Raw genomic sequence first — 172,248 nt, forward strand, 5'->3', positions numbered from 1 at the left:
CATAAGAGGCGTCACTCAGGAAGTGATGAAAACGGCTGTTGCACGCGCTCCGAAGCAGGGGCCGAAATCCTGTGGTTTGTCCCTCTGTATTGGCTCGCAGTTAGATAAACGCAGCGCCAATCAGCCTTGGCGCGTTAACTTGAAATGTTCATTTAACAGCGGCTGACATGCAGAACGGGATCGTGATAAGTAGTCTCTTCGGTTCACATCACAGGGATAGTGGCAACGATGAATGTACCAAAAAGCGTCGTGCGGATTGCGAGCGTTATCAGCCTTTGGTTAATGACAGGATGCATGGCAGAGGCCGCCTCTGCGCAGCCGCAGCAAGAGCCGTACGCGCTGATCTATAACGGGCCTGTTTCTGATGGGGATAGCACGAAGGCGATTGCAGATGTGGTCAGGCAGCTGGGCTTGCCGGTCAGGTATCTCTCCAATATCGAGGCGCTGCCTGCAGAGCTCGATAATGCCAGGGTGTTTATCGTTGGCGGCACTGAGGACGATGTTGAGCCGCTCCTCAATGCCTTCACAGCAGAAGCGCGTTCGGCGTTAAAAACCTATTTGCAGAATGGTGGCCGCTACCTCGGGATCTGTGGGGGGGCATTTGTGGCATCCACCGGCTGGCCTGAAGATGAGGGCTTTGTGCCGGCGCTGGGCCTCGTCCCTGCCACATCCGATGATTATGACGGCGACTTTAGCGCCAGGATCTTCCCGATCACCTGGCTTGGTGAAGCGCGCCAGATGTATTACCAGGCCGGCCCGCAATTTACGCCGGTGCCAAGCCCCGAGCAGGTCAAGGTCATCGCCCATTTTCAAAACCATCATATTGCCGCGCTGATCAGCTCATACGGCACAGGCAAGGTGGCCGTTTCCGGGCCACACCCCGAAGCCCCCGAATCGTGGAAAGCGAACGCGGTGGGCGGTGACAAGATGGAGTCGAATATTCATCTGGCTGCAGGACTCGTTAACGAGTTGCTCTCCGAAGAGCCCGTCACCGATTCGAAGTAGGCGCGTCCCTACGCCCCTGGATGTGACCCCATTGCTCGGCCCGGAAGTCAGGCCATCCAATCGGCCGCAATCCATAAAAAAACCACCGGCCTGCAAAAGGTCGGTGGTTTTTTTATCGGTGGTAGATAACGGGTAGCCGATACAAAGGGTTCGCTACCTCAACTTTCGCCCGGGAACGAGCACTACTCTTCCTGCTCCTCCGGTTGTCTCTCCCCACCCCGCAACTGTTGCAGCTCATCGACTCGGGCTTGCCACTTCTCTTGGGCTTTTTTGCGCTCCTGAAGCTGGAACTCTTCGCGCATGGTGTCGATGTTAAGGTCAAGTGTTTCCATCAGAGTGTCTCCTTTGTATGACCGCTTAAAGACTGGCTGACGGCGCATTGGCCAACCTGCTCCCCTATTCAGACACCACTCATCCCCCAAACGCCCAACTAAATAATCGATTGAATATGCAACATTCAATCTAAAAAACTATTCATTCTGCACGGTGACACGCTGTAGCAGCGGCTGCCGCCCCGTTACGCGAAACGCAACGAGGCCCACGTCCCCCGCCAAAAAAGGTGATAAAGGCATACGCAGTAACCCGGTTTGGCGTAGTCCCATGCTGGAGCAGATCTCATCGCCGAACCGGATTATCTGGCACTGCGCCGAAATGGCGTTAAGCAGTGCTACCACCATTTTCAAAGGCAGGCAGCGCAGTTGCCCAACCGGCGAAACCAATAAAAAGACCCCCTATTGCCCAGCGGCAAGAGGGGGTCTTTTGTTTGAGCCGCAGGCTAGCCGGCTATTGCCTCACGCTATCAGGCCAGCGAGACAAAGATCCCGGCCAGGGTGGCGCTCATCAGGTTGGCCAGGGTCGCCGCCAACACCGCCTTGAAGCCCATATTGGCCACATCGTGACGGCGCTCCGGCGCCATGGTGCCGATGGAGCCAAGCTGCACCGCAATGGAGCCCAAGTTGGCAAAACCGCACAGCGCAAAGGTGATGATGATCTGGGTATGGGCACTCAGGTCAGCCTTGATATTGGCAAAATCCAGATAGGCGACGAACTCGTTCATGATCACCTTCTGACCAATCAGGGAGCCTGCCGCCATCATCTCGCTGGCGGGCACGCCAATCAGCCAGGCCACCGGAGCAAACAGATAGCCCAGCAGCAGCTGCAGGGAGAGATCGGCCCAGCCGAACCACTCGCCGACGGTGGTGAGACCGGCGTTGATCATGGTGATGACGCTGACAAAGGCCAGCAGTATGGTGCCGATGGCCACGGCGATCTTCATGCCGCCCATGGCACCGCCTGCCAGCGCGTCGATGGCGTTGCTGTAATCGCTCTTGTCGAGGGTGATCTCGGTCTGATCACTCACCTGCTGCTGCTCCGGCACCAGCAGTTTGGCCATCAGCAGGCCACCCGGCGCCGCCATAAAGGAGGCGGCAATGAGGTATTTCAGATCCACACCCAGACCGGCGTAACCGCCCAGCACCGAGCCCGCCACCGAGGCCATGCCGCAGGTCATCACCGCAAAGAGTTCGGAGCGGGTCATACCGGCGAGGAAGGGACGAATAAGCAGCGGCGACTCCCCTTGCGAGAGGAAGATATTACCGGTGGCCACCAGTGACTCGGCGCGGCTGGTGCCGAGCAGGCGGTGAATGGCGCCGCCCAGCACCCGGATCACCCACTGCATGATGCCGAAGTGGTAGAGCACGGCGATCAGCGCGCTGATAAAAATCACCAGCGGCAGCACCCGCACGGCGAAGATAAAACCATTGCTGGCGAGATCGCCAAACACGAAACGGATGCCGCTGTCGGCAAAGCCGAGCAGGGCGGAGACGCCATTGCTCATGGCACCGAGCATGATTTGTCCGGGGGGGAAATAGAGCACCAGGGCAGCAAAACCGGTTTGCAGGGCGAGCGCACCCAGCACGGTTCGCCAGCGGATGGCTCGGCGGTTTTCACTCGCCAGCCAGGCGATAAACATCAGGGCCAGCATACCGACCAGACTCAATAACAGTGTCATCTTGCACCTATGAAGAGAGGAGTTTCATATGGCAAGTCTGCAGACAGGCGTCGCGGGCGATCCGGCGGGAGAAGTGCCGACCCACGCGACACGCAGACCACAAACCTACAGGTTAGTGGCGGGTCCCATCCTGGGGTCATTCACGTTCCGGGTGACAGCATGTATCGGGTGACGCCAGCGCCGTCGCAGGGGGAGATGCGGCCGGGTGGCAGGTCGGGCGGCGATGGTACAGTGATCATCGTCACAGAAAAAGCGGTAAAACGATTGGCCGGAGTAACTTTTTCAACTTGTTCACACAACGAAACAGGGCCAGCGTGAAGCTGGCCCTGTTTCAATCCGTACTTGAGTACTCAGATGATTACTTGAGGCGCTTGCCGCTCGCATCCACCACCTGCTCGCCATCCTCCTTGGCGAAGGCCCCTTTTTGCTGATCGGGCAATATATCGAGCACCACTTCCGACGGACGGCACAGTTTGGTGCCAAGCGGCGTGACGACGATGGGCCGGTTGATGAGGATGGGGTGAGCCAGCATGGCATCGATCAGTTCATCATCGCTGAAACGATCTTCCGCCAGACCGAGCGCCTCGTAGGGTGGCACGTTCTTGCGCAGCAGATCGCGCACCGGCATGCCCATGGCGGCGATCAGCGCCACCAGCTGGTCACGGGAGGGGGGCGTCTCCAGATAGTGGATGACAGTAGGCTCCACGCCGCTGTTGCGGATCAGCTCCAGGGTGTTGCGGGAGGTACCACATTCCGGGTTGTGATAGATGGTGATTGCACTCATTTGCGTGTCTCTCATTAATCAAGTGAATAGAAAATCGATAGCATCAGTTCGCGGCCAGCTGTTAGCGGCCATCAGTTAACGGCCCAACCCCGCTTCGTACCAGGGTTTGCTGGCGTTAACCACCCGCACCACCAGCAGCATGACAGGCACCTCGATCAGCACCCCGACTACGGTGGCGAGCGCCGCGCCGGAGTGAAAGCCGAACAGGCTGATGGCGGCAGCTACCGCCAGTTCGAAGAAGTTGGAGGCGCCGATCAGGGCGGAAGGACAGGCAACCGAGTGCTTCTCCCCCACCTTGCGGTTGAGCCAGTAGGCGAGCCCTGAGTTGAACAGCACCTGGATCAGGATCGGCACCGCCAACAGGGCGATAACCAGCGGCTGCTCAATGATGGCGTTGCCCTGAAAGGCAAACAGCAGCACCAGAGTGAGCAGCAGAGCCGCCACCGACCAGGGCTGGATGCGGGTCATGACGCCGTCAAAATGGGCCTCTCCCTTGTTCAGCAAAGCCTTGCGCAGCAGCTGGGCGATGATCACCGGGATGACGATATAGAGCACCACAGAAGTGAGCAGGGTATCCCATGGCACAACTATGCTGGAGACCCCGAGCAGCAGCGCCACCAGCGGCGCGAAAGCAAACACCATGATGAGGTCGTTCACCGCCACCTGCGACAGGGTGAAGTAGGGATCGCCGTTGGTGAGACGACTCCAGACAAACACCATGGCGGTGCAGGGGGCCGCAGCCAGCAGGATCAGCCCCGCTACGTAACTGTCGAGTTGATCCGCCGGCAGCCAGTCGGCAAACAGCACGCGGATAAAGAGCCAGCCGAGGAATGCCATGGAGAAGGGCTTGACCAGCCAGTTGATAAAGAGGGTGACCCCAATGCCCTTCATGTGGCCCTTCACCTGATGCAGGGCGCCAAAATCGATCTTGAGCAGCATGGGGATGATCATCACCCAGATCAGCAGCCCCACCGGCAGGTTGACCTTGGCCACCTCCATGGCACCGATCGCCTTGAAGAGATCCGGCAACCCCTGCCCAAGCCCAATCCCCACCAGAATGCAGAGGGCGACCCAGGCGGTCAGATAACGTTCAAAAAAGCCGATGGCAGGCACGGCCTTGGCATCACATGTTGCAGACATCACAGCTCCCGATGCGGCGCAATTCCGCATCTTCTATTGGTTCAAAACACGGGTTTATAACAAGTAACGGCATATTCAAACCGCCCCGGCAGCAGACCGGGACGGCGACTCAATGGTACTGGCAGAGGCGGCGCAGGGCATCGGGCCCCACCGGCTCCTCGGCGAGCAGCGGCACCACGGCGAAGCGGCTGGCATGTTGCTGCTCGACCGCCTCGATATGGGGCAACTGGCGCTCGGCCCGCAGTTGCAGCAGCGGTGAGCTGACCGCAGCTTGCTGCAAGCTGTGGTTGATGAGCCAGCCCCAGGGCTCGATACCGGCCCGGCGCAGATCGGCCTGCAGATTCGCCGCCTCCTGCACTGGCGTCGGCTCGGGCAGCGTCACAATCAGCACCTTGGTCTGTTTGGGGTCCTGCAACTGCATCATGGGGGTGGTGAAGTGCAGCCCCTTGTTTCCCATCTGGCGAGCGATTTCCCTATGGTAGGCGCCGGTGGCGTCAAGCAGCAGCAGGGTGTGGCCGGTGGGGGCGGTGTCCATCACCACGAAGCGCTTGCCCGCCTCGCGAATAATGCGCGAGAAGGCCTGAAACACGGCGATCTCCTCGGTACAGGGGGAGCGCAAGTCCTCCTCCAGCAACGCCCGCCCCTGCTCGTCCAGCGCCGCCCCCTTGGTGGCCAGCACCTGGGCACGGTAACGCTCGGTCTCGGCGTGGGGATCGATGCGGCTCACCTCCAGATGGGGCAAACTCCCTGCCAGCGTCTCGTTCAGGTGCGCGGCGGGATCCGAGGTGGTAAGGTGCACCGGCAAACCGCGGCTCGCCAGCTCCACCGCCACGGCGGCAGCCAGAGTGGTTTTGCCCACCCCGCCCTTGCCCATCAGCATGATGAGGCCGTGACCGTCGGCGGCCAGCTCGTCTACCAGCGAACTCAACTCGGGCTGAGCTGGCAGATGAGCTGACGTTGCCAGTGATACCTGCGCACCAGCATCCTGTGGTTGCAGCAACAGCCGCAAACTGTCGACCCCTACCAGATTGGTGGCCAGCAGCGGGATATGATCCTGCGCCAGCCCCTTTATCCCCTGCGGCATCTGGGCGAGAGCCTGTTGCTCGCGCTGCCAGAGCGCCATTGCCAGCGGATCTCCGCCGATGGCGCCTTCGGGGAAGAGGCCATTGATCACCAGTTGCTGATTCAACAAGCCGATGGCGGCCAGCTCCTCGTGGGTGCGGGCCACTTCCCGCAGAGTGGATTGCTGAGCCCGCGCCACCAGCACCAGACGGGTGCGGGCAGCATCTGCCAGGGCGGCGACCGCCTCTGCATACTGGCTGCGCTGCTTCTCCAGCCCCGCCAGCGGGCCAAGGCAGGAGGCATCCCCCTTGCCCTGCTCAAGGAATTCGCTCCAGGCACCCGGCAGTTGCAGCAGCCGGATGGTGTGGCCGGTTGGGGCCGTATCAAAGACGATGTGGTCATACTCGGCCAGCAGCGTCTGGTCGGTCAGCAGGGCGGTGAATTCGTCAAAGGCGGCAATCTCGGTGGTGCAGGCGCCGGAGAGCTGCTCCTCGATGCTGCGTACCACGCTCTCGGGCAACTTGCCGCGCACCGGCCCGACGATCCGCTCCCGATAGGCTTTGGCCGCCGCGGGGGGATCTATCTCCAGCGCCGACAAACCGGGCACTGTGGCGATATCGGTGACCCGATTGCCGATCTCGGTGGCAAACACCTGCCCCACATTGGAGGCAGGGTCGGTGCTCACCAGCAGCACCCGCTTGCCAATATCACACAGCGCCACCGCACTGGCGCAGGCCAGCGAGGTCTTGCCCACCCCCCCCTTGCCGGTGAAAAAGAGAAACGGCGGTGGATTGGTCAGAAAATGGTACATAGCCTCTCCCGAATGGTGCGTCACGACTCAGCAGCAACCGCTGCCAGAGCAGCAGCCGCCTTTGACGATCCCCTTGATGGCCGCTTGTGGCGCAGGCAGCCCGGCATAACGGGCCAGCTCGCTGCGGCTCGGATAACGACCAGTCAATACCACCTGCCCCCCCACCAGCACCAGTGGCAACCCCTCCTCCCCGGCGTGGGTCAGAAAAGCGCTGACGGCAGGCGTCTCGGCAAACTGCATCGGCTGCTGGGCCAGATTGAAACGCTCGATGGCAACGCCCTGCTCCTTGGCCCAGGCAAGGTCGGCTGCGAAGGTGACCAGTGCCTGATCAACCTCGGTACCGCAGACACCACTGGAGCAGCAGAGGGCGGGATCAAAAATCTGAATGGAGGACATGACATTACTCCTTGTTGCAGCAGGGCTGCGCAGGCAGAACATGGGGGGAGCAGGCTGACTCGGCACGCATCACGCCGCACGCCTCGGGATGACCGGCGCAGCACTCCTCGGTGAGGTAGGCGATTACATCCAGCATCAGGGGAATATTGGCGCGGTAGCGCAGAAAGCGCCCCTCCTGCTCCACCGACAGCAGACCGGTGTTGAGCATCGCCTTGAGGTGAAACGAGAGGGTATTGGGGGCAATATCGAGCTCGCTGGCCAGTTCACCGGCGACCCGCCCCTCCAGCCCGGCCTTCACCAGCAGCCGCCATACATCGAGCCGGATGCCGGATGCCAGCGATTCAAAGACCTTGGTGGCCATCTCTTTGTTCATATTCACTCCCCTTGGTGCGACCTTTCATTTCAACTATACAAGAATTATTGAAATGATCAAGATACGTACCAAAACGAAGATACGAGATTCTGGTATCAAACCGGGCTGACTGGAGAATCGACGAGTGAACAACAATCGCGGATGACCACACAGGGTTCATCGCAGATAAACAAACGCCCTCCAGAGGGAGGGCGTGTATCAGACAGTCAGAGCTGTCGGGGCAATCAGACGAACGCGTGCCTTATTTGGCAGCTGGCACAGCGTTGAAGGTGAGCAGGGCCGCCTTGTTGGCATCGCTCAGAGTCAGCTGGTTGCCGTTGATGGAGTAGGTTGCCACCTTCTCCAGCTTTTGCAGGAACTCGGTCTCTTTGTTCATGGCGTCGCCGATGCACATCATGCGAGTGGAGCCCATGGCGCCCAGCGTCAAGACACCGTCACCCTGCTTGGTGATACCGCCAAAATAGCGGTTGCAGCCGCCCTTGCCCGCCACCTTGCCGTCGACCACTTGCAGGGTGAAGGTATCGCCGGTGGCGCCTTGCAGCTGCCAGCCGGATGCTTGCAGTTGAGCCATGCTGGAACCTGTTGCCATTGCGCAGCCTCCCAGTGCCAGCGCGGCCAGCAGAGTCAGTTTCTTGTTCATGGATTCACCTCTTAATGATTAGAGCCATCAATACGGCAGCCTGTTTATCATGGCTGGCGCCCATGCCAAAGGATTTTATTGTGATCTCCCTTCACTTTACTACCAGCTGGCATGTGCCATGCTTAGGCTCAGTTCCGGACCCAGGGAGGGGAAACGAATGGTCAAATCACTCATCATCACACTGCTTGCAACCTGCGCCAGCTTGGCTGTTCAGGCCGCCGACTGGGCAGTGGTTCAGCCGCAATCCAACCCGTCTCTCTATGTCAAAAGTTACTCGGGTGTGCTGCTCAATGGCCATAGCCATCACAGCGACAGTTTTGATCTCTGGCTGGTCAATAGCGGCTATCAATATCCGGTGGTGGATGATGTGACCCTCTTTATGGAAGCGGGCCCGGCGGTGGCGGATCAGAATCGCACATCCGGTTTCAATATGAGTTCGGGGGTACGCTACCAGCTCTCTCCGGCATTCAATATCGGCAGCCAGATCAAGCATCTCGATCTCAACAAGACCAGCACCCTGCTGGAGCTCAACTCCAGCCTGCTGCTGACCCCCAGACTCTCCCTCACAGCCAACTACGGCGTCAGCGCCATCACTGCCGATCAGGCACTGAGTCTGGGCGTCGGCTTCAACTTCTGATGATCACAACAGCGGCGTGGCACTCACCACCACGCCGTTGCGATCCGCATAGACGTAATCCCCTTCGTGGATGGTCACACCGGCAAAGCTGACCACGGCCCCCAGCTCTCCCAATCCCCGCTTCTCGGTCTTGACCGGACAGGCCGCCAGCGCCTTGACCCCGAGCGCCAATGTCGCCAGGGTGCCCACATCCCGCGCCGCGCCGTGGATCAGGATCCCCTCCCACCCCTGCTCCACCGCCTTGACCGCCAGTTGATCGCCAAGCAGCGCACGGCGCAGCGAGCCGCCGCCGTCGATCACCATCACCTTGCCGTGACCGGGGCGGGTCACCAGATCCCGCACCAGGCTGTTGTCTTCATAACAGGAGAGCGTTACGGCGCGACCATAAAAGAGGGCCTTGCCGCCAAAATCCTGAAACACCGGGTCGGCCACTTGCAGCAAGTCGCCATGTTGATCGCAGAGGTCGGGCAGGAGATCCAGCATGATTTGATTCCTTTCAGATACATGAAGATGTTCATTCTTTCATCAGGCAAGGTTTCTGGCAATCCAGAAGGATTCAATATTGCCCAGACAAACTGCTGATTTATCCGTCAATACTGGCACCAGCCAGAGCTGGCCATCCTCCACCCAGTAGAGAGCATTCTGGCCAAAACGGGCAGCCAGCTGACGGGCTTGTGGCAGAGATAGCGCCACCGCCAGCGATGACTCCTGCCAGCGTTCGTCCGGGTCAGATCCCCAAAATGGCCCCACCACGGGCACCTGCAAATCCACGGTCAGATGGCGCCACATCGCCCGTTCCCGCCGCATATTGCGTCGTTCTGTGACCCACTGGCTGGCCGGATTCCAGGCTGTGATGATGGCAAAGGCAGACCAGTCTGGTGGCTCAAATGGCGCGATAAAGCAGATTTTCTTGTAGTTTTCCCACAAATTCATGTCAATCACATGTTACATTCCATTACATTTTATAGGGGCGAAAACCCGGTTCAGGCCAAGTATGATGCTGCTGTACCAGGGTTTGACCTATATCAAATCAGAGTTAAAAAGTTGCTATCTGACGGCAAAGAGTGTTGTTATGCTCCTGTTAACTGATAAAATGCGGCCACTTTCGTAATGGACGACCTTTCCAGGCTCTGCTCGACCAGACTTGTCGGGAACCTATAAGTGGCACAGGGATACTTGCCGGTACTGATGCCTAATTCGCGATATTCCGACCTGACTCTCATACCCAGGATGACGTAATAAATTTTCAGGATCAGTCAGGAAATCGGTTTGAAACGCCAAAGAGTGTTAAATTTAAGATAATTAACTGATAAGAATCTGGGAATACTCATGCAAACACCACACATTCTGATCGTCGAAGACGAGCTGGTCACACGCAATACCCTGAAAAGCATTTTTGAAGCCGAAGGCTACATCGTGCTCGAAGCCAACAACGGCGACGAGATGCATCAGGCCCTCACTTCCCACACCATCAATCTGGTGATCATGGACATCAACCTGCCGGGCAAGAACGGCCTGCTGCTGGCCCGTGAGCTGCGTGAGAACGACAACATCGCCCTGATGTTCCTGACCGGCCGTGACAACGAAGTGGACAAGATCTTGGGTCTGGAGATCGGCGCCGATGATTACATCACCAAGCCGTTCAACCCGCGCGAACTGACCATCCGTGCCCGCAACCTGCTGAGCCGCACCATGAACGTGGCTGCCGGTGGCGAAGAGAAGAAGCTGGTTGAGCGCTACCTGTTCAACGGCTGGGCGCTGGATATCAACAGCCGCGCACTGGTCAGCCCGACTGGCGACATGTTCAAGCTGCCGCGCTCCGAGTTCCGCGCCATGCTGCACTTCTGCGAAAACCCGGGCCAGATCCAGACCCGTGCCGAGCTGCTGAAGAAGATGACCGGCCGCGAGCTCAAGCCCCACGACCGTACCGTCGATGTGACCATCCGTCGCATTCGCAAGCACTTCGAAAGCGTTAACGATACTCCGGAGATCATCGCCACCATCCACGGCGAAGGCTACCGTTTCTGTGGTGAGCTGGAGCAGGAATAAGCTCCCGCTACGCTGTTGATCTGAAAAGGCGCCTCGGGCGCCTTTTCTGTCTCTGCGATTTGCCTTAAAAGCTGAGAAACGGTGAGCGTGACGTCGAACGGCGCACAAGACAGATGAAAAACAAAAAGCCCACTCGCAGGAGTGGGCTTTTTGTTTTGAAGCTGGAGCGGGCAGCGGGAATCGAACCCGCATCATCAGCTTGGAAGGCTGAGGTAATAGCCATTATACGATGCCCGCTTGGCATCTGAAATTTGGAGCGGGTGATGGGAATCGAACCCACGTATGCAGCTTGGGAAGCTACCGTTCTACCATTGAACTACACCCGCGTCAGGGCTCCTACTATATGCATTTTGCCGCCGAGCGCAATGGCGCCTTTGCCACTTTTTTCAATAAATCAATCTGTTCGGACAAGGATTGAACAGACGGTTGCTTTTTCAATCAAACATTTTCAACACAGATAATTTACAAGGTTGCCAAGGCCAAACGGCAAGGATAGTCTTGCGCCACTCGACGCGAGGATGGTGGTAATGGATAAAAAAACGCAAAAACGTCTCTATGGCTGGTTGCGCAAGCAATCGAGTCACGGTCGCCGCTGGATCACGATATCCATCGCTTTTGGCCTTGGCCAGGGCATTCTGATGGTGGCGCAAGCCTGGCTGCTGGCGACCCTGTTGCACGGCTTTATCATCGAAGGCTCAACGCCTGAGCAATCCATCACACTCTTTATTACCCTGCTGCTGGTGACGCTTGGCAAGGCCGCTCTGGCCTATGGCCGCGAAGTGGCCAGTTTCAAGGCGGGCAGCGCGGTGCGCCAGACCATCCGCCAGCTGGTGCTCACGCGCTTGAGTCGCCTCGGCCCTGCCTATATCCAGCGCCGTCCGGCCGGTAGCTGGGCCAGCCTGTTGCTGGAACAGATTGAAAATATGCAGGATTTCTTCTCCCGCTATCTGCCGCAGATGGCCATCGCCGTCTTTATTCCGGTAGTCATTCTGGTGGCTGTATTCCCGGTCAACTGGGCGGCAGGTCTGATCCTGCTGGGCACAGCCCCCCTCATCCCCATCTTTATGATCCTGGTGGGTGTGGGCGCCGCCGATGCCAACCGCCGCAATTTTCAGGCGCTGGCTCGTCTTTCCGGCCACTTCCTCGATCGGCTGAAGGGGCTACGCACGCTGCAACTCTTTATGCGTACCCAGGCAGAAGGTGACGCCATTCGCGACGCCTCGGAAGATTTTCGCGAGCGCACCATGGAGGTGCTGCGCCTGGCATTTTTGAGCACCGCAGTGCTGGAGTTCTTCGCCGCCATTTCAGTCGCGCTGGTCGCCGTCTACTTCGGCTTCTCTTATATCGACCATCTGAACTTTGGTAGCTATGGGGTAAAGGTCACCCTCTTTACCGGCCTGTTCGTGCTGTTTCTCGCCCCCGAGTTCTACGCCCCGCTGCGGGAACTGGGTGCCCACTACCACGCCAAGGCGCAGGCTATCGGCGCTGCCGAGCAGTTGCTGGAATTCCTAGAAGCCGAGGTGAGCGAGCCGGCCGCAGGCACGGCGCCGTTCCATGCCGACAGCCCGGTCAAGGTAGAAGCAAAAGGACTTGAAGTGCTGAGCGCCGAAGGCAAGGTGCTGGTCGGCCCCATCGACTTCACCTTGGAAGCCGGTTCGCGCACCGCCCTCATCGGCGTCAGCGGCGCAGGCAAGAGCTCGCTGGTCAACGCCCTGCTCGGCTTTGCCCCCTATCGTGGCGAGCTCAAGGTCAACGGGCAGGAGCTTGCCACCCTCGACATGAGCCAGTGGCGCCTGCAACTGGGCTGGCTCTCGCAAAACCCGCAGCTGTTCCACGCCTCCTTGCGCGACAACCTGCTGCTGGCCAAGCCAACGGCCAGCGATGCAGAGCTGGAAGATGCCCTGAAACGAGCACAGGCGTGGGAATTTGCCATGGAGAAGGGGCTCGACTATCCGGTCGGCGATCAGGCGGGCGGCCTCTCGGTCGGTCAGGCCCAGCGCCTCGCACTGGCGCGAACCCTGCTCAAATCAACCCAGCTGATGGTGCTCGACGAACCGACCGCCAGTCTGGATCGCCACTCCGAACGCGCCATCATGACCACCCTCGAGCAAGTGATGGCTGGCCAGACCCTGCTGATGATCACCCACCGCCTCGACCAGCTTACCAAGATGGACAAGATAATGGTGCTGGCCCGCGGCCAGCTGGTGGAGCAAGGCAGCTTCCAGCAACTTAGTTCTGGGCAGGGGCATTTTGCCCGCCTGCTCTCCCAACGTTCCGGAGGTTCTCTCGATGAGTGATCTGTTGCCATTTCTGCGCCTCTATCGCCAACACTGGCTCAGCCTCACCATTGGTTTGCTGCTGGCGCTGGTGACCCTGGCCGCCGGCATGGGACTACTCTCCCTCTCCGGCTGGTTCCTCTCCGCCGCCGCCGTGGCGGGGATGACAGTTGCGACGACCCATGCCTTTAACTACATGACCCCTGCGGGCGGGGTGCGCTTCTTCTCCATCGTCCGTACCGCCGGTCGCTGGGGTGAGCGGGTCGTGAGCCACGACGCCACCTTCAGGGTACTGACCCGACTGCGGGTCTGGTTATGGCAGAAACTCTCGCCGCTCTCCACCGGTACCCTGGCCGGTTTCCGTCAGGCGGATCTGCTCAACCGACTGGTAGCCGACATCGATGCGATGGACCACGTCTATCTGCGGCTGATCACCCCCATAGGCGCGGCCCTGCTCAGCACCGCCGGACTGGTCTTCTTCCTGTCGTTTTTCGACAGCCGTCTCGCCCTCACCCTGGGTGCCATTCTGCTGTTTGGCATGATCGCCCTGCCGCTGGTGTTCTACTTCCTCGGCCGTCGCCCCGGTCAGGCGCTGATTGCCGAAAAATCGACCCTGCGTACCCGGATGGTGGACTATCTGGATGGTCAGGCCGAGCTGCAGATGTTTGCCGCCGCCCCCAAGGCGCTGGTTGAGCTGCAACAAGCCGAACAGGCGCTGCTCGTCGCGCAGGCCCGGATGGCCAAGGTGAGCGGGCTGGCCAACTTCTCGGTACAACTGCTGAGCGGCTGGACCCTGACCCTGATGCTCTGGCTGGCCGGTCATGGAGTGGCGGGCGCTGCGCCCGACCCCATCACCGCACTGATGGTCTTTGCCACCCTGGCAAGCTTCGAGGCACTGATGCCGCTGGCGGGGGCTTTCCAGCACCTCTCCACCAGCCTCACCTCGGCACGCCGCCTGAACGAGATCCTGCAAGAGGCAAAAGCCCCCGTGTGGGGCGGCGAACAGACCCATGCCACCGCTGGCACGCTGCAGATCAATGACCTCTATTTTGGCTACCCGGGCAATCCCCAGCCGGTGCTGCGTGGCTGCACCCTGCAACTGCACGCTGGGGAAAAGCTGGCCCTGCTGGGCCAGACCGGCTGCGGCAAATCGACCCTGATGGGGCTGCTGACCCGTGAGTGGAGCCCGCAGGCTGGCAAGATCCTGCTGGGTGGCAAGCCGCTCACCGACTACAGCGAAGGGGCGCTGCGCGCCTCCATCTCGGTGGTGAGCCAACGGGTACACCTGTTTGCCGATACCCTGCGCGGCAACCTCAAGCTGGCTGCACCGACAGCCACTGACGAGCAGCTGGTCGAGGTACTGACCCGGGTTGGCCTTGCTACCCTGCTGGAAGATGAGGCGGGTCTGGATGCCTGGCTCGGTGACGGCGGCCGCCCCCTCTCCGGTGGTGAGCGTCGTCGTATCGGCATCGCCCGCGCCCTGCTGCACGATGCGCCGCTCTGGCTGCTGGACGAACCGACCGAAGGGCTCGACAGCCAGACCGAGCGGGAGATCATGGATCTGCTGTTCCAGCTCGGGGCAGATCGCACCTTGCTGCTCATCTCCCACCGCCTGCTGGGGATGGAGCAGATGGACCGGATTGCCCTGATGGAAGAGGGGCAGATCCGCCTCTGCGCCCCTCACAACGAGCTGCTGGCGGATGATTACTACCGCAGCCTCTATCAGCGGCTGGCTCCGGTTTGATATCAGGCTGATGGGGGTCACACCCTGACAACCGGGCGCAAAACGGGGCTGGTCGCCGCAGGCGGCTGGCCCCTATAATGTTCCCCTCATTATTCAACAAGATGCCGACATGGAGCGCCTGCGCATTTCTACTGTCCTCATCACCGACACAAGATACGAGACGATGAAACGCCTGATCCTGATGATGCCCCTGATTGCCTCCGGCTGTGCCAACTACGCCTTCAACAGCAATCTGGATAAAGAGAACTTCGACGAATACTTCAAACCCGGTAGCGTGCGCATCTATGAACAGGATGAGCTGGCTGACCTCAACTACCTCTACCTCGGCACCATCGAGGGTGAATCCTGCCAGGCCGATGCCAACCAGCCGGTGCCCAACGCCGGTGAAGCGCGCACCCAGGCCCGTCGCCGCGCGGCAGACATGGGTGGCAACGGCGTCACCATCGACAAATGCGCCGAATTCAGCGACACCCCGGGCTGCCTGAAACAGGTGATCTGCTACGGGCAGGCGCTGAAAGTGGCCGAAGAGAAGTAACCCGCTGTCATGGCCCTCGCTATCGTTCGCCTTGGCAGCCCGCGCCTGCCCGATGAGGGACTGCGGATCGGCACGGTGCGCCGCCCGCCCCGCGGCGTCCCCAAGAGCGAATTTGCCAGCCAGCATTGGTACGATGTCTGGTTCCCCAACCTCGCCCCCAGCAGCGAGACCATGAAGTTGGGGCAGGCAGCCGAGACGCCCGCCCAGTGGACGGCGTTTGGCAAACAGTACAAGGCAGAGATGGCGCAACCTGCCGCCAGACATGATCTGGCGCTGCTGGCCGCCCTCTCCCACACCACCAATCTGTCGGTGGGCTGCTACTGCGAGCAGGAATCCCGCTGCCATCGCGCCATTTTGAAAGAGCTGCTGGTAGCTGCGGGGGCCGCCATTCGCTAACTCGGTGAGCGACAGCAATACGATGGGGAATCGCGTCAGCCTGTACTCGGCAACCATCAGGCATGGATAGACAGAGAGGGCATCCCGCGGGATGCCCTCTCTCGTTGTATTCGCACCTGCCGTACCACGCTCGGCAGTAGCGGCTCGATGCCCCCTCCTAATGCAGACTGGGTTCCAGAAACTGCTGACGCAGCAAGCTCTCCTCGGCCTGAGTCATGGCATTCTCCGCCACCCCGGCGGCAGGCTCGATGGCCAGCCAGTGGGCAATGTCGGCGACGGTCTCCTCCAGCGGCCGGAAGTTCAACCCGTGGACGATGGCCGCCTCGGCGCTTATAGAGCCATAACCGGCAAACTCCGCCTGCGCGCAGGGCAGCAGGGCGGGATAGCTCTGCCAGGGCTCGATACCGGCCGCCATCAGGGTGGACCAGGGCAACCATTCGGGCTGAATGGGTCTGGCTGGCGGCAACCGGGCGCTCAACCGCTCCAGCCAGTCGCAGAGGGTAATGCCGGGTTTGAGCAAGTTGAATGTGCCCCCCAACTGCTGCTCCGCCGCACGCAACACAAACTCGGCGCAGTCGCGCACATCGAGATACTGCAAGCGATCCTCGCCACTGCCCGGCAGCAACCAGGGCCCGCCCTGCAGCACCCGCTTAATCCACCAGGCCATGCGACCGGTGGGATCATGGGGACCGCACAGCACGCCAGGGCGCAGGATGCAGAGCCGCTCGTCCCAGCGGGCACGATACTCCTGCTCGCACAACACCTTGAGCGGGCCATAGTCGCAGGGCATTTCACCTTCGGGGATAGCATGTAGCGGCGCCGACTCATTCATCCCGGGCAATGAGAAATCGCGATAGACGCTGATGGTGGAGATAAAGATCAGCCGTGCGCAGCACCCGAGCAAGGCCGCCGAGAGGCTCGCCGCCTGCTCGGGGCGATAGCAGCAGGTGTCGATGACGAGATCCCACTGCAACCCGGCCCCTTGCAGGGGGCTCAGGTTCTTGTCCCTGTCGCCGGTGAGCTGCACCAGATCGCGCCAGTCCGGATGCTGGTGCAGGCCACGGTTGAACAGGGTCACTTCATGGCCCCAATCCAGTGCCAGCGCGGTGAGGTGGCGCCCCAAAAAGCCGGTGCCACCGATAATCAGCAGTTTCATCCCTCTCCCTCCCCCTTCGGCGCGAGTGCGCATATTTCATCCTGACACGCCAGTTGCCTCCACCCTACGCAACTTGGCGCGCGGGCACAGCCCCCGACTGGCCGGGATGGGACAGGGATCACGGCAGCGCCGCAGAAAAGGGCGTAGTGAGGCCGAACCTGCGTTTTGGGGCTGCCTGTGCTAAATTGCCGGGGTTTTCAGTCAGGATCCACCATGAAGTTCGAAATCGACACCCTCGGGATCATCCGCTCTCCCTACAAGGAGAAGTTCGCCATCCCCCGCCAGCCCGGACTGGTCAAATCGGCCCGCGCCCGCCTCGAGCTGCTTCCCCCTTACGATCAGCCGGATGTGCTGCGCGGCATCGAGCAGTTCTCCCATCTGTGGCTCAGCTTCGTGTTTCACCAGACCATGGCGCAGGGCTGGCACCCGACGGTGCGCCCGCCGCGCCTTGGCGGCAACGAACGGGTCGGCGTCTTTGCCACTCGCTCCACCTTCCGCCCCAATCCGCTAGGGCTCTCGGTGGTCGAGCTGCACGGGGTAGGTCGCGAACGGGGCAAGTTGTGGCTGGAGCTGGGAGCGGTGGATCTGCTCGATGGCACCCCCATCGTCGATATAAAACCCTACATTCCCTATGCCGACAGCCTGCCGGATGCCCGTGGCGGCTTTGCCCCCGATGCGCCCACCCCGCCGCTGGCGGTGAGTTTCAGTGCCGAGGCCGAACAACAGTTGCAACCCTGGCTCAAGGCCCACCCCGAGCTGCGCCAGCTGGTAAGCGAAGTGCTGGCGCAAGATCCGCGCCCCGCCTACAAGAAGGGCAAGCCCGATGAGAAGGAGTACGGTGTGCGGCTGTTTGACTGCAACGTCCGTTTTTGCATCAACGAACCCGCGTGTCTGGTAGTGGCCATCGAGCCCGCCTGAACCTGGGCGGGCCGACATCGCTGATGCTATTTCACGCCTTCTTCACGTCACAAGGGGCTTAATGAGCCTGTAAATTGTGTGGCATTGATCAGACTATCCACCCGGTTGCCAGTGATACCATGCAGACAGCAGAGGGCATCTCCTCTCTGACTGAGGTCAGCCGCAGGCTGCCGGTTGATGGCAAGCATGGCAGCCAGCCTGTTGCCGCCAAAGGATCTGGCCTCGCTCCGACACGTTTGAGTGCGGGGATGCCACACGGATGTGACAGCACTTCGAAGGAACAAACCTATGCTGATGAACAGTGAACAACGTTATGGCACCCTGAATATCGGGCTGCACTGGCTGACCCTGTGGGCCATGATCGCCGTCTACGCCCTGATCGAATTTCGCGATATCTTCCCCAAAGGGGACCCTGGCCGGGATCTGATGAAGGAGTGGCACTTTATGCTGGGGCTGCTTATCTTCGCCCTGGTCTTTGTCAGACTGGCCCTGCGCTGGATGAGCCCGACGCCCCGTATCGTGCCCGAGCTCTCCCCGGTCATGCACAAACTGGCAAAACTGGCCCACCTCGCCCTCTACAGCTTTCTGATACTCACCCCGCTGTTTGGCTGGCTGCTGCTGAGCGCTGCAGGCAAGCCTATCCCCTTCTTCGGGCTCGAGCTGCCAGCCCTGATCTCCCCCAGTCCGGATATCAAGGGGCTGATCAAGGAGGTGCACGAAACCTTGGGCAATATCGGTTACGCCCTGATCGGCCTGCACACAGTGGCCGCCCTCTATCACCACCATATTCTCAAAGACAACACCCTCACCAATATGCTGCCGCCGCGCCGCAGCTAACAAGCAGCAGAACAAAAACAGAAGGGGCGCACATTGCCCCTTCTGTTTTTTGAACGTGACAAGACTGGTGTCTCTGAAGCGACCCACTGCTCACGCCTCTGACAGGTCTCTACAAGCAGAACGCCTTATGATTCAGTCCCGATACAGGAGCTGCACGATAGGATTCGAATTGACTCAAAGCGACATACACTTTCTAATTGACAGTCTGGACCCCTATGACCGTTCACATCATGAAAATTCTGTTGGTCGAAGACGACAAGCTGCTCAATCACCACCTCTCCTCTCTGCTGACCGAAGCAAACAACCAGGTCTACAGTACCGATCAGGCCGGAATTGCGCTGCACTATGCCGCCGACTACCCCATTGATGTGGCGATCATCGATCTCGGTCTGCCCGATATGGATGGTTTGCAGTTGATCCGCCAACTGCGCGAGCGGCAGATCCCCTTCCCCATCATTGTGCTGACCGCCCGTGGCAACTGGCAGGACAAGGTCGAAGGACTGGAGGCTGGAGCTGATGACTATCTGGTTAAACCGTTCCAGAAAGATGAGTTGCTGGCCCGCCTCAATGCCCTGATGCGCCGAAGCGCGGGTTTTATTTCCCCCAAGGTGAAGGCCGGTGATTACGAGCTTGATCTCTCCCGCAAGGAGCTGACTATCGCTGGTGAAGTGGCTGTGCTCACCAGCTTTGAGTACCTCATTCTGGAGTACCTGATGCGCAACGCCCGTCAGGTGGTCTCCAAGCAGCAACTGCTTGACCAGCTATACGGCGATGGAGAAGGGGATCCCAACACCATAGAGGTGATGGTGAGCCGCCTGCGTAAAAAGCTGGATCCGGAAGGGACGATTCAACCCATCTCGACCATCAGGCGTCAAGGTTACATCTTCAACCTCTCCTGTAGCTGATGCAGTTTCATCTGCCACGCCCAGTCAAGATGATCCGCAGCTCCCTGCACATCAAACTGCTGCTCAGCTCGCTGCTGGTGATCGCACTGATCATGGGGTTTGCCGTCTACGCCCTCTACCTCGGCCACATGGAGGAGCAGAGTCAGAAGGCGAGCGCCGGCATGCAGGAGAACCTGGCCAAGCTTTTCTCCTCCACCAAGCCGGTCAACAGCGAAGCCACCGAGATCGGCCGTATCTCCCGCCAGGTCAGTAACAGCAATCTCGATACGCTGATCTGTCGTGCCGATGGCGAGATGATTTGGTCAAGTCTTCATATGCCGGAGGTCATTAGCTCCAAGCAGACCATCTGCAGAGAGTTGATGAAGTATCTGGGCGGGATGGATCTGGACTACTTTTTCAAAAAACACACTATCAAGAACGGCGAAAGCTACTTCGTCTACAGCCTGCGTTTTATCCGCAACCCCGGCAATGGCACCACCGCTTACTACGTGGTGATGATCGACTCGGCCAAACGCTATCACGAAGAGTCCCGCGCCTATCTCTACCAGACGGCCAAACAGGCTCTGCTCGCCTATCTGCTGCTGGCCGGGCTGTTGCTGCTTACCACCTTCTGGAGCCTCAGCTCACTGCGCACCATCGCCCATCAAATCGACGATATCCGGGCAGGCAAGCGGGATGAGATCGCCCATGATTTTGAACGGGAGTTGGCCCCGCTGACCGACTCCATCAACCAATTGCTGGAGAACGAACGCCAGCAGACCCAGCGCTACCAGCATGCCCTTAACGATCTCGCTCATAGCCTGAAAACACGGCTGGCGCTGATCCAGATCACCACCCGTGAAATGCAGCTGGGGCGGGAACTCCACGACAACATCAATGAGCAGATCCTCACCATGGATCAGATGATCCAGTACCAGCTCAGACGAGCAGTTACTGGCCGCCAGCGCCTCGCCAGCAAAGGCACCGAACCAGTTCCGCTGATTGAAAAACTGCTGGCCAGTCTGGCCAAGGTCTATCGCCACAAGAAGCTGCAGACCCACTTCCTGTTCGATGATGATGCCCTCTTCCACGGCGAACAGGGCGACCTGATGGAACTGATGGGCAACCTGCTCGACAATGCCTGCAAGTTTGCCATCAGCGAAGTGAAGGTGACGGTACGCCGCCATCTCGACCGGTTACGCATCGAGGTAGAAGATGATGGCCCGGGCATCGATCCGGCCAAATCGGAGCAGATCTTTCAGCGTGGCGTGCGCGCTGACAGCTCGCCCGGCCAGGGCATCGGTCTGGCGGTGGTGACCGAGATCGTTCACAGCTACGGCGGCCAGATCCGGGTCGATGAATCTCCCCTCGGCGGTGCCCGCTTTACCCTGGATCTTCCCTGACACCGGATAGGCCCGACCACGGCCCCTCTGCCTCCCGCTACATCACCCTAACCGGGGTTAAAAATCCCGCCTGACACCACCCAATTCAGCAATATGCTATCGAGATACTTGAGATGTGATGCATCTCGGTTAAGCTATGGCCGACTCGTTTGTTAACCATTTGATGGATCTTTAATCGCACTATGGAAAACATGTTTGAAAGATTGATGTACGCATCCCGCTGGATCATGGCCCCCATCTATCTTGGGCTCAGCCTCATACTGCTGGCACTGGGAGTGAAATTCTTTCAGGAGATCCTCCATATCCTGCCCAACATACTGGAGATGAAAGAGGTAGATCTGGTGCTGGTCACACTGTCGCTGATCGATATCACCCTGGTAGGGGGACTTATCGTGATGGTGATGTTTTCCGGCTATGAGAACTTCGTCTCGCGTCTCGATGTAGGGGATGAGAACGACAAACTGGTGTGGCTCGGCAAGCTCGATGCCGGCTCCCTGAAAAACAAGGTCGCCGCCTCCATTGTCGCCATCTCCTCCATTCACCTGCTCAAGGTGTTTATGAATGCCGAGAACCTCCCCAATGACAAGATCAAGTGGTACCTGCTGATCCACATCACCTTTGTCCTCTCGGCATTCGCCATGGGCTACCTCGACAAGCTGACCCGCAAATAGAAGTCAGCCTGTAATAGACGCTATGCCCGATAACACGACATGGACCGGGCATAGCGTGCGACCACTCTTCACAGTCGAGGCCACTATGATCCGCCCATTATCAGCCACCGATCTGGATGCGGCCGTCGAGATCTGGTATCAAGCATCGGTACAAGCCCATGACTTTATTCCCGCCGCCTTTTGGCATGAGCAACAGGCAGCGATGCGGGACATCTATCTGCCCGCCGGCAAGAGCTGGGTCTATGAGGAGGAGGGTCAGCTACTGGGCTTTATCTCCTGGTATCAGGGGTCTGTTGCCGCCCTGTTTATCTCCCCGGACCACCAATTACACGGGCTGGGTCGCCAACTGCTCGAACACCTCAAAGCCCAATATGACCGGCTCGAGTTGACGGTCTACGCCGAAAATGAGCAGGCGCGGCGCTTCTATTGCCGCAACGGTTTTAAAGAGGGTGAGCAACAGTTATGCGAGCATAGCGGCCACCCCGAGCTGGTGATGCATTGGCAACGGGGATAAGCAAGTCACCAACATAGATGGCCGCCCGCCTTGGCCGGTATTGTGGTCGCCTTGAATGCCATGGCGGCATTCTCTACAATGACCCACTTTTTATTCATTTCGGGTTATATCGATGAGCGATACCAGCACCAAACCGGCTCTGCCGGATCACCTCTCCTGCAATCCCCGCAGCCCTCACTATGTGGCAGCCTGCTTCGAGCACCCGATCGGTATTCGTCTGAACGGCAAAGAGCGCACCGATGTCGAGGAGTACTGCATCAGTGAAGGCTGGGTGAAGATCCCCTCCCCCAAGGCGCTGGATCGCCGTGGTCAGCCCATTCTGATCAAGCTCAAGGGCACCGTCGAAGCCTATTACAGCTAATCGCAGCCACCCGCTTCGGGCAAAACAGAAGGCCACCCTAGCGGTGGCCTTCTGTTTTTCGGCATTTGTGCTGGGATCTGCGCCCGCATCGTCGCCAGCACCAGACCATATTTCTCGCTGGGCAGCCCTTATACCCCCAGCCGATCGCGCAAGGTATACCAGGCGGCACCCGCGGCGGTGAAGGGAATACGGAACAGCCGACCGCCCGGGAAGGGGTAGTGCGGCAGCTTGGCAAAGGCATCGAAGCGCTCCGCCTGACCACTCAGCACCTCGGAGAGCAGCTTGCCCGCCAGATGGGTGCAGGTGACACCGTGGCCGCTGTAGCCCTGCATGTAGTAGATATTGGGGCCGATGCGACCAAACTGTGGCAACCTCGACAGGGTGAGCAGGAAGTTGCCAGTCCAGGTGTACTCTACCTTGACGTTCGCCAGCTGCGGGAAGGTCTTGAGCATCTTGGGGATGATCAGCCGTTCGATATCTGCCGGGTCCCGTGCGCCATAGACCACACCGCCGCCATAGATCAGCCGGTGATCGGCGCTGGTGCGGTAGTAGTCGAGCAGGTAGTTGCAATCCTCCAGGCAATAGTTCTGCGGCAGCAGCTCGCGGGCCCGCTCCTCCCCCAGCACCTCGGTGGCAATCACCTGAGTTCCGCAGGGCATGCTTTTGCCTGCAAGCTCGGGCACCAGATTGCCGAGGTAGGCGTTACCGGCTACCACTATGTAGCGCGCCTTCACCGCCCCTTTGGCGGTCTTGACCAGAGCAGGCTGGCCCGGGGTGATGCTGGTAACGGCAGACTGCTCGAAGATCTGCCCGCCCTGCATGCGGATGGCTTCAGCCTCACCGAGGGCCAGATTGAGGGGGTGAATATGGCCGCCGCTTTTGTCGAGCAGGGCGCCGACGTAGCGATCGCTCGCCACCACTTCGCGCACACCTCTGGCATCGAGCAGCTCCAGCTTGTCGTTGCCCCACTTCTGCCAGCGCGCCTGCTGCGCCTTGAGCTCGTGGAACTGTTTCTCGGTCTCGGCGGCAAAGACCCCCCCCTCCTGCAGATCGCACTGGATGTTGTAGCGTTTGATCCGCTCGCGGATGATCTGCCCCCCCTCAAACAGCATGGAACCGAGCAGCCTGGCCTGATCCGGCGGGCAGTTCGCTTCTATGGTGTCGATGTCGCGGCTGTAGGAGTTGACTATTTGGCCACCGTTGCGGCCGCTGGCGCCAAAACCGACCCGGGCCGCCTCCAGTACCACCACCTTGTAGCCCTTCTCCACCAGATGCAGGGCACTGGAGAGGCCGGTATACCCCGCCCCGATGACGCAGACATCACACTCCAGCTGCTCGGTCAGTGTCGGGTAGGGAGCGTGTTTATTGGCGCTGGCTGCGTAGTAACTGTTTACATGTTCGGTCATGATCCTGTTTCCTTACCGGTTTGGTTGGCAAACCCTATTCCAAGATTAAAAACTGGCCGGGGTATGGGCACTGACGATACGACAGGTCTCCCCCGACGGATTGCTGAAGCTGTGGGGCTCGCCAGTGTCGATCACATAGCTGTCGCCTGCCTCCAGCTGATAACTCTCTCCTGCCACCGTCAGAGTCACCGAGCCTTCCAGCACTGTGCCCACCTCTTCTCCCTGGTGGGTCACCTGGCCACCGGTGTCGGTGCCGGGGGGATAGGTCTCCAGCATAAAGCCGAGCTGGCGGCGGTTGTTGCCATTGTGCACCAGCTTCATCGATACCCCCTGGCTGCCCAGCTCGATCAGCTGATCAGCCTTGATCACCACCTCCGGCGGGCGACTCAGCTCCTCTTCGGCAAAAAAGCGTGACAGCGGCAAGCCATATACGGTAAGCAGCTTTTGCAGTGAAGCGACCGAGGGGCTCACCTTGTCCTGCTCGATCATGCAGATAGCACCGTGGGTCAGGCCGCTCAGCTCGGCTGCCCGCCGCTGGGAGAGCCCCAGCTGATGGCGCACCGCCGCCAGCCGCTCCCCCATACTTGCCTGCAGTACAGCCCCCTGACCGGAGTGGGCACTGCTGCTATGGGTTGGCGCCCCGTTCATGGCAAGCCTCCGCCATCGATTCCTTTGTCACGTTGGTACATTGGCCACCTCCCTGTTGCCACTGGTTAAAATAGCGGACCAGCCATGGCATCACTGTTTGCTATCTTACACAGCCTGGCGTTCATTATTTTGCACACCACTTACCGTGCGATACCCTGTCCATCTGGTTAAACTGCGCTACACAGCCCAATTTCTAGCATGCGACACACCAGCAATTCAAATATATTTAACACTTGAAAAACATTTGCGCTCAATTTATGGTCTCTCTGTGCTTATTATTTTATACGGCAGCAGTACAGGATGAGCCGCATCATCGCCACCTTGCTGCCAGGTTTCATCATCGAGGCTTGCCATGTCCGCTACCAGTTCCAATCAAAGCTTGATCAAATCCCGTGCCTATATAGATGGCCACTGGTGCGAGGCCGCCAGCGGCCGCACCTTCGAGGTAACCAATCCGGCCAGCGGGGCCGTCATTACCCAGGTGCCCGACATGGATGCCGAGGATACCCGCCGTGCCATCGCAGCCGCCCACGCGGCGCAACCCGCCTGGGCAGCGCTGACCGCCAAGGAGCGCAGCAACAAGCTCTACGCCTGGTTTGCCGCCATCACAGCCCACAGCGACGAGCTGGCCCGCATCATGACCTGCGAGCAGGGCAAGCCGCTGGCGGAAGCAAAGGGCGAGGTGGCCTATGGCGCCAGCTTTATCCAGTGGTTCGCCGAGGAGGGCAAGCGCGCCTATGGCCGCACCATCCCGGGTTTTAGCGGCGATCGCCGGCTGGCCACCATCAAGCAGCCGGTCGGGGTAGTCGCCGCCATCACTCCGTGGAACTTCCCCATTGCCATGATCACCCGCAAGGCGGGCCCTGCGCTGGCAGCGGGTTGCACCATCGTCATCAAACCCGCCGCAGAAACGCCGCTCTGCGCGCTGGCGCTGGCGGTGTTGGCCGAGCAGGCGGGCATCCCCGCCGGTGTCATCAATATCGTCACCAGCCATCAGGCGAGCGCTGTGGGTAACGAGCTGTGCAGCAATCCGGTGGTGCGCAAGCTCTCCTTCACCGGCTCCACCCGCATCGGCAAGCTGCTGATGCGCCAATGCGCCGACACCATGAAAAAGCTGTCGCTGGAGCTGGGTGGCAACGCCCCCTTTATCGTCTTTGACGACGCCGACCTCGATGCCGCCGTGGCCGGGGCACTCGCCTCCAAATACCGCAACGCCGGGCAAACCTGCGTCTGCGCCAACCGCATTCTGGTGCAGGCCAGTGTCTATGACACCTTCGCCGAAAAACTGACTGCCGCCGTTGCCGCCTTCAAAGTGGGAGATGGCATGAGTGAAGGCACCCAGATCGGCCCGCTCATCAACCCGGCTGCAGCCAGCAAGGTGGCCGAGTTGGTGCAGCAATCAGTCGCCGCCGGTGCCGAAGTGCTGCTGGGGGGCGAAGCCCACCCCGCCGGCCCCCTCTTCTACCAACCCACCATTTTGGGCAAGGTGGATAAAACCAACCCCATCCTGCAGGAAGAGATCTTCGGCCCGGTCGCCCCGCTGGTGCGCTTCGAGACGGAAGCCGAAGCCATCGCGTTGGCTAACGATACCCCTTATGGGCTCGCCGCCTACTTCTATGGCCGCGATATCGCCCGTGTCTGGCGCGTCGCCGAGCAACTGGAATACGGCATGGTCGGCATCAACGAGGGGATCATCTCGACCGAATTGGCCCCCTTTGGCGGCATCAAGGAGTCGGGTCTGGGCCGGGAGGGGGCAGCCGAGGGGCTGGAGGAGTATCTGGAGACCAAATATCTCTGCTTTGGCGCCATTCGCTAGGGCAGTAAAACAGAGACGACAGGCCGCCGATCTGGCCCGATGGGCTGTTCGGCGGTAATGGGCGCCAGATCGCCCACCACATTTTCAGGGAATATCCGGGGCTGCGGCCCCTCAGGGAGGAAAGATGAGTCAGTCAGAATCAAACAAGGCGTGGCAAGCACGCCGTGAAGCGGCCGTGGTCAACGGCGTCGGCACCCTGCTGCCGGTCTTTATCGACCGTGCGCAAAATGCCGAGCTGTGGGATGTGGAGGGCAACCGCTACATCGACTTTGCCTCCGGCATCGCCGTGCTCAACACCGGCCACAACCACCCGAAGGTGGTGGCGGCGGTGCGCGAGCAGCTGGAAAAATTCAGCCACACCTGCTTTCAGGTCACCCCTTACCCGGGCTATATCGAGCTTGCCGAAAAGCTCAACGCCCTGGTGCCCGGCCCGACCCCGAAACGCACCCTGTTTCTCTCCACCGGTGCCGAGGCAGTCGAGAACGCCATCAAGATCGCCCGCGCCCATACCGGTCGCAGCGGCACCATCGCTTTCAAGGGGGGCTTTCACGGCCGCACCATGATGGGGATGGCGCTCACCGGCAAGGTGGTCCCCTACAAGACCGGCTTTGGCCCCTTCCCGGGTGAGGTCTACCACATCCCCTTCCCCGCCGACTATCTGGGGGTAAGTGAAGAGGATGCCCTGCACGCCCTCGATCTCTGCTTCAGCGCCGACATCGAACCCTCCCGCGTTGCCGCCATCATCATCGAGCCGGTACAGGGAGAAGGGGGCTTCTATCCTGCCTCCGCGAGCTTTATGCAAAAGCTGCGCAGCATCTGCGATCAGCACGGCATTCTGCTCATCTGTGACGAGATCCAGAGCGGCTTCTGCCGCACCGGCAAGACCTTCGCCACCGAGTATGCCGGCATCGAGCCGGACATCATGACCCTGGCCAAGAGTCTGGCGGGCGGCTTCCCGCTCTCTGCAGTAGTCGGCAAGGCAGAGATCATGAATGCCGCCAAGCCGGGGGGCCTGGGTGGCACCTATGCCGGTTCCCCCATTGCCTGCGCCGCCGCGCTGGCGGTGTTGCAGGTGATCGAAGAGGAGCAGCTCAACCAGAAGGCCCAGGCGCAAGGTGAGCAGATCAAGGCGGGACTGGAACGCATAGCCGAGCGTTTTGACTGCATAGGTCAAATTCGTGGACCCGGAGCCATGGTGGCCATGGAACTGGTGAAACAACGTGATGCCAGCCGGCCCGATCCCGACCTAACCAAACGTCTGGTGACCGAGGCGGGCAAGCGCGGTCTGATCCTGCTCTCATGCGGGGTGCGCGCAAATGTCATCCGTTTTCTCGCCCCCCTGACCGCCCCTGCGGCAGTGATTGACGAAGGGTTGCGACTCCTTGAAAAATCGCTGGAGGCCGTGCTGGACTGACCAGCAGGAAAGCAATCGCTAACCTGTGCAAAAAAATGCAGTTTCGCCCCCCTTTTTTACTTGTCAAGGGGGCCCTGCAAATGCACAATGCGCCGCCACTGCAAGGACCGGTATCACCACATCTCACCGGTCCTTTTTTGTGCAGCGAACAAACCCATAAACGAGGCCGGATAACCCCCGGAAAAGATAGCGAGATTGGCAGCAATCTCCCGACACCACATTCTGTGAGGAACAACATGGGGCATCTCTATGCTTTCCTGCCGGCTCTGACCGGCGCGCGCCACCCCGGCGCCCTTGATTCCCGGGCCTCTCTCCCGGTTTCGTTGATGGAGTGTGCCGCCCTGGCACCGCGTGAGGAACAGGCATGATGAACGCCCAACCGGTTGGTCTGAAAAAGACCCTGAAACTGTGGCAGGTCGTGGTCATGGGTCTTGCCTACCTCACTCCCATGGCGGTATTCGATACCTTCGGCATCGTCACCGAAATTACCGAAGGCCATGTGCCGACCGCCTACCTCTTTGCCCTCATCGGCATGTTGTTCACAGCCCTGAGCTACGGCCATCTGGTACGCAAGTTCCCGTCGGCAGGCTCCGCCTATACCTATGCCCAGAAGGTGTTTCACCCCTATGTCGGCTTTATGGTGGGCTGGACCTCCCTGCTCGACTATATGTTCATGCCGATGATCAACATGCTGCTGGCCAAGATCTATCTGCAGGCTCTCTTCCCCGAGGTGGAGCCCTGGACCTATATCTTCGGACTGGCCGCGGTGATGACCATACTCAACCTGCGCGGCATCAAGCTGGTGGCCAACTTCAACAGCCTGATCGTCATCATGCAGTTCAGTATTATCGCCGTCTTCATCGGCCTGATCGCCTGGGGCGTCCACAACGGTGAAGGGTTGGGGACCGTGGCCAGCAGCCGTCCCTTCTTCTCCGAGCAGATCAACATCTCGCCGTTGTTGATGGGTGCCTCCATCCTCTGTCTGTCGTTCCTCGGCTTTGATGCCATCAGCACCCTGTCGGAAGAGACACCGGACGCGGATCGGGTGATCCCCCGCGCCATCGTGCTGACGGCGCTGATCGGCGGTGTGCTGTTTGTCAGCACGTCCTACTTCCTGCAGCTCTACTTCCCGGACATCTCCCGCTTCAAGCAACCGGATGCAGTCCTGCCGGAGATCGCTCTCTATGTCGGTGGCAAACTGTTCCAGGCGGTGGTACTGGTCTGCACTACGGTGGCGGTGCTGGCCTCGGGACTCGCCTCTCACGCCGGGGTGTCGCGCCTGCTTTATGTAATGGGTCGTGATCGCGCTCTGCCGAGTCGCTTCTTCTCCTATGTGCATCCGAAGTGGCAGACCCCGGCATGCAATGTGCTGCTGGTCGGTCTGCTGGCCCTCTCCGCGGTATCGTTCGATCTCGAGATGGCACTGGCACTGATCAACTTTGGCGCCCTGGTGGCCTTCACCTTCGTCAATCTGGCGGTGATTGCCCACTTCTATGTGAAGCTGGGCCGCAACAAGTGTCTCAAGGATCACCTGATGTACCTGCTGCTGCCGCTCTGTGGCGCCGCCTGCATCGGGGTGTTGTGGCTCAATCTGGAACCCGCCTCCTTCGAGCTGGGGCTGATCTGGGCGGCGCTGGGTGCCATCTACCTGTTCCTGCGCCTCACCGTGTTCCGCATCCCGCTACAACCTGCTGACAAGGTGGAGATCGCCCAGTAATCGCGGCTCAACCATACCGCCATACAAAACAAGGAGCCTGCGGGCTCCTTGTTGTTTTTGCGGCGAGCTGGTTGCCAGAAACGCGGTTTCTGCAGGAAGTGTGACTGATTTCAAATAACTACCCAGCCGGACCGCTCGCCGTGCCATGGCCCGAGCCGCGTCGCCTCCTATCATTAGTCACTAATGTGAATGGATATGCAATCACTCTTTTTCCATTTCACCCCCTCCCATCCCCCGCCAGCCGATAAGATCGCTGGACTCGAGCCCGGGGGAACGCCAGCAAATATGATCAGGATCAATGTTGAGGCGCTATGCACCCTGCAGCCCCGATTTGCCGTTTTTTCATACGCCATGGAAGGGTTCTCTTTCCCCTCGTAAAAGGGGGAGTGGCTTGGGGAGAGCGGCAGGGGGAGAGTGACCACTTACCTGTCTCGCGCGTATGCAAAAAAATGCGTTAATCGGTCCTTTTTTGCTTGTCAAGGGGGCTGACCGAATGCACAATACGCCGCCAATAAAGGACCGATGTTCACTGCGACATCGGTTTTTGTATTTTTGAAGTGCAGTACAAACCCACCACAAGAGGCCGGAACGTTTCCGGAAGTGATATTCGAGATTGCCAAACAATCTCCCGACGTTGAGAGGATAACAATGGGGCGTTTTAATGCTTTCCTGCCGGTACAGCCCGGTATGCGCCTCCCCGGCGCCCTTGATGTACAGGCTTGCGAATCCATCGTATCCCTGCGCTCGTTGCAAGCACGTGCTGCGGCACTGATTGAGGAGAAAGCGTAATGGCATCGCAAAACGCCAAGCTGCTCAAGACCCTTACCCTGACACAAGTGATTGTGATGGGTCTGGCCTATCTGACCCCCATGGCTGTCTTCGACACCTTCGCCATCGTCGGTGACATCACCGATGGCCGGGTCGCCACCGCCTATCTGCTGGCTCTGGGTGGCATCCTGCTCACCGCTTTCAGCTACGGTCATCTGGTACGCAAGTTCCCCTCTGCGGGCTCTGCCTATACCTATGCCCAGAAGGTGTTCAACCCCTACGTCGGTTTCATGGTCGGCTGGTCATCCCTGCTCGACTACATGTTCATGCCGATGATCAACATTCTGCTGGCCAAGATCTACCTGACCGCCATGTTCCCGGGCGTCGAGCCCTGGGTGTTCATCTTCGGTCTGGTGACCGTGATGACCTTCCTGAACCTGCGCGGCATCAATCTGGTCGCCAACTTCAACGGTCTGATCGTGGTGATCCAGCTGGCCATCATCACCCTCTTTATCGGCCTGATGGCATGGGGCATCTACCACGGTGAAGGGGCTGGCACCCTGATGAGCAGCCGTCCGTTCCACTTCGAGTCAGCACAGCTGGTACCGCTCTTTACCGGTGCCACCATCCTCTGCTTCTCGTTCCTGGGCTTTGACGGTCTGAGCTCCCTCTCCGAAGAGACCCCGAACGCTGGCAAGGTGATCCCCAAAGCGATCGTGCTGACTGCCCTTATCGGCGGCATCATCTTCGTGGTGGTCTCCTACTGCCTGCAGCTCTACTTCCCGAGCCTCGCCCGCTTCCAGCATCCGGATGCAGTACTGCCGGAGATCGCCCTCTACGTTGGCGGCACCTTCTTCCAGTCCGTAGTGCTGGTCTGCACCACGGTGGCGGTACTGGCCTCCGGCATGGCGGCTCACGCCGGTGTGTCGCGCATCCTCTACGTGATGGGTCGTGATCGCATGATCCCGGAGCGGGTGTTTGGCTACATCCACCCGAAATACCGTACTCCGGCCATCAACGTGCTGATGGTGGGCGGTCTGGCCCTCTCCGCCGTGTCGTTTGATCTGGATACCGCACTGGCGCTGGTCAACTTTGGCGCACTGGTGGCGTTCAGCTTCGTCAACCTGTCGGTGATCGGTCAGTTCTGGGTACGCGAGAAGCGCAACAAGACCCTCAAGGACCACATCGTCTACCTGTTGATGCCGCTGCTCGGCGCCGCCACCATCGGTGCTCTGTGGATCAACCTGGAGCAGAGCTCGCTGGAGCTGGGCCTGATCTGGGCTGGCCTCGGCGTGACCTATCTGTTCCTGCGTCTGGCGGTGTTCCGCATCCCGTTCCGTCAGTACGAGGAAGCGGCTGACGCCTGATCCTTTGCGGATAACGGATAGACAGAAGGGGAGCCATGGCTCCCCTTCTTGCTGCCGGTCTCTTGCCGGTCACACGGGCTTGGGCCCGCTCGGCTTACTGCTTGTCCAGCACAGCGGTCGCCGCAGCCTTGAGCGGATCGCGAGCGATGGTCTTGGCATCCTGCTCCGCCTTGTGCAGCTGCTGGTTTGCCTTGTGCAGCTGCTGGTTTGCCTTGTCCATCTTCTGCTGCATACCGTTGTCGCTCTCCTTGAGGTCGGCGCGCTTCTCGCCCAGCAGGTCGGTGCGGCCTTTTTGCACCTCGGCTTTCACCTTCTCTTTCTCCTGCTTCACCAGCTTGCTGGTATCACAGTTGCCCTTGACCCCCAGAGTGGCATTCACCGCTTCGTTTTTGAGGGCCTTGTCGAGGTTGCAGTCGGTTTTCAACAGGCTGGCCTGTGCCCCTGACGAGAGCAGCCCCAGCGACAGAGAGAGGATCCATGCACGCATCATCTTGTTTACTCCTGCTTGCCAATAAAGGGGCGCAGTGTAGCGATCACGTCCCGACTGGCAAGGCGGCAGTGCCTTCGCCCCCCTTTTATCACCCCAGAGCCAACCGGCTCGGTCAGCGCCTGTCGCCGCAGTTCGTCGTCATAAAAACATCATCGAAATGTCACGTTGTCATATTTCTGTCATTAACCATTGATTAAATGCGCGGGTCATCAACAACCCAAGACGGAACGACCGTCTCAAGAGGCTTTATGCAACACCATCACTCCTTGTCACAGCCGCCCGCGACCCGCGCCCTGTTCAACTGGATGAGTGTCATCGTACTGGTCTACCTGATCCTGGTTGCCGTGGGCGCCATCTCCCACGGCTTCAAAGATTTCTCCGGCGGCGCCGAGGGCGCAGCCCAGATCTTCGCCTTTGCCAACAACCCCTTTGTCGCCCTGCTGCTGGGTATTCTCGCTACCGCGCTGGTGCAATCCTCCAGCACCGTCACCTCGGTGATCGTCGGTCTGGTGGCTGGCGGCCTGCCCATCAGCATGGCCATCCCCATGGTGATGGGTGCCAACCTCGGCACTACCATCACCAACACCATCGTCTCCATGGGCCATGTGCGGGATCGCGCCGAGTTCCGCCGCGCCTTCGCCGCCGCCACCGTGCACGACTTCTTCAACCTGCTGGCGGTGTTCATCTTCCTGCCACTGGAGCTGATGTTCGGTCTGCTGCAACACAGCGCCGAGTGGCTGGCCAACCTGCTGGTAGGTTCCGCCAACATGTCGATGAAGGGCATGGATTTCATGAAGCCGCTGACCGCACCGGCCCAGCAGCTGATTGACAGCGCCGTTGCCTTCCTGCCGGGCAAGGGTGCCGCCATCGCCACTATCGTCATCGGTATCCTGCTGATCCTCGCCTGCGTCACTTATCTGGGCAAAGTGCTGCAACAGGTACTGGTTGGCCGTGCCAAAGAGGTGCTGCACAAGGCGCTGGGCCGTGGCCCGCTGACCGGCATCACCTCCGGTGCGCTGGTGACCATCATGGTGCAGTCCTCCTCCACCACCACCAGCCTGATGATCCCGCTGGCCGGCGGCGGCGTGTTCAGCACCCGTCAGCTCTACCCCTTCACCCTGGGGGCCAATATCGGCACCACCATCACCGCCCTGCTGGCTGCCACCGCCATCAGCGGAGCCGGTGCCCAGCTGGCCCTGACCATCGCGCTGGTCCACGTGCTGTTCAACCTCTTTGCCGTGGTCATCATCTATGGCATCCCCTTCCTGCGCGACCTGCCGGTGCGCGCCGCCGAGGGGCTGGCCCGGGTAGGCAGCGAGAACAAGCTGCTGGCTCTGGGTTATGTAACGGGTCTCTTCTTCGCCCTGCCCGCCCTGATGATGGTGGCCGCCAAGTAAGCGCAGCTGCCATGAAAAGGGGCGAGTCACCGACTCGCCCCTTTTTGCGTCCAGCTCGCCGGGCTTTGCCTGCCCGCTCACATCCTCCCGCCCTGTGGCTCGCCATCAGGGGCGGTGCGCGATAAGATGGCGTCCTCATTGCACTTTTTACATTTCATGGAACAGGAAAAACCGATGAAATTCATACTGATCGCGCTGCTCATCGCCGGTGTGGCCTACTACTTCTACTCCAGCAGCAACAACAAGAAGCTGGCGGCTGACAACGTGCGGATTGGCGCCGAGTTCCTCGCCAGCAACAAGGAGAAGCCGCTGGTAACCACCACCGCCTCCGGCCTGCAGTACGAAGTGCTGACCCCGGGCACCGGCACCGTTCACCCCACCGCCACCAGCAAGGTGAAGGTGCATTACGAGGGCAAGCTGCTGGACGGCACCGTCTTTGACAGCTCGGTCGCCCGTGGCGAGCCCATCGAGTTTGGCCTCAATCAGGTGATCGCTGGCTGGACCGAAGGGGTACAGCTGATGGTGGAAGGTGAGAAGACCCGTTTCTACATCCCCGCCAACCTCGCCTACGGCGACCGCGCCGCTGGCAAAATCCCGCCGGGATCAGTCCTGATCTTCGACGTGGAGCTGCTGGGTATCCAGTAAGCGCTCCGTCACGCTCCATCAACAACAAGGCCAGCATCATGCTGGCCTTGTTGCTATGGGAACCTCACTCCCCCTTGGCGATCCCTTCCCGGCGCGGATCCGCAGCGCCAAACCAGCCGCCAGCGTTGCGCTCAACCCCCTGCAGGCCGGAGGTCTGCTCGTTCAATACCACCTCGTGTCCCCTCTCCTTCAATCCCTCGACCACCGACATGGGGGTGCGTCCCGCTTCCAGCTCGGTGGGGCCGTTGCGGCTGCCAAAGTTGGGCAGGTTGATGGCCTGTTGCAGGTTCAGGCCCCAATCCTGAGTACCGAGCAGGGTCTTGCCCACATAGTTGATGATGGCGGAGCCCCCCGGCGAGCCCAGCGTCATGGTCAGCTCGCCGCTTGGCTTGTCAAACACCAGCAGCGGTGACATGGAGGAGCGGGGCCGCTTGCCCGGCTCCACCCGGTTTGCCACCGGCAGACCGGCGGCATCCACCGAGGTGAAGGAGAAATCGGTGAGCTGGTTGTTGAGCAGGTAGCCGTTGACCATCTGACGCGATCCGAAACCATCCTCGATGGAGCTGGTCATGGAGATGGCCATCCCCGCCTTGTCGACGATCGAGACATGGCTGGTAGAGGGGAGTTCCGGGGTCGCATCCTTGCCGCGCGCCAGCGCCAGTGGCGGCGTACCGGGCTTGGCAATCCCCATGGAGTGCTGACCGACAAGCTTGCCGCGCTCGGCCAAATAGCCCTTGTCCAGCAACCCCTGCACCGGCACGCTGACAAAATCGCTGTCGGCGACGTACTGGTTGCGATCGGCGAAGGCCAGACGCGCCGCTTCGCTGTAGAGGTGGATAGCCTCGCTGGAGGCAGCCAGTCCCCCCTCCTTCGTGGTGATCGGCTTGAGGGCCGCCATATCACGGCTCTCCAGCATGCCGAAAATCTGGCCGAGCGCCAGAGTGCCGGACGAGGGAGTGGGGAAACCGCAGATCTTGCTCTGGCGATAGTCAAAGCAGAGGCCATCCCGCAGTTTGGCCTGATAGCTGGCCAGATCGGTGGCCGCCAGTACCCCGGGATTGGTGGGATGCTGGCGAACCTTGGCCACCATGGCATCCGCCAGCGGCCCCTGATAGAAGGCATCCACCCCCTCTGTGGCCAGAGTGCGCAACACCCTGGCCAGCGCCGGGTTGGTCAGCCGGGTGCCCGCCGTTTTGGGGTTGCCATCCGTCTGATAGAAATAGGCTCGCGCCTGCGGATCCCGTGCCAGATAGGGATCCTTGGCCAGCAATGTGGCCAGCCGTGGACTTATTACAAATCCTTGTTCTGCCAGCGTGATGGCGGGCTCGAACAGCGCAGCCCAGGGCAACTTGCCATAACGCTGATGGGCCAGTGCCAGAGCGCGCAGGGTGCCGGGAACGCCGACCGAGCGGCCCCCCACCACCCCGTCATAAAACGCCAGCGGCTTGCCATCTTGCATAAACAGCTGGTCGGTGGCAGCAGCCGGCGCCGTCTCGCGGCCATCCACCGCACTCACCTTGCGGCCATCCCACACCAGCAGCAGCGTCCCGCCACCGATCCCGGAAGATTGCGGCTCCACCAGCGTCAGCACCAGCTGCACCGCAATGGCGGCATCGACAGCACTGCCACCGGCCTTGATGATCTGGTAGCCCGCATCCACCGCCAGCGGGTTGGCGGCCGCCACCATGAAGTCATGGCCCTGCCAGCCCTGTTTGTCGGTCCAGCCACTGGCGGCTTCTGGCGCGATCAGGGTCTGGGCTGGCGGGGTGTAGTGAAAGCCGTTGTCACTGGCACAACCGGCCAGCAGGGCAAGGGCGACAGCCAGCCCCAGAGGTTTGCGCAACATGACACTCTCCTTGTCTGTTTTATGACCATGAAGGGGGACTATGTCACGATTGGCGCTGACAGCTCAAGTTATTGAGCAAGATCAATATCTTACTCCTCTATCAATAATGGCTATCCGCAATAGATATAAAAAAACCGCCCGAAGGCGGTTTTTACGATGGGATGGCAGAGGCCAAACAGGCGCAAGTCCGGTTAGATGGACTGCTCTTCGCCACCCAGGGCGGCAAACAGCGCCGGGATAAACTGGGACAGCTCGGCGGTGACCAGCGCGAAGTCTGCATCCAGACGGGCGGCCGGATCTTCGCTGGTGACGTCGTCGTTCTGCTCGCGCAGCTCTTCGCTGAATTTCAGACGCTTGATGGAGAGATCATCCCCCAGCACGAAGCTGACGGCCTCGCCCCAGTTGAGGGCCAGCTTGGTCACCAGCTTGTCGTTGGCCAGGTGGTTCTTGATTTCATCCGTCATCAGATCCTGCTGCTTGCAGCGGATGATGCCGCCGTGCTCCATGGCACTGCGCAGCTCGGCTTCATCTTCCAGCGTGAAGGAGGTAGGCAGGTTGCCCTCGTTCAGCCACTCGGTCATGGTGATCTCGGGCGGGTTCTTGAGAGCCACCGGCACCACCGGCAGGGAGCCGATGGATTTGCGCAGCAGCGCCAGCAGATCGTCTGCCTTCTTGGCAGAACCTGCGTCCACCACCATCAAATTGTCGGCCGGATTGATCCAGGCGAAGGTCTGGCTGGTACGACTGAAGGCACGGGGCAGCAGGGTGTGGAGGATCTCCTCTTTCAACGCTTCCTTCTCTTTCTTCTTGAGGGCGCGACCCTGTTCGAACTCGATCGCTTCTACCTTCTCGGCCAGCATCTCCTTGACCACGGTGCCGGGGAGCATCTTCTCCTCTTTGCGGGCGCAGATGAGGATGTGGCCGGAGGCGGAGTGGGTCAGGGTTGAGCCGAATTTGCCAAGGGGCTTGACCCACCCGAAACGGGAGATGTCCTGACTGCCGCAAGGGGTGAAGGCACAGGCTTCCAGCTGGGTTTCCAGCTGATCCACGGTCAGGTCAAAGGGGCGGGTAAAGCGATAAATCTGCAGGTTTTTAAACCACATGGCGTCCTCGGTCTCTAGATTGTCCGGCGGGCATTGTACTAGAGAGGCGCTTTGTGATCAGCCAATCATTCTCGCTAAATAAAGGGCGATCGACCTCACAGGGTCTCATTTATATCACCTGAACGGCCGTCAAGTTCCCCTAGACTGCGAGTGTACAAGTTGTTACCAAGGATGGATTTATGTTGCGGCCCAGTCGCCCGGAAGATATGGAAGAGATCGTCGAAATCTGGCTGCTGGCCTCCCTGCAGGCCCACGATTTCGTCGATGCCTCCTGCTGGTGGCAGGCACAGGAGGATCTGCGTACCCGCTATCTCGATCGTGCCGCCATCTGGGTGTTCGAGGAGCGCGGCGATCTGCTCGGTTTCATGGCGATGGTGGACAACTATCTCGCCGCCCTCTTTGTGCGTCCCGACCGTCAGGGTCGCGGTGTCGGCCACGCCCTGCTGCAGGAGGCCAAGCGTCAGGGGGCGTCGCTCTACGCCCGGGTCTTCGTCGAGAACGATCAGGCGGTACGTTTCTATCGTCGCCACGGTTTCGTCATCAAGGGTGAAGAGTCCGATCCCCTCACCGGTCACCCCCAGTACAAGATGTGCTGCGAACCCGCATGAACTGATGACAGACCGCTGTTTTACTTGAAAAAAGCACGGGGCATCCTCATCTTGTCTCCATCGGGTGCCCTAGGCACCGTCCCTGCAACCGGGCTGCTTTCCAATGAAAATCCTCCATACCGCCGACTGGCATCTTGGCCATCAACTCCATGGTCATGACCGCCGTTTTGAACACGATGCCTTCCTCGACTGGCTGAGCGACACCCTCAAGGCGTGCGAGATCGACGCCCTGTTGGTGGCGGGCGATCTGTTTGATACCGCAAATCCGCCCGCCAGCGCCTGGCAACAACTCTACCGTTTTCTGGCGCGGCTGCGCGCCGAGATGCCCCACCTCAACATGGTGCTGATCGGCGGCAACCACGACTCTCCCTCCAAGCTGGATGCCCCCCACGAGCTGCTGCGGGCCTTTGATCTGCATCTGGTGGGCAGCATCAGTCGCGACAGTGAGGGCAAGCTCGAGGCCGACCGCCTGCTGGTACCGCTGCAAGACAAGGAGGGCAACATTGCCGCCTGGTGCGCCGCCGTGCCGTTCCTGCGCAGCAGCGATCTGCGGGTGGAGCCGTTGGAAGAAGGGCAGGACCGGCTGATCGAAGGGGTACGCCAAATCTACGCCGAGGTATTGGCCGAAGGGCGCGCCCGCTGCGGGGAGGGTCTGCCGCTCATCGCCATGGGCCATGCCTATCTGGCGGCGGGCCAGCTCTCGGAGCTGTCGGAGCGGCGGGTGCTCGGCGGCAACCAACACGCACTGCCTGCCGAACTCTTTGCCGGTGCCGACTACACGGCGCTCGGTCACCTCCATCTGGCCCAGAGCCCGGCCGAGGGGGTGCACTACAGCGGCTCGCCGCTGCCGCTTTCGCTGGCCGAAGCCAACTACAACCATCAGGTGCTGGAAGTGACCTTTTCAGAGGGGAAACTGGCCGGGCTGGAGCGGATCCCGGTACCCCGCGCGGTGGAGATGATCCGCCTGCCCCAGAGCAGCCTCGACGACGCACTCAAAGCCATCGCATCGCTCGAGCTGCCTGATTGTCCACAAGAAGCACAGCCTTTCCTCGAAGTACGGCTGCTGCTGCCCAAGCCAGAAGCCCGCATCCGCGAGCGTATTCTGGCGGCCATCGCAGACAAGCCGGTGCGTCTGGCCCGCATCAGCACCCAGTATCAGGGCTCGGGCGAAGGGCTGGCCGATGGTCGCGAGCGGCGCAGGCTCGATGAGCTCTCCCCCACCGAGGTGTTTCGCCTCTGCTATCAGCGCCAGTTTGAAGGGGAGCCCGAGGCTGGGCTGGTTGCCTCGTTTGAAGAGATCCTGGAGCAGGTGAAGGAGTCAAACCAATGAAAATCTTGTCTCTGTCTGGTGAGAATCTGGCCAGTCTGACCGGCACCTTCACCATCGACTTTACCAGGGGGGCGCTCGGCGCTGCCGGCCTGTTTGCCATCACCGGCAATACCGGCGCGGGCAAGAGCACATTGCTCGACGCCATTTGTCTGGCCTTATACGCCGAAATGCCGCGCTTTATCGCCAATCGCAAGAACGTGGCCGAAGTGGGCCGCATGGATGACGAGGAGAAACTCAAGGCCAACGATGTGCGCGGCATCCTCAGCCGCGGTCACGCCAGCGGCTTTGCCGAGGTGCAGTTTCGCGGCTGTGATGGCCGCATCTGGCTGGCCCGCTGGGCGGTGCGCCGGGCGCGCAACCGCTCGGAGGGGCGTTTTCAGGCGCAAGAGCGAACCCTGACCGATGTGGAGTCCGGGCAGGTCTTCTCCGGCAGCAAACGGGAGCTGCAGGATCGCATCGACGAGCTGGTGGGTCTCTCCTGGGAGCAGTTCCGCCGCGCGGTGATCCTGCCGCAGGGGGAATTTGCCGCCTTCCTCAAATCGGATGCCAACGAGCGCTCCGCCCTGCTCGAACGGATGACAGGCACCGAGCTCTACTCCGCCATCTCCATCCAGACCTATGAACGGGCGCGGGAAGAGCAGCAGAAGCTGGCCACCATCGCCCAGCGCCTCGGCGACGTGGCGCTGATGGACGAAGCGACCCGCGAGCATTGGGTAAGCCAGCAGGTGAGCCTCTCCACCACCCTCAAGCACGAGCAGCAACAGCAGCAGCTGATGCAGGACTTGCGCGATCTCAATAGCCGCATTGCTGCCCAGTTGCAGGGCTGCGCCGAGGGACAGGCGGCGCTCGATGCCGCCCTGCAGGCCCACGGCGCCGCCGCCCCCGAGCGCGAGGAGTTTGCCCGTGCCGAGCAAGCCCAGGTGGCCCGAGCCGATCACGACGAGCTGGCCCGCCTCACCCTTGAGGTACAGCAGCAGGAGAAGCTGATCGCCGAGCTGGGGCCGGAGCTGGCCAAGCTCGAGGAGCAGACCCAGCAGAGCGCGCTGACCGAGCAGCAGCTGCTGGCGGAGAAGATCGCCGCCGAGCGGGAATGGGGTGCCCTGCAACCCGAACTCAAGCGGGCGCAGGAGCTCGATACCCGCATCCGGGAAAAAGTGCAGCAGTTGCAGAAGATCCAGCAGGAGGGGGCACAGGAGCGAGAAGTGCAGCTCACCCTCGAGCAGGGCTGGCGCGAGCAGAGCAGACAGGTGGAACTGCTCAAGCAGCAGCACCAGCAGTGGGGCCTTTGGCTCGAAGAGCATAAGGAGCTGGCACCGGTTGCCCGCCAGTGGCAGCCCCTGCTCACCGCCATGCAAGATTGGGCCGGGGATGCCGACAAGTTACAACAGCTGCTCACCCTGCGGGATCACAAGCTGCGCGCTCTGCAACAGTTGCAGCGCCAGCTGGAGCAAGGCCAGCAGGAACGCGACTACTGGCAACATGAACAAGCTCGGCTGCAACAGCAACAGAACGAGCTGCAGGAGCTGCAGTGGGAGAGCCGCCTCGCCAAGGCGCAGGAGCAGTGGCAGCAGCAAACCGAACAGCTGGGTCAGCTGCGCCAGTTGCTGGAGCTGGCCGACTATGGCCGCAACCACGGCGAACAGCATGGCCGCTTGCAGCAAGAGATTGCCCAGCTGGAGCAGGCGCTCGGCAAGCTCGCCACCCTCGGCAAAGAGCTGGTGCCAGCCCGCGAGCGGCTCGCCCTGCAGCGGGACGAGGCGCGCCACGCGCTGGAGCAGTCCCGGGCGGTGGCCACGTTCGAGCAGTATCGCCATATCCTGAGCGATGGCACCCCCTGCCCGCTCTGTGGCGCCGAGGAGCACCCCTACAGCCAGAGCCAACCACAAGTGGCGGGGATCCTGGGTCAGCTGGCGGAGCGGGTCAGAAGCCTCGAACTCGAATGGGATCGGCTCAATCATCAATACATCCAGTGCGAGAGCGAGCGTCAGGAGCTGGCCCGCCAGCTGGCGGTGCGCCAGCAACATCTGCCGGAGCTGGAGGCACGCGCCGAGCAGCTGACCCAGCGCTGGCAACAGCTGGGAGGCGATACCCTGCTCGGCCATCCGCTGCCACTGCGCCAGAGCCCCATTGAGTGGAACGAGCTGATGAGCTCCCTGCTTGGCCGTGGCCAGGCGCTGGAGCTGGGGTTGGCCCAGAGCCAGCAGCAGCTGCGTCAGGCCCAGCTTGGTCAACAACAGCTGCAAGGGGTGCATCAGCAACTGAGCCAACTGGCTGCCCAGCACCAGCAGTTTGACCAGCAGTGGCAGGAGGCCGATCGCCAGCGCATCGCACTGGAAGGGGAAGTGAAAGGCATGGGTGAGCAGGAGGCGACCCTGCGCCAGCGCCTCGAACAGGGCGCCCACCGCCTCGATGAACAGATGGGCGGCCAACCCTGGCGCCAGTGGCTCGGCAGCCAGCAGTGGCACGAGTGGCAACGGACCTGCGAAGCCTGGCTGCACGGCCAGAGCGAGTGGGAGCGGCTGGCCAGCGAGATCGCCAGCCTCACCCCTGCCCTGAGCGCGCAGGAGGCGCGCCTGCAGACCCAGCGCGAGCTGCTGCACAAACTCGAGCGGGACTACAAGGAGCATGAGCAGCAGCGGCAGGGGCTGCTCACCAGCCGCGCCGCCTGTCTGAATGGCGAGGAGATCCCGCTGGTCGAGAGCCGCTGGCAACAGCGGCTGCAACAACTCGCCAGCGAACTGGAGCAGATGCAAAGCGGCGCCCGTGCTCTGCGGGAGCGGCAGACCGAGCTCAAGACCCGCCTCACCCATGTGGAGCAGGAAAAGCAGACCAGCAGCCGCCGCAAGCGGGAGGTACTAGGGCGCTGGGCAGCCCACGCCACTACCCTCGGCATCGCCGAGTACGACCTGCGCCGTCTGCTCGCCATCAGCCCCGATGAACTCAAGGCTCGCCGCACTGCCCTGCAAGGGTTGGAAGATGCCCTTGGCGAGGCGCGCACCCGCCTTGCCGAGCGGCAACGGGCGCTGGCACTGGAGGAGAGCAAGCGGGATCGCTATCGCGAGCACCACCCCGAGCTGGCCGCCCTGCCGGATGCAGAGCTGAGCGAGCAGCTGGTGGCGCTCGATGCCCGCTGCCGCGCCCTTGAAGAGCAGCTGTTCGAGTACAAGAGCAAGCTGGCACAGGCCGAAGCCGCCGCCCTCAAGGCGGGTAGCCTGCAACAGGAGCTGGCCGCCCAGCAGGCAGTGGCCGACCACTGGCAGCAGCTGTGCGATCTGATCGGGCAAGCCAACGGCGCCAAGTTCCGCACCTTCGCCCAGAGCCTCACCCTCGAGCGTCTGCTGCTGGAGGCCAACGCCCAGCTCGCCGAACTATCACCGCGCTACAGGCTGGAGCGAGTACCCGGCACCGATCTGGCGCTGCAAGTGGTGGATCTCGACATGGGGGATGAGGTGCGCTCGGTGGACTCCCTCTCCGGTGGCGAGAGTTTTCTGGTGTCGCTGGCGCTGGCGCTGGCCCTCTCCAGCCTCTCGTCACGGCAGACCCAGGTCGAGTCGCTGTTTATCGACGAGGGGTTTGGCACCCTGGATCCGGACAGTCTGGATCTGGCGCTCGCCAGCCTCGACTCCCTGCAGGCCGCCGGTCGCCAGATCGGGGTCATCTCCCACGTTCAGACCCTGGTGGAGCGGATTGGCGTGCAGATCAGGGTCGAAGCCCTCGGCGGCGGCGAGAGCCGGGTAGTGGTTCCCTGAGAGCCTTCGGCTCAATCACCACTACCATCGGTCCACCACGCCGTAAATAACAAGACCCCGCCAATTGGCGGGGTCTTGTTGAGAGGCTATCAGCCGAAGCGGTAGGCGCCCATATAGAGGCTGCCGCCATCCCAGCTCTCGTGCAGCCGGGTGGGCGCCACACCATCGGCCGCCCCCAACGCCACAAAGAGCGGGCGCAGATGATCGTCGTGGGGATGGGACTCCACCGCTCCGGGAGCCTGCTGGCGATAGTCGAGCAACGCCAGACGATCCTCGTCGGCCATCTTCTGCTCCAGCCAGTCGACAAACTGGCTGGCCCACTCCGGCACTGGCGAGCCTTCCGGCGCCAGCGCCCGCAGGTTGTGGGTGATGGCACCGGAGGCGAGGATGCCAATCCCCTGACTGCGCAGTGCCCCCAACACCTCTCCCAACTGCCACAGTTGGGCCGGGGTGAAGCTCGCGGGAATGGAGATCTGCACCAGCGGGATCTCGCTGTTTGGGTCGATCAGGGAGAGCGGCGACCAGACCCCGTGATCCAGCTCGCGTCGCACCGGGGTGGCGGTCAGTCCGGCCAGTGCCAGCTGGTCGCTCACCCCTTGTTGCAGCCACTCGGGGCTGCTGGCAGGCCAGCGCATCCGGTAGAGGGGCTCGGGAAAGCCGTAAAAGTCGTACATCAAGGCCGGTTTGGGCTCGACGTTGATCTGCAGCTCGCGGCTAAACCAGTGGGCGGAGATGACCACCAGCCCCTTGAGCTCACCCAGACGCAGGTTTCGCAGAAAGCGGGTGGCGGGTTGCTCACGCAGCACCAGATCCGGTGCGCCGTGAGAGATAAACCAGACGGGGGCGAGGGACATAAAGCAGACTCCAACAAAGTATCAGGGGCGATACCGGAGGGGATATCGCTGTTGGAATCGATTATCCCCCTGCCATTAAAAGTGAACAATCCAGCAAGATGGATAAGAACTATCAACCAATGGTTGATAATTTCACGCCTTCACGACAGGTAATCGGCAATAGATATCAAGGCTGCGGCGCTTCCGGCTGCAGTCGGGCTGCACGAAGCGCCATCCGGGTCGCTGCACTGTGATCCTGCCACTCTCGCCACGCCAATCCCTCGGCGGCCGCCTCCCCTTTCACCGGATGGGAGAAGATCGCCAGCAGTCGCGCATTATCAGGCCAGTAGCTGGCTGGCAGTGTCTGAACCAGCAGCAGGGCGGCGCCCAGCAAGAGAAAAGCCCATCCGGTTTCATGGCTGTTTTTCATCCCTGCCTCCTTCACCCGTGCGCCAATGAACTAACATTTTTGCGCAAGCCGGTGACAAGACGGTGACAGCGGACGGGTGGTCATTTTACAACATCTGAACCTCAACCCGGCCAAACAACCACAGATGGCAACATTTGTATCCCTTCAGCCCGAACCTGTGGCCGTATGCTCTAAAATGTGACTCACAGGAAAACGTTATCCCTGAAAAGAAAACGTTATCTGGTCAAAACGTTGTTTCTGGATCATAAAAAGATTCCAAAAACTGGTGTATATTGCTCGGCGGAAATTCCTTAACCATGAAGATTGACATGAAAAAGACCAAAATTGTCTGCACCATCGGTCCGAAGACCGAATCCAAAGAAATGCTGGCCAAAATGCTGGACGCCGGCATGAACGTCATGCGCCTGAACTTCTCCCACGGTGACTACGCCGAGCACGGCAGCCGCATCAGCAACCTGCGCGCTGTAATGGCCGAGACCGGCAAGCACGCAGCTATCCTGCTGGACACCAAGGGTCCGGAAATCCGTACCATGAAGCTGGAAGGCGGCAACGACGTCGCGCTGGTCGCGGGCCAGACTTTCACCTTCACCACCGACCAGACTGTGGTTGGCAACAAAGACAAAGTGGCTGTGACCTATGCAGGTTTCGCCAACGATCTGCGCGTCGGCAACCGGATCCTGGTTGATGACGGCCTGATCGGTCTGGACGTTATCGAAATCACCGAGCGCGAAGTTATCTGTAAAGTGCTGAACAACGGTGACCTGGGCGAGAACAAAGGCGTTAACCTGCCGGGCGTCTCCATCAAGCTGCCGGCGCTGGCCGAGAAAGACAAGCGCGACCTGATCTTTGGTTGCGAGCAAGGCGTTGATTTCGTTGCTGCTTCTTTCATCCGTAAGAAAGAAGACGTTCTGGAAATCCGTGAGCACCTGAAAGCCCACGGTGGCGAGAACATCCAGATCATCTCCAAGATCGAAAACCAGGAAGGTCTGGACAACTTCGACGAGATCCTGGCTGTTTCCGACGGCATCATGGTTGCTCGTGGCGACATGGGTGTAGAGATCCCGGTTGAAGAAGTTATCTTCGCCCAGAAGATGATCATCGCCAAGTGCAACAAAGCCCGCAAAGTGGTTATCACTGCCACCCAGATGCTGGACTCCATGATCAAGAACCCGCGTCCGACCCGCGCCGAAGCTGGTGACGTGGCCAACGCCATCCTGGACGGTACCGACGCAGTGATGCTGTCCGGTGAATCCGCCAAGGGTAAGTACCCGCTGGAAGCCGTGACCATCATGGCCACCATCTGCGAGCGTACCGATGCCGTGATGCCGTCCAACCTGTCTGCTGCCAACGACAGCAACAAGCTGCGCATCACCGAAGCCGTATGTAAAGGCGCCGTAGAGACCTCCGAGAAGCTGGACGCCCCGCTGATCGTGGTCGCTACCGAAGGCGGCAAATCTGCCAAGGCCATTCGCAAGTACTTCCCGAAAGCCTGGATCCTGGCGATCACCACCAACAAGAAAACTGCTGCCCAGCTGGTTCTGACCAAGGGTGTGGTTGCTCACGTGGTTGACAGCATCGCCTCTACCGACGATTTCTATCGCATCGGTAAAGAAGCCGCGCTGGAAATCGGCATGGGTCTGAAAGGTGACGTGGTTGTGATGGTCTCCGGTGCTCTGGTACCGAGCGGCACCACCAACACCGCTTCTGTTCACGTTCTTTAATCAGAGCTGAACGAGTTGAAAACGGCGCCTGCGGGCGCCGTTTTTTTTGTCCCTCCCCCCTGCTTACCTGACAAGCCCGGTGTTAGAATCCACGCGAATTTAATCTATGCGGGAAATCTCCCGAATATCGCGTAATAACCCGGAAGTTATATGCCCTCAATACGTTTTAAAAGAGTCTCGGCCACCCTATTGCCGCTGCTCTGTCTCCTCGCCAGCCTCTGCGTGCCGCAAGCCATGGCGCAAGATGTCCCCTCTCGCAACGCAGTTCAGCGAGCGCTGGATGGTCTGGGTAAATCAGAGACCCTGACCGTCAGTCAGCAAGCGGATCAGAAGTTGCTGACCGAAACCCTCGCTCTGCTCGACAGCATCGACAAGGAAGAGGCGAAGGCCAAGACCCAGGCCCAGCGGATCCGCAACCTGCCCACCGAGCTCAGAGAGATCAGTGCCAAGCTCGATGCCCTGACCAAGGGCAAGAGTGCCGAGCAGATCAAGAGCGAATACGCCAGCATGAGTCTGGCAGAGCTCGACAGCCGTCAGCCGGAAGTGCTGGCCAACATGCAGGCGGCCCAGGAGGCCCTCGGCGCCATCGGCAGCCAGCTCACCAGCTTGCAGACCCTGCCGGAGCGGGCCCAGGCCAGCATGAGCCGTGCCTACCAGCGCAGTCAGGAGATCCGTACCCGCCTCAACGCAGGTGAAAGCGTCTCCAGCGCCGAGAAGATGAAGCTCGGTGCCGAACTGGCCCTGCTCGACCTGCAACTGGCCCACCTGCAAAAGGAGCTGGATAACCGTACCAGCATGCAGGATCTGGCGATCAAGCAGCGCGACTACCAGAGTGCCCGTCTCGCCAGCGAAGAGCAGAAACTGCAGCTGTTGCAGGATCAGAGCAGCGCCAAGCGCCTCGGCGACACCGAAAAAACCGCCGAGCAGACCGGTGAACTGGTGGCGACCGAAGACAGCCCGCTGGTGCAAAAAGAGCAGGAGCTCAACCACCAGCTCAGCCAGCAGCTGATCGGTGCCACTACCAGTCTCAACTCGCTGGTACAGAAAAACCTGCAAGCCAAGAGCTGGCTGGAGCGCGGCATCCAGACCGAGCGCAACCTCAATGAACAGGTGCAGATGCTCAAGGGCAATCTGCTGCTGTCACGCATCCTCTATCAGCTCTACCAGCAGTTGGAAGCGGCGCCCACCATCGCCGTCAAAAACCTGGAAGAGCAGATCGCCGATCTGCATCTGGCCCAGTTTGAACTGAGCCAGCAGCGTGACCAGCTGTTCCAGAAGAACCTCTATCTGGACAATCTGATCGCCGGCAGCAAGGATCCGGTCAGCGAGGAGGACAAGGAGAGCCTTGCCAAGCTGCTCGACACCCGCATCAATCTGCTCGATCAGCTCAACCGCCAGCTCGACAGCCAGCTTACCAACGCCATCAGCCTGCAGCTGACCCAGCAGCAGCTGGCGCGGGTCTATGCCTCTATCGAATTTACCCTGCAGCAACACATCTTCTGGGTAAGCAGCAACAAGCCCATCGACAGCAAGTGGTTTATCAGCTGGCCCGCCCAGGCCTACAAACAGGCCTCCGACTGGGTATTGAAACCGGACTGGAAACGCTGGCGCGAAGAGCTCTTGGGGATCTCCCTGCTCGCCTTCCCGCTGCTGCTGATCGGCGGCCTGCTGGTCTGGAAACGTCCGGCGCTGGTTGAGCGCGAGAAGAAGATCACCAAGGACCTTGGCCGTTTCCGTCAGGACAGCCAGTGGCACACCCCGCGCGCCCTGCTCTATACCGTGCTGCAACGCCTGCCGGGCAGCATGTTCATTCTGGCTGGCGGTCTGCTGCTCACCTACTGCGGTCTGCTCAGTCCCAAGCTGATGTTCCAGATCACCCTGAACCTCGCCCTCGGTTATCTGGTGTTCAGCGTCTATCTGGCGGTGATGCGCCCGGGCGGCATCGCCGAAACCCACTTCCGGATCCCGAAAGCGGAGCTGCAGGCCAAGCGCAACAGCATGCGCTACATCTGGTTACCACTGCTGCCGCTCATCATGCTCGCAACCAAGGCGGTGGTTGAACCCTCCACCCTGGGCAACGACGTGATCGGCCAGGCCATGACCCTGACCCTGCTGGGGCTGGCCGCCTATCTGGTGTTCCCCATCTCCCGCGCCCGCATCAAGGGCGAGGCGAGCATGCAGAAGTCGCTGATCGCCATTGCCCTGGCGCTGGCACCGGTGGCGCTGATCGTGCTGGCCGTGCTCGGTTACTACTACACCGCGCTGAAGCTGACCGGTCGCCTGATCGAATCCTTCTACCTCATCATCATCTGGAGCCTGGTCTACCGCACCGCCCTGCGTGGTCTGGAGCTGGCTGCCCGTCGTCTGGCCTACCGCCGTGCGGTGGCCAAGCGTGAGCACAAATCTTCGGAAGATGCGGAAGGTGGCGAGTCCATCGAAGAGCAGCCCATGGATCTGGAGGATGTCAGCCAGCAGTCCCTGCGTCTGACCCGTACCGTGCTGATGCTGATCTTCGGCGTCGCCTTCTACTGGCTCTGGTCCGATCTGGTCGCGGTCTTCTCCTACCTCGACAGCATGGTGCTGTGGCACCGCAGTGAAGGCACCGGCGCCAACGCCGTGCTGTTCCCCATCAGCCTGAGTGACGTGCTGATCGGCTTCCTGCTGCTCGGCGGGGCATGGTCACTGGCGCGCAACCTGCCGGGCTTGCTGGAGGTGCTGGTGCTCTCCAAGCTCAATCTGGCTCAGGGGACCGCCTACGCCATCACCACCATGCTCAACTACGTGCTGATCGGCTTTGGCTCCCTCACCGCTCTCTCCATGATGGGCGTGCAGTGGGACAAGCTGCAGTGGGTAGCGGGTGGTCTGTCAGTCGGTATCGGTTTCGGCATGAAGGAGATCCTCTCCAACTTCGTCTCCGGCATCATCATCCTGTTCGAGCGTCCGGTGCGGATCGGTGACACCGTCACCATCGGCTCCTTCTCCGGTACCGTCTCGCGGATCCGCATTCGCGCCACCACCCTGACCGACTTCGACCGCAAAGAGGTGATCATCCCCAACCAGCAGCTGATGACAGAACGGCTCATCAACTGGTCGCTGAGTGACACCGTCACCCGGGTGATCGTGCGGGTGGGCGTGGCGTACGGCTCGGATCTGGAGCTGACCCGCACCCTGCTCAAACAGGCGGCCGACGAAAACAGCCGCGTGCTGAAAGACCCAGCCCCCATCGTCTACTTCCTCACCTTTGGCGCCAGTACTCTGGATCACGAGCTGCGCTTCTTCGTGAGCGAACTGGGAGACCGCAACCCGGCGGTGGACGAGTTGAACCGCAAGATCGACCAGCTGTTCCGCGAGAACGGCATCGAGATCGCCTTCAACCAGATGGATGTCTACATCAAGAACATGCAGGGCGAAGAGCAGAAGGTGGAGTCCAACTCCGCCGCCCTGCCGCCGCCCGCGGAAGATGGCAAGCAGCCAGCCTGATAGCGAACTGCACAGTTCTGATGACAACAGCCGCTCACCCAGGTGAGCGGCATTTTTATGTTCCCGTTGCCACGACCGTCCACTCAGGCAACCGCCGGAGAGTGATAAATGAGTTTACCCGCTGCGGTCTCTCACCTAATGTAGGCTGACGAACGGGAGAGCAGGGAGCCGCGTTTTCGCCCATGGATGACCAACAACTAGAGCACATTCTGTTTCGCTCCTTTGATGTGATCCCGCTCCCAATCCTGGTGTCCGAGTCGACAGCCAGCCAGGGTCATATGTCACCCGACCGGATCCCCCTGCGTCGCCATCTCTTCCTCAACAGGGCCTTTCGCGAACAGCTGGGCTATGAGCTGCAGGATCTGCCGGACATGGAGAGCTGGTTTCACCTCGCCTATCCCGATGAGAGCTATCGCAACTCGGTAATTCAGGCTTGGCATAACCAGATAGAGCAGAGCCTGCACCATGGACTGGAGGTCGTCGAGATGCCGGCGCTGATCCGATGCAAGAGTGGCCACTCTCGCTGGTTTATCGTCACCGCCCAGCTGGGGGCAGATGCCATCCCGGATAGCCATATCGTCACCTTTCGCGATATCCACGACCTGCAATGCATGGTAGAAGAGGTGAGCCGCCTCTCCTGCACCGATCCGCTCACCGAACTGACCAACCGGCGTGGCGCCCAGCAACAGTTGCAGGCCCTTTGGTTGCAAGGTGAGCCCCTCTCGGTGGTGTTGGGAGATATCGACCATTTCAAACAGGTCAATGACCGCTACGGCCATCCTGCGGGCGATGCCGCGCTCTGCGCCGTCGCCCACGCCATGGCGGGCCAGCTGTTGCCGGGGGAGAGTCTGGCCCGTTGGGGCGGAGAGGAGTTCCTGCTGATCCTGCCTGGTTGCGATATTGAACAGGCGGCACGGCGCGCCGAACAGCTGCGCCAGCATGTCAGTACCACCCGCTTGCCATGGCAGGGGACGCAGCTATCTCTCACCATCAGTCTGGGGTGTGCCAGCATGAAGGGGCAGGAGAGCATCGACTATCTGCTGATGATGGCCGACCGGGCCCTTTATCAGGCAAAGGATCAGGGCCGTAACCGGGTTGTCATCTCGACAGAATAGAGTGGTAATCAGAACGGAAAGCCGACTCGCGGCCATAAAAAAACCGAAGCACAAGGCTTCGGTTTTTTACTGCGCAACTGGCGTGAGCCAGCCGGGCATTACTTCTTGATACGGATAACCGGGGTCTCGCCCACAGTCACGGCACCAGTCATTTTGATCAGCTCTTTGATCTCGTCCATGTTGGAGATGACAACCGGAGTCAGGGTAGACTTGGCTTTCGCTTCCAGAACGGCCAGATCGAACTCGATGATGGTGTCGCCGCGCTTGACCTGTTGACCTTCCTGAGCGATACGCTTGAAGCCTTCGCCTTTCAGTTCAACGGTGTCGATACCGAAGTGAACGAACAGCTCGATACCGGAGTCGGATTCCAGAGAGAACGCGTGGTTGGTCTCGAAAATCTTGCCGATGGTGCCATCGCACGGCGCAACCATCTTGTTGCCAGCCGGCTTGATGGCGATACCGTCACCAACGATCTTCTCGGCGAAGACAACGTCAGGCACATCTTCGATCGGCACGATTTCGCCAGACAGCGGAGCAAAGATTTCGATGCCGCCGGTATCAGCGCTATCGTCGGACACCAGTTTCTTCAGTTTGTCGAACAGACCCATAGTAAAAGCTCCTAAAGATGATTTGTCGCTGTTTGCAGCCGATCTTAGCAGACTGCCTTCTGCTTGATAAAGTTATCTACGCACGCTTCGATTTCAGCAGCGGTGGCAAAGCTCAATGCCTGGTCAGCCATTGCCTTCACATCTTCGAAGCTGGTGTTGCGGATAAGCTTCTTGATACGCGGTACAGAGATGGCGCTCATGGAGAACTCATCCAGACCCATACCCAGCAGCAGCAGGGTGGCGCGCTCGTCACCAGCCAGTTCACCACACATACCGGTCCACTTGCCTTCGGCGTGGGACGCATCGATAACCATCTTGATCAGGGTCAGGACGGAGGGTGACAGCGGGTTGTACATAGCGGAGATCATCTCGTTACCGCGATCGACAGCCAGGGTGTACTGGGTCAGGTCGTTGGTACCGATACTGAAGAAATCCACTTCCTTGGCCAGATGATGAGCCATCACGGCAGCGGCCGGGGTCTCGATCATGATACCCACTTCGATGGATTCATCAAAGGCTTTGCCTTCAGCACGCAGTTCGGCTTTCAGGGTCTCTACGGTCGCTTTCAGGCTACGGAACTCTTCGACAGAGATGATCATCGGGAACATGATGCGCAGTTTGCCGAAGGCAGACGCACGCAGAATGGCCCTCAGCTGAGCGTGCATGATGTCTTCGCGGTCGAAGAAAATACGCACGGCACGCCAGCCCAGGAAGGGGTTCATCTCTTTCGGGAAATTCATGTACGGCAGCTCTTTGTCGCCGCCAATGTCCATGGTACGCACGATGATCGGCTGATCCGGCATCGCTTCGGCCACTTCTTTGTAGGCTTTGAACTGCTCGTCTTCGGTCGGCAGCGCGTCACGGTCCATGAACAGGAACTCGGTACGGTACAGACCCACGCCTTCGGCGCCATTACGGATGGCACCTTCGGTATCCTTGACGGTACCGATGTTGGCGCACACTTCGACCTGGTGACCATCCAGCGTGATGGCAGGCAGATCTTTCAGCTTGGCCAGCTCATCTTTCTCGGCCTGGAACTGAGCCTGGAACTTCTTGGCTTCGTTCAGCTGTTCAGCGGTCGGATTGATGATGATCTGGTTATTGATCGCATCCAGCACCAGCATGTCACCGTTCTTGACGCGCTCGGTGATGTCGTTGGTGCCTACCACGGCCGGCAGCTCCAGGGAGCGGGCCATGATGGAGGTGTGAGAGGTACGGCCACCGATATCGGTGACGAAACCCAGCACATATTTCAGGTTGATCTGAGCGGTTTCAGACGGGGTCAGGTCTTTGGCGACCAGGATCACCTCTTCGTCGATGGTGCTCAGGTTGACAACGGCGATGCCCAGCACGTTCTTCACCAGACGGGTACCGATGTCACGGAAGTCGGTGGCGCGCTCGCGCAGATAGGGGTCATCCAGCTCGGCCATCATCTTGGCGTACTGCTCGATCACCTCATAGATGGCTTTGTCGGCGGATGCCTTGTTCTCTTTGATGAAGGATTTGATATCCCCTTCCAGCTCCTCATCTTCGAGCAACATGATGTGGCCTTCGAAGATGGCCTCTTTTTCCTCACCGAAGGTGCGACCGGCCATCTCTTTGATGGCTTCCAGCTGGGCAGCTGACTTGGTACGAGCTTCGAGGAAACGGTTGATCTCGGCATCAATCTGATCAGCAGAAATTTTGCCCTGATTGATAACGATTTCATCTTCTTTAAGAAGAAGCGCCTTACCGAATGCGATACCGGGGGACGCAAGAATGCCAGATATCATAATCCTTCCTATTAAAACGACTGTGGGGGAGGAATCTAAAGCTGGATTACTCCAGCTCGTCCATCAGGGCAACCAGCTTCTCAACAGCTTGCTGGGCATCCGGGCCGTCAGCCTGGATGGTTACGTTGGTGCCCTTGGTCAGGCCCAGGGTCTGCAGCTTGAACAGGCTCTTGGCGCTGGCGGACTTGCCACCGGAGACCACAGTGATCTCGCTTTGGAATTCTTTGGCTTCTTTCACGAACTGAGCTGCCGGACGGGTGTGCAGGCCGTTTTCAGCAGTAATAACAACAGACTTCTCGTACATGGTTTCACCCCATATTATTGATATTTTTTGGTGGATTGGTCGTTTTTGAAGCAACCTGACCCACCGTGTCAGTATGGATATGTTGTAAAGTAACGAAAGCAGACCCGCAATGGTTTAATCCAGGTCAAGTTTCTGTGCAGTAATCGGCGCGCTGGTTGGCAATTTTCAGTTATTGGGCTACAAGCCGCATCAGGACTGGCCTGAAATTATTTTATAACGAAAAATAACACTTTGTTACTTTGTGATACCCAGCCAGCAAACACCGCGTGACGCCGCACAGGATATGAGATTTAGAGCGGAATGTCTGCTTTTTTTCTCACTCCGGAACTTGTTATTTTACCCCAAAAAATAAGGATCAAGTGACACTATCAGGGGTTGAGTCTAGCCCATAAAGAAGCGGCGCTCTTGGGAGCGCCGCTGTTTTGAAAGATTCCGATCAGTTACTGCTGCAGTTCCTGCTCGCTGAACACCCCGGCAAACAGGGCGCTGGAGAGGTAACGCTCCGCCGCACTCGGCAGGATGACCACAATGGTTTTGCCCGCAAATTCCGGCAGCTCGGCCAGACGGCTGGCAGCCACCACCGCAGCACCGGAGCTGATACCGGCCAGGATCCCCTCCTCCTCCATCAGGCGGCGAGCCATCTCGATAGCTTCGTCACTGGTCACCTGCTCGACCCGGTCAATCAGGGAGAGGTCGAGGTTGCCCGGGATAAAGCCGGCGCCGATACCCTGGATCTTGTGGGGGCCCGGTTTGATCTCTTCACCGGCCAGCTTCTGGCTGATGACCGGCGACTCGGCAGGTTCGACCGCAACAGAGACCACCGCCTTGCCCTGGGTCTTCTTCAGGTAGCGGGAGACACCGGTAATGGTGCCGCCGGTACCGACCCCGGCCACGAACACATCCACCTCACCGTCAGTGGCATCCCAAATCTCGGGGCCAGTGGTCTTTTCGTGGATCTCCGGGTTGGCTGGGTTTTCAAACTGTTGCAACAGCACGTATTTGCCCGGCTCGGACTCGAGGATCTCGTTGGCCTTGGCAATGGCGCCCTTCATGCCGAGCGGCCCTTCGGTCAGCACCAGATTGGCACCGAGCGCCTTGAGCAGCTTGCGGCGCTCCAGACTCATGGTTGCCGGCATGGTCAGGGTAATGGGATAGCCGCGAGCAGCCGCAACAAATGCCAGAGCAATACCCGTGTTGCCGCTGGTGGGCTCGATGATCTCCTTACCCTTGGTCAGGATGCCACGCTTCTCGGCATCCCAGATCAGGTTGGCGCCGATCCGGCACTTGACGCTGAAGCTGGGGTTGCGGCTCTCGATCTTGGCCAGCACGCGGCCTTTGGTAACACGGTTGAGACGAACCAGCGGGGTGTGACCGATAGTCTGGCTATTGTCCTCAAAAATTTTGCTCATGGTGCTATCCCTGTGTTTGTTACGACGATGAAACAAGATTACCCTGTGGTTTCTGAATGAGAAGTGACTATTCGTTATAACCATATGGTATTACAACATATAGAGCTTATTCTCTCTGGCCCCTGACTCCGGGAGCCAATCGTCAAAGGAACCGACGTTATGGGATTTTCAGGAAGCAGCCAGTATCTCGCCTCCGATGCATTGAAGATGGCAGTCAATGCCGCCATCACCCTCGAAAAACCGCTGCTGATCAAAGGGGAGCCGGGCACCGGCAAGACGGTGCTGGCGGAAGCGGTCGCCAATCATCTTGGCACCGATCTCATTGCCTGGCATATCAAGTCCACCACCAAGGCCCAACAGGGACTCTACGAATATGATGCGGTGGCCCGGCTGCGCGACTCCCAGCTCGGCGATCCCAGAGTGGCCGATATCAGCCACTACATTCGTAAAGGCAAGTTGTGGCAGGCCTTCAGCGCCGAGCAGCGACCTGTGCTGCTGATCGACGAGATCGACAAGGCCGACATCGAATTTCCCAACGATCTGCTGCTGGAGCTGGATCGGATGGAGTTCGATGTCTACGAGACCGGCGAACGAGTCAAGGCACGCCAGCGGCCGGTGGTCATCATCACCTCCAACAACGAAAAAGAGCTGCCGGATGCCTTCCTGCGCCGCTGCTTCTTTCACTACATCCGCTTCCCCGACAAGGCCGAGATGCAGGCCATCGTCAAACTCCACTACCCCGACCTCAAGGAGAGCCTGCTTGGCGAGGCAATGGAGCTCTTCTTCGAGCTGCGCGAGGTAGAGGGGCTGCGCAAGAAGCCCTCCACCTCGGAGCTGCTGGACTGGATCCGCCTGCTGCTGGCCGACGATATCGCCCCCGAGGCAATGCGTGCCCGCGAGCCCGGCAAGCTGGTGCCCGCGCTATATGGCGCCCTGCTCAAGACCGAGCAGGACCTGCATCTCTTCGAGAAGCTCGCCTTTCTGGCCCGGCGCGGCAGCTGACCCATGCTGATCGACTTTTTTACCCACCTGCGCCGCCACAAGCTGCCGTGCAGCCTGCGTGAGCTGCTGGACTTGCACGCCGCACTGGCTGCCCGGCTGGTCGCTGTCGATATGGAGGAGTTCTACCAGCTCTCCCGCTGCCTGCTGGTAAAAGACGAGGCCCACTACGATCGCTTCGATCGCGCCTTCGCCGAATACTACGAGGGGCTGGAAGCCATCCCCCTGCTGCCGGAAAGCCTGCCCGAGGAGTGGCTGCGCAAGGAGTTCGAACGGCTGTTGAGCCCAGAGGAGAAGGCACAGCTCAAATCCCTCGGCGGACTCGACAAGCTGCTGGAAACCCTTACTCAGCGGCTGAACGAGCAGAAAGAGCGCCATGCCGGTGGCAACAAGTGGGTAGGGACCGGTGGCAGCAGCCCGTTTGGTCACGGCGGTTTTCACCCCGAGGGAGTCCGCATGGGTGGAGAGGGGCTGCATGGCAAGGCGGCCAAGGTGTGGGAGGCCAGACATTATCGCAACTTCAGCGACGACTCACCGCTTGGCCAGCGCGCCATTCAGCTCGCGCTGCGCAAACTCAGACGCTGGGTGCGCAAAGGCAATCCCGACGAGCTGGATCTCGACGACACCATAAAAAGTTCTGCCCGCCAGGGCTGGCTCGATGTGAAACTGCGGCCCGAGCGCCACAACGGGGTGAAGCTGTTGGTTTTCTTCGATGTGGGAGGCTCCATGGATGCCCACGTGGCCGAGGTGCAGCGCCTCTTCTCCGCCCTGCGCCACGAGTTCAAGCATCTGGAGTACTTCTATTTTCACAACTGCCTCTACGACTTCGTCTGGAAGGATAACGAGCGCCGCTTTGAGGAGCGGTTCGATACCCTGCGGCTACTGCGCACCTACGGCAGCGACTACCGGGTGATCCTGGTGGGGGATGCCACCATGGGCCCCTACGAGATCACCTGGCCAGGCGGCAGTGTCGAGCAGTGGAACGAAGAGTCGGGTCAGGTGTGGCTTACCCGCTTGCAGCAGCACTTTCCCAAACTGGTGTGGATCAACCCCACCCCGCGCCGGGAGTGGCTCTGGCATCCCTCCATCAAGCTGATGAATGACGTGGTTGGCGGGCGAATGCATCCGCTGACCCTGGCGGGTCTCGCTGCGGCGATCGACCAGCTGTAACCCTCTCTACCCTATAAACCGACAAGCCGGGAACGCACCCGGCGAGGAGCAAAGATGACCTCTATCGTGATCAGTGGCTCAGGCCTCTATACCCCACCCTTTGCCGTCAGCAATGAAGAGCTGGTGGCTGCCTTCAACCAGTATGTGGATCTCTACAACGAGGAGAACGCCTCTGCCATCGACGCCGGCCAGCTCCCCGCCAAGCAGCACTCCAGCTGCGAGTTCATCGAGAAGGCTTCCGGCATCAAGAGCCGTTATCTGGTGAGCCGCGAGGGGGTGCTCAACCCCGATATCATGCAGCCGCTGCTGGCGGAGCGGCCCGATGAGATGCCCTCCATCATGGTGGAGATGGCGGTGGCCGCCGCCGAGCAGGCGCTGATCGCCGCCGGTCGCGAGCCCGGCGAGATCGATTTGGTGATCGTGGCCGCCTCCAACATGCCGCGCCCCTACCCGGCGCTGGCTATCGAGCTGCAGCACTATCTGGGGGCGAGCGGCATGGCCTTTGACATGAACGTGGCCTGCTCGTCCGCCACCTTCGGCATCAAGACAGCCGCCGACATGCTGGCGGCTGGCACCGCCAATGTGGCGCTGGTAGTCAATCCGGAGATCTGCTCGGGGCACCTCAATTTTCGCGATCGGGATAGTCACTTTATCTTCGGCGATGCCTGCACCGCGGTGCTGCTGGAGCGGGAAGCCGATTGCAAGGTGGCCAATCCATGGCAACTGGTGGCCAGCAAGCTGGTGACCCAATACTCCAACAACATCCGCAACAACTTCGGCTTTCTGAACCGGCTGAGCCCGCGCACCCGCTACGGCGACGACAAGCTGTTTCGCCAGCAGGGGCGCAAGGTGTTCAAGGAGGTGTTACCGCTGGTGTGCGACCAGATTGCCAACCAGCTCGACGAGCAGGGCTGGCCCGCCGAGAGCCTGAACCGGCTCTGGCTCCATCAGGCCAACCTCACCATGAACCAGTTCATCGGTCGCAAGCTGCTCGGTCACGATGCCAGCCAGCAGGAGGCGCCGATCATTCTCGACAGCTACGGCAACACCAGCTCGGCAGGCTCCATCATTGCGTTTCACCTTCACAACGGTGACCTTCCTGCCGGGGCCCGCGGCGTCCTCTGCTCGTTTGGTGCCGGTTACTCCATCGGCAGTCTGCTGCTACAACGACAGTAACAGAGTGCGCGGGGAAAATGGCCCGCGCCCTGCACTCTGGTTGGGGCTTGGTACTGTTTCGCCACTAGCCCCTCTCCCAGCCCCCCTTGCGAGAGGAGAAGATGGGCATAAGAGAGTGGTCAGACCATGACTATTGATCCGAAAACACCGGACTACTGTGACAACGCATACCGACAAGCCATTGATGAAAAACTTATTTTTCAGATTGGTTGCAATTTTTGAGTACCATGGTGCAACGGGGCGATATCTGGATCACAAGATGACAGGAAAAGGCTGCAATTTGTCATCCTTTGCCAATGATGGCTTCCAATGAATTCGAGGTTTGCTATCATCCGGAGACATTTCTAATCTGTCGCCGGCTACAAAAGAATCCCCTCATGTACACACAGTTCTTCGGCCTATCTGAACCGCCCTTCTCTATCTCGCCCAATCCCAAATACCTCTATATGAGTGAGCGCCACGGCGAAGCCCTTGCTCACCTCAACTACGGATTGCAGGATGGCGGCGGCTTTGTGCTGCTGACCGGCGAAGTGGGCACTGGCAAAACCACCGTCTCCCGCTGCCTGTTGCAGCAGTTGCCAGCAGAGACCGAGATCGCCTACATCCTCAACCCCTCCCTGACCGAACGGGATCTGCTGGCCGCCATCTGTGACGAGTTTCAACTCCCCTACCCCGCCGAGGCCGGGATCAAGCAACTGTTCGACCTGATCCGCGACCACCTGCTGGCCAACCTGACCGCAGGCAAGCGCAGCGTGGTACTGGTGGATGAGGCCCAACATCTGTTGCCCGGGGTATTGGAGCAGTTGCGTCTGCTGACCAACCTGGAAACCGACGAGAAAAAACTGCTGCAAATCGTGCTGATCGGCCAACCCGAACTGCAACAGATGCTGCGCCTGCCCCTGTTGCGCCAACTGGCCCAGCGCATCACCGCCCGCTACCACCTGCTGCCCCTCTCCGCCACCGATGTGGATGCCTACGTCCGCTTCCGGCTGCAAGTAGCCGGTTGTGTGCAGCCCATTTTTACCCCCAGAGCGATCCAGACGCTGCATCGGCTCTCCGGCGGCATTCCGCGCCTGATCAACCTCATCTGCGATCGCGCCCTGCTCGCCGCCTTCGCCCGTGGCAGCTACAAGATTGTCCACAGCGATATCAGCCAGGCCGCCTTCGAGGTCAATGGCGTTCGGGACGAAGGGAGCTGGGCCTCCGGTCTGATGGTGACGCTGGCGGGCGCCCTGCTGGTGGCCGCAGGCTGGTGGGGCTGGCAATTTTTCGGCGTGTTCCCCACCCGTCCGGTAGTCAAGGTCGAGGTACCAGTCACCATCGACGAAACCGCCGAGCAGCAGGAGCAGCTGACCGAGGCGATCAATCAGGCCATCGACCCCGACAGCGCCATGCAGAATCTCTATCGGGTCTGGGGTTATGAACCGGAACCGTTCGAGGCAACATGTGACAACGCGCCCCGTGCCGGTCTGCGCTGTCAGGAGGGAGAGGCAAGCCTCGACGAGCTGCGCGCCCTGCAGTATCCCGCCATGATCACGCTCACTGACCAGAATGGCGGTCTCTATTACGCCACCCTGGTCAATCTGGGGCCAAGCAAGGCCAGCCTGATGATCGGCAACCAGAGCTGGCAAGTGGATCGCCAGTGGCTCACCGACAACTGGGGTGGCAGCTATACCCTGCTCTGGCGCATGCCGAAAGGGGGCGTCAGCCTGATCGCCAGCAATGCCGGACAGACCCAGATCCAGTGGCTCGACAACGCCCTGAGCCGAGCATTGCAACAACCCGAACGCAAGGTGCGCCGTTTCGATGGCGAGCTCAAGACCAAACTGCAGCAGTTCCAGCGGGATCAGGGGCTCACCCCTGATGGCATCGCCGGCAGCAACACCCTGCTGCGGCTCAACGCTCTCTCCGGCGAACCCATGCCAAGACTGGAGGAGGCCTCCTGATGTCTACCCTGCTCAATGCTCTGCGCCGTGCCCAGCAGCCTTCGCAACAGAGCCATATTCCCGCCATGGGGCTAGCAGTAGCCCGCGAAGAGACGCAACCCGCGCGCCGTATCGGCTGGCTGCTGGCCCCCCTTGCCCTGCTACTGGGGGCGGGTGCCAACTATGGCTGGCATCTAATCCACCTGCGTCCCATCGAGGAGAAGGTGGAGGTAAAAGAGGTGATTGCCTCCCCCTTCGTGCGGGTTGAGCCCAAGGCGATGGTGACCCGTCCGCTGCCCCCGCCCCTGCCGGAACCTGTGGTGCAGCAGCCCAGGGTTGCTGCAGCTGCCAGCAATCCGGCAACCAGTCGACCGACCTTGGCCGAACAGCTGATGCGCGCCCTCAACGAAACACCGCTGCAACAGGAATCGGGTACAGTTCCCCAAGGCGTGCAGCCGGCCCAGCTGATGTCGCTGAATGCCGCTCCGCTTTCGGTTCGCCAGCAAGTGCCCGCATTCAGCTATGGCTCCCATGTGTTCTCATCCAATCCGGCCAAGCGGGCCGTGGTGCTCAATGGCCGGGAATATCGGGAAGGAAGCGAAATCGCCCCCGGAGTCCTGCTCGCCACCATAGACCAGCAGTACATTGTGCTGCAGGTCGGAGGCCAGAGCGTAACCCTCAAGGCGTTGCAGGATTGGCGAGGGTGAGTACGCACCTGTCCCTGATGATCGCTGGCCAGCAGGATGCGCCTCACCTGAGTGACACTTTTATGAGCATTCAAAGGGTTACGGTGTGATGAAATATCCATTTTTACAGTTTGGTGTGCCCGGACCCGTTGTGTCACAGCACGCAGCCGTACACAATACGCAGCCGCCCCAGAACCTGGAATTTGTTGATTAATATGACGCTACGATTCAGGGATGACATCTTGACCCTGCTGCTGGCCCGGTGCCGGCAGCTTCCTTTGACTCACGTCACTGGAGTGTTCTTTCTGGCGCTGCTGTTGATGCTGGCACAACAGAGCGCAGCACTCACCTGGCGCTTGCTCACCCTGGCAAACCCGCAATCCAGCCAGCCGTGGCAACCTTCCACCGTAGCGGTCAGCGGCCAGAGCAGCCCGCGCCTTGAGCTGGATGAGGTAAGCCGACTGGCGCTGTTTGGCAAGGCGATCCCCAAGGCGCAGGCCAAAGCCGCAGTGGCCGCCAATGCGCCGCGTACCCAGCTCAATGCCCAACTCAACGGGGTGCTGGCCAGCTCAGATCCATCCAAATCCATCGCTATCATCGCCATGTCCGGCATCCAGAACTCATATGGTATTGGCGACATGATTGACGGCACCCAGGCGCGGATCCGGCAGGTCTATCCGGATCGGGTGATCATCGAGCGGGATGGCCGCGACGAGACCCTGATGCTGGATGGCGAGGAGTATGGCAAGCCGCTGCCGCAAACCAACTCTGCTCCTCTTGGCTCCCTGCGCAGCGAGCTGATGGCCGACCCGGGCAAGATCACCGATTACCTCAATATTTCACCGGTTCAAGTGGATGGCCGCATGACCGGCTATCGCCTCAACCCGGGCCCCCATCCGGAATTTTTCAACCAGAGCGGGCTGCAGGCCAATGACCTGGCCATCAGCATCAACGGGCTGGATTTACGGGACAACATGCAAGCCATGCAGGCGATGCAGCAGCTGGCTGGCGCAACGGAAATGACAGTGACCGTCGAGCGACAGGGCGAACAGTTCGATGTCTATGTGCGCTTGTCAGAATAATGATTTGGAGTCGTACCAATAATGACAACTAAAGGGAAAGGCTGGCGTCTGGCCACTATCGCAGCGGCACTGATGATGGCGGGCTCAGCCTGGGCCACCGAATACTCTGCCAGTTTCAAGAACACCGACATTGAAGAGTTCATCAATACGGTGGGCAAGAACCTCAATAAAACCATCATCATAGAGCCTTCGGTGCGCGGCAAGATCAACGTGCGCAGCTACGACCTGCTCAACGAGGAGCAGTACTACCAGTTCTTTCTGAGCGTACTCGACGTCTACGGCTTTGCCGTGGTGCCGATGGATAACGGCGTGCTCAAGATACTGCGCTCACGGGATGCCAAGACCTCCGCCATTCCGGTGGTGGATGGCAGCAACCCGGGCATGGGCGACGAGATGGTGACCCGGGTCGTGCCGGTGCGCAACGTCTCGGTGCGTGAACTGGCTCCCCTGCTGCGCCAGCTCAACGATAACGCCGGTGGTGGCAATGTGGTGCACTACGAGCCCTCAAACGTGCTGCTCATCACCGGCCGCGCTGCCGTGGTCAATCGTCTGGTGGAAGTGGTCAACCGGGTCGACCGTGCTGGCGATCAGGATGTGGACATCATCAAGCTCAAGTTTGCCTCGGCGGGCGAGATGGTTCGCTTGGTGACCAACCTCAACAAGGATGGCAATCCGCAAGGAGGCACCGCCTCCCTGCTGCTCTCCCCCAAGGTGGTGGCTGACGAGCGCACCAACTCGGTGGTAGTGAGTGGAGAGCCGAAAGCGCGCGCCCGCATCATCCAGATGGTACGCCAGCTCGACCGTGACCTGCAGAGTCAGGGCAATACCCGGGTCTTCTATCTCAAATATGGCAAGGCCAAGGACATGGTCGATGTGCTCAAGGGGGTCAGCTCCAGCATCGAGGCCGACAAGAAAGGGGGTGGCAGCGCAGCCGCTACCAGTGGCGGCAGTATCGGCGGCGGCAAGCTGGCCATCTCGGCCGACGAGACTACCAATGCTCTGGTCATCACCGCCCAACCAGACGTGATGGCCGAGCTCGAACAGGTCATCGCCAAGCTCGACATCCGCCGCGCCCAGGTGCTGGTAGAGGCGATCATCGTCGAAATGCAGGATGCCGATGGCCTCAACCTCGGCGTCCAGTGGGGCAATGCCAATGGCGGCGGTACCCAGTTCACGAACACAGGGCTCCCCATCACTGGTGCCATCGCCGCGGGCAAGGATTACCAGAATGGCAAGACCGATGGTGCTGCCAAGTTGCTAGAGAGCTTTAACGGGATGGCTGCCGGTTTCTATCACGGCGACTGGGCCATGCTGGCGACGGCGCTGGCCTCCAATACCAAGAACGATATTCTCTCCACCCCGAGTATCGTCACCATGGATAACAAGGAGGCCTCCTTCAACGTCGGTCAGGAGGTTCCGGTCCAGAGCGGCTCACAGACCTCCACTACCAGTGATCAGGTGTTCAGCACTATCGAGCGCAAGACAGTGGGCACCAAGCTGACGGTCACGCCGCAGATCAATGAAGGGGATTCGGTGCTGCTCAACATCGAGCAGGAAGTCTCGAGCGTGGGTAAACAGGCAACAGGAACAGACGGTCTGGGACCCACCTTCGATACCCGTACCGTCAAGAACTCCGTGCTGGTAAAGAGTGGCGAAACCGTGGTGCTGGGCGGCCTGATGGATGAGCAGACCAAGGAGGAGATCTCCAAGGTACCACTACTCGGCGATATCCCGGTACTGGGCTATTTGTTCCGTTCTACCGCCAACAGTACCTCCAAGCGCAACCTGATGGTCTTTATCCGGCCCACCATCTTGCGCGATGCGGACGTCTACTCCGGCATCTCCAGTAACAAGTACAGTCTGTTCCGCGCCGAGCAGCTCAATGCGGCCTCGCAGGAGGGCTACCTCACCTCCCCCGCCCGTCAGGTATTGCCCGCCTACGGTCAGGATGTGATGGTATCACCCGAGCTGCAAAAAGAGATTCAGAAGCAGATCAACGAGATGCAGAACAGACAGCAGAGCGCCGTCGAAACCACCACCCCCTTTGTGCAGAGCCGTCCCTGATGAGTGCCTACCATCTTGACGGCGGCGAGTTGCCGCCCCCGCTGCCGGAGCTGCCCTTCGCCTTTGCCCGCAATTTCGGGGTGATCCTGATTGAGCGGGAAGGGGCACCTGTGTTGCAGTGCCGCCCCGGCGTAACCCCGCAAGCCCTGCTGGAAGTACGGCGGGTAGCCGGTTGCCGCTTCGCGGTAGAGCAGCTCGACAACGAGTCCTTCGAAGAGCTGCTGATGGCCCACTATCAGCGCGACTCCTCCGAGGCACGTCAGCTGATGGAAGATCTCGGCAACGAGATGGACTTCTTTGCGCTGGCCGAAGAGCTGCCCCAGAGCGAAGACCTGCTGGACGCTGATGACGACGCCCCCATCATTCGCCTCATCAACGCCATGCTGAGCGAGGCGATCAAGGAGGAGGCCTCAGATATCCATATCGAGACCTTCGAGCGGGCACTGGTGATCCGGTTTCGCATCGATGGGGTGCTGCGGGAGATCCTGCGTCCCCATCGCAAGCTGGCCTCACTGCTGGTCTCGCGGATCAAGGTGATGTCGCGGATGGACATCGCCGAAAAGCGGGTGCCGCAGGATGGCCGCATCTCGTTGCGCATCGGCGGCCGCGCCGTCGACGTGCGGGTCTCCACCATGCCGTCCAGCTACGGCGAGCGGGTGGTACTGCGTCTGCTCGACAAGAACACCATTCGCCTCGAGCTCAAGCAGCTCGGCATGACGGCGCGCAACCGCAGCATCATCAGCGAGCTTATCCGCAAGCCCCACGGCATTATCCTGGTCACCGGCCCGACCGGTTCAGGTAAATCCACCACCCTCTATGCGGCGCTCTCCGAAATCAACTCTCGGGATCGCAACATTTTGACGGTGGAAGACCCCATCGAATATGACCTCGAAGGAGTGGGCCAGACCCAGGTCAACAGCAAGGTAGACATGACCTTCGCCCGCGGCCTGCGCGCCATTCTGCGCCAGGATCCGGATGTGGTGATGGTGGGGGAAATCCGTGACCTCGAGACCGCCCAGATCGCGGTACAGGCATCCCTCACCGGTCACCTGGTGATGTCGACCCTGCACACCAATACCGCCATCGGCGCCATCACCCGGATGCGGGACATGGGGATCGAGCCCTTCCTGCTCTCCTCCTCCCTGCTGGCGGTGCTGGCCCAGCGGCTGGTGCGCACCCTCTGCCCCGATTGCCGCGCCCCGCGCCCGGCCACCGAGCAGGAGCGTCTCGCCATGGGCATCAAGCTGGAGCCGGATCAGCCTATCTGGCATCCGGTGGGCTGCGAACAGTGCAACCACACCGGCTATCGCGGTCGCACCGGCATCCACGAACTGGTGGTGGTTGACGAGGCGGTGCGTGAAGCCATTCACGGTGCCAGCGGCGAGATGACCATTGAACGGCTGATCCGCGGCCACACCCCCAGCATCCGCCGCGATGGCATCGACAAGGTGCTCAAGGGGCAGACCAGCCTCGAAGAGGTACTGCGCGTGACCCGGGAAGATTGAGATGGCGGCATTCGAATACAAGGCCCTCGATAACAAGGGGCGTAGCAAGAGCGGCGTGATGGAGGGCGACTCGGCCCGTCAGGTACGCCAGCTGCTGCGCGAGCAGGGGCTCACCCCGCTCGAGGTCAACGAGACCACCGAGAAGGCGAAACGGGAGGCAACCCGCTTCGCCCTGTTCCGTCGCGGTGCCAGCACTGCCGAGCTGGCCCTGATCACTCGCCAGCTGGCCACCCTGGTCGGTGCCGGTCTCACCATCGAAGAGGCGCTCAAGGCCGTGGCCGAGCAGTGCGAAAAGGCCCACTTGCGCTCTCTGGTGGCGACCGTGCGCAGCAAGGTAGTGGAAGGTTATTCGCTGGCCGACTCGCTGGGGGCCTTTCCCCATGTGTTCGACCAGCTGTTTCGCTCCATGGTGGCGGCCGGTGAAAAGTCGGGCCATCTGGAAAAAGTGCTCAACCGCCTCGCTGACTACACCGAGCAGCGCCAGCATATGCGCACCAAGCTGCTGCAGGCGATGATCTACCCCATCGTATTGACCTGCGTCGCCATCGGGGTTATCTCGATCCTGCTCACCGCCGTGGTGCCCAAGGTGGTTGCCCAGTTTGAACACATGGGTCAGCAGCTGCCGGGCACCACCCGTTTTCTCATCGGCACCAGCGAACTGATGCAGGCATACGGCCTCTGGTTCCTGCTGCTGATCTTCCTCGGCAGCTTTGTCTGGCGCTGGTGGCTCACCGACGAGAAGCGCCGCCGGCGCTGGCATCAGGTGCTGCTCGGCCTGCCGGTGATTGGCCGGGTCAGCCGCGGTCTCAACACCGCCCGTTTCGCCCGCACTTTAAGCATTCTCAACGCCAGTGCGGTGCCGCTGCTGGAGGGGATGAAGATCGCCGGTGAAGTGCTCTCCAACGACTTTGCCAGAATGCGCATTCTCGAGGCCGCCGAACGGGTGCGCGAAGGGACCAGTCTGCGCAAGTCGCTGACCGAGACCAAAATTTTCCCGCCCATGATGCTGCACATGATCGCCTCCGGCGAGCAGAGCGGCGAGCTCGACAGCATGCTGGAGCGGGCGGCAGACAACCAGGATCGGGAGTTTGAATCCCAGGTCAATATCGCCCTCGGGGTATTCGAACCCATGCTGGTGGTCTCCATGGCCGGGGTAGTGCTGTTTATCGTGATGTCGATCCTGCAGCCGATCCTCGAGCTCAACAATATGGTGAATATGTAAGTTTCCGGTGTTCGGTGATGCCGCTGGCGGCCCGTCGAACCCACCCAGTGATCACTCTCTGATGGGTCATCCCATCTCATTCGTTACGGAGCAACTCATGAACAAACGTCGTCAATCCGGTTTTACCCTGCTGGAAGTCATGGTGGTCATCGTGATCCTCGGCATTCTGGCCAGCCTGGTGGTGCCCAACCTGATGGGCAACAAGGAGAAGGCTGACCAGCAGAAAGCGGTCTCCGATATCGTGGCGCTGGAAAACGCCCTCGACATGTACAAGCTGGACAACAACCGCTACCCGACCACCGAACAGGGTCTGGAGGCACTGGTGACCAAGCCCTCCATCGATCCGGCACCGCGTAGCTACCGCGATGGCGGCTACATCAAGCGCCTGCCGCAAGATCCCTGGGGCAACCCCTACCAGCTGCTGAGCCCGGGCCAGTTCGGCAAGATCGATATCTTCTCCATGGGTCTGGATGGCGAAGCCGGTACCGATGACGACATCGGCAACTGGAACCTGAAGGATTTCCAATAAGTGATGTGCCGCCACCCCATGCAGTCCGCCTTGCTGGAGCAGCCTGAATGAGGGCTGCACCATCTGCCCGTTGTCAATCCGGCTTTACCCTGCTGGAGGTGCTGCTCGTTGCCATGTTGATGGGTCGGCTTGAGGCTACCGCTATGCAGTTGAGGCTGGTGCCATGAAACATACTCGCCAAGCTGGCTTTACTCTGCTGGAAGTGTTGCTGGTTGCCATGCTGATGGGGCTGGTGGCCACCGCCGTCACCCTCAGCATGGGGGGCGCAAAAGGTGACAGGGAAATCGACAAGCAGGCGCGCCGCCTGATGGCGACCCTGCAACTGGCGCAGGAGTATGCGGTGATGGATGGTCGCCTGGTGGGCATTCGCATCGAGGATAACGGCTGGCAGTTTATGCAGCGTCAGGCCAGGGATCGCAAGTGGCTGGCCCTGGCCGGCGACAAACAGCTGGGCCCGGTACAACTGCCCGACGAGATGACCCTGACGCTCGAACTGGAGGGATTTGGCTGGCAGCCGGATCCCGATGAAGAGCGAGAAAAGAAACGGGATGCGAAGGAGCGTACCCCGCAGCTCCTTATCTTCCCCGGTGGTGAACTGACCCCCTTTACCCTTACCTTCAGCCAGCAGGGTGACGATGCGCGTTACACCCGCCTTGTCAGGGGTGACGAGTTTGGACGTCTCACCCTGTTCACCGGCGATGAGGATGAAAAAGGGAACAACCCATCATGAACGCCTGCAGGATGATGTTGTTTGATAAATCTGTGATGGTGGCGCCACCGCTGTGCCAACTACGCCCTCTACAGGTGACACGATGAATGCGCGCGGCATGACGTTACTCGAAGTGATGGTAGCGCTGGCGGTCTTTGCCATTGCCGGTCTCGCGGTCATGAAGACCGCCAGCGAGCACCTCTCGGCCCTCAACTATCTGGAGCAGAAAACCCTGGCCACCTGGGTGGTGGAGAACCAGCTGGTGCAACAGAAGCTCGAGAACAAGTGGCCCGGCAACAGCTGGGTAGAGGGGGAGGAGCAGATGGCGGGCAGTACCTGGTACTGGCGCTATCGTGGCGTCGCGACCAGCGACAGCAACTTCAAGGCACTGGACATGGAAGTGCGCACCGAAGCCAGGGCAGAGAACCCGGTCGCCATGATGCGGACCTATATCAGCCGATGACCCAGCTCTTCGCCCGTACACCTCGCCCCATCCGCCAGGCCGGTTTCACCCTGCTCGAAATGCTGGTGGCCATCGCCATCTTCGCCACCCTCAGCATGGGCGCCTATCAGGTGCTGCAGGGAGTGCTCACCAGTGACGAAGTGGCCAAGCGCAAGGAGGCCCGCCTCAACGAATTGCAGCTCGCCTTCACCCTGCTGGAGCGGGATGTCACCCAGATGGTGCCGCGCAGCGGCCGCATCGAGGGGGAGAACAACAAGGTGCTGCTGGCGGCCTCCCGGTTCGGCCAGCAGAGCGATGACTGGGGTATGGCCTTTATGCGCAGCGGCTGGCTCAACCCCGATGGCATGCTGCCCCGCTCCCATCTGCAGCGGGTCGGCTGGCGGCTCAAGGGGCAGACGCTGGAGCGCCTCAGCTACCTCTATCCGGATCCGGTGATCGGCACCGAGCCACGTATCCAGCCGATTCTGACAGGGGTCACCGCCTTTCGCCTCTACTTCTACGACAAGGGCAACTGGAAGGAGGAGTGGACCCAACGCAGCGTGCTCCCCTACGGGCTGGCAGTGGAGCTGGATCTGGAAGATTACGGCACCATTCGTCGTCAGTTTCTGATTGGTGCCGGTGGCCAGCGCGCCGAAGAGAACAGCCAGAGCAGCAACCCCGATCAAGGGAGCGGCAACGGCAATACCCATGGCGGCAATGGTGACAGCCAGAATGGAGGGGGCGCCAATGGGGGCTAATCTCCCGGGCCGCCAGCGCGGCATGGCACTGCTGGTGGTGCTGCTGATCCTCTCGGTGATGGTAATCATCGCCAGCAATATGAGCGGCCGCCTGCAGCTCGAGCTGCGCCGCACCGCCAACATCACCACAGGTAAACAGGCATGGTGGTATGCCCTCTCGGCTGAGGCGCTGGTGAGCAAGGTACTGGCCCAGGATTTCAAAGACAGCCCAGAGGTGGTGCACCTGGGTCAGAACTGGGCCCGCAAGGATGCCATCTTTCCGGTGGATGATGGCCAGCTCAAGGGCGAGGTGACCGACCTGCAATCCTGCTTCAACCTCAACAGCCTGAGCGTGGCATCGAAGGCGGGGAGCGATGAGGATCTGGCGCAGCAGCCCTATCCGGTGCAAGTGTTTCGCACACTGCTCAAGGAGCTGGCGATGGATGATTACGAGGCAGCCCAGCTCACTGACGCCATCCGCGACTGGACGGACAAGGATACGGTGCTGGTCTCCAGCCTAGGGGCCGAGGATGCCTACTACGAGGGACTCAAGCCTCCCTACCTCACCGCCAACCAGTGGATGCTGGGCAAGGATGAGCTGCGGGCGGTGCGCGGGGTGACGGCCAGGGTCTACGCAAAACTGGCCCCCTACGTCTGCGCCCTGCCAAACGACAAGCTGAAGATCAATATCAACACCCTGCTGCCCGAACACCCCGAGCTGCTGGCAGCCCTCTATCTGGGCAAGATTGGCAGCGATGACGCCAAGCGGGTACTGACCGAGCGGCCGAAGAAGGGGTGGAAAGAGAGCAAGCTGATGACGGATCAGCTGCCCGTACCTCTTGAAACCGTCAAGGGGCTCAAGGAGGCGCTGGTGGTCAAGAGCGACTTTTTCGAGGCCCACGTGGTCGCCGAGGTCGGTGACAACCGCGCCTGGCTGGAGAGCACCTTCCAGCGGGGCAAGGACAACAAGCTGGTCATGCTGCGCCGCCTCAATAGCGGCGCCGAATAAACAACGCTGGCGGGAGCGACTCCCGTCAGGGAAAACCTTGGATGCAGCCTGCGGGCTGCGCACCGGTTGCGTGGGCCTGGCCCACACGAACCGGTATCGCAGGAGAAAGAGGCGTGAGCGAGAGTCTGGTCATCCGTCTGGGGACCACTAAACAACAACCGGTCGCCTGGCTGGTCTGGTCGAGTCAGGAGCAGGAGATCATCGCCTCCGGCGAGCTCCCTTCGGCCGATGCGCTGAGCGAACTGCAGGAGCGTGCCGGCGGCCGCCCCGTGGTCACGCTAGTGCCGGGCAGCGATCTGATATTCCGTCGGGTCACCCTGCCAGGACGATACAACCGTCAATCGGCGGCAGCCCTCCCCTATCTGCTGGAGGAGCAGATCGCCTCCGATGTGGATGAGCTGCATCTGGTGGTACTGGCTCACGACGGCCCGCAGGTAGATCTGATGGCGGTGGATCGGCAGAAGATGGCCCAGTGGCTCGGCTGGCTAGAGACAGCAGGACTCAAGGGCCTGCAGCTGTTGCCAGACGTGCTGGCACTGCCGCAGACCACTGATGGCTGGTCTGCGCTGCAACTCGGCAACGAGTGGCTGTTACGCCAGGGCCCCTGTCAGGGGATCGTCGCCGACGAACCGCTGCTCGCCATCTTGCTGGCCGCAGAAGCTGAACCCGTCACAATTTATAGCCACACGCCGGCGCCCGCCATTGCGGCGGCCAACTGGCAGCCGGCCGAACCCGAACTGCCCATGCTGCTGCTAGCCAAAGGGGCCCTCACCTGCCGCGCCAACCTGCTGACCGGCCCCTACCGCCCCCAGACCGAATATGCCCGCTACTGGCTGCAGTGGCGCAAGGTAGTCATTACCGCCGCCCTGTTGCTGCTGGTGGCGCTGGGCCAGCGCGGGGTACAGCTCTATCAGCTCACCGAGCAGGACAAGGCGCTGAAAGCGGAGATCCGCGCCGTCTATACCCGCATCTTCCCGGGAGAGAGCCGCATCGTTAACGTGCGCAGCCAGATGACCCAGCACCTGAAACAGATAGGACAGGCCCCGCAAAACGGCGTGCTGCTGATGCTCACCGAACTGGCCCCCACCTTTGCCGAAGTGCCCGGCCTCAAGCCACAGGTGATGCGTTTTGACGCCAGCCGTCGCGAACTGCGGCTGCAGGTGACCGCCCCCGGTTTTGCCGAGATCGAGCGGTTCCGCGAGCTGGCGGGCAAACAATTCGAGGTACAGCAAGGCGAGGTGCGCAGCACCGAGGGCAAGGTTGAAGGGGCGCTGGTGCTCAAGGGTAAATCATCATGATGGAAAAATTGCAGAGCTGGTGGCACGGCATCACAGCACGGGAACAGCGGCTGGTGGTCGCAGGCGGCGTTCTGCTGCTGGTCGGCCTCTTCTACTGGAGTGTCTGGCATCCTCTCAACAACCGCATCGCCGAGCGCGAACGCCAGGTGCAAAACCAGCAGCAGACCCTCGCCTGGCTCAAGGAAAAAGGTGAAGTGGTGTTGGCCATGCAAGGGAGTACGGGGAGTCAGATCGACACCAGCGGCACCCTGGAGGGGGTGGTCAACCGCACTGCCTTCAACCACAAGATCAAGATTGCCCGGCTGCAACCCCAGGGGCAGGAGCTGCAGGTGTGGATCGACACGGTCCAGTTTGATGACCTGCTGCTCTGGCTCTCCACCCTGGTGGAGCAGCACGGCATTCAGGTTCAAATCATCGAGATCGCCCGCGAGGATCTGGCCCCGGGTCTGGTCAAGGTCAGACGTTTGCAGTTGAGTCGTCCACAATGAAAAAACGCATCCTGATTGCCAGCCTGTTTCTGGCCACCTATCTGGTCTTCCTGCTCGCCACCCTGCCCGCAGCACTGGTAGCGCGCTATCTGCCGCTGCCTGCCAACATTGCCAACCGGCTGAAACTGGAAGGGGTGAGCGGCACCCTCTGGAGTGGCCAGATCGCCCGACTGCAATATGCCAGCGAATCGGTGAACCAGTTGCGTTGGGATCTCAACGGCTGGTCGCTGCTACGCTTCGCTCCCGAAGTGACCATTCGCTTTGGCGATCGCAACGGACTCAACGGTCAGGGCGTTGTCGGCTGGAATGGCGCCGCCTTCGGCCGCGACCTAACCCTCAATGCCCCCGCCCCCTGGTTGCTGAGCCGGGTGCCGATGCGACTGCCGCTCCCGATCACTGTCACCGGTCAGCTGCAGCTCAAAGTGGAGCAGTTTGCCCAGGGTAACCCCTGGTGTGACAACCTCTACGGTAACCTCGACTGGTACAACGCCAGCGCCGATACCCCGGCCGGCAAGCTGGATCTGGCCGACCCCGAGCTGAAACTCACCTGCCTCGACTCCAGACTGGTGGCCGAACTCAAGCAGGGCTCCGATGCGGTGCAGACCATGGGTCGCCTCGAGCTGCAACCCAATGGCCAATACCTGTTTCAGGGCACCCTGAAGCCGGGCCCCGAATTGCCGCCGCAGATGCAGCAAGGGCTCCCTTTCCTCGGTCAGCCCGACAGTCAGGGCCGCTTCCCCCTGCGCTACCAGGGGCGGATCTAATTCACCATCCCACCAACCCCGGAGCCACGCCGGGGTTGTTTTTTCCTCTTTGTACCTCTCCGCTCACTGAACTGCCCCCCTCAGCCCTTACTCATTCTGCTCTTACGTACTGTCACGTCCCCTGCCCCCCTCTCCTTCAACCCGATCAGCGCAGCAACAACCAGCCTCACCGGTCAATCCATTTGCCGCCAATGGTCAATGAGCGAACACCGAGCTGAAAAAGAGGCAACTCGCCCCAGCAAAATTGAATATCAATCAGGTTGCATTAATTGATAAATGTGAGCAGTCACCCGTTATTGATCTTTTCCAGCCAGATCACAGCCGCCCACCAGAGCATAAAAATAACCAACTGAAAAATAACAACTAAAAAAGAAAAACATCCTCTTTACGCCCCATTTCATCTCATTTCCTTTGTGCCCACCCATCAGAAGTGTGAGCAACGGCAAAACGATAGGTCAACCAAAGACAATTGATATAAGTATCGAAATACCAGATGCAAAGCAGAGGTCGATACAATTAGGTCAACTGGAGATGATTGATTTGTCTTGCTAGCGCGACAGGCACGCATCTCGACTGATCTGTCTATTTGATTTTCAAGCGTTGAGGGAAGGGTTATGGAAAAGAAGCGTATCTACCTGTTTTGCTCTGCAGGCATGTCCACATCACTGCTGGTCTCAAAGATGAGGGCCCAAGCGGAAAAATATGATGTGCCGGTGCTGATCGATGCCTACCCGGAGACTCTGGCTGGCGAGAAGGGACAGGATGCCGACCTGGTGCTGCTGGGGCCACAAATCGCCTACATGCTGCCGGAGATCCAGCAACAGCTGCCGGGCAAACCGGTCGAGGTGATTGACACCCTGCTCTACGGCAAGGTCGACGGGCTGGGCGTGCTGAAAGCCGCCGTCGCCGCCATCAAGAAGAGCCTCGCATAGGTAAGGAGATCCCTGTGAGCAACATCATCGCATCGTTGGAGAAGGTCATACTGCCCATTGCCGTCAAGCTGGGCAAACAGCCTCATGTCAACGCCATCAAGAACGGCTTTATCAAGATGATGCCCCTGACACTGGTCGGGGCCATGTTCGTACTGATCAACAACGTGTTCCTGAGCTTTGGCGAAGGATCCTTCTTCTACTCCATCGGTGTGCGGCTCGATCCTGCCACCATCGCCACCCTGGACGGCCTCAAGAGCATCGGCGGCAACGTCTATAACGGCACTCTGGGGATCATGTCCCTGATGGCCCCCTTCTTTATCGGTCTGGCGCTGGCCGAAGAGCGCAAGAGCGATCCCCTGGCATCGGGCCTGCTCTCGGTAGCGGCCTTTATGACCGTCACCCCGTTCAGCGTGGGCGACGCCTATGCGGTGGGCGCCAACTGGCTGGGCGGAGCCAACATCATTTCCGGCATGCTGATCGGTATCGTCGTGGCCGAGATGTTCGCCTTTATCGTCCGTCGCAACTGGGTGATCACCCTGCCTGACAGCGTGCCGGCCTCGGTCTCCCGCTCGTTCTCCGCGCTCATTCCGGGCTTTATCATCCTATCCATCATGGGGGTCATCTCCTATCTGCTGAGCGATGCGGGCACCAACTTCCACCAGCTGATCATGGACAGCATCGCCAAGCCGCTGTCCAATATGAGCGGTCTGGTCGGCTGGGTCTATGTGGTGTTCTCCTCCTTCCTCTGGTTCTTCGGGGTACACGGCATGCTGGCGCTCACCGCGCTGGAATCCGGCATTCTGTTCCCCTTCGCCCTGGAAAACGTCGCCCTCTACAACCAGTACGGCTCGGTTGAAGCGGCGCTGGAGGCAGGCAAACAGTTCCACTTCTGGGCCAAACCGATCACCGACTCCTTCGTCTTCCTCGGCGGCACCGGTGCCACCCTTGGCCTTATCCTGGCCATCTTTATGGTCTCCCGTCGCGATGACTACCGTCAGGTGGCCAAGCTGGGCCTGCCCTCCGGCCTGTTCCAGATCAACGAGCCCATCCTGTTCGGCTTGCCGGTCATCATGAACCCCATCCTGCTGGTGCCCTTCATTCTGGTGCACCCGGTACTGATGGGGATCACCATGGCGGCCTACTACGCCGGGATCATCCCGCCCATCACCAACATTGCGCCCTGGACCATGCCAACCGGCCTGGGTGCCTTCTTCAACACCAACGGCAGCGTGGCCGCCTTCTGTCTGGCGATATTCAACCTGGGGGTCGCGACCATGATGTATATCCCCTTCGTGTTGATTGCCAACAAGGCGCAGAACGTCATCGATGAAGAAGAGGAGAGCGAAGAGGATATCGCTCTGGCTCTGAAGTTCTGATAACCGCCATTCCAATGACAGCAAGGGAGGAGCAAAACTCCTCCCCTAACAGCCTGGAGAAGTAACCCATGCAGTATCGTTTTCCGGATAACTTCTGGTGGGGCAGCGCCAGCTCGGCCCCGCAGATGGAAGGCGCCGCCAACCGCGGCGGCAAATCCGCCAACATCTTTGACTACTGGTTCTCCATCGAGCCCGAGCGTTTCCACAACGGGGTCGGCCCGACCGATACCTCCACCTTCTATGACAACTTCGAGAGCGACATCAAGCAGCTCAAACAGCTGGGGCACAACAGTTTTCGTACCTCCATCTCCTGGTCACGGCTGATCCCGGACGGGGTGGGCGAAATCAACCAGGAGGCGGTCAGCTTCTACAACGCCCTCTTTGACCGACTGCTGGCCGAGGGGATCACCCCGCTTATCAACCTCTACCACTTCGACATGCCGATGTGCATGCAGGAGCGTGGCGGCTGGGAGAGCCGGGAAGTGGTGGCCGCCTATGTGCGCTACGCCACCCGCTGCTTCGACCTGTTTGGCGGTCGCATCAAGCACTGGTTCACCTTCAACGAACCGATCGTGCCGGTCGAGTGTGGCTACCTTGGCCACTACCACTACCCCTGTGTGGTCGATTTTGGCCGGGCGGCCACCGTCGCCTACCACACCGCGCTGGCCCATGCCGGTGCCGTGCAGGCCTATCGCGCCTGCCAGCATGATGGCGAGATAGGCATCATCCTCAATCTGAGCCCGACCTATCCCCGCTCGCAGGATCCGGCAGATATCGCCGCCTCCCGCATCGCGGATCTGCTGCTCAACAAGAGCTTCCTCGATCCGGCCATGAAGGGGAGCTATGACCCCGAGCTGGTCGCCCTGCTGGCGCAGTATGACTTGCTGCCGCAGGTCGAAGAGGGTGACAAGGCACTGCTCGCCGCCGGTAAAGTGGATATCCTCGGCATCAACTACTACCAGCCGCGCCGGGTCAAGGCCAAAGAGGTGGCCTGGCAGGGTGTGCCGCGTACGCCGGAAGATCTGTTCGACTACTACGAAATGCCGGGCCGCAAGATGAACCCTCACCGCGGCTGGGAGATTTACGAAAAAGGGATCTACGACATCCTCACCGACCTGCGGGTCAACTACGGCAACCTCCCCTGCTACATCTCGGAGAACGGCATGGGGGTCGAAGGGGAAGAGCGCTTTATCGGTCCCGAGGGACGAGTGGAGGATGACTACCGCATCCAGTTCATTCGCGAGCACCTCGAGTGGCTGCATCGCGCACTGGAAGAGGGCAGCGCCTGTCGCGGCTATCACCTGTGGACCTTTATCGACAACTGGTCGTGGCTCAACGCCTACAAGAACCGTTACGGCTTCGTCCGCCTCGATCTCAAGAGCCAGCAGCGCACCATCAAGAAGAGCGGCTACTGGTTTGCCGAGGTCGCGCGCAACCATGGTTTTAATTAACGCATTTACGTAAGGAACGACACATGTTCGATCTGGACAACATCACTGAAGAGGCCGCCACCTGCAACGATCTGGAAGAGGTGGTAATGGGGCTCATCATCAACTCCGGGCAGGCCCGCAGTCTCGCCTACACCGCGCTGAAAAAGGCCAAGGAGGGGGATCTGGCCGCCGCTCACCAGCTGATGGCCCAATCCCGCGAGGCGCTCAATGCCGCCCATCTGGTGCAGACCCAGCTGATCGAGGGCGATCAGGGGGAAGGCAAGATCCCGGTCACCCTGGTGCTGGTCCATGCCCAGGATCACCTGATGACCTCCATGCTGGCCCGTGAGCTGATCAGCGAGCTGATCGAGCTGCACGAAAAGCTGCAGAACCAGTAACCTCCGGACGGGGCGAGAGGCCCCGTCATCGGCCCGCAGATCAGGAAGCGACTCATGAGCGTCAAGACAATCCGGGAATCCGAACTGTTTAACAACAAACCGTTCCACATGTTCATCTACAACAAACAGGTGAGCGGAACCGGTTTGCACCAGCATGACTATTACGAGTTCACCCTGGTTTTGACCGGCCGCTATTACCAGGAGGTCAACGGCAAGCGGGTACTGCTGGAGCGGGGGGACGTGGTGTTTATCCCGCTCGGCTCCCGCCATCAGAGCCTCTACGAGTTCGGCACCACCCGCATCTTCAACGTCGGGATCACCCGTACCTATTTTGACGAGCACTTCAAATACCTGCTGCCGGAACACTTCGTCGCCTCACAGGCCTATGCGCTCAAGAGCGAGTTCCTCAGCTATATCGAGTCGGTACTGGTCTCCCCGGGCTTTCGGGAAGAGGCTCTGACCGAATTTCTCGAAGTGGTGACCTACGCGGTGATGAACCGGCTGCGTCACTACAAGGACACCTCCGCCAGCGATGATCTTCCGCTCTGGCTCCACGAAACCGTGGAGCGGATGCACGATCGCCCCCTCTTTGCCGAGGATGCGCTGGCCAACATGGTCTCCCTCTGTGGCAAGAGCCAGGAGTATCTGACCAGGGCCACCCGGCGTTACTACAACAAGACGCCGATGCAGATCATCAACGAGATCCGGATCAACTACGCCAAGATGCAGCTGGAGGTGACCAACAACTCGGTGGCCGATATCGCCTTCGAGACCGGCTACAACGACGTCAGCCTCTTTATCAAAAACTTCAAGAAGCTGACCTCGTTTACCCCGGGCAGTTACCGCAAATATCTCTATCCGAAATTCGAAAGTTCAGCCTGAAACCAGCGAGTTGCTGACCTAAACAACCCGGTTCAAGAGAACCAACCCATTGTCACCAGCCCCTGCCACAGAGGGCTGCGGCCCCTCTCACCCTGATGACAGAGCGGCCACCATCAAACCGATAAAGATCGATGAAGAGGGATTTATGAGCGAGAAGATCAAGGTAGTCACCATAGGCGGCGGCAGCAGCTACACCCCCGAGCTGGTCGATGGTTTCATCAAGCGCTACGCCGAGCTGCCCATCAGCGAGCTGTGGCTGGTGGATATCCCCGCTGGCGAAGAGAAACTGAACATCATCTTCGATCTCTGCCAGCGGATGATCCGCCAGGCGGGCATCCCCATGACCCTGCACAAGACCCTGGATCGCCGCGAGGCACTGGTGGGCGCCCACTTCGTCACTACTCAGCTGCGGGTCGGCCAGTTGCAGGCGCGGGAGAAGGATGAGCGCATCCCCTTGAGCCACGGCATGCTGGGGCAGGAGACCAACGGTGCAGGCGGCCTGTTTAAAGGGCTGCGCACCATTCCGGTCATCTTCGACATCATCCGCGACGTCGAAGAGCTTTGCCCGGATGCCTGGCTGATCAACTTCACCAATCCGGCCGGCATGGTGACCGAAGCGGTGCGCCGTCATACCAACTTCCGCCGCTTTATCGGGGTGTGCAACATTCCGGTCGGCATGCAGATGTTTGTGCGCGATGCCCTCAAACTGACCGAGCAGGATCACCTCTCCATGGATCTGTTCGGCCTCAATCATCTGGTCTTTATCGGCGATGTGCTGGTCAACGGTGAATCCCGCTTTGACGAGCTGCTGGAAGGGATCGCCGATGGCAGCCTGACCCGCGCCAGCTCGGTCAAGAACATCTTCGATTTGCCGTTCGACCCCGGTTTTATCCGCGGCTTGCGCCTGCTCCCCTGCTCCTACCTGCGTTACTACTTCAAGGAGAAAGAGATGCTGGGGATCGAGATGGGCGAGTTCTACAAGGGCGGTGCCCGGGCTCAAGTGGTGCAGCAGGTCGAGAAGAAGCTGTTCGAGCTCTACCAGAACCCCGAGCTGTGCGAAAAGCCCAAGGAGCTGGAGCTGCGTGGCGGCGCCTACTACTCCGATGCAGCCTGCGAAGTGATCAGCGCCATCCATAACGACAAGCAGAGCGAGCACTACGTCATCGTGCCCCATCAGGGCCATGTCACCAATATCCCGGCCGACTGGACGGTGGAGATGAGCTGCCTGATCGGGCGTGACGGTGCCATCCCCCACCCGCGTCTCACCCGCTTTGACGACAAGGTGAACGGGCTGGTGCACCTCATCAAGAGCTTCGAGATCGCCGCCGCCAAGGCCGCCATCAGTGGCAACTTTGATGACCTGCTGCTGGCGATGAACCTCAACCCGCTGATCCACTCCGACAACGATGCCCGCATCGTCGCCCGCGAGCTGCTGCTGGCCCACCGCGAACACCTGCCCAACTTCGCCGCCGCCATCGACGCCCTCGCCTGAGGCCAGCACGCCCCGCCTGACCACAGGCGGGGCGCTTAACCGCAAGGGAACCCTCATGAGCAAGAGATTGATCATCAACGCCGACGATTTCGGCCTCTGTCGCGCCCAGAACTACGGCATCATAGAGGCGTTCGAGCACGGGGTCGTCAGCTCCACCACTGCGATTGTCACCTCCCCCGCCATCGACCATGCCGCCTGGCTGGCCAAACGCTTCCCCAAGCTGCCAGTCGGGCTGCACTTTATGCTCAGCTGGGGAAAACCGCTCACCCCGCTCACTTCACTGGTGAACGAGCAAGGTGAACTCAACAAGGGGATCTGGCACAAGAGCGAGGCGAGCGAGCTGGATCTGGCCGAGATATCCGGCGAGCTGGCGAGTCAGTATCAGCGCTTTGTCGAGATCTTCGGCCAGCAGCCGACCCATATCGACAGCCACCACCATGTTCATATGTTGCCGACCATCTACCCGCTGGTGGAGGCCTTCGCCAAAGCGCATGGCCTGCCCCTTCGCATCGACCGGGGCGAAATCGCCCGCCACGGTCTGACTGTCAACCACCCGCAGAGCTGCGAACGGTTTGACGACCGCTTCTACGGCGCGCAGCTAACCCAAGAGAGCCTGCTGCAACTGCTCGATGAAGCCAGTGCACAGGGTGCCACCTCACTCGAGATCATGTGCCACCCCTCCTTTATCGATCTGGAGATGCAGGGCAGCTCCTACTGCCAACCCCGCCTCAACGAACTGGCGATCCTGACCGATCCGGCCCTGCCCGCTCTTATCACCGAGCGCGGCTACCGCCTTGCCAGCTATCGGGAGTGGCGATCTTAAGCTCAGTAAACAGACCGTTAGCTGCCGGGGAAACGAAAGAAGCAGGCAAGCGTGTGCGCCAGCAAGTCAGAAGGCCCCTCGGGGCCTTCGTCTTTGGTCGCTGCATTTTCCGAACAATATCCGCCCTGAATATCCTGAAAATGCCGCTATTTCCCGCTTGAGGTGACCCGCTCAATAGAGCTTTTTCTGGGGGGGGCCTGCGAAGTTAAGGGGGCCAATGCCTTGCATCTTCACTTCGATCAGCGCCGGCCCCTTCAGGGCACAAGCCTGCGCAATGGCTTGTTCAAAGCCCGCCAAATCGGACACTTGCCAACTGGCCAGCCCGATAGATTGACCCAGGGCCCTGAAATCCGGGGTGTGCAGCTGATTAAAGTACTGACGGCCACCAAAATAGTGGTTCTGGATGCCGCGCATCACCCCATAGCCCCCGTCGTTCATCACCAGCAGGACCAGGTTGGTTTGCTCTTGCACCATAGTGGCCAGCTCGCCAACCCCCAGCATCAAGCCGCCATCCCCTACCAGGCCCACCACCTTGCGCGTCGGGTTCGCTATCGCAGTGCCGATCGCCATACTCAGCCCCATGCCGATCGCCCCCGCCAGGGAGTGAATATTGGTATTCGGTGCCCAGATGGGAAACAAACGACTACCCCAGGTACTGCCAGACATGGTGATGTCACGCACCAGAATCGCATCTTGAGGCAGGGCCTGGCGCAGTTGGCCACAGAGGGTGGCATAGGGGCCAAGTTGCTCGGTGAGCGCGGCAATGGCACTGCCTTTGGCCTCACTGATCGCCTGATCAAACGCTCGATTGACCTTGGTTTCCCCCTGCAAGCTATCGCGCAGCGCCGCCAGTACCACCTTGGCATCGCCGCACACGAAGTGATCACTGGCGTAGTTGCGCGACGCCGCGCCGGGGTGAGCATCCACCTGATAAAGGGGACGGGGCAACGCCAGGCTATAGGTGCGGGTTTCATTGCTGCGCAGCCGTGAGCCGACCACAATAGCCAGATCGCACTGCGCCATCAGGGCTTCCACCGCCGCGGCGTTATGAAACGCCCCCAGGCTGCGCGGATGCTCATCTGACAAGATGCCGCGGCCATGGGTCGAGGAGATCACCGCGACCCCGAGATCGGCCAGGGCCAAGACCTCCTCATGGCACGCGAGCGCGCCACCGCCGACCCACAGCAGCGGCTGCCTGGCCGTTTTCAGGGCGGCGACCAGCTTTGCCAGATCCGGCGCAGCCGGTGCGGGAAGCTGCAGGGGGGCGATCGGGCCGAGCTCGGCGGGCAGGGTGATCTGCGCGGCCTGCACATCGATGGGGATCTCGACACTCACCGGCCCCATGGGGACTGTTGTCGCAATGCGGATGGCATCAAGCAGCACTCCCACCGCCTGCTCCGGGCTGTTGATCCGAAAAGCCGCCTTACTGCTGGCTTTGAGAAATGTCAGCTGATTCCGGGTCTCATGGATAAAACTGGCATCCCGATCAAGGTATTCCCGCTCGACCTGACCGGTGAGATGCAGTAGCGGGCTCCCGGCGTTGAGCGCCTCCAGCAAGCCTCCCACCCCGTTACCTGCCCCGGCACCGGTACTGGTGATGGCCACCCCCAAGCCGCTAAAGCGTCCGTGTGCATCGGCCATGGTGACCGCCCCCGCCTCTCCTCTTGCCGCCACAAACCGGATCCGCTCCCGTCGCCCGATGGCATCGGCGATGGGCAAATTGTGGATAGAGATGACCCCATAAACCGAGCCAACCCCATGGGCTTCCAATACTCTGGCGATGGCTTCGCCCACATTGACTTGATTGCTCATGACCTTTCCTTACTCTGTTCAGTGGTTGGCCCGGTTAGTTGCACCAGGGATTGGGTTGATCGCCAAGGCCCAGATAGACACTCTTCTGCTGCATGTATGCGAACACGCCCTGACGCCCCTTTTCCCGGCCAAGCCCGCTCTCTTTGAAACCGCCGAAGGGAGCCGAGACGGAGAATTTTTTGTAGGTATTGATCCAGACAGTGCCCACCTCGAGCCTGCGCGCCAACGCCCAGGCCCGGCGAAAATCTTCACTCCAGATCCCGGCGGCCAAACCAAACACACTGTCGTTGGCCTGTTGCAACAACTGCGCGTCGTCCGCGAAAGGCAGCACCACCAGCACAGGGCCGAAGATCTCCTCCTGACACACCCGGGCTTGATTGGAGAGACCGGTAATAATGGTGGGTGGATAGAAACTGCCCTTGGCATATTCAGCGCCGGTCAGGCGAGCACCGCCGCACAACACCTGCCCCCCTTCCGCCTTGGCCAACGCCACATACTCATCGACTGACTGCAGATGGGATTCACTGATCAGCGGCCCTATGTGTATCCCCGGCTGCTCAGGGTGGCCAATTCGCAGCTCCCGGGTCAACGCCAGCAAGCGGGTGAGAAACGCTTCATATAACGACTGATGCACAAACAGCCGCGCCCCTGCGATGCAGGCCTGCCCTGCCGAGCTGAAGATGCCATATACCACCCCTTTGGCAGCCAACTCGAGGTTCGCATCCGCCAGCACTATGGTCGGTGACTTGCCGCCAAGCTCCAGCGAGGTTGGGATGAGCTTGTCGGCAGCGATATGGGCCAGCCGTCGCCCGGTATTGGTACCGCCCGTGAACGAGATCTTTTTAACCAGCGGATGGCGAGCCAGCGCCTCACCAACGATGGAACCCCGTCCCGGCAACACGCTCAATAACCCCTTGGGCAACCCCGCCTCTTCAAAGATACGGGCCAGCGCCAGTGCCGCCAGCGGAGTGGCATCGGCCGGCTTGAGCAGCACCGCATTGCCCCCCGCCAGAGCAGGGGCAATCTTCTGCATCTCGCTGGCGATGGGGGAGTTCCACGGGGTGATCGCGGCCACGACGCCTAACGGCTCATGGACGCTGAGGGTCATGAAGTCCGGCGATCTCGGAGTTGGCAACTGCTCATCGAGGGTCTCGCAGACGGCCGCAAAGTAGCGGGCCGTACCGGCGGCACTGGCGACCAACCCACGGGTCTCCTGCAGCGGCTTGCCGTTGTCTCTGGTTTGCAGCCGCGCCAGCTCTTCACTGCGCAGTTCGATAAGATCCGCGACCCGATAGAGCACTGCGGCCCGTTGGTGGGGCAGGCTATGGCGCCAGGAGGGATCACGCCAGGCCCGCTCGGCCGCCTCGACGGCCTCTGCCACATCCTCCACGCTGGCAGTACTGATCTGATCATTGATGCTGCCATCGGCAGGAAAATAGCTGGTGCTCACCGGGCCACGCCCCTGGCGCCATTCACCCGCGATATAGATAGGTTTCACCATGTTGCTGCTCCTTAAATAACCAAGCTGTCGCTACATTGGCGACAGGCACGCACCACGCTCAGTGCAGCCAGCGTGGAGGTTTTCGGATTGGCCTCCAGCGGGAAACCGCTCATGGCGATATCGAGTTCACCAAACCGACCACACGCTTTGATTTGGTGCTGGTTGCGCCCAATCGTCGGGTCGACAACCAGTTCAACCTGAGTACGATCCATGCCCAACCCGGCCAGCGCGATGGTGGCAGCCACGTTGGCATTAGCAGGAAACAGCATGGCCGCCTCCCGGGCTGACCCGCGAAAGAAAGTTGTCGGTTCAGAGATCCGGGCCAGATCGATCAATCGCTCGGCATAACTCCCTCGCCAACTCTGGGGACTCTTGCGCCCCTGATAGGTGACCGACTCCAGCCCCCCCTCGCGGGCGGCGGCTAGACCATCGATCCCGGCGATGGCTCCGGCGAGCACCAGCATGGTGCCGCCCCCCTGACGGGCGGCCTCCCGCAGTTGCCGGGTGAGGGTCTCATCGGCCAGCGCGCCCACCGAGATGAGCCCCAGCGTCCAACCCCGGGTCAATATCGCCGCCCCGTGCTCACGCACGGCCGCCTGCCCAGCACACTCCACCACCAGATCCGGGCTTGCCGTACACTCTTCAATCCGGCTCAGCACCGTCACGGCGGGTCCCAACTCGGCTTGCACCAGTGCCACGCTGGCCGGGGGCACCACGACCCATTTCAGCATCAGATCCTCAGGCAGCAGCGTCATCACCTCACGGGCCATGGCACCAAAGCCCACCATCATCAGTTGTTTCATCATCTCTCCTAGAGGTGCCTGTTAAAGCCACCCGAGACATCGAGCGCTGCCCCGGTGGTATAGGCCGCCAGTGGCGAGGCCAAAAAAATCAGCGCACGGGCAGGCTCTTCGGGTTTGCCCAACCGTCCCATGGGTATGCCCCTGCGTGCAGCGATCCCCTGTGTCCACTCCTCCCAACTCAGCTGTTGCTCGCTGCGTTCGGCAAAGCGGCGACGCCACTGCTCCGACTCCACCATGCCGAGCAAGATGGAATTAACCCGGATCCCCTTGGCGGCAAACTCATGAGCCAATGAGTGGGTCAGGTTTAACAGGGCGGCCCGAGCGGCCGAGGTCGCAATCATGTGTGGCTCTGGCTGTAATGCCAGCAACGAATTGACATTGGTGATGGAGGGGCATGGCGAGCGCGTCAGCTGATCCAAAAAAGCCTTGATGGGATAGATGACACTGAATGTTTTCAGCCGGCTCTCTGCCAGCCACTGCTCATCGTCGGTCTGCTCAAAGTTGGAGACACGTCCCTGACCGGCGTTGTTGATCAACATGTCGGTACCGCCAAAACGGGCCTCGACCGCCGCAGCAAAGGCCGTCACCGCCTCTTTATCGAGTACATCGCACGGGTAAGCCATGCAGTTGTCCTCGGGAAAGCTGGCCAACATCTCGGCCAGCGAGGCAGCCAAACGCTCGGTATTGCGTCCACACCAGGCCACTCGAGCCCCCTCGGCCAGTAACAACCGCACGGTTTCCAGCCCGATCCCCGATGAGCCGCCCGTTACCACGGCTACCTTGCCTTTCACGTTAAAACTCACGGTTATCCCCCTCGATTGGTTAATAAAGCGACCAGTTGCACAACGGCCCGGCTAAACGCCGCAGGTTGATCGATATAACTGGCATGACCCGCCCCCGGCAGAGGCTCGCAATGAGCCTTGCCATGCCCGGCAGCCAGGGCCAGCACTCCTACGGGTGGCGTAATGACATCCTCTTCGCCATAGATCACCCCGATCGGAGCGGGATAGCGCGCCAGATAATCACTAATATCGTCATAGGCCAGCAGATAGGAAGCAGCCTCGAAGCCCACCTGGGTCAACCCGGTCATGCTGTTGGCAACCAGCGCCAACTGGGCCTTACTTGCGCTGGGGCCCAGCAGCACAGGGCCACGGGCGGCCGCGAGCCCAGCGTGGCCCAGGGTGCGCAACATCTCGGGGCGCTTGCGATAGATCTGCTCCCGCATCTCAGGTTCGTCCCGGCCATAACCCTGTGCGGGATTGGCCAACAGCAGCCCCCTGACGCTATCGGGTTGTTCACTGGCATAAGCTGCGGCCACCATGGCCCCCAACGAATGCCCCAGCAACAGCGGTTGCTCCAGCTCAAGGGCAATGATCAACTGATGCAGCACTCTGGCATACGCCCGGGCGTCCGGAGTTGAACCTGGCAGCGGGTCACTCTGGCCATAGCCGGGCATATCCCACGCCACCAGGGTGAACTGCGCAGCCAACTGCTCCAATTGGCACACCCAGGAGCCGGAGCCGGAGCTGATCCCATGCAGTAACAGCAACACGGGCCCCTGCCCAACCCGACGATAGGCCAACTGACGCCCGGCCAGCATCGTCCGTTGCAACGGGAAGTCAGTGAGACGAGCGACCAGATCGCCCATCATGAGACCCGCTTGATCTTGGATAACGGGTGGGTGTCCGGGTAGGTGGGCGTGGTCGGCTTGCTGGCCCCCAGCATCACGCACATCAGTGCATCCTCCTCACCATGGTTCAGCAGACCACGATAAATTCCCGGCGGAATGGAGATAAGATCCCGCTCATTAAGTTGGGTCTCAAATTTTTCCCCTTCGAACTCGACGAACAGGGTTATCGAGCCACGCAGCATGAAAAACACCTCTTCTACATCGTCATGGAGATGCAGCGGCCCTTCACACTGGGCAGGCAGCACCATGGTAGAGAAAGTGAAATGCTCGGAGGGGACGGTATTGCTGTCGCTCTGTACCCCTGTGGCCCCCGTGCCCATATAACGCATCTGGGCACGGCGATATTTAGGGTCATAGTCAGCCTGGAATTTCAGGGCATCGAAGTCATAGCGACGGGTGCTAAAGCGGGCGATGCGACTATCCAGCCACTCTCCCAGACTCTTGTCAGCGGGTTTATTCCAGGTGGCAAATTTCGCGTTCATAGTGCGTTTCCTCTCAGTGGTTATTGCTCAGTTTCAGATAAAGAGCGCCCCTTCCGCGGCAACGGAATAAGCAGCCAGTCAGGTCAGGATCAGTACTTTTTAACGAGGGGGAGCAGCAGCAGCGAACCGAGCACGGCCACCCACACCAGGAACATCAGTCCCAGATTGAAGTCTCCGCTCCGGGTCACTATGTAGCCCATCAATACCGGGGCGGCAGATCCGGCGAAGTTGCCAAAGCCGTTGAAAATCCCCCCCGCCGTCGCACTCACTTCTGACGGCGTGAGCCGGGCCAGCAAGGCGAACACGGCTGACACACCAAAACCCCAGCTCATAGTGCTCACCGCCAGAGCCAGGATCGCCAGCACAGCGTCATGAAGCTGCAATACCAGATAGAGCGCACATCCGGCGAGAAACAGACCGGCAAATACCTGTACCGCCCGCTTGCCTGTTTTATCAGAGAGGAAGGCGCCCGCTATCTCCCCAAACAGCATGGCGATGAAGGGCAGTGACGAAAGTGCGCCGAAGGAGGCAAGATCCACCCCTTTCTCTTCGATAAGGTAACTGGGCAACCAGCCGTTCACGCCCCAGAGATAGGTCAACAAGGCGGCATTAAAGAGACAGAGGGCCCAAAACGAGGGGGACTTGCACAATTGCTGACTATTGTGAAAGTGCTGCAGCCAGGTCACCCGCTTCTTCGGCGAACCATCAGCACTGCCACTGTTCAGTGAGACCCCCTTCAGACCCCAGTAGACCACCATCAAGGTCGCCAGCGTCAACCCGGCCATCACGAAGAAGGTCATCTGCCAACCGTAGCGATGGAGGATAAAGGCGGTAATGGGGAAGCCGAGCGCAGCGCCTATCGGAGTGCCCAGCAGAAACATGGTACTGGCCCTGGCCTGCTGCCCCGAGTTGTAACACTGTTTGACGATGCTATAAGCCAGCGCAAACAGCGGGCCTTCGGCAATCCCTAGCAGAACACGCAACACCAGCAGTTGTTCATAACTGGTCGCCATGCCCATCATGGCCATCAATATTCCCCAGGAGGCCACGCCTGTCAGCAGGCAGGTTCGCGGGTTGATGATGTCACCGATAAAGCTCAGGCAGACAGATGAGAGGCCATACGCCAGCAAGAAACTGCTCATCAACCAGCCCAGCCTGGTCTTGTCAGCCCCGATGCCCATTGCATTCTGAAACACCGGGTCCGAGAACAGCACTGCAATACTGATCTTGTCAAAGAAGGCCAGTACCACACACACCATGAGTACGACGGAGATAGACCATTGCCGCAACAGGCTCACAGGGGCTGGTTTATCGGTCATCAGCAGGGTTTCTTTTATGGTTTCCATACTTGTTTAACCTTGTCGTCCTGTTACGGTTTCAGCGTCATCAGATTGACTGTGATGTCAGCCAGTTGTCCGGCAGGCAGCAGAGTCCCCCCCTTGAGCCATCGTTTGCCAAGTTTCATCAACCTGGCGTCATTGACCGTCACCATGGACTCCAGCCGCCCTTCTGCATCCAGATAGATAAATGAACGCTGATGTTCCCCGTAGTAGCGCTCAACCAGGCGGCTGGCGTGATTGGCCGGAGTGCCCAATATCTGGATATTGCAGTCATATTGATCCGACCAAATCCAGAGTGCCTCCCGATACTCGCAAGGCTCACCCAGCATCGACTTGGCCACGCTGATGGCCTGATTCTGGGCATTGGCCCAAGACTGCACGCACATACCCAGCGTGGGGTGCACGGCCACATCCCCCGCGGCATAAATATCCGGGTGGGATGTCCTGCCGAACTCATCGACCAGCAGGCCATTATTAACGGCCAACCCCGCATCGCGGCCCAGCTCGGAGGCTATTTCCGCCCCGGCCCCCACCACTACGGCGTCCACCTCCTGCAGCAACTGACCCTCTCGCAGCAGTCGGACTGCCCCACCGTCGGTCACCACCAGATCAATGGCGCCACACGCCAGCTGAACGTCAACCCCCTGCTCCTGGTGCAGCTTCATAAGAAACGCCGACAGCTCGGGCCTCACACTGCGGGCACACAACCGGCTTGCCTGTTCGAACAGGCTCACAGCTACCCCGTTGGTTCGCGCCGTCGCAGCCACCTCCAGGCCAATCCATCCGCCACCCAAAATGGCCAGACGCTTGCCGGGCAGCAGTCGCTCACGCAGACGGATGGCATCTTCGACGGTGCGCAGGGTAAAGACGTGGGGCAACCCCAACCAGTCTCGCACCGGAACACGGGCCCGGCTGCCGGTGGCGATCAGCAGTTTGTCGTAGGCCAGAGTCACCCCGTTGGCCAGGCTTACCTGCCGCTGCTGCGGGTTGATGGCCGTTGCCAGCACAGGTTTGTGCCAATCGATATCCATGGCGGTAATCGCCTCGTCGGAAAAGAGTTGCAACGCCGCCGGGGCCATAGTCCCCGCCAATACCTGTTTGGAGAGGGGGGGGCGCTCATAGAACACCTGCTCCTCGGCAGAGATCACCGACAAACGCCCCTGATAGCCCTGTTGCCTCAGGGTGTGTGCAGCCCAGGCCCCCGCCTGCCCTGCACCTATGATCACAATCCGGCTGATGGTTGGATGCATGGCTCAGACCTCCTGCTTGAGCTGCCGCCGGGTACGGCTATCGAGCCCCCCCTCAATAGCCCACTCGGTAAAGAGCTCCAGACGATGTTCCATGGTGCGGGGCTGCCACTCCAGGGTCAGATAATCATCGTTGGTGTAGTACTCGAACGCCCCGCCCAGTGGGCTGTTGACATACCAGAAGTAGGCCGACGAGATCGGGTGACGACCCGGCCCCATAAAGGTGGACCAGCCATGTCGATTCATCGCCAGGCCAGCGCCAACCACCTCGTGAATATCTCGCACCGTGAAAGCCACATGATTGAGCCCCGCCGATTTGCCCGGCACATGCAAGAGGAAGAGGTCATGATGGTGCCCTTCCGCGGCGCAGCGCATGAAGGCGCCCTTGCCCTGATAGCAGTCAGAGAGATGGAAACCGAGTCGATCACGGTAAAATGCTTCTGTGCGGGCAAGGTCAGGGGTAAAAAACACCACATGTCCGATCCCGATGGGTTCACCACGCTCATAGACAGGGCTGGCCTCATTGATCCGGCGAATATCCCCATGTTGATTAATCGGCGTCACCCGTAACTCGACCGGTCGCTGCGCACTCAATTGAAAACTCAGGGTCATGCCATTGGGGTCCTGGCAACTCAGACGCCCTTCCTCGCTTCGCAATGACGGATGCCCCGCCAGCCGCTCGGCCAGTTGCGCCAGACACCCCGGGCTGGCCACGCCCCAAACCACCTCGCGCAGCGTCGAGCCGCTCTCGAAGGCCGCCGGCAAACGGGGGTCATCCACCTCGAACAGATAGACCCGACTCTGATTAAGCGTCAGGAAGAGATCCGCCCCGGCGATATCACTGCTGGCCCGGCGCAACCCGAAATCAGCAAGAAACGCGGCTGCCTTGGCTCTGTCGATCACCCCGAACTTCAGGGTTTCAATTCCAGTAATCTTCATGCTCACACTCTCTTAATTGGGATGTCATCCGCTCAGTTGAAGACAAAACCGCCGTTAACCGGCAGGTTCTGACCCGTGACAAAGGAAGCGAGATCAGACAACAGATAGAGCACGGTGCCGTTTACATCCTCAGGCACCTGCGGCCGGTTGATGGCCCGCCCGTCGACATAGTGCTGATGACGCGATGCAGGGACATAGGTGGTCGCCTCAACCTGCGTCAGGCCAGGACTGATCGCGTTGACGCAGATGTTGTACTCCCCCAGCTCGCGAGCCATGGAGCGGGTCATTGCCAGCAAGGCCCCTTTACTGGCCACGTATGCCATTAATCTGGGGGCCCCCCACAATGCGGTGTCGGACGCGATATTCACCACCTTGCCGGCACCGGACACCTTGAGATAAGGCACTACCGCCCGGGTCATCAGCCAACTGCCACGGACATTGACCTGCATGACGCGATCCCACACCGCCACATCCAGCGCCAGCATGTCGACGCCACCAATACCGGTCGCGATGGCACCGCAATTGACCAGCCCGTCGAGCCCGCCCAGTAGCTGAGCTGCATCATGGGCGCAGCGGGCAATGGAGTCCGGATCAGCCAAGTCCAATGACAGGCCATGTGCCATACATCCCTCGGCAGACAGCGCCCTGGCACCGGCTAACACCTGCTCGGCAAGAATGTCCGCCATCACCACACAGGCACCCGCCGCACAGGCGGCCCTTGCAAACTCCAGCCCCAGCCCTCTGGCCGCTCCGGTGATCAGCAATCGTTTGCCCGACAGCAACCTAGACATCGCTCACAGCCTCTTCCCTGACTTGCAAGCGGGCCAGTTGCTGCTCTGCCATCTTCTTCATCAATCTGCGCAGCCGCGACAACCCCACATCATGCTGATAAAGAAACTCGTGTTCGCGGGCATCAGGGGCCATCTGTTCAAGGATCACCCGGTCTTGTTCCAGCACATCCCAGTGCAACTTTTCCAGATGGTTGCGATAGAGGAAGCGCCACACATTGCGCTGCCAACCGCTGACCTTGCGTGCGCGCCAGAAGAATACCCGGGTGTGGTGCTCGTCTACCGGGGTGGCGAAACCGACAATCCAGAACTCGCCGCCCGGCCCAAACTGCGGACGATAGGGGATCGACAGGCGCAACCAGAAAGTTCCGCTGCTGCCAAATTCCACCCAGTCGAAATTGACACCACTCTGGCCAGTTTTCTCGAAGATGAATCCCTGTTCCGTGTTGCGAGCCCGCATATCAGCACTCTTGTCCCCTTCGGCCATGGAGTGGGAAGTGCAATGCAGGTAGCTGCCATGCATGGGATCCATCACGTTATCCACCGCATAGCGGTAGTTGACCGCCCAATCGGCTTGACAGAGGAAGTGGCTCCACTCCTCACTTTCCAACTGTTCCGGCAGCACCAGCTCTGCGGGTGTGCTCTCCGCTTCCAGGCCAAACCACAGAAAGATAGCGCCGTGCTTCTCGATGACCGGATAAGAGCGCAGGCACTTGCTGCCAGTCATGGGACAGGCATCGACCGCCGGCACATCGGTCACCACGCCCGCGCCATTTACCTCCACGCCGTGATACCAGCAAGCCACCCGATCCCCCAGATTCCAACCCAGCGAGAGCCGGGCTCCCCGGTGAGGGCAACGATCTTCAAGCGCGTTGACCTTCCCCTTGGTATCGCGCCACAGCACGATATGTTCACCAAGACGCGTGATACCTACCGGATTGCTGCTCACTTCCCAACTGGATACCACCGGATACCAGAGATCCTTGAGACCCAAATTCAGGTGATGCTCCAGTGCACTTTGTTGCTTCATCGTGTTCTCCTCGCTATCTGCAGTGGGCCGCTCAGTAACCGAGGCGGGCCATCTCATCCTGAAAATTGGTACAACTCCACGGATCGCCCGCCTCATTGCGCAGTCCAGACCGATTGAGGGTCTCTACAAGGGACTCCAGCTCGGTAATGCCCTCGGCAAAGGCCTTCTCCAGTTGACTCACCAGCGCCAGCTCATAAGCGGTCGGCTCGCGGTAGCGGTTCTGCCATATCAGGTTGACCGTCTTGCCCGGGATCTGAATGTTGTTTTGCCCGGCCTCAGCACTGGGCTCCTTATTGAGCCAAGCGGCCAGTTTGGGATTGAAATTCTCCATTCACTGCTTCCTCGTCATGCCATGTGAAGGAGTACGTCGTCGCCTTCGACGCGTACCTCGTAGGTGTTCAAATCGCGGCAACCCGGGCCGCTTTGCAGCTTGCCGGTGGGTATATCGAAAATGGCCTCATGCAGCGGGCACTCAACCGTGCGCCCTTCCACGAACCCCTCACTCAGCAGGGCGTAGGCATGAGGGCAGATATCCTCGATGGCATGAAGCTGCCCCTCGATCATGAATATCCCAACCGCTTTCCCCTCGACATTGAGCGCCAGATGCTCCCCATCCGAAATCGCACTCAATTTACAAACCGGCATCCAACTCATCTCGCCTCCGAAAAATTCACTATAGAAACATTTTTTCGTATGCAAACACGTTAATCGCCAAGAGCAACCCATGTCAATGAGTTGTGTACTTTTTGTTACCATCACCACCAAAGCCTCCTCCATGAGGTGCCACGATAACGCTCATCGACCCTCTGTTGAGGGGTCGCCAGAACGGAAATGGGTCAGTGCAGCTGAGCGCAACAGGCAACTGGGTTTGATTATCCGATTGAATTTGATGATTAATTTTTGATGTTTGAGAAGGGCGCTACGCTCTGCCACCATCGACGCAGGTTGGCGACAGTCAGCCATGAACATGGCCCCAAGGCATCAGCAGCTATCCAGTGGCGGGAACAAGATTTAACAATCTGACCAAGTTGCGTTATTGCTGGCCTGATGTTCGAGCAGCAAATGCTCGGTAGTACACTGGGTGGCAAAGAAAGGAGGGGGGATAAACCGGGAGTTGCAAATCATGCAACAAGCCATGCGCTTGCGCATGGCGTTACAAAAAGAGCGCTATTTTTCAGGGATTACCGTTATTCAAACTGAGTGTACGCGACAGATCGTGCGCAGCATGGATCACCTTATCCCGAATGCGTCCTTCAAACTCCTCTCGGGGAAAACTTTGCAGGGGGCAGCTGACAGAAACCGATGCGATCATGCGGCCGTCACTTAACCGATTTATCGGTGCCGCACAGGCAGCCATCACGGGATTGTAATAGCCCCAGCTGATCAGCGCCGGTTGTCCCCGTACCTCAGCCATGCAAGCCAGCAGTGACTCAATGCTGTTCGGGGTTCCCTCGGTGTAGGTGGACCATTGATAATCACGATATAGCTCGATAATGGCCTCATCAGACAAGTCAGAAAGCAGCAACTGACCGGTGACGGTTGCATGGGCTGGCCATCGGGTGCCCACTCCTACCGTGCTGGTAAACGGCCCTTTCGCCTGATAACGATCGACAAAGACTATGTCTGTCCCCTGACGGATCACCAAATGGCACGCAATGGTAATATCGTCCCGCAAGCGCTGCATGATAGGCCGCGATGGCTCCAGTAAATCCAGCCCCGAGAGATAGGTAAATCCCAAATCCAGCACCCTGGAAGTCAAGCTATAGCGTCTGGACCCATCTGCCTTATACAAAAAGCCACAGGTTTCCAGGGTATAGATAATACGGAAAGCACTGGAACGATTGACATCAATGACTTCGGCAAGCTCTGACACGCTTAATTCTCTTCGCTCTTCGCTAAATGCCTGAAGCGCTCTCAGTCCCCTTACCAAGCCTGGCACTGTATATCTGTCATCTGTCTCCATATATCTCCCTGAAGTACCTGACATTTTGTTAATTAATGGGAAAATTTGACCATGGTAGGGGGGGAACGTCAATCAATGACCCTCTTTCTCCATCAAATGGCAGGAGACAGTCAACATCCGCACCGCAGGCGAGAAGCTGACGAGAGTCTATGAGCGGAGCAACAGGATGACGACTCAGGGCTCAAACATGGATGCAGACAACTCAGCCTCAGAGAAGAGACGCTCATCGAGCAGTTAGAGATGAGAGAGATAGCCGTCATCCTGCTCCAAGTCACAAGATGCGGGGACGCTTTGACGGCATCCCATTTGCGACCAGGAGCACTTTCTAGCAAGACTACACGGCACAGATACAAAAAAGCCCAAGCGGGTGACCGCTTGGGCTTTCTCTTTGAATATGGCGGAGGAGGTGGGATTTGAACCCACGGATGGTCGCCCATCGCCGGTTTTCAAGACCGGTGCATTCAGCCGCTCTGCCACCCCTCCGAACGGCGTGCATACTACGCTAAGCCCTTGTTCATATGCAATACATATTTCCTGTGGGATAGTGTGCGGGAGCAAAATGGCAGGTGGCTTGAAATTGTTCCTCGTCATCCCTATTTGTTCTACATACAATGCGTAAACATGCAGTAACAAACAGCGATCACGAGGCGGCTGCTCGCCGTCTCACCCGGACATCAAGAGGACACCCAAGATGGATACCCGTTCTATCTACACTGGCACCCAAAGTGCCGTACGCGATACCAACAAGGTGCTGCGTAACACCTATATGCTGCTCTCCCTCACTCTGGGCTTCTCTGCCGTAGTGGCGGGCATCGCGACCGTAATGAACATGCCGCCGCTGCACTGGGCCATCTTCCTCATCGGCGTATACGGTCTGATGTTCCTGACCGAGAAGAACCGCAACAACGGCATGGGGCTGGTCTTCACCTTCGCCCTGACCGGTCTGCTGGGCTATAGCCTGGGCCCCATCATCAACATGTATATGAATAATGGTGGTGGCGAGATCGTGATGACCGCCCTTGGCGGCACCGCGCTCACCTTCTTCGGTCTGTCGGCCTATGCCCTGACCACCAAGCGTGACCTCTCTTTCATTGGCGGCATGCTGTTCGTCGGTTTCTGGGTACTGCTGGTGGCCATGATTGCCAACATCTTCCTGCAGATGAGCGCCCTGAGCCTGGCTCTGTCCGCCATGTTCATGCTCTTCTCCTCCGGTGCCATCCTGCTGACTACCCAGCAGATCGTGCGCGGCGGCGAGACCAACTACATCTCCGCCACCGTCACCCTGTATGTCTCCATCTACAACATCTTCCTGAGCTTGCTGAGCCTGCTTGGCGGCAACCGCAACTAATCAGAAACCCCGCTTCGGCGGGGTTTTTATTGGCGCCGATTTTTGTCAGGATAAGTTGTAAATCAAGGATATGAAGCGAAGTGGCCCTGATTTGGATCAGGGCCACTTCACGCTTGGCGGGTTACTATCTCGCTCTCGTTTCGATCAAGGGTTTCACCTGTCTCATGCCGATGGATCTCTCTGGCCTGCTGCGCCGACTGCTGACCGATAGTCACATCTACTTCGCTCTCAAGGTGCTGCTGGCCATTCTCGGTCTGCTCGCCTTCACCCTGGCTACCGGCAATATCCAGCTCACCGTGCTGCTATCCCTCGGAGTAGTGGCGGGCGCCATCGCCGAAACCGACGACAGCCTGTGGGGACGGCTCAAGAACCTCGCCATGACGCTGATCTGCTTCATGTTTGCGTCCCTGTGTGTGCAGTATCTCTACCCCACCCCCTGGCTGTTTGCCATCGGGCTGGCCAGCTCCACCTTTATCTTCGTGATGGTGGGGGCGCTCGGCGCCCGCTATGCCACCATCAGCTTCGGCTCGCTGCTGATCGCCATCTACACCATGCTGGGGGCCGCCAAGGCGCCAGATCTCTTCTACCAGCCGCTGGCGCTCGGCGCCGGCGCCCTCTGGTACGGGCTGGTCTCGTTTATCTGGCTCTGGCTGCTGCCCTACAAGACCCTGCACGAGCAACTGGCCCAGAGCTACTTCGCCCTTGGCCGCTACCTGCTGGAAAAGTCCCGCTTCTTCCCGGCGGACGAGCACGGCGCCCAGGCCATTCGCCACAATCTGGCCCAGCTCAACATCAATCTGGTGAGCGCGCTGACCCTCACCAAGTCGGCCCTCAACGCCCGCCTGAGCCGCCGCCATCCGGCGAGCCCCGAGCTTGCCAGCCTGCTGCGCCTCTATCTGCTGGCGCTGGAGATTCACGAGCGCGCCACCTCCAGCCACTACCCCTACAGCCGACTGGAAGCGGAGCTCAAGCAAGGCATCGTACTGGAAGGATTTCAGGAGGTGTTCCTGCAACTCTCCGAGGCGTGCCAGCGGCTCGGTTACGCCATTCTGGTGCACAAGCCCTACGCCCATAACAAGCGCATCCACTGGACGCTGGAGGCCCTCGGCGATCAGCTGGAGTTCACCAATCTCAAGCAGCACTACCCGAAAACCCTGCTGACGCCGATGAAATTCCTGCGCCGCAATCTGGCCAGCATCAACCAGTTGCTGGGCAGCGCCGAAGCGCTGCAAAACCCCGAGCAGCCGGAGCAGGATCTGCCCGCGCTGGCGCGGCCGCCCCGCCTGCCGCTGCTGGCCCAGCTCAAGCAGCACCTCACCTTGCACTCCATGGTGTTTCGCCACGCGCTGCGTTTGTCGCTCGGGCTGGTGATCGGCTACGGCATACTGCAAACCTTTGATATGGATAAGGGCTACTGGATTTTGCTGACCGTGCTGTTTGTCTGCCAGCCCAGCTACAGCGCCACCCGCCGCCGACTGGTGCAACGGATGCTCGGCACCTTCGCAGGTATTCTGGTGGGTATTCCGGTGCTCTGGCTCTTCCCCGAGCTGCACGTTCAGCTGGTGGTGATGGGGCTGGCCGCCTTCCTGTTTTTCACCCAGGTGCGCAACAACTACAGCGCCGCGGTCTGCTTTATCACCCTCTACGTGCTGATGGCGTTCAACCTGCTCGATGGCATCGGCTTTGCCATTCTCGGGCCACGGCTGCTCGATACCCTGCTCGGCTGCCTGATCTCCTACGGGCTGGTGGCCTGGCTCTGGCCGGACTGGCAGTACAAACGGCTGCCGACGCTTATCGCCAACTCGCTCTCGGCCAACGCCCGCTACCTCTCGGCGGTGCTGGCGAGCCTCAAGCAGCAGCGGGACGAGTCCATCGACTATCGGGTGGCGCGCAAGAGCGCCCATCTGGCGGACAGCGAGCTGGCCACCGCCTGGCAGAGCATGCTGGTGGAGCCGCAAAAGCGCCGCCGCTTCCTCGATCTCTGCTTTACCCTCACCTGGCGCAACCACGCCCTGCTCTCCTACATCTCGGCGCTGGGGGCCCATCGCGACAAACTGGAGGCCATCAGCGGGCTGGATGAGGTGCGCCACCATATCTGCCACACCCTGGAGCAGGCCGCCAGCCATCTGGCGGGCAACCCCTCCAGCTCCATCGGAGGTCAGTGCCCGGTGATAAGTCCGGACAGCAGCGAGGAGCAGCTGATGCTGACCCAGCAGCTCAACCTGATCAGCGAGCTGGCGGATCAGCTGCTGCATCTGGCCAACGAGAGCCGGTTGCTCACCGGGGATCAAGGCGCTACCATGCCCGCCCAATCCCGATAGCCCCATTAGCGAGGAGCCCCCATGTCTGCGTCCGAAAAACATCAGCTGGAATTCAACGGCCAACTCATCGAGACCGATGCCAAGGGCTACCTGCTCAACAGCAACGACTGGAGCGAGGAGCTGGCGCTGGTGCTGGCTGCGCAGGAGGGGATCGAGCTGGAGGAGCCGCACTGGGAAGTGGTGCGCTTTGTGCGCGCCTTCTATCTGGAGTTCAACACTTCCCCCGCCATCCGTGCGCTGGTCAAGGCGATGGAGAAGCAGTACGGCCCCGAGAAGGGCAACAGCCGTTACCTCTACAAGCTGTTCCCGGAAGGGCCCGCCAAGCAGGCAACCAAGATTGGCGGCCTGCCCAAGCCGGTAAAGTGCATCTGATCCCATGCATCTCATCCCATAACAACGGGGGCCGCAACTGCGGCCCCCGTTGTTTTTCATGCGTCTTTCTCACGCACCGCGCATTCATGCCACGCGCACTTCCAGCCAGCCTTATCCCCGCTTGTCAGCCAGCGCGACCAGCTGCTCCGCCAGCCGGTGACCGTGCAGGTAGGAGGCGATCAGCTCGCTATCCGCCTTGCCGATTTCAACCTGCTGATACCAGTGCTCCAGCATGGCGGCAAAGCCGCGCTGGGCCAGCACCGGCTGCCAGTCGTTGGGGCTAAGCATCTGCACCTGTTTGTCGCGGGCGATGATACCGCGAGTGCAGTTCTCAAGGTGCAGGGAGAGATTGTCGCCGTAGGCATCGATGCGCTCCTCGGTGATCCCCGCGCTGCGGTTCATGCTGCCGCTGATGGCGCGATCGCCGCTCTGCCAGCTGACGCTGACCCCGGCCAACAGGCTGTTGTCCTGCGCACAGGGGCGCAATACCGCATGAAAGTCGCCGTCCGGCACGCCGCCATAGAAGCAGAGGCTGTCGAGCACATGGATAAAGTCGTCAAACATAAAATCCCGCGCCTTGCCCGGCAGGGCGAAACGATGTTTCTGCCAGTTCAGCTCGGTGAGCGGCTGGGCCCGCGCCTCGGCCATGACGGGCAGATAGCGGCGGTTAAAGCCGGTAAAGAGGGCGCAATCTTGCGCGATGGCGAGGTTGGCCAGCGCCTCGGCTTCGGCCAGATTGTCGCACAGGGGCTTGTCGACAAAGGTGGGGATCCCCGCCCGCAGGCACTGCTCGGCCAGCTCGCGGTGAACGGCGGTAGCGGCGTGGATCATCACGGCGTCGGGGCGGCTGGCCAGCATGGCCGCCACATCGGTAAAGCACTCGGCGACCCGATACTGGCGGGCCAGCTTCTCCAGCACCGCCGGATTGCGGGTACAGAGCAGCGGGGTGACCCGCTCGTCGCTCGCCAGCAGCGGCAGATAGGCTTTTTGGGCGATATCCCCCAGACCAATCATGGCAATGCGCATCTCAACTCCTTTTCACTCGATAACGGGACAAGCGGATAACTGCCCGCACCATCGCAGGATTTATCCCGCAGATCCAGCCTGCCGTTAGCAAACTGGCTGGCGTGCGCAGCTCTGTGCAAACGGCGACGTTATTTGGGCATGGCAAGATCGCAGACCGACTTGATCACCTCGGCCAGCCACTCGATGGCGAGGTTGCCCTGACTTTTACGGTGTCTGCCAACCACCACCTCGAACTGCTGCGGCGCCCCGGCCAGCTCCAGCATGCGAAAATCGCCGAGGGTGGCGATGGCCGACGGAATGCAGGCCGCCACGTCATTGACCGACATAAAGGCTTGCAGCGAGGTGTAACAGGGGAGCGTCGCCGAATCAAATTGGGACACCCACCTTTTTGAGCAAGCCACTATCAGGCTACTTGCAGGCCCAATAAGGGGTGTGTATCCGAGCTGATGCCTGCAAAAGTAGGCTGGTGGGAGAGATTGTCAGGTTTAGAAAGCAACAGCCCCTGCACAGCCATTTATTGGACTATGTGCAATACCCGGAGCTATCAGCAGGGTGGATGCAAAGCTATCACAGCCTTGGTTGATGGCATCGTCGCTGGCCACAGTGGCGGGCAAACTGCTGACATTGATATCTGTCTCCCACCACTCTGATCCCTTGTCGCCTGAACAGCGTCACCTGCTTCAACCAGCGAACAGCATCGAGTCCCAATCGTTCCAGAATGGGTCCAAATTGGGCCGGAATATGACCCCGCTTGTCGGGCCGAATAGCACGACCTGTCCAATCAACCAGCATCAGGTAGTCGCTGAAGGTATAAGGCAGCTCTTCAGGCTTACCCTGGCGGGCAAACGGCAGCAAAAGTGGTGGCAAAACCTCAGTAGTAGCAGGCGCGTCAAGGCGCTGTTTGATACTGGTGTATTCACTCTGCTCTGGCCGATCGGTCAACGCAGCTCGTATCGGATTGAGGTCAACATACGCCATACAGGCCAACAAGGCGGATTCGGTGAGCAAAGCCTGACTCTTGAAGCGCCCCTCCCAGAAATGGCCCTTGCAACCATCTTCCTGATTGGCCTGACGGGCCAGATTTTCATTGAGTAGCCGAATAAACCAACTTATGGAGTGAAGCCGCTCCCGCCATTGGGCCAGCAATTGCTGCACGACAGCCAGCTCAGGCTCGATCAACATCTCCCCCTGATACCAGCGCCTGACCAAATGCGGCCACTGGAATAGCGCCGCCCAGCGCTCAGCCACCTCCCGCTCACTCCAGTTGGCTGCGGTATCGGGCTCCACCTTGAGCACCAGATGATAATGATTGCTCATCACCGCATAAGCACAAATGCCAATTGCAAACAGCCGCGATAGTTGCCCCAACTTGTCGACCACCCACTGACGCCGATGCTCATAACTCTGGCCAGAATGGGCATCGTCACCACACAGAAAGGCTCGCCGCACACAGCGGCTGACCACATGGTAGTAAGGCGTATCCTGCAAGCTGATTTGACGTGAACGGGCAATGGTCATGGCACATCCCTCAACGGTGACCTCTTAAGTCAAGAACAGCCCTACGCCACTGTCAAAAAGGTGGGTGTCCCGAAAAAATGAAGTGCTCTATGTCGATGCCTGATACGGTTCAGGTGTGAACCGAATGCCTTTGTAATGCCTTGTCGATGTTTTTCCTCTTCCCCGAAAGCGCCAGCTCTCGGGGCTTTTTGCATCAACAAGGTGGGGGTTCCGAAAAAGAGATTCTCTCCCTTTGCTTACTGCTTTATCAGAAGTCATCAGCCTGTCATCTGGCTGACATCCCGCGGTCATTTTCAAGCCATAGAGTTTTTCACTTATTTTTCATATGGATAGATAAGGAACATCATGACTTTCCCGCGCTCTTCTTATGTGGCTTTGGCCGTCTCGCTGGTCTTGCTTGGCGGCTGCCAGTCAGAGAACGAATCGTCTGCCGACAGCCAGGGCAAAACCGCCTACCAATACAGCACCAAAGCGGTCTACAGCCCGCAGCAACAGGCGGAGAGCTACGAGCCAGCGCCCCAAGGGTTCAGCCCGGTCTTTACCGAGATGGTGGCGCGCCACGGCTCGCGCTCCCTCTCCAGCCCGAAATATGACGTGCTGACCAAGCTGGTCTGGGAAGAGGCGCAGCGTCAGGGGGCGCTCACCACTCTCGGGCAGGGGCTGGGAGGCAAGGTCGATCTGGTGACGGCCGCCAACCAGAAACTGGGCTACGGCCTGCTCTCGGCGCTGGGCAAGGAGGAGCACGCCAATCTCGCCACCCGGCTGGCGGCGCGGCTGCCGACCCTGCTCAACAGCAGCGAGCCCCACTGCATCAAGGTGGTCACCTCGGGCAAAGACAGGGCCAACGAAAGCGCCTTCTACTTTATGGAGAGCCTCAAGCGCGACGTGAACTATGTCAGCGACTCGGCGCAGTGCTACCTCACGCAGGATGACCCCTCGAAAATCGACAAAAAGCTGATCAACAAGTTCGAGCTCTACTTCCACAAGACCACCCCCGAGGGGGATTACGCCCGCTACCTGCCCGCCTATGAGAGCTACCAGCGCTTTATCGGCGACGAAGATGCAGGAATCGCCCCGGCCCCCGATCTGGCCAGGGCGCTGGATCAGCTTAAAAACCTGAGCAAGACCAAAGAGATGGCCCGCAGCATGCTGGAGCGTATCTACAGCAAGGGCTTTGTCGACTATCTGGCGGGCGGCGTCGAGTTTGTCGCCATCAACCCGGAAGATGGCGGCATGACCTATGTGCGCGACGAGGTGGATGCCGCCCTGATGCTCTACAACCTCTTTATCATCGGCCCCGGCATGATCCGCGAAGCGCAGGCACAGGGCAGCGAACCCTGGGCGCTGGAGCAGTTCCTCACCCCGGAAGAGTCTGCCTGGTTCTCCTACCTCTCCGATGCGGAAGATTTCTACGAGAAGGGGCCGAGCTTTGCCAACCAGAGCGCCCCCTACGCCATTGCCCAGCCGCTGCTCGACGGCCTGTTTGGCGAGGTGCAGCGTCAGGTAGTGGAAGGCGAGCAGAGCCGACGGGCCACCCTGCGCTTTGCCCACGCCGAAGCCATTATCCCCCTCGCCGCCCTGATGAAGCTGGAAGGGAGCCGTCAGGGGGCCAGCCCGGATCAGCTGTTCAGCCAGCAGAACAACGAGTGGCGCGGCGGCTGGGTCTCCCCCTATACCGCCAATATTCAGTGGGATATCTACCAGAACGGGCAGCGGCAGGTGCTGGTCAAGATGCTCTACAACGAAAAGGAGATCGCCTTTAAAACAGGCTGCCAGCCCTACCAAAGCGGCAGCCACTACTACGACTTCGAGGAGCTCAAACGCTGCTACGCCTATAACGGCTAACCCTTCGCACGCCGGATATGGCAATCACCAGGGGCGACCATCATGTCGCCCCAATTCACTCCCTTCCCTGCTTGCCAAAGCGGGATATGGCTATAAAGCCGCCTTCCGGCTCCATTTGCTGATCAAGTTCAAAAAACAATGAGATTCTGATGGTTACATCATTTTATGACTCGCCCACCCAGTTTCGTTTGGCTTACCATAGCCATCCAGAACCTGTTGAGCTGCGATGGGTTGCTGCCAGCGCGGGTCAAGGGAGCAGATTGGAAGCTGTAATCCACGGGCGGTAGCGTGGGATTTGGTAGTGATACGCCTCACACAGAAAGATGGAAGACCCAAAATTAAAGCCTCCTAGGCTAGAGGAAATTACTAATAAATAAGGATTACAAATTGGCCAATTCAGATACAAAATCTATTGCATTTAAAATTTTCCAACGAAGACTTACAGCAGAGATCCGAAGCTATTGGTTTTGTCGAACATCATTTATATATACTGAACGATGGTGGAACGAAGGAGGCAAGAAAGATAGCATAAATTTAATAACGCAATATACTGGTGATAACAACCAAGTCTTTGGTAGTATAGACATTTCTCCTCAAAAGTATATCGACAGTACAAATGACGTATTATGGTCTGTTAGAGGAAATGCTATTACTAATATCGTGACGGCATTTGAAACATATCTGTATTATCAAACTAAACGTGCAATATACATTAAACCATCACTTATAGAAAGCTCGGGAGTTGAGTTTACCGCTGGTGAGATTGCATCATCATTCACACATCACGATCAACAAGATTGGCTAGCAGAGCAGGTAGTCAGTAAGTTCATAAGGAATAATAGTCATAGTAAAATGATCAAAAAGATTGATAGCTTAATAAAAGGAGGGCTATCAAATGGCGAAAAAGAACTCATTGATAGGTGGACACGCAAAGTTACGCTGAGGAATGCATTGATTCACAATGCAAAACTTGTTAATACCGAGCTTACACAAGAGTGGCCAGAAAAATTCTCTATATCAGGAGTTCCAATACAGCTTGATGATGGCGATATTGTACGTACTCAATATGTAGCTTATGAGTTAGCTAAAAAAATTGACGCTCAATTTCAAAGAACAATTATAGATTTTGAAGATGCTAGGTTACTCGCAAGAGTTGCATATCTACATAGAAGTAATCTCACACATGGTCAAATTGCTGATCTTGTGGTTAAAATTCTCAGCTATCCATTAACTAAAGCTCAAGCGGAAAGTGCCATAGCATACCAAAGGAAAACTAGAGCCAGGATATCTGATTTCACCATAATTGAAGAATTAATAATGGATTGCATAAAAAACAACCCTAAATTAATTTCTTGATTGGCATTCACTATATTTACAAATACTCAATGAACCTTACTTCAAACATATCGATTTAAATGCTATTTCATACAGAAAAATAAAAAGGAGACCATCAGGTTTCCTTTTTTCTATCTCTTTACATACTTGCCGCCAGCGTCGCCCACCCCAATGTGGTGCGTATCGAGTAACTCAACCGCTTGCAGCCTGTCGGCCATGCCTGGTTCAAATCGGCGGGGCTGCTTGCCCCTCCTTGCCCCTGTGGTCCAGCCCGCACCGCCCCTTGATTGTTCCACCCGCGTAACAGCTGAACGCTTATGCGTTGCACCAGTAAAACAATCTGAGGGAATCCAACACCCGACCATAGCCGCAGGATGGCCAGCAGCCAGCGCCCGATCACTGTCCGGTTGGCAGTAAGGTCGCAGAGCAAGAAGAGTTTGATAGAGGTCAAAAAACGAGACCTTTCTGATAGTTACATCACTTTAAGGCTCGCCTCGGCAGTTTCGTTTGGCTTATCATAGCCATTCAGAACCTGTTGAACTGCGATGGGTTGCTGCCAGCGCAGGTCAAGAGAGCATATTGGAAGCTGTAATCCACGGGCGGTAGCATTACCCCTTGCTCAAAAAGGTGGCTGTCCCTGATTTCTTCCCAATTATTCATTCCTACGTTGTACAGAAGATAATTACTATGCCAAAAACTCTCCCGATCCTTCCCGTATGGACAAGCTGGAAAGAATTGACACAATTCCTAGCGCTTTCCGATCATGTTTTAATTTCACAACACGAACAATGGCGACAACTTCCAATCCCCAACAAACCGGCAATCAAAATCTTAAGGCAAGATGGGCCCTACAAGTTCGAAACTGATGGCGAAACATACGAAAAGATTCTTGCGGATCGACATGTACTGGCTTCAGTCGTGCTGTTGAACTCGTATGCTTTAGTTGAGTCAGCGGTTCGACAAATATATGAACTTCTCATATCTGACCTATCGGTGAATACACCTCTACTCACTCAGATTAGAGCCGCTCAAACCTCAATAACTGATACAGTGAAGAATGGTGGTATTGAAGCTTGGGGAACTCGAATACTGACAGATCTTGGACGAAACTGGTCATATGTCGAGACAGGAAAAGCTGGGCTTGTAGAAGTTGCTATTGTGCGAAATGCAATCGCTCATGGTGAGGCTAATGTAACTCAATCTATGGTAAATCGCGTAGATGCTGTAGGTGGAAGTCTCCCTTGGAATATTGGTTCTCCTATCAAACTTGATATCGCTCGTGTCAAAGAATATAGACATCGGCTACGTTCATTTGCACGAGTGGTAGAACACGGCGCAGAAGAACTTTATCCGTAATAAAATAATTTTTGACATCAAAAACTATAACTGTTGTTGCTATTTAATACATAGGCTTTATGTCATTCATGTGAAGAAAACTTAACTGCCCCATCAAGCTATAACTTACTTTTTATTTGTCAAAGCATGTTGATACTTAACCAATAACTGAGAAGAATGAAAAATGCCCATAGTTGTGACCTTCGATATACAAGGAGCTCCTCCACAGGAAAGAAATAGAATTCAAAGTTTCTTCGAACGTTTAGGCTGGCAGAATCTTGGTGGTAGCTCATATCGGTACCCTCGTTTAGGCACACAGGATCAGCCAGTTGAAGATTGGTTTAATCATGTTATTCCAGCCTTGACCCTATTCAGACAGTATTTAATTGAAAGTGATCGACCGCTTAGCTGCTTCACATTAGATGTCCAATCCACAACAGGATATGATCCATCGACTGGCTTCGGAACAGCGCCAGCAACTGGTCAAGGCATACACTTGTATCAGCCAACAAATTCTGCTTTTGGTGAACGAAACTTACGACACTGGATTGATACTCTCCAATATCCATATAATGCAGGCCCGTAAATACCCTGAAAAGAATAAATATAAAAAGGCGACCATCTGGTCGCCTTTTTATTTCGATCACTTTCCAATCAGGAATATCACCGTGCCGGTCGCTTGGCACCATTGCCTTTGGCCACAGGCTTGCCGCCCTGAGTGGCAGGTTTGGCGGAGCTGGCACGGGTCGGCGCCTTGCCCTTATGGGCGGGTTTGCCGGTCGGTTTGCCCTTGCCTGCACTCTTACCAGCACTCTGGCCTGCGCCTTGTCCGGCGGGCTTGCCGTTCCCCAGCTTGAGCTCGGAGCCCAGCGGCTTGCCGTTGCCTTTGCCGCTCTTGTTGGCGCTGGGGTTGGCGTGCTGGCCGTTGCTCTGGCCCGCCCCCTTGTTGCCAGCACCGTTGCCGCGCTGATGTTCGCCTCTTTGTTGAGACATTGGACTGTGGCGAGTCAGGGCCGGTTTCAGACCCTTGCCGCTGGCGGCGCGCTCGTTGCGACCTTCCGCTGGCACCAGACAGCCGGGGCCATTGCCAATCAGGTGGCCCTTGCCCATGGCGAGCAGGGCTTCGCGGATCATCGGCCAGCCAGCGGGATCGTGGTAGCGCAGCAGCGCCTTGTGCAGGCGGCGACGGCGCTCGCCCTTGGCGACAAACACATCGCCACCGGTGCGGCTCACCTTGTTTAACGGGTTTTTCTCCGTGTAATACATGGTGGTGGCGTTGGCGAGCGGCGACGGGTAGAAGTTCTGCACCTGATCGAGCTTGAAGCGGTTCTCTTTGACCCAGAGCGCCAGATTGATCATGTCTTCATCGGTGGTGCCCGGGTGGGCGGAGATGAAGTAGGGGATCAGGTACTGCTGCTTGCCCGCCTCTTTGGAGTATTTGTCGAACAGCTCCTTGAACTGGTAGTAGCTGCCCATGCCCGGCTTCATCATCTTGGAGAGCGGCCCCTCCTCGGTGTGTTCCGGCGCGATCTTGAGGTAGCCGCCGACGTGGTACTTGGCCAGCTCCTTGATATAGCGGGGATCTTCCACCGCGATGTCGTAACGCACGCCGGAGGCGATGAGGATCTTCTTGATCCCCTTGAGGTCGCGCGCCTTGCGATAGAGGTTGATGGTCGGGCTGTGGTCGGTGTCCATGTGCGGGCAGATGGTGGGCCAGACACAGGAGGCGCGACGGCAGGTCTGCTCGGCCTTGGGGCTCTTGCAACGCAGCTTGTACATGTTGGCGGTGGGGCCGCCGAGATCCGAGATGACGCCGGTAAAGCCCGGCACCTTGTCGCGGATATCTTCGATTTCTTTGAGGATCGACTCTTCCGAGCGGCTCTGGATGATGCGCCCTTCGTGCTCGGTGATGGAGCAGAAAGAGCAGCCGCCAAAGCAGCCACGCATGATGTTGACCGAGGTCTTGATCATCTCGAAGGCGGGGATCTTCTCGTTGCCATAGGCCGGGTGCGGCACCCGCTGGTAGGGCAGGCCGAAGACGCCGTCCATCTCCTCGGTTTCCAGCGGGAAGGCGGGCGGGTTGACCCAGACGATGCGATCGCCGTGGGCCTGTGACAGGGCGCGGGCACAGCCGGGGTTGGTCTCGTGGTGCAGAATGCGCGAGGCGTGGGCGTAGAGCACCTTGTCCTCTTTGACCCGCTCGAACGCCGGCAGCTTCACATAGGTTTTTTCCCACGGCTTGGGTTTGGCCGGCTGCACCAGCACAGGCTGAGCTTCCTGCGCGGCAGGGGCCGCGTCGGTGGCGTCATCCGAGCATGGGGCCCCTTCCATATAGGGGTTCATGATGGGATCGATGCGGCCAATCTGGTCGAGCTTGCTCGAATCCACCCCTTTCCAGCCCGGCAGCGGCTCCTTGCGGATGACGGCAGTGCCGCGAATATCCTGCATGGTCTCGATGGTCTCCCCCGCTGCGATGCGGTGGGCCACCTCCACCAGCGGCCGCTCGGCGTTGCCGTAAATCAGGATATCGGCCTTGGCATCGAGCAGGATGGAGCGGCGGATGGTCTCGGACCAGTAGTCGTAGTGGGCGATACGGCGTAAGGAAGCCTCGATGCCGCCGATGACCACCGGCACCTCCTTGAAGGCCTCCTTGCAGCGCTGGGTATAGACCAGAGTGGCGCGATCCGGCCGCTTGCCCCCCACATCCCCCGGGGTGTAGGCGTCATCGTGGCGCAGCTTCTTGTCGGAGGTGTAGCGGTTGATCATGGAGTCCATGTTGCCCGCAGTCACCCCGAAGAAGAGGTTCGGTTTGCCCAGACGCATAAAGTCATCTTTGGATGACCAGTCCGGCTGGGCGATGATGCCGACCCGAAAGCCCTGCGCCTCCAGCATGCGGCCGATGACCGCCATGCCGAAGCTCGGGTGATCCACGTAGGCATCCCCCGTCACCAGAATGACGTCGCAGCTGTCCCAACCCAGCTTGTCCATCTCTTTGCGGGACATGGGCAGGAAGGGCGCCGTGCCGTAGCACTCGGCCCAATAGCGGGGATAGGAGAAAAGGTTGGTAACCGGCTGCATTTTAACCACCTGGAACAATTCGGGTCGCGCATTATACCGATTGCGGCCAAGGGGAGCGATGGCTTTTTGTCCCCAGCATTCGCGCGGGAAAAGGCGCTTTGCCATCCAACATCCGCATCACGCCACCACAAACAAGCACGCCCGCAGGATGAGTGCGGGCGATCTTTGACTGCAACTGCCGCACGGTGAGCCGGGCAAATGCGGGGGGCTCACCGCCTGAATGGTTACTGACTCAGATCCTTGTCGATCCAGTATTTGGAGCCGGAGATGTTGGCATCGAACAGCAATCCCTTCTCGCCGATCTGGTAGATGGCCATGCCACCGTTGTATTTGGCGGTCAGCTCGGCGCTCTCCTTGCCAGCTACCACACCCACTTCTGAGGTGGCCTCCCACCCCTGGGTCACGAAGGCATCGAATCTGGCCTTGTCTTCAAACAGGATCACCTGCTGATAGAACTTGCCACCGATACCGGCCGCCAGCCCCGCGCCAAACATCTTCATATAGGTGTGTTTGCCACTCTTGCGATTGATGGCCACCCCGGCACCCTGATTGGTATGCAGCATCAGGGAGAACTTGCGCGAATCGAATACTGCGTAGCCATACGCCTTGTCAAACAGCAACTTGGCTGAAGGCTGTTCATTGAACAGGCGCACCAGTGCCGTGTCGGCCATGGTGTTGAGCGCCACCCGCGCCTCTTGCGGGGTTTTGGGCTCCAACATCTCGTCGAGCTTCTTGTCGGCTACCTTCAGCCACTCCTTGCCGGTGGCGATGCTCTTGTCGGTCCAGACCCCGGCGGTGTTGAACGCCTCTTCACCCCAGGCAGAGATGGAGGCCCAGCTCTTTTTGGAGAAGTCGCTGACGTCCTGCCATACCTCCTTGCCAGTCTCACTCACGGCGGTGCCGAGATCGGCGGCGGCAGCCTTCAGTTTCTCCCAGTCGGCATGGCTGGGTGACACCACCAGCGTCAGTGACAGGGCCAGCAACCAGTTACGCTTGTTCATTTTTTCACTCCCGTATTGTCGAGTGTCTGGGTTATCCTGCGATCCCCTACAACAGGCTACCCGGTGAAAACCACTCCCGCATTATCGGAAGGGGAATCCGGTTAAGCAATCATTGAGTCCTGTTTATCCCGCCACAGCCCGAAATAAAAAGGCTGCTCATCAGAGAGGAGCAGCCTTGTTGAACACTGTAAAACCGGACGGGCTTATTCGACCATCATCACCTTGCAGGTGTTGGTACTGCCGACGGTTTCCATCTTGTCACCGTGGGTCAGCAGTACCATGTCACCGCTTTGCAGCAGCCCCTTCTCCTTGAGCACGGCCAGCGCGTCGCGACACACTTCGTAGACCGGCTTGGTCTCGTCACCGTCAAACATCACCGGGGTCACGCCACGGTAGAGGTTGGTCCAGGCCAGGGTCTTGTTGTGGGGAGACATGGCGAAGATCGGCAGACCGGAGCTGATACGGGACATCAGCAGCGGAGTGGTGCCCGATTCGGTCAGCGCCACGATCGCCTTGACCCCTTCCAGGTGGTTGGCTGCGTACATGGTGGACATGGCAACCGCCTCTTCCACCGAGGTGAAGGTGTAGCTCATGCGGTGATTGGAAACGTTCAGGCTCGGGTGCTTCTCGGCACCGACACAGACGCTCGCCATGGAGGTCACAGTCTCGATGGGGAACTGACCGGCGGCGGTTTCGGCAGAGAGCATCACCGCATCGGTACCATCCAGCACGGCGTTGGCGACGTCCATGACCTCTGCACGAGTCGGCAGCGGCGCGTTGATCATCGATTCCATCATCTGGGTAGCGGTGATGACGACGCGGTTGAGACGACGGGAGTGACGGATCAGCTTCTTCTGCACGCCAACCAGCTCGGGGTCACCGATCTCGACGCCCAGATCGCCACGGGCGACCATCACGGCATCAGAGCCGAGGATGATATCTTCCATCGCCTCATCGGTGGCGACGGTCTCGGCGCGCTCAACCTTGGCCACGATCTTGGCATTGGAGCCAGCTTCGCGAGCCAGTTCGCGGGCGTAACGCAGGTCATCACCGCAGCGCGGGAAGGAGACGGCCAGATAATCTACGTTCATCAGCGCGGCTGTCTTGATATCTTCCTTGTCTTTCTCGGTCAGGGCTGGCGCGGAGAGACCGCCCCCTTTCTTGTTGATGCCCTTGTTGTTGGAGAGCGGGCCCGCCACAGTCACAGTGGTGTGGATGCGGGTGCCTTCCACGCTCTCGACTTTCAGTTGTACACGGCCATCGTCCAGCAACAAGATGTCACCCGGCACCACATCATTTGGCAGGCTCTTGTAGTCGATGCCGACCTGCTCCTGACAACCTTCACCCTTGCCCAGGGCTGCATCCAGCACGAACTTGTCACCGATGGCCAGATAGATCTTGCCGTCTTTGAAGGTGGATACACGGATTTTCGGGCCTTGCAGGTCACCCATGATGGCAACGTGGCGGCCGAGCTTGGCAGCAATGTCACGCACCTGATTGGCGCGCTGGATATGATCTTCAGGAGTGCCGTGAGAGAAGTTCATCCGCACCATGTCGGCGCCGGCGCGGATAATCCCTTCGAGGATCCCTTCGCGGTCGGTGGCCGGACCAAGTGTGGTTACAATCTTTGTACGTCTAGGCATGAAAGACTCCAATATGAAGTTGAGATAATTTGAGATTCTGCCCCATCAAGCCGATGGCTCGATGCACCCGCTTGCAAACCATCCGGGTGGTTTTTGTTATTAAGTTACAATACCACATCAAGACTACACCAAGGAGGGTGGCATAGACAGTCGGGGGCCAAAGCCCCCGACGATTCAGGAAGAGTGTGGTGTTTCAAAGCGGGATTCACGCAATCCCTCTTTTACCTTCTTCAGGTTTTCACGAAATTTCATCCCCCGGCGCAGGGTAAATCCGGTTGCCAGCACATCCACCAGCGCCAGTTGCGCGATGCGGGAAGCCATCGGCATGTAGACATCGGTATCCTCCGGAACATCCATGGAGAGCACCAGATTGCACTCGCGCGCCAGTGGCGAATCCTTGGCGGTCATGCCGATGACGGTGGCGTCGTTCTCGCGGGCCAGCGCGGCGATCTCGACCAGCGCCTTGGTGCGGCCGGTATGGGAGATCAGCACCACCACATCCCCTTCGCTGCTGTTGATGCAGCTCATGCGCATCATGACGATATCGTCAAAGCTCACCACCGGGATATTGAAGCGGAAAAACTTGTTCTGGGCATCGCGGGCAACGGCTGAGGAGGCGCCAAGACCAAAGAAGCTGATCTTCTTGGACTGGGTCAGGATATCGACACAGCGGTTGATGGCCGAGATATCCAGGCTGTTTTTGGCGGCATCCAGACAAGCCATGGTGGATTCGAAGATTTTGGCCGTGTAGGTATCGGGGCCGTCTTCTGCTTCCACATGACGATTGACGTAAGGAGTGCCATTGGCCAGGCTCTGGGCCAGATGGAGTTTGAAATCGGGGAAGCCTTTGGTATCGAGGCGACGGCAAAAACGGTTGACGGTCGGTTCACTGACGTCGGCCATTTTGGCCAGGGCGGCGATGCTGGAGTGGATGGCGGTCTGGGGAGACGCCAGGATCACCTCGGCAACCTTGCGTTCTGATTTACTGAAACTTTCCAGGTTGTTCGTAATTTTATCAAGGGTATTCATCATCACCACCAGACGTTTTTGTAATTTAGCTTCAGTGTCTTTGCACTAAATCTACGGCTAAGCAGGTTTCCAATCAAGCTGATGACTATACAAGACAAGCGGTTATCGCAACTAACGCCTGCCGTACAAAGTATGACTCATCTCTAATTATTTCGTACTTTTCGTTACAAAACGTCACCTCACTGTGAAACCGCTTACAAATGTTGCAAAGCAACAACACTGTGAGCAGGCGCACGTTTGTATCGATCCGGCGGGTGAGTGAGCCTGAGCTCGGATAGAATGGGCCGTCATAATCCAACAATAATGTCGGGACACCACAGTCGTCCCCATCCTGTAACGAAGGAGTTGTTATGCAGCATACCCATGCGCTGGTCGGCGATGTCGGCGGTACCAATGCGCGTCTGGCCCTGTGTGAGCTGGCCACCGGTACTATCTCTCAGGCAAAGACCTACTCAGGTCTGGCCCATCCCAGCCTTGAAGCCGTGGTTCGCCTCTATCTGGAGGAACACAAGGTCGAGGTGGCGGAAGCCTGCATCGCCATCGCCTGCCCCATCAATGGTGACTGGGTCGCCATGACCAACCACAGCTGGGAGTTCTCCATCAGCGAGATGCAGAGCAATCTCGGGCTGGCGCGCCTGCAAGTAATCAACGACTTTACCGCGGTCTCGATGGCGGTACCGGTATTGGCCGAATCGGATCGCATCCAGCTGGGCGGTGCCGCACCGGTAGCTGGCAAACCCATCGCCATCTATGGAGCGGGCACCGGCCTTGGGGTTGCGCATCTGGTCAAGGCGGGCGATCAGTGGTTGAGCCTGCCGGGCGAAGGGGGTCATGTGGATTTTGCCGCCAACACCGAAGAGGAAGATGCGGTGCTGCAGGTGATGCGTGGCGAACTGGGCCATGTCTCGGCCGAGCGTTTCTTATCCGGCCCGGGCCTGGTCAATCTCTATCGCGGGCTGGTGAAATCCGATGGTCGTGAGCCGGAGCCGTTCGCCCCTAAAGACATTACCGAACGTGCGCTGGCGGGCGAGTGTCTGGATTGCCGCCGCACCCTGAGCCTGTTCTGCGTGCTGATGGGCCGCTTTGCCGGCAACCTGGCGCTCAATATGGGCACCTTTGGCGGCGTCTATATCGCAGGTGGGATAGTGCCGCGCTTCCAGGAGTTCTTCACCAGTTCCGGTTTCCGGGTTGCCTTTGAAGACAAGGGCCGTTTCAAATCCTACCTCAAGGATATTCCGGTATTCCTGATCACCCATGAAGGGCCTGGCCTGCTCGGTGCTGGCGCTTACCTGCGCCAGTCGATGGGGATTACCATCTGATTGGAAGGTGGAGTGAAGCTGGAACATCCGTGGTTCAGCATCGATTCAGTGTGGATGGCATATAGTAGCAGCACGTAACCAAGAGGGCCGCACTTCACAAGGAGTGGAAAGCGACTCTCATCCGCTGGATACGTTTGTCACCTGACAAGCCTGAACTGTTTCAACCGGCCTTCTGGCCGGTTTTTTTTATCTCTGAGATCGGACACTACTGGGCCAGCGCCTTCAACTGTGTCTTGTCGGGCGGGTTGTTCCAGTCGATGGGGCCATGGGTAAAGCGGTACTGCAACCGTGGCAAGCTGGTCTCCAGCCACTCTTCCCTAAAGTAGGCATACCCCTGATTCCAATCAGGATCATTGGCCCAACCGGTTTGCAGGAAGTAGAGGCGAGTGCCCTGCCCTTCCGGCACAAAGCGCAGACAAACCTGAGTCTTCTGCTGACGAATATGGGGCAGACTGGGCGGAAAATTCCAGCTAAAGCTGAGCAGATCATAGGGCATGACGGCCATGACCCTGCACCCTTCACTCCCCCGTTCACCCAGTGGAGCATCAGGCCTGAAGTAGATTTCGAAGGGGCCATTCGGTTCGGCTACCATCAAACACTCGGGAGCCAGAAAACTGCGCAGACCACTCTCTGTCGTCCAGGCGTGCCACACGTCATCGATATGAGCCGGAACAAAAATGTTGCCTTCAATCTGTTTATTGTCCATAAATCAACAATCCTCACGCCATCCATACAGGGGACTTCGGCAGTATAGCCCCATGACAAATGTAATGGACAGCCCTTAATCACACCCTTGTCATTTGCCCCAGATAACCTTGCCAGCGCGCAACAGGGAACAGTGACCGCCCTTGGGAGAGCATGATGATCAGGCGCATGGAAGAACGTGATATCACCCCGCTGGCCAAGCTGTTTTTACAAGGCCGCAGACAAACCTTTCACTGGGTAGACCCCTCCCTGTTTCACCTGGATGACTTTATCGAGCAGACCCAGGGAGAAGAGATATGGGTGGCAGAGCGAGGGGGGACTGTCTGTGGATTTATCGCCGTATGGCAACCCGAGCACTTTGTGCATCATTTGTACGTTGCGAGCGACTGGCATGGTCAGGGGATTGGGCGAGCGCTGCTCGAACATGGTCTGGCTGATAGTCCCTGCAAGGCATCACTCAAGGTGGCAACCCGCAATACGGCGGCCGTGGCCTTCTATCATCGGCTTGGCTGGCAGCATGGAAACGAGACCGGGTATTGCGAGATCACTGGCCCCTGGTGCAAGCTGTCTCGTGAGTAGACAACCGCACTCCAGACTGTCATGCATGGTCTCGGAAAGGGAAAATATCGATCCGGGCTTGCATGGCAGAAAATGAGAACACCACAACCACCCGTTGCGCGCGTGATCGCGACAATCGCTCGCACCGAGGATCCCCCCTGGGCGTATGTGCTCTCTAGACCCGAAACAGCTTGAGGAGGGTATCGAGCTGACCGGAGAGCTGGCGCAAATCGCTGCTGGCTTCAGCCACTTGCACTACCCTGGCCGCGCTCTCGCTATTAAGGGTGGCTATCCGGTTCACGCTATGGCTCACCGCCTCCGCTACCGAGTGTTGCTCTTCCGAGGCTTGGGCAATATACATGTTCATCTCGCGGATCAGACTGACCTGGTTTTTTATCTTCTCCACCGATATCTGTACATCAGCTGCTTCGGCTCCCGCACGAGAGGCCTGCTCCTGGCTCAGCAGCATCCCGGCACCAACATTCTGGGTCGCCTGTTGCAGCCGTTTGATGCTGGCACTGATCTCTTCGGTCGACTGACGGGTACGACCTGACAAGGTTCGCACTTCATCGGCCACCACCGCAAAACCGCGCCCCTGATCCCCAGCTCTCGCAGCCTCGATGGCGGCATTTAGCGCCAGCAGATTGGTCTGCTCGGCAATACCATTGATCACTTCGATAATATTGCCAATGCTGCTACTCTCGGTAGAAAGGGAACGCATCAGCCCCGCCACCCGTTCCACCTCTCCCACCAGCTGGCGAATCGCCTGATTGGCATGACCGGCCAGATTGTAGCCCTGCTCGACATAAAGGTTGGCCTCATCGGTCGCCGTAGCAGTCTTCACTGCATTACCTGCCACCTCCTGTACCGCCTGACTCATCTCGGTAATGGCAGTCGCGACCTGATCCAGCTCCTGTTGCTGGGCATCACTGGCGCCCCGAGTATCCGCCGCAAGGGTGTCACAACGTTCGGCGGTCTGCAGCACGCCGGCAGAGAGCTCGTTGATCTCCGCCACCATCTCCTGCAACTTGGCAATAAAGTGGTTGATGTTGGTGGCCAACACGCCCATCTCATCCTGACGGCTAATCTTCAGACGCCGGGTCAGATCCCCCTCTCCTTTGGCCAGATCGAACACCGCCTGATTCATCTGATGAAGTGGTCTCAGCACATTGCGATGAATCAGCACCATCAGCAGCGCAATGATGCAGAGATCGAGCACAAGGATCTGCCAGACGGTAGTGATCAACTGCTGGCGCAGTTGGGCCTGAATGGCAGCATCACTGGTTTGCACCAGCAATCGGGCCACGGTGTTTTTCTGGCCGCTGTCGTCATAGACCAGGTCATATCCCCCATAGGCAGCGGTATCGGCAGGCATGGCTGTCACAGGGGCAATGCTCCCCGCCGAGTCACGGGCAAACCCGGCCACCAGCTTGTCCTTGTTGACCACCAGCAAAGCACTCAGGATATCGGCCGCCAGCTCGGACTTGAGCGATGCCTCGATGAAGGCCGATTCATAATTCCACAGCGGGCCGGGCAGGGAGAGCTGTAGCCGGCCGATGGCCTGCTCGACCAGCGCACTCTGTTTGCTGTAGCTCTCCGCCCTGACCGCGTTGTAGTTGTAAGCGCCAAACAACACCAGTAGCAGACTCACCGACAGGGAGGTCAACACGGCAATCCTGAACGTCAGACTTTTCCAATCCATGGTTTCCTCCCGGTTTTACGGCAGCCGGCGCAGTGCCATTCAGCGGCACTTGCTATTGGTACTGTTACTGTTACTGGTACTTGGCATTGATCTTGTCGATGGTGCCATCCGCCTTCATGGCAGCGAGGATCTCGTTGAGCTTGGTGATGAGCTCATCGGGCGTATCCTTGTTAAACGCCAAGCTCATCTGGGTTTCCTTGAACACGAAGACCGGCTTTGGTGAAGCTACTTTCTCCTTGCTGGCCAGATAAGGCGCCAGATACTGGCCGGTTGCCCAGAGATCGATGCGGCCCGCCTCCAGTTTTTTCACGTTGGCGGTATCGTTGGCAGCCAGCTGCAACTTGGCAAATCCCTGTGCCTTGAGATACTCGGCGGCCGCATCGCCGTTATAGCCACCCACCGAATACTGCTTGGCATCTTCCAGCGACTTGACCGTGATATTGGCGGTCGAACTGGAGAAAAACACCCAGTTGTTATTGACCAGCGGCCCTACCCACTTGAACAGTGCTTCCCGCTCCGGAGTGCGGGTCGTGGAGTAGAGGGCGGTATTGGGGGTGCCGAGGGTATCTTCGTACGCCCGTTTCCAGGGCATCAGGGTCAGCTTGTATTCGACCCCGGCACGCTTGAACAGCTCTTCGACCACCTCGGTCGACAGCCCGACAATCTTGCCCCCCTCCCCCTGCATGTTGAATGGCGGGTAATCCTCGGTCATCACGTTCAGTGGCGCAGCCTGAACCGCGCCTATCGCCATCATGGAAGAGACTGAAAAAATTGCACTTTTCCACAGCAGTTGATAGTTCATTGCAACCTCGCTTTGCTTGCCATTCATCCCTGAACATCCGCCGTTACCGATGGCGGTGCACGTCTGACCCGCTGGGGTCATGCCGGCTTTCACGGCTCGCCGCCCACCCATGTGCAGCAGCAAACAGATCCGGATTTTGCCTGTGCGCAACGAAACGCAACCGGCGAGGGAGGCTCACAACAAATCGAGGTGGAAACATGCCAGGGCAGCATAAGGGGAGTGCGGAGTGGGGCGGATAAGCCTCTGCCATACAACAGCGCCGTGGCAAAGAAAAAGCGCATCGTTTTACGACAGAGGTCTGGGAGAGAAATGATAGAAAACGCCAACATCCATTTTCCCATACTGCTCGAGGAGACCTCAGAGCCAAACCTGTCCTTTAGCTAAGGTCACGAAAAGAGATACGTCAAATGAGAATGCTAACCCCCTCATCTGCTTCCAGATTAGATTCCAGATAAGCACCGCCGAGCCACAAAGTGGCGCGAGATACCCGAAAAACAGAAGGCCACCGCGAGGTGGCCTTCTCCAAATCAACAATAAACGTCTGGTGAAACTCAGTCCTTGGCCGCGTCCATCACACCCTCTTCGGAGTGCGCAGGCAGGATCAGGTTGAGCAGGATGGCGGCAACAGAGGCCAGGCCAACACCGGCCAGCGCGAAGTCGCCAATCTTCATCTCCAGCGCACCGACACCGACGGTCAGAGTCACGGCGACGATGGCGATATTGCGTGACAGTCCCAGATCCACCTTGGATTCCACCAGCGTCTTGAGACCGATGGCAGCGATGGATCCGAACAGCAGCAGCATGATACCGCCCATCACCGGCATGGGGATGGAGGTAAGCAGCGCATTGAACTTGCCGAAGAAGGCCAGAATGATGGCAAACACCGCAGCCCATGTCATGGTGACCGGATTGAAGTTGCGAGTGATCATCACGGCACCGGTCACTTCGGCGTAGGTGGTCACGGGTGGGCCACCGATGAAACCGGCGAAGCAGACGCCGATGCCGTCACCGGCCAGCGTACGGTGCAAACCCGGATCCTTGGTGTAATCCTTGCCAGTCACGCCACCAATCGCCAACACGCCACCGATATGCTCGATACAGGGGGCGATGGCTACCGGCAACATGAACAACGCAGCAGCCCAGTTGATCTCCGGGGTTTCGAAGTGGGGCAGCGCCAACCAGGGGGCGTTAACCATGCCATCGAAACTCACCTGGCCCATGAAGACCGCCGAGACATAACCGGCAATCACGCCGCACAGGATGGGGATCAGCTTGATCCACCCCTTGCAAAACACAGCTGCAATGAGGGTGACCGCCAGCGAGATACCGGCCAGTGTCAGCGCAGTTCCCGCAGGAACCACCTGCTCACTACCGGCGCGGCCCATCGCCATGTTGCAGGCAACCTGCGCCACAGAAAGACCTATGACCATGATCACCGGGCCAATCACCACCGGGGGCAGCAATTTGTGCACAAACCCCATCCCTTTTGCCCGGATCAGCGCAGCCAGAATGAAATACATGAAACCGGCGGCAAACAGGCCAAACATGGTGGATGGCAATCCCCAGGTCTGGGTGGCGTAGATGATAGGGGCGATGAAGGCAAAGCTGGAACCGAGGAAAATCGGGACCTGGCGGCGGGTGCAGAGCTGGAACAACAGGGTGCCCACACCAGCGCCAAGCAGGGCCATGGAGGGGTTCAATCCGGTGAGCAGGGGCACCAGAACCATGGCACCGAAGGCGACAAACAGGATTTGCAGCCCGGCGACACTTTGCTTGACTAAGGAAAACATGGATGTCCTTAATTTTTTGATAACTGATGGAGATATTTATCACTTTTCAGTCATCACAAGACTTTTTTAAGGCGCAAAATGAACACAAATTCGTCACTTGCTACCTTTTACTGCTTGGGAAGGGCATGAAACTGGCTTTTTAGGCGGGATTCGTTGCTACAAGCATCGAGTATGCGATTTTACGCATTATTGTGACGAACGCCAATCGTTTTTCCATCATGTTTATTGTGCTCATGGTCAAAAATGCCGCCGCTTGGGAGCGCTCTATAATGGATCCTGTGAATCAAGATGGACAAGGAGTCCCCATGTCACAGCCCCCATTCAAAGCCAGCCAGCGCAGATTGCTTATCGGCTCGGCCATCGCTCTCGCCCTGTTTGCGAACCCGTTCAGTTATGATTTCGCCCACAATGAGTGGCAAATGAATCAGGCCTATGCCAAGTCCTGCTTTATCGCCGGCACTCGCATCACGATGGCCGATGGCTCCACCCGCCCCATAGAGACGCTGCGGGTCGGTGAACGGGTGCTGGATCAACACGGCGGCAGTAACCGGATCCTGGCGGTCGAACGGGTCATACTGGGCAAGCGCAGACTCTACGGGATCAATGATCTGCCCCCGTTCTTTACCGCTGAGCACCCTCTGCTGACCACTCGGGGCTGGGCAGCTATCTCACCGGCCATGACCCGAACCGAAAACCCGCAACTGGCGGTAGTGCCGCTATTTACCGGCATGCAGATAATGTGTCGCCCGGCACCTGTCATGGTGACGGGCAATCTGGCCCTGCAACCCCAGCCGGCATTACTGCTGGTTGAGTCACTCTGCTGGATAGAGGCACCTCCCACTACCGCACTCTTCAATCTGCTGCTCGATGGCAGCCACAGCTACATCGCCAATGAGCTGATCGTTCACAACAAAGATGGCGATGGTGGCAGCAGTGGTGGAGGCAGCAACAGCGGCGGAGGCAGCAACAGCGGCGGAGGCAGCAACAGCGGCGGTGGCAGCAACAGCGGCGGTGGCAGCAACAGCGGCGGTGGCAGCAACAACGGTGGTGGCAGCAACAGCGGTGGTGGCAGCAACAGCGGCGGAGGCAGCGACAGCGGCGGCGGAGGCAGCAACAGCGGCAGTGGCAGCGACAGCGGCGGTGGCAGCGACAGCGGCGGTGGCAGCGACAGCGGCGGTGGCAGCGACAGCGGCGGTGGCAGCGACAGCGGTGGTGGCAGCGACAGCGATGGGGGCAGCGATGACAGTGGCGGCCAAGGCGAGCATGCCGGCGGAGAGCAGCATGGTGGAGGTGAACGGCATGCTGGTGGAGAAAAACATGCAGGGGGAGAACGCCATGGGGGTGGCCGCGGATTTGGCAATGGCGTTGATGACAACGGTGTAGATGCCGTCGATGCCAATGGCAACAAGCTCAGAGGTGACGGCACCATCGATGACAACGGTGTGGATGCCGTCGATGCCAATGGCAACAAGCTCAGGGGTGATGGCACCATCGATGACAACGGTGTGGATGCCGTCGATGCCAACGGCAACAAACTCAGGGGTGATGGAACCATCGATGACAACGGCGTAGATGCTGTCGATGCCAATGGCAACAAGCTCAGGGGTGATGGCACGGTCGATGATCGCCAGCAAGTGCTTACCGATGAGCAGGAGCGGGCGCTGCTCAACAACGGTTTTCGCCAACAGGGGCAACCATGATGCGTTATCTGCTACCACTCTTCCTGCTCGGCCTCGCTGGCTGCGCCACGGTCGACACTCCGCCGCTTTACCATCAGATGGATAAGGCAGATGTTCAACTGGCCAATCAGGCCCTTGCCAAGGCGCTGGAAACCCGCCCCAAAGGGCAGAGCCTCACCTGGTTCAATCCAGCCAACCGTCACTCGGGTAGCGTCACCCCGCTACGCACCTTCCGCCATACCAGCGGGGAGTGGTGTCGCGACTATCGCGAGCAACTCTATATCGGCAAGGCCAGCCAGCAGTGGCAGGATACCGCCTGTCGCAATCAGGAAGGGCGCTGGCGGCCATTGCGAACTTAGTGAATGCCACGGGTGATGAATGAAAGGGGGTAGCAGCGCTACCCCCTTGTCATCTTTACCGATCCGTTATCCGGGCGGTGAATACGCGGTTATACCCGACGATAGGGCAGGTAAACCGGCTCCCACATGTGGTTGAGGATATGCTGCTGCAGATCCTGACCGATCAGCGGGTGGGAGGGATCCCGACGCACGATATCCTTGAGCACAGCGGTCGCCACATGCACCGAGATGCTGCGCAGCTCGCGAATGCGGGGATACACGGCCCCTTTCGCCAGGTCCACCTCACTCACGCACTCGGCCAGCGCAAAGGCGGCGGTAGTGAAGACATCGGGTGTGATCTCGCGGATCTGGCTGACGATGGCCGCCAGACCTACCCCGGGGAAGATAAAGACGTTATTGCCCTGCCCGACCCTGAACTCCTGCCCCTCGTAGCTCACATCCTTGAACGGACTACCGGTTGCAACGATGGCTTTGCCATTGCTCCAACGGTAGATATCTTCCGGCAGCGCTTCACAGTTGGCGGTCGGGTTGGAGAGCGGGAACACCATGGGGCGCTCGCAATGCTGCAGCATCAGCTGGATATGCTCTTCCTGGAAGGCCCCGCCCGAGCCGCTGGTACCCAGCAACACGGTAATGGGCACATGACGCAGCACATCGGCCAGATTGGCCTTGCCGGGCACCTCGGTATCCCAGCCCGCCAGCAGCAGCCCCGGCTTGGCGTAACGTCGCTTGTACTCGTCGAGCCCGTCCCGGTTGTCGCACACCAGCCCCTGGGTATCCAGAATGTAGATGCGATCGCGGGCCGCCTGCGGATCCATCCCCTCGCGGATCATCCCCGCGCAGATCTGATCCGCGACACCAACCCCGCCGGCGCCAGCTCCATAGACCAGATATTTCTGCTGGCCCAGGGTCTCCCCCTTGACCTTGACCGCGCCGATAATACCGGCCAGCACCACGGCACCGGTGCCCTGAATATCATCGTTGAATGACGGCAGTGCCTGCTGGTAGCGGGCCAGATTGTTGAAGGCATTGGATTTGCTGAAGTCTTCCCACTGCAGCACGGCGTTGGGGAAGTGGCGCTTGACCCCCTGCACGAACTTGTCGATGAACTCTTCGTACTCCTTGCCACGAATACGCTTGTGGGGGCGGCCCAGATACATGGGATCATCGAGCAGTTTCTGGTTGTCGGTGCCCACATCCAGCGCGATGGGCATGCAGCAGGCGGGGTGAATACCGGCCCCCAGGGTATAGAGCGCCAGCTTGCCGATGGGGATGCCCATGCCGCCGACGCCCTGATCGCCGATCCCCAGAATGCCCTGGCTGTCGGTGACGACTATGATGCGGATCGATTTGGCATCGAAGTGACGGGCCTGACTGCCCATGTCATCCACGTTGTCAGGGGTGATGTAGAGGCCGCGCGGCTTCTGGAAGCGGTGGCTGAACTCCTGGCACGCCTTGCCCACGGTCGGGGTATAGATGTAGGGAGTCATCTCCTCCACATGGCGTGACAACAGGGCATAAAACAGAGTTTCGTTGCGATCCTGCAGGGCACGCAGGTTCTGGTACTTCTCGATATCGCTGCAAGCGCTCTTGAACCCCTCATACACTCGCTCGAGCTGGGCTTCAAAGGTTTGTACCTGAGGCGGCAGCAAACCATCGAGATCAAAATCGGCCCGCTCCTGTTCGGTAAAGGCCGTGCCCTTGTTGAGGTATCGATTGTTAAGCAGATCAGTGCCGGTCAGTGCAACGGGGCGAAAATCCTGTCCCTGTGCATCTTTCCACAGCAGATATTGTCCGGTAGCCATAGTCATTCTCTTTGATTTACGTGAAATTGCCGTTCGGCAGGAGAGCAAGACTCATAATGAAATCAATCATATGACGTTTACTCGATCGGTTTTGTGAGCTTGGGCATACCCTGTGGCCAAAATCCGCTCATCTCACTCCCCGAGTGATAAATATCCACGGAGAGGAATGAGACTCATGCTAGCATTGCGATCAATTCCGCAACGTTTCACCATGCCGCAGCCGGGAGTGACCTGATGCCCTCGACTTTTTCAGCCAGCTTTTGCCTCCTCTCGCCATGCGTCTGATACTGCTCCTTGCCCTGTCACAACTGCTTGCCTGCCAGTCGGCTCTCGCCGCACAGGGGAGAGAACTCAACATCATCGTGGGTGAATGGCCCCCTTTCGTCTCCGAGCAGTCAAAACAGCACGGGCCAGTGGCCCACCTCATCCGCGATCTGTTCAAGGAGGCGGGCTACGAGGTGAAGTTCCACTTCGCCCCCTGGGGTCGGGTCTATTCGCTGGCAGCCAACAGCCAGCTCTACGACGCCACCGCCGTCTGGATGCACAAGCCGGAACGTGAGCGGGATTTTCTGTTCAGCAAAGCGGTGCTGCAGGAGCAGTTTGTCTTCTTCTCCCTCAAAGCACGACATCTGCAAGCCGAGCGCCTCGAGCAGATCGTTGGCATGCGGTTGGGGGGCGATATCGCCTACAGCTACGGACCAGAGCTGGACAAGATGGTGGCCGACGGCAAAGTGAGCCAGCAGCGTGTCACCGACGTGAAGCAGAATTTCGGCAAGCTGCTGCGCGGGCGGATCGACCTCTATCCGCAAGAGCTGCGGGTCGGTCTGGCCGAGTTGCAGAGTCAGCTCGATCCCGCCAGCGCGGCACTCATCACCCACAGTCAGACCCCTTTTCTGCGCAACGACAGCTTCGTGATGTTCCCGCGCAAAATGCAGGATTCAGCCAAACTGCGTGATCAGTTCAATCAGCAGTTGCAGCAGGCCATCGCCAGCGGACGTTATCAAACCTATTTCGACCGGCTGGCCCGGGGTGAATATTGACCGTGGCGAGGCAAAAACAGAGAGGATAAAACAGAGGTGGCGGCCCTTTGTGGCCGCCACCTCTGTGATGCTTGTCAGCTGCTGGCATTAGCCGCTGATACCCACCTCCAGCTTGAACGGCGTCTTGGCCTTGCTGCTCTCGGCCGCCCCCATCTGGTAGACCCGAATGGTGTAGGTGCCCTTGGCAGGCAGGGTTGCCTCAAAGTTGTTCCCTTCCGTAGAGCCGATAAACATCGCCTCCCCCTTGCTGCCCGGCGGCAGAATATTGAAGTAGGGATTGCCGGTCAGGATCACCACCATGCTCTGGCCCTTGTTGGCCGTCAGCTTGTAATCGAGGGTCTGGCTACCCTGAATGGTGCCGTTGATGGTTGCCCCTGACTCCCCCTTCTTGAACTGCACCTGCTGGGTCTTGATCCCGTCAGCCGCCTGCGCCACGCCCGCAATACCACCGAAGATCGCAGATGCACATACCGCGGCCAACCATGCTTTTCTCATCATTTGTCATCCCTTATGTGAATGGAACTCCCTGTTACTGTTGCTCAAGGTGACCCAAAAAACCATCGCCGTTTGCGGCATCGCTCAATCAATTTACCATCACGATCGACCTGCCATCAAAAGGGGCGCCGCAGCGCCCCTTCCCTTTACTCTTTGTCCGACCGTCAGCTTGATTTACCCACCTTGGGCTCATCGAGGGTGTGCTTCACCTCTTCATACCAGAGGTCGTGGTGCTCCTTGGCCCAGGTCTCGTCCACCTCACCGGTCACCATCCCCTCCAGCGCCCCTTCCAGCTGGAACAGGCCCATGTAGATATGGAAGATAAAACCGCAGATAAGGATCAAGGCGCCGACGATATGGATAAAGCTGGCCCACTCCATCTGACGGCGCAGCTGGCCGAAGATGGGAAAGTCCAGAAACAGCCCGGTCGCCACGACTATGCCGCCAAACCAGATGAGCAGCCAGAAGATCGCCTTCTCGCCGCCGTTGGAGAAGCCCGCCGAGGGGTGACTCCCCTTGTGGGACCCCAGCATGCCGCCAGCCTTCATAAACCACTGCACATCCACCATATTGACGATGTTGTGGCGGAACCACTTGATGAGCACCCCCATCAGGCAGAGGAAGAAAAGCGGCCCCACGTAGTTGTGGAACACCTTGGCAAACCAGATCCAGTTCTCCCACACCCCGAGGCTCACCACCGGCTTGATGAAGTACTTGCCATAGATGATGGCCAGCCCCGACCCGGAGAGGGTCAGGAACATAGCCGCCGTGGTCCAGTGCAGTGCCCGATCCAGCCTGCTCCAGCGCTTGAGCTTGCGCCCGGTGCGCGGTTTGGAGAGCTTGGTCTGCCCCACGATCAGGTACATCAGACCGCACATGGCCAAGGAGCCGAAGATGGCGATGGCGCCAAGCGGCGACACCCACTTGGTCTTCACCTCGAACCAGAGCTGGCCCGGCACCGAGATAAGCACTCCGTGCTCCGGCGAGCGGGAGGTGGTCACCCCCTCCTGCCCATCCTTCACCGCACGCCAATAATCGGCGCCGGCAAAGCCGACCGCCTCTTTCTCGGCATCGGCGAAACTTGCGGTACTCACCAGCAGCAGGGCAGCAAACAGGGCCATTAGCCAGGTTTTCATGCCGCCCCTCCCTGCTTGTTCAGCTTGCTGGCATCGTGGAACAGCTCATCGCCATTACCCCAAGCCGCATCCTTGGCACCGCGATAGGCAACCCGCTCGCGGAAGATGTCGGAGATCACCTGCGCATCCCCCGCCAGCAGCGCCTTGGTGGAGCAGAGCTCGGCACACATCGGCAGCTTGCCTTCGGCGATGCGGTTGGCACCGTACTTCTGGCGCTCCGCTTCGCTGTGATCCTCTTCCGGGCCACCGGCGCAGAATGTGCACTTGTCCATCTTGCCCCGATCGCCAAAGGCGGCGGTCTTCGGGAACTGGGGCGCCCCGAACGGGCAGGCAAATAGGCAGTAGCCGCAACCGATGCAGAGATCCTTGTTGTGCAGCACTATGCCGTCGTCGGTGTGATAGAAGCAGTCGGCCGGGCAGACCGCCATGCAGGGGGCATCGGTGCAGTGCATGCAGGCGACCGAGATGGAGGTCTCCCCCGGTAGGCCGTCGTTGAGGGTCACCACCCGGCGGCGCTGGATGCCCCACTCCAGGGCATCGTCGTTCTCGTTCTTGCACGCCGTCACACAGCCGTTGCATTCGATGCAGCGCTTTGTGTCACACATGAATTTCATTCTGGCCATGGGATCAGGCTCCTACTTTGCGAAAACGGCACAGGGTGACCTTGGTCTCCTGCATCTGGGTGACCGGGTCATAACCATAGGTGGTGACTATGTTGACCGACTCCCCCAGCACATAGGGGTCAGACCCTTCCGGATACTTGGATCGCAGATCCTTGCCCTCGAAGTGGCCGCCGAAGTGGAACGGCATAAAGGCGAGCCCCGGTTTGACCCGCGGGGTCACCAGCGCCTTCACCTTGACCCTGCCCCCTTCCGGCCCCTCGACCCACACATCCTGACCATCGCGCACGCCGACGTCGTTGGCATCCGCCGGGTTCATCTCGACAAACATCTCCTGCTGCAATTCAGCCAGCCAGGGGTTGGAGCGGGTCTCGTCGCCGCCCCCCTCGTACTCCACCAGACGGCCGGAGGTGAGGATGATGGGGAACTCCTTGCTGACATCCTTCTCCTGCACCGAGGCGTACTGGGTCGGCAGGCGCCACAGGCTCTTCGAATCAGGCCAGGTGGCGTAGTCAGCCAGCAAGTCGCGACGCGGGGTGTAGAGCGGCTCGCGGTGCTTGGGCACCTGATCCGGGAAAGTCCACACAACGCAGCGCGCCTTGGCGTTACCGTAGGGGACGAAGCCGTGTTTGATGGCGACCCGCTGGATACCGCCGGAGAGATCAGTCTTCCAGTTCTTGCCCTCGGCCTCTTTTTTCTCGGCCTCGGTCAGCTCATCCCACCAGCCGAGCTGCTTCATCAAGTCGGCAGTGATCTCGGGATAACCGTCTTCCACCTCGCTCCCTTTCGGCCAGGAGTCTTCGGCGAGCAGCGAGACGCCCTGATACTCGATGCCGAAGCGGGCGCGGAAACCACCGCCCCCTTCCGACACCGGAATGCTGGTGTCGTAGAGGATGTGGCTGCCGGGGTGCTTCATCTCCGGGGTGCCCCAGCAGGGCCAGGGCAGACCGTACACTTCGCCGCTGACCGGGCCGCCTTCGGCCTTGAGGTTGGTCTTGTGGAAGGTGTGCCAGTTCTGCTGGTGCGCCTTGAGCCGCTCCGGGCTCTGGCCGGTGTAGCCCACACTCCACATGCCGCGGTTATATTCGCGGGTGATGTCTTCCAACAGTGGCTGGTTGTTCTCTACCTTGATGTGCTTGAACAGCTGGTCGGCAAAGCCGAGCTTCTTGCTCAAGAGATACATGATCTCGTGGTCGACCTTGGATTCGAACAGGGGTTCTATCACCTTGTCGCGCCACTGCATGGAGCGGTTGGTGGCGGTCACGGAACCATAAGTCTCGAACTGAGTGGTGGCCGGCAGCAGGTAGACGCCGTCGGTGCGATCGTTCATCACAGAGGCGACGGTGGGATACGGGTCGACAATCACCATCATGTCGAGCTTTTGCATCGCCTTCTTCATTTCCGGGCCGCGGGTCTGGGAGTTGACCGCATGGCCCCAGTAGAACATGGCGCGGATGTTGGAGCCCTGCTCGATCAGATCGGCGTTCTCCAGCACCCCGTCCACCCAGCGTGAGACCGGAATGCCGTTGTTGTTCATCGGCAACTTGCCGTTGTAGGCCTTGTTGTCGAAGCGCGCCTTGATCCACTCGTAATCGACATCCCACACCCGGGCCCAGTGCTTCCAGGAGCCCTCTTCCAGCCCGTAGTAACCGGGCAAGGAATCGGAGGTGACGCCAAAGTCGGTGGCGCCCTGCACGTTATCGTGACCGCGGAAGATGTTGGTGCCCGCTCCGCTCTTGCCCACGTTGCCGAGGGCCAGTTCGAGGATGCAGTAGGCGCGGGTGTTGTTGTTGCCGGTGGTGTGCTGGGTGCCGCCCATGCACCAGACCACGCAGCCGGGGCGGTTGTCGGCCAGCAGCTTGGCAGCACCATAGACCTGCTGTTCGTTGAGGCCGGTCACCCGCTCAACTTCGGCCGGAGTCCAGCGCGCCACCTCTTTTTGCACCTCGTCCATGCCGTAGACGCGGGTACGGATAAACTCCTTGTCTTCCCAGCCGTTCTTGAAGATGTGCCAGAGCATGCCCCAGATAAAGGCGACGTCGGTGCCCGGACGCAGGGAAAGGTACATGTCCGCCTTGGCGGCGGTGCGGGTGCGGCGCGGGTCAACTACCAGGATCTTGCAGCCGTTGCGCTCTTTCGCCAGCAGGATGTGCTGCATGGCGACCGGGTGGGCCTCCGCCGGGTTGGAGCCGATAAACATGATCGACTTGCTGTTGTGCATGTCGTTCAGGCTGTTGGTCATGGCGCCGTAGCCCCAGGTGTTGGCTACACCCGCGACCGTGGTGGAGTGGCAGATCCGCGCCTGGTGATCCACGTTGTTGGTGCCCCACAGGGAGGCCATCTTGCGAAACAGGTAGGCCTGCTCGTTGGAGTGCTTGGCAGAGCCGAGCCAGTAGACGCTGTCGGGGCCGGACTCCTTGCGCAGGCGCAGTACCTCGTTGCCCACCTCTTCGATGGCCTGATCCCAGCTGATGCGCTGCCACTTGCCACCCACCAGCTTCATCGGGTACTTGAGGCGACGCTCACCGTGGCCGTGCTCGCGCAGGGCCGCCCCTTTGGCACAATGACCGCCAAGGTTGAAGGGGTGATCAAACGCCGGCTCCTGACCGGTCCAGACGCCGTTTTGCACCTCGGCATAGACGCCGCAGCCCACCGAGCAGTGGGAACAGATGGTGCGCTTCACCTCGACCGGCACCCCGGCCGCGACGGTTTTGGCTTCGGCCCGCTGCATCATGGCTGGCGCCAGCCAACCGGCGGCCACGGCGCCACCGGCCACGAGACCTGAGTTGACCATAAAGGCGCGGCGGGTCAGCCCCTGACCGCGAATGGCCTCACTGCCCTGCTCGCCCACTTGGGGCAGCTCGGCACGTTTTGTCAGTTTCATGAGTTCTCCTTCACTGATCCGGCTCAGTCGGTGCCGCGCAGGGTGCGATAAAAGTCGTGAACATGGGGGGTCTCCCGATAGCCCTTGTCAGGCTCGGTGTCGTGGGTCAGCACCTCTTTGCCCACCACCCGACCGGTGGCACCGGCCAACACGCCTATGGTGGCGACCACGCCAACTCCCTTGATTAGATTGCGGCGGGACGGGTCTTTCAGCTGTTCATCGCTCATTCTTGTGACCTCTGTTGTTGTTCTTGCTGGCGCCTGCGCGCCAGCTTCGCGTCCAATGGGATATCTCGTCTGCTCGTTTTGTTATGCGCAGCTCTTGTTATGCGCAGCTCTTGTTATGCGCAGATAGGGGCATTCAGCCCGGCACCACGCAGGCGCCAAACGGCAGGCGCAATTCGTTTTCCAGCTTGAAGAAATCTTCGGCAAGGGCGCCGACCGCCCGGTAGAAGCTGCCCCCTTTCGCCTGTTGCTGATCGCGGCAGCAGGCGAGTACCCAGGGGGCAAGGTGGTGCTCATAGAAGCGGTTGCGCTCCGGGTGTTGCTCGGCAATCAGTACCGCCATCACCTCACAGAGGGCGGCCAGATGATCTTCCGGCTCGCACACTCCGCTCTGGCGCTCAAAACCGAGGGACTGCAGATCTGCGCGCAGCACTGCCAGCGGCAGCTCCATCAAAGAGCCGGTGAGATACCAAGAGGCAAACGGCACGATCTCCCCGCGCCCCAGCCCGATAAAGAGATCCTGATACTCCTCGGCAAGCTCGTTTTCGTGGTGGCTACTCGCCGCCAACTGCACCAGTCCGAGCCCTCTGGCAAAGGGGCCCGGCATAGCCTGCAACCCTTGCAGCCAGGCGAGCTGTTCGCCACGGGGAGCGGCGCGCCAGAGGCTTGCCAGCAGGGCGTAGAGATCGGCGCTGCTCTGTTCCAGTTCGGTCATGGTCAGTTCGCCAGCCTTTTCGTTATGTTGTTCACTCATCACTGGCCCTCACACCTTGAGCTGGGAGACGGGATCCGCCGCCAGCGCTGCAAACACATCCTTGACCCGACAGTCCTCGCACATCAGCAGCCGCTGGGCGGCCTCGTTCTGGAAGTGGGAGTGACCGACCAGTTTTTGCTGGATGCGGCGGATCATCGAAGCGGGCGCGAACGGCTTGCCGCAGCGAATGCAGCAAGCAGCCTCTTCGGCTTTGAGGCTCTGCACGGCGCGGCGCGCCTCGGGCACGGGTTGCAGGCGGGGCACCAGCACGATGGCCTGCTCGGGGCACGCCTTTTCACACATGCCGCACTGGATGCAATCCTGCTCGATAAAGTTGAGACCCGGAGTGTGCCCCACCGCATGCAGGGCACGGCTCGGGCAGACCGCCACGCAACCCATGCAGAGGGTGCAGTCAGACTCTTTGAGTTCCACACTGCCGTAAGGGGCACCGTGGGGCACCGCCAGCGGCTCACGGCTCCCCTCATTGGCCTGCCAGAGGGCATCGAAGGCGGCAAACAGGTTTTCCCGTTTGTCTCCTTTCAGCGGCTTGTCCAGCAGGGCAACGGCTGGCTGGCCGGAAACAGGCTCACCAGCATCTGAGTCAAACAGAGCAATGCGATCGGCAGAGAGACCGGCGCCCGCCAACAGCACGGCGGCGCTGGCCAGCTCCCGCTCAACCAGCGCACGGACGCTTTCGGGGGCATCGTCACCCAGCGCAATGCGCACCGCGCTGGCACCATAGGCGAGTGCGGCGAACCAGCTCTCGATGCCTAAACTCACGCTCTCCTCCACCCAGACTGGCAGCCAGTTGGCGGGCAGGCGGGTGATCTCGGCTTCCACCCATTCGCGCTCGTTTTCACCGGCGATCAGCAGTCGAGGCGCTTCGCCGCCCGCCTCCCGGTAGTGCTTGAGCAATCGGAACAGATAGTCGCCGCTGGTGTTGGCATCGGGCTGATGATAGGCAATCGCCCCGGTCGGACAGGCAGAGGCGCAGCTGCCAAAACCCTGACAGAGATGGGGATCGATCTGGATGCGACCATTGATGGGCTTGAGGGCATCGGTCGGGCAGACATCGAGGCAGCGGCTGCAACCGGGCACGCCGCGGGCGGTAAAGGCGCAGGCCTCGGGGTCGAGGCGAAAATAGCGCGGCTTGTCGAAGATACCGGTCAGCGCGCAGATCTCGACAAGCCGTTCGGCCAGCCCTTGGTCATCGGCAAGATGCAGATAACCGACCGGCGGGCGCTCCAGCGCAAAGAGCGGGGCGCGGCCCAGATCGGCAACCAGATCAAAGCGTGGTTCGCCATTTTCCGCAGCCTGCTGAGTAAAACAGAGAGCCGTCAGATTAACCCGCTCCCCCTGCCCATTGAGGCCGGTAAGCTGGAACTGCCCCAGATACCCTGTCAGGCTCGGCTCGCGCAGGGTCAGGGCCGCGAGGGATGCGGTGGCATCGAAAATGGTTTCGAGATCTGCCGCCTCGGCATCGTGGACCGCTTCGGTCACCAGCAGGGTGGGCTTCACCCCGGCGGGCAGCAGGCTGGCAGCGCGGCGAATGCGATCTTCCGGGCCGACCAGCAGCAGGCGACCCTGACTCTGGTAAGAGACAGTGGCCGGGATCAGGTTGTCGGTCTTGACCGTATGCTGCAGGGCATAGGCGCGAGCGCGCGCGTTATGCTCGGCCGCCCCCGCCCCATGGGCAAGATTGGAGGCCAGATTTGGGGCCAGATTTGGCAATGTTTGTTCAGTGCTCACATACGCTCCTGTGCGCGCCACCTCATGGGATGGGCGCTTGTTGGTAAGCCGAGAGAGCAAGAGGCGAGCCAACTCCCCCGGAAAAAAAGTGACTGACAGGGAGTCAGGATCCTGAGGGTTCCATTCCCCCACCTTTGGTTGGGACATTTTGTCCACCAGAGGAAACCAAAATGTCCCGATCGTCGGTGTGGGTTTGAGAATGGTTATCAGCCAGCTCGTCGGCGGCAGGCTCGCTGGCAAGCGCCACCGGTTCAGCGGATCCGCTGGCCGGATTGGCCGATTCGCTCTCCGGGGCGATCACCTGATCCACCAGCCAGTTGCGCAGCCCGGCGGTCAGGGCCGCAGGCAGCAATTCGGGCTGGCTGAAATCCTGGGTGTAGTCGTCGAGCCCATCCGGTTTATGGCTGCGAAACATGGCCCGCAGCGCCTCCTTGTCGGGGAGTTTGGCCTTGCGCTGCGGGGCTGTTGTTAGCGGCGGTTCGCCACTCTCGGCCCCTTCAAAAGCAAGGGGGTCACAGCTCCCCTTGTCAGTGCTGACTACGGGGCTATCCAGCGAGGTATCTGGAGTTTCAGCTTCGCCACTGCCTTCGATGGGGGCGGCAACAGCCTCGGGAATGGCCTCTTCCCTCGGCTGCAATACCTGATGCTTGCGCGCCTCACTCTTGCGAGACGACCAGCGCTTGAGGAACTCACTCATGGGCGTTGTTTCCGGCCTTGGTTCCGGCACAGGTTCCGGCGTCACTGCCACGCTCGCGGCCATCGGGGCCGGTGGCTTTAACGGCGCCACAGCTGGCTTGATCTACCGTATCGACACCGAGCTGATCCTGCGCCCGTCCCTTGCCCTTCTTGCCCTTGCGACGGGCCTCCAGCAGCTCGCCGTGACGGCCGATAAAGGCCTCCACCCAGGCTTGCAGCGCTTCGGGCAGCGGGCAGGAGAGCACCTGCCGCTCGCCATCCATATAGGCGGCGGCCACGGTCTGGCTCAAGGTCAGGCCATCGGCCACAAAGCCATTGTCCACGCGGCTTCCGGTGACAAACAGGCGGGGCGAACCGGAGCTCAAATTGAAGCGATAATCCCCCCGCTCATCACGAAACAGGGTAAGGGGCAAGGCACCGGTCGCCTCAGGTTCGGCGGGATGGAGCGCCGCAATCTCGAAACGGCGGCTCTGCCAGCGGCCAACCTGGCTGTCGATGGCCTTTAACTCCAGTTGCAGCCAGCGCTGCGGGGAGAGGGGTTTGGTTGTCTCTTGCACTGTCACGGCTCCCATCAGAAGGTCTCTGCCGGGCCGCCCTCCCCCGTGATCCACCCTGTTCGGGGCGGCTCACGGCAGGAGATTTATGGCGGCCACGGCCATCAATGGGATAAGACTTAGCAAGAGTGGGGCCAAGGCCGGTTTGGTGGCGCGGGCGTAGGTTGATGCAGAGCGCAGCGAAGCCCAACATGCGGAGTAAAACCAATCAGCCTGTGTATCTGATCGAGGGAATGGCAATAATCGAATAACGCTGAATTATCCGATTATTGCCTTGTTCAGAAACAACGATTAAGCCCAACATACGAGATATTTGGAACAGTTATTTAGGATTTATCCAAACTAACTATTTACATTTCAATATATATAACTGTTCATTTTTAGCTATGGATAAAACGACCCTGATATTGATGTATTTGTTCTTGGTGAATACCCAACTTTGCAAACAAATGTGAGATAACTACAAGTCTAAGAATTTGGCCAATATCAACATAGTCATCAATATTTAATTTCTTCATCATTACTTTCGGGCGTCCAACATGAGCTAATTCATTACGTAAAGATGCTATCGCACGCCCCAAGTTAGCCTCTCCAGTTTTCTCAAAAATTTTAACCAATTGAGATTCTAGTTCCGATGATGCATAAGTATTAAATGGTCTTACATATTTTTCGGATGAACTACCACCTAAATCAACATTTATAGCTTCTAATTGAGTTGAATACAGAATGATGTCACTTTGAGCATAATGAAGAGTCCTAAAGCCTGTTTCATACTGATGTGATACAGACAGCACTTGAAAATCATCATAAACATCAAGCCAGTTTGAAAGCACGGTCTTCATATCAATCTGCTTCCAATTAATAGGGATGAATCTATGGTTAATCTCTTCCTTAGCTAACTCAACTGTACGACCTTCCAATACCAAGCTATTAAGTACATTTAGTGTGTAGTCATTCCCTGTCAACTTCAACGTTATCTCATCAGGAAATACTGGGCGAGACATCAGAATGGAAAAAAGAGAGGATATTTTCGTTATATCACTTATAAGTCTGTCGGCTTCTTGTTGTGTGTCAGTTGTATAACGAACATAATATTTAAGCGTTTTTCTCAAATTAAAGTACGATGTAGGATGTTCCTCTTTTATTTTCTCAAATGCGGCCGCCAGTTTTTCCGTTGCTTCTTTATCTGGAGAATAGATAAGATTTATTATCTGATTACCGATCATAGAGTAAGTGGCAGCATTTTCAACCTTAATATTCCACCCATCACCATCGACTTCTACAATAGGTTCCTCTTGATATTTTAGTTGCGCGACAGATCCTTGTGGATGTATGAACTCCTGCATACCATTAAATGTAAACAGTGCATGCTCAAACGTATCTCCAGAATCAACAAAATCTCCAATAATTAAATATAAGAATCCGTGCACGCCTGATTTTACAAAAACAGAACCCATGTAGTGCGTTCCGCTTTCAAAATCAAAACTTCCTACTAGAGTACATTTTCTACCATTACTTAAAACCCCAAATAATCGGTCGCACGCACTAGGAAAACTACTATTTGAAAGACTGTATTCTAATTGCAAACCATTCTGTGGAGAATATTTTATTTTTCCAGGAAATCTAACGCCGTCAGCATTTTTTTGCGCAAAAAACTCACCAAAAAACTCGTAGCTTTCGAAAGCACCATATTTTGTACTCATCAAACCCGCCTCTATTTTTACTTATATTTGAGTTACAAAATCTCAAGTGGCATTTAAAATATTTACTGCATTATTGACGTATATACTCTTTCGCTGACCACCATTTGTCCAGCCAATTTACAAGCAAGATATCCACATTCTGCCATGTAACACAAAACCTTATTAGCCCCCTCCAAATAATTTGGAACAAAACTTGCTATATCCCTCCCCTTAGATCCCGGCAACCGGTCGCGAGGGGCCCATGACACCGACCTTTATCAAAAGCAATGCTGCCGCCCAGCTCACCATGGCCGTCGAGGTGATGGATGAACAGGGCACAATGAACACCCGCCAAATCGCCTGTGAGCGGCCACTGACGGTCTACCTCAACTGGAAGGAGATCGTAACCCTGATGACGCTGGGTGCCCGCCCCGAGGCGCTGGTGCTGGGTTATCTGAAAAATCAGGGATTTATCGAGGATATTGCAGCCATCGAGTCGGTCATCGTCGACTGGGAGAGTGAGGCCGCCGCCGTGGTGAGCAGCCAGCAGGCCGACGATCTCGACAAGTCACTGGAGAAGAAGACGGTCACCTCCGGCTGCGGTCAGGGCACCATGTATGGCAGCGTGATGAAGAAGCTCGAAGGGGTCGTGCTAGCGGCGCCCGAGCTTAAACAGAGTACTCTCTACGCCCTGCTCAAGGCGCTGTCGGCCCATAACGAAACCTACAAGATGGCCGGTGCCGTCCATGGCTGCGCCATCTGTCGCGGCGCAGAGATCCTCTCCTTTGTCGAGGATGTGGGGCGCCACAATGCGGTGGATACCCTGGCAGGCGAGCTATGGATGCGCGGCGAGAGCGGCCATGACAAGATCTTCTACACCACCGGGCGGCTCACCTCGGAGATGGTGATCAAGGTGGCGCAGATGGGCATTCCAGTGCTGCTGTCGCGCTCCGGCGTAACCCAGATGGGGCTGGATCTGGCCCGCCAGCTCGGCATCACCATGATTGCCCGCGCCAAGGGGCGCCATTTCGAGGTATTCAGCGGTCACGACCATATGGTGCTGGACGAGAAGCCGCCGGTGCTGGCGCCCAGTCCGGCCGGTCGCGGGATGCGGGATTAAGTCATGAACGAGTTTATGAACGTGAAGCAGGTGGCGGAATACCTCGATCTCAACGAGAAGAAGGTCTACCAGCTCGCCAACGAGGCGCGTATCCCCGCCACCAAGGCGACCGGCAAGTGGCTGTTTCCCCGCTCCCTGCTCGATCGCTGGCTGCTCGGTAGTTGCCACGAGGGGGTGATGAACGACCGCCTGCTGCTGGCAGGCTCGGACGACGTGCTGCTGCACTACGCCAGCAGCCGCTTGGCCCAGCAGCTCGGCACCCAGGCACTGGTGGGCTACACCCCGTGCGGCACCCGTCAGGGGCTGGCGATGCTGGCGCGCGGCCATGTGGATCTCTGCGCCATCCACTGGGGGCAGGCCGAGGAGGCGCACCTGCGCCACCCGGCGCTGGTGCAGCAGTATCAGGGCCACCGGCAATGGGTGATCGTTCATGGATTTCGCCGGGTGCAGGGGCTGGTGCTGCGCCAGGGATTGCAACCCAAGGAGGCGAAAGAGGCGCTCGACTGGCGCTGGGCCATGCGTCAGGAGGGGGCTGGCAGCCAGCGCGCCCTGCAGGAGTGGCTGCAAACCCAAGGGGAGTCGCTGACCCGGCTGGAGCGCACCCTCGAGGTCAACAGCGAGCGGGAGCTGGCCGCTGCCATCAGCCGTGGCGATGCGGACGTGGGGCCCGGCGCCCAGAGTACCGCCACCGAGTTTGGCCTCGGCTTTATGCCGCTGTCGCAGGAGTGTTTCGATCTGGTGATGCCGCAGGGGGTCTTCTTTCGCACCCTGCTGCAACAGCTGATCGGCTGGCTGCAATCCCCCGAGGGGCGCGAGCTGGCGGCCCGCCTCGGCGGCTATGACCTGACCCAAAGCGGCAAGCTGGTGTGGAGCCCGCAGTAAATAACCACTCACCCACAGACAAAACAGCCCGCCAACCATGTTGACGGGCTGTTTTTATCACGGGCCTTTTTATAACCGCCTCAATCGCTTGTCTCACGCCCCTCGGCATTGAGGGCGATGCGCCACCCTTCCAGTTTCGCGGGCTCGCTGCCGCTGGGCAGCAGGGCATGGCTACGCAGCCGCACGGTAAAGCAGCTCCCCTGCCCCGGGGTGGAGTCCACCAAGAGCTCCCCACCCCAGCGACTGATGATGCGGTGGCTCAGGGCCAGCCCCAGACCGGTGCCTGTGGCGCGGGTGGTGAAGAAGGGGTCGAAGATCTTGTCCATGATGGCGGCGTCTATGCCGCTACCGTTGTCGATCACCCGCACCTCGGCCCCGCGCAGCTGACCCAGTTCATCGACCCAGTCGCGACTCTCGACCCGGATCTCCCCCTGCTCTCCCAGCGCGTGGCTGGCATTGACCAGGAGGTTGATCAGCACCTGCAACAGCTGCTGGCGATCCGCCTCGATGGGCTGCTGGGCCCTGAGATCGGCCACCAGCTCCACCTGCTGCTGGCGCAGGGCGGAGCGCACCAGGGTCAGGCTCTCCTCGATGATGGGGTTGAGGTGCTGCCACACAGGCTCTGTCTCGTAATCGCCGGGGCGAGAGTATTGCAGCAAGCTGCGGGTGATGGCACGAATGCGCTCGATCTGGGCCAGCACCAGCACCAGCTCCTCGCTGACCGGCTCGGCCGCCTCCCCCAGCTCCAGCTTCATCAGCTCCACATTGCCGAGGATCACCGCCAGCGGGTTATTGATCTCGTGGGCCACCCCGGCGGAGAGCTCGCCAAGGGCCGCCAGCTTCTCGCTGATCAGCAGCTGCTGGCGCGCCTCGGTCAGCATATGGATATGATCTTCCAGCTCGGCAGTCTTGAGCTCGAGGCTTTGGGTACGCTCGGCCACCTTCTGCTCCAACTCGTCGGCGCTGCGGGCCATCTGCTGCTGATGCGCTTCTTGCCTGTCCAGCATGGCGTCAAACTGGCGACCGAGTTGGGCCAGCTCGTGGTCAGGATCGAGCGCCAGCGGGCCGATGCGGGCCGACTCCCCGGCCTGTACCTGCCGCACCACCTTGTGCATCCGCTCGATAGGGGAGAAGAGATCCCGCGCGCCGCGATAGACCAGCAGGCCAGAGAGCAGCAACAGCAGCACTACGCCGGAGCCCAGCTCCACCAGATTGGTGAGGTAGGTGCGGATAATGGGCCACTCGAGAAAGCCCACGTAGAGCATGCCGAGCCGCTCGCCCCTGGCTCCCAGCAGCGGCTCGTAACCCGAGACATACCAGGCGTCGTGAACGAAGGCGCGGTCAACCCACATCTCCCCTCGCCCCAGCACCTGTTCGCGCACTGGCGGCGAGACCCGGGTGCCCACCGCCCGGCCCACCTGACGGCTGCTGCTGACCGGCACGTTGGTGCTCACCCGCAGATCATCGAGAAACAGGGTGACGGTGCCAACGCTGCCATCCGGCAGGGTATTTTTGGCAAACACCTGACCCTTGAGCTCATCCACCAGCCGGGTGCTGCCGTTGACAAGCTCGCCCCCCTCCAGCACGGCCCAAAGGGAGCCGTCGCGGCCCATCACAGGGGTCAGTGACAGGCTGATCAGCCCCCTGTCCTCCACCACCCTGGTGCCATCCCGCTGCCACAACACAGCCCGCTTGGCCAGTTGCGGGGAGAGGGCGAGCATCTCCTGCTGCGACCAGACCACGAAGTGACTGACGCTGCGCCCGGCCGTGAGGGCGGCGCGCTCCTGCGCCGTCAGCTGATCCAGCTCGGGGCCGCGGCGCAAGCGCAGAAAATCGAGACCATAGTTGGCCGCCAGCGGCATCACCCAGTCATGCAGCTGATCCGGCGATTCCCGCAGCCGCAGCTGAAAGGCCCAGGCATCGCGCAGATGCTCCAGATGCTCGGTCTGGCGCTGTTGCTGCACCGTGATGGCGTGGTGGGCCACCCCGAGATCGCTGCGCACCGTGGTGAGCAGGTTCTGCCAGCTGTAGGTGAGGGTCCAGTAGAGGGTGAGCGCGATCATGCCCACCAGAGTGAGCATGATGGGTACCGAGGTGAGCAGCAGCAGGCGCCAGCGCACTTTGGTGCGCACGCAACGGGGCAACAGGGCGCGCATGCAGCGGGAGATCAGGGTCAGTTTCATCGCCACCCCATCCAGTCAGCCTTCCTCATTCGATGGCCCACTCCTTGAACTTGCGATCCAGCGTCTTGCGCGCCACCCCGAGCACCCGGGAGGCGGCCGACTTGTTGCCATCATGGCTCGCCACCACCTGCAGAATGTGGGCTTTTTCCACCTCCGCCAGCGGCCATGCCAGCGGGTAGCCCTCCTCGCTCGCCCCCTGCTCGGTGGGCTTGCTGCTCTGCCAGTAATCCGCCGGGGGCTTGCCCAGCAGCAGGCAGCGCTCGATGAGGTTGCGCAGCTCCCGCACGTTGCCGGGCCAGGGATAGGCCTGCATCGCTACCACATCCTCGTGGGTCCAGCTCAAGGAGCCCATCCCCATCTCGGCGGTAAGCTGGCGGGTGAAGTGATGTACCAGCGCGGGGATGTCGTCGATCCGCTCCCGCAAGGGGGCGACCGGCAGTGCTACTACGTTGAGGCGATAGAAGAGATCTTCGCGAAAGCGGCCCGCCTCCACCTCGGCCTTGAGGTTGCGGTTGGTGGCGGCGACGATGCGCACATCCACCGCCAATTCGCGCTCGGCACCGACCGGGCGGATGGCCTTCTGCTCCAGCGCCCGTAGCAATGAGGCCTGCATGGCGAGCGGCATCTCGCCGATCTCGTCGAGAAACAGGGTGCCCTGATGGGCGACCCGGAACAGGCCGTCGCGCCCCTTGCGGGCGCCGGTAAAGGCCCCCTGCACATGGCCAAATAGCTCGCTTTCCAGCAGTTCGGGGGCAATGGAAGCGCAGTTGAGAGGCACAAAGGCCCCCATCCGGCCGGAAAGTTGATGCAGGGCACGGGCCACCAGCTCCTTGCCGGTACCGGACTCCCCCTCCACCAATACGGCGGCATTGGAGGGCGCTACTCTGGCGATGAGCGTCTTGAGCTCGCGGGTCTTGGCACTGTCGCCAATCAGGGTGGGCGGGAACAGCTTGCTCACCTCCCGGCGCAGCAGCAGGTTCTCCCGCTCCATCTGGCGGCGCTCGATGACTCTGTCCACCGCCTGCACCATCTGATCGAGGTTGAAGGGCTTGAGGATAAAGTCGCTGGCGCCGAGGCGCAGCGCCTTGAGGGCGGTCTCCATATCGCCAAAACCGGTCATGAAGATGATGTCGCTGCGGCGGGTGGCCGGGTCGATGGCCTCGTGCCACTCGATGCCGGAGCGCCCCGGCAGCCGGATGTCGGCAATGATAAGGTCGAAGTGAAGGCGGCAGCGCAGGGCTTCCGCCTCCTCCACGCTGGCGGCAGTCTCAATCTGGGCAAAACGCTTGGCAAGCGCCTTGGCCAGAAAGCTGCGCATGCCGGGCTCATCGTCAACGATAAGCAGGGAGAGGGCAGACCAGCGGCTGGGAGGGAGTGTCATGGAAAAAAGTACCTCGGATGCACGTACGGTCGGTGAATGTCCCGATAACCGGAACCTTAGTGGGACATTTTGTCCTTACCGTATCAAAAGCACCAACACCAATTATTAAAAGCGATAACAAGCTCACCTAATTGATTCTAATAAGCTTCTGTTTTTAAACGGCAAACCGTGAATGCAGCGGCAAAGGAACAGTTTGGCACCCTGCTTGCTTACTCTTGCCCTCTCCTCAGCCACCCTGAAAAAAGTTGCATCACGATGACGATAAAAACTAGCCTCAAACGTTTTGCCCTCTCCCTCGCCGCCAGCCTGCTGATCGCCGGTGCGGCCCACGCCGAAGCGGATACTAATGCCACAAAAGCGCCGATCCGCCTCGCCACCACCACCAGCACCGAGCAGTCCGGTCTGCTGGGCTGGCTGCTGCCCCAGTTCACCAAGGAGACCGGTTATCCGGTGCAGGTGATGGCGGCTGGTACCGGCCAGAGCCTGAAGATGGGCGAGAACGGCGACGCGGATCTGGTGATGACCCACGCCCCCTCTGCCGAGAAGAAGTTTGTCGATGCGGGCTTTGGCATCGAGCCGGTACACCTGATGTATAACGACTTCGTTATCGTCGGCCCGGCGAAAGACCCGGCGGGTCTCGGCAAACTGCACGACGCGGCCAAGGGGCTGCAAGCCATCAAGGAGCAGGGCCAGGCCTTTATCTCCCGCGGTGACGAGTCCGGTACCCACATCAAGGAGAAGACCCTGTGGCAGGCCGCTGACGTCAAACCCGAGTTTGCCGGTTACAAATCCATCGGCCAGGGGATGGGCCCGACCCTGACCATGGCCTCCGAGCTCGGTGCCTACACCCTGACCGACCGCGGCACCTGGCTCGCCTACCAGAGCAAGCTGGATCTCGCCGTACTGCTGGAGGGTGACAAGCGCCTGTTCAACCCCTATCAGGTGATCCTGGTCAACCCCAAGCGCTACCCGGATCTCAACACCGAAGGGGCCCGCACTCTGAAGAACTGGCTGGTCTCAGAGCATGGCCAGAAGCTGATCGGCGACTTCAAGGTAGCCGGTCAGGCGCTGTTTGTAGCGGATGCCAACGGGAAATAATGGCAACCCTGACCCCTGCGATGACCTTGCTGGCCCTCCCCCGGTTCGCTGAGGGAGGCGCCTGATGCCGACCCTGCTCGACACTACGTTGGCTGCCCTCGCCCTGCTGTTCAGTGGTGACACCGAACTGTGGCAGGTGGTGGGGGTCTCCTTCTCCGTCTCCTGCATCGCCCTGCTGCTGGTGCTGCTGCCCGCCTTGCTGCTGGGCTTTGCCCTGGCCTATCTGCCGCTGCCCGGCCGCTGGCTCTGGCTCTCCTGCATCAATACCCTGCAATCGGTGCCGACTGTGGTGATTGGCCTCTTGCTCTATATGCTGCTGTCGCGGGCCGGCCCCTTTGGCGACTGGAAGCTGCTCTTTACCCAGCAGGCGATGGTGGTGGGGCAGATGCTGATCGCCTTCCCGGTGATCGCCACCATGGCCCACGCGGCGTTTGTCCAGAGCGATCGGCGCGCCTGGGAGACCGCCCTGACCCTGGGGGTCTCCTGGCCCAAGGCACTGATCGGCCTGATGCACGAGTGCCGCTTTGGCCTGCTGGCCGCCATCATCGGCGCCTTTAGCCGCATCGTCACCGAGGTGGGCTGCTCCATGATGGTGGGGGGCAATATCCTGCACTTCACCCGCAATATCCCCACCGCCATCGCGCTGGAGACCCAGAAAGGGGCCTTCACTCAGGGGGTGGCCCTCGGCATAGTGCTGCTCACCCTCGCCCTCTTGCTCAACCTGCTGCTGACGGCCTGTCGCGGCCACAGCTATCTGAAGAACTGACCATGCCCCCACTGTGTATCAACAGGAGTACCCCATGGCCCTGATCGCCCACCAGCTGACGATGCGCTTTGGCGAGCGCCAACTGTTCGAGATTGACCGGCTCGCCATCGCACCGGGGGATGCCATCTGGCTGCATGGGGCCAACGGGGTGGGCAAGACCACCTTGCTCAAAATCCTGGCAGGGCTGCTGGCCCCCACCCGCGGCCACACCAATCTGCCGGGACGCTGGCAACAGCGGCTCAACCGGCTGCTCAAGCGGGATCTGGGGCCGGGCAGGGTTACCTATCTGCACCAAACCCCCTATCTGTTCGATCGCACGGTGCATGACAACGTGGCCTGGGCGCTCGATAAACAGCTCGGCAGCGAGATCCGGGTGTTCGAGGCGCTGCGCCGGGTCGAGCTGGAGGGGTTGGCGCGGGAGCACATCAGCATTCTCTCGGGTGGCGAACGGCAACGGCTGGCGATGGCACGCGCCTGGGCGCTGCAACCGGCCTTTCTGCTGATGGATGAGCCCACCGCCAATCTCGACACACATTCGGTTGCCCTGATGGCCGCATTGGCGCAAGATCTGCGGGAACATGGCAGCGGCCTGGTCGTCATCAGCCACCAGAGCAACGCCCTGACCGACCTGTGCGAGCGGCAATGGACCCTCGCCCGTGGCCAGCTGCAAGAGACGACCCCTTTAAAAATCATCGAGCGACATGACTTCAAAAAGCGACAGCCACTCTGATCCCGTTGCCGTATCAGCAGTGATCCTGGCAGGAGGCCGCGCCACCCGCATGGGGGGCGAAGACAAGGGATGGGTAGCACTGGCGGGACGCCCTCTTATCGACCATGTTTTGGCGCGCCTGCGCCCCCAGGTGGATGAGGTGCTGATCAACGCCAACCGCAGTCAGGCCCGCTATCAGGCGCTGGCCCCGGTCATCAGCGATGACAACAACGACTATCTCGGCCCGCTGGCGGGCATGCAGGCAGGTCTTGCCGCCGCCCGTCATGACTGGGTGCTGTTTGTCCCCTGCGACGGCCCCGCCCTGCCGCTGGATCTGATGAGCCGCTTTCGCGCCGCCCTGACCCCGGATACCGAGCTGGTAGTGGCCCACGACGGCGACTGGTTGCAACCCGTGGTCGCCCTGCTGCACAAATCCCTGCTCCCCTCCCTCACCGCTGCGCTGGCAGAGGGAGAGCGCAAAATCGATATCTGGTTTGCCCGCCACAATATGGCGGTGGTGAGCTTTGCCGATCAGCCGGATGCCTTTATCAATCTCAATAGCCCTGCCGAGCTGGCCGCCTACGAGGCCCGTCTGCTTGCCCCGGCTATCGCCCCCCAACAAGGAGTCACCTCATGACCCCGGCCCCCACCCTTCCCCTGCTCGGCTTCGCCGCCTGGAGCGGCACAGGCAAGACCACCTTGCTGGAGCAGTTGATCCCCCTGCTGGTGGATCGCGGCCTGCGCATCGGGGTACTCAAGCACGCCCACCACGACTTTGATATCGACCAGCCGGGCAAAGACAGCTATCGCCTGCGCAAGGCAGGCGCCCAACAGATGATGGTGGCCTCCCGCCGTCGTCATGCCCGTATCATTGAGACGGAACTGGCCGAAGCCGATTTTCGCCAGCTGCTGGCCAGCTTCGATCAGACAGCGCTCGATCTGCTGCTGGTCGAGGGGTTCAAGCACGAACACTTCCCGAAAATCGAGCTGCACCGCGCCGAGATTGGCAAGCCGCTGCTCTTCCCCGAAGACAGCGACATCATCGCGCTGGCCAGCGATCAGCCCCAACAGAGTGGCGAACAACAGCAGACAAGCCTGCCCCGACTCGATATCAACGATCTGGCGGCTATCGCCGACTTCGTTTGCCGCTGGCTTGACGGCTGCCAGAGCAAGGAGCCGGAGGCGGGCAAGGGCTTTCTCTCGGTCGAGGCGGCCCGCAACGCCATTCTGGCGGCCCTCACCCCGAGCACGGCCTGCTCCGAAAAACCACTGGCCCAGTGCCACGGCGCCGTGCTGGCCGCCGATCTGATAAGCCCCATCAATGTGCCGCCCCACGCCAACTCGGCGATGGATGGCATTGGCCTTCGTAGCGACGATCTCGCCGCCGGTCGCTGGCAACTGGTGGGGGAAGTGCTAGCGGGCCAGCAGCGCCACGAGCCTGTGCTGGCCGGTCAGGCGGTGCAGATCATGACCGGCGCCACGCTCCCCCCCGGTGTCGATACCGTGGTGATGCGGGAAGAGACGCAAATTGAAGGTGAGTGGGTCACGGTCACCGCCCCGATCCGCGCAGGACAGAATGTGCGCCTCGCCGGCGAAGATCTCGCCAAGGGTGCGGTCGCCATCCCGGCCGGTACCTGGCTTGGTGCCCCCCAACTGGGGCTGGCGGCATCGCTCGGTCAAGCCAGTCTCACGGTGCGCACCCCGCTGAAAGTGGCGCTGTTCAGTACCGGCGACGAGGTGCAGGCGCCGGACGAGCAGCTCGCCCCCGGCCATATCTTCGACAGCAACCGCTTCACCCTGATGGCCCTTATCCGCGCCGCTGGTTGCGAGGTGATGGACCTTGGCATCATTCCCGATGACAAGACCATTCTGCGCCAGCAGCTGGAGCAGGCCGCCGCCAGCGCCGATCTGGTGTTGAGCTCGGGCGGAGTCTCGGTGGGCAACGCCGACTTTATCAAGCTGGTGCTGGCGGAGCTCGGCCAGATCGATTTCTGGCGCATCCAGATGCGGCCGGGCCGCCCGCTCGCCTTTGGCAAGCTGGGGCAGACCCCCTTCTTCGGCCTGCCGGGCAATCCGGTGGCGGCGATGATCTGCGCGCTGCAGTTTGTCGAGCCCGCCATCGCCCGCTTGCAAGGCAAGCGGTGGCAGCCGCTGCGCCTCTCGGCACTGGCAGACGAGAAGATGAAGAGCCGTCCGGGGCGCACCGAGTTTCTGCGCGGCATCTTCCATCAGGACCGTAACGGCCAGCTGCGGGTGCGCACCACAGGGCCACAGGGCTCGGGTATTCTGAGCTCTATGGCCGATGCCAACTGTCTGATTGAAATCGTACCGGATCAACCCGGGATCGCCGTTGGCGAGCGGGTCTGGATCCACCCCCTGCAGGGACGACTGGCCTAAATCCCGACGGGGCGTCGGCCGGATGCACGGCGCCCCGTCACCCACCTGACAGGAGGCAGACCGTGCGTCTTGATGCCCCCCTCTCCCGACTCGATCTGCTGGTCTATGGCCGCTACCGGATCGTCCATGGCCTGCGCATTGCGCTCGCTTTTATGCTCACCTTTCTGCTGACCCGCGAGCTGAAACTGCCGGAGAGCACCTGGCCGCTGATAACCTTGGTGGTGGTGATGGGCCCCATCTCGTTCTGGGGCAATGTGCTCTCCCGCGCCCTGCAGCGGGTGGTGGGCACCATCTTCGGCGCCAGTTGCGGAGTGGTAGCGCTCTATCTCGAGATCTACTCGCTACCGCTTACCCTGATCTGGTGCGGGTGCATCATGTTTCTCTGCGGCTATCTGGCCCTCGGCAAGCGCCCCTATGTGGGGCTGCTGATCGGCATCACCCTGGGGGTCACCATGGGGGCCATGCCGGGGGACATAGAGACGGCGCTGTGGCGCAGTGCCGACGTGATACTGGGCTCCCTGCTGGCGCTGCTCTTTTGCAGCATCTATCCCCAGCGGGCCTATAGCCACTGGCGGCTGCAACTGCACCAGATCCTGCAGCAGTCGGGGCGGCTCTATCACACTCACCTCTCCCCCAATGTGCTGGAGCGCCCGCGCCTCAAGCACAATCTCTCCCAGCTGTTGGCACAGACCGGCAAACTGCGGGCCCTGCTGGCCCCGGCGGCCAAGGAGACGCGCCACAGCGTCGCCCTGTTTGATGCGGTGCAGGTCACCATGCGCAACACCCTCTGCACTCTGGAGATGCTAGCCAACACCTACTGGAATGATCGTGAGAGCCACTTCCTGATGCAGAGCACGGCTGCGCTGCAAGCCTGCCATCTGGCCACCGAGGAGGCGATCAACCAGCTTGCCCTGATGATGCAAACCGGTGACGGTCGCGGCGCAGATGCCGCCATCGCCCGCCTGCACGAGGTAGCAACCCAGGTATCGCTCCCCCCCAATACCGAGGCGGCCATCAATGGTTACCTCTGGCTCAACGTGCAGCTGACCGAGCAGCTCACCCACCTGCGCCGCCTGCTGGGGCTGATCCTCACCCCGCCCCATCGCAAGCAGCCGGACTAGACCCAATGCAAAACGCCCCGCAGTGGCGGGGCGTTTTGCTGTCTGACTGGCCGTTTGGGCCATGAAGGCAGCAAATCTTAACTGGCATTGGCCAGCGGCTGCTCGGTGGTGAGGTAGAGGGAGAAATCCTGAATACCCGCCTGCAGGGCGGCAAAACAGTCGGGGTCTATCGCGGTACCCAGATTCTCCGCCATCATCTCCAGCGCCTGCGGCACAGGGATGGCGCCGCGATAGGGGCGCTTGGCGGTGATGGCATCGAAAATATCGGCTGTGGTGATGATGCGCGTCTCAAGGGTAATCTCGTTCCCCTTCAGCCCCTTGGGGTAGCCCTTGCCATCGAGCCGCTCATGGTGGGCGCCCGCCACTTGCGCCAGCTCCTCGAAGGCGCCGATGCGGCTCAGGATCTCCTCGGTGTAGGCGGCATGCATCTGCACCGCCGCCCACTCCTGCGCATCGAGCTTGCCCGGCTTGTCGAGGATGGCGTTGCTCACCCCGAGCTTGCCCACATCATGGAGCAAGGCGCCCCGCTTGAGCCAGCGTCGACGCGACTCGGACAACCCCATCTGGGTGGCAAGAATGTCGGTATAGAGCGCAACCCTGCCGCTGTGACCCGCGGTGTAGGGACTTTTGGAGTCCACCACCTGCCCGAAGGCCGCCGCGATTTCGTCAAGATAATCCTCATCCAGCGCCACCTCGCCCTGTCCGGCCGGTTGGCCCAGGACCCACTCGGTCAGTCGGGGATCGGCCAGCCCTTGCCAGAACTCCTCGTCGGCCAGCGCTTCAAATTCCCGAACCAGCGCCGGATCAAACCAGCTGCCACTGCGCTCGCGCAGCTCCTTGAGCGCCGCATTCGGGCCTGCGGCTGCGTGAAACACATCCACCACCTGACAGAGCAGGGCAATGCGCGAGAAGAGCGGGATTGCCTCGCCAGCCAGTTGCAGGGGCCGACCTTTGCCATTCCAGTGTTCATCAAGGGAGAGGATGCCATCAGCCACCTCGTCACTGAAACGGAGCTGGCGAGCGATATCCGCCCCCCGATGACAACGAGTCTGGATCAGTTCGTTGGCAATCTGGTCGCCGTTGCGAAAGATATGAAACAGGCTGCGAAAACGTCCCAGCAGATCCGCCTGCAAGCCGGTGTGGCCCAGCACGAAGTTGACTACCTCGGAGAGGGAGCCATCCACCAGCTTGAAATCGCGTTTGAAGTGAAGATCGTCGGTGAGATAGAGCTCGCAGATACGGGCGGCATTGCTGCTGCACCCAAGATCCTTAAGCAGGAGCGTGTAGTAGAGATCATGACGCAGCCGGGCATCCAGCCCCAGCCGCTCCCCCAGACGGGAACCTATCCAGCAGCAGCGAATGCAGTGTCCTCTTGGTTGCCCCTCGGTCATGTCGAGCGCATGACTGAGGGAACCAATCAACTCCGCCAACCGCAATCCATTCACCGTCATAGTCCACTCCCTTAGACATCATGGCGTTTTGCCAGCAGATTAGGTATACCCCATCTGATACCGGATAGATCTGGATTCAGTTGAATTTAGGCTGCAACCTTGCCCTGATTCACCCGCTCTTCCAGTTCTGCGCGGCTCAGGGTAGAAACCAAGCGGCCGTCGAAGTAGATATCCATCAGCTCGCCACGCTTCTCGCCGCGCATCATACTGCTGCGACCATCCAGATAGTGCACTTCCATCTGGGCAGTACGCTCGTCCGGGTAGCTGATCTCCACCTCGCGCACCCCTTGTGGCAGCATCGCCAGCGGCACCTTCTTGAGGGCCGGATCCAGATGCTGGTTCACCTTGATCACCGGATCGGCTTTCATGTCCACCACTGCCGGGGATTTGCCAGTGATGGGGTTCTTGCCAGACCAGAACTCGATGGTATTGAAGACGAACAGGTCAGCGGTCGCGGCCAGACCGTAAACAGGGGAGAGCAGCATAAAGACACCGGCACGACCGTAGCGGTTATCCACCACGCTCAGGTTGCCCTTGGTGACCATGCCGGAAAGCCCCATCTGCCCCATACAGCCACCCAGCCCCATACTCGCGACCATAACCAGCAGGGCCATTGCCCGCCCCTTCTGTTGTAATGCCATCTTGTTCTGTTCCTGCTCTGAAATAAATAAGGCGGCAAGCCTAAGCAAGAGAGGGGGTGGGGACAATTCACAATGGCGGGACGATACAGGAGGGGTTCAGATTGGGGCACTGACTGCTCAAAGATGAGTCAATGCCCCGGCATGACAGGAAGTCAGGGGGTTCAGATTGCCAGATCAGAGACGGTGCTGGAGACGTTGTTCGCCTCCCGGCGGATGTCGCTCATCACCTCGTTCACCTCGCCCACCTGCTGTTTACCCAGCTCGGCGCTGCTGGCGACATCGGACATCTCGGAGGTGACCTTGGCGGTCAGCTCCCGGTTGTTCTGCACCACCTTGGCGATCTCGTCGGTAGAGAGGGAAGTGCGGGCTGCCAGCTGGCGAACCTCGTCGGCCACTACAGCAAAACCCCGCCCCTGATCCCCCGCCCGCGCCGCCTCGATGGCCGCGTTGAGAGCTAGCAAGTTAGTCTGGTCGGCGATACTGCTGATGGTGGAGACAATCGCCTCTATGCTGCGCGACTGCTCGTTCAACTGGTTGATAAGACTAATGCTGTGAGTCAGCTGGCTGGCAATCAGGCTGGAGGTATCGACCACCGAGGAGAGCAGACCCGCGCCGCGCTCGGCGCAGTTCAGGGTCTCCCGCGCCGCGTCGTGAGCCAGCATGGCCGCTTCGCGTACCGCATTGCTCTTGTTAATCCGCTCGGTGATGTCGCTGGCGAACTTGATCACCTTCACCACCTTGCGATTCTCATCAAGGATCGGGTTGTAGGTTGCCTCCAGCCACACCTTGCTGCCGTGGCTGTTTTGACGGCAGAAGAGACCGGATTTGTACTGGCCGCGCCCCAGCTCATCCCAGAAGTGGGGATGTTCGCGATAGAACTGATCGTCGCAGAAGATACGGTGATGCTTGCCCTGCACCTGCGCCAGGGTATAGCCCATGGTATGAAGGAAGTTGCCGTTGGCAGTGAGCACTTCACCGGTCGGCGTGAATTCGATGACGGCCAAAGAACGATCAAGGGCCTTTACCACCGCTTGCTGGCTAAGCAGTTGCAGATGATGCTCGGTGATGTCGGCCGCAATCTTGATCACCTTGGTCACCACGCCCCGCAACTTGACAGGAAAATAGGTCGCCTCCAGCCAGATCGCCTCCCCCCGTTTGGTGAAGCGCTGAAACACACCGGTGCGGGAACGCCCCTGCTTCAAATCTGCCCAAAACTGCTGGTAAGCGCTGCTCTGGGCATACTGCTTGTCGCAGAAGAGGCGGTGATGCTGACCGATAACCTCTGGCGCACTGAAACCCACCACGTTGAGAAAGAGATCATTGGCGGCCAGCACAGTGCCATCTGGCGTAAAGGTGATGGTCGCTACGCTGCCGTGCACAGCGTCAAAAAATCCCTGCTGTTCCAGAAGTTGATCCTGGCACTGCTGCAACTCGGCTTTCAGTTTGCTATTGAACATCGAAACTTATCCTCCAGACTGGCACCCACCATGGCCAAACCACGCTGTGGATCAATAAGATAATGGTGGCGTGCTCCATCAGCATAGTTGGCCGCGTTGTCGCGCTCCCATCTGACGCCATATTTATTGCTATAAATCAAATTCACCGACCAGGCGCCACTCGTGCAGAGCTGCAACCCTTATTCCACAGCCGGTAGCCACTCCAGTTGGGCCGGATTGGCAACAAAGCCGATCCGCTCATAGAGGGGACGCCCCTGCTCGCTGGCATGAAGCCACACCTTGCCCAGCTGACGCGCGCTGGCAAAGGCCGTTATGGCATCGAGCAGCGCCGTGGCGATCCCCTGCCGACGCCATTGTGGCCGCGTATACATATTGAGCAGATACCCCTCCACTCCAGCCAGATTGCCGGGATAGGGTGGCCGCACAAACAGCGCCAGCGTTCCCGCAGCCACGATCTGCTTGCCGCCCTCCTGCTTATCGGCCTCGGCCAGCCAGGATAAAGCCCCCTCTTCACTCATCGCCCAGGTAAAGTAGTCAACCGTTGCCTGCCACAAGGCCGGGTCAGCCTGCGGCGTCGCCAGCTCACCCACCTCGCAAAACAGCTGCATGCGCAGAGCCACCAGCGCGGGAATATCCGCGGTCCTTGCCTGACGAATGATCATCGCATCTCCTTGCATCACAGAGCACGTCGAGAGAGGGGGGGCAAAGGGAAGTGGACCTGCTCGGCAAATCTGCACGACACAGGAACTATCGATGCCGACCATGTAACCGGAATGCGGATAATAGCAGAGCACATAATTAACTATGTGTTTTTAAACATATAAAAAAAGACAGCCGAAGCTGTCTTTTTCATCGAAATCACATTGCGGATTAGTAGAAGATCCGCTCGCCACGCTCGCTCATTTTGAGCCAGACAGGTTTGGTACTGGTTTTGTTCCAGATCCGGTGCAGATAGCTGTAGAAGCGGGCGCGATCGCTGCGAAACAGCATCACGGGGAAAGCCAGAATGCCCACCAGCAATACATAAATGCGACGAAGAATAATCTGAGTCAGGGAAAAGGGATGAAACATGATGTAACTCCTTACTGGTAAGACCACTGAGCAAAGATTACCCCACTCCATGTAGGATTACTACATCACCAACGCATTTTTTTATAAAAAAATGGTGAAAAACGGGAAATACTGAAAACGGGTTACGTCATTAACCAACAGTTAACAAACTTGCGAAAATCGTGCGCTTTGCCACAGTTATCAGGGGAAAAACATGCAGTAGGGAGACACGCATGAAACTGCCGGAAGTGGCACTGCTGGTGCTGATGGTTGCCCTGACACGGGCACAACTGGAGGAGTGGCAACTGAATCGGGAAGATGCCATTGTGCTGGCTGAACGGGGCGTGCCCACCGTCAGCCTGTGGCAATGCGGCACACTGAAGCAACGGATTGCGGATCTCAACCAGCACAGTGCCGAGGTGCAGTTTCAATATCGGGGGCAAAACATGGCGGATGTGAACCACTATCTCGAGCGCGAGTGGAAACAGGCTGGCTGCGAACAGTTACTGGTACAGCAAGGATACTGACCAAGGCTCAGACTCGAAGAGTGATGATTGAGATAAATAGAGAAAAGATGGAGGCACGTTCCGGAGTCGAACCGGACTAAACGGATTTGCAATCCGCTGCATAACCGCTTTGCTAACGCGCCATGCTGACAAGACTGATAGTCTTGAAAGTGAGTTCCATCGTTGGTGTGATGGAAAATTGGAGCGGGAAACGAGACTCGAACTCGCGACCCCGACCTTGGCAAGGTCGTGCTCTACCAACTGAGCTATTCCCGCGTTACTGCTTTCGTGCCAGTTGCCTGACAACGAGGCGCATTATACGTACCACGAGCGCCAGCACAACCCCTTTTTCGCAATTTAAGCCCTGAGGCAAACTGTTTGCTCAGGGTTTAAACGCCTTGCTGCATTTTTCTCCAGCCAGCTGTGACCCACCAAGCGAATTTGGGATAAAGTCGTTGAAATGATTACGCTTTCGTTCGAGACTTGAGCGGCTTAATAACCGGATTCTCAATTGAAAATCACAAGATGAAATGGATCTTCACGCTTCGTGGGCTCAGGCCGCAGTTAATGCTGGCTTTTTTCATGTTGGGCATGGTGCCCTTTTTGGTCATCACCCTCTTCTTCCTATACAGCCACGGCAAGGATCTCACCACCCAGACCTCCAACCATCTGGTCTCCGTTCGTAATATCAAGAAGAGTCAGCTCGAGGATTACTTCAACAACCTCAAAGAGCAGATCATCAACTTCTCCCAGCAGGATTTTGCCGGCAACAGTATCGGCCGTTTCTATGGCTTTACCGGCGCCTTCGAGAAGCTGGGTACCACGCCGCAGGAGGCCCGCAGCCGCGCCCAGGCCCGCTATCTGCCCGGCTCCTGGGATCAACTGCGCAAACCGGACAGCCAAGTAGAGATCGAACCCTCCATCACGGCGCTTATCCTCGCCGACGAGATGTATGGCCGGGTGCACCAGCGCTTTCATCGCGGCTATGCCGACATGGTGCGCAAGTCCAACTACAGCGACATCTTTCTGGTGGACCTCAACGGCGATGTGGTCTATTCGGTCACCAAGCACCCTAACTTTGCCACCAATCTGCTCTCCGGCCCCTATCAGGGCAGTGGCTTGGGCCAGACCTTTGCCAAGATCAAACGCCGCCTCGATGGTGGCCAGAAACCACAGCAGATCTTCGAGTTCACCGATTTTGGCCGCAACGAGCTGACCGGGCAGGTGGTCGCCTACATGGCAGCCCCCGTGATGCAATACGACTATGTGCGCGGGGTGGTGATTTTCGAGCTGTTGCCGGACAAGCTCAACCAGATCATGGCGGAGCGGGAGGGGCTGGGCGAGACCGGCGAAACCATACTGATCGGCCCGGACAAGCGGATGCGCGCCGATGCCTGGCTGGCACCACAGTTCAGCGTCGAGAACAGCTTCAGCCCCAATTTCCGGCCGCTGCAAACGCCCCTCATCACCAAGACTCTCTCCGGCGAGCAGGGGGTCGGGCTGTTCCACTCCTATCAGGATGACGAGGTGCTGGCTGCCTACACCCAGGTGAAGGTGTTCGATACCGAGTGGGCCTTTATCGCCGAGATCTCCACCCGGGAAGCCTATGCCCCGATCCGCCAGCTGGAAACCCTGGTGATTGTGCTGGGTGCAGGCTCGGTGCTGCTGCTGATCCTCTTCTCCCGCTGGCTCTCCCACTCCATCACGGCGCCGCTGCGATCCCTGACCGAAGCAGCCGAGCAGGTGGCCGACGGCGCGCTGGATCACCCCATCGCCATCGAGCGCACCGGCGATGATATCGACCGGCTGGCCGAAGCGTTTCGCCATATGCAGCGCTCGGTGAAGGACAAGATCGAACTGATCGAACAGCAGACCCAGGAGCTGCAACAGCAGGTCAAACTGACCCACAAGCAGAACCTTAGCCTGCAGCAAGCGGACAAACTCAAGGATGAACTGCTGGCCAACACCTCCCACGAGCTGCGTACCCCCATTCACGGCATCAAGGGGATGGCCGAGTCCATGCTCGCCAGCCAGCAGGATTTGACCGAAGGGCAGCAAAAACAGCTCGGCCTCATCATCAAGAGCGCCGACGGCCTGGCCCGTCTGGTTGACGATCTGCTGGACTACCACCAGATGCGCTACGGCCAGCTGGAGATCCACTCACAACCCGTCTCATCAAAAGGGGTGATCCGGCTGGTGCTGGATCTCTGCCAGCATCTTGTGCAGGCCAAACCCCTCACTCTGGTGGATATCAGCCCGGCCGAACTGCCGCCGGTGCTGGCCGACGAGCAGCGGCTCGAACAGGTGCTCTACAACCTGGTGGGTAACGCCATCAAGTACACGCCGCAGGGCAAGGTGGTGCTCAGTGCCATCGTCGAGAACAACTTCCTGCGCATCAAGGTCACGGATACCGGCATCGGCATCGCCCCCGATCATCTGGAACACATCTTCGAGCCGCTGGTGCAGATGAGCCCGGAGGTAAGCAAGCAGGGGGCAGGCCTTGGCCTCTCCATCACCCGCCAGCTGGTGCACCTGATGGGGGGCGAGCTGTTTGTCGAGAGCGAGCCGAGCGTTGGCTCTACCTTCGCCTTTACCCTGCCCCTTGCCACCGGCAAAGCGGCCAATCTGACTCTCGACAGCCGCCAGATCGAGCATCAGCTGGTGCGCCAGCAACCTCTGATCCTGCCGGACTGGGAGAGCGACGATCTGCCCCCTCCCCCCGAGGGTGCGCCGCTCATTCTGGTGGTGGATGACGAGCCCATCAACCTGCACATCCTGCGCCATCTGCTGCAGCCCTGCGGCTACCGCATCCTGCCCAGCAGTGACGGCCACGATGCGCTGGCCAAGCTGGCCGAGGAGCAGGTGGACCTCATCCTGCTCGATGTGATGATGCCGACCCTTTCCGGTTTTGACGTCTGCCGTCGCCTGCGCCAGCAACACCCGAAAGATATGCTGCCGGTGCTGCTGCTCACTGCCCTCAACCAGCCCAAGGATATCGAGGAGGGCTTCGGGGCCGGTGCCAACGACTATCTGGTCAAACCCTTCTGCAAAGAAGAGCTGTTTGCCCGGGTCAAGGCACTGCTGGAGGCCAAGGCCGGACGCGCCTCGCTGGTAGAGAACCGGCTATTGAAGCAGGAGATCGAACATCGCCTCACCCTGCAGGATCGGCTGCATCAGGATCAGCAGCGGCTGCTGGCCCTGCTCGGCGAAGGGGCCGACCCCATGATCTTTATCGACGAGCAGGGCACAGTGCTGTTTGCCTCCCGGGTACTGGCGCGCCTGCTGGGACAGGAGCCGGAAGCCATGGAGGGGCAGCCCCTCAATGAGTGGCTCGCCACTCCGCTGCAACAGCAGTGGCCCGATCTAGCCAGCGAGCGGGAACACAATCTGGAATTTCTGGTGGCCGGGCAAAAAGATGTGCTCAACGCCCGTGCCCTGCCCATCGCGCTCGGAGGACAGGCCGCTTTCGCCCTCACTCTGAGTACCGAGCTGCGTCAGGATGAGAACCGGGTAATGGCGCTGGAGAACGCCCTCAAGAACCTCTCGCGGCAAGCCATCATCGAAGATGAACAGCTGCTGGGCGAGCTGAGCCGCCTGGGCGGCGAGTTCCGTTCGCTGGCCGACGACCTTATTCGCCAGCAGGATGACGAGCCGCTGCGCCGTGCGCTGGTAGAGACCATGCAGCTCACCCTGGATGCCTGGCAGCAGGGGACCGGCAAGGGCAAAATTGTGCTGGCAGAGAAGAGCAAGCTGTGGCGGGTCTATATGGACAGATCCAGCCCGCAGACCCGTACCCTCGACAAATACCTGAGTCTGGACACCCTGCCCAAGTCGCCACGCTGGAAGACGGTGGTGGCCACCACCGAGTATGTGCTGGGCCACTGCCCACTCAATGACCACCAGCGCCAGCAGTTGCAGCACAGCGCACAGACCCTGCGTCAACTCGCCAACCGCAAACCGTGACACGGCGCCCTAAACGGGCGCCGGATCACAATTGGCAATCTGGTTTCTTTTTATGCAAAACAAAGCCCCGCCCGATCCCGAAACCGAGAGCAGATCCAATTCACAAATTTGTCATATACGCCATTTTCACAGCCACTTTTTACGCGAGAGCAAATAACGCAAACCAATGATTTTAAACACATAAAAATATATTTTGACGAGATTGACGTAACACCGTCAATTTTTACGAAAACAACGAAATCAATAGTTGTTGTTTTCCTGTTAATTCTGGTTTGCTTAGGGCGTTGGAAAACAGAACGACAAAGGTTAGACACCTGACCAACACAGAGGGCCGATTTCATCAGCATGCGAAACCGGTGCTCACACAAAACAAGGCGAACCCTCGGGAATGCCAAAAAATAAGAAAGGAAAACATATGCTTGCCAAAGTATCCAAAATCTCTACCGCTGTAATGCTGGGAACCATGATGCTTGCCGGTGCCGCCGGTAACGCCATGGCCGCAGAAAACAAAACCGTGCTGACCATGGTCGCACAGCAGGAAACCGCCTGGGTCAAGAACTTCAACCCCTTCCTGCAAGCGGGCTTGCTGCACACCACCCGTCACTTCATCTATGAACCGCTGGTGATCTTCAACGATATGCAAGGGGGCAAACCCGTCTATCGTCTGGCCACCAACTATGCGTTCAGCGATGACCTGAAATCCGTCACCTTCGATCTGCGTGACGGCGTGAAGTGGTCTGACGGCGAAGCCTTTGATGCCGATGACATCATCTTCTCCTTCAATCTGGTCAAGGCCAACAAGGCGCTGGATGAGCGCTCAATCTGGACCCAGATCAAGAGCGTCGAGAAGCTGGCCCCCAACAAGGTCAAATTCGACCTGACCGAGGTCAACACCAACGTGGTGAACGATCTGGTGCTGGTACCTATCGTGCCGGAGCATCAGTGGAAATCGGTGAAAGATCCGGTTGCCTTCACCAACGACAAGCCGGTTGGTACTGGCCCCTTCACCGAAGTGGACAACTTCTCCGCCCAGCTCTATACCCAGTGCCGCAACCCGCACTACTGGGATAACGCCAACCTCGCCATCGACTGTATCCGCATGCCGCAAATGGCCACCAACGATCAGGTGCTGGCTGCTGTCATGAAGGGTGACATAGACTGGTTCGGCTCCTTCGTGCCGGATATCGAGCGCCTCTACGTCGGCAACGATCCGAAGAACAACAAATACTGGTTCCCGGCCTCCGGTACCGTGGCGTTCAACGTCAACTTCCAGACCAAGAACCCGGGCAACCACGAAGCCTTCAACGACATCAACTTCCGTCGCGCCTTCTCCATGGCGATGGACCGCCAGTCCATGGTGGATATCGCGGGCTACGGCTACCCCACCGTCAACGAGTACCCGTCAGGTCTGGGCAAAGCCTTTGACTCCTGGAACAACCCGGAAGTGGACAAGAAGTACGGCAAGTACAACAAGTTCGATCTGGAAGGAGCCAAGGCTCTGCTGAAAGAGGCAGGATACAAGGATTGTGACGGCGACAAGTTCCTCGACACACCGAGCTGCAAAAAGATCGAGTTCAAGGTACTGGTGCCGAACGGCTGGACCGACTGGGTCAACACAGTACAGATCGGTGTAGAAGGGCTGCAGGCACTGGGCCTGAACGCCAAGACCGCGACCCCGGAAGCAACCGTCTGGACCGAGAACCTGATCACCGGTGACTTCGATGTCGCCCTGCAGGGTTACTTTGCCGGTGCCAACCCGCACAAGTACTTCGAGACTGCATTCCACTCCCGCAACATGGGTGAGCGCGGCAACCGCTTCGCCGCACCCCGTTACAAGGATCCCGAGCTCGACAAGCTGATCGATGACTTCACCCAGACCGCCGATGCGGCCAAGCAGAAGGAGATCATGTTCGCCATCCAGGATCGTGTCGGTGCCAACCAGACCATCATTCCGGTCTTCAACAACCCGACCTGGTACGAGTACAGCACCAAGCGCTTCAACGGCTGGTTCAGTGCCGACAACCCGGTCGCCAAACCTCAGCTCCACCCGGACACCCCTGAGCGTCTGCTGCACGTGTTGTCCCTCAAGCCAAACAGCTAAACAATCCCGGCCCCCTGCGGGGGGCCATCTTCCCCGTTAATCCCCTTCTTGCCCGGCACCGCCGGGGTTGGGGTAGCTATACCCGACGCGGGGCAGACTTGCAGTAAAAGGTACTATCATGGGATTCATACTGAGACGCTTTTCCTTCTACCTGGTTGCCTTTCTGGTAGCCGCCACCATCAACTTCCTGTTACCCCGTGCCATGCCAGGGGATCCTGTCTCCGTGATGTTTGCCCGCGCTGGCGCCATGATGGAACCCGCCGCCCTGGACGCCCTCAAAGCCACCTTCGGCTTTGTCGACGGCCCCATCGGCACCCAGTTTCTCACCTATGTGAAGAGTGTCTTCACCTGGGATCTCGGCACCTCGGTACGCTTCTACCCGCAGCAGGTCTCTGACGTGCTGGGCCGTGCCATCGGCTGGACCCTGTTTCTGGTCGGCACCTCCACCATCCTGAGCTTCTCCATCGGTTCCATCGTCGGCATCTTCGCCGCCTGGTATCGCGGCGGCCGGATGGACAGCATTCTCTCCCCGCTCACCCTGGTGATGCAGGCCATTCCGCCGGTGGTGGTCTCTCTGCTCGCCCTGTTCCTGTTCGGGGTCAGCCTCGAGTGGCTTCCCATCGGCTACGCCTACAGCCCGGAGATCAAGGCTGACTGGGGCTGGGAGCACATCAAGAGCATCATGACCCACGCCATCATGCCGGTGCTGACCCTGGCCGTGGTACAGGTGGGGGGCTTTCTTATCACCATGCGCAACAACATGATCAACCTGCTGGGCGAGGATTACATCACCATGGCCAAGGCCAAGGGGCTCTCCAGCAACCGGGTGATCTTCAACTACGGCGCCCGCAACGCCATTCTGCCCAGCGTCACCGCCCTCTCCATGGCGCTCGGCTTCGTTATCGGTGGCTCCCTCATCACCGAGGTGATCTTCAACTATCCCGGCCTGGGCCTGACCCTTTATCAGGGCATTCTGGCCCGCGACTACCCGCTCATTCAGGGGCAGCTGCTCATCATGACCATCACCATGCTCAGCTTCAACTTCCTGGCCGACGTGCTCTACGTCTTCCTGGATCCCCGTCTGCGTACAGGAGGCAAATAAGATGCGTATGCCGACCATTCTCAAGATCCTGCTGGGCAACAAGAAGGCTGCCTGTGGCCTCGCCATCGTGGTTGCCTTCGTACTGATGGCCCTCTTTGCCCCCATTCTGGCCAGCAACGAGCCGACCAAACGGGTGGCTCGCCCGCACCAGCCGCCCAGTGCCGAGTTCGTGATGGGTTCAACCCGCATGGGCCACGACATCTGGGCCCAGTTCACCAACGGCGCCCGTATCTCGCTGCTGGTGGGCTTCAGCGCTGGCCTGCTGGTCTGCACCCTCGCCGTCGCCATCGGCATCACTGCCGGTTACTTCGGCGGTCTGGTGGATGAGTGCCTCACCTTCCTGATGAACGTGGTGCTGGTGATCCCCAACCTCCCCTTGCTACTGGTGCTGGCGAGCTTTATCGGGGAGGCGTCACCGGCGGTGATTGCCGTGATAATAGGGTTGACCTCGTGGGCCTATGGCGCGCGGGTCATCCGTGCCCAGACCCTGGCGCTGCGCGAGAAGGAGTTCGTGATCGCCGCCGAAGTGCTGGGCGAGCCAGCCTGGCGCATCATTCTGGTGGAGATCCTGCCCAACCTCATCTCCATCATCGGGGTGAGCTTTATCGGCTCCATCATTTACGCCATCGTCACCGAAGCGACCCTGGAGTTCCTGGGGCTTGGCGACCCGACCGTAGTGAGCTGGGGCATCATGCTCTACAACGCCCAGACTTCCAGCGCCATTCTGGTCGGCGCCTGGTGGGAGATCCTGGCCCCCTGCTTTGCCATCGCCACCCTGGGTGCCGGTCTGGCCCTGCTCAACTTCGCCATCGACGAGATTGCCAACCCGCAGCTGCGCTCCCACAAAGGGTTGAGCCGCTGGAAGAAACTGGCCACACCGGTAACCACACCGGTTGCCACAGCACAGGAGAAGACAGCATGAACAAGCATCCCCTGCTGTCAGTACGCAATCTTTGCGTCGACTACATCACCGAAAATGGCGACGTACGCGCCGTCAACTCGGTGAGCTTCGATATCAGACAGGGCGAGATCTTCGGCCTCGCCGGTGAGTCGGGTTGCGGCAAGTCCACCGTCGCTTTCTCGGTGGCCCGGCTGCACAAGCCGCCCGCCTACATCAGCGGTGGCGAGATCCTGTTCAAGGGAGAGAATATCCTCCACTACAACGACGATCGGCTGCGCTCCTATCGCTGGCAACAGGTGTCGGTGGTGTTCCAGTCCGCCATGAACGCCCTGAACCCTGTACTGCGGATGGAGGAGCAGTTCTGCGACGTTCTGCTGGCCCACAACCCCGGCATGACCCGTTACGAGGCGATCAAGCGCGCCCAGGAGCTGCTCACCATCGTCGATATCCACCCGAGCCGGCTCAAGGATTACCCGCACCAGTTCTCCGGCGGCATGCGCCAGCGGCTGGTGATCGCCATCGCCATGGCGCTCAACCCCGAGCTCCTGATCATGGATGAACCAACCACGGCGCTCGATGTGGTGGTACAGCGGGAGATCCTGCAGAAGGTCTATGCCCTGAAAGAGAAGTTCAACTTCTCCATTCTGTTCATCACCCACGACCTCTCCCTGATGGTGGAGTTCTGCGATCGCATCGGCATCATGTATGCCGGTGAACTGGTGGAAGTCGCCCCCTCCAAGGCGATCCTGACTGCACCGCTACACCCCTATACCAGAGGGCTCGGCAACTCCTTCCCGCCCCTGCACGGGCCGAAGAAGGTACTGGAGGGGATCCCGGGCACACCGCTCAACCTGCTGGAAGTGCCGGTCGGCTGCCGCTTTCAGGCCCGCTGCGGCAAGGTGCACGATCGCTGCCGTCAGGAGTACACCAAATTGGCCGAGATCCGCCCCGGGCAACAGACCGCCTGCCACCTCTATGAGGAGCAGGGACTGCAACAAGATTCCGTGATCTATCTGGACAAGGCCGCTGGCTGTTAAGGATGTCTGTCATGCAAATCGCCAAAACCGATGCACCCATCATCGAAGTCCAGCACCTCTACAAGGACTTCCCCATCAACTCCAATGCCATCAAGAGTGGCAAGATGCGGGCGCTCTCCGACATCACCTTCAACCTGCACCGGGGCCGCGCCCTGGCGGTGGTCGGGGAGTCGGGCTCCGGCAAGAGCACCATCGCCAAGATCATCGCCAAGATGTACAAGCTCAGTGCCGGGCGCATTCTCTATCGCGGCCACGATCTGGAGGAGTTCAACAAGGGCACCGCCCTGCTGGACTATCGCCAGAGCGTGCAGATGGTGTGGCAAGATCCGTTCGGTTCGCTCAACCCGACCCACACCATCTATCACCACATCGCCCGCCCCCTGCTGCTGCACAGCAAGGTGATCGACAAAAAAGATCTGCCAGACATGGTCTACGCTCTGCTGGAGAAGGTCGGCCTGACCCCCGCCAAGGCAACGGCGGCCAAGTATCCGCACCAGCTCTCCGGCGGCCAGCGCCAGCGGGTCAACATCGCCCGCAATCTGGCGGTGGAGGCTGAAGTGGTGCTGGCGGACGAGCCGACTTCCATGCTCGACGTCTCCATTCGCATCGGCATCCTCAACCTGATGGAGCAGATGAAGAACGAGCTCGGCGTCTCCATGCTCTACATCACCCACGACATCGCCACCGCCCGCTATGTGGCGGAAGATCTGGCGGTGATGTATGTGGGGCACATGGTGGAGTGGGGCGAGGTGGACGAGATCCTGCATCACCCGCAGCACCCCTACACCCAACTGCTTATCTCGGCGGTGCCCGACCCGGAGAAGAGCATCCATGCCGAACTGGAGGGTGGCCGCAAGGGGGAGATCCCGCTCTGGACGCCGGAATCCTGCGGTTGCCCCTTTGCCGGGCGTTGCAATCAGGCGATGCCCCGCTGCAAGGAGGCGCTGCCCCCCATCACCAAGCTTGCCGACAACCACTTCGTGCGCTGCTACCTCTACGAGTGAGGGTAAGCCTTAGACCGGCCGGACTGCACAGTCCGGCCATGCCTCGATACGGGGCGGCCATAGCCCCGTGATGTGCCTCACCGCCCGGCGGTGAACCACAGGAGTAATACCTTGATGGAACTCTTGATCAATCAGGTGGGCTACGAGTGCGACGGGCACAAGGTAGCCCTGCTGCAAGCCTCCCCCGCCCATGATCTCGGCGGCTACGTCAGGCTGCAACGCCTTGATGATGGCCAGATCCTGTTTGAAACCCCGCTACAAGCGGCTGGCAGCGTCCCCGGCTGGCAGGGGCGTGCTTACTGGCGCGCCGACTTCTCCGCCTTCAAGGAGCCCGGCCACTATCGGCTGGAGGCGATCACTGCCCAAGGCATAGTCCGCTCCACCCGTTTTGCCATCGGCCAGGATCTGCTGGCCAGCCGCTGTCTCTCCGATGTCATTCACTACTTCAAGGGGCAGCGCGCCAGCGGCACCTTTGATCGGGCCGACCGCAGCGCCCGCCTGTTTGGCACCGACCAGCACAAAGATGTGCACGGCGGCTGGTTCGATGCCAGCGGCGACATGAGCAAGTACCTGAGCCACCTCTCCTACGCCAACTACCTCAACCCCCAGCAGACCCCCATGGTGGTGTGGGCCCTGCTCAAGTGCCGCGAACTGCTGGCCCCGCGCCGCGATATCGACGGGGTAAACCTCTGCAAGCGGCTCAATGACGAGGCGCTGCACGGCGCCGATTTCCTCTGCCGGATGCAGGATGAGTCGGGCTTCTTCTACATGACCCTGTTCGACAAGTGGAGCAAGGACCCTGCCCAGCGCGAGCTGTGCGCCTATGCCACCCAGCAGGGGCTCAAGTCCGCCAACTGGCAGGCGGGTTTTCGCCAAGGGGGCGGCATGGCCATCGCCGCGCTGGCCCGCGCCGCCCGCGAGAGCGTCAGTGGCGACTTCGATGCCAGCCGCTACGCCGAGGCAGCCAAACGCGGCTACCTGCATCTGCGTGAGCACAACCTTGCCTACCTTGATGACGGGGTCGAGAACATCATCGACGATTACTGCGCCCTGCTGGCAGCTGTGGAGCTGACCCGCACCTTCGGCAACGAGTGGCTGAATGAAGCGAGAGTCCGTGCCAGCAAGCTCTGTGCCCGCCAGCGCCCTCATCCTGAGCTGGGTCACTACTGGTCGGCCAACGAGGATGGCTCGCGCCCCTACTATCACGCCGCCGAGGCGGGCCTGCCGGTGCTGGCGCTGCTGGAATATCTGGGCGTAGAGCCGGAGCAGGAGCACAAGGCCCAAGCACAGACCGTGGTGGAACAGGCGCTGGCCGCCGAGCTGGCACTGTGCGCCTGGGCGGGCAACCCCTTCTCCCTCGCCCGCCAATATGTCAAAGGGGTGGATGAAGCGCCGTGCGTCAGCTTCTTTATGCCTCACAACAACGAAACCGGTTACTGGTGGCAGGGGGAGAATGCCCGCCTCGCATCGTTGGCGGCCATGGCCTTTGCTGGCGCCCGCCACTTCCCCCGCCAGAGCCAGCCGCTAATCACTTACGGCCAGCGCCAACTCGACTGGATCCTCGGGCAGAACCCCTTCAACGCCTGCATGCTGGCGGGCCACGGCATCAACAACCCCGCCTACACCGCCGGGTATCCCAATGCGCAGGGGGGGATCTGCAACGGCATCACCGCCGGGTTCGATGACGAAAACGACGTGGCTTTTATTCCGGAGGAGTACAAGGATCTGCTGGATCAGAACTGGCGCTGGGGCGAGCAGTGGATCCCCCACGCGGCCTGGTTTGCCCTGGCCATCAGCTGGCAGAGTGCGCTGAGTGATCGACATGAGCAGGGAGGTCACCATGATTGAGTACTGGGTCGGGGTCGATGGCGGGGGCACCCACACCCGCGCCCGCATTCGGGATCGGGCAGGCAAGCTGCTCGGAGAGGGGCGCGCGGCAGGCTCCAATCTGGAGCTGGGCATCCCCCATGCCCACGCCAATGTGCTGGCCGCCATCGCCAGCGCCCGTCTTGCCGCCGGGATCGCTATCGAGAGCGAACAGCAGATGGGGGTCGGGCTGGCGCTCGCCTCCGCCGAGCTGGCCGACTGCTATCACGCCCTGCTCGAGATGCCCTTCCCCTTCGCCAGCGTCAGGCTCACCTCCGATGCCTTCGGTGCCTGCCTCGGTGCCTTTGGTGGCCGTGAGGGGGCCATTCTGATCGCCGGCACCGGCTCGGTGGGGCTTGTCTATCAGGAGGGGCAGATCCGCACCTGCTCCGGCCGCGGCTTCCCCATTTCAGACATAGGCAGCGGCGCCTGGTTGGGGCTGCGCGCCATCCAGCAATCCCTGCTCTGCCACGACGGCATTCTGCCCCCCAGCACCCTCGCCATCCGCCTGATGGATCGCTTCAAGCGGGATCAAGCCGAGGTGGTTCGCTGGGCCGCCCGCGCCATTCCGGCGGACTATGGCCACTTTGCCCCCTGGGTATTCGATGCCGCCAGCGATGGCGACGAGCTCGCCAATCAGCTGCTGGACGAAACCTGCGAACAGCTGCGGATCCTGCTGGAGGGGATGACCCAGCTGGGTGCCAGACAGATCGCCCTGCTGGGGGGGATTGGCACCCGCCTCGCTCCCCGTCTCGGCCAGCTCAACCTGACCCCCCCCCAGGCAGATGCGCTCGATGGCGCCATCCTGTTTGCCCAATCAGAGGATTTTCCATGTCTACACCCCTGATCCACACCCAGGTCGCCCGACGTGACGGCGAGGATGTCTGGTTCACCTTCACCCTCTCCCGCATGCCGGATACAAAGTGGAAGCTGCACTTCTGTCTGGCTCGCCATATCGACCCCGATTCCTTGCAAGGGGGCGTGCTGGAGCGCCAGAGCGGCAGCTACAAGGTGATTGTCCCGAACGCTGACAGCTGCGAGCTGCGCTTTTGCTGCCGCCAGACGCCCATCAAGAAGCTCTCCGACATGCCGCAGGGCTTTTTCCTCAGCTTGCCAGAGGCGACCACAGGTGCCCAGCTGCTACCGGTGGCGCTGGCGGCGCAGGATCTCGGACTGGAGAGCCCGCCGGTAACCCGCCCCGACCTGCCGGATGTCGAGCCCCAACCCGGCATAGTGCCACAACCGGCCCATCTAGTACTGCTAGAGGGGAACTTCCGGCTGGCCGAGCGGGCTCATGTCAGCGCCCCCCGCGATGTACCGAAGCTGCTGGCCCACTTCAACGAACTGACGTCGCTGGCGCTGGAGCAGGATCACGACGCTGAAATCCGGCTGACCGAGGCCAAGCTAGCCCCCGAAGCCTACCAACTCACCATCACGCCGCAGGAGGTGGTAATTGCCGCCGCCGACGAAACGGGTTGGCGTCATGGGCTGGTGACTTTGGCCCAGTGGTATCTGCAACATGGGGAGAGCCTGCCCTGCATCACGCTGGAGGATGCCCCGCGCTTTGGCTTTCGCGGCATTTTTCTCGACTGCGCCCGCCACTTCCACACTCCGGCAACCATCAAGCGTCTGCTCAAACTGATGAGCCTCTACAAGTTCAACCGCTTCCACTGGCACCTGACCGATGACGAGGGGTGGCGACTCGAGATAAAGGCCTTCCCGGAGCTGAGCGACGTGGGGGCCTGGCGCGGCCACGATCTGGCGATCGGCCCCCAGCTCAGCGGCGGTGCCGAACCCTATGGCGGCTACTACACCCAGAGCGAGGTGAAGGAGCTGGTGAGCTATGCCAGTGAGCTCGGCATCACCGTCATTCCCGAGATCGACATTCCGGGCCACTGCCACGCCGCCATCAAGGCGCTGCCCGAGTTGCTGATCGAAACGGCGGATCACTCCCGCTACCGCTCGGTTCAGCATTTCGATGACAACGTGCTCAACCCCGCCCTGCCCGGCACCTACCGCTTTCTGGAGGCGGTGCTGGACGAGGTATGCGAGCTCTTTCCCGGCCCGCAGATCCACATGGGGGGTGACGAGGTGCCGACCGGGGTCTGGACCGACAGCCCCGCCTGCCAGCAGCTGATGGTCGAGCAGGGCTACGCCGACTGCCGCGAGCTGCAGGGCCATCTGCTGCGCCACTGCCAGCGCTATCTGGCCGCCAGAGGCAAACAGATGATCGGCTGGGAGGAGATCCTGCATGGCGACAAGGTGAGCCGCAAAGCTGCCGTCTGTGCCTGGACCAGTTTTCAGGCGGGGCTGGACGCCGCCGCGGCCGGCTATCCGGTGGTGATGGCGCCCGCCCAGTTCCTCTATCTCGATCTCGCCTGGAGCGCCGATATTCATGAACCCGGCCTCTACTGGGCGGGAACCCTCAATCTGGAGCAGGTCTATGCTTGCGATCCTGCGCCAGCCGATTTCCATGCCAACGATAACATCCTCGGGGTACTGAGCCCCTTGTGGTCAGAATTGATCACCAGCCGCGATCGTCTCGACTACATGTTGTTCCCGCGCATGCTGGCCACGGCCGAGGTGGCCTGGAGCGAACCCGCCCACAAGGGCTGGGAGCACTTTGCCGCCCGCCTGCCGGGCCAGCTGCAGATCCTCGATCAGTTGCAGGTGCGCTACCGGATGCCACAGAGGTAATGTTGTCTCTACTTTGGCGGCCAATTGGCCGCCTTTTTTACAATTAGCCAACAAAATCTCACAACCCCCTACCATTCATCCGCCATTATTGGCAAAATTCAGCCCCCTATGAAACTGGTCTGGCGCCTGCTGGCGCGAGCCTGCGGCCACCTCCAGATCTGCCACAATAACAACGACAACATTGTCAACAAGAGCATCGGAGCGTATTCCTATGGCCCGCAGAGACGTCCATACCCTGGATAGCGAAGTGGAGTTTCCTGCCGACGTACAACTGGTCTCCACCACTGACCTGCGCGGGGTGATCACCTACGCCAATCCGGCCTTTTGCACCATCGCCGGCTATAGCGCCGACGAGCTGGTTGGCCACAATCACAACCTGGTGCGCCATCCCGACATGCCCAAGGCCGCCTTCGCCGATCTCTGGGCCCGCCTCAAGGAGGGGAAACCCTGGCGCGGCATCGTCAAAAATCGCTGCAAGGATGGTCGTTACTACTGGGTAGATGCCTACGTCACCCCCATCTACGAGGGGAACAGGATCAGCGGCTACCAGTCGGTACGCTGCAAGCCCGAGCCCCAATTCAAGCGCATCGCAGCTCAGACCTACCAAGCCCTGCTCAAGGCCGAGCGCGGCAACAGCAGCAACCTTCCCTCTCTTGCCAGAGTGCGCACCCCGGCCATTACCCTGTTGCTGCTCGGCATAATGGGCTGGGCCTTCGCCAGCCAAGGGGCCATGACCGTCCTGCTGATGCTGCTGCCCCTGTTGCTTCTTGGCGGCGCCTACTGGCGCGAGCTCTTCGCCTTGCCCCACTATCTGCAGCAACTGGGCCGCGAATATGACAGTCTGACCCGGCTGGTCTACTCCGGTGACAATCCCGGCGCCATTGCCGATTTTCATATCAAGATGCTGCAGGCCCGCATCCGAGCCGTGTTGGGGCGGATCAATGATGCCACGGCACCTCTGCAAACCCTGGCCATCAATCTGAAGCAGGCCTCTCATCAAGCCTGTCTCGATATCAACGAGCAAGATGCCCAGACCCAGCAGATGGCTACGGCTATGACTCAGATGGCCAACACAGCTCACGAGATCGCCCGCAACATTCAGGACTCCAACGGTCAGGTCAACGAAGCTCGCAATCGTTGTGAACAAACCAACCAGCAGTTGAACCAGACCGAACAACAGATCGAACAGCTCGCCAAACAGGCAGAGCTGGCGTTCAACTCGGCGGTAGAGCTCGCCAGCGAATCCGAACGGATTGGCAGTGTGATGGGCGAGATCCAGGGCATCGCCGAGCAGACTAACCTGCTGGCCCTCAACGCTGCCATCGAAGCGGCTCGCGCCGGGGAGCAGGGCCGTGGTTTTGCAGTGGTGGCCGACGAGGTGCGAACTCTATCGACCCGCACCCACAAGGCGACCGAGCAGATCCAGGGCAGCATCAAGCAGATCCAGCACACGCTGGGACGTTGGAAGGGGATGATGCAGGAGAACCTGCAACAGACCCGCGCATGTGCCGAGATGACCCGCCAGGGCGCCAGCAGCCTCCATACCGTGCTGGCAGAGATAGAGCTGGTCACCGAACACTCCACTCAGATCGCCACCGCTGCTGAGCAGCAACAAGCGGTCGTGGAGGAGATCAGCCGCAGCATCCACCAGATCTCCGAGTACTCCCACGCCAACAGTCAGAAGATGCTGGATGTCGATCACTCAAGTCAGGCTCTGCTGGAACGGGCCAAGCAACTGAAGGGGCTTAGCCAGACCTTCGGCTGAATCATTGCCAGCCCCATGACAGAAGCGCCACAATGGCGCTTCTGTTGTTTTTGACGAATCGGGTCTATGAGCATTGAACCAAGTCCATCCCCATTGAACAAAACAGCCCGTATCGAAGCGATCATCGCCCTGATCCCGGCAGGCCGGGTGGTCAGTTACGGTCAGGTGGCCGATCTGGCGGGGTTGCCCGGACGGGCAAGACTGGTGGGCAAGGTGCTGCGGGAAACCGACAAGGTACTGCCGTGGCATCGGGTACTGGGCGCCGCGGGCACCATCTCGTTACCGAAAGGATCGCCAGGCTTTGCCGAACAGACGGGACGCCTGCAGCAGGAGGGGGTCGTGGTGATCGGTGGACGGGTCAGAATGAAGGAGTGGCAATGGCAGCCCGATCTGGCCGAGCTGCTTTTTCTACTGCCGTTTTGAGGGGATCACAGCCGGATCACTCAAGCGGCGCCAGGATCTCGTCGCTGCGCACCTGCACCGGTATGGTCTCATCTTCGCGCTGCAGCAGCACCAGCAAGCTCTGCCGGTCTACTTCCAGCACATAGGCCGCCCCTTCACGGGTCATGCAGCTCATGCCCGGCCGGATCTCATGTATCTCCATCACCACCTCCCTGTTACAACGCTGCACTCCTTGCAGCTGGTACTCAGTATATGCTGCTCAACAAGCAAAGAGGCCCCTGGTCGGGGCCTCTTTCTCATCAGGCTTTCTTCGCCTTTGGCAAACTCTCTTGCCAGGTACCGTTGTCGTAGTGAGCGGTCCAACCGGTCGCCTTGCCGTTGACCTCGCTCATCACGTACTGCTCCTTGGTCTTTCGACTGAAGCGCACGATGGCGGGGTTGCCGTCCGGATCGGTGAGCGGGGCTCCCGCCAGATACTTGTGCTTGGCGGAGATGCGATCCTTGAAGCGCTTGAGCTCTTCCACCAGCGGCGCGCGAGTCTCGCGGGATTTGGGGAAGTTGCTGGCTGCCAGGAACAGACCGGCAGCACCGTCACGCAGCACGAAGTGAGCATCGGACTGGGTGCACTTGAGCTCTGGCAACGGTACCGGATCTTCTTTCGGCGGCGCGATGTCGCCGTTTTTCAGGATCTTGCGGGTGTTCTTGCAAGTCTCGTTGGTGCAGCCCATGTACTTGCCGAAACGACCGTTCTTGAGCTGCATCTCGCTGCCGCAGCGGTCGCACTCGATACTCGGCCCTTCGTAGCCCTTGAGCTTGAACTGGCCCTTCTCGATTTCGTAGCCATCGCAGTCCGGGTTGCGACCACAGACGTGCAGCTTGCGGCTGTCATCGATGATGTAGGCATCCATCGCTGTGCCACAGACACCGCAGCGGTGCTTGGCGCGCAGCGCTTCGGTTTCCGCCTCTTCACCGTCAGTGGCGGAGACAAACTCGTCGGCAGAGACCAGGTTGATGGTCTTCTTGCAGCGCTCTTTCGGCGGCAGGGCATAGCCGGAGCAGCCAAGGAAAACACCGGTGGTGGCAGTACGAATGCCCATCTTGCGGCCGCAATCCGGGCAGTCGATGTCAGTCATCACCATCTGGTTGGCACGCATGCCGCCCTCTTCGGGCGCCTTGTCAGCCTTCTCCAGCTCCTGGGTAAACTCGGCGTAGAAGCTGTCCAGCACCTTCTTCCACTCCAGGCTCCCTTCAGCGATGCCATCGAGCTTGTCTTCCATCTTGGCGGTGAACTCGTAGTTCATCAGCTCGACGAAGTTCTCCACCAGACGATCGGTGACGATCTCACCCATCTTCTCGGCGAAGAAACGGCGGCTCTCGACCCGCACATAACCACGCTCAACGATGGTGGAGATGATGGAGGCGTAGGTAGAGGGACGGCCGATGCCGCGTTTTTCCAGCTCGCGCACTAGCGCAGCTTCGGTGAAACGGGCAGGCGGCTTGGTAAAGTGCTGGCGCGGATCCAGCTTGACCAGTTTCAGCACCTCGCCCACGGTGACCGCAGGCAGCTGGCTATCTTCACCCTTGCGACCCATCGGCGGCAGCGCCTTGGTCCAACCGGCGAAGCGCAGGGTACGACCACGGGCCTTGAGCTCGAACTCACCCGCCTTGACGGTCAGGGTGGAAGAGTCGTACTGAGCGGGGGTCATCTGGCAGGCAACGAACTGACGCCAGATGAGATCGTACAGACGCATGGCATCCGGCTCCATCCCTTCCAGCATCTCGGCAGTCACCTGTACGTTGGAGGGACGGATCGCTTCGTGCGCTTCCTGGGCATTGGCCTTGGCGCCATACAGATTCGGCTCGGCTGGCAGATAGGCCGCGCCATACTGCTCGCCGATATATTCACGCACCGCTTCAACCGCCTCTTTGCTGAGGTTGGTGGAATCGGTACGCATATAGGTGATGTAACCCGCTTCATAGAGACGCTGGGCCATCATCATGGTCTTCTTGACCCCGAAGCTCAGACGGGTAGAGGCCGCCTGCTGCAGGGTGGAGGTGATAAACGGCGCGGACGGCTTGGAGCCGGTCGGCTTGTCTTCCCGGTTAACGACCTTGTAGTCGACCCCTTCCAGGGCTGCGACAGCGGCAAAGGTCTCGGCCTGGGTCACCGGCTTGAAGTCAGCCCCGTTGCGGCTGACCACTTCCATACGCAGATCGCTCTTGTCGGCAGTCAGCAGGTCGGCATTGAGATCCCAGAACTCGACCGGTACGAACGCCTTGATTTCGCGCTCTTTATCGACGATAAGACGCACCGCAACGGATTGCACTCGACCGGCGGAAAGACCGCGCGCCAGCTTCTTCCACAGCAGTGGAGAGACCATATAACCCACTACTCGGTCGAGGAAACGACGAGCCTGCTGGGCATTAACGCGGTCAATATTGAGTTCGGACGGCTGGGCGAACGCCTCCTTGATGGCGCTCTTGGTGATCTCGTTGAACACCACGCGCTTGTAGCGGCTGTCGTCGCCACCAATGATCTCGCGCAGGTGCCAGGCGATCGCCTCTCCTTCTCTATCCAAGTCGGTTGCGAGATAGATGGTGTCGGCTTTCTCGGCCAGACTTTGCAACTCGCTGACCACCTTCTCCTTGCCGGGCAAAATCTGGTAGTTAGCCTGCCAGCCAGCGGTCGGATTGATACCCATCCGGGCAAACAGGGCCTTGCGATCCTTGGCTGCCTTTTCAGCTTCGCTCAACTTGATGCCGCGAATGACGGGTTTCTTGGGCTCGGTGCTGGCGCTGCCGCTGGTGGGCAGATCGCGAACATGACCAACGCTGGATTTCACCACGTAGTCCTTGCCCAGATATTTGTTGATCGTCTTGGCCTTGGCCGGAGACTCCACTATGACCAGTGATTTGCCCATGCTGTAACTATTATCCTCATTGCACCCGACGGGGTTGGTGTGCGGTTTTGTGGGGCTGTATAAGAGATTTGGCGCGAAAAAGCAATCTTGTGAGCAAATTTGCCTGACCAGCCCGAACCACACGGCTTCTTTTATTGCTTCTTTATTTATTAATGCGAAGGCAACAGGCCGGACGCAACCGCTTTTTCAATTTTCTGCCATACCGCCCCTCTTTTTATATCTGAAACGACATAAAAACGTCTGCTGGTTACCGGCTTGTTACAAAAACATAAAATCTCTTTATAATGGCCCAACCCCGACGCATTGTGCGCGGAAGGAACCGCTACCCATCATAAAAATCGAAAGGATGTACTCAATGAAGCACTTCGAGGTCAATTTCGACGGTCTGGTCGGCCCGACTCATAACTATGCAGGCCTCTCCTACGGCAACGTTGCCTCCCAGAGCAATGCCCAGGAAGCCTCCAATCCGAAAGAGGCCGCCAAACAGGGGCTGCGCAAGATGAAGGCGCTGACCGAGCTTGGCATGACGCAGGGTGTACTGGCGCCACAAGAGCGCCCCGATCTTGCCACCCTGCGCCGCCTCGGCTTCACCGGCAACGATGCCCGGGTGCTGGAACAGGCCGCCAAACAGGCTCCCGCCGTACTCGCCGCCTGCTATTCGGCCTCCAGTATGTGGACCGCCAACGCCGCCACCGTCTCCCCGAGTGCCGATACACGGGATGGCCGCATTCACTTCACCCCCGCCAACCTGACCAACAAGTTTCACCGATCCCTGGAGCCGGACGTCACTGGCCGTATCCTGCGCGCCGTGTTCAACAATGATCGCCACTTCAGCCACCACCTCCACCTGCCGGAAAATGATCACTTCGGCGACGAGGGGGCGGCCAACCACACCCGCCTCTGCCGCGCCTACGGCGAGGCGGGGGTCGAGCTGTTTGTCTATGGCCGCAGCGCCTTTGACTACTCCCGCCCGGCGCCGAAGCGCTATCCGGCTCGCCAGACTCTGGAGGCAAGCCAGGCCATCGCCCGCCTGCATGGCCTTGGCGAGGAGAGCGTGGTGTTTATTCAGCAAAACCCGGAGGTGATCGATCAGGGAGTGTTCCACAACGACGTGATCGCAGTGGGCAACCAGAATGTACTCTTCTTCCACCAGCAAGCGTTCCTCAACACCGAAGCCGTGCTATCAGAGATCAGCGACAAGTTTGGCGAGGGGGATTTGCACTTTATCGAAGTGCCGACTGCCGAGGTATCCGTGCTGGATGCGGTGAAATCCTACCTGTTCAACACCCAGATCCTCACCCTGCCGAGCGGCGAGATGGCCATTATCGCCCCCACCGAGTGCCGCGATAATCCGGCGGTGTCGGCCTATCTTGGCAAGCTGCTGACGCAGGAGACTCCGATCAAGGCGGTCCACTATATGGATGTGAAACAGAGCATGCGTAATGGTGGCGGCCCGGCCTGCCTGCGACTGCGGGTTGCCATGAACGATCAGGAACTCGCTGCGGTCAATCCGGCCTGCCTTATCAACGACAGCCAGTTTGCCCGCCTCGATGGCTGGGTAGATCGCCACTACCGTGACCGCCTGACCCTCGATGACCTGCGTGATCCGACCCTGGTGCAGGAGTCTCGCAGCGCGCTGGACGAGCTGACCCAGATCCTGAAACTGGGTTCCGTCTACCCGTTCCAGCGCTAGATGTGATGCCCGAGAAGACCGCCGACGCTGGCGGTCTTCTGCTATCTCTCTTGTATTCGCCACGATCGCCAAATTGCACAGATGCTGTTTTGTGCAGAAAAGCAGCGCACAACTTGCTGATAAGCTTGAATTTTGAGCTGTATGTATCAAAAAATCGACGAACAGTCATTTTTTACTGCCAGATACCTCATCAAGGGGTTCACAAAGCCTCTGGATCTGATAGTATGCGCCTCGCACTTGGGGAGGGGTTCCCGAGCGGCCAAAGGGATCAGACTGTAAATCTGACGGCTCTGCCTTCGAAGGTTCGAATCCTTCTCC

At 59.7% G+C, this 172,248-nt stretch carries 150 protein-coding genes, 5 tRNA genes and 1 pseudogene; 84 read left to right on the forward strand and 72 right to left on the reverse strand.

The genetic code is table 11. The features are described 5' to 3' along the window. The first annotated feature begins 228 nt into the window (after nucleotides 1-228). Nucleotides 229-1,005, forward strand: a complete 777-nt coding sequence (locus tag G5367_RS04565; RefSeq protein WP_421244350.1) for a BPL-N domain-containing protein — start codon at nucleotides 229-231, stop codon at nucleotides 1,003-1,005. 182 nt (nucleotides 1,006-1,187) lie between these two features. Here the strand turns inward: G5367_RS04565 and G5367_RS04570 are convergent, their stop codons facing one another. The 8 genes from G5367_RS04570 to G5367_RS04605 all read right to left on the reverse strand — a co-directional run bounded on the left by G5367_RS04570 (nucleotide 1,188) and on the right by G5367_RS04605 (nucleotide 8,222). Then, the gene (locus G5367_RS04570; RefSeq protein ID WP_005347375.1) at nucleotides 1,188-1,337 is read right to left on the reverse strand and encodes a hypothetical protein; all 150 of its coding nucleotides are present in this window, start codon (nucleotides 1,335-1,337) and stop codon (nucleotides 1,188-1,190) included. Nucleotides 1,338-1,804: 467 nt separating this feature from the next. Continuing rightward, entirely contained in the window at nucleotides 1,805-3,016 is a 1,212-nt protein-coding gene (locus G5367_RS04575; RefSeq protein ID WP_421214235.1) for a NupC/NupG family nucleoside CNT transporter, read from the reverse strand. Nucleotides 3,017-3,374: 358 nt separating this feature from the next. Continuing rightward, entirely contained in the window at nucleotides 3,375-3,800 is a 426-nt protein-coding gene (arsC, locus tag G5367_RS04580) for a glutaredoxin-dependent arsenate reductase (RefSeq protein ID WP_042054966.1), read from the reverse strand. 75 nt (nucleotides 3,801-3,875) lie between these two features. After that, nucleotides 3,876-4,940 (reverse strand): ACR3 family arsenite efflux transporter, encoded by a 1,065-nt coding sequence (gene arsB, locus G5367_RS04585; protein ID WP_421211918.1) that lies wholly within the window; start codon nucleotides 4,938-4,940, stop codon nucleotides 3,876-3,878. A 109-nt stretch (nucleotides 4,941-5,049) separates the two neighbouring features. Continuing rightward, entirely contained in the window at nucleotides 5,050-6,813 is a 1,764-nt protein-coding gene (arsA, locus tag G5367_RS04590) for an arsenical pump-driving ATPase (protein ID WP_421244349.1), read from the reverse strand. 27 nt (nucleotides 6,814-6,840) lie between these two features. Continuing rightward, complete coding sequence (gene arsD / locus G5367_RS04595) at nucleotides 6,841-7,209, reverse strand: arsenite efflux transporter metallochaperone ArsD (protein ID WP_421171749.1); 369 nt, start codon at nucleotides 7,207-7,209, stop codon at nucleotides 6,841-6,843. A 4-nt stretch (nucleotides 7,210-7,213) separates the two neighbouring features. Continuing rightward, on the reverse strand, nucleotides 7,214-7,582 hold the full coding sequence (locus G5367_RS04600; protein ID WP_005338181.1) for an ArsR/SmtB family transcription factor: 369 nt from the start codon (nucleotides 7,580-7,582) through the stop codon (nucleotides 7,214-7,216). A gap of 241 nt (nucleotides 7,583-7,823) precedes the next feature. Beyond that, nucleotides 7,824-8,222, reverse strand: a complete 399-nt coding sequence (locus G5367_RS04605; protein ID WP_203118094.1) for an META domain-containing protein — start codon at nucleotides 8,220-8,222, stop codon at nucleotides 7,824-7,826. Nucleotides 8,223-8,379: 157 nt separating this feature from the next. On the opposite strand from G5367_RS04605, the gene G5367_RS04610 reads away from it, so the two are divergent. Then, the gene (locus G5367_RS04610; protein ID WP_421244348.1) at nucleotides 8,380-8,859 is read left to right on the forward strand and encodes a hypothetical protein; all 480 of its coding nucleotides are present in this window, start codon (nucleotides 8,380-8,382) and stop codon (nucleotides 8,857-8,859) included. A gap of 3 nt (nucleotides 8,860-8,862) precedes the next feature. Here G5367_RS04610 and G5367_RS04615 read toward each other — a convergent pair whose 3' ends face one another. Continuing rightward, nucleotides 8,863-9,342, reverse strand: a complete 480-nt coding sequence (locus G5367_RS04615; protein ID WP_118854119.1) for a putative 4-hydroxy-4-methyl-2-oxoglutarate aldolase — start codon at nucleotides 9,340-9,342, stop codon at nucleotides 8,863-8,865. 42 nt (nucleotides 9,343-9,384) lie between these two features. Further along, nucleotides 9,385-9,792 carry a DUF3293 domain-containing protein gene (locus G5367_RS04620; protein WP_139741748.1) on the reverse strand — a complete coding sequence of 136 codons (408 nt, stop codon included), beginning with the start codon at nucleotides 9,790-9,792 and terminating at the stop codon, nucleotides 9,385-9,387. Between the two features lie 396 nt (nucleotides 9,793-10,188). On the opposite strand from G5367_RS04620, the gene arcA reads away from it, so the two are divergent. Next, nucleotides 10,189-10,908: a two-component system response regulator ArcA gene (arcA, locus tag G5367_RS04625; RefSeq protein ID WP_005338193.1), complete on the forward strand. Its 720-nt coding sequence runs from the start codon at nucleotides 10,189-10,191 to the stop codon at nucleotides 10,906-10,908. 162 nt (nucleotides 10,909-11,070) lie between these two features. Here the strand turns inward: arcA and G5367_RS04630 are convergent. Next, a tRNA-Gly gene (locus G5367_RS04630) sits at nucleotides 11,071-11,145 on the reverse strand. Between the two features lie 15 nt (nucleotides 11,146-11,160). After that, a tRNA-Gly gene (locus G5367_RS04635) sits at nucleotides 11,161-11,234 on the reverse strand. 201 nt (nucleotides 11,235-11,435) lie between these two features. Here G5367_RS04635 and cydD point away from each other — a divergent pair. From cydD to G5367_RS04655, 4 genes are all read left to right on the forward strand, one after another. Further along, nucleotides 11,436-13,205 carry a heme ABC transporter permease/ATP-binding protein CydD gene (cydD, locus tag G5367_RS04640; protein WP_236395556.1) on the forward strand — a complete coding sequence of 590 codons (1,770 nt, stop codon included), beginning with the start codon at nucleotides 11,436-11,438 and terminating at the stop codon, nucleotides 13,203-13,205. Next, nucleotides 13,198-14,928 carry a heme ABC transporter ATP-binding protein/permease CydC gene (gene cydC, locus G5367_RS04645; RefSeq protein WP_421244347.1) on the forward strand — a complete coding sequence of 577 codons (1,731 nt, stop codon included), beginning with the start codon at nucleotides 13,198-13,200 and terminating at the stop codon, nucleotides 14,926-14,928. Before cydD ends, cydC begins: the two co-directional genes overlap by 8 nt. A 163-nt stretch (nucleotides 14,929-15,091) precedes the next feature. Continuing rightward, nucleotides 15,092-15,463 (forward strand): Rcs stress response system protein RcsF, encoded by a 372-nt coding sequence (gene rcsF / locus G5367_RS04650; RefSeq protein ID WP_101529794.1) that lies wholly within the window; start codon nucleotides 15,092-15,094, stop codon nucleotides 15,461-15,463. Between the two features lie 9 nt (nucleotides 15,464-15,472). Next, entirely contained in the window at nucleotides 15,473-15,859 is a 387-nt protein-coding gene (locus G5367_RS04655) for a DUF488 domain-containing protein (protein ID WP_005347417.1), read from the forward strand. Nucleotides 15,860-16,016: 157 nt separating this feature from the next. Here the strand turns inward: G5367_RS04655 and G5367_RS04660 are convergent, their stop codons facing one another. After that, on the reverse strand, nucleotides 16,017-17,015 hold the full coding sequence (locus G5367_RS04660) for an NAD-dependent epimerase/dehydratase family protein (protein ID WP_421244346.1): 999 nt from the start codon (nucleotides 17,013-17,015) through the stop codon (nucleotides 16,017-16,019). 213 nt (nucleotides 17,016-17,228) lie between these two features. Between G5367_RS04660 and tsaA the strand changes: the two genes are divergently transcribed. From tsaA to G5367_RS04695, 7 genes are all read left to right on the forward strand, one after another. After that, entirely contained in the window at nucleotides 17,229-17,933 is a 705-nt protein-coding gene (gene tsaA / locus G5367_RS04665; RefSeq protein WP_421244345.1) for a tRNA (N6-threonylcarbamoyladenosine(37)-N6)-methyltransferase TrmO, read from the forward strand. Nucleotides 17,934-18,221: 288 nt separating this feature from the next. Continuing rightward, nucleotides 18,222-18,770, forward strand: coding sequence for a cytochrome b (locus tag G5367_RS04670; RefSeq protein WP_236345509.1), 549 nt, complete (start codon nucleotides 18,222-18,224; stop codon nucleotides 18,768-18,770). A 230-nt stretch (nucleotides 18,771-19,000) separates the two neighbouring features. Next, nucleotides 19,001-19,675 (forward strand): response regulator, encoded by a 675-nt coding sequence (locus tag G5367_RS04675; protein ID WP_041234484.1) that lies wholly within the window; start codon nucleotides 19,001-19,003, stop codon nucleotides 19,673-19,675. Next, the gene (locus G5367_RS04680; protein ID WP_005347433.1) at nucleotides 19,675-21,057 is read left to right on the forward strand and encodes an ATP-binding protein; all 1,383 of its coding nucleotides are present in this window, start codon (nucleotides 19,675-19,677) and stop codon (nucleotides 21,055-21,057) included. Before G5367_RS04675 ends, G5367_RS04680 begins: the two co-directional genes overlap by 1 nt. A 182-nt stretch (nucleotides 21,058-21,239) precedes the next feature. Beyond that, the gene (locus tag G5367_RS04685) at nucleotides 21,240-21,728 is read left to right on the forward strand and encodes a TIGR00645 family protein (RefSeq protein ID WP_216978340.1); all 489 of its coding nucleotides are present in this window, start codon (nucleotides 21,240-21,242) and stop codon (nucleotides 21,726-21,728) included. 85 nt (nucleotides 21,729-21,813) lie between these two features. After that, entirely contained in the window at nucleotides 21,814-22,242 is a 429-nt protein-coding gene (locus tag G5367_RS04690; protein ID WP_421244344.1) for an N-acetyltransferase, read from the forward strand. Nucleotides 22,243-22,354: 112 nt separating this feature from the next. After that, complete coding sequence (locus tag G5367_RS04695) at nucleotides 22,355-22,603, forward strand: DUF3297 family protein (protein WP_005347440.1); 249 nt, start codon at nucleotides 22,355-22,357, stop codon at nucleotides 22,601-22,603. Nucleotides 22,604-22,731: 128 nt separating this feature from the next. On the opposite strand, the gene G5367_RS04700 is transcribed toward G5367_RS04695, so the two are convergent. Beyond that, a complete protein-coding gene (locus tag G5367_RS04700; protein WP_005347444.1) occupies nucleotides 22,732-24,009 on the reverse strand; it encodes an NAD(P)/FAD-dependent oxidoreductase in 1,278 nt (425 codons plus the stop codon). 45 nt (nucleotides 24,010-24,054) lie between these two features. Continuing rightward, complete coding sequence (gene puuR, locus G5367_RS04705; protein ID WP_421244375.1) at nucleotides 24,055-24,591, reverse strand: HTH-type transcriptional regulator PuuR; 537 nt, start codon at nucleotides 24,589-24,591, stop codon at nucleotides 24,055-24,057. 418 nt (nucleotides 24,592-25,009) lie between these two features. Between puuR and G5367_RS04710 the strand changes: the two genes are divergently transcribed. The 5 genes from G5367_RS04710 to G5367_RS04730 all read left to right on the forward strand — a co-directional run bounded on the left by G5367_RS04710 (nucleotide 25,010) and on the right by G5367_RS04730 (nucleotide 31,739). Then, a complete protein-coding gene (locus tag G5367_RS04710) occupies nucleotides 25,010-26,473 on the forward strand; it encodes an NAD-dependent succinate-semialdehyde dehydrogenase (RefSeq protein ID WP_421244343.1) in 1,464 nt (487 codons plus the stop codon). Between the two features lie 124 nt (nucleotides 26,474-26,597). Further along, complete coding sequence (gene gabT / locus G5367_RS04715) at nucleotides 26,598-27,887, forward strand: 4-aminobutyrate--2-oxoglutarate transaminase (protein ID WP_421208590.1); 1,290 nt, start codon at nucleotides 26,598-26,600, stop codon at nucleotides 27,885-27,887. Nucleotides 27,888-28,254: 367 nt separating this feature from the next. After that, nucleotides 28,255-29,604, forward strand: a complete 1,350-nt coding sequence (locus tag G5367_RS04720; RefSeq protein WP_216954322.1) for an APC family permease — start codon at nucleotides 28,255-28,257, stop codon at nucleotides 29,602-29,604. A 522-nt stretch (nucleotides 29,605-30,126) separates the two neighbouring features. Then, nucleotides 30,127-30,393, forward strand: a complete 267-nt coding sequence (locus tag G5367_RS04725; RefSeq protein WP_021230505.1) for a hypothetical protein — start codon at nucleotides 30,127-30,129, stop codon at nucleotides 30,391-30,393. Beyond that, nucleotides 30,393-31,739: an APC family permease gene (locus tag G5367_RS04730; RefSeq protein WP_216953175.1), complete on the forward strand. Its 1,347-nt coding sequence runs from the start codon at nucleotides 30,393-30,395 to the stop codon at nucleotides 31,737-31,739. The genes G5367_RS04725 and G5367_RS04730 overlap by 1 nt, the downstream gene beginning before the upstream one ends. Nucleotides 31,740-31,833: 94 nt before the next feature. Here G5367_RS04730 and G5367_RS04735 read toward each other — a convergent pair whose 3' ends face one another. Further along, complete coding sequence (locus G5367_RS04735) at nucleotides 31,834-32,229, reverse strand: hypothetical protein (RefSeq protein ID WP_254204252.1); 396 nt, start codon at nucleotides 32,227-32,229, stop codon at nucleotides 31,834-31,836. A gap of 248 nt (nucleotides 32,230-32,477) precedes the next feature. Here G5367_RS04735 and G5367_RS04740 point away from each other — a divergent pair, with 248 nt between their 5' ends. Beyond that, nucleotides 32,478-33,626, forward strand: coding sequence for a sodium:phosphate symporter (locus G5367_RS04740; RefSeq protein WP_005359054.1), 1,149 nt, complete (start codon nucleotides 32,478-32,480; stop codon nucleotides 33,624-33,626). 174 nt (nucleotides 33,627-33,800) lie between these two features. Continuing rightward, nucleotides 33,801-34,271 carry an FKBP-type peptidyl-prolyl cis-trans isomerase gene (locus tag G5367_RS04745; RefSeq protein WP_005347462.1) on the forward strand — a complete coding sequence of 157 codons (471 nt, stop codon included), beginning with the start codon at nucleotides 33,801-33,803 and terminating at the stop codon, nucleotides 34,269-34,271. A gap of 64 nt (nucleotides 34,272-34,335) precedes the next feature. Here the strand turns inward: G5367_RS04745 and ggt are convergent, their stop codons facing one another. Both ggt and rdgC read right to left on the reverse strand, forming a co-directional pair. Next, nucleotides 34,336-36,117, reverse strand: coding sequence for a gamma-glutamyltransferase (gene ggt / locus G5367_RS04750; RefSeq protein WP_421244342.1), 1,782 nt, complete (start codon nucleotides 36,115-36,117; stop codon nucleotides 34,336-34,338). Nucleotides 36,118-36,308: 191 nt separating this feature from the next. Beyond that, nucleotides 36,309-37,220: a recombination-associated protein RdgC gene (gene rdgC, locus G5367_RS04755; protein WP_421293865.1), complete on the reverse strand. Its 912-nt coding sequence runs from the start codon at nucleotides 37,218-37,220 to the stop codon at nucleotides 36,309-36,311. A 179-nt stretch (nucleotides 37,221-37,399) separates the two neighbouring features. Here rdgC and G5367_RS04760 point away from each other — a divergent pair, with 179 nt between their 5' ends. From G5367_RS04760 to G5367_RS04770, 3 genes are all read left to right on the forward strand, one after another. After that, the gene (locus G5367_RS04760) at nucleotides 37,400-37,828 is read left to right on the forward strand and encodes a GNAT family N-acetyltransferase (protein ID WP_266134224.1); all 429 of its coding nucleotides are present in this window, start codon (nucleotides 37,400-37,402) and stop codon (nucleotides 37,826-37,828) included. Nucleotides 37,829-37,931: 103 nt separating this feature from the next. Then, nucleotides 37,932-39,158, forward strand: coding sequence for an exonuclease SbcCD subunit D C-terminal domain-containing protein (locus tag G5367_RS04765; protein ID WP_421244340.1), 1,227 nt, complete (start codon nucleotides 37,932-37,934; stop codon nucleotides 39,156-39,158). Then, entirely contained in the window at nucleotides 39,155-42,907 is a 3,753-nt protein-coding gene (locus G5367_RS04770) for an AAA family ATPase (RefSeq protein WP_421293867.1), read from the forward strand. Before G5367_RS04765 ends, G5367_RS04770 begins: the two co-directional genes overlap by 4 nt. 89 nt (nucleotides 42,908-42,996) lie before the next feature. Here G5367_RS04770 and G5367_RS04775 read toward each other — a convergent pair whose 3' ends face one another. Both G5367_RS04775 and G5367_RS04780 read right to left on the reverse strand, forming a co-directional pair. Continuing rightward, nucleotides 42,997-43,761, reverse strand: a complete 765-nt coding sequence (locus G5367_RS04775) for a DODA-type extradiol aromatic ring-opening family dioxygenase (protein WP_164537430.1) — start codon at nucleotides 43,759-43,761, stop codon at nucleotides 42,997-42,999. A 166-nt stretch (nucleotides 43,762-43,927) separates the two neighbouring features. Then, nucleotides 43,928-44,170, reverse strand: a complete 243-nt coding sequence (locus G5367_RS04780; RefSeq protein WP_421244338.1) for a hypothetical protein — start codon at nucleotides 44,168-44,170, stop codon at nucleotides 43,928-43,930. Between the two features lie 308 nt (nucleotides 44,171-44,478). Here G5367_RS04780 and pykF point away from each other — a divergent pair, with 308 nt between their 5' ends. From pykF to G5367_RS04795, 3 genes are all read left to right on the forward strand, one after another. Next, nucleotides 44,479-45,891, forward strand: coding sequence for a pyruvate kinase PykF (gene pykF / locus G5367_RS04785; RefSeq protein ID WP_031227651.1), 1,413 nt, complete (start codon nucleotides 44,479-44,481; stop codon nucleotides 45,889-45,891). 150 nt (nucleotides 45,892-46,041) lie between these two features. Beyond that, nucleotides 46,042-49,371: a mechanosensitive channel MscK gene (gene mscK / locus G5367_RS04790; protein WP_058057772.1), complete on the forward strand. Its 3,330-nt coding sequence runs from the start codon at nucleotides 46,042-46,044 to the stop codon at nucleotides 49,369-49,371. Nucleotides 49,372-49,553: 182 nt separating this feature from the next. Beyond that, a complete protein-coding gene (locus tag G5367_RS04795) occupies nucleotides 49,554-50,486 on the forward strand; it encodes a GGDEF domain-containing protein (RefSeq protein ID WP_421244337.1) in 933 nt (310 codons plus the stop codon). 98 nt (nucleotides 50,487-50,584) lie between these two features. Here G5367_RS04795 and crr read toward each other — a convergent pair whose 3' ends face one another. The 4 genes from crr to cysK form a co-directional block, all read right to left on the reverse strand. Further along, on the reverse strand, nucleotides 50,585-51,094 hold the full coding sequence (gene crr, locus G5367_RS04800) for a PTS glucose transporter subunit IIA (protein ID WP_288727574.1): 510 nt from the start codon (nucleotides 51,092-51,094) through the stop codon (nucleotides 50,585-50,587). Nucleotides 51,095-51,138: 44 nt separating this feature from the next. Further along, a complete protein-coding gene (gene ptsI / locus G5367_RS04805) occupies nucleotides 51,139-52,866 on the reverse strand; it encodes a phosphoenolpyruvate-protein phosphotransferase PtsI (protein ID WP_421244336.1) in 1,728 nt (575 codons plus the stop codon). A 46-nt stretch (nucleotides 52,867-52,912) separates the two neighbouring features. Further along, on the reverse strand, nucleotides 52,913-53,170 hold the full coding sequence (locus G5367_RS04810; protein ID WP_005338266.1) for an HPr family phosphocarrier protein: 258 nt from the start codon (nucleotides 53,168-53,170) through the stop codon (nucleotides 52,913-52,915). 440 nt (nucleotides 53,171-53,610) lie between these two features. Beyond that, nucleotides 53,611-54,579: a cysteine synthase A gene (gene cysK / locus G5367_RS04815; protein WP_181269038.1), complete on the reverse strand. Its 969-nt coding sequence runs from the start codon at nucleotides 54,577-54,579 to the stop codon at nucleotides 53,611-53,613. Between the two features lie 159 nt (nucleotides 54,580-54,738). Here cysK and G5367_RS04820 point away from each other — a divergent pair, with 159 nt between their 5' ends. The 25 genes from G5367_RS04820 to chbG all read left to right on the forward strand — a co-directional run bounded on the left by G5367_RS04820 (nucleotide 54,739) and on the right by chbG (nucleotide 79,717). Continuing rightward, entirely contained in the window at nucleotides 54,739-55,581 is an 843-nt protein-coding gene (locus tag G5367_RS04820) for an AAA family ATPase (RefSeq protein WP_216977277.1), read from the forward strand. Between the two features lie 3 nt (nucleotides 55,582-55,584). Further along, the gene (locus tag G5367_RS04825; protein ID WP_421211943.1) at nucleotides 55,585-56,748 is read left to right on the forward strand and encodes a vWA domain-containing protein; all 1,164 of its coding nucleotides are present in this window, start codon (nucleotides 55,585-55,587) and stop codon (nucleotides 56,746-56,748) included. A gap of 54 nt (nucleotides 56,749-56,802) precedes the next feature. After that, nucleotides 56,803-57,924, forward strand: coding sequence for a beta-ketoacyl-ACP synthase III (locus G5367_RS04830; RefSeq protein WP_337072352.1), 1,122 nt, complete (start codon nucleotides 56,803-56,805; stop codon nucleotides 57,922-57,924). Nucleotides 57,925-58,301: 377 nt separating this feature from the next. Continuing rightward, complete coding sequence (locus tag G5367_RS04835; RefSeq protein ID WP_421211945.1) at nucleotides 58,302-59,870, forward strand: ExeA family protein; 1,569 nt, start codon at nucleotides 58,302-58,304, stop codon at nucleotides 59,868-59,870. Next, nucleotides 59,870-60,556, forward strand: coding sequence for a GspB family T2SS assembly factor variant ExeB (gene exeB / locus G5367_RS04840; protein ID WP_421211947.1), 687 nt, complete (start codon nucleotides 59,870-59,872; stop codon nucleotides 60,554-60,556). The genes G5367_RS04835 and exeB overlap by 1 nt, the downstream gene beginning before the upstream one ends. 221 nt (nucleotides 60,557-60,777) lie before the next feature. Further along, nucleotides 60,778-61,617, forward strand: a complete 840-nt coding sequence (exeC, locus tag G5367_RS04845) for a GspC family type II secretion system variant ExeC (RefSeq protein ID WP_421211949.1) — start codon at nucleotides 60,778-60,780, stop codon at nucleotides 61,615-61,617. Nucleotides 61,618-61,638: 21 nt separating this feature from the next. Beyond that, on the forward strand, nucleotides 61,639-63,681 hold the full coding sequence (exeD, locus tag G5367_RS04850; protein WP_216978321.1) for a GspD family T2SS secretin variant ExeD: 2,043 nt from the start codon (nucleotides 61,639-61,641) through the stop codon (nucleotides 63,679-63,681). Further along, the gene (gene gspE, locus G5367_RS04855) at nucleotides 63,681-65,186 is read left to right on the forward strand and encodes a type II secretion system ATPase GspE (protein WP_216978320.1); all 1,506 of its coding nucleotides are present in this window, start codon (nucleotides 63,681-63,683) and stop codon (nucleotides 65,184-65,186) included. Before exeD ends, gspE begins: the two co-directional genes overlap by 1 nt. Before the next feature lies 1 nt (nucleotide 65,187). Continuing rightward, nucleotides 65,188-66,408: a GspF family T2SS innner membrane protein variant ExeF gene (exeF, locus tag G5367_RS04860; RefSeq protein WP_005347516.1), complete on the forward strand. Its 1,221-nt coding sequence runs from the start codon at nucleotides 65,188-65,190 to the stop codon at nucleotides 66,406-66,408. Nucleotides 66,409-66,505: 97 nt separating this feature from the next. Continuing rightward, nucleotides 66,506-66,937, forward strand: a complete 432-nt coding sequence (gene exeG, locus G5367_RS04865; RefSeq protein ID WP_005347518.1) for a GspG family T2SS major pseudopilin variant ExeG — start codon at nucleotides 66,506-66,508, stop codon at nucleotides 66,935-66,937. A gap of 47 nt (nucleotides 66,938-66,984) precedes the next feature. Beyond that, complete coding sequence (locus G5367_RS04870; protein WP_421211953.1) at nucleotides 66,985-67,104, forward strand: type II secretion system protein; 120 nt, start codon at nucleotides 66,985-66,987, stop codon at nucleotides 67,102-67,104. Next, nucleotides 67,101-67,667, forward strand: coding sequence for a GspH family T2SS minor pseudopilin variant ExeH (exeH, locus tag G5367_RS04875; protein WP_421211955.1), 567 nt, complete (start codon nucleotides 67,101-67,103; stop codon nucleotides 67,665-67,667). Before G5367_RS04870 ends, exeH begins: the two co-directional genes overlap by 4 nt. 82 nt (nucleotides 67,668-67,749) lie before the next feature. Next, a complete protein-coding gene (gene exeI / locus G5367_RS04880) occupies nucleotides 67,750-68,109 on the forward strand; it encodes a GspI family T2SS minor pseudopilin variant ExeI (RefSeq protein ID WP_005347523.1) in 360 nt (119 codons plus the stop codon). Then, on the forward strand, nucleotides 68,106-68,846 hold the full coding sequence (gene gspJ / locus G5367_RS04885; RefSeq protein WP_421244335.1) for a type II secretion system minor pseudopilin GspJ: 741 nt from the start codon (nucleotides 68,106-68,108) through the stop codon (nucleotides 68,844-68,846). The genes exeI and gspJ overlap by 4 nt, the downstream gene beginning before the upstream one ends. Then, the gene (gene exeK, locus G5367_RS04890; protein WP_421244334.1) at nucleotides 68,836-69,834 is read left to right on the forward strand and encodes a GspK family T2SS minor pseudopilin variant ExeK; all 999 of its coding nucleotides are present in this window, start codon (nucleotides 68,836-68,838) and stop codon (nucleotides 69,832-69,834) included. Before gspJ ends, exeK begins: the two co-directional genes overlap by 11 nt. A 113-nt stretch (nucleotides 69,835-69,947) precedes the next feature. Further along, entirely contained in the window at nucleotides 69,948-71,132 is a 1,185-nt protein-coding gene (exeL, locus tag G5367_RS04895) for a GspL family type II secretion system protein ExeL (RefSeq protein WP_236348877.1), read from the forward strand. Then, nucleotides 71,129-71,620, forward strand: a complete 492-nt coding sequence (gene exeM, locus G5367_RS04900; RefSeq protein WP_005347538.1) for a GspM family type II secretion system protein ExeM — start codon at nucleotides 71,129-71,131, stop codon at nucleotides 71,618-71,620. The genes exeL and exeM overlap by 4 nt, the downstream gene beginning before the upstream one ends. Further along, nucleotides 71,617-72,384 (forward strand): GspN family type II secretion system protein ExeN, encoded by a 768-nt coding sequence (gene exeN / locus G5367_RS04905; protein WP_421244332.1) that lies wholly within the window; start codon nucleotides 71,617-71,619, stop codon nucleotides 72,382-72,384. Before exeM ends, exeN begins: the two co-directional genes overlap by 4 nt. Before the next feature lie 614 nt (nucleotides 72,385-72,998). Then, nucleotides 72,999-73,316, forward strand: a complete 318-nt coding sequence (locus G5367_RS04910; RefSeq protein WP_005347542.1) for a PTS sugar transporter subunit IIB — start codon at nucleotides 72,999-73,001, stop codon at nucleotides 73,314-73,316. A gap of 14 nt (nucleotides 73,317-73,330) precedes the next feature. Further along, on the forward strand, nucleotides 73,331-74,692 hold the full coding sequence (chbC, locus tag G5367_RS04915) for a PTS N,N'-diacetylchitobiose transporter subunit IIC (RefSeq protein ID WP_160881214.1): 1,362 nt from the start codon (nucleotides 73,331-73,333) through the stop codon (nucleotides 74,690-74,692). A 68-nt stretch (nucleotides 74,693-74,760) separates the two neighbouring features. Then, nucleotides 74,761-76,143, forward strand: a complete 1,383-nt coding sequence (locus G5367_RS04920) for a glycoside hydrolase family 1 protein (RefSeq protein ID WP_421244331.1) — start codon at nucleotides 74,761-74,763, stop codon at nucleotides 76,141-76,143. A gap of 23 nt (nucleotides 76,144-76,166) precedes the next feature. Further along, nucleotides 76,167-76,520, forward strand: coding sequence for a PTS N,N'-diacetylchitobiose transporter subunit IIA (gene chbA / locus G5367_RS04925; RefSeq protein WP_216978312.1), 354 nt, complete (start codon nucleotides 76,167-76,169; stop codon nucleotides 76,518-76,520). A 54-nt stretch (nucleotides 76,521-76,574) separates the two neighbouring features. After that, nucleotides 76,575-77,402 (forward strand): transcriptional regulator ChbR, encoded by an 828-nt coding sequence (gene chbR / locus G5367_RS04930; RefSeq protein WP_421244330.1) that lies wholly within the window; start codon nucleotides 76,575-76,577, stop codon nucleotides 77,400-77,402. Between the two features lie 145 nt (nucleotides 77,403-77,547). Further along, nucleotides 77,548-78,894, forward strand: a complete 1,347-nt coding sequence (locus tag G5367_RS04935) for a 6-phospho-beta-glucosidase (protein WP_421244329.1) — start codon at nucleotides 77,548-77,550, stop codon at nucleotides 78,892-78,894. A gap of 55 nt (nucleotides 78,895-78,949) precedes the next feature. Next, the gene (chbG, locus tag G5367_RS04940; RefSeq protein WP_421244328.1) at nucleotides 78,950-79,717 is read left to right on the forward strand and encodes a chitin disaccharide deacetylase; all 768 of its coding nucleotides are present in this window, start codon (nucleotides 78,950-78,952) and stop codon (nucleotides 79,715-79,717) included. Nucleotides 79,718-79,888: 171 nt separating this feature from the next. On the opposite strand, the gene G5367_RS04945 is transcribed toward chbG, so the two are convergent. The 15 genes from G5367_RS04945 to G5367_RS05015 form a co-directional block, all read right to left on the reverse strand. Then, nucleotides 79,889-81,529 (reverse strand): thiamine pyrophosphate-binding protein, encoded by a 1,641-nt coding sequence (locus G5367_RS04945; protein WP_421244327.1) that lies wholly within the window; start codon nucleotides 81,527-81,529, stop codon nucleotides 79,889-79,891. Between the two features lie 34 nt (nucleotides 81,530-81,563). Further along, entirely contained in the window at nucleotides 81,564-83,030 is a 1,467-nt protein-coding gene (locus tag G5367_RS04950; RefSeq protein ID WP_005347561.1) for an aldehyde dehydrogenase, read from the reverse strand. 11 nt (nucleotides 83,031-83,041) lie between these two features. Further along, nucleotides 83,042-83,836, reverse strand: a complete 795-nt coding sequence (locus G5367_RS04955; RefSeq protein WP_254204438.1) for an aspartate dehydrogenase — start codon at nucleotides 83,834-83,836, stop codon at nucleotides 83,042-83,044. 5 nt (nucleotides 83,837-83,841) lie between these two features. Then, nucleotides 83,842-84,636 carry an SDR family oxidoreductase gene (locus G5367_RS04960; RefSeq protein WP_421244326.1) on the reverse strand — a complete coding sequence of 265 codons (795 nt, stop codon included), beginning with the start codon at nucleotides 84,634-84,636 and terminating at the stop codon, nucleotides 83,842-83,844. 2 nt (nucleotides 84,637-84,638) lie between these two features. Beyond that, nucleotides 84,639-85,484: an alpha/beta fold hydrolase gene (locus tag G5367_RS04965; RefSeq protein ID WP_421244325.1), complete on the reverse strand. Its 846-nt coding sequence runs from the start codon at nucleotides 85,482-85,484 to the stop codon at nucleotides 84,639-84,641. After that, nucleotides 85,481-86,005, reverse strand: coding sequence for a cupin domain-containing protein (locus G5367_RS04970; RefSeq protein WP_005347566.1), 525 nt, complete (start codon nucleotides 86,003-86,005; stop codon nucleotides 85,481-85,483). The genes G5367_RS04965 and G5367_RS04970 overlap by 4 nt, the downstream gene beginning before the upstream one ends. An 89-nt stretch (nucleotides 86,006-86,094) precedes the next feature. Next, entirely contained in the window at nucleotides 86,095-87,351 is a 1,257-nt protein-coding gene (locus G5367_RS04975) for an MFS transporter (protein WP_421244324.1), read from the reverse strand. Nucleotides 87,352-87,374: 23 nt separating this feature from the next. Then, entirely contained in the window at nucleotides 87,375-88,595 is a 1,221-nt protein-coding gene (locus G5367_RS04980) for an NAD(P)/FAD-dependent oxidoreductase (protein WP_421244323.1), read from the reverse strand. Nucleotides 88,596-88,598: 3 nt separating this feature from the next. Continuing rightward, nucleotides 88,599-89,531, reverse strand: a complete 933-nt coding sequence (locus G5367_RS04985) for a VOC family protein (RefSeq protein ID WP_005347569.1) — start codon at nucleotides 89,529-89,531, stop codon at nucleotides 88,599-88,601. 32 nt (nucleotides 89,532-89,563) lie between these two features. Next, a complete protein-coding gene (locus tag G5367_RS04990) occupies nucleotides 89,564-90,322 on the reverse strand; it encodes an SDR family oxidoreductase (protein ID WP_421244322.1) in 759 nt (252 codons plus the stop codon). Continuing rightward, nucleotides 90,315-91,349, reverse strand: a complete 1,035-nt coding sequence (locus G5367_RS04995; protein ID WP_236348889.1) for an aromatic ring-hydroxylating oxygenase subunit alpha — start codon at nucleotides 91,347-91,349, stop codon at nucleotides 90,315-90,317. Before G5367_RS04995 ends, G5367_RS04990 begins: the two co-directional genes overlap by 8 nt. A 31-nt stretch (nucleotides 91,350-91,380) precedes the next feature. Continuing rightward, complete coding sequence (locus tag G5367_RS05000; protein ID WP_005347574.1) at nucleotides 91,381-91,680, reverse strand: recombinase-like helix-turn-helix domain-containing protein; 300 nt, start codon at nucleotides 91,678-91,680, stop codon at nucleotides 91,381-91,383. A 14-nt stretch (nucleotides 91,681-91,694) separates the two neighbouring features. Next, nucleotides 91,695-92,003, reverse strand: a complete 309-nt coding sequence (locus G5367_RS05005; protein WP_005347576.1) for a non-heme iron oxygenase ferredoxin subunit — start codon at nucleotides 92,001-92,003, stop codon at nucleotides 91,695-91,697. A 520-nt stretch (nucleotides 92,004-92,523) separates the two neighbouring features. Further along, nucleotides 92,524-93,336: an IclR family transcriptional regulator gene (locus G5367_RS05010; protein ID WP_041234490.1), complete on the reverse strand. Its 813-nt coding sequence runs from the start codon at nucleotides 93,334-93,336 to the stop codon at nucleotides 92,524-92,526. Between the two features lie 371 nt (nucleotides 93,337-93,707). Further along, nucleotides 93,708-93,795 (reverse strand) — tRNA-Ser (locus G5367_RS05015). Nucleotides 93,796-94,003: 208 nt separating this feature from the next. On the opposite strand from G5367_RS05015, the gene G5367_RS05020 reads away from it, so the two are divergent. The 3 genes from G5367_RS05020 (at nucleotide 94,004) to G5367_RS05030 (ending at nucleotide 97,353) form a co-directional block, all read left to right on the forward strand. Further along, the gene (locus G5367_RS05020) at nucleotides 94,004-94,660 is read left to right on the forward strand and encodes a Bax inhibitor-1/YccA family protein (protein WP_227342215.1); all 657 of its coding nucleotides are present in this window, start codon (nucleotides 94,004-94,006) and stop codon (nucleotides 94,658-94,660) included. 164 nt (nucleotides 94,661-94,824) lie between these two features. Further along, entirely contained in the window at nucleotides 94,825-96,981 is a 2,157-nt protein-coding gene (gene yccS / locus G5367_RS05025; RefSeq protein WP_421244321.1) for a YccS family putative transporter, read from the forward strand. Between the two features lie 21 nt (nucleotides 96,982-97,002). Beyond that, on the forward strand, nucleotides 97,003-97,353 hold the full coding sequence (locus tag G5367_RS05030; protein ID WP_005347582.1) for a TusE/DsrC/DsvC family sulfur relay protein: 351 nt from the start codon (nucleotides 97,003-97,005) through the stop codon (nucleotides 97,351-97,353). 111 nt (nucleotides 97,354-97,464) lie between these two features. On the opposite strand, the gene G5367_RS05035 is transcribed toward G5367_RS05030, so the two are convergent. The 3 genes from G5367_RS05035 to G5367_RS05045 form a co-directional block, all read right to left on the reverse strand. Next, complete coding sequence (locus G5367_RS05035; RefSeq protein ID WP_216978299.1) at nucleotides 97,465-98,379, reverse strand: Gfo/Idh/MocA family protein; 915 nt, start codon at nucleotides 98,377-98,379, stop codon at nucleotides 97,465-97,467. Between the two features lie 128 nt (nucleotides 98,380-98,507). Further along, complete coding sequence (locus G5367_RS05040; protein ID WP_227342210.1) at nucleotides 98,508-98,759, reverse strand: hypothetical protein; 252 nt, start codon at nucleotides 98,757-98,759, stop codon at nucleotides 98,508-98,510. 187 nt (nucleotides 98,760-98,946) lie between these two features. Further along, on the reverse strand, nucleotides 98,947-99,897 hold the full coding sequence (locus G5367_RS05045; protein ID WP_421244320.1) for a transposase: 951 nt from the start codon (nucleotides 99,895-99,897) through the stop codon (nucleotides 98,947-98,949). A 345-nt stretch (nucleotides 99,898-100,242) separates the two neighbouring features. Between G5367_RS05045 and G5367_RS05050 the strand changes: the two genes are divergently transcribed. The 3 genes from G5367_RS05050 (at nucleotide 100,243) to G5367_RS05060 (ending at nucleotide 104,433) form a co-directional block, all read left to right on the forward strand. Then, nucleotides 100,243-101,742, forward strand: coding sequence for a histidine-type phosphatase (locus G5367_RS05050; protein ID WP_421244319.1), 1,500 nt, complete (start codon nucleotides 100,243-100,245; stop codon nucleotides 101,740-101,742). 387 nt (nucleotides 101,743-102,129) lie between these two features. Then, entirely contained in the window at nucleotides 102,130-103,098 is a 969-nt protein-coding gene (locus tag G5367_RS05055; protein ID WP_421244318.1) for a hypothetical protein, read from the forward strand. 666 nt (nucleotides 103,099-103,764) lie between these two features. Beyond that, on the forward strand, nucleotides 103,765-104,433 hold the full coding sequence (locus G5367_RS05060) for a hypothetical protein (protein WP_421244317.1): 669 nt from the start codon (nucleotides 103,765-103,767) through the stop codon (nucleotides 104,431-104,433). A 642-nt stretch (nucleotides 104,434-105,075) separates the two neighbouring features. On the opposite strand, the gene G5367_RS05065 is transcribed toward G5367_RS05060, so the two are convergent. From G5367_RS05065 to G5367_RS05080, 4 genes are all read right to left on the reverse strand, one after another. Then, nucleotides 105,076-107,490, reverse strand: coding sequence for a YgiQ family radical SAM protein (locus G5367_RS05065; RefSeq protein ID WP_421293887.1), 2,415 nt, complete (start codon nucleotides 107,488-107,490; stop codon nucleotides 105,076-105,078). A 224-nt stretch (nucleotides 107,491-107,714) separates the two neighbouring features. After that, complete coding sequence (gene befA, locus G5367_RS05070) at nucleotides 107,715-108,491, reverse strand: beta cell expansion factor BefA (RefSeq protein ID WP_005347598.1); 777 nt, start codon at nucleotides 108,489-108,491, stop codon at nucleotides 107,715-107,717. Between the two features lie 203 nt (nucleotides 108,492-108,694). Further along, complete coding sequence (gene pyk, locus G5367_RS05075; RefSeq protein ID WP_005347617.1) at nucleotides 108,695-110,134, reverse strand: pyruvate kinase; 1,440 nt, start codon at nucleotides 110,132-110,134, stop codon at nucleotides 108,695-108,697. A gap of 174 nt (nucleotides 110,135-110,308) precedes the next feature. Next, nucleotides 110,309-111,166 (reverse strand): MurR/RpiR family transcriptional regulator, encoded by an 858-nt coding sequence (locus tag G5367_RS05080; protein WP_005347620.1) that lies wholly within the window; start codon nucleotides 111,164-111,166, stop codon nucleotides 110,309-110,311. Between the two features lie 344 nt (nucleotides 111,167-111,510). On the opposite strand from G5367_RS05080, the pseudogene glk reads away from it, so the two are divergent. Beyond that, nucleotides 111,511-112,482, forward strand: a pseudogene (gene glk, locus G5367_RS05085) (glucokinase); the annotation flags it as partial. A gap of 205 nt (nucleotides 112,483-112,687) precedes the next feature. Here the strand turns inward: glk and G5367_RS05090 are convergent. Then, a complete protein-coding gene (locus G5367_RS05090) occupies nucleotides 112,688-113,188 on the reverse strand; it encodes an SRPBCC family protein (RefSeq protein WP_005347626.1) in 501 nt (166 codons plus the stop codon). 155 nt (nucleotides 113,189-113,343) lie between these two features. On the opposite strand from G5367_RS05090, the gene G5367_RS05095 reads away from it, so the two are divergent. Then, nucleotides 113,344-113,766, forward strand: a complete 423-nt coding sequence (locus G5367_RS05095; RefSeq protein WP_216980278.1) for a GNAT family N-acetyltransferase — start codon at nucleotides 113,344-113,346, stop codon at nucleotides 113,764-113,766. A 154-nt stretch (nucleotides 113,767-113,920) separates the two neighbouring features. On the opposite strand, the gene G5367_RS05100 is transcribed toward G5367_RS05095, so the two are convergent. From G5367_RS05100 to G5367_RS05110, 3 genes are all read right to left on the reverse strand, one after another. Beyond that, on the reverse strand, nucleotides 113,921-115,447 hold the full coding sequence (locus G5367_RS05100; RefSeq protein WP_421245032.1) for a methyl-accepting chemotaxis protein: 1,527 nt from the start codon (nucleotides 115,445-115,447) through the stop codon (nucleotides 113,921-113,923). Between the two features lie 70 nt (nucleotides 115,448-115,517). Beyond that, nucleotides 115,518-116,249, reverse strand: coding sequence for a substrate-binding periplasmic protein (locus G5367_RS05105; RefSeq protein ID WP_421245033.1), 732 nt, complete (start codon nucleotides 116,247-116,249; stop codon nucleotides 115,518-115,520). A gap of 551 nt (nucleotides 116,250-116,800) precedes the next feature. Further along, nucleotides 116,801-118,039 carry a uracil-xanthine permease family protein gene (locus G5367_RS05110; protein WP_005334784.1) on the reverse strand — a complete coding sequence of 413 codons (1,239 nt, stop codon included), beginning with the start codon at nucleotides 118,037-118,039 and terminating at the stop codon, nucleotides 116,801-116,803. 305 nt (nucleotides 118,040-118,344) lie between these two features. Between G5367_RS05110 and G5367_RS05115 the strand changes: the two genes are divergently transcribed. After that, nucleotides 118,345-119,739, forward strand: a complete 1,395-nt coding sequence (locus G5367_RS05115; protein ID WP_421245034.1) for a hypothetical protein — start codon at nucleotides 118,345-118,347, stop codon at nucleotides 119,737-119,739. Beyond that, a complete protein-coding gene (locus G5367_RS05120) occupies nucleotides 119,736-120,077 on the forward strand; it encodes an RT0821/Lpp0805 family surface protein (protein ID WP_216978289.1) in 342 nt (113 codons plus the stop codon). Before G5367_RS05115 ends, G5367_RS05120 begins: the two co-directional genes overlap by 4 nt. Nucleotides 120,078-120,166: 89 nt before the next feature. Here G5367_RS05120 and G5367_RS05125 read toward each other — a convergent pair whose 3' ends face one another. Continuing rightward, entirely contained in the window at nucleotides 120,167-121,882 is a 1,716-nt protein-coding gene (locus tag G5367_RS05125; protein ID WP_421245035.1) for an NAD-dependent malic enzyme, read from the reverse strand. Between the two features lie 275 nt (nucleotides 121,883-122,157). Between G5367_RS05125 and G5367_RS05130 the strand changes: the two genes are divergently transcribed. Beyond that, entirely contained in the window at nucleotides 122,158-122,922 is a 765-nt protein-coding gene (locus tag G5367_RS05130; protein ID WP_270818027.1) for a substrate-binding periplasmic protein, read from the forward strand. A gap of 87 nt (nucleotides 122,923-123,009) precedes the next feature. On the opposite strand, the gene G5367_RS05135 is transcribed toward G5367_RS05130, so the two are convergent. From G5367_RS05135 to G5367_RS05180, 10 genes are all read right to left on the reverse strand, one after another. Continuing rightward, nucleotides 123,010-123,420, reverse strand: coding sequence for a DNA breaking-rejoining protein (locus G5367_RS05135; protein WP_421245036.1), 411 nt, complete (start codon nucleotides 123,418-123,420; stop codon nucleotides 123,010-123,012). 161 nt (nucleotides 123,421-123,581) lie between these two features. Continuing rightward, nucleotides 123,582-124,553, reverse strand: a complete 972-nt coding sequence (locus tag G5367_RS05140; protein WP_421293892.1) for a formate dehydrogenase subunit gamma — start codon at nucleotides 124,551-124,553, stop codon at nucleotides 123,582-123,584. After that, the gene (fdh3B, locus tag G5367_RS05145) at nucleotides 124,550-125,176 is read right to left on the reverse strand and encodes a formate dehydrogenase FDH3 subunit beta (RefSeq protein WP_005334799.1); all 627 of its coding nucleotides are present in this window, start codon (nucleotides 125,174-125,176) and stop codon (nucleotides 124,550-124,552) included. Before fdh3B ends, G5367_RS05140 begins: the two co-directional genes overlap by 4 nt. Before the next feature lie 4 nt (nucleotides 125,177-125,180). Then, entirely contained in the window at nucleotides 125,181-128,057 is a 2,877-nt protein-coding gene (locus tag G5367_RS05150; RefSeq protein ID WP_421245038.1) for a formate dehydrogenase subunit alpha, read from the reverse strand. Nucleotides 128,058-128,080: 23 nt separating this feature from the next. Continuing rightward, the gene (locus G5367_RS05155; protein WP_005303194.1) at nucleotides 128,081-128,284 is read right to left on the reverse strand and encodes a transcriptional initiation protein Tat; all 204 of its coding nucleotides are present in this window, start codon (nucleotides 128,282-128,284) and stop codon (nucleotides 128,081-128,083) included. 133 nt (nucleotides 128,285-128,417) lie between these two features. Next, nucleotides 128,418-129,035, reverse strand: a complete 618-nt coding sequence (locus G5367_RS05160) for a TorD/DmsD family molecular chaperone (RefSeq protein WP_421245039.1) — start codon at nucleotides 129,033-129,035, stop codon at nucleotides 128,418-128,420. Nucleotides 129,036-129,044: 9 nt separating this feature from the next. Continuing rightward, the gene (locus G5367_RS05165; protein WP_421245040.1) at nucleotides 129,045-130,784 is read right to left on the reverse strand and encodes a 4Fe-4S binding protein; all 1,740 of its coding nucleotides are present in this window, start codon (nucleotides 130,782-130,784) and stop codon (nucleotides 129,045-129,047) included. Nucleotides 130,785-130,887: 103 nt separating this feature from the next. Next, on the reverse strand, nucleotides 130,888-131,481 hold the full coding sequence (locus G5367_RS05170; protein ID WP_421245041.1) for a DUF3306 domain-containing protein: 594 nt from the start codon (nucleotides 131,479-131,481) through the stop codon (nucleotides 130,888-130,890). After that, complete coding sequence (locus tag G5367_RS05175; RefSeq protein WP_421245042.1) at nucleotides 131,474-132,052, reverse strand: DUF3305 domain-containing protein; 579 nt, start codon at nucleotides 132,050-132,052, stop codon at nucleotides 131,474-131,476. Before G5367_RS05175 ends, G5367_RS05170 begins: the two co-directional genes overlap by 8 nt. Before the next feature lie 362 nt (nucleotides 132,053-132,414). Next, nucleotides 132,415-133,737 (reverse strand): HEPN domain-containing protein, encoded by a 1,323-nt coding sequence (locus tag G5367_RS05180; protein WP_421245043.1) that lies wholly within the window; start codon nucleotides 133,735-133,737, stop codon nucleotides 132,415-132,417. Nucleotides 133,738-133,978: 241 nt separating this feature from the next. On the opposite strand from G5367_RS05180, the gene G5367_RS05185 reads away from it, so the two are divergent. Beyond that, on the forward strand, nucleotides 133,979-134,836 hold the full coding sequence (locus G5367_RS05185; protein WP_421245044.1) for a formate dehydrogenase accessory sulfurtransferase FdhD: 858 nt from the start codon (nucleotides 133,979-133,981) through the stop codon (nucleotides 134,834-134,836). 15 nt (nucleotides 134,837-134,851) lie between these two features. Next, nucleotides 134,852-135,718: a helix-turn-helix transcriptional regulator gene (locus tag G5367_RS05190; RefSeq protein ID WP_013723539.1), complete on the forward strand. Its 867-nt coding sequence runs from the start codon at nucleotides 134,852-134,854 to the stop codon at nucleotides 135,716-135,718. Nucleotides 135,719-135,798: 80 nt separating this feature from the next. On the opposite strand, the gene G5367_RS05195 is transcribed toward G5367_RS05190, so the two are convergent. Beyond that, nucleotides 135,799-137,901 (reverse strand): sensor histidine kinase, encoded by a 2,103-nt coding sequence (locus tag G5367_RS05195; RefSeq protein WP_421293896.1) that lies wholly within the window; start codon nucleotides 137,899-137,901, stop codon nucleotides 135,799-135,801. 25 nt (nucleotides 137,902-137,926) lie between these two features. Then, nucleotides 137,927-139,282, reverse strand: coding sequence for a sigma-54-dependent transcriptional regulator (locus G5367_RS05200; protein WP_128815377.1), 1,356 nt, complete (start codon nucleotides 139,280-139,282; stop codon nucleotides 137,927-137,929). 255 nt (nucleotides 139,283-139,537) lie between these two features. Here G5367_RS05200 and G5367_RS05205 point away from each other — a divergent pair, with 255 nt between their 5' ends. The 6 genes from G5367_RS05205 (at nucleotide 139,538) to G5367_RS05230 (ending at nucleotide 145,373) form a co-directional block, all read left to right on the forward strand. Further along, nucleotides 139,538-140,380, forward strand: a complete 843-nt coding sequence (locus tag G5367_RS05205; protein WP_159164101.1) for a substrate-binding domain-containing protein — start codon at nucleotides 139,538-139,540, stop codon at nucleotides 140,378-140,380. 64 nt (nucleotides 140,381-140,444) lie between these two features. Continuing rightward, the gene (locus G5367_RS05210) at nucleotides 140,445-141,146 is read left to right on the forward strand and encodes an ABC transporter permease (RefSeq protein WP_005347674.1); all 702 of its coding nucleotides are present in this window, start codon (nucleotides 140,445-140,447) and stop codon (nucleotides 141,144-141,146) included. A 34-nt stretch (nucleotides 141,147-141,180) separates the two neighbouring features. After that, nucleotides 141,181-141,876 (forward strand): energy-coupling factor ABC transporter ATP-binding protein, encoded by a 696-nt coding sequence (locus G5367_RS05215; RefSeq protein WP_064340898.1) that lies wholly within the window; start codon nucleotides 141,181-141,183, stop codon nucleotides 141,874-141,876. Then, the gene (gene mobA, locus G5367_RS05220; RefSeq protein ID WP_064339666.1) at nucleotides 141,848-142,492 is read left to right on the forward strand and encodes a molybdenum cofactor guanylyltransferase MobA; all 645 of its coding nucleotides are present in this window, start codon (nucleotides 141,848-141,850) and stop codon (nucleotides 142,490-142,492) included. The genes G5367_RS05215 and mobA overlap by 29 nt, the downstream gene beginning before the upstream one ends. Continuing rightward, nucleotides 142,489-144,252, forward strand: a complete 1,764-nt coding sequence (locus tag G5367_RS05225; RefSeq protein ID WP_421245047.1) for a bifunctional molybdopterin-guanine dinucleotide biosynthesis adaptor protein MobB/molybdopterin molybdotransferase MoeA — start codon at nucleotides 142,489-142,491, stop codon at nucleotides 144,250-144,252. Before mobA ends, G5367_RS05225 begins: the two co-directional genes overlap by 4 nt. A gap of 62 nt (nucleotides 144,253-144,314) precedes the next feature. Further along, complete coding sequence (locus G5367_RS05230) at nucleotides 144,315-145,373, forward strand: FUSC family protein (protein ID WP_021229852.1); 1,059 nt, start codon at nucleotides 144,315-144,317, stop codon at nucleotides 145,371-145,373. Nucleotides 145,374-145,450: 77 nt separating this feature from the next. On the opposite strand, the gene G5367_RS05235 is transcribed toward G5367_RS05230, so the two are convergent. From G5367_RS05235 to G5367_RS05255, 5 genes are all read right to left on the reverse strand, one after another. Then, a complete protein-coding gene (locus G5367_RS05235) occupies nucleotides 145,451-146,824 on the reverse strand; it encodes an HD-GYP domain-containing protein (RefSeq protein WP_219594563.1) in 1,374 nt (457 codons plus the stop codon). A gap of 86 nt (nucleotides 146,825-146,910) precedes the next feature. Beyond that, entirely contained in the window at nucleotides 146,911-147,465 is a 555-nt protein-coding gene (locus tag G5367_RS05240) for a DUF3332 domain-containing protein (protein WP_421245048.1), read from the reverse strand. A 161-nt stretch (nucleotides 147,466-147,626) separates the two neighbouring features. After that, the gene (locus G5367_RS05245) at nucleotides 147,627-148,922 is read right to left on the reverse strand and encodes a methyl-accepting chemotaxis protein (protein ID WP_005347688.1); all 1,296 of its coding nucleotides are present in this window, start codon (nucleotides 148,920-148,922) and stop codon (nucleotides 147,627-147,629) included. Between the two features lie 179 nt (nucleotides 148,923-149,101). After that, nucleotides 149,102-149,584, reverse strand: coding sequence for a GNAT family N-acetyltransferase (locus G5367_RS05250; protein ID WP_421245049.1), 483 nt, complete (start codon nucleotides 149,582-149,584; stop codon nucleotides 149,102-149,104). A gap of 208 nt (nucleotides 149,585-149,792) precedes the next feature. Continuing rightward, entirely contained in the window at nucleotides 149,793-149,993 is a 201-nt protein-coding gene (locus tag G5367_RS05255) for a YbfA family protein (RefSeq protein WP_005334863.1), read from the reverse strand. Nucleotides 149,994-150,205: 212 nt separating this feature from the next. On the opposite strand from G5367_RS05255, the gene G5367_RS05260 reads away from it, so the two are divergent. Next, nucleotides 150,206-150,499, forward strand: coding sequence for a hypothetical protein (locus G5367_RS05260; RefSeq protein WP_421245050.1), 294 nt, complete (start codon nucleotides 150,206-150,208; stop codon nucleotides 150,497-150,499). 48 nt (nucleotides 150,500-150,547) lie between these two features. Here G5367_RS05260 and G5367_RS05265 read toward each other — a convergent pair. Continuing rightward, nucleotides 150,548-150,621 (reverse strand) — tRNA-Cys (locus G5367_RS05265). Between the two features lie 57 nt (nucleotides 150,622-150,678). Further along, nucleotides 150,679-150,754 (reverse strand) — tRNA-Gly (locus G5367_RS05270). A 249-nt stretch (nucleotides 150,755-151,003) separates the two neighbouring features. On the opposite strand from G5367_RS05270, the gene G5367_RS05275 reads away from it, so the two are divergent. The 11 genes from G5367_RS05275 (at nucleotide 151,004) to G5367_RS05325 (ending at nucleotide 167,337) form a co-directional block, all read left to right on the forward strand. Then, a complete protein-coding gene (locus tag G5367_RS05275) occupies nucleotides 151,004-154,441 on the forward strand; it encodes an ATP-binding protein (protein WP_421245051.1) in 3,438 nt (1,145 codons plus the stop codon). A gap of 415 nt (nucleotides 154,442-154,856) precedes the next feature. Next, nucleotides 154,857-156,542, forward strand: coding sequence for an ABC transporter substrate-binding protein (locus tag G5367_RS05280; protein ID WP_005347706.1), 1,686 nt, complete (start codon nucleotides 154,857-154,859; stop codon nucleotides 156,540-156,542). Nucleotides 156,543-156,660: 118 nt separating this feature from the next. Further along, entirely contained in the window at nucleotides 156,661-157,644 is a 984-nt protein-coding gene (locus G5367_RS05285; RefSeq protein ID WP_421245052.1) for an ABC transporter permease, read from the forward strand. Nucleotide 157,645: 1 nt separating this feature from the next. Beyond that, complete coding sequence (locus tag G5367_RS05290) at nucleotides 157,646-158,566, forward strand: ABC transporter permease (RefSeq protein ID WP_139429913.1); 921 nt, start codon at nucleotides 157,646-157,648, stop codon at nucleotides 158,564-158,566. Further along, nucleotides 158,563-159,582 (forward strand): ABC transporter ATP-binding protein, encoded by a 1,020-nt coding sequence (locus G5367_RS05295; protein WP_421245053.1) that lies wholly within the window; start codon nucleotides 158,563-158,565, stop codon nucleotides 159,580-159,582. The genes G5367_RS05290 and G5367_RS05295 overlap by 4 nt, the downstream gene beginning before the upstream one ends. An 11-nt stretch (nucleotides 159,583-159,593) precedes the next feature. Continuing rightward, nucleotides 159,594-160,586: an ABC transporter ATP-binding protein gene (locus G5367_RS05300; RefSeq protein ID WP_005362145.1), complete on the forward strand. Its 993-nt coding sequence runs from the start codon at nucleotides 159,594-159,596 to the stop codon at nucleotides 160,584-160,586. Nucleotides 160,587-160,700: 114 nt separating this feature from the next. After that, on the forward strand, nucleotides 160,701-162,434 hold the full coding sequence (locus G5367_RS05305; protein ID WP_421293904.1) for a glycoside hydrolase family 9 protein: 1,734 nt from the start codon (nucleotides 160,701-160,703) through the stop codon (nucleotides 162,432-162,434). After that, entirely contained in the window at nucleotides 162,427-163,299 is an 873-nt protein-coding gene (locus tag G5367_RS05310) for a BadF/BadG/BcrA/BcrD ATPase family protein (RefSeq protein ID WP_421245199.1), read from the forward strand. The genes G5367_RS05305 and G5367_RS05310 overlap by 8 nt, the downstream gene beginning before the upstream one ends. Further along, entirely contained in the window at nucleotides 163,284-165,149 is a 1,866-nt protein-coding gene (locus tag G5367_RS05315; RefSeq protein ID WP_421245200.1) for a beta-N-acetylhexosaminidase, read from the forward strand. The genes G5367_RS05310 and G5367_RS05315 overlap by 16 nt, the downstream gene beginning before the upstream one ends. A 211-nt stretch (nucleotides 165,150-165,360) precedes the next feature. Beyond that, nucleotides 165,361-166,914: a methyl-accepting chemotaxis protein gene (locus G5367_RS05320; protein ID WP_421245201.1), complete on the forward strand. Its 1,554-nt coding sequence runs from the start codon at nucleotides 165,361-165,363 to the stop codon at nucleotides 166,912-166,914. A 66-nt stretch (nucleotides 166,915-166,980) separates the two neighbouring features. After that, nucleotides 166,981-167,337 (forward strand): MGMT family protein, encoded by a 357-nt coding sequence (locus G5367_RS05325; RefSeq protein ID WP_019446729.1) that lies wholly within the window; start codon nucleotides 166,981-166,983, stop codon nucleotides 167,335-167,337. A gap of 16 nt (nucleotides 167,338-167,353) precedes the next feature. Here G5367_RS05325 and G5367_RS05330 read toward each other — a convergent pair whose 3' ends face one another. Both G5367_RS05330 and topA read right to left on the reverse strand, forming a co-directional pair. Continuing rightward, nucleotides 167,354-167,518, reverse strand: a complete 165-nt coding sequence (locus tag G5367_RS05330; protein ID WP_165791285.1) for a hypothetical protein — start codon at nucleotides 167,516-167,518, stop codon at nucleotides 167,354-167,356. A 97-nt stretch (nucleotides 167,519-167,615) separates the two neighbouring features. Further along, complete coding sequence (topA, locus tag G5367_RS05335) at nucleotides 167,616-170,237, reverse strand: type I DNA topoisomerase (protein WP_421245202.1); 2,622 nt, start codon at nucleotides 170,235-170,237, stop codon at nucleotides 167,616-167,618. 355 nt (nucleotides 170,238-170,592) lie between these two features. Here topA and astB point away from each other — a divergent pair, with 355 nt between their 5' ends. Continuing rightward, nucleotides 170,593-171,930, forward strand: a complete 1,338-nt coding sequence (gene astB / locus G5367_RS05340) for an N-succinylarginine dihydrolase (RefSeq protein ID WP_421245203.1) — start codon at nucleotides 170,593-170,595, stop codon at nucleotides 171,928-171,930. Nucleotides 171,931-172,248 lie beyond the last annotated feature (318 nt).

Origin of the sequence: Aeromonas sp. 604282 (assembly GCF_049170575.1) — a bacterium.
GTDB classification, from domain to species: domain Bacteria; phylum Pseudomonadota; class Gammaproteobacteria; order Enterobacterales; family Aeromonadaceae; genus Aeromonas; species Aeromonas veronii_A.

Bases quoted from the DNA above. Each gene is read 5' to 3' on its own strand.
- G5367_RS04720 (WP_216954322.1), top strand. From the start codon at position 28,255: ATGAACGCCCAACCGGTTGGTCTGAAAAAGACCCTGAAACTGTGGCAG.
- befA (WP_005347598.1), bottom strand. From the start codon at position 108,491: ATGAACAAGCGTAACTGGTTGCTGGCCCTGTCACTGACGCTGGTGGTG.
- G5367_RS05280 (WP_005347706.1), top strand. From the start codon at position 154,857: ATGCTTGCCAAAGTATCCAAAATCTCTACCGCTGTAATGCTGGGAACC.
- G5367_RS05150 (WP_421245038.1), bottom strand. From the start codon at position 128,057: ATGAAACTGACAAAACGTGCCGAGCTGCCCCAAGTGGGCGAGCAGGGC.
- G5367_RS05140 (WP_421293892.1), bottom strand. From the start codon at position 124,553: ATGAAAACCTGGCTAATGGCCCTGTTTGCTGCCCTGCTGCTGGTGAGT.
- G5367_RS05060 (WP_421244317.1), top strand. From the start codon at position 103,765: ATGCCAAAAACTCTCCCGATCCTTCCCGTATGGACAAGCTGGAAAGAA.
- rcsF (WP_101529794.1), top strand. From the start codon at position 15,092: ATGAAACGCCTGATCCTGATGATGCCCCTGATTGCCTCCGGCTGTGCC.
- G5367_RS05115 (WP_421245034.1), top strand. From the start codon at position 118,345: ATGTCACAGCCCCCATTCAAAGCCAGCCAGCGCAGATTGCTTATCGGC.
- exeN (WP_421244332.1), top strand. From the start codon at position 71,617: ATGAAAAAACGCATCCTGATTGCCAGCCTGTTTCTGGCCACCTATCTG.
- arsC (WP_042054966.1), bottom strand. From the start codon at position 3,800: ATGAGTGCAATCACCATCTATCACAACCCGGAATGTGGTACCTCCCGC.
- chbG (WP_421244328.1), top strand. From the start codon at position 78,950: ATGAGCAAGAGATTGATCATCAACGCCGACGATTTCGGCCTCTGTCGC.
- G5367_RS04760 (WP_266134224.1), top strand. From the start codon at position 37,400: ATGTTGCGGCCCAGTCGCCCGGAAGATATGGAAGAGATCGTCGAAATC.
- rdgC (WP_421293865.1), bottom strand. From the start codon at position 37,220: ATGTGGTTTAAAAACCTGCAGATTTATCGCTTTACCCGCCCCTTTGAC.
- G5367_RS05170 (WP_421245041.1), bottom strand. From the start codon at position 131,481: ATGAGTGAGTTCCTCAAGCGCTGGTCGTCTCGCAAGAGTGAGGCGCGC.
- mobA (WP_064339666.1), top strand. From the start codon at position 141,848: ATGACTTCAAAAAGCGACAGCCACTCTGATCCCGTTGCCGTATCAGCA.
- G5367_RS05130 (WP_270818027.1), top strand. From the start codon at position 122,158: ATGCGTCTGATACTGCTCCTTGCCCTGTCACAACTGCTTGCCTGCCAG.
- G5367_RS05005 (WP_005347576.1), bottom strand. From the start codon at position 92,003: ATGAGTTGGATGCCGGTTTGTAAATTGAGTGCGATTTCGGATGGGGAG.
- G5367_RS05095 (WP_216980278.1), top strand. From the start codon at position 113,344: ATGATCAGGCGCATGGAAGAACGTGATATCACCCCGCTGGCCAAGCTG.
- yccS (WP_421244321.1), top strand. From the start codon at position 94,825: ATGCCGATGGATCTCTCTGGCCTGCTGCGCCGACTGCTGACCGATAGT.
- G5367_RS04970 (WP_005347566.1), bottom strand. From the start codon at position 86,005: ATGAACGCGAAATTTGCCACCTGGAATAAACCCGCTGACAAGAGTCTG.
- G5367_RS05275 (WP_421245051.1), top strand. From the start codon at position 151,004: ATGAAATGGATCTTCACGCTTCGTGGGCTCAGGCCGCAGTTAATGCTG.
- puuR (WP_421244375.1), bottom strand. From the start codon at position 24,591: ATGGGGGAGCGGCTGGCGGCGGTGCGCCATCAGCTGGGGCTCTCCCAG.
- G5367_RS04820 (WP_216977277.1), top strand. From the start codon at position 54,739: ATGGGATTTTCAGGAAGCAGCCAGTATCTCGCCTCCGATGCATTGAAG.
- G5367_RS05295 (WP_421245053.1), top strand. From the start codon at position 158,563: ATGAACAAGCATCCCCTGCTGTCAGTACGCAATCTTTGCGTCGACTAC.
- G5367_RS05315 (WP_421245200.1), top strand. From the start codon at position 163,284: ATGTCTACACCCCTGATCCACACCCAGGTCGCCCGACGTGACGGCGAG.
- cydC (WP_421244347.1), top strand. From the start codon at position 13,198: ATGAGTGATCTGTTGCCATTTCTGCGCCTCTATCGCCAACACTGGCTC.
- ptsI (WP_421244336.1), bottom strand. From the start codon at position 52,866: ATGATATCTGGCATTCTTGCGTCCCCCGGTATCGCATTCGGTAAGGCG.
- G5367_RS04775 (WP_164537430.1), bottom strand. From the start codon at position 43,761: ATGTCCCTCGCCCCCGTCTGGTTTATCTCTCACGGCGCACCGGATCTG.
- G5367_RS05155 (WP_005303194.1), bottom strand. From the start codon at position 128,284: ATGAGCGATGAACAGCTGAAAGACCCGTCCCGCCGCAATCTAATCAAG.
- G5367_RS04620 (WP_139741748.1), bottom strand. From the start codon at position 9,792: ATGAATTTGTGGGAAAACTACAAGAAAATCTGCTTTATCGCGCCATTT.
- exeI (WP_005347523.1), top strand. From the start codon at position 67,750: ATGAATGCGCGCGGCATGACGTTACTCGAAGTGATGGTAGCGCTGGCG.
- G5367_RS05105 (WP_421245033.1), bottom strand. From the start codon at position 116,249: ATGAACTATCAACTGCTGTGGAAAAGTGCAATTTTTTCAGTCTCTTCC.
- G5367_RS05225 (WP_421245047.1), top strand. From the start codon at position 142,489: ATGACCCCGGCCCCCACCCTTCCCCTGCTCGGCTTCGCCGCCTGGAGC.
- G5367_RS04730 (WP_216953175.1), top strand. From the start codon at position 30,393: ATGGCATCGCAAAACGCCAAGCTGCTCAAGACCCTTACCCTGACACAA.
- exeF (WP_005347516.1), top strand. From the start codon at position 65,188: ATGGCGGCATTCGAATACAAGGCCCTCGATAACAAGGGGCGTAGCAAG.
- G5367_RS05065 (WP_421293887.1), bottom strand. From the start codon at position 107,490: ATGCAGCCGGTTACCAACCTTTTCTCCTATCCCCGCTATTGGGCCGAG.
- G5367_RS05250 (WP_421245049.1), bottom strand. From the start codon at position 149,584: ATGATCATTCGTCAGGCAAGGACCGCGGATATTCCCGCGCTGGTGGCT.
- G5367_RS04570 (WP_005347375.1), bottom strand. From the start codon at position 1,337: ATGGAAACACTTGACCTTAACATCGACACCATGCGCGAAGAGTTCCAG.
- astB (WP_421245203.1), top strand. From the start codon at position 170,593: ATGAAGCACTTCGAGGTCAATTTCGACGGTCTGGTCGGCCCGACTCAT.
- exeM (WP_005347538.1), top strand. From the start codon at position 71,129: ATGATGGAAAAATTGCAGAGCTGGTGGCACGGCATCACAGCACGGGAA.
- arsD (WP_421171749.1), bottom strand. From the start codon at position 7,209: ATGTCCTCCATTCAGATTTTTGATCCCGCCCTCTGCTGCTCCAGTGGT.
- G5367_RS05000 (WP_005347574.1), bottom strand. From the start codon at position 91,680: ATGGAGAATTTCAATCCCAAACTGGCCGCTTGGCTCAATAAGGAGCCC.
- G5367_RS04765 (WP_421244340.1), top strand. From the start codon at position 37,932: ATGAAAATCCTCCATACCGCCGACTGGCATCTTGGCCATCAACTCCAT.
- G5367_RS05020 (WP_227342215.1), top strand. From the start codon at position 94,004: ATGGATACCCGTTCTATCTACACTGGCACCCAAAGTGCCGTACGCGAT.
- G5367_RS04660 (WP_421244346.1), bottom strand. From the start codon at position 17,015: ATGAAACTGCTGATTATCGGTGGCACCGGCTTTTTGGGGCGCCACCTC.
- G5367_RS04745 (WP_005347462.1), top strand. From the start codon at position 33,801: ATGAAATTCATACTGATCGCGCTGCTCATCGCCGGTGTGGCCTACTAC.
- G5367_RS04655 (WP_005347417.1), top strand. From the start codon at position 15,473: ATGGCCCTCGCTATCGTTCGCCTTGGCAGCCCGCGCCTGCCCGATGAG.
- ggt (WP_421244342.1), bottom strand. From the start codon at position 36,117: ATGTTGCGCAAACCTCTGGGGCTGGCTGTCGCCCTTGCCCTGCTGGCC.
- G5367_RS05240 (WP_421245048.1), bottom strand. From the start codon at position 147,465: ATGGCATTACAACAGAAGGGGCGGGCAATGGCCCTGCTGGTTATGGTC.
- G5367_RS05290 (WP_139429913.1), top strand. From the start codon at position 157,646: ATGCGTATGCCGACCATTCTCAAGATCCTGCTGGGCAACAAGAAGGCT.
- G5367_RS04770 (WP_421293867.1), top strand. From the start codon at position 39,155: ATGAAAATCTTGTCTCTGTCTGGTGAGAATCTGGCCAGTCTGACCGGC.
- G5367_RS04985 (WP_005347569.1), bottom strand. From the start codon at position 89,531: ATGAAGATTACTGGAATTGAAACCCTGAAGTTCGGGGTGATCGACAGA.
- gabT (WP_421208590.1), top strand. From the start codon at position 26,598: ATGAGTCAGTCAGAATCAAACAAGGCGTGGCAAGCACGCCGTGAAGCG.
- G5367_RS04680 (WP_005347433.1), top strand. From the start codon at position 19,675: ATGCAGTTTCATCTGCCACGCCCAGTCAAGATGATCCGCAGCTCCCTG.
- G5367_RS05030 (WP_005347582.1), top strand. From the start codon at position 97,003: ATGTCTGCGTCCGAAAAACATCAGCTGGAATTCAACGGCCAACTCATC.
- tsaA (WP_421244345.1), top strand. From the start codon at position 17,229: ATGAAGTTCGAAATCGACACCCTCGGGATCATCCGCTCTCCCTACAAG.
- G5367_RS04830 (WP_337072352.1), top strand. From the start codon at position 56,803: ATGACCTCTATCGTGATCAGTGGCTCAGGCCTCTATACCCCACCCTTT.
- chbR (WP_421244330.1), top strand. From the start codon at position 76,575: ATGAGCGTCAAGACAATCCGGGAATCCGAACTGTTTAACAACAAACCG.
- G5367_RS05235 (WP_219594563.1), bottom strand. From the start codon at position 146,824: ATGACGGTGAATGGATTGCGGTTGGCGGAGTTGATTGGTTCCCTCAGT.
- G5367_RS04955 (WP_254204438.1), bottom strand. From the start codon at position 83,836: ATGATGAAACAACTGATGATGGTGGGCTTTGGTGCCATGGCCCGTGAG.
- G5367_RS04610 (WP_421244348.1), top strand. From the start codon at position 8,380: ATGGTCAAATCACTCATCATCACACTGCTTGCAACCTGCGCCAGCTTG.
- gspJ (WP_421244335.1), top strand. From the start codon at position 68,106: ATGACCCAGCTCTTCGCCCGTACACCTCGCCCCATCCGCCAGGCCGGT.
- G5367_RS04690 (WP_421244344.1), top strand. From the start codon at position 21,814: ATGATCCGCCCATTATCAGCCACCGATCTGGATGCGGCCGTCGAGATC.
- G5367_RS04605 (WP_203118094.1), bottom strand. From the start codon at position 8,222: ATGAACAAGAAACTGACTCTGCTGGCCGCGCTGGCACTGGGAGGCTGC.
- exeG (WP_005347518.1), top strand. From the start codon at position 66,506: ATGAACAAACGTCGTCAATCCGGTTTTACCCTGCTGGAAGTCATGGTG.
- G5367_RS04575 (WP_421214235.1), bottom strand. From the start codon at position 3,016: ATGACACTGTTATTGAGTCTGGTCGGTATGCTGGCCCTGATGTTTATC.
- G5367_RS04975 (WP_421244324.1), bottom strand. From the start codon at position 87,351: ATGGAAACCATAAAAGAAACCCTGCTGATGACCGATAAACCAGCCCCT.
- G5367_RS04990 (WP_421244322.1), bottom strand. From the start codon at position 90,322: ATGTCTAGGTTGCTGTCGGGCAAACGATTGCTGATCACCGGAGCGGCC.
- G5367_RS04995 (WP_236348889.1), bottom strand. From the start codon at position 91,349: ATGAAGCAACAAAGTGCACTGGAGCATCACCTGAATTTGGGTCTCAAG.
- G5367_RS05325 (WP_019446729.1), top strand. From the start codon at position 166,981: ATGAGCATTGAACCAAGTCCATCCCCATTGAACAAAACAGCCCGTATC.
- fdh3B (WP_005334799.1), bottom strand. From the start codon at position 125,176: ATGGCCAGAATGAAATTCATGTGTGACACAAAGCGCTGCATCGAATGC.
- G5367_RS04910 (WP_005347542.1), top strand. From the start codon at position 72,999: ATGGAAAAGAAGCGTATCTACCTGTTTTGCTCTGCAGGCATGTCCACA.
- G5367_RS05195 (WP_421293896.1), bottom strand. From the start codon at position 137,901: ATGAAACTGACCCTGATCTCCCGCTGCATGCGCGCCCTGTTGCCCCGT.
- G5367_RS04710 (WP_421244343.1), top strand. From the start codon at position 25,010: ATGTCCGCTACCAGTTCCAATCAAAGCTTGATCAAATCCCGTGCCTAT.
- exeB (WP_421211947.1), top strand. From the start codon at position 59,870: ATGTCTACCCTGCTCAATGCTCTGCGCCGTGCCCAGCAGCCTTCGCAA.
- arsB (WP_421211918.1), bottom strand. From the start codon at position 4,940: ATGTCTGCAACATGTGATGCCAAGGCCGTGCCTGCCATCGGCTTTTTT.
- topA (WP_421245202.1), bottom strand. From the start codon at position 170,237: ATGGGCAAATCACTGGTCATAGTGGAGTCTCCGGCCAAGGCCAAGACG.
- G5367_RS04945 (WP_421244327.1), bottom strand. From the start codon at position 81,529: ATGAGCAATCAAGTCAATGTGGGCGAAGCCATCGCCAGAGTATTGGAA.
- G5367_RS04780 (WP_421244338.1), bottom strand. From the start codon at position 44,170: ATGAAAAACAGCCATGAAACCGGATGGGCTTTTCTCTTGCTGGGCGCC.
- G5367_RS04695 (WP_005347440.1), top strand. From the start codon at position 22,355: ATGAGCGATACCAGCACCAAACCGGCTCTGCCGGATCACCTCTCCTGC.
- chbA (WP_216978312.1), top strand. From the start codon at position 76,167: ATGTTCGATCTGGACAACATCACTGAAGAGGCCGCCACCTGCAACGAT.
- exeH (WP_421211955.1), top strand. From the start codon at position 67,101: ATGAAACATACTCGCCAAGCTGGCTTTACTCTGCTGGAAGTGTTGCTG.
- exeK (WP_421244334.1), top strand. From the start codon at position 68,836: ATGGGGGCTAATCTCCCGGGCCGCCAGCGCGGCATGGCACTGCTGGTG.
- G5367_RS05285 (WP_421245052.1), top strand. From the start codon at position 156,661: ATGGGATTCATACTGAGACGCTTTTCCTTCTACCTGGTTGCCTTTCTG.
- G5367_RS05125 (WP_421245035.1), bottom strand. From the start codon at position 121,882: ATGGCTACCGGACAATATCTGCTGTGGAAAGATGCACAGGGACAGGAT.
- G5367_RS04670 (WP_236345509.1), top strand. From the start codon at position 18,222: ATGCTGATGAACAGTGAACAACGTTATGGCACCCTGAATATCGGGCTG.
- G5367_RS05260 (WP_421245050.1), top strand. From the start codon at position 150,206: ATGAAACTGCCGGAAGTGGCACTGCTGGTGCTGATGGTTGCCCTGACA.
- arcA (WP_005338193.1), top strand. From the start codon at position 10,189: ATGCAAACACCACACATTCTGATCGTCGAAGACGAGCTGGTCACACGC.
- G5367_RS05305 (WP_421293904.1), top strand. From the start codon at position 160,701: ATGGAACTCTTGATCAATCAGGTGGGCTACGAGTGCGACGGGCACAAG.
- G5367_RS05120 (WP_216978289.1), top strand. From the start codon at position 119,736: ATGATGCGTTATCTGCTACCACTCTTCCTGCTCGGCCTCGCTGGCTGC.
- G5367_RS04920 (WP_421244331.1), top strand. From the start codon at position 74,761: ATGCAGTATCGTTTTCCGGATAACTTCTGGTGGGGCAGCGCCAGCTCG.
- G5367_RS05190 (WP_013723539.1), top strand. From the start codon at position 134,852: ATGAACGTGAAGCAGGTGGCGGAATACCTCGATCTCAACGAGAAGAAG.
- G5367_RS05035 (WP_216978299.1), bottom strand. From the start codon at position 98,379: ATGCGCATTGCCATGATTGGTCTGGGGGATATCGCCCAAAAAGCCTAT.
- G5367_RS05200 (WP_128815377.1), bottom strand. From the start codon at position 139,282: ATGACACTCCCTCCCAGCCGCTGGTCTGCCCTCTCCCTGCTTATCGTT.
- gspE (WP_216978320.1), top strand. From the start codon at position 63,681: ATGAGTGCCTACCATCTTGACGGCGGCGAGTTGCCGCCCCCGCTGCCG.
- G5367_RS04935 (WP_421244329.1), top strand. From the start codon at position 77,548: ATGAGCGAGAAGATCAAGGTAGTCACCATAGGCGGCGGCAGCAGCTAC.
- G5367_RS04810 (WP_005338266.1), bottom strand. From the start codon at position 53,170: ATGTACGAGAAGTCTGTTGTTATTACTGCTGAAAACGGCCTGCACACC.
- G5367_RS04700 (WP_005347444.1), bottom strand. From the start codon at position 24,009: ATGACCGAACATGTAAACAGTTACTACGCAGCCAGCGCCAATAAACAC.
- G5367_RS04685 (WP_216978340.1), top strand. From the start codon at position 21,240: ATGGAAAACATGTTTGAAAGATTGATGTACGCATCCCGCTGGATCATG.
- G5367_RS05205 (WP_159164101.1), top strand. From the start codon at position 139,538: ATGACGATAAAAACTAGCCTCAAACGTTTTGCCCTCTCCCTCGCCGCC.
- G5367_RS05255 (WP_005334863.1), bottom strand. From the start codon at position 149,993: ATGTTTCATCCCTTTTCCCTGACTCAGATTATTCTTCGTCGCATTTAT.
- cysK (WP_181269038.1), bottom strand. From the start codon at position 54,579: ATGAGCAAAATTTTTGAGGACAATAGCCAGACTATCGGTCACACCCCG.
- G5367_RS05185 (WP_421245044.1), top strand. From the start codon at position 133,979: ATGACACCGACCTTTATCAAAAGCAATGCTGCCGCCCAGCTCACCATG.
- arsA (WP_421244349.1), bottom strand. From the start codon at position 6,813: ATGTACCATTTTCTGACCAATCCACCGCCGTTTCTCTTTTTCACCGGC.
- G5367_RS04950 (WP_005347561.1), bottom strand. From the start codon at position 83,030: ATGGTGAAACCTATCTATATCGCGGGTGAATGGCGCCAGGGGCGTGGC.
- G5367_RS04615 (WP_118854119.1), bottom strand. From the start codon at position 9,342: ATGCTGGATCTCCTGCCCGACCTCTGCGATCAACATGGCGACTTGCTG.
- exeD (WP_216978321.1), top strand. From the start codon at position 61,639: ATGACAACTAAAGGGAAAGGCTGGCGTCTGGCCACTATCGCAGCGGCA.
- G5367_RS05300 (WP_005362145.1), top strand. From the start codon at position 159,594: ATGCAAATCGCCAAAACCGATGCACCCATCATCGAAGTCCAGCACCTC.
- G5367_RS05210 (WP_005347674.1), top strand. From the start codon at position 140,445: ATGCCGACCCTGCTCGACACTACGTTGGCTGCCCTCGCCCTGCTGTTC.
- G5367_RS05215 (WP_064340898.1), top strand. From the start codon at position 141,181: ATGGCCCTGATCGCCCACCAGCTGACGATGCGCTTTGGCGAGCGCCAA.
- G5367_RS04870 (WP_421211953.1), top strand. From the start codon at position 66,985: ATGAGGGCTGCACCATCTGCCCGTTGTCAATCCGGCTTTACCCTGCTG.
- G5367_RS04725 (WP_021230505.1), top strand. From the start codon at position 30,127: ATGTTCACTGCGACATCGGTTTTTGTATTTTTGAAGTGCAGTACAAAC.
- G5367_RS05045 (WP_421244320.1), bottom strand. From the start codon at position 99,897: ATGACCATTGCCCGTTCACGTCAAATCAGCTTGCAGGATACGCCTTAC.
- G5367_RS05110 (WP_005334784.1), bottom strand. From the start codon at position 118,039: ATGTTTTCCTTAGTCAAGCAAAGTGTCGCCGGGCTGCAAATCCTGTTT.
- G5367_RS04675 (WP_041234484.1), top strand. From the start codon at position 19,001: ATGAAAATTCTGTTGGTCGAAGACGACAAGCTGCTCAATCACCACCTC.
- G5367_RS05080 (WP_005347620.1), bottom strand. From the start codon at position 111,166: ATGATGAATACCCTTGATAAAATTACGAACAACCTGGAAAGTTTCAGT.
- pyk (WP_005347617.1), bottom strand. From the start codon at position 110,134: ATGCCTAGACGTACAAAGATTGTAACCACACTTGGTCCGGCCACCGAC.
- crr (WP_288727574.1), bottom strand. From the start codon at position 51,094: ATGGGTCTGTTCGACAAACTGAAGAAACTGGTGTCCGACGATAGCGCT.
- G5367_RS04795 (WP_421244337.1), top strand. From the start codon at position 49,554: ATGGATGACCAACAACTAGAGCACATTCTGTTTCGCTCCTTTGATGTG.
- G5367_RS04980 (WP_421244323.1), bottom strand. From the start codon at position 88,595: ATGCATCCAACCATCAGCCGGATTGTGATCATAGGTGCAGGGCAGGCG.
- G5367_RS05010 (WP_041234490.1), bottom strand. From the start codon at position 93,336: ATGTCAGGTACTTCAGGGAGATATATGGAGACAGATGACAGATATACA.
- G5367_RS04740 (WP_005359054.1), top strand. From the start codon at position 32,478: ATGCAACACCATCACTCCTTGTCACAGCCGCCCGCGACCCGCGCCCTG.
- mscK (WP_058057772.1), top strand. From the start codon at position 46,042: ATGCCCTCAATACGTTTTAAAAGAGTCTCGGCCACCCTATTGCCGCTG.
- G5367_RS05175 (WP_421245042.1), bottom strand. From the start codon at position 132,052: ATGGGAGCCGTGACAGTGCAAGAGACAACCAAACCCCTCTCCCCGCAG.
- G5367_RS05090 (WP_005347626.1), bottom strand. From the start codon at position 113,188: ATGGACAATAAACAGATTGAAGGCAACATTTTTGTTCCGGCTCATATC.
- G5367_RS04600 (WP_005338181.1), bottom strand. From the start codon at position 7,582: ATGAACAAAGAGATGGCCACCAAGGTCTTTGAATCGCTGGCATCCGGC.
- G5367_RS04825 (WP_421211943.1), top strand. From the start codon at position 55,585: ATGCTGATCGACTTTTTTACCCACCTGCGCCGCCACAAGCTGCCGTGC.
- G5367_RS05180 (WP_421245043.1), bottom strand. From the start codon at position 133,737: ATGAGTACAAAATATGGTGCTTTCGAAAGCTACGAGTTTTTTGGTGAG.
- G5367_RS05135 (WP_421245036.1), bottom strand. From the start codon at position 123,420: ATGATGAGAAAAGCATGGTTGGCCGCGGTATGTGCATCTGCGATCTTC.
- cydD (WP_236395556.1), top strand. From the start codon at position 11,436: ATGGATAAAAAAACGCAAAAACGTCTCTATGGCTGGTTGCGCAAGCAA.
- G5367_RS05160 (WP_421245039.1), bottom strand. From the start codon at position 129,035: ATGAGTGAACAACATAACGAAAAGGCTGGCGAACTGACCATGACCGAA.
- G5367_RS05320 (WP_421245201.1), top strand. From the start codon at position 165,361: ATGGCCCGCAGAGACGTCCATACCCTGGATAGCGAAGTGGAGTTTCCT.
- pykF (WP_031227651.1), top strand. From the start codon at position 44,479: ATGAAAAAGACCAAAATTGTCTGCACCATCGGTCCGAAGACCGAATCC.
- G5367_RS04835 (WP_421211945.1), top strand. From the start codon at position 58,302: ATGTACACACAGTTCTTCGGCCTATCTGAACCGCCCTTCTCTATCTCG.
- G5367_RS05245 (WP_005347688.1), bottom strand. From the start codon at position 148,922: ATGTTCAATAGCAAACTGAAAGCCGAGTTGCAGCAGTGCCAGGATCAA.
- G5367_RS05050 (WP_421244319.1), top strand. From the start codon at position 100,243: ATGACTTTCCCGCGCTCTTCTTATGTGGCTTTGGCCGTCTCGCTGGTC.
- G5367_RS05310 (WP_421245199.1), top strand. From the start codon at position 162,427: ATGATTGAGTACTGGGTCGGGGTCGATGGCGGGGGCACCCACACCCGC.
- G5367_RS04965 (WP_421244325.1), bottom strand. From the start codon at position 85,484: ATGATGGGCGATCTGGTCGCTCGTCTCACTGACTTCCCGTTGCAACGG.
- G5367_RS05100 (WP_421245032.1), bottom strand. From the start codon at position 115,447: ATGGATTGGAAAAGTCTGACGTTCAGGATTGCCGTGTTGACCTCCCTG.
- G5367_RS04735 (WP_254204252.1), bottom strand. From the start codon at position 32,229: ATGATGCGTGCATGGATCCTCTCTCTGTCGCTGGGGCTGCTCTCGTCA.
- G5367_RS04565 (WP_421244350.1), top strand. From the start codon at position 229: ATGAATGTACCAAAAAGCGTCGTGCGGATTGCGAGCGTTATCAGCCTT.
- G5367_RS05330 (WP_165791285.1), bottom strand. From the start codon at position 167,518: ATGGAGATACATGAGATCCGGCCGGGCATGAGCTGCATGACCCGTGAA.